Origin of the sequence: Xanthobacter wiegelii (assembly GCF_043193855.2) — a bacterium.
Taxonomy (GTDB): domain Bacteria; phylum Pseudomonadota; class Alphaproteobacteria; order Rhizobiales; family Xanthobacteraceae; genus Xanthobacter; species Xanthobacter flavus_A.
Genome location: NZ_CM195529.1, coordinates 340,172 through 567,144 on the forward strand (window position 1 = coordinate 340,172; position 226,973 = coordinate 567,144).

General features: G+C 68.0%; 203 protein-coding genes, 3 tRNA genes and 2 pseudogenes (2 of these 208 running past the window's edge). 84 read left to right on the plus strand and 124 right to left on the minus strand.

The annotated features are described in order from the left end of the window. From ftsZ to recN, 4 genes are all read left to right on the plus strand, one after another. Positions 1-1,461, plus strand: the 3' portion of a protein-coding gene (ftsZ, locus tag V5F63_RS01540) for a cell division protein FtsZ (protein ID WP_394101365.1). The gene continues 342 nt to the left of window position 1, outside the view; the window shows 1,461 of its 1,803 coding nt (coding positions 343-1,803); its start codon lies off the left edge, out of view; it ends in the stop codon at positions 1,459-1,461. Between the two features lie 502 nt (positions 1,462-1,963). Continuing rightward, the gene (lpxC, locus tag V5F63_RS01545) at positions 1,964-2,899 is read left to right on the plus strand and encodes a UDP-3-O-acyl-N-acetylglucosamine deacetylase (RefSeq protein ID WP_209487407.1); all 936 of its coding nucleotides are present in this window, start codon (positions 1,964-1,966) and stop codon (positions 2,897-2,899) included. A 474-nt stretch (positions 2,900-3,373) separates the two neighbouring features. Next, on the plus strand, positions 3,374-4,258 hold the full coding sequence (locus V5F63_RS01550) for an outer membrane protein assembly factor BamD (RefSeq protein WP_394101366.1): 885 nt from the start codon (positions 3,374-3,376) through the stop codon (positions 4,256-4,258). Between the two features lie 6 nt (positions 4,259-4,264). After that, positions 4,265-5,947: a DNA repair protein RecN gene (recN, locus tag V5F63_RS01555; RefSeq protein ID WP_394101367.1), complete on the plus strand. Its 1,683-nt coding sequence runs from the start codon at positions 4,265-4,267 to the stop codon at positions 5,945-5,947. Between the two features lie 17 nt (positions 5,948-5,964). On the opposite strand, the gene arfB is transcribed toward recN, so the two are convergent. Next, positions 5,965-6,387, minus strand: a complete 423-nt coding sequence (gene arfB, locus V5F63_RS01560) for an alternative ribosome rescue aminoacyl-tRNA hydrolase ArfB (protein ID WP_394101368.1) — start codon at positions 6,385-6,387, stop codon at positions 5,965-5,967. A gap of 55 nt (positions 6,388-6,442) precedes the next feature. Next, entirely contained in the window at positions 6,443-7,561 is a 1,119-nt protein-coding gene (gene olsB, locus V5F63_RS01565; RefSeq protein ID WP_394028304.1) for a l-ornithine N(alpha)-acyltransferase, read from the minus strand. Positions 7,562-7,885: 324 nt separating this feature from the next. Here olsB and V5F63_RS01570 point away from each other — a divergent pair, with 324 nt between their 5' ends. Continuing rightward, positions 7,886-8,494 (plus strand): hypothetical protein, encoded by a 609-nt coding sequence (locus tag V5F63_RS01570; RefSeq protein WP_209487410.1) that lies wholly within the window; start codon positions 7,886-7,888, stop codon positions 8,492-8,494. Between the two features lie 104 nt (positions 8,495-8,598). Here V5F63_RS01570 and V5F63_RS01575 read toward each other — a convergent pair whose 3' ends face one another. Further along, complete coding sequence (locus V5F63_RS01575; RefSeq protein ID WP_209487411.1) at positions 8,599-10,131, minus strand: YifB family Mg chelatase-like AAA ATPase; 1,533 nt, start codon at positions 10,129-10,131, stop codon at positions 8,599-8,601. A gap of 137 nt (positions 10,132-10,268) precedes the next feature. Here V5F63_RS01575 and V5F63_RS01580 point away from each other — a divergent pair, with 137 nt between their 5' ends. Next, entirely contained in the window at positions 10,269-11,051 is a 783-nt protein-coding gene (locus V5F63_RS01580) for a class I SAM-dependent methyltransferase (RefSeq protein WP_394028302.1), read from the plus strand. Positions 11,052-11,057: 6 nt separating this feature from the next. Here V5F63_RS01580 and V5F63_RS01585 read toward each other — a convergent pair whose 3' ends face one another. The 10 genes from V5F63_RS01585 to V5F63_RS01630 all read right to left on the minus strand — a co-directional run bounded on the left by V5F63_RS01585 (position 11,058) and on the right by V5F63_RS01630 (position 21,831). Next, positions 11,058-11,369, minus strand: a complete 312-nt coding sequence (locus V5F63_RS01585) for a polyhydroxyalkanoic acid system family protein (RefSeq protein ID WP_209487413.1) — start codon at positions 11,367-11,369, stop codon at positions 11,058-11,060. Positions 11,370-11,482: 113 nt separating this feature from the next. After that, on the minus strand, positions 11,483-12,427 hold the full coding sequence (gene gshB / locus V5F63_RS01590) for a glutathione synthase (protein WP_394101369.1): 945 nt from the start codon (positions 12,425-12,427) through the stop codon (positions 11,483-11,485). 79 nt (positions 12,428-12,506) lie between these two features. After that, a complete protein-coding gene (locus tag V5F63_RS01595; RefSeq protein WP_394101370.1) occupies positions 12,507-12,908 on the minus strand; it encodes a YraN family protein in 402 nt (133 codons plus the stop codon). Further along, positions 12,901-13,869 (minus strand): 16S rRNA (cytidine(1402)-2'-O)-methyltransferase, encoded by a 969-nt coding sequence (gene rsmI / locus V5F63_RS01600; protein WP_209487416.1) that lies wholly within the window; start codon positions 13,867-13,869, stop codon positions 12,901-12,903. Before rsmI ends, V5F63_RS01595 begins: the two co-directional genes overlap by 8 nt. Positions 13,870-13,923: 54 nt before the next feature. Beyond that, positions 13,924-16,218 carry a carbamoyltransferase HypF gene (gene hypF, locus V5F63_RS01605; RefSeq protein ID WP_394101371.1) on the minus strand — a complete coding sequence of 765 codons (2,295 nt, stop codon included), beginning with the start codon at positions 16,216-16,218 and terminating at the stop codon, positions 13,924-13,926. A 21-nt stretch (positions 16,219-16,239) separates the two neighbouring features. Further along, positions 16,240-17,697 (minus strand): nickel-dependent hydrogenase large subunit, encoded by a 1,458-nt coding sequence (locus V5F63_RS01610; protein ID WP_394101372.1) that lies wholly within the window; start codon positions 17,695-17,697, stop codon positions 16,240-16,242. Continuing rightward, entirely contained in the window at positions 17,694-18,704 is a 1,011-nt protein-coding gene (locus V5F63_RS01615; RefSeq protein ID WP_394101373.1) for an NADH-quinone oxidoreductase subunit B family protein, read from the minus strand. Before V5F63_RS01615 ends, V5F63_RS01610 begins: the two co-directional genes overlap by 4 nt. Next, entirely contained in the window at positions 18,701-20,086 is a 1,386-nt protein-coding gene (locus V5F63_RS01620; RefSeq protein WP_394101374.1) for a sensor histidine kinase, read from the minus strand. Before V5F63_RS01620 ends, V5F63_RS01615 begins: the two co-directional genes overlap by 4 nt. A gap of 68 nt (positions 20,087-20,154) precedes the next feature. Next, entirely contained in the window at positions 20,155-21,105 is a 951-nt protein-coding gene (locus tag V5F63_RS01625; protein WP_209487420.1) for a hypothetical protein, read from the minus strand. A gap of 111 nt (positions 21,106-21,216) precedes the next feature. Further along, on the minus strand, positions 21,217-21,831 hold the full coding sequence (locus tag V5F63_RS01630; protein WP_394101375.1) for an alpha-ketoglutarate-dependent dioxygenase AlkB family protein: 615 nt from the start codon (positions 21,829-21,831) through the stop codon (positions 21,217-21,219). A gap of 216 nt (positions 21,832-22,047) precedes the next feature. On the opposite strand from V5F63_RS01630, the gene V5F63_RS01635 reads away from it, so the two are divergent. After that, on the plus strand, positions 22,048-22,563 hold the full coding sequence (locus V5F63_RS01635) for a hypothetical protein (protein ID WP_394101376.1): 516 nt from the start codon (positions 22,048-22,050) through the stop codon (positions 22,561-22,563). 78 nt (positions 22,564-22,641) lie between these two features. Continuing rightward, positions 22,642-23,025 (plus strand): VOC family protein, encoded by a 384-nt coding sequence (locus V5F63_RS01640; RefSeq protein ID WP_209487423.1) that lies wholly within the window; start codon positions 22,642-22,644, stop codon positions 23,023-23,025. A gap of 22 nt (positions 23,026-23,047) precedes the next feature. Here the strand turns inward: V5F63_RS01640 and pncA are convergent, their stop codons facing one another. Then, the gene (gene pncA / locus V5F63_RS01645) at positions 23,048-23,710 is read right to left on the minus strand and encodes a bifunctional nicotinamidase/pyrazinamidase (RefSeq protein WP_394101377.1); all 663 of its coding nucleotides are present in this window, start codon (positions 23,708-23,710) and stop codon (positions 23,048-23,050) included. Positions 23,711-23,927: 217 nt separating this feature from the next. Between pncA and dnaK the strand changes: the two genes are divergently transcribed. From dnaK to dnaJ, 3 genes are all read left to right on the plus strand, one after another. Then, positions 23,928-25,823, plus strand: coding sequence for a molecular chaperone DnaK (dnaK, locus tag V5F63_RS01650; RefSeq protein WP_209487425.1), 1,896 nt, complete (start codon positions 23,928-23,930; stop codon positions 25,821-25,823). Between the two features lie 83 nt (positions 25,824-25,906). Continuing rightward, entirely contained in the window at positions 25,907-26,350 is a 444-nt protein-coding gene (locus tag V5F63_RS01655; RefSeq protein WP_394101378.1) for a hypothetical protein, read from the plus strand. 4 nt (positions 26,351-26,354) lie between these two features. Next, positions 26,355-27,497: a molecular chaperone DnaJ gene (dnaJ, locus tag V5F63_RS01660; protein WP_209490132.1), complete on the plus strand. Its 1,143-nt coding sequence runs from the start codon at positions 26,355-26,357 to the stop codon at positions 27,495-27,497. A gap of 13 nt (positions 27,498-27,510) precedes the next feature. Here dnaJ and V5F63_RS01665 read toward each other — a convergent pair whose 3' ends face one another. Then, positions 27,511-28,488, minus strand: coding sequence for an NAD-dependent epimerase/dehydratase family protein (locus V5F63_RS01665; RefSeq protein WP_394101379.1), 978 nt, complete (start codon positions 28,486-28,488; stop codon positions 27,511-27,513). An 80-nt stretch (positions 28,489-28,568) separates the two neighbouring features. On the opposite strand from V5F63_RS01665, the gene V5F63_RS01670 reads away from it, so the two are divergent. From V5F63_RS01670 to V5F63_RS01700, 7 genes are all read left to right on the plus strand, one after another. Continuing rightward, on the plus strand, positions 28,569-29,213 hold the full coding sequence (locus tag V5F63_RS01670; protein ID WP_394101380.1) for a TetR/AcrR family transcriptional regulator: 645 nt from the start codon (positions 28,569-28,571) through the stop codon (positions 29,211-29,213). 64 nt (positions 29,214-29,277) lie between these two features. Then, positions 29,278-29,895 carry a class I SAM-dependent methyltransferase gene (locus tag V5F63_RS01675; protein WP_209487429.1) on the plus strand — a complete coding sequence of 206 codons (618 nt, stop codon included), beginning with the start codon at positions 29,278-29,280 and terminating at the stop codon, positions 29,893-29,895. Positions 29,896-29,944: 49 nt separating this feature from the next. Further along, complete coding sequence (locus V5F63_RS01680; RefSeq protein ID WP_394028290.1) at positions 29,945-30,526, plus strand: histidine phosphatase family protein; 582 nt, start codon at positions 29,945-29,947, stop codon at positions 30,524-30,526. Further along, entirely contained in the window at positions 30,523-31,245 is a 723-nt protein-coding gene (pyrF, locus tag V5F63_RS01685) for an orotidine-5'-phosphate decarboxylase (protein ID WP_394028289.1), read from the plus strand. Before V5F63_RS01680 ends, pyrF begins: the two co-directional genes overlap by 4 nt. Positions 31,246-31,256: 11 nt before the next feature. Further along, positions 31,257-31,901 carry a DUF1330 domain-containing protein gene (locus tag V5F63_RS01690; protein WP_394101381.1) on the plus strand — a complete coding sequence of 215 codons (645 nt, stop codon included), beginning with the start codon at positions 31,257-31,259 and terminating at the stop codon, positions 31,899-31,901. Positions 31,902-32,031: 130 nt separating this feature from the next. Beyond that, positions 32,032-32,859: a 4-hydroxy-tetrahydrodipicolinate reductase gene (dapB, locus tag V5F63_RS01695; protein ID WP_209487433.1), complete on the plus strand. Its 828-nt coding sequence runs from the start codon at positions 32,032-32,034 to the stop codon at positions 32,857-32,859. A gap of 17 nt (positions 32,860-32,876) precedes the next feature. Next, positions 32,877-33,500 (plus strand): 2,3-bisphosphoglycerate-dependent phosphoglycerate mutase, encoded by a 624-nt coding sequence (locus V5F63_RS01700; RefSeq protein WP_394101382.1) that lies wholly within the window; start codon positions 32,877-32,879, stop codon positions 33,498-33,500. A 51-nt stretch (positions 33,501-33,551) separates the two neighbouring features. On the opposite strand, the gene V5F63_RS01705 is transcribed toward V5F63_RS01700, so the two are convergent. Beyond that, positions 33,552-34,478, minus strand: coding sequence for a polyprenyl synthetase family protein (locus V5F63_RS01705; RefSeq protein WP_394101383.1), 927 nt, complete (start codon positions 34,476-34,478; stop codon positions 33,552-33,554). 127 nt (positions 34,479-34,605) lie between these two features. Here V5F63_RS01705 and V5F63_RS01710 point away from each other — a divergent pair, with 127 nt between their 5' ends. The 3 genes from V5F63_RS01710 (at position 34,606) to V5F63_RS01720 (ending at position 36,516) form a co-directional block, all read left to right on the plus strand. Then, positions 34,606-35,277, plus strand: a complete 672-nt coding sequence (locus V5F63_RS01710; RefSeq protein ID WP_394028285.1) for a transglycosylase domain-containing protein — start codon at positions 34,606-34,608, stop codon at positions 35,275-35,277. A 111-nt stretch (positions 35,278-35,388) separates the two neighbouring features. Next, positions 35,389-35,994 carry a septation protein A gene (locus tag V5F63_RS01715; RefSeq protein WP_394028284.1) on the plus strand — a complete coding sequence of 202 codons (606 nt, stop codon included), beginning with the start codon at positions 35,389-35,391 and terminating at the stop codon, positions 35,992-35,994. A gap of 75 nt (positions 35,995-36,069) precedes the next feature. Beyond that, positions 36,070-36,516 carry an RrF2 family transcriptional regulator gene (locus V5F63_RS01720; RefSeq protein ID WP_209487437.1) on the plus strand — a complete coding sequence of 149 codons (447 nt, stop codon included), beginning with the start codon at positions 36,070-36,072 and terminating at the stop codon, positions 36,514-36,516. Between the two features lie 214 nt (positions 36,517-36,730). On the opposite strand, the gene V5F63_RS01725 is transcribed toward V5F63_RS01720, so the two are convergent. From V5F63_RS01725 to V5F63_RS01745, 5 genes are all read right to left on the minus strand, one after another. After that, positions 36,731-37,897 carry an ABC transporter permease gene (locus V5F63_RS01725; protein ID WP_394028283.1) on the minus strand — a complete coding sequence of 389 codons (1,167 nt, stop codon included), beginning with the start codon at positions 37,895-37,897 and terminating at the stop codon, positions 36,731-36,733. 1 nt (position 37,898) lies between these two features. Then, positions 37,899-40,628 (minus strand): ribosome-associated ATPase/putative transporter RbbA, encoded by a 2,730-nt coding sequence (gene rbbA, locus V5F63_RS01730; protein ID WP_394101384.1) that lies wholly within the window; start codon positions 40,626-40,628, stop codon positions 37,899-37,901. Then, positions 40,625-41,662: an HlyD family secretion protein gene (locus V5F63_RS01735; protein WP_394101385.1), complete on the minus strand. Its 1,038-nt coding sequence runs from the start codon at positions 41,660-41,662 to the stop codon at positions 40,625-40,627. The genes rbbA and V5F63_RS01735 overlap by 4 nt, the downstream gene beginning before the upstream one ends. A gap of 135 nt (positions 41,663-41,797) precedes the next feature. Then, positions 41,798-42,607 carry a DUF72 domain-containing protein gene (locus tag V5F63_RS01740; RefSeq protein WP_394101386.1) on the minus strand — a complete coding sequence of 270 codons (810 nt, stop codon included), beginning with the start codon at positions 42,605-42,607 and terminating at the stop codon, positions 41,798-41,800. A 25-nt stretch (positions 42,608-42,632) separates the two neighbouring features. Further along, complete coding sequence (locus tag V5F63_RS01745) at positions 42,633-43,094, minus strand: Lrp/AsnC family transcriptional regulator (protein WP_209487442.1); 462 nt, start codon at positions 43,092-43,094, stop codon at positions 42,633-42,635. 152 nt (positions 43,095-43,246) lie between these two features. Here V5F63_RS01745 and V5F63_RS01750 point away from each other — a divergent pair, with 152 nt between their 5' ends. From V5F63_RS01750 to V5F63_RS01765, 4 genes are all read left to right on the plus strand, one after another. Continuing rightward, positions 43,247-45,685: a thiamine pyrophosphate-binding protein gene (locus V5F63_RS01750; protein WP_394101387.1), complete on the plus strand. Its 2,439-nt coding sequence runs from the start codon at positions 43,247-43,249 to the stop codon at positions 45,683-45,685. Positions 45,686-45,884: 199 nt separating this feature from the next. Continuing rightward, positions 45,885-45,974 (plus strand) — tRNA-Ser (locus V5F63_RS01755). Positions 45,975-46,222: 248 nt separating this feature from the next. Then, positions 46,223-46,678 carry a helix-turn-helix domain-containing protein gene (locus V5F63_RS01760; RefSeq protein ID WP_394101388.1) on the plus strand — a complete coding sequence of 152 codons (456 nt, stop codon included), beginning with the start codon at positions 46,223-46,225 and terminating at the stop codon, positions 46,676-46,678. A 2-nt stretch (positions 46,679-46,680) separates the two neighbouring features. After that, positions 46,681-47,271 carry a PIN domain-containing protein gene (locus tag V5F63_RS01765; protein ID WP_394101389.1) on the plus strand — a complete coding sequence of 197 codons (591 nt, stop codon included), beginning with the start codon at positions 46,681-46,683 and terminating at the stop codon, positions 47,269-47,271. Here the strand turns inward: V5F63_RS01765 and V5F63_RS01770 are convergent. The 17 genes from V5F63_RS01770 to V5F63_RS01850 form a co-directional block, all read right to left on the minus strand. Continuing rightward, positions 47,224-47,862 carry a hypothetical protein gene (locus V5F63_RS01770; protein WP_394101390.1) on the minus strand — a complete coding sequence of 213 codons (639 nt, stop codon included), beginning with the start codon at positions 47,860-47,862 and terminating at the stop codon, positions 47,224-47,226. The genes V5F63_RS01765 and V5F63_RS01770 overlap by 48 nt on opposite strands. Then, positions 47,859-48,497 carry a hypothetical protein gene (locus V5F63_RS01775; RefSeq protein ID WP_394101391.1) on the minus strand — a complete coding sequence of 213 codons (639 nt, stop codon included), beginning with the start codon at positions 48,495-48,497 and terminating at the stop codon, positions 47,859-47,861. The genes V5F63_RS01770 and V5F63_RS01775 overlap by 4 nt, the downstream gene beginning before the upstream one ends. A gap of 54 nt (positions 48,498-48,551) precedes the next feature. Further along, a complete protein-coding gene (locus V5F63_RS01780) occupies positions 48,552-50,162 on the minus strand; it encodes a terminase large subunit (RefSeq protein ID WP_394101392.1) in 1,611 nt (536 codons plus the stop codon). Then, positions 50,159-50,587: a phage terminase small subunit P27 family gene (locus V5F63_RS01785; protein WP_394101393.1), complete on the minus strand. Its 429-nt coding sequence runs from the start codon at positions 50,585-50,587 to the stop codon at positions 50,159-50,161. Before V5F63_RS01785 ends, V5F63_RS01780 begins: the two co-directional genes overlap by 4 nt. An 11-nt stretch (positions 50,588-50,598) precedes the next feature. After that, positions 50,599-50,898 carry a head-tail connector protein gene (locus tag V5F63_RS01790; RefSeq protein WP_394101394.1) on the minus strand — a complete coding sequence of 100 codons (300 nt, stop codon included), beginning with the start codon at positions 50,896-50,898 and terminating at the stop codon, positions 50,599-50,601. Further along, positions 50,895-51,230 (minus strand): HNH endonuclease signature motif containing protein, encoded by a 336-nt coding sequence (locus V5F63_RS01795; protein WP_394101395.1) that lies wholly within the window; start codon positions 51,228-51,230, stop codon positions 50,895-50,897. Before V5F63_RS01795 ends, V5F63_RS01790 begins: the two co-directional genes overlap by 4 nt. Before the next feature lie 204 nt (positions 51,231-51,434). After that, positions 51,435-51,842: a hypothetical protein gene (locus V5F63_RS01800; protein ID WP_394101396.1), complete on the minus strand. Its 408-nt coding sequence runs from the start codon at positions 51,840-51,842 to the stop codon at positions 51,435-51,437. A 64-nt stretch (positions 51,843-51,906) separates the two neighbouring features. Then, a complete protein-coding gene (locus V5F63_RS01805) occupies positions 51,907-53,097 on the minus strand; it encodes a phage major capsid protein (protein WP_394101397.1) in 1,191 nt (396 codons plus the stop codon). A 4-nt stretch (positions 53,098-53,101) separates the two neighbouring features. Next, complete coding sequence (locus V5F63_RS01810; protein ID WP_394101398.1) at positions 53,102-53,608, minus strand: HK97 family phage prohead protease; 507 nt, start codon at positions 53,606-53,608, stop codon at positions 53,102-53,104. Continuing rightward, the gene (locus V5F63_RS01815) at positions 53,608-54,810 is read right to left on the minus strand and encodes a phage portal protein (RefSeq protein ID WP_394101399.1); all 1,203 of its coding nucleotides are present in this window, start codon (positions 54,808-54,810) and stop codon (positions 53,608-53,610) included. The genes V5F63_RS01810 and V5F63_RS01815 overlap by 1 nt, the downstream gene beginning before the upstream one ends. 429 nt (positions 54,811-55,239) lie before the next feature. Next, a complete protein-coding gene (locus tag V5F63_RS01820; protein WP_394101400.1) occupies positions 55,240-56,589 on the minus strand; it encodes a virulence-associated E family protein in 1,350 nt (449 codons plus the stop codon). Between the two features lie 45 nt (positions 56,590-56,634). Further along, positions 56,635-56,925 carry a hypothetical protein gene (locus V5F63_RS01825; RefSeq protein WP_394101401.1) on the minus strand — a complete coding sequence of 97 codons (291 nt, stop codon included), beginning with the start codon at positions 56,923-56,925 and terminating at the stop codon, positions 56,635-56,637. Further along, positions 56,926-57,171 carry a hypothetical protein gene (locus V5F63_RS01830; RefSeq protein WP_394101402.1) on the minus strand — a complete coding sequence of 82 codons (246 nt, stop codon included), beginning with the start codon at positions 57,169-57,171 and terminating at the stop codon, positions 56,926-56,928. 3 nt (positions 57,172-57,174) lie between these two features. Continuing rightward, positions 57,175-57,363 (minus strand): helix-turn-helix domain-containing protein, encoded by a 189-nt coding sequence (locus V5F63_RS01835; protein WP_394101403.1) that lies wholly within the window; start codon positions 57,361-57,363, stop codon positions 57,175-57,177. After that, positions 57,360-58,106 (minus strand): hypothetical protein, encoded by a 747-nt coding sequence (locus tag V5F63_RS01840; RefSeq protein WP_394101404.1) that lies wholly within the window; start codon positions 58,104-58,106, stop codon positions 57,360-57,362. Before V5F63_RS01840 ends, V5F63_RS01835 begins: the two co-directional genes overlap by 4 nt. 289 nt (positions 58,107-58,395) lie before the next feature. Beyond that, entirely contained in the window at positions 58,396-58,812 is a 417-nt protein-coding gene (locus V5F63_RS01845) for a hypothetical protein (RefSeq protein WP_394101405.1), read from the minus strand. Beyond that, positions 58,805-59,359, minus strand: a complete 555-nt coding sequence (locus tag V5F63_RS01850; RefSeq protein ID WP_394101406.1) for a hypothetical protein — start codon at positions 59,357-59,359, stop codon at positions 58,805-58,807. The genes V5F63_RS01845 and V5F63_RS01850 overlap by 8 nt, the downstream gene beginning before the upstream one ends. Positions 59,360-59,444: 85 nt before the next feature. On the opposite strand from V5F63_RS01850, the gene V5F63_RS01855 reads away from it, so the two are divergent. Continuing rightward, on the plus strand, positions 59,445-59,693 hold the full coding sequence (locus tag V5F63_RS01855; RefSeq protein WP_394101407.1) for a transcriptional regulator: 249 nt from the start codon (positions 59,445-59,447) through the stop codon (positions 59,691-59,693). 204 nt (positions 59,694-59,897) lie between these two features. Here the strand turns inward: V5F63_RS01855 and V5F63_RS01860 are convergent, their stop codons facing one another. Together V5F63_RS01860 and V5F63_RS01865 are read right to left on the minus strand one after the other, a co-directional pair. Next, positions 59,898-60,509, minus strand: a complete 612-nt coding sequence (locus V5F63_RS01860; protein ID WP_394101408.1) for a DUF3800 domain-containing protein — start codon at positions 60,507-60,509, stop codon at positions 59,898-59,900. Between the two features lie 51 nt (positions 60,510-60,560). Continuing rightward, positions 60,561-61,793 (minus strand): site-specific integrase, encoded by a 1,233-nt coding sequence (locus V5F63_RS01865; RefSeq protein WP_394101409.1) that lies wholly within the window; start codon positions 61,791-61,793, stop codon positions 60,561-60,563. A 339-nt stretch (positions 61,794-62,132) separates the two neighbouring features. Here V5F63_RS01865 and V5F63_RS01870 point away from each other — a divergent pair, with 339 nt between their 5' ends. After that, positions 62,133-63,437, plus strand: a complete 1,305-nt coding sequence (locus V5F63_RS01870; RefSeq protein ID WP_509210832.1) for a DUF6538 domain-containing protein — start codon at positions 62,133-62,135, stop codon at positions 63,435-63,437. Here the strand turns inward: V5F63_RS01870 and V5F63_RS01875 are convergent. Both V5F63_RS01875 and V5F63_RS01880 read right to left on the minus strand, forming a co-directional pair. Further along, on the minus strand, positions 63,338-64,378 hold the full coding sequence (locus V5F63_RS01875; RefSeq protein ID WP_509210833.1) for an IS3 family transposase: 1,041 nt from the start codon (positions 64,376-64,378) through the stop codon (positions 63,338-63,340). The two genes, V5F63_RS01870 and V5F63_RS01875, sit on opposite strands and share 100 nt — an antisense overlap. Then, complete coding sequence (locus V5F63_RS01880) at positions 64,261-64,527, minus strand: transposase (protein ID WP_143007100.1); 267 nt, start codon at positions 64,525-64,527, stop codon at positions 64,261-64,263. The genes V5F63_RS01875 and V5F63_RS01880 overlap by 118 nt, the downstream gene beginning before the upstream one ends. 267 nt (positions 64,528-64,794) lie before the next feature. Between V5F63_RS01880 and V5F63_RS01885 the strand changes: the two genes are divergently transcribed. Continuing rightward, a complete protein-coding gene (locus V5F63_RS01885) occupies positions 64,795-66,678 on the plus strand; it encodes a PAS domain S-box protein (protein ID WP_394101416.1) in 1,884 nt (627 codons plus the stop codon). A 290-nt stretch (positions 66,679-66,968) separates the two neighbouring features. Here V5F63_RS01885 and V5F63_RS01890 read toward each other — a convergent pair whose 3' ends face one another. The 7 genes from V5F63_RS01890 to V5F63_RS01920 form a co-directional block, all read right to left on the minus strand. Next, positions 66,969-67,235, minus strand: a complete 267-nt coding sequence (locus V5F63_RS01890) for a cytochrome P460 family protein (RefSeq protein WP_394101417.1) — start codon at positions 67,233-67,235, stop codon at positions 66,969-66,971. Between the two features lie 123 nt (positions 67,236-67,358). Then, positions 67,359-68,417: an alpha/beta fold hydrolase gene (locus V5F63_RS01895; RefSeq protein WP_394101596.1), complete on the minus strand. Its 1,059-nt coding sequence runs from the start codon at positions 68,415-68,417 to the stop codon at positions 67,359-67,361. Between the two features lie 358 nt (positions 68,418-68,775). Continuing rightward, complete coding sequence (locus V5F63_RS01900; RefSeq protein WP_394030903.1) at positions 68,776-68,916, minus strand: hypothetical protein; 141 nt, start codon at positions 68,914-68,916, stop codon at positions 68,776-68,778. A 169-nt stretch (positions 68,917-69,085) separates the two neighbouring features. Beyond that, positions 69,086-69,985, minus strand: a complete 900-nt coding sequence (locus V5F63_RS01905; protein ID WP_394101418.1) for an alpha/beta hydrolase — start codon at positions 69,983-69,985, stop codon at positions 69,086-69,088. A gap of 84 nt (positions 69,986-70,069) precedes the next feature. After that, positions 70,070-71,536, minus strand: coding sequence for an aldehyde dehydrogenase (locus V5F63_RS01910; RefSeq protein WP_394030899.1), 1,467 nt, complete (start codon positions 71,534-71,536; stop codon positions 70,070-70,072). A 95-nt stretch (positions 71,537-71,631) separates the two neighbouring features. Then, on the minus strand, positions 71,632-73,386 hold the full coding sequence (locus V5F63_RS01915; RefSeq protein ID WP_394101419.1) for a cytochrome c biogenesis protein DipZ: 1,755 nt from the start codon (positions 73,384-73,386) through the stop codon (positions 71,632-71,634). Positions 73,387-73,494: 108 nt separating this feature from the next. Beyond that, the gene (locus V5F63_RS01920) at positions 73,495-74,262 is read right to left on the minus strand and encodes an alpha/beta fold hydrolase (protein WP_394101420.1); all 768 of its coding nucleotides are present in this window, start codon (positions 74,260-74,262) and stop codon (positions 73,495-73,497) included. A gap of 193 nt (positions 74,263-74,455) precedes the next feature. On the opposite strand from V5F63_RS01920, the gene V5F63_RS01925 reads away from it, so the two are divergent. Together V5F63_RS01925 and V5F63_RS01930 are read left to right on the plus strand one after the other, a co-directional pair. After that, complete coding sequence (locus V5F63_RS01925; RefSeq protein ID WP_394101421.1) at positions 74,456-75,196, plus strand: response regulator; 741 nt, start codon at positions 74,456-74,458, stop codon at positions 75,194-75,196. Further along, positions 75,193-76,515 (plus strand): sensor histidine kinase, encoded by a 1,323-nt coding sequence (locus tag V5F63_RS01930; protein WP_394101422.1) that lies wholly within the window; start codon positions 75,193-75,195, stop codon positions 76,513-76,515. The genes V5F63_RS01925 and V5F63_RS01930 overlap by 4 nt, the downstream gene beginning before the upstream one ends. A 32-nt stretch (positions 76,516-76,547) precedes the next feature. Here the strand turns inward: V5F63_RS01930 and V5F63_RS01935 are convergent, their stop codons facing one another. Beyond that, a complete protein-coding gene (locus tag V5F63_RS01935; RefSeq protein ID WP_394030915.1) occupies positions 76,548-77,966 on the minus strand; it encodes an aldehyde dehydrogenase family protein in 1,419 nt (472 codons plus the stop codon). A gap of 155 nt (positions 77,967-78,121) precedes the next feature. Then, positions 78,122-79,717 carry an ABC-F family ATP-binding cassette domain-containing protein gene (locus V5F63_RS01940; RefSeq protein ID WP_394101423.1) on the minus strand — a complete coding sequence of 532 codons (1,596 nt, stop codon included), beginning with the start codon at positions 79,715-79,717 and terminating at the stop codon, positions 78,122-78,124. Positions 79,718-79,813: 96 nt separating this feature from the next. On the opposite strand from V5F63_RS01940, the gene V5F63_RS01945 reads away from it, so the two are divergent. Both V5F63_RS01945 and V5F63_RS01950 read left to right on the plus strand, forming a co-directional pair. After that, a complete protein-coding gene (locus V5F63_RS01945) occupies positions 79,814-80,464 on the plus strand; it encodes a TetR/AcrR family transcriptional regulator (RefSeq protein ID WP_209490140.1) in 651 nt (216 codons plus the stop codon). 238 nt (positions 80,465-80,702) lie between these two features. Beyond that, positions 80,703-80,921 (plus strand): annotated as a pseudogene (locus V5F63_RS01950) (transposase); the annotation flags it as partial. 51 nt (positions 80,922-80,972) lie between these two features. Here V5F63_RS01950 and V5F63_RS01955 read toward each other — a convergent pair. The 3 genes from V5F63_RS01955 to V5F63_RS01965 form a co-directional block, all read right to left on the minus strand. Beyond that, on the minus strand, positions 80,973-82,226 hold the full coding sequence (locus tag V5F63_RS01955) for an ABC transporter substrate-binding protein (protein ID WP_432445328.1): 1,254 nt from the start codon (positions 82,224-82,226) through the stop codon (positions 80,973-80,975). Between the two features lie 164 nt (positions 82,227-82,390). Then, on the minus strand, positions 82,391-83,155 hold the full coding sequence (locus V5F63_RS01960) for an enoyl-CoA hydratase/isomerase family protein (protein ID WP_209487460.1): 765 nt from the start codon (positions 83,153-83,155) through the stop codon (positions 82,391-82,393). A 1-nt stretch (position 83,156) separates the two neighbouring features. Next, entirely contained in the window at positions 83,157-84,413 is a 1,257-nt protein-coding gene (locus tag V5F63_RS01965) for a CaiB/BaiF CoA transferase family protein (protein ID WP_209487461.1), read from the minus strand. A 319-nt stretch (positions 84,414-84,732) separates the two neighbouring features. Between V5F63_RS01965 and V5F63_RS01970 the strand changes: the two genes are divergently transcribed. Next, positions 84,733-86,673 carry a helix-turn-helix domain-containing protein gene (locus tag V5F63_RS01970; RefSeq protein WP_209487462.1) on the plus strand — a complete coding sequence of 647 codons (1,941 nt, stop codon included), beginning with the start codon at positions 84,733-84,735 and terminating at the stop codon, positions 86,671-86,673. On the opposite strand, the gene V5F63_RS01975 is transcribed toward V5F63_RS01970, so the two are convergent. The 3 genes and pseudogenes from V5F63_RS01975 to V5F63_RS01985 form a co-directional block, all read right to left on the minus strand. Next, positions 86,657-86,986, minus strand: coding sequence for a hypothetical protein (locus V5F63_RS01975; RefSeq protein WP_209487463.1), 330 nt, complete (start codon positions 86,984-86,986; stop codon positions 86,657-86,659). The genes V5F63_RS01970 and V5F63_RS01975 overlap by 17 nt on opposite strands. A gap of 64 nt (positions 86,987-87,050) precedes the next feature. Further along, a complete protein-coding gene (locus tag V5F63_RS01980) occupies positions 87,051-87,572 on the minus strand; it encodes an IclR family transcriptional regulator (RefSeq protein WP_394101604.1) in 522 nt (173 codons plus the stop codon). Between the two features lie 12 nt (positions 87,573-87,584). Then, positions 87,585-87,770 (minus strand): annotated as a pseudogene (locus tag V5F63_RS01985) (helix-turn-helix domain-containing protein); the annotation flags it as partial. Between the two features lie 124 nt (positions 87,771-87,894). Between V5F63_RS01985 and V5F63_RS01990 the strand changes: the two are divergent. The 6 genes from V5F63_RS01990 to uxuA all read left to right on the plus strand — a co-directional run bounded on the left by V5F63_RS01990 (position 87,895) and on the right by uxuA (position 95,997). Further along, a complete protein-coding gene (locus V5F63_RS01990; protein WP_394101424.1) occupies positions 87,895-89,373 on the plus strand; it encodes an aldehyde dehydrogenase in 1,479 nt (492 codons plus the stop codon). Positions 89,374-89,381: 8 nt separating this feature from the next. Further along, on the plus strand, positions 89,382-90,224 hold the full coding sequence (locus tag V5F63_RS01995; protein WP_394101425.1) for a citryl-CoA lyase: 843 nt from the start codon (positions 89,382-89,384) through the stop codon (positions 90,222-90,224). Then, positions 90,221-91,429 carry a CaiB/BaiF CoA transferase family protein gene (locus tag V5F63_RS02000; RefSeq protein WP_209487467.1) on the plus strand — a complete coding sequence of 403 codons (1,209 nt, stop codon included), beginning with the start codon at positions 90,221-90,223 and terminating at the stop codon, positions 91,427-91,429. Before V5F63_RS01995 ends, V5F63_RS02000 begins: the two co-directional genes overlap by 4 nt. 36 nt (positions 91,430-91,465) lie before the next feature. Then, entirely contained in the window at positions 91,466-92,947 is a 1,482-nt protein-coding gene (locus V5F63_RS02005; protein ID WP_394030875.1) for an FAD-dependent oxidoreductase, read from the plus strand. 25 nt (positions 92,948-92,972) lie between these two features. Further along, complete coding sequence (locus tag V5F63_RS02010; protein ID WP_209487469.1) at positions 92,973-94,187, plus strand: ABC transporter substrate-binding protein; 1,215 nt, start codon at positions 92,973-92,975, stop codon at positions 94,185-94,187. Positions 94,188-94,779: 592 nt separating this feature from the next. Beyond that, positions 94,780-95,997, plus strand: coding sequence for a mannonate dehydratase (gene uxuA / locus V5F63_RS02015; protein ID WP_394101426.1), 1,218 nt, complete (start codon positions 94,780-94,782; stop codon positions 95,995-95,997). On the opposite strand, the gene V5F63_RS02020 is transcribed toward uxuA, so the two are convergent. The 4 genes from V5F63_RS02020 to V5F63_RS02035 form a co-directional block, all read right to left on the minus strand. Then, positions 95,976-96,629 (minus strand): pyridoxamine 5'-phosphate oxidase family protein, encoded by a 654-nt coding sequence (locus V5F63_RS02020; RefSeq protein ID WP_394101427.1) that lies wholly within the window; start codon positions 96,627-96,629, stop codon positions 95,976-95,978. The two genes, uxuA and V5F63_RS02020, sit on opposite strands and share 22 nt — an antisense overlap. A gap of 124 nt (positions 96,630-96,753) precedes the next feature. Beyond that, positions 96,754-97,839: an Ldh family oxidoreductase gene (locus tag V5F63_RS02025; RefSeq protein ID WP_394101428.1), complete on the minus strand. Its 1,086-nt coding sequence runs from the start codon at positions 97,837-97,839 to the stop codon at positions 96,754-96,756. A gap of 212 nt (positions 97,840-98,051) precedes the next feature. Further along, the gene (locus V5F63_RS02030) at positions 98,052-98,672 is read right to left on the minus strand and encodes a helix-turn-helix domain-containing protein (protein WP_394030863.1); all 621 of its coding nucleotides are present in this window, start codon (positions 98,670-98,672) and stop codon (positions 98,052-98,054) included. Between the two features lie 96 nt (positions 98,673-98,768). Further along, positions 98,769-100,007 (minus strand): ABC transporter substrate-binding protein, encoded by a 1,239-nt coding sequence (locus tag V5F63_RS02035; RefSeq protein ID WP_209487474.1) that lies wholly within the window; start codon positions 100,005-100,007, stop codon positions 98,769-98,771. A 262-nt stretch (positions 100,008-100,269) separates the two neighbouring features. Between V5F63_RS02035 and V5F63_RS02040 the strand changes: the two genes are divergently transcribed. The 3 genes from V5F63_RS02040 to lldD all read left to right on the plus strand — a co-directional run bounded on the left by V5F63_RS02040 (position 100,270) and on the right by lldD (position 103,264). Next, entirely contained in the window at positions 100,270-101,193 is a 924-nt protein-coding gene (locus V5F63_RS02040) for a cation diffusion facilitator family transporter (protein WP_209487475.1), read from the plus strand. Between the two features lie 131 nt (positions 101,194-101,324). Then, a complete protein-coding gene (locus tag V5F63_RS02045; protein WP_394101429.1) occupies positions 101,325-102,092 on the plus strand; it encodes an FCD domain-containing protein in 768 nt (255 codons plus the stop codon). Beyond that, the gene (gene lldD / locus V5F63_RS02050) at positions 102,089-103,264 is read left to right on the plus strand and encodes an FMN-dependent L-lactate dehydrogenase LldD (protein ID WP_209487477.1); all 1,176 of its coding nucleotides are present in this window, start codon (positions 102,089-102,091) and stop codon (positions 103,262-103,264) included. The genes V5F63_RS02045 and lldD overlap by 4 nt, the downstream gene beginning before the upstream one ends. A gap of 23 nt (positions 103,265-103,287) precedes the next feature. Here lldD and V5F63_RS02055 read toward each other — a convergent pair whose 3' ends face one another. Then, positions 103,288-103,914 carry a hypothetical protein gene (locus tag V5F63_RS02055; protein ID WP_394101430.1) on the minus strand — a complete coding sequence of 209 codons (627 nt, stop codon included), beginning with the start codon at positions 103,912-103,914 and terminating at the stop codon, positions 103,288-103,290. Positions 103,915-103,995: 81 nt separating this feature from the next. Then, entirely contained in the window at positions 103,996-104,673 is a 678-nt protein-coding gene (locus V5F63_RS02060) for a TetR/AcrR family transcriptional regulator (RefSeq protein WP_394101431.1), read from the minus strand. Between the two features lie 151 nt (positions 104,674-104,824). On the opposite strand from V5F63_RS02060, the gene V5F63_RS02065 reads away from it, so the two are divergent. The 6 genes from V5F63_RS02065 (at position 104,825) to V5F63_RS02090 (ending at position 112,290) form a co-directional block, all read left to right on the plus strand. Beyond that, positions 104,825-106,078 carry an HlyD family secretion protein gene (locus V5F63_RS02065; protein ID WP_394101597.1) on the plus strand — a complete coding sequence of 418 codons (1,254 nt, stop codon included), beginning with the start codon at positions 104,825-104,827 and terminating at the stop codon, positions 106,076-106,078. Positions 106,079-106,111: 33 nt separating this feature from the next. Further along, positions 106,112-107,716, plus strand: coding sequence for a DHA2 family efflux MFS transporter permease subunit (locus V5F63_RS02070; RefSeq protein ID WP_394101432.1), 1,605 nt, complete (start codon positions 106,112-106,114; stop codon positions 107,714-107,716). A 230-nt stretch (positions 107,717-107,946) separates the two neighbouring features. Beyond that, a complete protein-coding gene (paoA, locus tag V5F63_RS02075; protein WP_209487481.1) occupies positions 107,947-108,588 on the plus strand; it encodes an aldehyde dehydrogenase iron-sulfur subunit PaoA in 642 nt (213 codons plus the stop codon). After that, positions 108,585-109,535, plus strand: a complete 951-nt coding sequence (locus V5F63_RS02080) for an FAD binding domain-containing protein (protein ID WP_394101433.1) — start codon at positions 108,585-108,587, stop codon at positions 109,533-109,535. Before paoA ends, V5F63_RS02080 begins: the two co-directional genes overlap by 4 nt. A gap of 3 nt (positions 109,536-109,538) precedes the next feature. Further along, a complete protein-coding gene (paoC, locus tag V5F63_RS02085) occupies positions 109,539-111,752 on the plus strand; it encodes an aldehyde oxidoreductase molybdenum-binding subunit PaoC (RefSeq protein ID WP_394101434.1) in 2,214 nt (737 codons plus the stop codon). A gap of 94 nt (positions 111,753-111,846) precedes the next feature. Then, a complete protein-coding gene (locus V5F63_RS02090; RefSeq protein ID WP_394101435.1) occupies positions 111,847-112,290 on the plus strand; it encodes an SRPBCC family protein in 444 nt (147 codons plus the stop codon). A gap of 28 nt (positions 112,291-112,318) precedes the next feature. Here the strand turns inward: V5F63_RS02090 and V5F63_RS02095 are convergent, their stop codons facing one another. Both V5F63_RS02095 and V5F63_RS02100 read right to left on the minus strand, forming a co-directional pair. After that, positions 112,319-113,002 carry a Fe2+-dependent dioxygenase gene (locus V5F63_RS02095; protein WP_394101436.1) on the minus strand — a complete coding sequence of 228 codons (684 nt, stop codon included), beginning with the start codon at positions 113,000-113,002 and terminating at the stop codon, positions 112,319-112,321. 76 nt (positions 113,003-113,078) lie between these two features. Continuing rightward, complete coding sequence (locus V5F63_RS02100; RefSeq protein WP_394101437.1) at positions 113,079-115,433, minus strand: TonB-dependent receptor; 2,355 nt, start codon at positions 115,431-115,433, stop codon at positions 113,079-113,081. Positions 115,434-115,888: 455 nt separating this feature from the next. Between V5F63_RS02100 and V5F63_RS02105 the strand changes: the two genes are divergently transcribed. Beyond that, on the plus strand, positions 115,889-116,758 hold the full coding sequence (locus tag V5F63_RS02105) for a tetratricopeptide repeat protein (protein WP_394101438.1): 870 nt from the start codon (positions 115,889-115,891) through the stop codon (positions 116,756-116,758). A gap of 12 nt (positions 116,759-116,770) precedes the next feature. On the opposite strand, the gene V5F63_RS02110 is transcribed toward V5F63_RS02105, so the two are convergent. The 4 genes from V5F63_RS02110 to V5F63_RS02125 form a co-directional block, all read right to left on the minus strand. After that, complete coding sequence (locus tag V5F63_RS02110; protein ID WP_394101439.1) at positions 116,771-118,771, minus strand: MacB family efflux pump subunit; 2,001 nt, start codon at positions 118,769-118,771, stop codon at positions 116,771-116,773. 13 nt (positions 118,772-118,784) lie between these two features. Further along, positions 118,785-120,056 (minus strand): efflux RND transporter periplasmic adaptor subunit, encoded by a 1,272-nt coding sequence (locus V5F63_RS02115; RefSeq protein WP_394101440.1) that lies wholly within the window; start codon positions 120,054-120,056, stop codon positions 118,785-118,787. Beyond that, on the minus strand, positions 120,053-121,630 hold the full coding sequence (locus tag V5F63_RS02120; RefSeq protein WP_348634301.1) for an efflux transporter outer membrane subunit: 1,578 nt from the start codon (positions 121,628-121,630) through the stop codon (positions 120,053-120,055). The genes V5F63_RS02115 and V5F63_RS02120 overlap by 4 nt, the downstream gene beginning before the upstream one ends. Before the next feature lie 119 nt (positions 121,631-121,749). After that, positions 121,750-123,960 (minus strand): PepSY domain-containing protein, encoded by a 2,211-nt coding sequence (locus V5F63_RS02125; protein WP_394101441.1) that lies wholly within the window; start codon positions 123,958-123,960, stop codon positions 121,750-121,752. A gap of 270 nt (positions 123,961-124,230) precedes the next feature. Here V5F63_RS02125 and V5F63_RS02130 point away from each other — a divergent pair, with 270 nt between their 5' ends. After that, a complete protein-coding gene (locus V5F63_RS02130) occupies positions 124,231-124,950 on the plus strand; it encodes a response regulator (RefSeq protein WP_209487490.1) in 720 nt (239 codons plus the stop codon). Next, complete coding sequence (locus V5F63_RS02135; RefSeq protein WP_348634302.1) at positions 124,947-126,407, plus strand: ATP-binding protein; 1,461 nt, start codon at positions 124,947-124,949, stop codon at positions 126,405-126,407. The genes V5F63_RS02130 and V5F63_RS02135 overlap by 4 nt, the downstream gene beginning before the upstream one ends. Here V5F63_RS02135 and V5F63_RS02140 read toward each other — a convergent pair. The 9 genes from V5F63_RS02140 to V5F63_RS02180 form a co-directional block, all read right to left on the minus strand. After that, positions 126,393-127,142 (minus strand): endonuclease/exonuclease/phosphatase family protein, encoded by a 750-nt coding sequence (locus V5F63_RS02140; RefSeq protein ID WP_394101442.1) that lies wholly within the window; start codon positions 127,140-127,142, stop codon positions 126,393-126,395. The genes V5F63_RS02135 and V5F63_RS02140 overlap by 15 nt on opposite strands. A gap of 69 nt (positions 127,143-127,211) precedes the next feature. Beyond that, positions 127,212-128,681: an arylsulfatase B gene (locus V5F63_RS02145; RefSeq protein WP_394101443.1), complete on the minus strand. Its 1,470-nt coding sequence runs from the start codon at positions 128,679-128,681 to the stop codon at positions 127,212-127,214. 10 nt (positions 128,682-128,691) lie between these two features. Next, positions 128,692-129,696, minus strand: a complete 1,005-nt coding sequence (locus tag V5F63_RS02150) for a formylglycine-generating enzyme family protein (RefSeq protein WP_394101444.1) — start codon at positions 129,694-129,696, stop codon at positions 128,692-128,694. A gap of 133 nt (positions 129,697-129,829) precedes the next feature. Then, entirely contained in the window at positions 129,830-130,966 is a 1,137-nt protein-coding gene (locus V5F63_RS02155; RefSeq protein WP_209487493.1) for an AraC family transcriptional regulator, read from the minus strand. A gap of 46 nt (positions 130,967-131,012) precedes the next feature. Continuing rightward, entirely contained in the window at positions 131,013-131,777 is a 765-nt protein-coding gene (locus V5F63_RS02160) for a hypothetical protein (RefSeq protein WP_394101445.1), read from the minus strand. 206 nt (positions 131,778-131,983) lie between these two features. Beyond that, positions 131,984-132,838: an alpha/beta fold hydrolase gene (locus V5F63_RS02165; protein WP_209487495.1), complete on the minus strand. Its 855-nt coding sequence runs from the start codon at positions 132,836-132,838 to the stop codon at positions 131,984-131,986. Positions 132,839-132,910: 72 nt separating this feature from the next. Further along, entirely contained in the window at positions 132,911-135,424 is a 2,514-nt protein-coding gene (locus V5F63_RS02170) for an alpha/beta hydrolase (RefSeq protein WP_394101446.1), read from the minus strand. 122 nt (positions 135,425-135,546) lie between these two features. Then, entirely contained in the window at positions 135,547-136,797 is a 1,251-nt protein-coding gene (locus tag V5F63_RS02175) for an Hsp70 family protein (protein WP_394101447.1), read from the minus strand. A gap of 135 nt (positions 136,798-136,932) precedes the next feature. Then, positions 136,933-137,760 (minus strand): hypothetical protein, encoded by an 828-nt coding sequence (locus V5F63_RS02180; protein WP_394101448.1) that lies wholly within the window; start codon positions 137,758-137,760, stop codon positions 136,933-136,935. A gap of 504 nt (positions 137,761-138,264) precedes the next feature. Here V5F63_RS02180 and V5F63_RS02185 point away from each other — a divergent pair. Further along, positions 138,265-139,305 (plus strand): helix-turn-helix transcriptional regulator, encoded by a 1,041-nt coding sequence (locus tag V5F63_RS02185; RefSeq protein ID WP_394101449.1) that lies wholly within the window; start codon positions 138,265-138,267, stop codon positions 139,303-139,305. Positions 139,306-139,326: 21 nt separating this feature from the next. Here V5F63_RS02185 and V5F63_RS02190 read toward each other — a convergent pair whose 3' ends face one another. From V5F63_RS02190 to V5F63_RS02225, 8 genes are all read right to left on the minus strand, one after another. Beyond that, a complete protein-coding gene (locus V5F63_RS02190; protein WP_209490155.1) occupies positions 139,327-140,160 on the minus strand; it encodes a transglutaminase-like domain-containing protein in 834 nt (277 codons plus the stop codon). Between the two features lie 227 nt (positions 140,161-140,387). Continuing rightward, positions 140,388-142,076: a Na/Pi cotransporter family protein gene (locus tag V5F63_RS02195; RefSeq protein ID WP_245327325.1), complete on the minus strand. Its 1,689-nt coding sequence runs from the start codon at positions 142,074-142,076 to the stop codon at positions 140,388-140,390. Between the two features lie 131 nt (positions 142,077-142,207). Further along, complete coding sequence (gene hisN / locus V5F63_RS02200) at positions 142,208-143,047, minus strand: histidinol-phosphatase (RefSeq protein WP_394101450.1); 840 nt, start codon at positions 143,045-143,047, stop codon at positions 142,208-142,210. Then, positions 143,007-143,819: a DeoR/GlpR family DNA-binding transcription regulator gene (locus V5F63_RS02205; protein ID WP_209487501.1), complete on the minus strand. Its 813-nt coding sequence runs from the start codon at positions 143,817-143,819 to the stop codon at positions 143,007-143,009. Before V5F63_RS02205 ends, hisN begins: the two co-directional genes overlap by 41 nt. A gap of 15 nt (positions 143,820-143,834) precedes the next feature. After that, positions 143,835-144,908: an ABC transporter ATP-binding protein gene (locus V5F63_RS02210; RefSeq protein WP_394101451.1), complete on the minus strand. Its 1,074-nt coding sequence runs from the start codon at positions 144,906-144,908 to the stop codon at positions 143,835-143,837. Positions 144,909-144,917: 9 nt separating this feature from the next. Beyond that, positions 144,918-145,805 carry a carbohydrate ABC transporter permease gene (locus V5F63_RS02215; RefSeq protein WP_394030799.1) on the minus strand — a complete coding sequence of 296 codons (888 nt, stop codon included), beginning with the start codon at positions 145,803-145,805 and terminating at the stop codon, positions 144,918-144,920. A gap of 8 nt (positions 145,806-145,813) precedes the next feature. Continuing rightward, the gene (locus V5F63_RS02220) at positions 145,814-146,716 is read right to left on the minus strand and encodes a carbohydrate ABC transporter permease (protein ID WP_209487504.1); all 903 of its coding nucleotides are present in this window, start codon (positions 146,714-146,716) and stop codon (positions 145,814-145,816) included. A gap of 64 nt (positions 146,717-146,780) precedes the next feature. Next, positions 146,781-148,079 carry an ABC transporter substrate-binding protein gene (locus tag V5F63_RS02225; RefSeq protein ID WP_394101452.1) on the minus strand — a complete coding sequence of 433 codons (1,299 nt, stop codon included), beginning with the start codon at positions 148,077-148,079 and terminating at the stop codon, positions 146,781-146,783. Between the two features lie 332 nt (positions 148,080-148,411). On the opposite strand from V5F63_RS02225, the gene V5F63_RS02230 reads away from it, so the two are divergent. Then, a complete protein-coding gene (locus V5F63_RS02230; RefSeq protein ID WP_394101453.1) occupies positions 148,412-149,173 on the plus strand; it encodes a metallophosphoesterase in 762 nt (253 codons plus the stop codon). 387 nt (positions 149,174-149,560) lie between these two features. Here the strand turns inward: V5F63_RS02230 and V5F63_RS02235 are convergent. The 4 genes from V5F63_RS02235 to V5F63_RS02250 form a co-directional block, all read right to left on the minus strand. Next, positions 149,561-149,636, minus strand: a tRNA-Ala gene (locus V5F63_RS02235). A 98-nt stretch (positions 149,637-149,734) separates the two neighbouring features. Beyond that, complete coding sequence (locus V5F63_RS02240) at positions 149,735-152,974, minus strand: efflux RND transporter permease subunit (RefSeq protein WP_394101454.1); 3,240 nt, start codon at positions 152,972-152,974, stop codon at positions 149,735-149,737. 2 nt (positions 152,975-152,976) lie between these two features. Next, complete coding sequence (locus V5F63_RS02245; RefSeq protein ID WP_394030791.1) at positions 152,977-154,014, minus strand: efflux RND transporter periplasmic adaptor subunit; 1,038 nt, start codon at positions 154,012-154,014, stop codon at positions 152,977-152,979. A 51-nt stretch (positions 154,015-154,065) separates the two neighbouring features. Then, a complete protein-coding gene (locus tag V5F63_RS02250; protein ID WP_209487509.1) occupies positions 154,066-154,269 on the minus strand; it encodes a YgaP family membrane protein in 204 nt (67 codons plus the stop codon). A gap of 113 nt (positions 154,270-154,382) precedes the next feature. On the opposite strand from V5F63_RS02250, the gene V5F63_RS02255 reads away from it, so the two are divergent. Then, positions 154,383-154,676 (plus strand): ArsR/SmtB family transcription factor, encoded by a 294-nt coding sequence (locus V5F63_RS02255; RefSeq protein WP_348634304.1) that lies wholly within the window; start codon positions 154,383-154,385, stop codon positions 154,674-154,676. 385 nt (positions 154,677-155,061) lie between these two features. Here V5F63_RS02255 and adh read toward each other — a convergent pair whose 3' ends face one another. Beyond that, the gene (adh, locus tag V5F63_RS02260) at positions 155,062-156,582 is read right to left on the minus strand and encodes an aldehyde dehydrogenase (RefSeq protein ID WP_209487511.1); all 1,521 of its coding nucleotides are present in this window, start codon (positions 156,580-156,582) and stop codon (positions 155,062-155,064) included. A gap of 273 nt (positions 156,583-156,855) precedes the next feature. Between adh and V5F63_RS02265 the strand changes: the two genes are divergently transcribed. Beyond that, on the plus strand, positions 156,856-158,805 hold the full coding sequence (locus V5F63_RS02265) for a sigma-54-dependent Fis family transcriptional regulator (RefSeq protein ID WP_394101455.1): 1,950 nt from the start codon (positions 156,856-156,858) through the stop codon (positions 158,803-158,805). 240 nt (positions 158,806-159,045) lie between these two features. Here the strand turns inward: V5F63_RS02265 and V5F63_RS02270 are convergent, their stop codons facing one another. Both V5F63_RS02270 and V5F63_RS02275 read right to left on the minus strand, forming a co-directional pair. Continuing rightward, positions 159,046-159,852, minus strand: coding sequence for a TrmH family RNA methyltransferase (locus V5F63_RS02270; protein ID WP_394101456.1), 807 nt, complete (start codon positions 159,850-159,852; stop codon positions 159,046-159,048). Next, complete coding sequence (locus tag V5F63_RS02275) at positions 159,849-160,946, minus strand: LacI family DNA-binding transcriptional regulator (RefSeq protein ID WP_394101457.1); 1,098 nt, start codon at positions 160,944-160,946, stop codon at positions 159,849-159,851. Before V5F63_RS02275 ends, V5F63_RS02270 begins: the two co-directional genes overlap by 4 nt. An 18-nt stretch (positions 160,947-160,964) precedes the next feature. Here V5F63_RS02275 and V5F63_RS02280 point away from each other — a divergent pair, with 18 nt between their 5' ends. From V5F63_RS02280 to V5F63_RS02290, 3 genes are all read left to right on the plus strand, one after another. Then, the gene (locus V5F63_RS02280; protein ID WP_394101598.1) at positions 160,965-161,978 is read left to right on the plus strand and encodes an NAD(P)-dependent oxidoreductase; all 1,014 of its coding nucleotides are present in this window, start codon (positions 160,965-160,967) and stop codon (positions 161,976-161,978) included. 310 nt (positions 161,979-162,288) lie between these two features. Continuing rightward, positions 162,289-162,816: an Hsp20/alpha crystallin family protein gene (locus V5F63_RS02285; protein ID WP_209487516.1), complete on the plus strand. Its 528-nt coding sequence runs from the start codon at positions 162,289-162,291 to the stop codon at positions 162,814-162,816. Between the two features lie 129 nt (positions 162,817-162,945). After that, positions 162,946-164,169 carry a site-specific DNA-methyltransferase gene (locus tag V5F63_RS02290; protein WP_394101458.1) on the plus strand — a complete coding sequence of 408 codons (1,224 nt, stop codon included), beginning with the start codon at positions 162,946-162,948 and terminating at the stop codon, positions 164,167-164,169. A gap of 72 nt (positions 164,170-164,241) precedes the next feature. Here V5F63_RS02290 and mutY read toward each other — a convergent pair whose 3' ends face one another. Continuing rightward, positions 164,242-165,342, minus strand: a complete 1,101-nt coding sequence (gene mutY / locus V5F63_RS02295; RefSeq protein WP_394101599.1) for an A/G-specific adenine glycosylase — start codon at positions 165,340-165,342, stop codon at positions 164,242-164,244. Between the two features lie 86 nt (positions 165,343-165,428). Here mutY and V5F63_RS02300 point away from each other — a divergent pair, with 86 nt between their 5' ends. Together V5F63_RS02300 and V5F63_RS02305 are read left to right on the plus strand one after the other, a co-directional pair. Beyond that, entirely contained in the window at positions 165,429-165,920 is a 492-nt protein-coding gene (locus V5F63_RS02300; protein WP_245327326.1) for a DUF721 domain-containing protein, read from the plus strand. A 210-nt stretch (positions 165,921-166,130) separates the two neighbouring features. Further along, positions 166,131-166,790, plus strand: coding sequence for a DsbA family protein (locus tag V5F63_RS02305; RefSeq protein ID WP_394031187.1), 660 nt, complete (start codon positions 166,131-166,133; stop codon positions 166,788-166,790). 221 nt (positions 166,791-167,011) lie between these two features. On the opposite strand, the gene V5F63_RS02310 is transcribed toward V5F63_RS02305, so the two are convergent. Further along, positions 167,012-167,419 carry a tautomerase family protein gene (locus V5F63_RS02310; RefSeq protein WP_394101459.1) on the minus strand — a complete coding sequence of 136 codons (408 nt, stop codon included), beginning with the start codon at positions 167,417-167,419 and terminating at the stop codon, positions 167,012-167,014. 115 nt (positions 167,420-167,534) lie between these two features. On the opposite strand from V5F63_RS02310, the gene V5F63_RS02315 reads away from it, so the two are divergent. Further along, positions 167,535-168,410 carry a LysR substrate-binding domain-containing protein gene (locus tag V5F63_RS02315; RefSeq protein WP_209487522.1) on the plus strand — a complete coding sequence of 292 codons (876 nt, stop codon included), beginning with the start codon at positions 167,535-167,537 and terminating at the stop codon, positions 168,408-168,410. A gap of 55 nt (positions 168,411-168,465) precedes the next feature. Here V5F63_RS02315 and V5F63_RS02320 read toward each other — a convergent pair whose 3' ends face one another. Beyond that, positions 168,466-169,434, minus strand: coding sequence for a DUF1775 domain-containing protein (locus V5F63_RS02320; RefSeq protein ID WP_394101460.1), 969 nt, complete (start codon positions 169,432-169,434; stop codon positions 168,466-168,468). Between the two features lie 78 nt (positions 169,435-169,512). Continuing rightward, positions 169,513-169,896: a hypothetical protein gene (locus V5F63_RS02325; RefSeq protein WP_394101461.1), complete on the minus strand. Its 384-nt coding sequence runs from the start codon at positions 169,894-169,896 to the stop codon at positions 169,513-169,515. A 214-nt stretch (positions 169,897-170,110) separates the two neighbouring features. Between V5F63_RS02325 and V5F63_RS02330 the strand changes: the two genes are divergently transcribed. Beyond that, complete coding sequence (locus V5F63_RS02330; protein ID WP_445329492.1) at positions 170,111-171,592, plus strand: protein adenylyltransferase SelO; 1,482 nt, start codon at positions 170,111-170,113, stop codon at positions 171,590-171,592. A 351-nt stretch (positions 171,593-171,943) separates the two neighbouring features. On the opposite strand, the gene groL is transcribed toward V5F63_RS02330, so the two are convergent. Next, positions 171,944-173,590, minus strand: a complete 1,647-nt coding sequence (gene groL, locus V5F63_RS02335; protein WP_209487525.1) for a chaperonin GroEL — start codon at positions 173,588-173,590, stop codon at positions 171,944-171,946. Positions 173,591-173,660: 70 nt separating this feature from the next. Then, entirely contained in the window at positions 173,661-173,951 is a 291-nt protein-coding gene (groES, locus tag V5F63_RS02340; RefSeq protein ID WP_024281106.1) for a co-chaperone GroES, read from the minus strand. A gap of 319 nt (positions 173,952-174,270) precedes the next feature. Here groES and V5F63_RS02345 point away from each other — a divergent pair, with 319 nt between their 5' ends. Then, a complete protein-coding gene (locus tag V5F63_RS02345; protein ID WP_245327328.1) occupies positions 174,271-174,825 on the plus strand; it encodes a hypothetical protein in 555 nt (184 codons plus the stop codon). Positions 174,826-174,894: 69 nt separating this feature from the next. Here V5F63_RS02345 and glsA read toward each other — a convergent pair whose 3' ends face one another. Continuing rightward, on the minus strand, positions 174,895-175,890 hold the full coding sequence (gene glsA, locus V5F63_RS02350; protein WP_394101463.1) for a glutaminase A: 996 nt from the start codon (positions 175,888-175,890) through the stop codon (positions 174,895-174,897). Between the two features lie 471 nt (positions 175,891-176,361). On the opposite strand from glsA, the gene V5F63_RS02355 reads away from it, so the two are divergent. Both V5F63_RS02355 and V5F63_RS02360 read left to right on the plus strand, forming a co-directional pair. Continuing rightward, the gene (locus V5F63_RS02355) at positions 176,362-178,404 is read left to right on the plus strand and encodes a TonB-dependent siderophore receptor (RefSeq protein ID WP_394101464.1); all 2,043 of its coding nucleotides are present in this window, start codon (positions 176,362-176,364) and stop codon (positions 178,402-178,404) included. Continuing rightward, positions 178,401-179,651, plus strand: coding sequence for a PepSY-associated TM helix domain-containing protein (locus tag V5F63_RS02360; protein ID WP_394101465.1), 1,251 nt, complete (start codon positions 178,401-178,403; stop codon positions 179,649-179,651). Before V5F63_RS02355 ends, V5F63_RS02360 begins: the two co-directional genes overlap by 4 nt. Positions 179,652-179,672: 21 nt before the next feature. Here V5F63_RS02360 and lepA read toward each other — a convergent pair whose 3' ends face one another. From lepA to hemC, 5 genes are all read right to left on the minus strand, one after another. Further along, entirely contained in the window at positions 179,673-181,478 is a 1,806-nt protein-coding gene (lepA, locus tag V5F63_RS02365) for a translation elongation factor 4 (RefSeq protein WP_209487529.1), read from the minus strand. Positions 181,479-181,826: 348 nt separating this feature from the next. Further along, complete coding sequence (locus V5F63_RS02370; RefSeq protein ID WP_394101466.1) at positions 181,827-183,635, minus strand: heme biosynthesis protein HemY; 1,809 nt, start codon at positions 183,633-183,635, stop codon at positions 181,827-181,829. Beyond that, on the minus strand, positions 183,632-185,254 hold the full coding sequence (locus V5F63_RS02375) for a hypothetical protein (protein ID WP_394101467.1): 1,623 nt from the start codon (positions 185,252-185,254) through the stop codon (positions 183,632-183,634). Before V5F63_RS02375 ends, V5F63_RS02370 begins: the two co-directional genes overlap by 4 nt. A gap of 110 nt (positions 185,255-185,364) precedes the next feature. Continuing rightward, positions 185,365-186,063, minus strand: coding sequence for a uroporphyrinogen-III synthase (locus tag V5F63_RS02380; protein WP_394101468.1), 699 nt, complete (start codon positions 186,061-186,063; stop codon positions 185,365-185,367). 112 nt (positions 186,064-186,175) lie between these two features. After that, on the minus strand, positions 186,176-187,108 hold the full coding sequence (gene hemC / locus V5F63_RS02385; protein WP_394101469.1) for a hydroxymethylbilane synthase: 933 nt from the start codon (positions 187,106-187,108) through the stop codon (positions 186,176-186,178). Between the two features lie 141 nt (positions 187,109-187,249). Here hemC and tsaD point away from each other — a divergent pair, with 141 nt between their 5' ends. Both tsaD and V5F63_RS02395 read left to right on the plus strand, forming a co-directional pair. After that, a complete protein-coding gene (tsaD, locus tag V5F63_RS02390; RefSeq protein WP_394031265.1) occupies positions 187,250-188,311 on the plus strand; it encodes a tRNA (adenosine(37)-N6)-threonylcarbamoyltransferase complex transferase subunit TsaD in 1,062 nt (353 codons plus the stop codon). Between the two features lie 3 nt (positions 188,312-188,314). After that, complete coding sequence (locus tag V5F63_RS02395) at positions 188,315-189,298, plus strand: NAD(P)H-dependent glycerol-3-phosphate dehydrogenase (protein WP_394101470.1); 984 nt, start codon at positions 188,315-188,317, stop codon at positions 189,296-189,298. 326 nt (positions 189,299-189,624) lie between these two features. On the opposite strand, the gene V5F63_RS02400 is transcribed toward V5F63_RS02395, so the two are convergent. Together V5F63_RS02400 and V5F63_RS02405 are read right to left on the minus strand one after the other, a co-directional pair. After that, positions 189,625-190,374, minus strand: coding sequence for a YkgJ family cysteine cluster protein (locus V5F63_RS02400; protein ID WP_394101471.1), 750 nt, complete (start codon positions 190,372-190,374; stop codon positions 189,625-189,627). A 186-nt stretch (positions 190,375-190,560) separates the two neighbouring features. Continuing rightward, the gene (locus V5F63_RS02405) at positions 190,561-190,860 is read right to left on the minus strand and encodes an antibiotic biosynthesis monooxygenase family protein (RefSeq protein ID WP_209487535.1); all 300 of its coding nucleotides are present in this window, start codon (positions 190,858-190,860) and stop codon (positions 190,561-190,563) included. Positions 190,861-191,011: 151 nt separating this feature from the next. On the opposite strand from V5F63_RS02405, the gene V5F63_RS02410 reads away from it, so the two are divergent. The 3 genes from V5F63_RS02410 to V5F63_RS02420 are packed head-to-tail and all read left to right on the plus strand — an operon-like array spanning position 191,012 to position 192,664. After that, positions 191,012-191,428, plus strand: coding sequence for an EVE domain-containing protein (locus tag V5F63_RS02410; protein ID WP_394101472.1), 417 nt, complete (start codon positions 191,012-191,014; stop codon positions 191,426-191,428). Continuing rightward, entirely contained in the window at positions 191,392-192,033 is a 642-nt protein-coding gene (locus V5F63_RS02415) for a hypothetical protein (RefSeq protein WP_394101473.1), read from the plus strand. The genes V5F63_RS02410 and V5F63_RS02415 overlap by 37 nt, the downstream gene beginning before the upstream one ends. Further along, positions 192,014-192,664: a class I SAM-dependent methyltransferase gene (locus tag V5F63_RS02420; protein WP_394101474.1), complete on the plus strand. Its 651-nt coding sequence runs from the start codon at positions 192,014-192,016 to the stop codon at positions 192,662-192,664. Before V5F63_RS02415 ends, V5F63_RS02420 begins: the two co-directional genes overlap by 20 nt. 6 nt (positions 192,665-192,670) lie before the next feature. Here V5F63_RS02420 and V5F63_RS02425 read toward each other — a convergent pair whose 3' ends face one another. The 8 genes from V5F63_RS02425 to V5F63_RS02460 form a co-directional block, all read right to left on the minus strand. Continuing rightward, entirely contained in the window at positions 192,671-193,183 is a 513-nt protein-coding gene (locus tag V5F63_RS02425) for an NADH-quinone oxidoreductase subunit B family protein (RefSeq protein ID WP_209487538.1), read from the minus strand. Positions 193,184-193,192: 9 nt separating this feature from the next. After that, positions 193,193-194,695, minus strand: a complete 1,503-nt coding sequence (locus V5F63_RS02430; RefSeq protein WP_394101475.1) for a hydrogenase large subunit — start codon at positions 194,693-194,695, stop codon at positions 193,193-193,195. A 9-nt stretch (positions 194,696-194,704) separates the two neighbouring features. Further along, the gene (locus V5F63_RS02435) at positions 194,705-196,150 is read right to left on the minus strand and encodes a hydrogenase 4 subunit F (protein WP_394101476.1); all 1,446 of its coding nucleotides are present in this window, start codon (positions 196,148-196,150) and stop codon (positions 194,705-194,707) included. Continuing rightward, complete coding sequence (locus V5F63_RS02440; protein ID WP_394031221.1) at positions 196,147-196,872, minus strand: hydrogenase-4 component E; 726 nt, start codon at positions 196,870-196,872, stop codon at positions 196,147-196,149. Before V5F63_RS02440 ends, V5F63_RS02435 begins: the two co-directional genes overlap by 4 nt. Further along, on the minus strand, positions 196,872-197,819 hold the full coding sequence (locus tag V5F63_RS02445) for a respiratory chain complex I subunit 1 family protein (RefSeq protein ID WP_394101477.1): 948 nt from the start codon (positions 197,817-197,819) through the stop codon (positions 196,872-196,874). Before V5F63_RS02445 ends, V5F63_RS02440 begins: the two co-directional genes overlap by 1 nt. After that, entirely contained in the window at positions 197,816-199,837 is a 2,022-nt protein-coding gene (hyfB, locus tag V5F63_RS02450) for a hydrogenase 4 subunit B (protein ID WP_394101478.1), read from the minus strand. The genes V5F63_RS02445 and hyfB overlap by 4 nt, the downstream gene beginning before the upstream one ends. Position 199,838: 1 nt before the next feature. Beyond that, on the minus strand, positions 199,839-200,108 hold the full coding sequence (locus tag V5F63_RS02455) for a helix-turn-helix domain-containing protein (RefSeq protein ID WP_394031227.1): 270 nt from the start codon (positions 200,106-200,108) through the stop codon (positions 199,839-199,841). Positions 200,109-200,275: 167 nt separating this feature from the next. Continuing rightward, the gene (locus V5F63_RS02460; protein ID WP_209490169.1) at positions 200,276-200,881 is read right to left on the minus strand and encodes a PadR family transcriptional regulator; all 606 of its coding nucleotides are present in this window, start codon (positions 200,879-200,881) and stop codon (positions 200,276-200,278) included. 239 nt (positions 200,882-201,120) lie between these two features. Between V5F63_RS02460 and V5F63_RS02465 the strand changes: the two genes are divergently transcribed. The 8 genes from V5F63_RS02465 to trxA all read left to right on the plus strand — a co-directional run bounded on the left by V5F63_RS02465 (position 201,121) and on the right by trxA (position 214,597). After that, on the plus strand, positions 201,121-202,104 hold the full coding sequence (locus tag V5F63_RS02465) for a tyrosine recombinase XerC (RefSeq protein WP_394101479.1): 984 nt from the start codon (positions 201,121-201,123) through the stop codon (positions 202,102-202,104). A gap of 14 nt (positions 202,105-202,118) precedes the next feature. After that, complete coding sequence (locus tag V5F63_RS02470; protein ID WP_394031231.1) at positions 202,119-202,553, plus strand: VOC family protein; 435 nt, start codon at positions 202,119-202,121, stop codon at positions 202,551-202,553. A gap of 147 nt (positions 202,554-202,700) precedes the next feature. Beyond that, the gene (locus tag V5F63_RS02475) at positions 202,701-205,250 is read left to right on the plus strand and encodes a PAS-domain containing protein (RefSeq protein ID WP_394101480.1); all 2,550 of its coding nucleotides are present in this window, start codon (positions 202,701-202,703) and stop codon (positions 205,248-205,250) included. After that, complete coding sequence (gene tsaE, locus V5F63_RS02480) at positions 205,247-206,818, plus strand: tRNA (adenosine(37)-N6)-threonylcarbamoyltransferase complex ATPase subunit type 1 TsaE (protein ID WP_394101481.1); 1,572 nt, start codon at positions 205,247-205,249, stop codon at positions 206,816-206,818. The genes V5F63_RS02475 and tsaE overlap by 4 nt, the downstream gene beginning before the upstream one ends. Before the next feature lie 77 nt (positions 206,819-206,895). Then, a complete protein-coding gene (locus V5F63_RS02485) occupies positions 206,896-207,597 on the plus strand; it encodes a nucleotidyltransferase family protein (protein WP_394101600.1) in 702 nt (233 codons plus the stop codon). Between the two features lie 33 nt (positions 207,598-207,630). Next, positions 207,631-210,678 (plus strand): double-strand break repair protein AddB, encoded by a 3,048-nt coding sequence (addB, locus tag V5F63_RS02490; protein ID WP_394101482.1) that lies wholly within the window; start codon positions 207,631-207,633, stop codon positions 210,676-210,678. Then, positions 210,675-214,190: a double-strand break repair helicase AddA gene (addA, locus tag V5F63_RS02495; protein WP_394101483.1), complete on the plus strand. Its 3,516-nt coding sequence runs from the start codon at positions 210,675-210,677 to the stop codon at positions 214,188-214,190. The genes addB and addA overlap by 4 nt, the downstream gene beginning before the upstream one ends. Before the next feature lie 86 nt (positions 214,191-214,276). Continuing rightward, positions 214,277-214,597: a thioredoxin gene (trxA, locus tag V5F63_RS02500; protein WP_024276966.1), complete on the plus strand. Its 321-nt coding sequence runs from the start codon at positions 214,277-214,279 to the stop codon at positions 214,595-214,597. A 70-nt stretch (positions 214,598-214,667) separates the two neighbouring features. On the opposite strand, the gene V5F63_RS02505 is transcribed toward trxA, so the two are convergent. From V5F63_RS02505 to def, 4 genes are all read right to left on the minus strand, one after another. Next, positions 214,668-215,018 (minus strand): hypothetical protein, encoded by a 351-nt coding sequence (locus V5F63_RS02505; RefSeq protein ID WP_394101484.1) that lies wholly within the window; start codon positions 215,016-215,018, stop codon positions 214,668-214,670. A gap of 142 nt (positions 215,019-215,160) precedes the next feature. Then, positions 215,161-215,898: a tRNA pseudouridine(38-40) synthase TruA gene (truA, locus tag V5F63_RS02510; RefSeq protein WP_394031243.1), complete on the minus strand. Its 738-nt coding sequence runs from the start codon at positions 215,896-215,898 to the stop codon at positions 215,161-215,163. Between the two features lie 15 nt (positions 215,899-215,913). Beyond that, entirely contained in the window at positions 215,914-216,837 is a 924-nt protein-coding gene (fmt, locus tag V5F63_RS02515) for a methionyl-tRNA formyltransferase (protein ID WP_394101485.1), read from the minus strand. A gap of 51 nt (positions 216,838-216,888) precedes the next feature. Beyond that, positions 216,889-217,407 carry a peptide deformylase gene (gene def / locus V5F63_RS02520; RefSeq protein WP_209487553.1) on the minus strand — a complete coding sequence of 173 codons (519 nt, stop codon included), beginning with the start codon at positions 217,405-217,407 and terminating at the stop codon, positions 216,889-216,891. Between the two features lie 80 nt (positions 217,408-217,487). Between def and V5F63_RS02525 the strand changes: the two genes are divergently transcribed. From V5F63_RS02525 to V5F63_RS02550, 6 genes are all read left to right on the plus strand, one after another. Beyond that, a complete protein-coding gene (locus V5F63_RS02525) occupies positions 217,488-218,642 on the plus strand; it encodes a DNA recombination protein RmuC (RefSeq protein WP_394101486.1) in 1,155 nt (384 codons plus the stop codon). A gap of 10 nt (positions 218,643-218,652) precedes the next feature. Beyond that, complete coding sequence (locus V5F63_RS02530) at positions 218,653-219,006, plus strand: DUF2200 domain-containing protein (protein WP_394031248.1); 354 nt, start codon at positions 218,653-218,655, stop codon at positions 219,004-219,006. 122 nt (positions 219,007-219,128) lie between these two features. Next, the gene (gene mutM / locus V5F63_RS02535; protein ID WP_394101487.1) at positions 219,129-220,007 is read left to right on the plus strand and encodes a bifunctional DNA-formamidopyrimidine glycosylase/DNA-(apurinic or apyrimidinic site) lyase; all 879 of its coding nucleotides are present in this window, start codon (positions 219,129-219,131) and stop codon (positions 220,005-220,007) included. A 149-nt stretch (positions 220,008-220,156) separates the two neighbouring features. Beyond that, entirely contained in the window at positions 220,157-220,927 is a 771-nt protein-coding gene (locus tag V5F63_RS02540; RefSeq protein ID WP_209487557.1) for an enoyl-CoA hydratase, read from the plus strand. A 134-nt stretch (positions 220,928-221,061) separates the two neighbouring features. Further along, positions 221,062-221,146: transfer RNA gene (locus V5F63_RS02545), tRNA-Leu, on the plus strand. Positions 221,147-221,231: 85 nt separating this feature from the next. Continuing rightward, entirely contained in the window at positions 221,232-222,881 is a 1,650-nt protein-coding gene (locus V5F63_RS02550; RefSeq protein WP_394101488.1) for a tyrosine-type recombinase/integrase, read from the plus strand. Positions 222,882-222,885: 4 nt separating this feature from the next. Here V5F63_RS02550 and V5F63_RS02555 read toward each other — a convergent pair whose 3' ends face one another. The 5 genes from V5F63_RS02555 to V5F63_RS02575 all read right to left on the minus strand — a co-directional run. Continuing rightward, entirely contained in the window at positions 222,886-223,191 is a 306-nt protein-coding gene (locus tag V5F63_RS02555) for a hypothetical protein (protein WP_394101489.1), read from the minus strand. 125 nt (positions 223,192-223,316) lie between these two features. Further along, the gene (locus V5F63_RS02560) at positions 223,317-225,734 is read right to left on the minus strand and encodes a hypothetical protein (protein WP_394101490.1); all 2,418 of its coding nucleotides are present in this window, start codon (positions 225,732-225,734) and stop codon (positions 223,317-223,319) included. Next, entirely contained in the window at positions 225,734-225,940 is a 207-nt protein-coding gene (locus V5F63_RS02565; RefSeq protein WP_394101491.1) for an AP2 domain-containing protein, read from the minus strand. Before V5F63_RS02565 ends, V5F63_RS02560 begins: the two co-directional genes overlap by 1 nt. Continuing rightward, a complete protein-coding gene (locus V5F63_RS02570; RefSeq protein WP_394101492.1) occupies positions 225,937-226,059 on the minus strand; it encodes a hypothetical protein in 123 nt (40 codons plus the stop codon). Before V5F63_RS02570 ends, V5F63_RS02565 begins: the two co-directional genes overlap by 4 nt. Positions 226,060-226,314: 255 nt before the next feature. After that, positions 226,315-226,973: the 3' portion of a hypothetical protein gene (locus tag V5F63_RS02575; RefSeq protein WP_394101493.1), read on the minus strand. Its footprint extends 115 nt past the window's final position; only the last 659 of its 774 coding nucleotides appear in the window; its start codon lies beyond the right edge, outside the window — the gene reads right to left on this strand; the stop codon is at positions 226,315-226,317.

Below are 226,973 nucleotides of genomic sequence, written 5' to 3' on the forward strand. Positions count from 1 at the left end.
GGCGCCGCCCCCGTGGTGGCCCGCGCGGCCCGCGAGCTCGGCATCCTGACCGTCGGCGTGGTGACCAAGCCCTTCCACTTCGAGGGCCAGCGCCGCATGCGCGTCGCCGAGCACGGCATCAGCGAGCTGCAGAAGAGCGTCGACACCCTCATCGTCATCCCGAACCAGAACCTGTTCCGGGTGGCGAACGAGAAGACCACCTTCGCCGACGCCTTCGCCATGGCCGACCAGGTGCTCTATTCGGGCGTCGCCTGCATCACCGACCTGATGGTGAAGGAAGGCCTCATCAACCTCGACTTCGCCGACGTCCGCGCCGTGATGCGCGACATGGGCAAGGCCATGATGGGCACGGGCGAAGCCTCCGGTGACAAGCGCGCCATCCAGGCTGCCGAGGCCGCCATCGCCAACCCGCTGCTGGACGAGACCTCCATGCGCGGCGCCGGCGGGCTGCTGATCTCCATCACCGGCGGCAAGGACATGACCCTGTTCGAGGTGGACGAGGCGGCGACCCGCATCCGCGAGGAAGTGGACCCCGACGCCAACATCATCCTCGGCGCCACCTTCGACGAGATGCTCGACGGCATCATCCGCGTCTCGGTGGTGGCCACCGGCATCGATCCGGCGGTGATCCCCGAGCAGCTCCAGCCGGTCGCCGACCGCTTCCCCGAGCTCGCCGGTCGCAAGATCTCCAACGCCGGCCGGGCTGCCGTCGAGGCGACCCGCGAGGCGCAGATCCGCAGCGCCGTCGCCGCGATCCAGGCCGAGGACCTGATCGCCATGGAGGACGCCGCGCAGAAGGCGCAGGCGCCGCAGGGCTATGCCCCGCAGGCTCCGCAGGGGTACGCGTCTCAGGCCTATGCCCCCCAGACCCAGCAGGCCCCGGCCGAACGCGCCGTCGCCATTGACGACGTGACCATCCGCACCGCGCCGCCGAAGCCCACCTATTTCGCCGAGCCGGAGCCCGCGCCCCAGCCCGCGCCGATGATGGAGGACGAGTTCGCCCCCTACATCCCGCCGGCCGGCCAGCGTCCGCGGTCCCCGCGCATGCCCCGCGTCGACGAGCTGCCGCTGCCCGCGCAGAACCAGATCCGCGCCCAGCGGGGCGAGCCGCCGGTGGAGCAGGCCCAGCCCGACAAGAAGCGCATGACGCTGCTGCAGCGTCTCGCCCACGTCGGTCGCCGCGAGGAGCCGGAACCCGAGCCCGCGCGCCGCGAGCAGCCCAGCATGCGCGCCCCCGAGCGCCGTCCCGAGCAGCAGCGCCCCGATCCCCGCGCCGAAAGCCGCGGCGAGCCCCGCGATGCCCGCCCGACCATGCCCTCGCGCGGTGGTGAGCCGCCGGTGTCCGAGTTCGCCAAGCGCCCGCCCATGCGGCCGGCCGCCGAGGTGCCCTCGCGTCCCGGCCCGCACCATGACGACGACCAGCTGGAAATCCCGGCGTTCCTGCGCCGCCAGGCGAACTGAGGGTCTCGGACCAAGTCCGGTACCTGAAAGTGTGACGAAGGATTGGCCGGTGCCGGTGTTCCCGGCGCCGGTCGCGTCCACCCCGGGCCGTTTTCAAGGCCGATCGGTGGCAGCGAACATGCCCGGCGCGGGGCGGCCTCGAATGGCCTGTACCCTGTGGCATCTGCGCAACATCTGTCCTGATTCGTGTGCTTCCAACCCTCCGGAAGGCTGTAACACGGGCCTCTCCGGCACCTTTAAATTCGCCGCTAACTATTTGATAGTTAATCAGAAATTGAAAATGAGGGTTCGTAACAGAGGGTAAGCAAGCGTGATTTGGCGTCACCCCCCGTGACGACTAGGGTGCACCCATCCTAAGGGACCGACTCGCCGACCGTGTTGACACTTTCTTTGTACAACCGGGGCGAAAGTTGGGACCCAAGGTGAAGGTTTGAGGGAAGGAGTGCGGCAAGCGGGTCACACCTGTTAGCCGGAAACTTCCCCGAAACGGGACGCACCAAAGATGCAGACCACTCTGGCTCGCGAGATTGCACTGAAGGGTGTCGGCGTACACGCCGGGGTCGAGGCGACCATCACCCTTAAGCCCGCGTCCGCGAACACTGGTGTCGTATTCATCCGCTCCTTCGCCGATCAGGCGCCCCGCAAGGCCACCGTCAGCCGCCGCTCCGTCCAGGCCACCGACCTCGCCACCGTGCTCGGCGATCGCTCCGGCGCTCTTGTCTCCACCGTCGAACATGTCCTCGCGGCCCTGAGCGGCCTCGGCGTGGACAATGCCACGGTCGAGATCGACGGCCCCGAAGTGCCGATCCTCGACGGCAGCGCGGGCGATTTCGTGGCCGCCATCGACGCCGCCGGCGTCGCCGAGGTGCGCGGCCGCCGCAAGTTCCTCAAGGTGCTCAAGCCCGTCCGCGTCGAGAATGGAGCGTCCTTCGGCGAGCTTCTCCCCTACGAGGCCGGCTTCCGCCTCGAGGTCGAAATCGAGTTCGGCCACGAGATGATCGGCCGCCAGCGCTTCGCCGCCACCATGTCTCCGGCCGTGTTTCGCCGTGAGCTGGCTTCGGCCCGCACCTTCGGCTTCCTCAAGGATGTGGAGCGCCTGCGCGCCGCCGGCTACGCCCGTGGCGCCGCCCTGGAAAACACCGTCTGCCTTGATGAGGGCGGCGTGCTGAACCCCGAGGGTCTGCGCTTCTCCGACGAATTCGTCCGCCACAAGGCGCTCGACGCGGTGGGCGACCTCGCCCTCGCCGGCATGCCCCTGCTGGCCCGCTACCGCTCCTTCCGTGGCGGCCACAAGCTGAACTTCCAGGTGGTGGACGCCCTCCTCGCTGACCGCGCCAACTATGCCATCGTCGAGGCTCCGGTCCGGCCCGTCCGCGACACCGTCGGTGCCGAGATCGGCGTGTCCAGCCCGGTGCCGGTGTTCGCCCCGGAGATCTGAGTTTTCCGCACTTATTTGCGGCGGCGCCCCTGCGGGCGCCGTTTTGCTTTTCGGGGTCTGGATTCTTTCGAGATGACCCAGCGGTCTCAAGCGGCCGTTCGCATGCGAAGTATTAACCCCATCCCGATTTAGATGCCCGTCGGCGCCCGCGATTGCGGGAGCGGGCGTGGCGGGGTGGCCACACCCGGGCCACGGAACGGGCCGCGGAGCGTCCGCCGCCACATTGCCGACCGAAAGCACCGATAGCGCGGAGGGGCTGTTTTCCTGCCGTCGCCATGGGTGCGGGGACCAGGGCATCCGGACCGGGCGCGGGCATCGCCGGCGGCGGCTCGGACGAGGGGGAACGAGCAGGGAGCGTGCCGAGGAATGGGGCGGAGGCGCCCGGTCGGCGGTCTGTCGGCCGCGCGGTTTTCCCCGGTGCGGTCCTTCGGGTACAAGCGACGCCGTAAGGCGCGGGACGGAAGCTGAACCGTGATGCGATTCTTGAATGATGTCCTGCCCACGCGCACGCTTTTCCGCGGCGGCGCGTTGGCGCTCGGTCTGCTGCGCGGCGGCGCGCTGGTTCTGGCGGTGGCCATGGGCCTGCTGGTGTCCGGCTGCGCCAGCGACAAGGACGACACCATTCCGCCCGATGAGCCGGCCGAGAAGATCTACAACGAGGGCCTGACCCTGCTGCGCCGGCAGGAGCCGGAAAAGGCCGCCCGGCGATTCGAGGATGTGGACAAGTCCCATCCCTATTCGGAGTGGGCGCGCAAGGCGCTCCTCATGACCACCTATTCCTATTTCGAGGCCGGCAAGTACGACGAGGCCATCGGCATCGGAAAGCGCTACATCGCGCTCTACCCCGGCTCGGCGGACGCCGCCTACGCGCAATATCTCGTCGCCTCGGCGCTCTACGAGAACATTCCCGACATCACCCGCGACCAGCGCAAGACGCGTCAGGCGCTCGATGCGCTGGAAGACGTGGTCCGCAAGTATCCCAACACGGAATACGCCGCCACCGCCAAGAAGAAAATCGAGGTCGCCCGCGACCAGCTCGCCGGCAAGGAGATGGCCATCGGCCGCTACTATCTGGAGCAGCGCAATTACACGGGGGCCATCAACCGTTTCAAGGTGGTCGTGACGCAATACCAGACCACGCGCCAGGTTGAGGAAGCCCTCTACCGCCTCACCGAGTGCTACATGGCCATGGGTATCATCGGTGAAGCGCAGACCGCCGCCGCCGTGCTTGGCTATAACTTCCCCGACAGTACGTGGTATAAGGACGCCTACAGGCTGGTTCAGTCCGGAGGGGGCGAGCCGCAGGAAAACAAGGCGTCCTGGATGAGCCAGGCGTTCAAGAAGATGGGGCTCGGCTGACGATCCATGCTGGCGACGCTCTCGATCCGGGACATCGTCCTCATCGAGAAGCTCGATCTCACCTTGTCCGAGGGCCTCACGGTCCTGACAGGTGAGACGGGTGCCGGCAAATCGATACTGCTCGATGCCGTGTCCCTCGCCCTCGGCGGGCGGGGGGATGGCGCGCTGGTGCGCCACGGCCAGCCCAAGGGGCAGGTGACCCTCACCTTCGATCTCGCACCCGACCATCCCGCCCACGCCATCCTCTCCGCCGCCGAACTGCCCGACGAAGACCAATTGGTGATTCGCCGCATCCAGATGGCGGACGGGCGCACCCGCGCCAGCGTCAACGAGGAGGCGGTGAGCGTGCAGACGCTGCGCCTCATCGGCGCCAGCCTCATCGAGCTGCACGGCCAGCACGCCGACCGCGCCATGGTGGATGCCGCGAGCCACCGCCTCCTGCTCGATGCCTTCGGCGCCCTTGCCCCGCAGGTCGCGGCCGTCGGCGAGCTATGGCGGGCGTGGCGGACCGCGCTCACCGAGGCGAAGGACGAGCGGGAACGGCTGGAGATCGCCGCCCGCGAGGCCGATTTCATCCGCCACGCGGTGGAGGAACTTGGCGCGCTCGGTCCCGAGCCGGGCGAGGAACTCGCGCTGTCCGAGCGGCGCACCGCCATGATGCGCTCCGAGAAGATCGCCGGCGATCTCGACGAGGCGCTGGATGCGATCTCCGGCGGCGGCTCGCCCGTGCCGTCGCTGGCCGCCGCCGTGCGCCGGCTGGAGCGCCGGGCCGGCGACGCGCAGGCGCTGGTGCGCCCGGCCGTCGAGGCCATCGACCTCGCGCTCGATGCACTGGAGACCGCGCGCCAGCATCTGGAAGCCGCCCGCGCCGATGCCGATTTCGACCCGCGCGAGCTGGAGCGCATCGAGGAGCGGCTGTTCGCGCTGCGCGCCGCCGCCCGCAAGTATCACGTCAGCGCCGACGATCTGCCGGCCCTGGCTGCCCGCTACCAGTCCGATCTGGAGCGCCTCGACCGCAGCGCCGCGACGCTGGCGCGGCTGGAAGCGAGCGTGGCCGAGGCGGAGGGCGCCTATCGCGCCGCGGCGGAAAATCTCTCCCGCGCCCGGCACAGCGCCGCCGCCGTGCTCGACAAGGCGGTGGCCGCCGAGCTGCCGCCCCTGAAGCTGGAGCGGGCGAGCTTCATCACCCGCGTCACCAGCGATGCCGCAGCGGCAGGACCGGCCGGGCAGGACCAGGTGGAATTCTGGGTGCGCACCAATCCCGGCACCCGTCCGGGCGCGCTGATGAAGGTGGCCTCCGGCGGCGAACTGGCGCGTTTCCTTCTGGCGCTCAAGGTCGTGCTCGCGGATCGCGGCTCGGCACCCACCCTGATCTTCGACGAGATCGACACCGGCGTGGGCGGCGCGGTGGCCGACGCCATCGGCCAGCGGCTCGGCCGCCTCGCCGAGCGGGTGCAGGTGCTGTGCGTCACCCACGCGCCGCAGGTCGCCGCCCGCGCGCGCAACCACCTCCTCATCGCCAAGGCGAGCGTTGAGGATGTGGTGGATCCCGATGCGCCCGTCACCACCCGCGTCAATGCGCTTACCGCCAGCACCCGGCGCGAGGAGATCGCCCGCATGCTCGCCGGGGCAACCGTGACCCAGGAAGCCCGCGCCGCCGCCGACCGCCTGCTGAAGGCGGCGCGCTGACGGGCTGCTAGATCCTCTCAGTCCGCGTCGGGCTTCGATTGCCGCATGGATTTCACCTGACCACGCCGGTCCTTGGCTGCGAGGCGCCGTTCCTTGGAGGCGAGGGTGGGCCGTGTCGGCCGCCGCACGGGCATCACCACCGTGGCGGCGCGGAGCAGCTCCACGAGGCGCTCGATGGCGTCCTCGCGGTTGCGCTCCTGGGTGCGGAAGCGCTGGGCCTGGATGACGATGACTCCATCCTGCGTCATGCGCCGGCCGGCGAGACGGGCAAGGCGCATCTTCACGCCCTCGGGCAAATTGGGCGAGCGCGCCGCATCGAAGCGCAGCTGAACCGCGCTCGACACCTTGTTGACATTCTGCCCGCCGGGCCCGGACGCGCGCACGAAGGCGAGTTCGATCTCGTCCTCGGCGATGGCGATGCGGGGCGTGATCTCGATCATGGCGCCCTCTCCTGAGGGCGCCGCTTATGCACCGCCCTGCGCGGCCTGCCAACGCTCAGATGGCGTGACGGTTCGCGGTGGGGCCGAAATGCTCCACGTAGCGCGGGCTGATGACGGACACGGGCAGGATGATGAGCACGTCGGTGGTGCCGAACTGATGATCGACCACCGCGCCGTCGCCGACGAAGCCGCCCAGCCGCAGATAGCCCTTGATGAGGGGCGGCAGGGCCTGCAGCGCCTTCTTCATGTCGATGTCGGCCTTGGCCATGCGGTCCATGGAGACGTGTCGCCCCTCCACCGCCCGCGCGCGCCATTCCTCCGGCGCCAGGGCATTGTGGTGGAGGAAGGAGAGCGGCAGGGCGAGTTCCGTCGGATCAGTGCCCTCGAGGCTCGCGCAGCCGAACATGGCGTCGATCTTGTTGCGCAGGATGTAGGTCCACACCCCGTGCCACAGCAGCTCCACCGTGCGCTTGTTGCGATAGGGCTTGAGCACGCAGGAGCGGCCCAGCTCCAGGAAGCGCAGGGTCGGGTGGGAGCCGATGACCCCGCCCACGTCGAACTCGCCCTGGGTGTAGAAGCCGCCGTGGCGGTTCGCCACCTCCTGCCGCAGCAGCCGGTAGGTGCCCACCACCTTGGGCTTGCGCCGGCCGAGCACGATCTTTCCAGCGTCGTGGTCCAGCACCAGGATGTGGTCGCAGATGGTGTCGAAGCTGTCCATGTCGCGCCGGGCGAGGCGCGCCGGGGCGTCGGGGGTCGCCGACATCTCCTCGTAGAAGACCTTGTAGCGCAGGCGCTGGGCGCGGCGCACGTCGCGCGCGGTGCGGGCGAGCCGCACCTCCAGCGCGCCGAGGCGGCCGAGGACGATGCTCTCGGGCTTGGTCGGCACCGCATCGCGGTGGCGCAGCCCGGAATAGGCGCGCAGGTCGGTCACCAGCTTTTGCGGGGCCGGGAGCGCGGGGCGGCCGGCGGGCGTCGCCTGCTGGGCGCGCAGGAAGGGGAAGGCGCCGGGCTCGGTGCCGAACGGGGTCACGGCCCCCTCGCGGCCGAAGTCCTTCTTCAGGTCCTTGGCGAAATCGCGGGCAAAATCCCGTGCGGCGTCGCGGGCGACATCGAAACCGCGGCCGAACAGGGCCGGCAGGTTGAAGCCGGGATCCGGTTGTCCCATCCGTTTCATCGCAACGACCCCCACTCCGGGCCGCCGCCGCTGGCAGGCGTGCCGCAACCAACGCTTGGTATCGCCCTGCCGCCCGAGCGCCGTCCGGGGCAGCTACCCGGCCGACGCGCCGCACGGGCTGCGAGGAGCGACCTGGAAGATGCCCCGCTTAAGGCGGGTGCCCAGGACTTGAACGCCAGCATCACCATAGTTTTCCGACGCCACTGTGACAATGGGTGGACCGCTCACGCCAAAGCCTCGCGGACGCGCCTTGCCGCTACGGTGCCTCGGATGGTAGCGGCAGGTTTCCGGCGCGTCAGCGCCCGTGATTCGTTGGGGGACCAGATGATTTCGAACCGCACGCATCTTTCGGCCGTGCTCCTCGCCGGGCTCGTCCTTTTCGCGCCGGCCGGCCTCAAGGCGCAGCAGCGCCCGGCGCCGGTCGAGGTGACGCAGGTCTTCGTTCAGGGCATCGGGCAGGTGAACGTGCTCGCCTACAAGGCCAAGTTCGTCTCGGCTGATCCCGCCACCCGCCGCGTGGTGCTGGAGGATCCCGCCGGCCGCCGCTGGGCGGTGATTGCGCCCCCGCTGCTCGGCGACCTTTCGCTCTACCGGGTCGGCGAGAACCTGCTCATCCGCGTGGCGCCGGGCGTCGTCACCGCCCTCGGCAAGGCGCACCAGGGCCGGCCGGGCGAAGTGATGGCGGAGGTTGCCATCAACGACGGCCTCCCGGGCTGGCCGGAGGGCTTCGGCATCCGCGAGGTGAAGCTGACCTCCATCTTCGTGGGCCTCGACCCGGCAGCCGGCACCGTGACCTTCGAGGGGCCGGACGGCAACGTCCGCGTGGTCCGCGCCGCCAACGACAAGGTGCTGGCGGACGTGCAGAACGTGCGGCCGGGCGATCTCGCGCAGATCACCTATATCGAGGGCCTTGCCGTCAACGCCATGCGCTGAGGCGGAGGACCCTCAGAGCGATCTCCCGGCATCGGACGGTGCCGGGAGAGCGCGCTCCGCGGTGCGGACTGCGCAAGGCGCTGGCCAACGGCCCCGCCCCGGATCTATGCCGCAGCCCGCGGCCGCTCCGCCGCGGCGCGATAGGCGAGAGCTTCCGCCAGATGGCGGCGGCCCACCCCGTCCGCGCCGTCGAGATCGGCGAGCGTGCGCGCCACCTTCAGCACGCGGTGGTAGCCGCGGGCGCTCAGCCGCATGGCGTCGGCGGCATCGCGCAGCAGGATCGCGCCGGCCGAATCGGGCGTCGCCACAGCTTCCAGCAGCGGGCCTGAGGCCTCGGCATTGGTGCGCACATCCGGCCGGCCAAGGGCGGCATAGCGCTCCAGCTGGATCTCCCGCGCCATGGCGACCCGCGCCGCCACCTCCCGCGAGCCTTCGGCCGGCGCCGGCAGCACAAGATCGGAGGCTGAGACCGATGGCACCTCCAAATGGATGTCGATGCGGTCGAGGAACGGCCCGGAGAGCCGCGCCTGATATTCGTCGGCGCAGCGCGGTCCGCGCTTGCAGGTGAAACCGGGCTCCCCGGCGCGGCCGCAGCGGCACGGGTTCATGGCGGCGATGAGCTGGAAGCGCGCCGGATAGGTAACGCGATGGTTGGCGCGGGCGATGAGCACCTCGCCCGTCTCCAGCGGCTGGCGCAGGGAATCGAGCACCTGCGGCGTGAATTCCGGCAGTTCGTCGAGGAAGAGGACACCATTGTGGGCGAGCGAGACCTCGCCCGGCTTGGCCTTGGCGCCACCGCCGACCATTGCCGCCATGCTGGCCGAATGGTGCGGCGCGCGGAAGGGCCGGCGGTCCATCAGGGCACCATCCTCGATGGTGCCGGCCACCGAGGCGATCATGGACACGTCCAGCATCTCGGCCGGCGACAAAGGCGGGAGGATGGAGGGCAGGCGCTGGGCGAGCATGGACTTGCCCGCGCCCGGCGGGCCAACGAACAGGAGGTTGTGGCCTCCCGCCGCGGCCACCTCCAGCGCCCGCTTGGCAGTCTCCTGGCCCTTCACGTCGCGAAGGTCGAGCATGGTGTCTCCGGGCGGCTTCATCCGCGGCTCGGGCCGGCTCATCACCTGGCGGCCGGTCATGTGGTTGGCGAGCTGGATCAGCGACTGCGGGGCGAGAATCTCCATGTCGGGGCTGGCCCAGGCGGCCTCCGCGCCGCACGGCGCGGGGCAGATGAGGCCGTGCCCGCGCGCATTGGCGCCGATCGCCGCCGGCAGCACGCCGGCTACTGCCGCGATGGCGCCGTCCAGCGCCAGCTCGCCCACCACCGTGAAGCCGGACAGCGCATCGCCGGGAATGGCGCCGATGGCGGCCATCAGGCCGAGCGCGATCGGCAGATCGTAATGGGAGCCTTCCTTGGGCAGGTCGGCGGGAGCGAGGTTCACCGTGATGCGCCGCGCGGGCAAAGCGAGCCCGGAGGCGATCAGCGCGGCGCGCACGCGCTCCTTTGCCTCGGTCACCGCCTTGTCTGGAAGACCGACGATGGTGAAGGCCGGCAGGCCCGCGGCCACATGCACCTGCACATCCACCGGACGCGCCTCGACGCCCTCGAACGCGACTGTTGCCACCCGCTGGATCACAGCCGCCCCCTGCCTGCTGCCCGTCTGCATCCCAAGGTAGCGAAGCCCGCTTTGCTCTGCAAGAACGAAAGCGGAACAATCGCGCTTGCGCCGAGCGGCGCCGCGGCTATGCTGGCGGAAGAAACGGGAGATCAGCCATGGCCGCCGAAGGTGCAGGCGCGCGCAGTCACGAGGCGCATGTGGTCGAGATGTTCGGCCCCCAGGCCGCTGCCTATGTGGCGAGCGCCGTCCATGCGCGTGGCGCCGACCTCGATGCGCTCAAGGCCCTCGTGGAAGAGGCGCGCCCCGCCCGGCTGCTCGATCTCGGCTGCGGCGGCGGTCATGTGAGCTTCACCGCCGCGCCGTTCGCGGGCGAGGTGTTGGCCTACGATCTGTCCGAGGACATGCTGGGCGCCGTCGCCGCCGAGGCCAAGTCGCGCGGCCTAGCCAATATCGCCACGCGGCAGGGCGTCGCCGAGCGCCTGCCCTTCGCCGACGCCAGCTTCGACATGGTCGCCTCGCGCTACAGCGCCCATCACTGGCGCGACGTGCCCCACGCCCTCGCCGAGGTGCGGCGGGTGGTGAAAGAGGGCGGGCAGGTGGTGATGATGGATGTGATCGCCCCCGAATGGCCGGTGGCCGACACCTTCCTGCAAACCGTCGAACTGCTGCGCGATCCCTCCCACGGGCGGGATTACAGCGCCTCCGAATGGACCCGCTCCGCCGAGGAGGCGGGGTTTCGGGTGGTGCGCACGGCGCACCGTCGCCTGAGGCTGGAGTTCGCGTCCTGGGTGGCGCGCATCCGCACGCCGGAACTGCACGTGGCCGCCATACGCTCCCTCATGGCCGGCGCGAGCGCGGACGTGGCAACCCATTTCGAGTTCGAGCCGGACGGTTCCTTCTCCATCGACACGCTCACCCTTGAGCTGGAGACGGCCTGAACCGGCCTATTTCTTCTCCAGCATGAGCCGGCCCTGCTTCTGGATGAGATCCTTCGCCTTGCGGGCGACGAGATCCAGCATGAAGGGCAGCTCCACGGAGAGGTGCACGGCGTCATCCGCCACCTGAAGCTTGCCGCTGGCGGTCTGGCCGAGGGCGGCGATGCGGAAGTCGAGGTGCTCGCCCGTCCAGGTTTCCTCGAGGATGGAGATGTGGCGGGAAAAGCGCTCGCGCGCGCCGCTCAGCCCCGCCTGCAGGCGCCGCGTCGCCTCGGCCTTGCCGAGTCGGTGAGGAATGGAGGCGGTGAAGGGCTGTGCCATGATCGGTCCTGTCATGTGCCGCTGTGCGTTCCGCTGGTTAACGCCCGAGGACGCGTGGCGGTTCGCGCGGCGAGCCGATGGTGCCGCGTCGGTCCTGATGGGAAGGCGTGCGCTCAGGCCGCGCGGCGGGCCTCGATGCGGTCCCAGATCTGGGCCGCGATGTCCGGCCCGCCCAGCCGCTTGATGGCCCGCAGGCCGGTGGGGGAGGTGACGTTGATCTCGGTGAGGTTGCCGTCGATCACGTCGATGCCCACGAAGATGAGCCCCTTCCCGCGCAGGGAGGGGCCGATGCGGGCGCAGATTTCCAGCTCACGGTCGGTGAGGTCGGTGGGCTTCGCCGCGCCGCCGCGCACCATGTTGGACCTGAGGTCACCCTCGCTGGGCACGCGGTTCACCGCGCCCGCCGCCTCGCCGTCCACCAGGATAATGCGCTTGTCACCATGCTTCACCGCCGGCAGGAAGCGCTGGATCACCCACGGCTCGCGGAAGGTGGCGGAGAAGAGGTCGTAGAGCGAGCCGAAATTGAGGTCGTCGGCGGTGAGGCGAAACACGGCGGCGCCGCCATTGCCGTAGAGCGGCTTCATCACCACGTCGCCGAACTCGGCGCGGAAGGCCTTGATCTCGGTGAGGTCGCGCGAGATCAGGGTCGGCGGCATCAGGTCCGGAAATTCGGTGACGAAGATCTTCTCCGGCGCGTTGCGCACATGGGCCGGGTCGTTCACCACCAGCGTCTTCGGGTGGATGCGCTCCAGCAGGTGGGTCGCCGTGACATAGGCCATGTCGAAGGGCGGATCCTGGCGCATCAGCACCACATCCATCTCGGTGAGCGGAATGCGCTCGCGCGCGCCGAGGGTGAAGTGGGCGCCGGCCTCGTCCTTCACGGTGAGCGGCTCCACGGCGGCGAACACTTCGCCGTCGCGCATGGCCATGCGGTCGGGCGTGTAATGGAACAGCGCATGGCCGCGCTGCTGCGCCTCCAGCAGGAGGGCGAAGGTGGAATCGCCTTGAATATTGATGCTGGCAATGTGGTCCATCTGGACCGCGACCTTCAGGGCCATGGCAATCTCCCGCTGGCCTCTCAGGCCACGCTATCTGTCGGCTCTATCTATAGGCGGGCGGCGCCCGCCGCCACTCGGCTCACACGTCCATCTCGAAGGCGCCGGGCAGGTGCTCGGCCTCGCCTGTGCGGGCGAGGAGCACCGCGTCGAAGCGCATGTTGAGCGCGGACAGCTCGGGGTGTTCGGCGAGGTAGGCCTCCGCCGCCGCCGCGATGCGCCGCCGCTGGCGGGGCTGGAGGGAGAAGGCGGCGTCCGCGAGGCGCGCCCTGAGCTTCACCTCGCAGAAGACGAGGAGGTCGCCCTGCCGGGCGATGAGGTCGATCTCGCCCGCCTTGGTGCGCACCCGCCGGGCAAGCACAAGGAAGCCGTGGGCGCTGAGCAGCGTCGCGGCGCGCTCTTCCGCCGCGAGGCCGCGATCGTGGGCTGCACGGCGACGCAGCTTCCCCGCGTCCGGCGGAGGGCCGGCCGGGGCCTCAGGCATCCCCGCCCGGCTCCGGCTCCCCGGCACCCCGCGCCTGCGTGAGGGCGAGGGCACGGGCGTAGACGTCCCGCTTCGGCCGGCCGGTGGCGCCGGCGACGGCCGCGACCGCATCCTTCAGCGAGGCGTCCTTCAGGGCGCGCAACAGCGCTGTGTCGACGTCCGCGTCGCCGGCCGCCTCTTCCAGTGGCGGGCCGATGACGAGGACGATCTCGCCCTTGGGGTCTTCTGCGTCCGCATAGTGCGCGGCGAGGGCGGACAGATCGGCGCGCCGCACCTCCTCGAACGCCTTGGTGAGCTCGCGGCACACGGCGGCGCGGCGGGGGCCGAGCACCTCGGCAAGGTCCGCGAGGCTCTCGGCGAGGCGCGGGCCGGTCTCGTAGAAGACGAGCGTGCCCGGCACGGCGGCAAGCGCTGAGATGCGGTTGCGCCGCTGGCCGGCCTTGGGCGGCAGGAAGCCGTCGAACAGGAAGCAGTCGGTGGGCAGGCCCGCCGCCACCAGCGCGGCGAGGAGCGCGGAGGCTCCCGGCACCGGATACACGCGGAACCCCGCCTCGGCGGCCTCCACCACCAGCTTGAACCCGGGGTCCGACACCAGCGGCGTGCCGGCATCCGAAATGAGCACGACACGCTCGCCGGCGGCGAGGCGAGCGAGCAGCTTCGGCCGGGCGCTGGCGCCGTTGTGGTCGTGATAGGCCATGAGGTGGGTCTGGATGCCGTAGCGGTCGAGCAGCCGGCGGGAGATGCGGGTGTCCTCGCAGGCGATCACGTCGGCCGCCGCCAAGGTCTCCAGCGCGCGCACGGTCACGTCGGCGAGGTTGCCGATGGGCGTCGCGACCACGTGCAGGCCGGGCGCGAGGCCGGGGGCGGGCAGGGTTGAGCCGGCGAGGAGGAAGGTTTTCACGGCACCCGCGGCGCGGCCTTCGGGGCGGCTGTGCGGATGCGGACGATGGGGCGTGGTCATGGCCCCACCATAGTCCCGCCCGCGCCGGACGGGAACGGCCCCGCCTGCATGGCTTCACGCCATGTGTCGCGCCGCGGCGACGACCGCCTGCCCAAAGGCGAGGCCGCCGTCATTGGCTGGCACCTCGGCGGGGATGAGGGGGGTGAGGCCACGCGCGCCGAGCCGGGCGGCTGTCTCCTCCAGCAGGCGCGCGTTCTGGAACACGCCGCCGGACAGGGCGACGGCCCGGGTGCCGGCCTCCTCCGCCGCCCGCGCCGCGACCAAGACGAACGCTTCCGCCAGCCCGGCATGGAAGGCGGCGGACATTTCGGGGAACGGCCGTGCGGCGGCAAGGTCGGCGCGGAGGGCGCGCCAAAGCGGGGCGGGATCGATCTCGATGAGGTCGCCCTGCGTGCGGATGTCGAAGGGGTAGGGCGCGGCGTCCCCCGCCGCCACGGCTTCCAGCGCCATGGCCGCCTCGCCCTCGTGGGAGAGCCGGTCGGGCGCGAGGCCGAGGAGCGCCGCCACCGCATCGAACAGGCGTCCGGCGGAGGAGGCGAAGGGGGCGTTGAGGCCCTTGTCCATCATGGCGCGCAGGGTCGGCACCGGCTTTCCGGCGAACAGCGCGGCGAGGTGGGCATCGCCGTCCACCGCCGCGCGGCCGAATGCCCGGTCGAGATGGGCGAGCAACACGCGCCACGGCTCGCGGCTCGCCGCATCGCCTCCGGCGAGGGGGATCGGGGAGAGGCAGGCGATGCGGCGGCTTTCGCGATAATCGCAGAGCAGCACCTCGGCGCCCCACACGGTGCCGTCCTCGCCCAGTCCCAGCCCGTCGAGGGCGATGCCCACCACCTTGCCGTCGGCGCGCCGCCAGCCGTTCTCGGCCATGGCGGCGGCGATGTGGGCGTGATGATGCTGCACGCTTTCCAGCGGGAGCCCGCGCGCCTCGGCGAGGGCGGCGGCGAGGCGGCTGGCGCGGTAGTCCGGGTGGAGGTCCGCCGCGATCACCTGCGGCTTATGGGCGAAGAGGGCGGAATAATCGGCCAGCGCCGTCTCGAAGGCGTCGCCCGTGGCGGGCTCGTCGAGGTCGCCGAGGTGGTGGGAGAGGAGGGCGCGGGCGCCGTGGGTGAGGCAGAGCGCGCTTTTCAGTTCGCCGCCCATGGCGAGCACCGGCGGGGCGTCGGCGAAATCCTCCGGTAAGGCGAGAGGGAGCGGCGCGAGGCCCCGCCCGCGCCGCATCACGCGGAGCCTTCCGGCGGCGAAGCGCGCCACGCTGTCGTCGAGCCGGCGGGCGATGGGGCGGTCGTGCATGAGGAAGGCATCGACGATGCCGGCGAGGCCAGTTCGAGCTTCCTCATTCCGGAAGATCTGCGGCGCGCTGGAGCGGTTGCCGGAGGTCATCACCAGCGGGCAGCCGGTCGCCTTCAGCAGCAGATGGTGGAGCGGCGTATAGGGCAGCATGAGGCCGAGGTGGCTCTGGCCCGGCGCGAGGCCGGGGGCGAGACCGGCGTCCGGTCGCATCGGCAGCAGCAGAATGGGCGCGGCAGGAGCCTGAAGAGCAGCCTCCTCGTCCGGGTTGATGACACAGAGGCGATGGGCGGTGGCAAGGTCGGCCATCACCGCCAGAGGCTTGGTGGGGCGGTGCTTGCGGGTGCGCAGGAGCGCGACGGCCTCGGGGTTCGTGGCGTCGCAGGCGATGTGGAAGCCGCCGATGCCCTTCACTGCGAGAATGCCGCCCGCCCGCAACAGCTCGGCGGCATCGAGGATCGGATCGGATGACGCGATCTCCGCCCCCTCCCGTTCCAGCCACAGGCGTGGGCCGCAATCGGGGCAGGCGATGGGCTGGGCGTGGAAGCGCCGGTCCGCAGGGTTTTCATACTCCGCGCGACACGCAGGGCACATGGCGAAGCCGGCCATGGTGGTCGCCGGCCGGTCGTAGGGCAGGCCGGCGACGATGGAGAAGCGCGGGCCGCAATCGGTGCAATTGGTGAAGGCGTAGCGGAGCCGCCGTGCCTTCGGATCGGCGATCTCTGCAAGGCACGCCGGGCACGTCGCCACATCCGGCACAACGCCGATGGAGACCGTGCCGGCCCCGCTCTCCACGATCCGGAAGCCCGGCTCCGGCAAGGCGGCCGGATGGCGCTCCACCCGCTCGATGCGCGCCAGCGGCGGCGCCTCCGCTGTCAGGGCGGCAGCGAAGGCGTCGAGGCCCGCGCGCGGCCCGCCCGCATGGATCAGGACCCGCCCGCCGGCATTGGAGACGGTGCCGTCGAGGCCGAGGCGCAAAGCGAGGCGATAGACGAAGGGCCGGAAGCCCACGCCCTGCACGATGCCGGAAATCTCGATGATCTCGCCCGCGAACCCGTCCAATTCCGCCCCTTCCATGGCCGCTCAATGCACCGTGCAGACCATGCAGGGATCGAACGAGCGCACGATGTGCTGCACGGAAAGCGGCGTCTTCTCTCCTTGGCGCACCGGCGCGCCGACGAGGGCGGTCTCCAGCGGTCCCGGCTGGCCGGACGCGTCGCGGGGGGAGAAGTTCCAGGTGGTGGGGGCGATGATCTGGTAGCGGGCGATGCGCCCGCGCTCCACCACCATCCAGTGGCCGAGCGCCCCGCGCGCCGCCTCGGTGAGGCCGAAGCTGCGGCCTGCTTGAGGCAATGCGCCCTGCGCGCACCACGGCTCGCCGGGCCTGAGCGCCTTCACCCAGCCCTCCATGGCGATGAGCGTGCGCGCGGTCTCGATGAGCCGGCCGACGACGCGCGAGCGCACATTGGCGCCTTCCTTCGCCGCGAGATCGCGGGCGAGCTTCTGGCCGGCGATGACCTGCCGGGCGAAGGCGCCGGTCTCAAAGGGCAAGCCTGCGAGGCGCGGGGCCTTGCACCAGGTGTAGCCGGTCTCGTCCGCGCCGTCGGGAAAGGTCGAGCCCTCGAACGGATGGTGCGGCGCCTCCCGCCCCTCCATACGGGCGAAGGAATGATCCTCGGCGATGGCGGAGGGATCGACAGAGCCTAGGCGCCCCGCCGAAAAGGTGCCGCCGGCATAGAGCCGTCCCTCCTCCTGCGGATAGGCGCCGTAGGAGAGGAAGCGATCGTCGGCGCGGCCCAGTGCGGCAAGGTCGAGGTCTTCGGCGATGGTGAGGAACAGCCTGAAATCGCCGTCCGGCCCCGTGCGGCGCCAGATGTCCAACTCCTCGGCGTCGGCCAGCGCCGCGACGCGCTCCAGCGGGGCGCCGTAGAGCCGCGCCTCAAGGTCCGCTCGCACGGAGCCCAGCGTGGCCAAGAGGCGCATCTTGTCCCGCGCGTCCGCCCCCTTGGCGACACCGCCGGGCTGGAGCGCCAGCGTGTGCGGCCAGCGGCCGGCGAGGAGGCCCATGACGTGCAACAGTGTCGTGCGGGTGGCGAGGGCGTCGCGCACGCTCAGCCCATGCGACGCCTTGAACCGTCGCTCGGCCTCCGCGAACCAGGGCCGGTCGGAATAAGCCGCGCGGGCGAAGTCCGGCATGAAGAAGACGTGGAAATGGGTGAGGTGGTCGGCCACATTCTCGGTGGCGAGGATGAGGTTGGTGGCGACGCGCCCGTTGTCGGTGGGCACCACCCCCTCCAGAGCCGCCAGCGCCAGTGCCGCCGCATGGGATTGCGACACCGAGCAGATGCCGCAGATGCGCGGCGCGATGACGAGGGCGTCGCGCGGGTCGCGACCCTCCAGAATCCGCTCGAATCCGCGGAACAGGGGCGAGGAGACAAAGGCCTGCTTCACGGCCCCGTCCGCCACGTCGAGGCGCACCTCCAGGTCGCCCTCCACGCGGTTGAAGGGGCCGACCACCAGCCGTTTCGTGCCGTCGCTCATCGCTTCCTGATGTCCCGGACGGCGGGCGGTGTCACCACATGGTCACTCACCGCGTTGCGGCGCAGGCGCTCGGGCGTCGCCGCCTTGGCGAGGGAGGAGAGGGCGATGAACCAGGCCTTGGGCATGTCGGTGGGCAGGCCCACGGGGATGCCGCCGATCTTGGGTGTCTCGATGAAGGCGTGGCCCGGCTCCTCGAACTCGGGCGCGGTGCAGTTGATGCAGGCGTGGCCGCCGCGGGTGCAGGAGCCCTCGCCGTTCCACAGGCGGGTGTTGCAGTCCGCATGGGCCTGGGTGCCGAGGCAGCCGAGGTGCTCCATCATGCAGCCGAGGTCGCTCATCTTCTCGGCGCTGGCCTTGTACTCGTAATATTCGTTGCGGGGGCAGCCGTGGTGCACGAGGTGGTCGGCGTAGAAGCGCGGGCGGCCGTAGCTGTCGAGATCGCCGCCGTGCAGCAGGCCGGCCGAGAGCAGCATCAGCGTTTCCGTCACCCAGTTGGGATGGGTGGGGCAGCCGGCCACATTGATGACCGGCAGGCCGGCACGGGCGCGGAATTCGGCGCCCAGCGCGCCGCCGGGGCGACGCCCGTCATATTGCAGGCCGCAGGCGTCGGCCGGATTGACCCCGGCCGCCGTCACGCCGCCATAGGCCGCGCAGGTGCCCACCGCCACCACATGCTCGGCTACGCCCGCGAGCCGGCGCACCCATTCGATGGTCGGCGTGTCAGTGCCGGCGAGCATGTGGAAGCGACCGGTGCCGTTCGGGCCGCGCAGCAGCGCGCCCTCGATGCACAGGGCATCGAGCCGGATGGCGCCGGACAGCACCGCCTCGAACAGGGCGATGGCCTCGTCCCCGGTCTCCTCGGAGAGCGTGGGGTGCCACAGGAAGCGGATGTTGGCGGAGGCGAGCGTCGCGGCAAGGTCCGGCGCCTCGGCGCAGAGCAGCGACATGGTGCAGCCGCCGCAGCCGCCCGACTGCAGCCAGAGCACGGTAAAGGGGGCTGCTTTCATGGCGCCGCCGGCAGCACGAGGGAGAGGATGGCGCCGCCCTCCGGGTGGTTCCCGGCTTCGAGCCGCCCCTCGTGCTCCTCGGCGATGCGGTAGCAGATGGAGAGGCCGAGGCCGGTGCCCTTGCCCACCGGCTTGGTGGTGAAGAAGGGATCGAAGATGCGATCCATGAGCGCGTCGGGAATGCCCGGTCCGGTGTCGCGCACCCGCACCGCCACCTGCCGCCCGTCGGCCGTCTGGATCCGCTCTCCGGTGATCTCCAGCCGCCGGTCGGCGCGGCCTTCCATGGCGTCCACGGCATTCTGCACGAGGTTCATCATCACCTGATGGATATGGCCGGGATGCCCCACCGCCTCCAGCCCCTCGGGTACGGCGACGGTGATGGGCAGGTCCGGCATCTGGGATTTCGCCACCCAGTCCACCGCCGAGCGCACCACGCCGGCGAGGTCGAACACCTCCTGTGCCTCACGCCGGTCGGAGGAGAAGCGCCGCAGGTCCGCCACGATGTCGCGCACGCGCTCGGCCCCCTCCAGCATGCCGGAGAGGGTGGCGGGGATGTCGGACAGCGCCCGGTCGATGCGCAATTCGCCGCGCGCCTTGGCGAGCGCGGCGCCGTCCGCGCCGGCATGCACCTGATCGAGATAGGCGATCAGCCGCTCGGCATAGCGCTTCATCGCATGGGCGTTGCCATAGACGAAGGAGATGGGATTGTTCAGCTCATGGGCGACGCCGGCCACGAGGCGGCCGAGCGAGGCCATCTTTTCCGCATGGACCAATTGCTGCTGGGTGCGCTTGAGGTGCTCGTGGGCCTTGGCGAGGGCGCCGTAGGCGGCGCGCAGCTCGCCGATGGGGCGGCCCACCAGCACGATGCCCACCGCCCGCCCACGCGGATCGAACCTCAGCGCGCCATTCACGGCGATGGCGAGCGGCCCGTCGGGGGTCGCGAGGGTGAATTCCCGGTCGGCGATGCGCTGGCGCCGGGCGACGGTGGCGAGCACGTCTGCCGCGGTGGTCTCGGAGGAGGCATCGAGCAGATCGGACAGGGGGCGGCCGAGGAGGGCGTCGGCCCGCTGGCCGAAGGCGCGCTCGGCGGCGAGGTTCACCTGCTCCACCCGGCCGGAGAGGTCGCACGCCACCAGCACGTCGGTCATGGAGCCGAGGAGGCCGGCGATGAAGCCCTGCGCTTCTTCAAGCGCGGTGTTCTTGGCCTCCAGCTCCACCTGCTGGCGGACAAGCTCCGCATAGGTCTCGTCCATCTTGCGGATGACGGCGATCCACGCCTCGTCCGCGTCGATGGCGCCGAAGTCCGTGCCCGCGCGGGGCAGGGAAAGCGGGCTGTCGGGCAGCAGGTCGCTCGGCATATCCTGACGCCCGGACGTGGGCATGGGCGGTTCCCGGCGGAGAAAGGGACGGCAAGGGTAATCCCGCGGGCCGTCCCGGCGCAATGCAGGGGTCAGCGCGCCTCCACGCCGTCCCTGAGCGCGCGCAGGCGGTCATAGACATCCGGGAAGGCGTCGAGCTTGGTCACGCCCACCATGCGGATGTATGCGGTGGGTCCGAAGCGGATCCACTGCACCACCTTGATGGGCGCGCCGGTGCGGGCGTCGGCGCCGGTGGCCATCACCTCGAAGCCGGCCTGTCCGTTGATGCGCTGAGGCTCGGCGCGGTCGAGCTTGAGGTCCTTCACGCCGGGAATGGTGGACAGGGCGCGCAGGGCGAACTGGCGCCGCTCGTCGTCGCGCGGTGCGCCGCCGGCGATGGAGACGACGAACACCGGCTGGTCCGGGCCGTCCAGCGTATCCTTCGGTCCGTCGGTGAGCAGGAGCGTCGTGCCGCCCAGCGCCCGCACCGGCCGGAAGCCGGCGAGGTTGGTGACCGCGAAGGGCAGCGAGCCCGCCTGATCGGCCACGTTGCGGAAGGTGATGCTGGAGAGCGCCTCCCGTACCACCTTGTCAGGATAGGCGGCAGCGCCCGCCTCCGGCACCTGAACGGTGACGATGCCGGTGCCCCTCTCGCTGCCCACCAGCAGCACCCATTTGCGCACGCTCACCGGACCGGCGGTCTGCCGGCCGATCAGCAGGATCGCCTTGGCGCCCTTGAGGGGAAAGTCCTCCCGGTCTTCCAGCGTCACCCCGCGCGTGGTCAGGGCCTGCTCGCTGAAGCCGGTGACGAGCTGGTCATAGGCTTCGGCCGGCATGTCCACCACCAGGATGGAGGATTTCGTGGCATCGTCCTCGAACCCGGCGAACTGCTCGCTCTCCACCATGCCCGGCGGCGGCACCAGCCCGATGGCCGAGCCGCGCGGATACATCAATTCGACTGCGCCGGCCGGCACGGCGGGCGCTGCGGCGAGGAGAAGAGCGAAGGCGGCGGAAAGAAAGGCGGACGTGAAGGCGAGGCGCATCGAGGGCTCCGGCGGGACGCGGCCAAAGCGGGCCTTCGCCTGCGGGCCGGTCTGCCTGTGTCGGGCGTCAATCCGGCTTTTCTGTGAATGGCGTGGCGGAAAAGTGGCGGATCACGCGGCGGTGACGCGCCGAAGCGTAAGGTTGAAGCGCCCGCCCTCGTCCACGAGCCGGGACGTGCCGGGCAACAGGCGGTCGATGCCGTGGAAGGCGAGGCGGCTCGGCCCCGACAGCAGGAAAACGTCCCCCGACGCCAGATGGATGGAGCGCGTCGGCCCGCGCCGCGTCTCGCCACCCACCCGGAACACGGCGGTGTCGCCCAGCGAGACGGAGAGCACAGGTGCGGTGAAGTCCGCCTCGTCGCGGTCCTGATGCAGGCTCATGCGGGCCTCGGGCGCATAATAATTGATGAGGCAGGCCTCGGGCGGCGCGGCCTCCGGGGCGAGGCGATTCCACAGGTCCATCAGGCGCGGGGGCATGGCCGGCCACGGCCGCCGCGTCTCGGGATGAAAGCTCTGATAGCGGTAGCCGGCCACATCGGACACCCAGCCGAGCGGCCCGCAATTGCTCATGCGCACGGAGAAGGGCTGGCCGGAGCGGGGCATGGTGGGGGTGAAGAGGGGGGCTTCGGTGAGCACCGCGCGGATCTCGGCCAGCAGCGCCGCCTGCGCCGCCCGGTCGAGCGCCTCGCGGAACCACAGGGCGCCGGGCTGGAGTTCGAGCGGCATCGGCGCGCCCGCCAAAGATCCCGTCATCGGCTGGACGCTGTGATCTTGGCGAATTGAAGAGGACGCGGCAGCGGCATGGTGGCTTTCCCTTGTCCCGGCGCCGATTTTAACAAGGTAGTAACTATATATTTCATCTGAAGTTTCGGCCATATGCCGACAGATTCCACGCGGACGATGCCTTCCCGGTGCTGGGGTTCGGGAAGAGGAGTTGTCGTCATGCGCAATCATCTCCTGTCGATTGGTCTTGTCTCTCGCGGCGTCGCGCTGTCCGGCCTCGCCGCCGTCGCTTTCGTCCCGCTGGTCGTCGCTGGAAGCGTCGCGCCGGCCGTCGCCCAGACCACGGTGGCGGTGCCGGGCGGGTATGTCACGTTCACGCCGGTGCAGCGGCGCTACATCGAGAGTTATGTGGTGCGCCACCCGGTCCCGCCGGCCTATATCCCCGGCGGCTTCGTCGCCGAGGTGGGGGCGGTGGTGCCACCCGATGTCGACCTGCGCCGCTTCGGCGTCGCGCCGGAGCCCTATGGCCGCTACGGGCAGGCAGTGGCGCAGCCGGGCTATGGCCAGCAGGGCTACGATCCGGGCTTCGATGACGAGGACGGCTACCAGACGCTGGACGAGGCCGGATACGCGCCGGGGGCCGGCCTCTCCCAATACCGCTACGTCACGCTGCCGGGCAATGAGGCGGCGGTGGTGGAGCCGCGTTCGCGCCGGATCATCCTGATCGTGGAGTAAACCCCGCCCCGCGTGGCGGCGGCGCCGTGCCTCGGGCATAGTGCCGCCGGCCATCCGGCCGGTTCGAGGGAGGCGTTGATGGGCCCGCACGGGAAATTCTACTGGAACGAGCTTCTGACCGACGATGTGGAGAAGGCGCAGGCCTTCTATTCCGCGACGCTGGGCTGGACCTTCAGCGAGATGCCCACCGGGGGCGGCCACGCATATTACGTCGCAACCCTCGGCGGCGAGCCGGTGGCCGGGATGATGGACAAGACCGACATCCTGCCGCCCCAGGTGCCGCCCCATTGGTTCAGCTACATCAATGTGGACGACGTGACGGCGCGGGTGGAACTGCTGAAGGCGGCCGGCGGCCAGGTGCTGCGCGAGCCGTTCGAGATCCCCGGCATCGGCCGCATCGCCATCGTCAGCGACGCCACCGGCGCGCCCTTCGGTATCATGACCGCCGCCGAGCAGGGATGATCTGACACCGGGGCAGGCGGGCTCAGGCCAAAAGGTCCGCCGCCGCCAGCCTGCGGACCGCGACCCGCTCCATGTCGGCAAGGGCGGCCGCGAGCGAGCCGTCCACGTCGATGGACCGGCAGGCGTCCTCGATCACATAGGTGGTAAAGCCGTGCCGCGCGGCATCCACCGCCGACCACGACACGCAGAAGTCGAGGGCGAGGCCGGCGAGATACACCGTATCGATCCCCCGTTCGCGGAGGTATCCGGCGAGGCCGGTGGGAGTGGTGCGATCCGCCTCGTAGAAGGTGGAATAGCTGTCGATGGCCTTGTGGTGGCCCTTGCGCACCACCAGCTGCGCGTGCGGTACCTCCAGGCCCGGCGCGAAGGCGGCCCCCGGCGTGCCTTGCAGGCAATGGTCCGGCCACAGGATCTGGCGGCCGTAGGGCAGGTCGATCATGTCGTAGATCGCGCGCCCCGCATGGGTCGAGGCGAAGGAGATGTGGCCGCGCGGGTGCCAGTCCTGCGTCAGGATCACGTTGCGGAAGCCGGCGGCGAGCCGGTTGGCGAGGGGCACCACCTCATCACCGCCGGGGACCGCAAGGGCGCCGCCGGGCAGGAAGTCCACCTGCAGATCGACGAGGATGAGGGCGGCGCGCGGATCGACGCCGGGACCCGACCCGGCGGCTGGCTTCAAAGGGGCCATCCGTTTCCTCGCGCGGCTGTGAAAAATGGAGCGTGCCGCCTGCTACCATGCCTTGCGGGGCCAAATCACCCCCCCTATATGCGCCTCGATCGCCGTTTTCGCGGCGAACCCCAATTCTAAGTTTCAGGGGGCCGGCGGACCGGTCGCGGGAGGGGCTCGCGACGATCCACCTCGGGCGCCGCAAGGGCCCGGTCGGCCTGCCGGCAAGGAGAATCATATGGCCAAGATCATCGGTATCGACCTCGGCACCACCAATTCCTGCGTCGCGGTGATGGAGGGGTCCACCCCGAAAGTCATCGAGAACGCCGAGGGCGCGCGCACCACGCCCTCCATCGTCGCCTTCACGGAGGACGGCGAGCGTCTCGTCGGCCAGCCTGCCAAGCGGCAGAGCGTCACCAATCCCGAGCGCACCTTCTTCGCGGTGAAGCGCCTCATCGGCCGCCGCTATGACGACCCCACCGTCGCCAAGGACAAGAACCTTGTGCCCTACCAGATCGTGCGCGCCGACAACGGCGACGCCTGGGTGGAAGCCGACGGCAAGAAGTATTCCCCCTCGCAGATCTCCGCCTTCATCCTGCAGAAGATGAAGGAGACGGCCGAGTCGTTCCTGGGCGAGAAGGTGGAGAAGGCGGTTATCACCGTTCCCGCCTACTTCAACGACGCCCAGCGCCAGGCCACCAAGGACGCGGGCAAGATCGCCGGCCTCGAGGTGCTGCGCATCATCAACGAGCCTACCGCGGCGGCGCTAGCCTATGGCCTCGACAAGAAGTCGGCCGGCACCATCGCGGTCTATGACCTCGGCGGCGGCACCTTCGACGTGTCGGTGCTGGAGATCGGCGACGGCGTGTTCGAGGTGAAGTCCACCAATGGCGACACCTTCCTCGGCGGCGAGGATTTCGACATGCGCCTCGTCGGCTACCTCGCCGATGAGTTCAAGAAGGAGCAGGGCATCGACCTGCGCAACGACAAGCTCGCCCTCCAGCGGCTGAAGGAAGCCGCCGAGAAGGCCAAGATCGAGCTGTCGTCCGCGACGCAGACCGAGATCAACCTGCCCTTCATCACGGCGGATGCGACCGGCCCGAAGCACCTCACCATGAAGCTCACCCGCGCCAAGTTCGAGGCGCTGGTGGACGACCTCATCCAGCGGACCGTCGAGCCCTGCCGGCTCGCGCTGAAGGATGCCGGCCTCACCGCCGGGCAGATCGACGAGGTCGTCCTCGTCGGCGGCATGACCCGCATGCCCAAGGTGCAGGAAGTGGTGAAGCAGTTCTTCGGCAAGGAGCCCCACAAGGGCGTCAACCCGGACGAGGTGGTCGCCATCGGTGCTGCCATCCAGGCGGGCGTGCTCCAGGGCGACGTGAAGGACGTGCTGCTGCTCGACGTGACCCCGCTGTCGCTGGGCATCGAGACGCTGGGCGGCGTGTTCACCCGCCTCATCGACCGCAACACCACCATCCCCACCAAGAAGAGCCAGGTGTTCTCCACGGCTGAGGATGGCCAGACCGCGGTGACGATCCGCGTGTTCCAGGGCGAGCGCGAGATGGCGGCGGACAACAAGATCCTCGGCCAGTTCGACCTCATGGGCATTCCCCCGGCGCCCCGCGGCGTGCCGCAGGTGGAGGTGACCTTCGACATCGACGCCAACGGCATCGTGCAGGTCTCCGCCAAGGACAAGGGCACCGGCAAGGAGCAGCAGATCCGCATCCAGGCCTCGGGCGGCCTGAATGACGCCGACATCGAGAAGATGGTGAAGGACGCCGAGGCCCACGCGGCCGAGGACAAGAAGCGCCGGGCCCTGGTGGAAGCCAAGAACCACGCGGAAGCCCTCGTCCACTCCACCGAGAAGGCCGTCGCCGAGCATGGCGACAAGGTCGGCGCGGCGGAGAAGGGTGCCATCGAGGCGGCCCTCAATGACCTCAAGTCTTCGCTGGAAGGCGACGACGTGGAGGCCATCACCGCCAAGACCAACACCCTCGCCCAGGCCTCCCTCAAGCTCGGCGAGGCCATGTACGCGGCCCAGCAGCCGGGCGCGGAGGCGGGCGCCAAGCCGGCGGACGACGTGGTGGACGCCGAGTTCACCGAGGTCGACGACGACAAGAAGAAGTCGGCCTGATCCCTTCGCCCAGAGCGAAGGTGATGGCAATATGATGCCTGGCCCGGTTCCTTGCCGGGGCAGGCATCGCATCGGGTGGGACGATGAAGGGCGCGGCGAAGGTCATCATGGGCGCCGCAGCAGGCGCCCTTCTTGTTTCATCGGCGAGCGCGGACCAGCCGAGACGCCTGACGGCGCAATATCATTATGACCGGGCGATCACCGTGGAGATGGTGCTCCTCGACGCGATCCAGAACAACAAGCCGCGCCGTCTCCTAATATTGCACAACGCGCTGCTCGACGAGTTCGATGTGCTGCGCGGCAAGGCGGTGGTGGACGAGGGCGGCATCTTCTGCGGCGGGTTGATTGTGTCGCTGGCGGTGGTTGCCCTAGCCGCACATGAGCACGTCGCTAATCGCACCTCGCCGACAAGTATGGCCAACAGCGCCTGGATCAACTATCGGCAACAGATGGCGCGCTGCGAGCAAAGGCCCGATGTGGTTGTCGTAGAGCGGACGCTGCCGGAGAAATTGAGTGAGGTTTTCTGAGGTCATGGCCAAGCGCGACTATTACGAAACCCTCGGCTGCGATCGCGGCGCCGACGAGACGGTGCTGAAGGCCTCCTACCGCAAGCTCGCCATGAAGTGGCATCCCGATCGCAACCAGGGCGATGCGGAAGCCGAGGTGATGTTCAAGGAGGTCAACGAGGCCTACGAGGTCCTCAAAGACCCCCAGAAGCGGGCCGCCTATGACCGCTTCGGCCATGCCGCCTTCGAGAATGGCGGCGGCGGCCCCGGCTTCGGCAACGATTTCGCCTCCTCCTTCGCGGACATCTTCGACGACCTGTTCGGCGGCTCCATGGGCCGCGGGCGCGGCGGCGGGGGTGGCCAGCAGCGCGGTCGCGGCTCGGACCTGCGCTACAACATGGAGATCACCCTTGAGGAAGCGTTCGTCGGCAAGACGGCGCAGATCAAGATCCCCACCTCCGTAGCCTGCGAGGCCTGCAACGGCTCCGGCGCCAAGCCCGGCACCCAGCCGAAGGCCTGCCGCACCTGCGGCGGCGCCGGCAAGATCCGCCACGCGCAGGGCTTCTTCACCCTGGAGCGCACCTGCCCCACCTGCCAGGGCCGCGGCAGCGTCATCGAGGACCCGTGCGGCGCCTGCGCCGGCGCAGGGCGCGTGACGCGCGAGCGCACCCTCTCTGTGCAGATTCCGCCCGGCGTCGAGGACGGCACCCGCATCCGCCTCGGCGGCGAGGGCGAGGCCGGCGTGCGCGGCGGACCGGCGGGCGACCTCTACATCTTCCTCTCCATCGAGCCGCACGCCTTCTTCCAGCGGGAGGGGGCGGACCTTTATTGCCGCGTACCCATCTCCATGGTCACGGCGGCGCTCGGCGGCGCGGTCGAGGTGCCGACCATCGACGGTGACAAGACCAAGGTGAAAATTCCGGAGGGCACCCAGTCGCAGAAGCGCTTCCGCCTTTCCGGCAAGGGCATGCCCATCCTGCGCTCCCGCTCCTCCGGCGACATGTATGTGCAGGTGGTGGTGGAGACGCCGCAGAAGCTGACCAAGCGGCAGAGGGAGCTTCTCGCCGAATTCGACAAGGAAAGCTCCGGCGAGACCCATCCCGAATCCGCCGGCTTCTTCGCCAAGGTGAAGGAATTCTTCCAGGGCGCGGCCGGCGAGGGGGCGTGATCCCCGCCGGCGGTCAGCCCCTGCGGGCCGCGGCCATGCATTGGGCGATGCCGTCCGCATAGGGCGTCTTCGCGACGGGGCCGATGGCCCGTTCGAGGGCACTGCCGTCGAAGATGACCGGCTCGGTCATCAGATAGTGCATCTCCACGAGTTCGCGCATGAGCGGATCGAACAGGCCGGCGAGGCGCAGCATCGTCTTGCCCGCCACCATCAGCTTGGGCGGGCCTCCCGCCAGTGCGAAGGCCTGCCGGGCTACCTCCCGAACTGTAATGGTGCCCGCGCCCGCGAGATTGTAGGTGCGGCCGAAAGTGTCCTCCCGCCGCAACAATTCCCGTACCACCGGCCCCACATCCGGCACGAAGACGAACTCGTGTGGGGTGTCGATAGGCCCCACCACCCTCGCCCGGCGCCCCGCCGCCGCGGCGGTGAAGAGGTCGGCGAGGAAGCTGCGGTCCACGCCGGGTCCGTAGAAATCGGGCAGGCGCAGGATGGCGCCCTGAAGCGCGCCGCGCGCGTCGGCCTCCATCAGAATGTCCTCCTGCTCCTTGCGCATGCGACCCTTGAAGGTGTGTGGGTCGCGCGGATGGCTCTCGTCCACGCGCGGCGCCTGCGGCCGGCCGAAGGGATAGGCGGTGCCGATGAGCAGCACCCGCCGCACACCCTCCGCCTCGGCCGCCTCGACCACGGCCCGCATGAGGCGGGGGTGGAGGTGGAAGGCGTCATAGGGCACCCCCACCATGTGGACGAGCGTATCCATGCCCCGAACCGCCGCGCGGAGGCTTGCGGCATCGTCCGGGTTCCAGATGCGCTGGGTGGCGAGAGGACAGGCGCCGAAGGCGGTCGAGAGGCCGGCGGCGGAGCGCCCGACGACCGAGAACGGTGTGCCGGCCGCACTCAGGGCTTGGGAGATGCTGGCGCCGATGGCGCCGGTCGCGCCCAGCAGCGCAATTCTGGGGGCGCCGGCAACTTGCGGGAAAGCGGGAGAGGTCATTAGAGTGGCGTCCTGAACAATGTTCACTAAACATCGTTCATAAACTGAACATCGTTCATGTCAAGCGACAAGGGTCTGTCGTGTCAGAATTGAAATCGTCCGCGCCACCCCCGGGCGGTTCGCCCCGCGCCAGGCGGAAGGAGGATGCCCGTGCGCGCATCCTTGCCGAGGCGCGCCGGATCGTTCTGGATCAGGGATTTGAGGCGCTCACCATGCGCCGCATCGCCGAGGCCGCCGGCTATTCCGCCGGGGCGCTCTATCTTCACTTTGAGAATCGCGAGGCCATCGCCCGCGAACTCGGGGAGGCCGGCATGCGCGCGCTGCTCGAAGGCCTCGCCGAGGCCGGGAAGAGCGCGGACCCGCTGCACCGGCTCAAGGCCCTGGCCCTCGCTTATGCGGCGTTCGGGCGCGCCGAGCCCGAAACCTACCGGCTGATCTTCATGGAGCCGGGATTCGCGGCCACCGCGCTGGGGGGGAAGGACGCGGCCGGGGCGGCGGCGTTTGCGCTCATCGGCGGGGTGTTCCAGGATCTCGCAACGGCCGGTCGGCTGAGGGATGGGCTTGACCCGGAGGGCCTCGCCCTGACCTTCTGGATCCTCCTGCACGGCATGGTCAGCCTGAAGCTGACCTGCTCGGCCTTTCTCGTGGCTCCCGAGGAGGATCTCCTTTCGACAGCGCTCGACAACCTGCTACACGGGGTCTTGCGCGAGGCCAGCGAACCTTGACCCCGCCCCCTTTCCCGTCTAAGCGCCTGATATCCGACCCGCTCGGGCGCCCGAGGTGCAGTTGATGCTCCAGTCCCACGACCACCGCAGGCCGCTTCAAAAGCCCCTGCTCCAGAAGCCGAACCTCAAGGACGAGGTGCGTTTCCTGCAGTCGTGGTTCCAGAATCCGCTCAAGACCGGCGCGGTCGCGCCCTCGAGCCCGGCGCTTGCCAAGATGATGGCGAGCTATCTCGATCCCAAGATGGACGGCCCGGTCATCGAGCTTGGGCCGGGCACCGGCCCGGTCACTAAGGCGCTGATCCAGCGCGGCTTTGCCCCCGAGCGCCTGTTCCTGATCGAGTACAATCCGGAATTCTGCGCCCTGCTGCGCCTGCGCTATCCCGGCGCCACCGTCATCAACGGTGATGCCTACCAGCTCGGCAAGACGCTGAAGGATCGCCTGCCCGGCAAGGCGGCGGGCACCATCTCCTCGCTGCCGCTCTTCACCATGCCCGAGGCCGAGCGCCACCGGATGGTCAACGAGGCGTTCGACCTCTCCCACCCCGGCACGCCGTTCGTGCAATTCACCTATGCGGTGGTCTCGCCCGTGCCGCTGCTGCCGGGCGCCATCGAGGGCGAACGCTCGCCGCGGGTGTGGCGCAACATCCCCCCGGCCCGCGTCTGGGCTTATCGCCGGCCCTGATCCTCATCTTGGCCGGTCCGGCGCCGGCCTTATGCTGCCGGTGCCGCCCGTGACGGATTTCCTCTATCTGACCCATCCGCAGGTCCAGGTGGACCCTGCCGTCCCCGTGCCGCGCTGGGGTCTGTCGCCCGTGGGGCGTCAGCGCACGCTGGCCTTTTCCACGCGATTCGATCTCTCCGCCATCAGCCAAGTCATCTCCTCCACCGAGGAGAAGGCGAAGGAGACGGCCGCCCTGATCGCCGCGCCCCTCCGGCTGCCGGTCGTCATCCGCGACGGCATGGAGGAGAACGACCGCTCCGCCACCGGCTACCTGCCCGAAGCCGAATTTCAAGAGATGGCCAACGCCTTCTTCGCCCGCCCCACCGAGAGCGTGCGCGGCTGGGAGCGCGCGGTGGACGCGCAGGCCCGTATCGTCGCGGCGGTGGAGGCGGCGCTGGCGGTTTACGGCGGGACGGGGCAGCGCCTGCTCTTTGTCGGCCATGGCGGCGTGGGCACCTTGCTTCTGTGCCACTTGGCGGGCTACCCCATTTCCCGCGTCCACGACCAGCCACCGGTCGGGGGCGGCTGCTGGTTCCGCGCCGGTCCCGCGCGGCGGCCGGACCGCTGGCGCGCAATGGAGGAGACGGCATGATGCAGGTTGCTCAGGGCACCCCGATCCGCGCGGATGTCCGCGACAAGCTCATCGTCGCCCTCGACTATCCCTCCGTCGCCGCCGCCGAGGCCGCGGTCGCCCAGCTTGGCGACGTGGTGAGCTTCTACAAGATCGGGCTGGAGCTGGCGGTCTCGGGCGGCATCGACCTTGCCGCCGACCTCATCGCCGCCGGCAAGAAGGTGTTTCTCGACCTCAAGCTCCACGATATCGGCAACACGGTGGAGCGCGCGACCGCTGCCGCCGCCGAGCGGGGCTTCGACATTCTCACCGTCCACGCCTATCCCCTGACCATGGCCGCCGCCGCGCGCGGGGCTGCGGGCAGCAAGCTGGAGGTGCTGGGCGTCACGGTGCTCACCTCCTATGACGATGCCGATCTCGCCGCCACCGGCGTCGCCGGGGGCGTCACCGAGACCGTGCGCCTGCGCGCCGGGCAGGCGCGGGAGGCCGGCATCGCCGGCGTCATCTGCGCGCCCACCGACGCCGCCATGGTGCGCGGCATTCTTGGCCCTCACATGCGCGTGGTGACGCCGGGCGTGCGGCCCAAGGGCGCCGCCGTGGGCGACCAGAAGCGCATCGCGACGCCGGCCGAGGCGCTGGCCGCGGGCGCCGACCGCATCGTGGTGGGCCGGCCGGTGACGGCGGCGGAAGACCCGGTCGCGGCGGCGCGGGCGATCCTTGCTGAACTTCAGGGCGCGTGACGGGGGCGGCGATGGCGAACGGCTACTGGTTCCTCAATCTCGATGTGGTCAACCCGGTGGACTACATCACCTACCGCGAGGCGAACTACGCCTTCGCGCGGTCGCACGGCTTCCGGTTCGTGATCCGCGGTGGCGACTTCGAGCAGCTCGAAGGCATCAAGCGCCATCGCAACGTGCTGGTGGAACTGCCCTCCTACGAGGACGCCCTGAGCACCTATACCCTGCCCGAATACCAGCACGTGCGCGATCTGCGCCGCTCCACCGCCATCGCCGATCTCGCCGCTGTCGAAGGTTATGACGGGCCACAGCCTTCGTCGGCACCGCCGCCCGAAGGCACGCCCGAGAACCCGCGCGGCTACTGGATGGCCAAGGTGGATGTGACCGATCCCGAGCGCTACAAGGATTACGTGGCCGCCAATGCCGAGCCGCTGGCCGAATACGGCGCCTGGTTCGTCGTGCGGGGCGGGCGCAACCAGCTTCTGGAGGGCCATGGCCGCTCGCGCTACGTGGTCATCGCGTTCAAGGATGTCGCGACGGCGCGCGCCTGCTATTTCTCCCCGGGGTACCAGAAGGCGCTGGCCATCCGGCGGGAGGCGTCGGTCGCCGACGTCATCCTCATCTCCGGCTATACCGGGCACGAGGCCGCGCCCACCTGAGCGCGACCATTCTCGATCGCTTTCCCCGACTCGCTAAATCGGCGAAGCGATCGACGGTATTGAGTTAACGCATTTTCTTCACGCGAACCGGTATCCCCTTCGCTTGAAAATGCCCAAGAGGACTTTACCCGTGACCGATCTGCGCATCGTCATCGCCGGGGCCGGCGGCCGCATGGGCCGCACGCTCATCCGCGCCATCGCCGAGACCGAGGGGCTGAAGCTCGTCGGCGCCCTCGAATATGCCGGCTCCGCCCATCTCGGCGAGGATGCCGGGCTGATGGCGGGCACGGGCCCCAACGGCATCACGGTGGAGAGCGACGTGGCCCCGGCGCTGAACGGCGCCGACGTGGTGATCGACTTCTCCACCCCCGCCGCCACGGTGCGCCTCGCCGGTCGCCTCGCCGAGGCGGGAATCGCCCATGTCATCGGCACCACCGGCTTCTCCAACGAGGACAACGCGGCCATCGCCGACGCGGCCCTGCGCACGGTCATCGTCAAGTCCGGCAACATGAGCCTCGGTGTGAACCTGCTCGCCGCCCTGACCCGCCGGGTGGCGGCGACGCTGGGCGACGACTTCGACATCGAGATCGTCGAGATGCATCACAACCGGAAGGTCGATGCGCCCTCCGGGACCGCGCTGCTGCTGGGCGATGCGGCGGCGGCCGGCCGCAACCGCAAGCTCGACGAATGCTCCGATCGCGGCCGCGACGGCCTCACCGGCCCGCGCGTGAAGGGCAACATCGGCTTCGCCAGCCTGCGCGGCGGCTCCGTGGTGGGCGAGCACATGGTGATCTTCGCCGGCGCCTCCGAGCGCATCGAGCTGGTCCACAAGGCCGAGGACCGGATGATCTTCGCCAACGGCGCGCTCACCGCCGCCCGTTGGACGAAATGCGGAGAGACCCGGCGCGAGCCCGGGCTCTATTCCATGGCCGACGTGCTCGGCCTCGCCGATTTCTGAGTGTCTGGAGACTTTTCATGTCGGATCGCATCCTCGTCCTCGTCCGTCACGGGCAGAGCGAGTGGAACCTCAAGAACCTTTTCACCGGCTGGCGTGACCCCGACCTCACCGAGCAGGGCGTCGCGGAGGCGAAGCGTGCGGGCGCGCTCCTGAAGGCCGAAGGCCTGACGTTCGACGTCGCCTTCACCTCGCTCCTCTCCCGCGCCCAGCGCACCCTGTCGCTGGTGCTCGGCGAGATGGGACAGGAGGGCGTGGAGACGATGGCCAGCCAGGCGCTGAACGAGCGGGACTATGGCGACCTCTCCGGCCTCAACAAGGACGACGCCCGCGCCAAGTGGGGCGAGGAGCAGGTGCATGTGTGGCGCCGCTCCTATGACATCCCCCCGCCCGGCGGCGAGAGCCTGCGCGATACGGTGGCCCGCACGCTGCCCTATTACAATCAGGAGATCCTGCCGCGCGTGCTGAGGGGCGAGACCACGATCGTGACCGCCCACGGCAATTCGCTGCGCGCCCTCATCATGGTGCTGGAGAAGCTGTCTCCCGAAGGCATCATGAAGCGCGAGGTGCTCACCGGCGTGCCGATGGTCTATCGGATGCGCGCCGATTCCACCGTCGAGGACCGGCGCGACCTCGCGGTCTGAGGACGCCTGAGGCCGCGGCCGGTTCGCCGGCCGCTCCCCTCCAAGATGCGCTCAGCTGCGCCGCGCGGCCACGAACTGGGCGGCTTCGGCGAGGATCTCGCCGCGCGCGCCGAACGGCGCAAGGGCGTCCGCCGCTTCTGCCACCAAACGGTCCAGCAGACGGCGCGCCTCGGGCAGGCCGAGGCGGGAGACCAGCGTCGCCTTGCCGGCGGCGGCGTCCTTGCCCACCTTCTTGCCCACCTCCTCGGCCGTTCCTTCCACATCCAGAATGTCGTCGGCGATCTGGAACGCCGCCCCCAGCGCCCGCCCGTAGGCGAGCAGCGCCGCGCGCTGGCCCGCATCCGCGCCGCCGAGGATCGCCCCCGCCTCGGCCGAGACGGCGAGCAGGGCGCCGGTCTTCATGGCCTGCAGGTCGCGGATGGCGTCCTCCCCATGGGCGAGAGGCGCCCCGCCGGAAAAGCGCCCTTCGGCGGCGAGGTCCAGCATCTGCCCGCCCACCATGCCGCCGATGCCCGCCGCCCGCGCCAGCGCCCGCACTAGCGCGATGCGCACGGCGGGGTCGGGGTGGGCGTCCTCACCCGCCAAAAGGTCAAAGGCGAGGGTGAGCAGCCCGTCGCCGGCGAGGATGGCGGTTGCCTCGTCATAGGCCTTGTGAACCGTGGGCCGGCCGCGGCGCAGGTCGTCGTCGTCCATGGCCGGCAAATCGTCATGGACGAGGGAATAGCAGTGCACGCACTCGATGGCGGTGGCCGCGGTCACGGCGGCTTCGGCCGGAAGGCCGAACAGGGCGGCGCCCTCGATCACCAGGAACGGCCGCAGCCTTTTGCCGCCGCCCAGAGCCCCGTGGCGCATGGCGGCCATGAGCCGCTCCGGCCGCAGCCGCTCGCCGGCAAGCGCCGCACCGCCGAGCGCGGCGGCGAGCCGGGTTTCGGTGATGGCGGCGGCGGCGTCGAGACGATCCTTGAGGGAAGAGGTCACCGGGTGGCCTAGCGTGGCTGAGAAGGGCAAGGTGGAACGCCCGGCGAGGGCGCACCGTTGACGGGGGCCACCGGGTGCCTCAACCAGGGGTCAAGGTCAAGCCGCATGGCGGCAGGGAGGGGGGAGGATGATCCGTCTGGTGCTTCGGGTGGTGCTCATCCTCGCCGCCATCCCGCTGGTGCTTTCGGTCCTCTACAACGTCATCAATCCCGTCTCGACGCTGATGATCGGCCGCTGGATCACCGGCGAGCGGGTGGAGCGCGTGTGGACGCCCATCGAGAAGATGTCGCCGGCGCTGGTGCGCACGGTCATCGCCTCGGAGGATGCCAGCTTCTGCCAGAACGTCGGCATCGACTTCGGCGAGCTGCGCGAGGCCATCGAGAAGGCGGACGAACTCGAGGACACCCGCGGCGCCTCCACCATTCCCATGCAGATCGCCAAGAACCTGTTCCTGTGGCCGGGGCGGGCGCTGATCCGCAAGGCCATCGAGATGCCGCTCGCCATCTGGCTCGATCTGGTGGTGAGCAAGAGGCGTCTGATCGAGATCTATCTCAACATCGCCGAATGGGGGCCGAATGGCGAATTCGGCGTGGAGGCGGGCGCGCAGCGCGCCTTCGGCATTTCTGCCGCGCAGGTGGATGCGCGGCAGGCGGCGCTGCTGGCGGTGATGCTGCCCAATCCGCACCGGCGCGATGCGGGCAATCCCACCGCCGGCGTCCAGCGGCTCGCGTCCCGCCTTCAGGCGCGGGTGCCCAAGGAGGGGCCGGAACTCGTCGCCTGCCTCGGCCAGCTGCGCTGAACCCGCACGCCGCTTGATTGTTGGCGCCACACGCGCCACATGGGAGACGTCGCGCCGTTCCGGCTGAACCCGCCGTGCCCGGCGGTAACTTCCTCCTGCCGGCCCGCCTGAATGACCCAATCGCAAGCCCCTTCGCCCGCGTCCGCGTCCGCCCCCCGCAAGATGAACCCCTGGCTGAAGATCGGCCTGGAGATCGGCCCGCTGGTGCTGTTCTTTGTCGCCAACGGCCGCGGCGGCATCTATGTGGCGACCGGCGTCTTCATGGTGGCGACGCTGGTGGCGCTCGGCGCCATGTGGGTGCTGGCGCGCCGCATCGCGGTGATGCCGCTGGTCTCGGCGCTGGTGGTGATGGTGTTCGGCGGCCTGACGCTGTGGCTGCAGGACGACCATTTCATCAAGCTCAAGCCGACCATGGTGAATGCCCTGTTCGGCGTGCTGCTGCTGGGCGGCCTTTATTTCAGGAAGCCACTCCTGCCGTATGTCTTCGACGGCATGGTGAAGCTCACCGACGAGGGCTGGCGCAAGCTGACCATCCGCTGGGGCCTCTTCTTCCTGGTGATGGCGGTGCTGAACGAGATCGTCTGGCGCACCGTCTCCACGGACACCTGGGTGACCTTCAAGACCTTCGGCTATCTGCCGCTGACCTTCGCCTTCGCCTTCGCCCAGGCGCCGCTCATGAGCCGCTACGAGTTGAAGGACGGCGCCGGCACCGACTGAAGCCGCGGGATTTTCCTAACGCCCGCCGTTGACGGCGGCGCGCTCTGTCCCCATAAGCCCGAAAGAGGGCGCACAATGCTGACGAAAAAGGGAAAATACGGTCTCAAGGCGGCGGTCCACCTGGCCCGCCTGCCGCCGGGCGGCTCCACGCAGGTGGCGGACATCGCCGAGGCCAACAACATCCCGAAGAAATTCCTCGACGTGATCCTCGGCGAGCTGCGCAACGCCGGCTTCCTCTCGTCCAAGAAGGGCAAGCTCGGCGGCTACCGGCTGGCGAAGCCGGCGGACGACATCATCGTCGGCGAGATGATCCGCGCCCTCGACGGGCCGCTGGCGCCCTTTCCCTGCGCCAGCCGCAACGCCTACGAGCCGTGCGAGGATTGCGATATCGCCACCTGTGAGGTGCGCCTGCTGATGGTGCGGGTGCGCGACGCCATGGGCACGGTGCTCGACACCTACACACTCGCCCAGATGCGCGACCTGTCCCAGGAACAGCTCGCCTCCTTCGTGGACTACATCTGAAGCCCGCGCGGCGTTTGAGCGAAGGCAAGGCCCCCAGCCCGCGCGGCGCCTGAGCGGAGGCGAGCCAACCCTCAATCCCTGACCGTCGTCATCGCGAGCCTTGTGCGGGCGATCCACCGTGGGGCCGCCAGGGCGCCCGATTGCCGGGGCAGGACGCGCGGCGGAGTGGATCCCCCGGACCAGCCGGGGGATGACGGGCCGAATGGCCCTTTCCTCACTGCTGCGCGGCGAGGAAGGTGCGGAAGCGGGCCAGCGCCACGGCGAAGAACAGCGCGCCGATGCCGAAGGTGGCGGCGAAGCGCGGCCACACCGTCTCCAGCCCCGCCCCGCGGTAGAGGATGGCCTGCGCGAAGGCCACGAACTGGGTGGAGGGCGAGGCCTGCATTCCCACCTGCAGCCATTGCGGCATGCTCTCCAGCGGTGTGAACCCGCCCGACAGCATGTTCATGGGCAGCACCACCAGGAAGAACAGCAGCCCGAACTGCGGCATGGACCCGGCCAGCGTGCCGAGGAAGATGCCCAGCGATGCAGTGAAGAACAGGTAGAGCGCGGCCCCCGCGAGGAACAGCGGGATCGAGCCCGCGATGGCGACGCCCAGCACCCATTTCAGCACCACGATGAGGCTGACCAGAGTGGCGACGAGGATGACCGCCCCGTTCGCCACCACCTTCGCCAGCATGATCTCGGAGGGACGCACCGGCAGCACCAGCAGGTGCTCCAGCGTGCCGTGCTCGCGCTCGCGGATCAGCGCGGCGCCGGCGAGCAGCACCGAGAGCATGGTGATGTTGGTGATGAGGCCCATGGTGCCGGTGAACCAGGAGGATTCCAGCCCCTGGTTGAAGGCGGCGCGGATCTGGAGATTGACCGGGCTCGCCACCCCTTCGGAATGGCGCAGCACGAAGCGGTTCACCTCGGTCTGGAAGATGGCGGAGATGTCGTTGGCGCCGAGCCCGGCCTGCATCAGCGCCGTGGCGTCGATGAGCAATTGCACCTCGGGGCTGCGGCCGGCGAGCACGTCCGCCTGGAAGTTCGGCGGGAAATTCAGCACGAAGGTGTAGCGCGCCGCATCCATCACCGGGTCCACGTCCTGCGGGGCGATGGGCACCGGCCGCTGGAAGGAGGGCGGCAGCAGAGCGTCGAGGATGGCGTTGGAGAGGGCGGAATTGTCCTCGTCCACCACCGCCACGGCGGCGCGGTTGAGGTCGTGCTTCATGCCGTTCGCCTGCAGCACGATGGCGGCGGTGAAGGCATAGACCACCAGCACCAGCAGCGCCCGGTCGCGCCACAGGCCGAGCAGTTCCTTGCCCACCAGCCAGCGGACGTTGGCCAGCGGCAGGCGATGCGGTGCCTTGGTTTTCGCGGAGGGGGCGGGCGCGGCCATGTCAGGCCTCCTGCTTGCGCAGGATGAGGAAGGCGATGGCGAGCAGCGCCGGCCAGAAGGCGGCGGTGGCCAGGATGAAGGGCACAAGCTCGGTGAAGCTCAGCCCCTTGGTGAAGGCGCCCACGCTCACCCGCATGAAATAGGTGGTCGGAAAGAAGGTGCCGAGCACCCATCCCCCGCCCTCCAGCGAGGCCACCGGCTGGAGCATGCCGGAGAATTGGGTGGAGGGCATCATGGTGCCGATGGCGGTGCCGAACAGCGCCGCCACCTGGGTGTTGGTGAGGGTGGAGGAGACGAGCCCGATGGCGGTCGTCGCCAGCACATAGGCGAAGGCCCCGAGCGCCAGCCCGAGGAACGAGCCCTTGAGCGGCACTCCGAACAGGAACAGCGCCATCAGCACCATGATGACGAAGTTGAACAGCGCCACCCCCACATAGGGCGCCTGCTTGCCGAGCAGGAATTCCAGCTTCGTCACCGGCGTGACGTAAAGGTTGGTGATGGAGCCCAGCTCCTTCTCCGTCACCACCCCCAGCGCGGTGAGGATGGCCGGGATGAAGATGAGCATCAGCGCGATGTTGGCCGGCACCATGGCGTCGAGGCTGCGGAAGGACTGGTTGTAGCGGTAGCGCATCTCCAGCCCGGCGAAGGTGGAATAGGCGCGCCCGGCCGCCTGCGCCGCATCGGCGAGGAAGAGGGTATGAACCGCCTCCACATAGCCCTTGATGGTCTCGGCCCGGAACGGCATGGCGCCGTCGATGGTCACCAGCACCTCCGTCTGCCGCCCGGAGCGCAGATCCGCGCCGAAGCTCGGCGGCAGCTCGATGGCGAAGGCGATGGCGTTGGATTTCAGCCGCTGGTCGAGATCGTCCGGCGAGGTCAGCGCCGGCTGGATGCGGAAATAGGTGGAGTGGGCGAAGCCGTCGATATAGGCGCGGCTTTCCGGCGTCTGGTCGCGGTCGAGCACGGCGAAGCGCAGGCGATCCACGTCCAGCGTGATGCCGTAGCCGAAGATGATCATCAGGAACGCGGTGCCCAGCAGCGCGAAGGCGAGGCGCACCGGATCGCGCTTCAATTCCAGCGTCTCGCGCCAGGCATAGGCGGCGAGGCGGCGCGGGGAGAAGGCGGAGGGCCGCCCCGCGGGCCGCGGCTGGGGCGGGGGCAGGCGGGCTTCGGTGCCGGCGGCGCGTCCGCCCATCTCCATATAGGCAACGAAGGCTTCTTCGAGGCTCGCCGCGTGCTGCGCCTCCTTCAGCGCCTGCGGCGTGCCGGTGGCGATCACACGGCCGGCGTGCATGAAGGAGATGCGGTCGCAGCGTTCCGCCTCCCCCATGAAATGGGTGGAGACGAAGATGGTCACGCCCTCGTCCCGCGAAAGCCGCTGGAGGTGGTCCCAGAAGCCGTCCCGGGCCACCGGATCGACGCCGGAGGTGGGTTCGTCGAGGATCAGCACCTCCGGCTCGTGCAGCACCGCGACCGCCAGCGACAGGCGCTGGCGCACGCCCAGCGGCAGGCCGTCGGAGAGGTCGTCCAGATGGTCGGTGAGGTCGAAGGTGGCGACGAGATCGGCGATGCGCTTTGCCGCCGCGTCCTCCGGCAAAGCGAACAGGCGGGCGTGCAGCTCCAGATTCTGCCGCACGGTGAGTTCGCCATAGAGCGAGAAGGCCTGCGACATGTAGCCGACGCGCCGGCGGGTCTCGATGTCCTTCGGGTCCACCGGCACGCCAAAGAGCAGCGCTTCGCCGGAGGACGCCGGCAGCAGGCCGGTGAGCATCTTCATGGTGGTGGACTTGCCGCAGCCGTTGGAGCCGAGGAAGCCGAAGATCTCGCCGCGGCGGATGGTGAAGCTCACATCGTCCACCGCCACGAAGTCACCGAAGCGGCGGGTGAGGCCGCGGGATTCGATGGCGATGGGTGCGTCCGGCGGAATGGCGGCGACGGGCAGCGAGGCTTCTCCGTCGCCGCGCTGCCCGTCCGGCAGCAAGGCGATGAAGGCGCGCTCCAGCGTCGGCTGGCCCGTGCGGGCGAGGTGCTCGGCCGGGCTGGCGTCGGCGAGGATGCGGCCCTGGTCCATCAGCACCACGCGGCCGAAGCGGGCGGCCTCCTCCATGTCGGCGGTGGCGACGAGGAGGGTGAGGTGTGGCCGGTCGGCGCGGATGGTGTCCACGAAGTCCCAGAACTGCCGGCGGGAGAGGGGATCGACGCCGGTGGTCGGCTCGTCCAGCAGCAGGAGGTCCGGGTCATGCACCAGTGCGCAGCACAGGCCCAGCTTCTGCTTCATGCCGCCGGAGAGCTTGCGCATGAGCCGGTCGGCGAACGGGTCGAGCCCGGTGGCGGCAAGCAGCGGGGCGACGCGGGCGCCCTTGGTCGCCGCGTCCTCGCCGAACAGGCGGGCGAAGAAGGCGATGTTCTCGGCCACCGAGAGATTGGGATAAAGATTGCGCCCCAGCCCCTGCGGCATGAAGGCGATGCGCGGCTGGGCCTCTTCCCGTGCCTTGCGCGACGCGAAGTCCGCGCCCAGCACCTCGACCCCGCCCTTTTGGATGCGCTTCGCCCCGGCAATCAGGCCGAGGAGAGTGGACTTGCCCACCCCGTCCGGCCCGACGAGGGCGACGGCGGAGCCCTCCGCGATGGTGAGGTCCACCCCGTCCACCGCCTGCGTCTTCCCATAGGCGTGGCGGATGCCGGCGAGCCGGACGGCGTCCGGGCGTGCCGCCGGAGCGGCCTCGCTCACTTCTTTGCTCCCGTATCCTTCGCTCCGCTTTCCTTGGCGGGCTCGCCGAATTCCTGCACGAGGTCGGACTCGAGCCACGCGGGCCATTGGGCGGCGGGATCGAGCCGCACGTAGCCGACGCCGGTGACGCCGGTCTTCACGTGCTCCAGATATTTCTCCACCAGCGGACGGGCGACGCGGAGCTTGACGCGGAACATCATGCGGTCGCGCTCGCGCTGGGTCTCCACCTGCTTGGGGGTGAACTGGGCGCGGGCCGAGACGAAGGAGACGGCGGCCGGCACCGCGCGGTCGGGCAGGGGCTCCAGCAGCAGGCGTGCCGGCGTGCCGAGGCCGATGCGCCCGGCGTCCGCGGCAGGCAGGAAGATGGTCATGTAGACGTCGGAGAGGTCGATGAAGGTCAGCACCTTGCCGCCCGCGCCCAGCACCTCGCCCGGCTCGGCGAGGCGGTAGATGACCCGGCCGGACTTGGGAGCGATGAGGGTGCCGTCGGCCACGAGGCGCTTCAGGCGGTCAACCTCGGCTTCCGCCGCGCGGATCGCGCTCTCGCTCGCCGCGAGGCTGGACTGGGCAGCGGCGAGCGCGGCGGCGGCGGTGAGCTTGGTGGTGCGATACTGGTCCACCTTCTGCTCGGTGGCGAAGCCTTTGGAAACCAGCGTCTCCTGCCGCTCCAGTTCCTTGGTGGCGAGGTCCAGCTCGCCCTTGCGCTGCTCCACCACATGAAAGGCGGTGTCGCGGGACTGGCGCGCCTGCGCCGCCTGCGCATCCGCCGTGCGCAGGGCCGCCTCGAGGTCCGAGACGTCTATGTGGGCGACCACCTGCCCCTGCCTGATGAAGTCGCCTTCCTCGGCGAGCACGTCCAGCAGGCGGCCGGCGGCCTTGGTGGCCACGTCCACCTCGGTGGCCTCGATGCGCCCGTTGCCCTCGGCGAAGCCGGGCGGCAGGGCGCGGCTGCGATGCGCGAGATACCACGCCCCCGCACCGCCTGCGGCCGCAAGGGCGACGATGACGGCGAGGATGGCAACGGAGCGCTTCATGGGGACACCTTCAGGGGGCTGGCACGCCCCCGCGATGCCGATCGAGAATGGCACTCCCGCGGGGCGTCGGGAACCGTCTCTGTCAACACTTTACCGCAGCGCACACGTCTGGCGTTGATTGAGGTCAACGGCTGTTTACTCGCCGTCCACCTCCCGCTGCAAGGCGATGGCGCCGGCCGGGTTGCGCACTTTCGCACCGCCGATGAGGTAGAGGAAGACATCGCGCGTGTCGGCCTTCTTTCCCTTCGCGGCCTTTGCAGGTGTCCCCGCCTGCGGCAGGCCCTCGGGTACCTTGCCGGCCTCCCAGTCCTTCGCCGCCTTCGCCCAGCGCGCGAGGTCTTCGGCGCCATAACCGGTCTCGATCTCCTCCCGGGTCTGCTGGAGGCGGGCATAGGTGAAGTCCGCCGTCAGGTCGGCGATGGCGGGATAGGTCTCGTGGTCCGCGTAGACGATGGCGACGTTGTGCTTGCGGGCCAGCGCCACGAACTCGGGCACCACGAACGAAGGGTGCCGCACCTCCAGAGCATGGCGCAGGGCGACGCCTTCATGGGCCTTCGGCAGCAGCGCCATGAAGGCGGCCATGTCGTCCGGATCGAAGGCTTTCGTCGCCGCGAACTGCCAGTTGATGGGGCCAAGCCGGTCGCCCATCTCCACGATGCCGCTCGAAATGAACTTGCCGACGCTTTCCTCCGCCTCCGCCAGCACGCGGCGCTGGGTGACGTAGCGCGTCGCCTTGAGCGCGAACACGAAGCCGTCCGGGACCTGTCCGGCCCAGTCGGCGCAGGATTTGGCGGAGGGCGTGCGGTAGAAGGTGCCGTTGATCTCGATGGTCTTCAGCACGGAGGCCGCGTGCCGCAGCTCCTTCGCGTGGGGCAGGCCTTCGGGATAGAAGACGCCGCGCCACGGCTCGAACGTCCAGCCGCCGATGCCGACGCATATGGCCATCTGATGCTCCTCTCGCATCCGGCCGTCACGGCAGCGGCAGGATGTTGGAATATTTCACCTGTTCCAGCGCGAAGGAGCTTTCGATGGAGGCGATGCCGTCGAGCCGCGTGAGCTTCTCCTTCAGGAAGCGCTCATAGGCGTCGAGATCGGCCGCCACCACCCGTAAAAGGTAATCGCGCGGGCCGGTCATCAGATAGCATTCCAGCACCTCCGGCCAGCCCCGGATGGCGGCGGAGAAGCTATCCAGCGCCTCCTCCTGCTGGCGCTCCAGCTTGATGGAGACGAACACGCTGACCGGCAGCCCCGCCTTGCGCTGGTCGAGCACCGCCGCATAGCGGGCGATGAGCCCTTCCTCCTCCAGCGCCTTCACCCGCCTCAGGCAGGGCGAGGGAGAGAGGCCGACCTCGCCGGACAGCTCCGCAATGCTCTTGCGGCCATCGGCCTGCAGGGCGGCGAGGATTTTCCGGTCGATGGCATCGAGGCGCATGAATCCGCTCCATCGGGTGCGTCTAGTAGCATTTTATGGCGCGAGCTACGGCAACGTAAGGGCGATTTGACCGGAAACGCCGCTTGGCCCGCGCTAAACTCGTGACCGGGCCGATGCTGCGGCCCCGGAAGAATTCCGCCCGAGGAAACGCCATGGCCTCCCCCCGTTCCACCGCTCCCGTCCTGCGCGCCCAACCCGCCCCGCCCTCGGCCGCCGATCTCGCGATCCTCGGCGAGCTGGAGAAGAAGGTGCTGTGGCTGGCGAGCTGGATGATCCACAACGCCAACCATCTGCGGCCCGCCGCGGACGGCCTGAAGGTCGGCGGACATCAGGCCTCCTCCGCTTCGCTGGCCGCCATCATGTGCGCGCTCTATTTCCACGTGCTGCGCCCGCAGGACCGGGTGGCGGTGAAGCCGCACGCGAGCCCCATCTTCCACGCCATCCAGTATCTGCTCGGCCGGCAGGACCGCGCGCGGCTCGAGAATTTCCGCGGCTTCAAGGGCGCGCAATCCTACCCCTCGCGCACCAAGGATGCCGACGACGTGGACTTCTCCACCGGCTCGGTGGGCCTCGGCGTGGCGCAGACCCTGTTTGCCAGCCTGGCGCAGGATTACGTCCACGCCCACGGCCTCGCCGGCGACCGGCCCAAGGGGCGGATGATCGCTCTCGTGGGCGACGCGGAGCTGGACGAGGGCAACGTCTTCGAGGCCCTGCTGGAGGGCTGGAAGCACGAGGTGCGCAACACCTGGTGGATCATCGACTACAACCGCCAAAGCCTCGACGGCGTGGTGCGCGAAGGCCTTTACGAGCGCTTCACCGGCATCTTCGAGGCCATGGGCTGGCAGGTGGTCGTGCTGAAATACGGCACCCTCCAGCAGGCCGCCTTTGCCGAGCCGGGCGGCGCCGCTCTGAAGCGCTGGATCGACACCTGTCCGAACGCCGAGTACTCCGCCCTCACCTTCCAGGGCGGCGCCGCCTGGCGCAAGCGCCTGATGGACGACCTCGGCGACCAGGGCGACGTCTCCGCCCTCATCGCCCGGCGCACGGACGCCGAGCTATCGGCGCTCATGACCAATCTCGGCGGCCATGACATCGCCTCTCTCATCGCCGCCTTCGACGCCATCGACCACGACCGGCCGGTGGCCTTCCTCTGCTACACGGTGAAGGGCTTCGGCCTGCCGCTCGCCGGCCACAAGGACAACCACGCCGGCCTCATGACGCCCGCCCAGATGGAGGCGCTGCGGGCCGCCATGAACGTGGGCACGGGGCGCGAATGGGAGCCGTTCGAGGGGCTCAAGCGCCCCGCCGCGGAGCTGCAGGCCTTCCTCGACCGGGTTCCGTTCTTTCAGGCGGGGCCGCGTCGCTTCACCGATCCCGCCCTCGCCGTGCCGGCCCTGGCGCCGCCGCCCAATTCCACCATCTCGACGCAGGCAGGCTTCGGCCTGATCCTGCAGGATCTGGCCAAGGGCGACAGCCCGCTCGCGGACCGCATCGTCACCACATCGCCCGACGTCACCGTCTCCACCAATCTCGGCCCATGGGTGAACCGGCGCGGCCTGTTCGCCCATGAAGCCCTCGCCGACGTGTTCAAGCGCGAGCGCATTCCCTCGACCTTCGCCTGGGACTTCTCGCCCAAGGGCCAGCATGTGGAGCTCGGCATCGCCGAGATGAACCTGTTCCTGACGCTGTCCGCCTTCGGCCTCTCCCATTCCCTGTTCGGCGCCCGCCTCGTGCCGGTGGGCACGCTGTATGATCCCTTCATCTGCCGCGGGCTCGATGCGCTGAACTATGCCTGCTACCAGGATGCCCGCTTCATTCTGGTCGCGACGCCCTCCGGCATCACGCTGGCGCCCGAGGGCGGGGCGCACCAGTCGATCTCGACGCCGCTCATCGGCATGGCGCAGGACGGCCTTGCCGCCTTCGAGCCGGCGTTCGTGGATGAGCTGGCGGTGCTGATGGAATTTGCCTTCGACTATGTGCAGCGCGACGGGGATGGCGCGCCGGACGAGCGCAACTGGCTGCGCGACGAAACCGGCGGCTCCATCTATTTCCGCCTGTCCACCCGCCCGCTGGAGCAGCCGAAGCGTGTCCTCACCGAAGGGCAGAAGCGTGGCATTGTGGACGGTGCCTACTGGCTGCGCGAGCCGGGCCCCAATTGCGACGTGGTGATTGCGGTGCAGGGCGCGGTGACGCCCGAGGCCATCGACGCGGTGGCGCTCATCGCCGAGGATCGGCGCGACGTGGGGCTGCTGGCCGTCACCTCCGCGGACCGGCTGAACGCCGGCTGGACCGCGGCCGCCCGGGCCCGCGAGCGCGGCTTTGCCGGCGCCGCCAGCCATGTGGAGCGGCTGCTGTCGCCTCTGCCGCGCCATTGCGGGCTCGTCACCGTCATCGACGGCCATCCCGCGACGCTGGGCTGGCTCGGTGCCGTCGCCGGCCACCGGGTGCGGGCGCTGGGCGTCGAGCATTTCGGCCAGACTGGAACGCTGGCCGACCTCTACGCCCACTACGGCCTCGACACCGCCGCCATCATCGCCGCCGCCCAGGGCATCTCCTCCGGCCGGCCGCTGCGGCACCTGAAGGCGGTGTGAAGGCGCGGCGCCCCATAGCGCCGCTGGACTCTTGCGGCCCAGCGGCGGCTCCCCGTGTCCGCCGTGAAGACCGGTTCGTGTCTCCGCGACGGACCTTTGCGCGACCGCTTGTCCTTCGCTCCAACGTCCGCTAGAAGCGCAGGACCACGCCACCGGCGCCCACGGATCCCTCGCGGACCTCCTCCGGCGCCGGCTCTGCGGAGAGGTGGCAGAGTGGTCGAATGCACCGCACTCGAAATGCGGCATACGGGCAACCGTATCGGGGGTTCGAATCCCTCCCTCTCCGCCATATTTCAATGACTTACGGGCGTGGATGGCCAGATACATCCACCGGCCTTCGATCGTAAGTCAGCGCCAAGTCAGCGCCGCGGCCTGCTGTGGTCGCCGAGTTGGTTGTGCCTATTCTCTCGGCAACGGGTCTGCTCATTTGTCCATCCGCTCTAAAGGAATGATGGAACCAAATCCTTTGCGAATAATTCAGCTATTGCGAATATTTCGAATAGCGGATATAAGCCAATGCAACGGGGAGACACCACCATGACCATGCCAGCCTGCGCCGAGGAACTCGGCGGCCGCCTGCCGTCAGCAAGCGAGAAGGCGGCAGCAAACCAGTTGCGGAAGATAATTGCAGCCCAGTCGGCTGATGGCGCCAAGCTGCGGCTTGTCGATGAGGACAAACAAACATCTGAGATCACGCTGACGCCTGCTTTATCCCATGTTTTGATGGAGCTGCTGCGACATATCGGGCGTGGTGATGCGGTCACTTTGGTGCCGGTCAGTCAGATGCTCACGACGCAGCAGGCTGCCGATATACTCAATGTGTCTCGCCCATTTCTTATTTCTCTTCTAGAGAAAGAGGAAATAAAATACACGCTGGTGGGTAGACATCGGAGAATAAAGGCAGAGCATTTGTTTGCTTACAAGCGCTCTCGCGATGAAAAACGTGCGGATGCATTGTCTGCTTTGGCAGAGATGGATGCGGAGATGTTTTAACCTTGTTCGCAAACCGCTTCACTGCATTTATAGACGCCTGCACGCTGGCGAGCGTCTTAAGACGGAACCTGCTTCTGACGTTGGCAGAGGCAGAGTTCTTTCGAGTGCGTTGGTCTCGTGAGGTTTTAGACGAGACGGAGCGGGCAATTCAACGCATCCTTTCCGATTCAGGCAAGGGAGATGCGCAAGAGCGGGCCTCCGCGGCTTGCCGTAGTATGGAACGTGCTTTCGAAGAAGCTATGGTCGTCGAGTACGATGAATTCATGTGCGTCTGTGAAGGATGGCCGGATAAAGACGATGTTCATGTCGTTGCCGCTGCTCTAAAAACGCAGGCTTCCACTATTGTAACCGAGAATATAAAAGATTTCCCTGCTGATAGGTTGTGGTTACTTAATATGGAAGTAAAAACGGCAGATGCGTTCATCGCCGATACGATTTCGCTTGATCCAGGCAAGGCCGTTGCAGCGATAAAAAGAATGAGAGAGCGACTAAAGCGGAAGGAAATGAACGCGGCGAAATTGCTGCTCGAAATGGAAGCTGCAGGCCTAACCGAGACTGTAGATGTCTTGAGGCCATACGTCGAGTCGCTGTGAAGCCGATCTGGCGGTGAGTTGACCATTCTTCTCCACCCTCGAGAATTCTGGTTTAGGGGCACATTTCCCTAGACGTAGGCCTCCGCAAAGCGGCACCCCGAGCGCCAGGGCCTTTGCGCCGATGCCCGTGCCGAGGAACGCGAGCGCACCCCCTTCCCAGAAGAGGCCATTGGCGGCAAATAGACCGCCTGTCAGCTGGGCTCCGACACCACTGGCGAGGAAGCCTCCAGCAATCCCCGCCGTGGCCAGGGTGAGCGCCAGAGCCGCCACGATGCCAATCACCGCCTTGCCGCTGTTGCCGCCGCTGGCGCCACCGCCCCGCGGGGCCAGGTGCAGCGTGACATAAGTAGGAGCGCCCGACGCACTCAAGCGCGGCCGGACGCGGCTCCAGTGCTCGCGCGGGATCTGGTGGCCACTGATCTGTACCTCGCCGTAGCGCTCAAAGCTGGGAGGAAGGTCGGGAATGCGCGCCACTAACTCTTCGATGGTGGGGCCTTCCTCAAAATAGCACCGCCCATAGACCCCCATGAATGGGCCGCCATAGGAAACGGAATAGACGGGAACGCCCTCTGGTGGTCTCTGATGCTTCATGTCAGGGCTCCTCGAAAATCGTTAGGCCACCGCTGCAGAATGCGGGTGCGGCACCCACCTTCAGACGCCATGGTCCACTGGCAGAATCCTCCGGCGAAGGTCGGGCCGCCGGCTGCTCGCTGCGCCAGCATGAGGCGCAAGCCATGGGTGGCCGGATTGAAATCGTCGGGAGAGAGCCCGGCCGAGATCTCGCCGAACGCTTCGTCAACCGCCCCATAGGTCGGAGCGTAGCTGACACCGGGCATCTCAGTGAGGCTGAACGGATCGACGCCATATCTGAAATGGTTGCACACCATGTAAGCGCGCCATCCTTCCCTCTTTCGTCGGCCGGCAACGTAGATGTCCCATGAGACGCCACCGGCCGACGCTTTGAGCCAGGCTTCTGCGGAGCGCTCGATCCGATGGAGCATCGCCACCAACTGGGCACATAGATCATCGAACGAAGCACACATCGACAGCTCCGCCCCCGCCAATGTCGCGAGCGCGGCAGGCCCGCGCACCGCGATGATGGCCGGCATGTGAGCAATGGCCACGGCCTTTTGGATTGGCGACGATGATCCGTCATAGTCGAAGGCAACGCCATCGGTCAGAAAATGGACCGCGTCGCTTTGCACAATTGAGATGACTGCTGTCATGTCATGCCTCAAGACTTATTTCCTATTGGCCCTCGCGCGTCGATCCTTCGAAGATCAAAGCACCATCATCTCGGCCGACCATTCATCGCTCTCATAGACCGACGATCCGCCGTCCCCGGCCGCGGCCCGTGCCACGGCCATGGCGCACGCCACGGCACCGTCGATACGGTCGCGGCTCTTGCCCTTGTGGAACATTCTGTTGCCGGCCGGGTCGGTGTGGACGGCGATGTTCTCGAAATTCCAGCGCAGCACCGGGTGGGCGCCGTGGGTCAAGCGGGTGCCGACAATGGCACGCTCCAGCTCTTTCACTGCTGGCGCCATGGTGACCCAGCCCTGCCGCATCTCCACCGCCGGCAACCCCTCCTCGAGGAGGGTGTTCAGGGTATTGCGGGCAAGATGCGGGTCAAAGGCGATCTCCTGCACGCGGAAGCGGGTGCAGAGGTCACGGATGGTGTCTTCCACGGCGCGAAAGTCCACCACGTTGCCGGGCGTGGGCGTGATGAAACCCCGCTCCGCCCATACCGGGTAGGGTACGCCATCGCGCTCGGCGCGGGCGCGCAGGTTGTCCGCCGGGCAGAAGTACCAGGGGTGGACGATGTAGCCGTCTTCGCCATCGCGCCAGGCCGCGACGATGCAGGTAAGGTCGCCGTTGGAGGATAGGTCAACGCCAAGCCAGCAGGGTTCGCCCTCCAGGGCGTCAAGGTCCACCGGCGCGGCACCCTCGTCATAGACGCCCATGTCGACGAACGGGTCGGCGGAGTGATCCAGCCAGACATTGAGGTTCAACTGACGGAAGGCCTCACGGTCGCCCGGCCGGCGGGCGCCCTCGCGGGCCAGCTGGCGCAGGCCCTCGATGTCCGGATAGCCGTGGGCGAGGCCGGGGTTGACGCGGTACCATACGGCTTCGTCACGCCAGTCCTCGTCTTTCTCCGCCTCGAAGAGGATGGGCAGGATCGACGGGTCATCGACGGCGCCGCTCGCCACCTTGCGCGCGTCTTCCACGATGTCGTGGGCGATGTTCTCCTGCCCTCGGCCTGCCGTGGTGGCGACCATGAGGAGGGAGCCGGGCGTCTTCACGAGGCCTGACTTCAGGACGTCCCACAGGTCCCGCTTTTTCCAGGCGTGCAATTCGTCGGCGATGACGAACACGGGCGTGCGACCGTGCTGCGTCCCGGCATCGCAGGAGATCGCCTCGTAGAAACTGCGACGCTTGGTGTTGAGGATCCGGTTTTTGTACTCCTGCGCCGCGGTGATCTGCTTGATCTGCGGCACCATACCGATGATGCCCAACGCCTCATCCAGGGCGATGCGCGCCTGCTTACGGTCGGAGGCGGCGGAGATGACTTCGCCTCCGTTCACTCGCTCAGGGCCATAGGTGTGCAGGAGCGCCAGGGCGGCGCAGAGCGAGGTTTTGCGGTTGCCGCGTGGCAGCAGCATCACCACAGTCTTGACGATGCGGGCGCCGCTTTCGTGGCACGGGCCATAGATGCGGCGAACGATCCGCTCTTGCCAGGGGTCCAACTGGAAGGCATTGCGCGGCGCCCGGCTCTTGGGGTGCCGCAGGGCGCGCAGCCAGCGCACCGCCGCCTCGCCGCGGCCGAGCGGGTCTGGGATCTCCGACCCATCAAAGATCCAGCTCGGAAAGGTCGATGCACGCTCGCTCACAACCCATGCCCTCCGAAGAGACCGAAGAGGCCGGGTTCGTCGCCATCACCGCTTCCCGGCTTAATGCCCGGCCGGCCGCGACTAGCGGGCGTGAGGCCCAGTTCGGCCGCCATCTGGCGCGCCTGCGTCATGCCATCGGAGCGCACCGCTACGGCGGGATGCCGCTTCGGCCCGCTCGGCCCGGAGAAGGTGAGGCCTTCCTCCTTGAGGATGCGGTTCGCCTCGGCCACCTGTCCGATTGCAACGCAGTAGTTTGCGAAGATGGAGAGGTCGGCCATGGATAGCGTCCGCCGCTCGCCGAGCAGGATGGGCAATACGCGCAGCCACTCCTCGCGTGCATCGTCTCCCAGCCACTCCGGCGGCGCCGGGAGATCGTCCGGTTGCTGTTCGTCGTGCGGCTCAATTCCGGCCTTGCTTCCGCGCATCGCATGCCTCCCTAGAAGGCCCGAAGGCGGTGCGGGTCGATAAGGTCGAAGAAGCCCATGGGCGCTTCGGACAAGGAGGTTCCGCCCGCCGCCTCCCGGTTCGCGTAGAGATGAGCCACGTACATGCGCATGGCCTGCACCAGGGCGGGCGGGACGCCATCCGTGAAGTCATCCAGAGGGCCGCACCAGCCTTCGACATAGCCGCGCGCCGCCTCAAGCTCGCCCATCAGGAGGTTGTCCTCATCCGCGAAATCGAGGCGCAGATGTTCCTTAAGATCGGCGAGGGGCAGGATATCCAGCGTGTCGGTCACGGCGTCGCCCTCCGCTCTTGGCTCTGTTTCCACCGATTGTGGCAAGCGCCGCAGAGCGGCTGCCAGTTGGAGCGAGACCAGAACAGTTTCCGGTCGCCCTTGTGCGGGACGATGTGGTCCACCACGGTCGCCGGGGCGGGGCACCGCACGCACTTCGGGTGCGCCTTGAGGTATGCCGCTCGTTCCGTATCCCACTTGGAATCGTATCCCCGTTCACGCGCCGAGGGCCGGCGCGCGTCCGCCTCAGCCTTGCGCCGCCGCTCGCAGGGGCAACGCTCGCCGCTTGCGATGCGGTAACCGCAGCCGCAGATCCGGGGAGCACGAACGGGCATGGGTTCCTTCCTCTATGATGATGGGCGGAGCTTCATCGCGAAGCCCCGCCCGTGAGCCCTTCGCCGCCGGAGATGACGGCCGGTGCTCGCGACCTTGCCCACCTTGACCCCCAATTTGCCGGCGAGCCGGTGGCGCCAGGGAGATGGACTTCCCGCTGTTGGGCGGGCCGCTACGCGCCCTCACATGCCGGCGCCGAAACGGGATCAGGCAGTCGGGCGCGCGCTCGCGTGGCCCAGCACAGCGACGGCCGAGAACGGCGCGCTGCCGCTGTTGGCGGCGGGCGTGATGGTGAGTCGGGTGTAGCGCTTGTGGCCGATGTAGCCGAGCTTCCGCACCGCGCCATCATCCGCAAACGTGAAGCTCGCCAGAGCCTCAGTGCCGATCAGGTCGGCATCCGCCACGGCGGTGAAGCCGGAGCCTGAGGCGTCGCTCTCCTCGAGAAGCGCGGTGAACGTGGCGTCGGCGTCGGCGAGGGTGCCGGTGGCGATGAGGTACGTGAGGCTGTCGAAGCCGCGGCGATCGATGACGGCGCCCACAGCGGCGGTGTTGTCGGACACCACGGCGGGGGCGATGACGGCGCGGATGGCGATGTTCGAAGCGAGGTCGCGCATGGCGCGGATTCCTTCTGCGGGAGAGCGGGGGAGCCGCAGCCGCCAGAGCTGCGGCGCGAGGGCGTCAGCTCGTGGCCATCTTGAGCTTGCGGAGCGCGGCGGCCTGCACCACGCCGCCGCCGACACGGCGGGTCGCGTGGATGCGGGTCACGCCGTCCGTGGCGCGGATGTACTGGTTGACGAGGATGGAGAGCGCGAGACGGTCGACGATGCGATAACCGGTCGCGAAGTCGCCGAAGACGATGGGATAGGCATCGGCGCCCACGTCCGGCATGTCGACCGCTTCCACCACGGGCCGGCCAAGGATGGTCTCGGGCACATCGGCGGCATAGGCCGGCTGCCACAGGTAATTGCCCTGTCCATCCTTCAGCTTGCGGATAGTGGCGAGGGTGCTGCCGTTCATCAACCAGGTGCCACGCTGGCGATACGCCGCCGGAAGCTTGTGCATCAGGTCGATAAGTGCATCGGACGCGAGCGCCGTTGCGTGGCCGTTGGCGGTGTAGCCGATGCCGGGATCGCTCAGAATCCCCATCGGCTGGAGCACGCCGTCGCCTTTCACGAATGCAAGGCCTTCCTTCTGGCCAAAGTCCTCCGCCAGGGCGAGGCGTACCTCGGCCTCCGCGGCGCCAGCACTGTCAGCGAGGAGGGCGTTGGAGATGTCGACGAAGGTGTTCACCTCGCGGATGACGATCTCCTGCTGCCCGAACGTGGGCTCGCTGGCCTCGCTCGTCTGCGTCTCGCCTTTCCACTTCGCGTTGGTCACGCCGGTGCGCTTGGGATACTGCACGCTCGCGGAGGAGGTGGCGCGGACGCTGGCGAGGGTGCGGACGGGGGAGAACTCGACGAGGTTGCGCACGAACTCGGTCGACATCTCGGCCGGCGCCAGATAGCCACCCTGCGCGTCGCTGGAGACCGTGAGCGTCTTCAGGTCGTCCGCCGGCGCCGCCGCGCCGAGACGCAGGTAGGTGCCGAAGGCCTTCCGCTCGGCGCTGGGCTCATCCTTGCGCTCGCCGCCGGCTGGGCGGTTCATCTTCGCTTCGATCTTGTCGAGGCGGTCGTTCAGCTTGTCGAAGCCCTTCGTCTCCGGCGCGCCATCGCCCTTCGTGTCGGGCTTGGCGCCGGCCTCCAGCTTCTCGATGCGGCCGATCACCTCGCCCTTGAAGGCATCGAGGGCGGCGGTGACGGCGGCGGCCGGATCGTCGCCAGCTTCCTTGATTTCGAGCGTGCCCAGCGGCGCCGCGTGGTCGTGGTACATCGGTCTAACCCTTCTTGCTGATCGCCAGTGCGGCGCGATGGAGAGCCCCGGCGATGGCGAGCGCCGCCGCGGCGGATTTGGCGCTGGTGACACGGGCGCCGGGATGCATGGGGATGGAGACGATGGAGCACTCCACCAGATCCAGCGCCTTGATGGTCCGGCCGCCGCCCTTGCGGGGCTCGGCCTTCTTGGTGACGAACCCGATAGAGAGGCCGCCGGCCGCCCCGGACTTCACCAGGGCGCGCACCTCGCGGGCGCGGGCCACCTCGTCGACGAGGAGCCGGCCTTTCAGCCGCAGCCCGTCCTGTGCCTCGGTCGCCTCGGTCCAGACGCCAACGGGATCGCTCGGGTCGTGGCCGAAGAGCATGGGGAGCGGAACGCGGGCGGAGGCGAAGGCGCCCTTTTCGATCACGTCGCCCACGCGGTCGGGCGTGCCGAAGGGCCATGCGAGGCCCTCGATAGCGCCGGTTTCGTCCACGAGGATCTTGGTTTCGAGGAACAGGCGGTCCATCAGATGCCCCCATCCTGCGGCGCGGCAGCGCCGGCCTGATTGCTGCCGGTGTGGGGGTTCGCGAACTCGGCGCCACCCTCATAGGCGGGCAGGCCTTCCCACGCGCGCACCTCATTGGGGTTCACCACGCGGGAGGCGATGAGGCTCGAATAGGCCGTGGCGCGGGCGCCGAGGTCGGCGCGGGTGAGGTCGTCGCGCTCGAACATGACGCGGTGCGTCGGGTACTCTTCAGGCGAGAACAGCGCGAGGCGCAGGGCGCTTTCCGCCGCGCGGAGCCAGGGCTCCAGCGTGTAGGTCAGGAACTCGCGGCCCATCTGTTCGCTGTTCGACCACGTGGCGCGCTCCAGATCGAAGAGCATCTGCGGCGGGACGCGGAAGGCGCGGGCGATTTGCAGGATCTGGAAGCCGGTCAGCTCGATGAACTGGGCGTCGACGCTGGTCATCGTGAGCGACGAATACGACGCCCCGTCATCCACGATGGCGGTGCCGCCGGACTTGCCGCCGCCGTGGGCCAACTGCCAGGCCTCGCGGATGCGCTTGATGGTTTCGGGCGTCGCCTTCCCCGTGAGACTCAACAGTCCGCTGGGCTTGGCGCCGTTGCCGAACAGCCGCGCCGCGTGGGCGTCGAGCGTCAGGGCAAGGCCGATGCTCTCCCGCGCCAACGTCACCGGCGAGCGGCCGAATGGCCCGCGCAAATGCACGATGTTGGCCGCCGGCTCCTCGCGCCCATTCAGGAAGTAGCGGAACGCACCGGTGCCGTCTTCGTGGCGCTGCGCCGTGAGGTGCGCGGCGTCATAGGCGATGACCTCCACAGGCCGGCCACCGACGCGATTGACCCACGCGAGGCCGCCCTGATCGTGGAGAAGCGCGGACGCCACGAGGTCGCGCAGGAACTCGAAGCCGGCCGTCCAGTCGTTGACGCGATCGCGCAGGAGGCCCGCCACCGGGTGCTCCGGCGCCTCCACCTCGGCCGCACCGTCGCGGCGCATCACCTTCACGTCCAGCGTCGCCACGGCCTCGGAGATCGCGCGGACGGCGCACGCAACGGCCGGCACCTGCAGGGCAGATCCGGGCCCGACGCTCACGCCCGCCGCCGTGGGCGCCGAGGCGCCGAACAGCGCCAACAGGTCGGCGTCGGGCGCCGCCAGCGACTTGCGCTGCGGAGCCAGGAAGGAGGTGAAGCGGGCGAGGGCCTTTCTCATCCTCAATTTTATGAGCCGCGCCGCGCGCCGTCGCTAGAGGGCCACTTCGGACATCTTCGGACACGCCATCGATCGCCGCATCACCGCCTAACTAACTAATCCATAAGCAAAAAACACCATACAGCCTCCATCGCGCGCGGTGGAGACCCGCCGGTCCTTAAGCCACGGTGCCAAGTCGTGAACCACCCCCGCACCAGGCTGCGACTGACGGACACTGACGGACACTGATGCACACTAATTGTGCGTCAGTTCGCATGTCATTGTAAGTAAAGGCGTTCTGACGCACTGACGGACACTGACAGACATTTTGATAAAAAGGGTAATGTGCGCGCGCGCCCGTAGGACTTTTGAAAAGTGCGTCAGTGTCCGTCAGTGCGTCAGAAGCATTTCAAATCAATAGCTTATGAACTGACGCACAATTATTGTGCGTCAGTGTCCGTCAGTAGGTGGCGGGTCGGGCGGTATCCACCAACGTTCTCCCGCCGGTCCGCCCCGCTTGCCGCGCCGCCAACGCAACCGCTCAAGGCATGCCGTAATACGGTTCTGGTCAGCGCGACTGATCTTCGACTTATCGAAGCCTAGGCCGCCCATTGCAACGTCCTGCAGCGTGGTGCGCTGGCATCCTGCGAGGTAGCGCGCGATGATCGGTTCCCACGCGTCGCCCTCGTACCTCTCTTCCTGTTCCGGCCGGATGCATTCGCGCTCGAAATCCGCCTTCGGCCACCATGGGAAGCCATCGCGGTAGTTCTGCAGCGCCTCCGCAAGCAGCTGGTCGCGGTCGCGGGCGAGGGCGTCAGGGTCGATCTTGCCGACCCTGATCGGCCAATATCGGCGTCCGCCCGTCTCATCGCGGAGATAGGCCGCCTTGTTCGTAGTGCCGATGAACACGCACTGACGCGGGATGCTCACCTCAGTGCGGCCATAAGGAGGTCGGAACCGCTCCACCGGGCGAGTCAGAAAGGCCTTGAGGGCCGCATCCTCAGCCCGACTGAGAGCAGACATCTCGGAAACTTCGATGAGCCATCTGCCCTGCAAATGGATGCTGACATCCTTGCCGGCGGTCACATCGGGCATGGAGTCGGAAAACCACTCTCCACCAAGGATACTGCATAGCGTCGACTTCATCGCGCCCTGCGGCCCCTCAAGCACAAGCATATGATCGACCTTGCATCCGGGCTCATAAACCCGCGCGATCATGGAAACGGCGAACATCTTGCCAACCAGCGCCGCATAGCGCGTGTCTTCGGCGCCGGCGTAGGTATGCAGCCAGGAGACTAGGCGCGGCTGCCCATCCCACGTGAGATCATCCAGATAGTCTCGCACCGGGTGGAATGCACACTCCTGCGCGCGCCTCGCCACCGCGTCGTGCAGCGTATCTTTGGTGACGCGCGGAAGCCCCACCAGCTGCAAATACTCCTGCAGGGCAATCAGGTCCGTGTCGGTGAATTCTCGCCGCCGAAAGTCATCGTCGGGAAGGGCAGTCGGATCGGCCGCCTGCGGCACTGGCGCATTAAGCATGATGGCTCCAGCCATCTGGTCAAAGCTCAGGAGATCGACGAGCGGCCAATCGCTCCGCAGAGCACACAGGGTGTTCGCCAGATTGGCGATAGGGTTTCCCCTGTCGTCCTTCGTGCAGTCGTCGAGCCAGGTGGACGAGCGGACAGTCTTCGCGCCTGCGCGGCGCCTCGGAAGCCCCGTGGCTCCGCCGCTCGCGCTCTTGATGATGTCCAGAATCTCTGTGGCCCCGTCTTTCGGCCGATCAGATGTCATCTCGATCATGTCGCCGTTTCCGCCATCAAACCGGTCCGCAGGCCTCGGCGCCAATCAGGGCGTGAGCTCGCTGGTGCTCTGCGCGGGGCCGCTCATCGTCTCGGCGCACCACCGCTCAAGGTCTTGAAATCCGTAGATGACGAAGCGCGAGCGGATCTTCCGGAAGGGCGGCCCGCCGCCGCGGGAGCGCCACGTCGAAAGGGTGCGGGGGGAGCACGGCGCACCGGTGAGGAACTCCACCAGCTCGGCCGCATTTTCGGGCCGCAGCCACGGCCGGGACAGGTGCGGCGGAAGCTTCATCGGCTCCGCAGCAATAGCGCCCAGAGAAGGCAGATAGGCGTCCATTCAAACCTCCCGCCCATGGGCGCGCTTTGAATGCTTCTTTGCCGAGCGGCGGTTCATGCCGTTCGGCTCGAACACCCAGTAATAGGTGCGCACCCGCCGCCCATCGCTACAGGTCATGTTCGATCCGTTGTGCGCGGGCAGCATAAGCTTACGGCCAGCGATCAAGCTGCCGACATCAGCAATCCGGACGCCATGCTCTGCGGCCATGCGCGTATTGATGACATGATGGCGGATGATCGGTGACATTCTTCAAACCCTCTTCTTCAACTTCTCAAGGGCACGGCGGTCGACGACAAGCGGACTGGTGCGCCCTCCAGAGCCGGTCTTGACGGCGGGCAAGATGCCCTTCTGTGTCCAGCGCGTGACCGTGCGCTGACTGACGCCCAACTCGTGGGCGATCTGCTTGGAGGTACGAAGGGGGCGATCGGGCGCGCTCACTTGAACACCTCGCCGATTGCAATAAGCGTTTTCCTTGTCACGAATTCAGAACCCCAGGTGTCTCCCGGACGGGCGGCCTCTTGCTCTTCCCAAAAAAGCCGGCGGGCCGTACGATTTTTTTCCTTCTCCCCAGCAAGATAGGCGATCTTTACTTCGTGCAACCTTGGACTCTTGAACTCGATTTCCATCGGCTTAATCAAAGCGCCGTTTGCCCACCGAGCCGGAATAATCGGCCCATCTTCAGTTTGAAACGCTTCGCGATATCCTTTGATGTACGCGTCAATAATTTTATTGGTAGGGTTCCAGCTTAACCACGCACGAGACGAATAACGGTCTGCGCCGATCTGGATATTTTCGTTCGCCGGCAGATACCGATCCAATGAATCATCCAGAGTTCTCTCGATAAGCCATGCGATGGCTTCGGAAAACGTAATCCCATCAGTCCAACCCAAGGCATCCAGCTGCCTTGCCAAGATTGGCTCCATCAAGGCATCTCCCGATGAGGCCGCAACAAGTCCGCCAACGGCGCGGGCATTCTTTCCCGCTTCGGTGGGTGAGCCACCCAACACGGCGCACAGCACGTGGCTTGCCATGATCGGAGTCAGCGGCGCCGCCCCCACGCCCCGCTTGGTCGGCGGCAGAACGCCGGCCTGTCGCAGTGCGCGTGAATACGCTTCGATCGTTCCCAGAGGAACGCCTCGCACCTTGGCGAGCGCTTCATTGAGGCTGTGGACGGAGGCCATGGGACAATGGGACCAGTGAAAGCTCCATTTCTGCATAGCACACGAAATGCTCCGCGCGAACTATTTTCGTCGCTATCCACGAAATGGAACGTGCTGCCTTCACTTGAGCTCCCCCGTTTAGGGAGCGCAAAAGCACCGGCGCCTGTTCGTGAATGCCGAATGCAGCGCGAGACAGGCCCGCCTCGCGCTACTGCCGCTGCATCCTTGACAAGCGACAGGATGAGCGTGAAGCGAACCGTCGAACGGCCCGCAAACCGTGGCGTGAACGAACTTCCACCATTGGAGGAAGTTAAGAACCGCCTTGGCCATCGAGGTAGGCGAGCGCCGCATCCAGGAGAGGCATGACGATTCCGGACCCGCCTTCGTCGGCCAATTCCTCCTGAGCGAGGAGAATCGCATCCATAGCCTCCTCTCGGGTACGCGCTGGCGGCGCCGCCGCTTTGAGTTCGTGAAACGGCCGTTCCCATGTCTCACGCGATCGCTGCGCTATAAGCTCGTTGTCGAGCGACCTAGTGCAGGGGTCTGCCTCGAACGCGGAAACGCCGGCTCGGTATGCCCGGATGAGGTCAGTTAGAGGTCCTGCTTGGCCAATGCCGGCCACCTCGGCCTTCGGCAGCAGATCGGCGGGCGCCGACAAAGCGGCAAGGACACCGAGGGCGCCACCGGCCGTAAGCAGAGCGCGGCGGTTGGAGATGGCCTCACCCATGGCGACGCCCTCCCGCGCGGGCATCACGCACCTGCGGCACGAACACGCCGACAATGCGCCCGACGAGGCATTCCGATGCGTAGTCGGTCGTGTAGGGACCGTTGGAGGTGCCAATCAGGCCAGCATGGAGCCGGCGCGCATATTCGGCGGGATCGTCCGGGGGAATCCAGAAGCAGGCCGTCCAGCACATGGCAGGCACCGCGCCCCCTTCAGGCTGAAGGGTAAAGCCGCCCTCTGGTCTTCTGAACTCCTTGCGGCCACGCATCTGCACAATGCGCCAGGAGAGGCCGGCGCGCGTCCGCGGCGACGTGAAGGAGATCAGGAACAGCTCACGGTCCCATGGTCTGTGGTCCGACAGGTCGACAACGGCGAATTCGCCCTGCTGCAGGTGAGGGGCGAAGCTGTCGTCGGGCACTTCGAACGTCATGTGGCCCGGTGGCACTTCGTCAAAGAGCATGAGCGCGCGCAGCTCCGGCTGGTGCTCGAAGGGCGCATGGATGATTGCGGGCAAAGGGGCGGCATTTGCCGCCGCGGTGGTGCGAGGCATTGTCTACTCCGGTTGGTGACTCATTGATCTTATGATATGGGAGATATCATAAGCTCATCGAGCGATCAACAGGCAATCAAACGATATGTCAACGATCACAGGCGCACAGATTAGGGCAGCCCGCGCGCTCCTTCGCTGGCGCGCAGAGGACTTGGCCAATGCGTCAAAAGTCGGTGTCGCCACGGTCAGGCGCGCCGAAGGAGAGGATGGGCCGGTCGGTATGACCGCTGCAAACGTTGCGGCCGTTCGCGGCGCCTTAGAGTCCGCTGGCGTGATCTTCGTCGAGGAGAATGGTGAGGGGCCAGGCGTGCGCATGCGGAAGGCGGCGCTATAGCTAGGTGGTATTTGAGAATATCAGGCACAACATCTAGCAGGGCCTTGACATTCTGTGAACTCAATGAACGTAGGTCGCCTCAGCCCTTGACATTTGAGCTTCCCGAGCCATTTTAGAGATGCAAAGTCGTCCCGCCTTGCCGAACTGTCACCGGATGGTGTGCGTGCTTAGCGTTCGCTAAGATAGGCAGGCGGGACGCACCCCTCACTTGAAATTCCAGACATCCTCGATTTTTGGCCGTAATTGCTGGTGCCAGCGATCCGCTTCCGCGCGGTCCGTGCGATATGAGCGCGCAATGGCGCCAGTGCACATGTCCGCCATTTGGACAAGCCTATCATTCTTGGAGTTGGAGAATCGAACCGAGCGAATGGCGCCTTCCGCGACATGGCGCTTCAAGTACGATGCTATTTCGGCTTTGAAAATCCGGTCGCCCGATCCGTCAATAATTACCTTCGCGTTCTTCAGAAGGCCCCCATTAAATTTGAGCATAGACTTCACAAAGAAGGCATAGAACGCGTCCTTCTCAGCCCTAAGATGAGGGCTATATATCTTGTCTTTCTCAATTGCGATGGCGCGGACACAGAAGTGAAACGGCATTACGCACGCAAAAAAGGCATCCCTTACTTCAGGTCGTGAGCTACTAAACTTGAATTCATTCTTTACCCCGATCTTTTTAGCTACATCATCGATCGCTTGCGCGGCGCTGACAGACTGGTCGACCTCAGGAAAGGCGACGAGCGCAACCACAAAGAACGGCGATGAGCCCTTGGTCAGTTTAAAGCCGGGGTCGCCCGACTCATCGATGAAGACAAGCATGCGAAATATTGAACTGAGTCAAAGCTCATGTTCAAGCTCTCGACCGATTCGTTATGCCCGTTTTCCCCTCATCGCGGCGGCAATCCTTTGCGCTGTAGCGTCCGCCACGGCCTTGAGGGGATCATCGCGAAGGTGGGCATAGATCTCAGTCGTGCTTGCCTGCTTGTGCCCGAGCACCTTTCCCACGAGGTAGAGGGATGCGCCGTCAGCCACAGCAAACGATGCAAAGCTGTGTCGGAGGTCGTGCAAGCGCAGCTCTGGCATTCCGGCCGCCGCGCGAACCTCATCCCACGCTTTCGGTAGAGCGGAGATGCGGCCCCACCGTCCGCGGGTGCCAGGGAACACGTATGGATCGCCCACGCGTCGCGGGAAGAGCGTGAGGATTTCGGCGGCCGGCGAGGGCAGCGGCGTCACCTTCGCCCCGGTCTTGCTATCCGGAAATCGAATCAAGCCGCGCTCGGCATCGATCCAATCCCATTGCAGGCTCTCCATCTCGCCGACGCGGCACCCAGTGAGCATCAGCATGCGAAAGATGCCGGCATAGGCGGGCGCGATGATGGTTTCGTCCTCGAGCCCGGTGATGACCTCGGCGAGCTTGGCCACCTCCTTCTCGGAGAGGAACCGCTCCACCTTCTCCTGCTTAAGGAGCTGCACGCCGGAGGACGGGTTGTCGGCGATGATCTTCCGGCTGGTCGCAAAGGAGAGCATCGCCTTTAGGGTCGCTGTGGCGCGCGCGGCGACGCCTTTCCCGCCAATGACCCTCCTGCGGCCTCGCTTGGCCTCGGTCTTCCGCGCCGACTTCCCCTCGGCCACATCCATTTGAAACCGCCCAATATCGGCGCGGGTGAGCCCCTTGACGGTTCGCGACCCGAGGAGCGGGCGGACATGTGCCTTCAGCAGTGCGCCATCTGTCTCCCACGAGCGCGGTTTCTTGTTCGGCTTTTCGGCCGGGCCCTCAGCCAGGTAGAGATCCGCCAGCTGGGCCACCGTCATGGCCGAGCGCGCGGCCGACTTCTCGGCGAGCGGGTCGACGCCATCGGCAACGGCGCGGAGCACTTCCCTCGCCCTGTCCCTCGCCTGATCGCACGTCCAGGGAGACCCGTGCTTGCCGATCGTGAACTCGCGCTGGCGTCCCTCAGCCGTTCGATAGGCGACGACATAGCTCTTAACGCCGGCAGGGGTGACGCGCAGTCCGAATCCCCTTAGCTCTCCATCCCAGACCATGAGTTTCCGGGCCGGGTCCGCCGCCGCAGCATCGACCACCTTCTTCGTCAGCTTCGGCATGGCGCCCTCAAATCCAAGTCAGCGCCAAGTCAGCATGAGAACGCAAAAACGCGCAAGCGCGAGATGGCGAGCGCGTAGCAAAGGGAGGCATAATGCATTGAAAATGATCTCAAAAACGACATTGTGCAAAACGTCGCGAAACAGTACGCAGCCAAATTGGCAGCACTCGAAATGCGGCATACGGGCAACCGTATCGGGGGTTCGAATCCCTCCCTCTCCGCCAGTTTCTCCTTAGGTGCCTGATTTCACGGGTGCCAATCGGCCAGCACGTTCGCGCAGCCCGTCCTTGGTACAGCAAGGCGGTACAGCACGGTGGCCAATTACAAGCTTCCCCATCTTGTGCGAGGTCAGGCAGCCTACGGCTTCCGAATGGCTGTGCCGCGTCATCTTCGGCGCCTTCTCGGGCGGACCGAGCTGAAAATAAGCCTCAGGACAAGCGACGCGCGAATCGCTAGGCTTCGATGCCGAAGCGTAAGCGCGCTCTGCGTGCAATTGATTGCAAGCGTCGAAGCGATGATCGATCTCAAGCCCGCCGATATCGAAAAGGCAGCGAGAGCCTATTTCCTCGAAGGCCTCAAGCGCGTGAATGAGCACGTATGGGCTGCGCGCCTCGATCGCGCTCTGGATAAGGATTTCGAGGCAGCCGACTCGCTGGATGCAGCCCGAAAGCTCAAAGACGCGCTCGCCAATCACTCGTTTGACGGCACCGTTTGGGCCGATGCAGCGGAGGCGCTCCAGGCTACCGGCCTTCCAGTGGATAAGCTCTCCCTCGACAGTCGGGACCTAATAAGGGAAGCGATTGTCCGCGCTCAGATCGAGCACCACCGCATTTATGCCGCGCGCTTGAAAGGGGATGAGGCCGGAGCGAAGCCGGCGGACCCTCTCTTTGCCGCATTGCAGTCAACTGCACTCGCTCTCGGTCCTGAGAGTTGCAGCGCCGAGACCCTGGGCCTGACCATAAAAGGGGCCGCAGACGAATACTGCGCGCAGAAGAAGGGCAAAGAATGGGTTCAGAAAACCTATCTCGATAACAGAAGGGTGTTGGATCTGTTTATCAACGTCGTCGGGGGTGATCGACTCGTAACCTCCCTCACGACAAGCGATGTGAAGGCCTTCAGAGATCGTTTGGTCGATCTTCCAGCCCATGCTGCTAAGCGAAAAATCGTCAATGAGCCGGGGACCGACGTCCACTCAAAACTGCCTAGGGATTTCCAGAGACTAAGCGCCAAAACGGTCCAAAAATATTTCGCACTATCGAACTCATTCTTGATTTGGCTGGAGAACGAGGAAATTATCGCCAAGCGTCCTGGGGCGATGGTTCAAGTTGCGAAACCATCATTGAAGGAGCAGCAGGATGCGAGGCTCTCCTTCAATGTCGAGCAACTCGACTTACTGTTTTCGTCTCCGGCTTTTACCGGAGCGAAGTCTGTCGCCCGCCGATCGACGCCGGGCTCTGTCGTTGTCCGGGATGGCCAATTCTGGGTTCCCCTTATTGGGCTGTTCACGGGAATGCGCCTTGGCGAGATTGACGTTGCCCCCAACTTCTATCCAGTGGTGAATTCGTTCTGGCGGTTGGGTTTGCCTTCTCGGGCGTGCTGGGCGGCGGGGGCAGATGCGGAGCCGTTCATGTTGCGGAGCGTCTGATCCCGCCGCGGGTGGAACGTTGAGGCGAAGGCGCTTGGCGTCTGCCATCCGAGCTTCGAGTGCGGCCGGTCGGTGTTGTAATCGACCTGCCATCGGGCGAGGGCGGCCCTGGCCTGGGACAGGCTGGAGAACAGCGTCTCGTTCAACAACTCGTCCCGCAGGCGGCCGTTGAAGCTCTCGATGAAGCCATTCTGCATCGGCTTGCCGGGCGCGATGTAGTGCCATTCGACCCGGGCCGCGTCGGTCCAGGCCAGAATGGCATTGGAGGTGAACTCGCTGCCATTGTCGCTGACGATCATCTTGGGCCGGCCGCGCTCTGCCAGAAGCCTGTCGAGTTCGCGAGCGACCCTGACCCCGGACAGCGACGTGTCCGCCACCAGCGCCAGGCACTCGCGAGTGCAGTCGTCCACGATGGCCAGCATCCGGAAGCGCCGGCCATCGGTCATCTGGTCGGCGACGAAGTCGAGTGACCAGCGCTCGTTCGGTCGCAGCGGGATCATCATCGGCGCCCGCGTTCCGATGGCCCGCTTGCGACCGCCGCGCCGGCGGACCATCAGCCGTTCCTCACGGTAGAGCCGGAACAGCCGCTTGTGGTTGACCCGGAAGCCCTCCCGCCTGAGCAGGACGTGGAGACGGCGGTAGCCAAACCGCCGTCGCTCCCGGGCGATGGCCTTCATGCGCTCACGCAGCGAGGCGTCATTCCCGCGCGTGGCTTCGTATCTCATGGTCATGCGGCAGAAGCCGGTGGCTTTACACGCCCGCCGTTCGCTCATCCCATGGACTTCCATGAGGTGGGCGACAGCCCTGCGCTCGGCAGCGGACGTCACCACTTCTTTCCCAGCAGATCCTTCAGTGCGACGTTGTCCAGCATGGCGTCGGCGAGCATGCGCTTCAGCTTGGCGTTCTCGTCTTCGAGCGCGCGCAGCCGCTTGGCCTCCGATACGTCCATCCCGCCGAAACGGGCTTTCCACTTGTAGATGCTGGCGTCACTGACCCCGTGCTTGCGACACAGGTCCGAGACCGGCACCCCGGCCTCGTGCTCCTTCAGGATGCCGATGATCTGCTCCTCGGTGAAGCGGCTGCGCCTCATGTTCTGGTCCTCTCATTGGGCCAGAACGAACTTCAAACTGGATTAGCCAGGAGGGGCAACGTCACAACGTCAGGGTTTCTTGCTTCAGTTTCGGAATTCCTGCTGTTAGGATGCGCATCGCCGACCGCACATGGAATATTCAATGGACTACAATGCCACGCTCTTAGCATTGTCGCGATCCTACCCGCATGCACGGTCGAATGACATCTATAAGGCGCATGCGCGATCGCCCTTGGTGGAGCAGTCCAGTCGCGGAGCGCACGTCGCTTGAAGACGCAGACTTCCGCCCATTTCCTACTCGATTTCAGCGATCGCTTGCGCGAGATCGCCGCTCCGCGCGCAGTCATGATGGCCGCAGCCGAGCTGTTGGGCCGGTATCTCGGGGCAATCCGCGTCGGCTATTCGGAGATGGAAGAGGACGGCGTCCACCTTCATATCGAGGAGGACTGGCGGGCAGAAGGAGTGACCTCGGTCGCGGGGCGTCACAATCTCGAGGGCTACGGCCCCGACCTCGCTGCGGCGTACCGGTCTGGCCAGCGGATCGCCATCGGGGATTTCGACACCGACGCGCGCACCGCCGGTAAACCAGCGGCCGAAGCGCATCGCGCACTCGGTGTCCGCGGGCAACTCGCGGTGCCACTGCTCAAGGCGGGACAGTTGATTGCGCTCCTGTTCGTGCATTCGGCCGAACCACGTCGCTGGAGCGAGGAGGACATCGAGCTCGTAGAGGAAGTGGCGGAGCGCACCTGGGCGGCGGTAGAGCGGGCGCGTGCCGAAGAGGCGCTCCGTATCAGCGAGGCGAAGTTCCGCACGGCTCTGGAGATCGGGACGGTCGGCGCGATCTATTTCGACATGGACGGGCTGCTCACGGATGCCAACGACGCGTTTCTGAGAATGGGCGGCTATAGCCGGGAGGATCTGGAATCGGGACGCCTTACCTGGCAGCGCCTCACCCCTGCCGAGTGGATGCAGGATTCCGAGCGTGCCTTCGCCGAACTCAAGGAGATGGGCCACACCACGCCCTACGAAAAAGAATACATCCGCAAGGACGGCTCCCGGTGGTGGGCCCTGTTCGCCGCCAAACTGCTGCCCGACGGCACGGGCTTCGAATTCGTCCTCGACATCACCGACCGAAAGCGCACCGAAGAGCGCCTGCGCGACACGACGCGGCGGCTCAACACCGTACTGGAAAATGCCTCCGTCGCCATATTCGTCATGGATGAGCGCCAGCACTGCACCTACATGAACCCGGCCGCCGAGGTGCTGACGGGCTACACGCTGGCGGAAACGCAAGGACGGCCGCTGCACGATGTGGTGCACCACAGCTATCCTGACGGTCGCCCGTTCCCGATCGAGGAATGTGCCATTGATCGCGCTTTCCCCGAGAACAACAAGGAGCAGGGGGAGGAGGTGTTCGTCCACAAGGACGGCAGCTTCTACCCGATTGCGTTCACTGCGAGCCCGATCCGGGACGAGGCCGCCAAGACGGTGGGAACCATAATCGAGGTGCGCGACATCTCAAGCGAGAAGGCGGCGAAGGAACGCCAGACTCTGCTGATCGGCGAGTTGCATCACCGAGTCAAGAACATGCTGGCCACCGTCCAATCTGTTATGAACTTAACCCTGCGCACGTCGCAAAATATGGAAGCGTTTCGGCAGGGGATGTCCGGCCGGCTCTCCTCGCTCGCCCGCAGCCACACCCTCCTGATCGACAACGAATGGGACGGCGCCGATCTCCGGGAGATCATCTGTGCGGAGCTGGAACCCTATGACGACGGCAAACGGCTGGCGCTGGAAGGAGCGACCTCTCGTGTTCCCGTCGATTTCGCCGTCCCGTTCGCGATGGCCATGCACGAACTGACCACGAACGCCGTGAAATATGGCGCACTGTCGGTTCCGAACGGTCGATTGACCGTCAGCTGGACGACGGAGCGGACGGAGGGCGGCACCAGGCTCCATCTGGATTGGGTCGAAAGCAATGGCCCTCTCGTCACGCCCCCGACCCGCCGCGGCTTCGGGTCGACCTTGCTCGAGCGCGTGCTGGCCGGACAATTCGGCGGCGTCGTGGACGTGAACTTTCCGCCAGAGGGAGCACGCGTGCGCATCCAAGCGGAGATCTCGCAGGGTGCCATCAGGGCAAATGCACGCTGACGCTGATGGGGTGACAGGGTAGGGAAGAGAGATGCTTCGCCCTTGCAAGCTCGCCAGCCTATTCCGGTCCTTCAACTCATCGCCTGAGGTCATCCGCCGCGTGGTGGTGATGTATGTACGCTACCCACTCTCGCTGCGGAATGTGAAGAATCTGCTCTTCGGGCGCGGGACAGAGTGGTCGATCATGGCCCCCGGTTACCTGTGAACGGGAAGTTTCGATGGCACGATCCGATCCCCGGAGCGATAGCAATGTCGGCGGGACCTGACGGGGCATTTCGCGTCAGCGAAGGTCAGCTTTCGGCCCCAAACCGGCCATTCGTCGTCGCCGCGGCGAACTTCCGGTTCTGGCGCTCGGCGGATGGCACAAAACAGCTACAACGGCGTAGAGCATGCTGACCTAAAGCCCGCACAGTTCCGTCCGGGAACGGCAATGTGCCGGAGCGATAGGCATCGAGCGCGGTCTGGTTGCCGAGAACCGCGCGCAGCTCGTCGAGCGGCGCGGCCTCGATCGCCGGTGCGATCAGTTCCCAGCTCCGATAGCCGTTCGGCAGCGTCACCCCCTAGACTGGTGAGGCGTCTGCCGGCGTATCGTCGGCGGCCCGGCTGGCCACCGACAGAGCCAGCGGCGTCGCGATGGCGACAAGGCCGGCAAGTGCGTAGAAGCGTTTCATGCGCTCGCCTCACGCCCGATCAACGTCCACGATCGCCTTGGCGAAAGCCTCCGGCGCTTCCTGCGGCAGGTTGTGCCCTATTCCGCCGGTGATGAGCCGGAACTCGTAGGGGCCGGTGAATTTCTTCGCATAGGCCTCGGGTGCCGGGTGAGGCGCGCCATTGGCGTCGCCTTCCATGGTGATGGCGGGAACGCCGATGGTCGGCAGCGTGGCTAGCTTCCGTTCCAGCGCATCATACTTCTCCTCGCCGCGCACGAGACCGAGCCGCCATCGATAATTGTCGATGCTGATGGCGACATGGTCGGGGTTGTCGAAAGCGGCGGCGGAACGGTTGAAGGTGGCCTCGTCAAAGGCCCATTTGGGCGAGGCCAATTCCCAGATCAGACGCGCGAAGTCGTGCGTGTACTGGCGGTAGCCCTTCTCGCCGCGCTCGGTGGCGAAATAATACTGGTACCACCAGGCGAGTTCCGCCTTGGGCGGAAGCGGAGTGCGGTTGGCTTCCTGGCTGCCGATCAGATAGCCACTGACCGATACCATGCCCTTGCAGCGCTCGGGCCAAAGCGCCGCGATGATGTTGACGGTGCGGGCACCCCAGTCGAAGCCGCCGAGCACGACCTTGTCAATCTTCAGTGCATCGAGGAAGGCGATGGCGTCGACGGCGAGCGCTGCCTGCTGGCCGTTGCGCGGCGTTTTCTCCGCGAGGAAGCGCGTGCCGCCATAGCCGCGAAGATAGGGAATGAGCACGCGATAGCCGGCCGCTGCTAAAATCGGGGCGACATCGACATAGGCATGGATGTCGTAGGGCCAGCCGTGCAGGAGCAGCACCGGCGGGCCATCGGCAGGGCCTTCCTCGGCGTAGGCGACGTCAAGCTCGCCGGCATGGATATGTTTGAGGGGGGAGAAACCGGCGTGCGTGGCGCGCGCGGAGGCAGCGGGTGGCGACGAACTTGGCTCGTCCGTCCTGGACTGGGCCGCCGCCACGGAAATGGCACCGAAGGGCATAGCAGCCAACCCTAGCGCGGTGATGCTGAGGAGGCCGCGTCTCTGCCGGTCGATTTCGTTGGTCATGTCAGGTCTCCAGCGTGTTGATGCGCGCTGATGAATGACGCCGTGACGTATCTGGCCTGTGTGGGACGGCGCCGGATTTGAAAGCGCGTGTAGACTTTCGTCGAAGGCACACATTGCGATACAAATCGCGGGGTGGGTGTCTCGAATGCACGCACAAGGCATGGCAGTCGGTCGATTTGAAACGTGTAGGTATCGAAATGCGTACCGGGGCCTTTGCGAGGCCGGCGGCTCGCGGCCTGGGCACACCAGGCCCGCCCCTCACTGAAAGGCAACGAGCGGCGATACCAAGGTCGCGCTCGCTGCCTGACAGGAAGCGCCGAGGGAGGCGCCGGCGCCTTGGTCACTGCTGATTGGCCGATTACCGGCCGATGGGGGCCGGAAGAGCGGCATGGACTGCGATGATCGCCGCCACCGGCGGCACGTCATCGGGGTTGGAATCCCAGGCGCAGGGCAGTGCCGCCAGCCCAAGCACTGCGAGAGCGATGATGAGAATGCGCATCGAACTCTCTTTCTCTGTACGTCCCTGCAAGTTTCCCGGAGCGCCTCCGGACCCAATCGGATCGCCGCCCTCCGAAGCGACGTTGAATCACCCTCGAGCCCGAACGCGACCCTTATTCGTTAGCAGGACTTCCAGTTGGCGTGGCAACTCTGGATGCCGCGCCGCCATGTCAGATCGAATTCAAAAAGAAATTTGTGGTTTGCTCCACCCCGTAAGCCACTGCGCGTTCGCGATCGTAGAGATCAACGTGTGTGGCGTCCGGCACGCTGTACAGAGTCTTGGGTTGTCCAGCTTTCGCAAATGCGTCGTGCGTCATCCAGGCCGTCACTGCTTTCTCTGCTGTAATCATGAGAAGCGGGCGAGGAGAAATCATTTTGATGAACCGGAACGCGTCGAACGTAGCCAGGCGATCAATGCTGTCCCATGTCAGCGTTTTGGCCGAACGTTCATGGCAATTTCGTGAAGTACAATAATATTCCCAGCCCTCGAAGAGATGCTGAGAGCCGGCGCGGGCCTCCTCCTCAGTGGCTGGAAATATCGGGAAGCCACCCATTTCACCTCCGCTGTACGCCTTGGTCCGCTCCCTTGCGGCAGTCTCCAAGAGTCCATCCAGCACCGACGGATCTTGCTTTCCATCCGCTCCTGCGCGGATCTGCAAGCCGACATCGACGGCAGCTATTGTCGCTACCGCCTTGATGCGGCGATCACCGGCCGCGGCCGACACGACATAGCCACCGGAAGCACAGATGCCCAAAATTCCCAGCCGTTCTGGATCGACGTCAGGCCTGTTCGACAAATATGAGGCGGCAGACTTGAAGTCTTCGACCCGCTGCGCCGGGTTTTCGAGAAACCGGGGCAGCCCCTCGCTTTCACCCTGATATGCCGCATCAAAGGTCAGGACACGAAAGCCATTGTCGGCGAGTTTTCGCGCGTAAAGTGCTGGAGATTGTTCCTTAACCGAAGAACCCGGATGGCCTACGATAATGGTCCTGCCATTGGACGTTTCCGGTGTATATAGATGGGCCCAAATCTTCAGGCCCGAACTGAGAAACGTGACGTTGCTTCGCATAACCGTTTCCCTTGTTGTTGGTGCTGACCTGCCTCCGGTTGACTGGGCCGTGTTTGCTGAAGGGTCCAGTTCAAGCAACACGGACTAGGCGGGCGTCGGCATAAAGACCGACTTCGTCTCCAGGAACGCTTCCAGACCTTCCGGCCCGCCCTCGCGCCCGATCCCCGAGAGCTTGTAACCGCCGAACGGCACGGACGGCGCCAGTTCCACTCCGTTGATCCCGACCTGACCGGTGCGGATCCGGCAGGCCAGGTGATAGGCGTGTTCGGGATCCCGGCTGTAGACGCTGCCGCTCAAACCGAGATCGCTGTCGTTGGCGAGGCGGATGGCTTCGTCCTCATCGCCATAACCCTGGATGGTGACGACGGGGCCGAAGATCTCCTCGCGAACGATCGTCATCTGCGGGGCGACATCGACGAAGATGGTCGGCTCGATGAAGTAACCTCGGTCGAACCGTGCGGCGCGCCCACCGCCAAGAACGACACGCCCCCCGTCCTCCACACCCTGGGCGATGTGGGCGAGGATGCGGTCGCGCTGGCGAGGGTTCAGCACCGGCCCGACCTGAGTCTGCCGGTCCCAGGGATCGCCGAGCCGCAGTTTGCCGATGATGCCGGCATAGGCATCGACCACCTCGCCGAGGCGTGCGTTCGGCACCAGGATGCGCGACTGGGAGAAGCAGATCTGCCCCGCGAACGGCATGGTGAAGGGAGCGAGCGCCGGCAGCGCCGTCGCGAGGTCGGCGTCTTCCAGAAGGACCGCCGCCGATTTGCCGCCGAGTTCCAGCGTTGTGCGCGCCATCCGATCCGCTGCGCTCAGGCCGATCTTCCGGCCGGCGGCGACACTGCCGGTGAAGCTGATCTTGTCGACCTGGCGGGAGGCGACAAGATGGGCGCTCTCATCACGATCGGCCGTGACGACATTGATAACGCCGGGAGGCAGGCCGGCCTCAGCCGCGCATTGGGCGAGGATCAACCCCTCCATCGGGCTTTCGATCGGCGCCTTCACGACCATGGTGCAGCCGGCTGCGAGGGCGGCGCCCACCTTATGGGCGGTGATCGGGAAAACCGCGTTCCAGGGCGAGATCAGCGCCGCGACGCCGACCGGTTCCCGCCGCACGCGGGCATGGCCGCGCATGGTGGGCCGCCGGTCCTCAAACACATAGCTGCCAGCGAGTTCGGCGTAGTAATGGTAGCGGGCAAGGCCAGTCTTCACCAGCATCTCGGCGAAGGCGATCGGCATGCCGACCTGCGCCGTGGCCAATCGGGCCAGCAGATCGGAACGCAATTCCAGTCGCTCGAGCAGGCGCCGCATGTAGACCGAGCGCTCAGCGCCGCTCATGCGTGGCCATGGACCGTCCTCGAAGGCGGTGCGAGCGGCGGCAATGGCGTCATCGATGTCGCTCGTGTCGGCGAGGGTGACCTCGAATACCGAGTCTTCGGTCGCCGGATGCACGACTGCGATCCGCCGGTGCGAATGGGGCGTGATCCATTCCCCGCCGACATGGAAACAGTCGAGCAAATACGGGGCGAGTTCGTCTTTGATATCAGGCATGTCAGCCTCCGTTACAGGGGAGAGGCTGAAGGGACGGCGTATCCCCGATGTGTCCGGCGAGCCGCCGATTTGTCTGCGACTGTATCGAGCCGCCTTCAGCCGAAGGTGAAGGCATAGGCATGCGCGCCCGGCGCCAGGAATCGGATCTCGAAGCGGCGCACGCGCACTGAGCCGGACTGGCGCACGAGCTGATAGAGCCGCGTGTCCGCTATCACCCCATAGCCGTCAGCATTGGTGTCCGCCCCATGGTCGGCACCCGGCGGGCTGCCATCCAACGTCACTCTGAAACGGACCGGCCGACCATCGGCAGAGGGTCCGAGGACAAGGTGCAGGTCGCGCGCCTCGAAGCGATAGGCGAGGGCCGCATCGGGCGCCTTGGCTTCCGCATGGTCGGAGGCGATGGTCCAGGTGCCGGACAGCCCCCATGTGTTCGGCGCCAGATCGCCGATCGTATAGTTGCGCGGCTGATCCATGCCGAGACCTTGCGGGGATCTGAAGCCGGTCGCCTGCGCGTAGCCGAGATAGGTTTCGCCCGATCGAAGCGCGGCGAGGTCCGGCGGGGCCTCGACACCGGAGGCGTGAGGCGCCACCTCGTCTGCCTGTGCCGGGCGATGACCTGCGGTCTCGGCCAGCAGTTCGCGGATCACCTCCTCGGATCGCTCATAGCCACCCTCGCCGAACTGGTGGTGGCGAATGCGGCCTTCCGCATCGACGAAGTAAAGCGCCGGCCAGTAATTGTTGCGGAAGGCGCGCCAGATGCGGAATTCATTGTCGACCGCCACCGGATAGGTGATGCCGAAGCGGTCAATCGCCCCTTTTACATTGTCGATCTTTTTCTCGAAGGCGAACTCAGGAGAATGCACGCCGATGACGACGAGGCCCTGCTCCCTGTACGTCTCGGCCCAGGCGCGCAGATAGGGCAGCGTGCGGATGCAGTTGATGCAGGAGTAGGTCCAGAAGTCGACCAGCACGACCTTGCCGCGCAGTGACTGTGTGGTCAGCGGCGCGGAGTTCAGCCAGGCCGTCGCACCGTCGAGCGCGGGCAGCGCGCCTTCGACCGGCAGGCGGCTCTGATAAGCCGGCACTGTCGCGTCGTTGAGAGCCAGACCCTCTTGCCTGACGGGGGCAGGAGAAGCGCCGAAGCGCTCCAGCAGCGATTGCTCGATGCCGGCAGTGCTGGCGTAGGAAAGACGCGCCAAAGCGCCGGTATCGAATCCGAATGCGATCGCGACCACACCGGCAAGTACCGCGATGCCGAGTGCCTGCCTTATCCGCTCGCCAATGCCGAGCGAGCGCTTCATCACGGCCAGCACGCGCCCGCCCGCAAGAACCGCGACCGCCAGCGACGTGGTGGCACCGGCGGCATAGGCGACGAGCAGAAGGGTGGTCCGGCCATTGGCGCCGTTCAACGCGGCACCGGTCAGCACCAGGCCAAGAACGGGGCCGGCGCACGGTGCCCACAGCAGGCCGGTCGCGACGCCGAGGAGCAGCGAACCGCCGACATTCACCTCCCCGGTCTCGTGGTTGGGCAAGAGGCGAATGCCCAACGCCACGAAGGGCGCGGCGACGATGGTCGCCACCACGGGGGAAAGCAGCGACAGCCCGAGCACCACCAGCACCACCACGGCAGCGGCGCGACCGATCTCATTGACAGTCACGACCCAGCCGCCGCCCGCAGCGGCCAGAGTGGCAACCAGCGCGAAGGTGGCCGCCATGCCCGCCAGCATCGGCAGGATGCCGCGCCAGAACGAGGCTTCGGCACGGGCGAAGACGAAGGGCAGGACGGGCAGGATGCAGGGGCTGAGGAGGGTCAGCCCGCCGGCGAGATAGGAGATGGCAAACAGGAGCATGGGGGGCCTCGTCCGGTTTCGGCGGGCGGGCACCCGCGGCGGAACCTGCCGCGCGGCGCGCGGCAGGCGAGGAAAGGGGGTTTCGCGGGGCCGCCGGAAGGCGCGGCGCTACTTGACGGGCGCCGTCGCTGCCTCGGCGATCACTTCGGCGACGGCTTCGGGGCGTGAGAGATAGACCGCGTGGCTCGATTCCACTTCACGCACCCGGCTTTCCGCGCGCTTGGCCATCTCGCGTTCGAGATCGGGATTGATCGAGCGGTCCTGCGTCGCGACGATGGCCCAGCTCGGCTTTGCCTTCCACGCCGGCTCGCCGACGGCGGTGGTGAAGGCGCCCTTGGCGGTGAAAACCTGCGAGCGGGCGAGGAAATCGGCCTCCGCCTTCGGAAGATCGGCGGCGAAGGCGGCCGGGAAGGCCTTGGGATCGAGATAGAGATAGCCGTCCGGCGTCGCCTTGATCGCGTGCGGGTCGGCACCCGGCACCGGCTTGCTGGCACCAAGCGCGGCGAGGGTCTCGCCCCGTTCCGGCTGGAAAGCGGCGACATAGACCAGCGCAGCGACCTTGTCGTCCCGGCCGGCCTCGGTGATCACCATGCCGCCATAGCTGTGCCCGACCAGCACGGCCGGACCCTCCTGCAATGCCAGCACGCGACGGGTGGCCGCGACATCGTCGGCGAGCGAGGTCTCCGGCTCCTGCACGATCGAAACGCGATAGCCATTGGCCGACAGGATGTCCGACACCTTGCGCCATCCCGAGCCGTCGGCGAAGGCGCCGTGGACGATCACGACGTTCTTGATAGGTTCGGCAAACGCCGGGAACGGGGCGACGGCGACCATCAGGCCTAAGGCGATGGCGGCGGGAATCGTGCGGACAGGCATGGGCGGGTTCCTTCATTGGGTTAAATTCAATGAAGGGTCGGTACAACGGGTATGTAGGCGGGAGTTGTTCACCTCCGCCCGAAGTTGTCTGCGCACGTAACGCGGTCGCGGCCGGATACATGCGGATACAAATCGCTTCCGCATCAAGGGCGCGCCCCCACTAGAAGGGGGCGGAAGACGGGGTTGAGCCGCAATGGAACATATCGACCACATCCTCATCGTCGATGACGACCGCGAAATCCGCGATCTGGTGTCCGGCTATCTCAGGAAGAACGGCCTTCGCGTCACCATCGCCGCCGATGGCCGGCAGATGCGTGCCTTTCTCGACGCCGACCGCGTCGATCTCATCGTGCTCGACATCATGATGCCGGGGGATGACGGGCTGGTCCTGTGCCGCGAACTGCGCGCAGGCCGGCACAAGACGACGCCGGTGCTGATGCTGACCGCCCGCAATGATGAGACAGATCGCATCGTCGGCCTGGAGATGGGAGCCGACGATTATCTCGCCAAGCCTTTCGCGGCGCGCGAACTGCTTGCTCGCATCAAGGCGGTGCTACGCCGCGCCCGCATGCTGCCGCCGAATCTCCAAGTCACCGAGGCCGGGCAGTTGCTCACCTTCGGCGAGTGGTGCCTCGACACCGTGGCGCGCCATCTGCTGGATGGCGAAGGCACGGCGGTGGCATTGAGCGGAGCCGAGTACCGGCTGCTGCGCGTGTTCCTCGACCACCCACAGCGGGTGCTGTCCCGCGACCAGTTGCTGAACCTCACGCAGGGCCGCGAGGCTGAGCTGTTCGAGCGTTCCATCGACCTGCTGGTGAGCCGAGTGCGCCAGCGCCTGCGCGACGATGCGCGCGAGCCGGCCTATATCAAGACCGTTCGGAGCGAAGGCTATGTGCTGGCGATGCCGGTCGAAATAACACAGGCGCGACGATGAAGGGCGGCGCCCGCCTGCGCGCGCTGCCGCGTCTGCCGCGAACCCTGCGCTGGCGGCTCTTCCTTATTCTGTTCGCCGGCCTCGCGGCGGCGCATGCGCTCTCCTTCGCCGTGCTGTTCTATGAACGCACGACCAGCGCCAGGGCGGCGATGCTGACGTCGCTCGAATATGACGTCGCCACCTCCATCGCCCTGCTCGACCGATTACCCGCCGATGAACGCGAGACATGGCTGCCCGTTCTGGCCCGGAACAACTATCACTACGAGTTAGGGGCTGGTTTGCCCGGCGTCCCGGAGTTGAGCGCGCGCGCGACCGAGATCGCCCGAACGATCAATGCCGCGGCCGGAAGCCGCTTCCCGGTGCGCGTCGACAGTCTCCCCGGCGAGGGGCGGGAACACCTGCAGGCCCATGTCACTCTGAGTGACGGCTCAGTGGTGACGATCGACATATTGCCGAGTCTCATGCCGCTGGCGAACTGGCTGCCCTATGTGCTCGCGCTCCAGCTCGTTCTTCTCATCCTCAGCACATGGTTCGCCGTCCGTCTCGCGATCCAGCCGCTGCGGCGCCTCGCCAATGCCGCCGAGACGCTCGATCCGGCTCGCGATGCCGATCGGCTGGAAGAAGGCGGGCCGCATGAAGTGGCCCATGCCGCCCGCGCCTTCAACGCGATGCATGACCGGATCGCTCATTACCTGCAGGAGCGCGTTCAAATTCTCGCTGCCATCTCTCATGATCTCCAGACACCAATCACCCGCATGAAGCTGCGCGCGGAGATGGCGGAGGAAAGTCCCGAGAAAGACAAGCTCACAACCGACTTGTCGGAGATCGAGCGGCTGGTGCGCGAAGGCGTCGCCTATGCCCGCAGCGCGCATGGCCATCACGAAAAGCCGGCCCGCATCGACCTCCGCTCTTTCATCGAGAGCCTCGTTTTCGATTATCAGGACATCGGGAAAGCGGTGCGCCTTGTCGAAGCGGCTGATTTGGTGGTGACGACACGGCCGCATGCGCTGCGCCGCATCCTGACAAATCTCATCGATAACGCGCTGAAATTCGGCGGCGAGGCGCAGATTGAGGTGAGAAGCACCGCCGGCGGGATCGTCTCCATCGCCGTGCTGGATGACGGCCCCGGAATTCCCCCGGACAAGATCGACGCCGTAATGCAGCCTTTTTACCGGCTGGAACACTCGCGCAACCGCGATTCCGGCGGCACCGGTCTCGGCCTCGCCATCGCCCAACAACTGACGCAGGCGATCGGCGGCACGCTGACCCTTGCCAACCGCCCGGAAGGCGGGCTCGCGGCGACGCTTCGGCTCGGTTGACGTCAGAACTCCACGATCGCCGTTGAGCTGCGTTACGCCGCGACCTCCGTTTTCGGCTCCAGAAAGGATTCAAGGCCGAAGACCCCGAACTCGCGGCCGATGCCGGATTGCTTGACGCCACCGAAGGGAGCAATCAGCTCGGGCCGCAGAGTGTTAACGAGCACGGTGCCGGCCTGCAGCCGATCCGCCACCTTCAGCCCATGTTCGCGATGGCCGGAAAAGACATAGGCATAGAGACCATAGGCGGAATCATTTGCGATCTCGATCGCTTCCTCTTCGTCGTCATAGGCGATGATTGACAGCACCGGGCCGAAGATCTCGTCCCGCGCGATGTCCATGTCGTTGCTCACATCGGCGAAGATGGTGGGCCTGACGAAATAGCCTCTCTGAAACCCCTCGGGCCGGCCTTCGCCGCCAGCAATGATTCTGGCGCCTTGCTCCAGCCCGCGGGCGATGTATCGCTGGATGCGATCATATTGCGCCTGACTGGCGACGGGACCGATCGTGGTGAAGGGATCGCGCGGGTCGCCAACGTGCAAGCCGGCGATGGTCGACCCCACCAACTGAACCACCTCGGCGAGGCGGCTGCGCGGAACGAGGATCCGGGTTCCCGCGATACAGGCTTGGCCATTATTGTTGAAGCCGCCATTAAGCGCCAGCGGCACGGCGATGGCAAGGTCGGCATCGTCGAGGATGATCGATGCGGATTTGCCCGACAGCGACAAGCTGACCCGCTTCATGCTGTCAACCGCCGCACGGGCAATGATCTTGCCGGTAGCGGTCGATCCGGTGAAGGAAATCCGTGCGACGTGGGGGTTAGTGGCCAGTTCATCGCCGACATCGGCGCCACGGCCGGTAACGACATTGACCACGCCATCCGGCAGGCCGGCGCCATGCAGCGCTTCCGTGACCGCCTGCGTCTGGAGCGGACTGAACTCGCTCGGCTTGATGACCGAGGCGCAGCCCGCAGCGAGGGCGGAGGCGAGCTTGCTGCAGATCGTTCCGGCGACGCTGTTCCACGGCGCGATGAGCGCCGATACGCCGACCGGCTCCAGGCGCACGCAGGCATCGCCGATCTCTCGAGTAAAGCTGTAGTCCTCCAGGATCCGGGCCATCGACCCGAAGACCTGCGAGGCGTATTGAGTGACGAAGCCGATGCGCGCGGCGGGAGCGCCATATTCGGCGATAGTGGCCTCGGCGATATCGGCGGACCGGGCCGCGAGCGCGGCCTCAAGCCGCCGCAGCATCTCGATGCGCTGTTGTTTGCTGCTCCGTCCAATGTCGGGCTGGGCCCGCCGGGCTGCCTCGATCGCGCGTTGCGCATCCTCCCGGTCGGCGAGGCGGGCCTTGGCGATGACACTCTCGGTCGCGGGATCCACGACGTCGAGCCACTCGCGCCCCTGAACCGGGACGAAGCGGCCCGCGATATAGGCCGTGCTGATGATTCGCATGCTGTGTTCCTTGATTGGATGCGGCCCCCAAGGCGCCGCGACCAGGGATCGGGATCGTCGGCCAGATCGCCGGCTCTCATGAGCCTAGGCCCGCCGTGCCCGCCGCGATGGCCGGAAAGCCCGGCAAAATGCACCCGAGGCGACGCCCGCCGCCCCTAGGTGCGCCGGCTCGGTTCGCCGAGTTCCAGCCGGCGCTCGATGCCGATACTGGCGAGGAAATGCTCGTCATGGCTGACGACGAGCAGAGCGCCGTCATAGGCGCGCAGGCCGGCCTCAACGGCGTCGATGGAATCGAGATCGAGGTGGTTGGTCGGCTCGTCGAGGACAAGCAGTGCGGGTGGGTGAGGCCCCCCGAGCACGCAGGCGAGCCCGGCGCGCAGCGTCTGTCCGCCACTCAGCGTCCCCACCTGCCGCAGCGCGCTGTCCGCGCGGAACTGGAAGGCGGCAAGGGCGGCGCGACAGGCATTCTCGGTGCTCCCGGCATTGAGGCGCATGAAATTATCGCGGATGGTCAGGTCGGGATCGAGCAGGGTGACGTTCTGGTCGAGCATGGCCATGGAGACACCCAGATCCACGCCGCCCTCCAGAGGAGGAAAGGTACCGGCTATCAGCTTCAGCAGAGTGGTTTTTCCGGCGCCGTTCGGCCCGACGATGGCGACCCGCTCCGGGCCGACCATCGCGAAGCAGAGGGACGTAAGCAGGGGGCGATCCACCTCGTGCCCCATGGTGACTGAATCAAGCCGCAAAACCTGCCGGCCCGCCGGCAACTGCGTCGACGGCAGAACGACACGGAGCTTGTCGAAGGCTTCGACCTTCGAGCGCGCCTCCGCGAGCGCATCGGACGCTTCCGCGAGCCGGCGGTCGGAGAGGCGCGACCCGTGGCCCCGACTGGCCTCGGCCCGTTCGCGGCGCGCCCCCAGCAGCAGGCGTGGAAGATCGCCGCGCGCGCCATCGCGGGCACCGGCAGCGTCGCGGCGGTCCTGGCGTTCCAGCGCCGCCTGCGCCTTGCGGCGCGCCTGCGCAACCTGCTTGTCAGCTTCGGCCAACGCGTGCTGCGCGGCATCGGCTTCGCTCTGCTTGCGCGCTCGGTACAGGTCCCAATTGCCGCCATAGCGGGTCGCGCCGAGCGATGACAGTTCGACGATGGCATGGACATGTGCAAGCAGGTCGCGATCATGGCTCACGACGATCGCCCCGGATCGCCAGCCGCGAAGAAGCTCCACGACCGCCTGCCGACCCGCCCGGTCGAGATTGTTGGTCGGCTCGTCCAGCAGCAGGAAGTCCGGTGCGGCGAACAGCGCGGCGGCGAGCGCCGCGCGGGTCTGCTCACCACCTGACAATCGATCCAGCCGGGCGTCGGCAGTCGCGTCAAGCCCCATGCGGCCCAGCGCCTCCTGCATGCGCGTCTCGATAAGCCAATCGACCTCGGCGAGTTCGCCCGCTTCCGCCCGGCCGGCCTCCGCCTGCCGCAGCGTCGCCAGCGCATCGGAAATCTTGAACAGATCGGCGATCGTCTGCCCGGTCGGCGGCCGTACCGTCTGGCGGAGAAAATACACCGTGCCATCCACATGCACCGATCCCGCCGCCGGCGTCCGTTCACCCGCAATGAGCCTCAGCAGCGTGGATTTGCCGACCCCATTGCGGCCGATAAGCCCCGTGCGCTCCTGGCCAAAGACAAGATCGAGGCCGGAAAAGAGCGGCTGCCCGGCCGGGGTGAGCCAGGTGAGCCCGGCGAGGCGGATTGATGCCACGTTCGGATGCCTCTAGAAAACGACACGATATCGTGCTGTTATCAGGTGGGCGCCGAAAACGCAACGATACCGTGCCGTTTCGACCAGGAGCACAGGATGAACTCACCGCCAAGGCCGGGGGGGCGGCCCAGCCGACAGCAGGCCGCGGCGCTGGATGCCCGGCTGCTTGACGGCGCCCGGGCGGCGTTCGGGCGAAAGGGCATCGCGAACACCTCGCTGGAAGAAATCGCCACGAGTCTCGGCATCTCCAAGCACACTCTCTATCGCCGCCATGCGAGCAAGCAGGCCCTGCTGGATGCCGTGGTCGAACGCGACATGCATGCCTTTCGCGAGGCGCTGCTGGCGGCGTCGGTCGACGGCGACACCGGGGATCCGCTGGAGGCGCTCCGCCGCGTGGCCCACCGCTATGTCGAGATCGGCAGCCGCCGGGAATATGCCGCCTTCTATTTGTCCGTCTGTGCCGAGGCGGCCCTGTCCGCCAATTTGAGGCACCGCCTCGCCCTCTGGTCGGAACGGGCTCTGGAGCCGCTGAGCAAGGCGATCGGCGCGGCTCAGGAGGCCGGGCTGCTGCGCGCAGAGAGCCCCGCCGAGATTACCGGGCTCCTCATCGATCTGCTCGAAGGCGTGAACAACCGCCTCCGCCTCGCACCCGTCGAGGAGGATGACGGGGAGGTGCTGACGTTGCTGTTCGACCGACGGTGGGCCGCCTTCCTCGCCGTAACGGCCACGGACGGGGCGCGCGCGTGAACTGGTCGGAAACCCGCACGCGCAGACGCGGTCATAGGGCTATGGCGTACACGTAGTTCTCTTCTTGGTCGCTCGCGGCCCGCCAGATACCTTTAAAACCCAACAAAACAAAGACTTAATTCGACGCGTGGTCGCGACCCCCTCAATTTGCCCCACATTTTGTTTGTGTATCCACAAAAACGGGGGAGGATCATAATCCAGCTTGAAGTTCGTTCTGGCCCAATGAGAGGACCAGAACATGAGGCGCAGCCGCTTCACCGAGGAGCAAATCATCGGCATCCTGAAGGAGCACGAGGCCGGGGTGCCGGTCTCGGACCTGTGTCGCTAGCACGGGGTCAGCGATGCCAGCATCTACAAGTGGAAGGCCCGTTTCGGCGGGATGGACGTGTCGGAGGCCAAGCGGCTGCGCGAGCTCGAGGACGAGAGCGCCAAGCTGAAGCGCATGCTCGCCGACGCGCCTGGAGAGTCGCCTCGCACTAGGCGCCAGATCTGGAGCCTAGTGCGAGCCTCAATCCTTCTTTGTAACCAAAGGACACGTCGAGAGGGAAAGGGGCTGGAACGCCTGGTCGCCCGGGATCGTGGCGATCAGGTTGTAGTAGTCCCAGGGGCCTTTCGATTGCGCGGGCGTCTTGACTTGAAACAGATACATGTCGTGGACCATGCGGCCGTCCACGCGGATCTTCCCGTTTTTGTAAAAGACATCATTGACCGGAATCTCGCGCATCTTGCGCATGACGGCCTCAGTCTCGTCCGTCCCGGCTGCTTCGACCGCCTTGAGATAATGCAAGGTCGCCGAGTAGGTCCCGGTCTGGAGCATGTTGGGCATGGCTTTCATCTTCTCGAAGAAGCGCTGGGACCATTTCCGCGTGTCGTCGTTCATGTCCCAGTAGCTTGCCTCGGTGATGGTAAGGCCCTGCGCCTCCTTCAGCCCCAGGCCGTGGACGTCGTTGATAAATCCGGCGAGCGTGGCGAGCTTTTGTCCGCTTTGCGTGATGCCGAACTGGGCGGCCTGCTTGATGGAGTTGATGGTGTCGGCACCGGCGTTTGCCAGCGCCACCACCTTGGCGCCAGAGCCCTGCGCCTGCAGCAGGGCGGACGCGAAATCGGTCGTGCCGACCGGTAGCCGCGTGCTGCCGAGGACCTTGCCGCCGTTGGCGGTGACCACGTCGCCCGTATCCTTGGCGAGGCTGTGTCCGAACGCATAGTCGGCCACGATGAAATACCAGCTGTTATTCCCCTGCTTGACCAGGGCCGTGCCGGTGCTGTTCGCGATCGCGTAGGAATCATACGCCCAGTGAATCACATAGGGACCGCAGGCATCGTTCGTGATGCGGATCGAGCCGGGCGAACTGAGGGCGATGATCTTCTTCTTGTCCTTCGCCACTTCAAGCGCTGCCAGCGCCGGTGAGGAAGAGGCGACATCCAGAATCGCGTCAACGTTTTCGGAATCGAACCAGCGACGGGCAATGGCGCCGCCGATGTCGGCCTTGTTCTGGTGATCGGCGAAAACCACTTCGATGGGCTTTCCGAGTACCTTGCCGCCGAACTCCTCGACCGCCATTTTCGCGGCCGTTACAGCTCCCATCCCCGTAATATCGGCATAGACACCCGACATATCCTCAATCAGACCGATCTTCACCACATCGTCGGAGATCTTCGGTGTCTGTGCGGCGGCGAGCGAGGCCGCGACGAGCGCCATCGGCGCAAGAGCCGCCGACACGGTGAGAGCGTGACGGAGACGTTTCATCCCACGACTGGCCATTGATCCATCCCTTTGAATTTATTGTGGGCCGCACCTATTCGGGCGCTAAGCTCTGCGGCGGCTGCGGAATCTTACGGGTGGCCGATCCTTGGACACAATGTGGGAAAGCCACTGGGTTGAGCCCAGTGCTGTGCCCATCCCACATACCTCCGTTGGAAACGGGCTCAGTGCTTGCCACGTTCCGCACGGCTGGCAAACGCGGCGAGGCCCCGCCTGGCGTCCTCGCTCGTGAAGGTCCGCTGGCCGAGAGCCGCCTCGCGTGCGAAGGCCTCGTCCCAGGACGCGTCCTGAAGCGTCAGCGCCGCCTCCTTGATGGTCTGTATGGCGGTCGGGCTGAGCGCTGCGATCCCGTCGGCAATTTCGTGCGCGCGGGTCTCTACCACCTCGGGTGCAACGACCTGATTGACAACCCCGAACCGGACCATCTCATCCGGAGAGAAGCGCCTCGCCGTCAGCATGATCTCCATGGCGTGGGCATAGCCGATCTGCCGGACGAGGCGAACCAGTGTGCCGCCGGCGGGCACAAAGCCATGAACCGGCTCCGGCAACTGGAACACCGCGTCCGAAGAGGCGATGCGGATGTCGCTCGCGAGCATGATTTCGAAGCCACCGCCAATGCAGAGCCCGCGCACGGCGCAGACGAGGGGCTTGTGGAAGCGCTGCCCCTTGAGGTGGGCCGGATCCCAGGCGCTGATGTCGAAGCGGCCGCTCGCAAGGGCGGGAATGGACTCGGTCAGGTCGGCGCCCACGCAGAAGGCCCGCGTCCCTGCACCGGTGAGGACCACGGCATGGACGGTGTCATCGTCCCGCGCTTCGGCAAAGGCCTTGCCTAAATCCTCGTACATCTGAAGCGACAACGCGTTCAGCTTGTCGGGTCTGGCGATGCGGATGGTGGCGACGTTGCCGTCCTTGGTGAGTTCGATCGCCACGTCAGATCGCTCCCTGATCCGCAAGCCGCGCCAGGTCCTCGGCGGACAGGCCGGCGAGGTCGCCATAGACCAAGGCGTTGTGCTCGCCGACGTCGGGCGCCTTGGCAAAGGTCGTAGCGGGCGTTGCGGAGAGCTTCACGGGCTGACCGAACATGCGGACCATCTCGGCCCCGAGAGGCACATTCACGATCATCTCGCGCGCCGCGATGTGTGGATCCTCGACCACCTCTGCAATCGTCTTGATCGCGCTCAGCGGGATCGTGTCGCCCGCCATCTCTTCCAGTTCCGCCTTGGTGTATGTGCTGAACCAGCGCTCGAGGATCGGCCGTACCCGCGTTTCGGCCACCACCGGGTCGAACCTTTTCTCCATCGTGTCGATGGCCGGATCGGCGGCCACCTCAGGCTCGCCGAACATCTGGCAGGTGAGGCGCCAGAACTTGTCCGTATAGCCGCCGAAGAAGACGTATCCGTCCTTGCAGGGGAACTGTCCGTAGGGGCGCACGAAGGGATGTTCGCTGCCGAGCGGCGTGGCGACCTCGCCCTTGGTCGTGTAGCGCACTACGGCATTTTCGGTGAGGCTCAACACCGAGTCCTGCTGGGAGATGTCGACCACCTGGCCCTCGCCGCCCTTTTCGACCACCCGGAGCGCAGCCAGCGTCCCGATGGCGGCATAGAGGGAGGCGGCGAGATCGCCGATGATTGTCCCGACCCGCACTGGCGGTCGATCGGCATAGCCGTTCATGGACCAGAGCCCGCCAGCGGCCTGACCTGTATTGTCGAACGCTGGGCGGGAGGAGTTCGGACCGGTACGTCCGAAACCGCTGATGGCGGTGTACACGAGCTTCGGGTTCTCCAGCCGAAGGACTTCATAGCCGAGGCCGAGTTTTTCCATAGTGCCGGGCCGGAAATTCTCGACCAGCACGTCGACCTCGCGCACCAGACGCTTTAGCAGCGCCTTGCCCTCCTCCGTCTTCATGTTCAGCGAGATGCCGAGCTTGTTGCGGTTGAACTGGGTGAAGAAGGCACTCAACCCCGCGTCCTCGCCGGCCACAAAAGGCGGAAACGTGCGCGCATAGTCGGGGTCGTCGGGGTGCTCGACCTTGATGACGGTAGCGCCGAGATCGGCGAGGAGCATGGCGCAGTATGGACCCGCGACCACACGGGTGATGTCCAGCACCTTCAGCCCCGCCAGAGGCCCTCGCGGTGCATCAGCCGGGGTGCAACTGGTCCCCGTGGCAGATGGAAAATCGAGCGGCATGCTTACCTCCCCAGGCGAGGTTGTCCCGCGCCCTTGTTGATCTCGGCCCCGGCGCCGACCCTGCAGTTTCAGCACGCTCCAACCCCGTCCGACACCCCCGCGTCTCAGGCGGTCTCACGGCGATAGCGCCCGGCGCTTCGGTCCATTGTTCAGCCTGCCAGTTTGGGGGGGCTCGCGGGACGGAGAAATATGGCTGTGGCACATTTGGAAGTGCGAATGATGTGCATTATCACCATTCATGTACCATTTGTTCGTGCGAGAGTGGGCTAGCATCCGGGCTGGAAACGGCCAAGAAGACGTGCGCCCCGGGGAGGAAAAGATGTCGATCCAGCTCACGAGGGCTGCGGCTCACGCGGCGCCTGATTCGGTTTCATATTACCGAAATCTCCTCCGCCTTCTCAACGAGAACGCTGCCAATTCCAGCTTCGAGCGTCTCGCTGACGATATTCGGCGCCAGGTACGCAATGCTGATGCCGCCCGGGAATTGCTCTCCGACATCGCCGTCGCGACCCGCCTTCGCGATAGCGCCGAGCAGAAGCGCAAGCGCGAGGGTGAACTGACCGCGCTGAACGAGACCGCGAGGGACCTTGCGGGGCTGCGCGATACCGACCAGGTGCTCCGCGCCATCGTCCAGCGCGCTAAGCAGCTTTCGGGAAGCGACATCGCCTACCTCTCGGCGGCCGACGAGGAGCATGGCGATTTCTATGTGCGCGCCACCGAGGGCGTGATCTCGCGCGACTTCGCCACGATCCGCGTTCCAAGGAACATCGGCGTGTGCGGGAGCGTCGCCAAGAGCCGCAGCCCATTCCAGTCCAGCAACTATCCGGCCGATACGAAGTTCGACCATGACCGCGGAATCGACTGCGCCACCGCCGGAGAGGGGATTGTCTCCATCCTGGGCGTTCCGTTGGCGCTGGAGACCCAGGTCATTGGCGTGCTGTTTGTCGGCGACCGCTACGCGCGTTCTTACACGCCGCATGAGATCGCCGTGCTGTCCTCGCTCGCCACGTTCGCCGCGCTCGCCATCGAGAATGCACGACTTTTGGAAGAGGCTCGGCGCGCCTTGCGCATCGCGAAGCAGGCCAACGCGGCTCTCACGGCCAAGGCGGAGGATGTGGAAGAAGCGGCCGTCGCCCACGAGCAACTGACCGAACTGATTGCCCGCGGCGGTTCTCTGGAGGACCTAACCCGACGGGTCTCCAATCTGCTCAAGGGCGATGCCTGCATGCTGGACGACCGCCGTCGCCTCACCTGTGGCCAGTTGCCGGAGGATCTGGCCGATGAGGACCTTGCCAAGGCGATCCGAGACAGTGCGGTGCTTGGCCGTTCGGTCTCCCTGCGAAGTGCCGAGGGCGATATGACCCGCGTGGCGGCGGTGATGGGTGGCTCGGCGCGGTTGGGAGCGCTGCTCCTGACCCGAAAGCGGGAACTTTCAGAATCGGAGGTTCGCACGCTTGAACGCAGCGCCCTTGTTTCCGGTATTGTCCTCATGTCACTGGAGCGGGTGGCTCAAGCCACCTACCGGAACGTCTCGGACATCGTCGCAGCCTTGCTGCGTGGCGCCACGGACCCTTTCACGCCGGAATGCGCGCGGCGGCTGCCGAGCGGGGTCGCTCTATCATGGCCGATAACCCTCCTGCTGGTAGACGCGGGCGATGTGCCCGCAACCCGAATCTCGTCCGCATTGCGCTCCGGGCTTGGCGGCCGCGATACTATCCTGGCTGAATTCAACGGCGACGTGGTGATCGTGACCAGCGTCAGCAATCCCTCGGGTCTCGCCGAACGGGCTGCGGAAGCGCTGGACGAGGCGTTTCAAACGCGCTTCAGCATCGTTATCTCCGCGCCCGTTCCCGAACTCGACGGCGTCCCGGCCGCCTACCAGGCCCTACTCCGCGCCTGCGCACTGATGCACACGATCGGACAATCGGGGCAGATCATGTTCGAGAAGACGCTCTCCATCTACGCCCTGCTGTTCGAGCAAAAAGGCGAAGATGCCATCGAGCAGTTCGTCATGTCCGCAGTGGGCCCGCTGATCGAACACGACCTCCGGCGGAAGAGCAGGCTCACCGCGACGCTGCTTGCCTATATGGACAACGGCCACAGCCTTCATAAGTCCGCCGCCTCGCTGGGGATCCACGTGAACACCATGCGGCAGCGCCTGGAAAGCATCGGCGAGATCGCTCCGAACTGGAGCGAAGCTGGACGCACGCTCGACATTCATTTGGCGCTGCGCCTCAACGCCATTAGGCGGGGATGCTGATGGCCGAACTGGCTTCAAAACCAACGTTGCAGAGCAGCGCATCCCGGGTCGCGTGATCCTCGACGCGCGCCGGCAGAAGCGACACCTGCCCCGGATCAGTCCCGCCGATGTAGCCCATGAAAATGGCCGCCTCAGTAACGGGGCGGTTCAGAGCGACCTTCACCTGCCGCCCAACTGCGGACATTTCTCTCAGACCGGGTGGCTGTTCCACCGGGTCTTTCGAGGCGTCGGAACCTTGGGTGAAAATAAAGAGGCGCCAATACGCCGACTTGGGGAAGACGTCGCTGTTCTCCGAAAATGCTGCCGACAGCACTCTCGGAGCGCCAGCTTGAATAGGCCTGGCTAATATTGGTAATTCAGCGAAACATGAACACGCTCTATCGCCATTGGCCGCCAAGGATGGCTGTCAGCTCCTGTCCGGCGGCAAGCAGAACGGGGGACATGATCGCGATCTGAGCGGGTGTGAAACGGGTGCGCGGGCCCGAGATCGTCAACGCCCCCGCAAGAGCGATGCCGCCGGAAAAAACCGGCACCGAGATCGCCGCTGTTTCCGTGTCCCGCTCCCCCTGAGAGACCAAGGGCAGATTTGCGAGCAGCGCCCGGCGCTCCGCCACGTCCCGGGAGCGCGAGAAAGCCGTCAGCACATGCCCGGCGGCGCCCTTGTCGAGGGCAAGCACGTCGCCCTCGCGGATGTGGTCGCGGATGGGCTGATTGGAATCTTCCCGGAACAGGCAGACCCGCACCGGCCCGTCGCGATGGAAGAACGAGGCGCTCTCCCCGGTCTCCCGCACCAGCTCGCGCAGGATGGGGCGGACGTGCCGGTCGAGCCTGAAACTGCGCTGATAGAGGCTGCCGAGTCGCATTACCTCAAAGCCCAGCGCGTAGGTCTTGTCCGGCATCCGCACTAGGCATCCTGCGCGCTCCAGGGACACGGCAAGGCGCAAGAGGGTGCTCTTGTAGAAGCCCGTCCGCTCGGAAAGCTCGTGCAGGCTGAGCGCCGTGTCGCCATCCCGGAACGCCCCGAGGATGCGGAAGGCGCGGTCTACCGCCTCCACTCCGCCCGCGGACTTCGCGTCCTTCTCCCCGTCTGAAGACATACCGCCCCCCCCCCCCCGTCCATGCCGACGCACGCTCGGGCGGCGGTTGACACGCCCGGCTTGTGGCGATAGTTCTACTAGAAAGAAACTAGTTCTGTCTAGCAGAATTTTCAGGGAGGCGTGAGTGGAGCGCTATCAGCTCTTCATCGACGGCACATGGTGTGATCCGGCGTCCGGCGCGTGGTTCGAGACGAGCGAGCCCTTCTCGGGCGAGGCCTGGGCGCTGATCCCCCGCGGCAGCGCCGCCGATGCCGACCGCGCCGTCGAGGCGGCCCACCGCGCCTTCCTCTCGCCGGAATGGTCCTCGCTCACCGCCACCCAGCGCGGCGCGCTGCTGCGCAAGCTCGCCGGGCTGATCGAGGAGAATGTGGACCTGCTCGGCAGGATCGAGCAGCGCGACAACGGCAAGCTCATGGCCGAGGTCGCGGGGCAGGTCCGCAACGTGGCGCAGTGGTTCCACTATTATGCGGGGCTCGCCGACAAGGTCGGCGGCGACGTGGTGCCGATCAACAAGGCAGACGTCTTCAACTATACGAAGCTCGAGCCGCTGGGCGTGGTGTTGGCCATCACGCCATGGAATTCTCCCCTCGCGCTCACCACCTGGAAGATGGCGCCCGCCCTGGCTGCGGGAAACACCATCGTCATCAAGCCCTCGGAATACACCTCCGCCTCCCTACTGGAGCTGGCGAAGCTGGCTGAGCAGGCGGGCTTTCCGAAGGGCGTCGTGAATGTTGTGACCGGCTTCGGCCCCGAAGTGGGCGAGCCCCTGGTCCGCCACCCCCTCACCGCCAAGGTCGCCTTCACCGGCGGCGACATCGGCGGGCAGAAGGTGAACGAGGCGGCCGCGCCCGGCCTGAAGAAGGTGACGCTCGAACTCGGCGGCAAGTCGCCCAACATCGTGTTCGACGATGCCGACCTGGAGCAGGCGGTGAAGGGGGCGGTGGCCGGCGTGTTCGGGGCCTCCGGCCAGACCTGCATGGCGGGCTCCCGCCTGCTGCTGCAGGAGAGCATCCACGACGCCTTCCTCGCCCGCCTGATCGATGTGGTGAAGGACGCGAAGATCGGCGATCCCGCGTTGATGGAGACCCAGGTCGGTCCCATCGCCACCCGCGCGCAGTACGAGAAGATCCTGCGCATGATCGAGATGGGCAAGGAGGATGGCGCGACCCTCGCGCTCGGCGGCTATGCCCTGTCCGGCCCCGACTACGGCCAGGGGCAGTTCGTGGCGCCCACCATCTTCACCGACGTGCGCAACGACATGCGCATCGCGCAGCAGGAAGTGTTTGGGCCCGTCGTCTGCGTGCTGAAGTTCAAGGACGAGGACGAGGCGCTGGCCATCGCCAATGACGTGCCATTCGGACTCGCCGCCGGCGTGTGGACCAAGGACCTGCACCGCGCCCTGTGGTGCGTCGACCGCCTGAAGGCGGGCACCGTGTGGGTGAACAACTATCGCTCCACCAGCTTCGCCACCCCCTTCGGCGGCTACAAGCGCTCCGGCCTCGGCCGCGAGGGCGGCGTGGAGGCGATCAAGGAATATCTCCAGACCAAGAGCGTGTGGATCACCACCAAACCAAACCGCTCCAACCCCTTCATCCTGGGCTGAGGCGCGCCGTGGCATCCTCTCCCGATCCCGGCCAGTGGTGGCGCACCGCCATCATCGACATCGCGCCCGGCACCATCCGTGTGCGGGGCTACGCCATCGAGGACCTCATCGGCGCCGTCTCCTTTCCGGAGATGATCTGGCTGATGCTGCGCGGCGACCTGCCGAGCGCCGATCAAGCGGCGCTGCTCGGCGCGGTGCTTGTGGCGGCGGTGGACCATGGCCCGCAGGCGCCCTCCATCGCCATCGCCCGCATGGCCATGACCTGCGGCGTGGGCGTGAACAACGCCATGGCGTCGGCCGTCAATGCGCTGGGCGACGTCCATGGCGGCGCGGGCCAGCAATGCATGGAGCTGTACGCCGCCGTCGATGGCCGGGCCGGACACGGCATCGCCCTCAATGCCGCCGCCGGTGCCGAGATCGGCGCCCGCCTGTTGCGGCGCGAGCATGTGCCGGGCTTCGGCCATCGCTTTCATCCGGTGGACCCGCGCGCCGGACGCCTGCTGTCGCTGGTGGATGATGCCGCCTCGCGCGGCGCCGTCGGGGGCCGCTTCGCCGCCATCGGCCGCGCGGTGGAGGAGGCCCTCGCCGCCGCCAAGGGCAAGCGCCTGCCCATGAATATCGACGGGGCGACCGCCGTGGTCCTGTCGGAACTTGGCTTCGCGCCGGACGAGGGGCGCGGGCTGTTCATCCTTTCCCGCTCGGTGGGCATCCTGGCCCATGCCATGGAGCAGAAGGCGCAGGGCGGCCGCATCAAGGGGCCGATGCCGCCGGGGATTGCCTACACCTACGACGGAGCGGAGCCGCGTGCGCTTCCCCGGACCACCGCCTCGGCGGGAGGGACCACGCCATGATCCGTGAGAAGCGCCTGCCCCTTGCCGGGATCCGCGTGCTCGACTTCGGGCACACGGTCATGGGCCCGTCCTGCGCCATGATCCTCGCCGATCTCGGCGCCGACGTGCTGAAGATCGAGCCCGCTCCAGGCGGAGACCCCACCCGCCAGCTCCAGGGCTTCGGCATGGGCTATTTCGGCTATTTCAACCGCAACAAGCGCTCGCTGGCGGTGGACCTGAAGAGCGATGCGGGCCGCGAGATCGCCCACCGCCTCATCAAGGGCGCCGACGTGGTGGTGGAAAACTTCGCCCCCGGCACCATGGGCCGTCTCGGCCTCGATGCGGAGGCGGCCACCGCCCTCAACCCCCGGCTCGTCTATGCCAGCCTGAAGGGGTTCCTCGATGGTCCCTACGCCCATCGCCTCGCCCTCGACGAGGTGGTGCAGATGATGTCCGGCCTCGCCTACATGACCGGGCCGAGCGGCCGGCCCCTGCGGGCGGGGACATCGGTGGTGGACATCGCCGGCGGCATGTTCGCCGTCATCGCCATCCTCGCCGCGCTGCGCGAGCGCGAGGCGACGGGTGAGGGACAGGTGGTGGAGGCGGCGCTGTTCGAGACCACCGTCTTCCTCATGGGCCAGCATCTCGCCTATGCGGCGCAGACCAACGAGCCCATCCCGCCCATGCCCGAGCGCGTCTCGGCCTGGGCTGTGTACGAGCCCTTTGCGCTGAAAGACGGGCGACAGATCTTCGTCGGTATCACCACCGATGGGCACTGGCAGCGCTTCTGCGCGCTGGTCGGCTGGCAGGACATGCTGGCCGACGCCAGCCTCGCCACCAATAACGGCCGGGTCGCCGCCCGCGGACGCATCCTGCCGTGTTTTGCCTGCCTGTTCGGGTCGCTGACACAGGACGAGGCGGTGGCGCTGTGTGAGAAGGCGCGCATTCCCTTCGCGCCCATCGCCCGGCCGGAGGATCTGTTCCACGATCCCCATCTTGCCGCGACCGGCGGGCTGATGCCCACGCGCCTGCCCAACGGCGTGGAAACGCGCCTGCCGCGCCTGCCCATCCATATGGCCGAGGCGGACCTCTCGCTGCGCAGCGATCCGCCGGAGGTGGGAGCCGACACGGCCGACGTGCTCGAAGCCCTCGGCTACGCGCCGGACACCATCGCCGCCCTGGCGCGCGACGGCGTGGTGGCCATGGGCGTCACCGCGTCTCGCTGAAGCCGAACAACGACAATCAAACTCCGGGAGGAGAACATGCCAACGACAGCAAAAGGCCCGGACCTCCTTGTGGTGGGCTGCGGCATCGCCGGGCTCAGCGCGGCGGTGTCCGCATTGGAAGGCGGACTTTCGGTGACGCTGCTCGAGCGCGCGCCGGAAGAGGAGTTCGGCGGCAACACGCGCTGGACCGAAGCCTACATGCGCATGAAGAACGACAGCGAGATCTCCGACGATTTCGAGGAGCATTTCGCCGCGAATGCCGGCCCCAATCTCGATCCCAACGTGCTGACCGACGTGGCCCGCGCCTATGCGGACTGGCCGGCGGTGGTGAAGGCCCATCCCTTCCCGGACCCCGAGGTCATCTCCACCTTTGCCGCCGAGGTGCCGCCCACCATCGCCTGGCTGAAGGGCTTCGGCCTGAAGTTCGGCCCCCAGCCCATCTACCTGCTCACCCAGAACACCACGCGCATCGCCGCGCAGGGGGGCGGCCTCGCGCTCATCGAGCGGCTGATGGCCGAGGCGAAGCGGCTCGGCGCTGAGGTGCGTTTCCGCACCACCGCCACCGCTTTGCTGCGCGATGCTGACGGGCGCGTGGCGGGCGTTGCCGTGACCGACCCGGACGGGCGGCGGGAAGAAATCCGCGCAGGCGCCACCGTGTTCGCCTCTGGCGGCTTCCAGGGCAACCCGGAGATGATGACGCGCTACATCGGCCAGAAGGCGGCCAACATCCGCCCCGTGGCCCGCGGCGGCTACTACAATCGCGGCGAGGGCATCCGCATGATGCTGGAGGCGGGCGCCGCGCCTGCCGGCGAGTTCGGCTCCTACCACGCCGAGCCGGTGGATCCCCGCTCGCTCCAGGCCGAGGCGGTGGTGTTCATCTATCCCTATGGCGTGCTCGTGAACCGCGACGGACGGCGCTTCCTCGACGAGGCGCCCGGCACGGTGGATGCCCATTACGACAATATCGGCCGGGCCATCGCCGACCAGCCGGGCGGCATCTCGTGGGTCATCTTCGACGCCAAGGTGGAGGACATCCCGCGCTGGCGCACCTCCATCCGCTCGGATGTTCCGGCGGTGGAGGCGCCCACGCTGGAAGCACTGGTGGAAAAGCTGGGGCTGCCGGGCGAGACCCTCGACACCATCGCCGCCTTCAATGCCGCCTGTCCCGACGAGGGCGGCGACTTCACGCCCTTCGCCATCGACCACCGGGCGACCACGGGGCTTGAGCCCCGCAAGTCGCACTGGTGCCGGCGGATCGAGACGGCGCCGTTCCGCGCCTATCCCATCATCTCCACCGCGTGCTTCACCTTCGGCGGCGTGAAGGTGAACGCCTCGGCCCAGGTGCTGGATGGCGATGGAAAGATCATCCCCGGCCTCTACGCCGCGGGCGAGACCGTCGGTCTCTATCACCAGGTCTATACGGGCTCGACCTCCGTGCTGCGCGGCGCCGTGTTCGGCCGTCTCGCCGGCCTCGATGCCGCGGCCCGCCTCGCACCACGCCTGAAGACGGCGCTCTGAACCAGATACAAGAGGGAGGACAACAATGAAAAAGACGATGCTGGCGGCCGCATGCGCGGTGGCCATTGCCCTGCCGCTCGCCGGCGCCCGGGCTCAGACCTATTCGGACGGCGTGGTGAAGATCGGCATCCTGACAGACCTGTCCGGCCAGCTGTCCGACTCCACCGGCGCCGGCTCCATCCTTGCTGCGGAAATGGCGGTGGCGGACTTCGGACCCATCGAGGGCGCGAAGGTGGAGATCATCTCCGCCGACCACCAGAACAAGGCCGACATCGGCGCCGCGACCGCCCGCAAGTGGTACGAGGTGGACGGCGTCGACGCCATCATGGACGTGCCGAATTCCGCCGTGGCGCTGGCGGTGCAGCAGATCACGCGGGAGAAGGATCGCATCGCGATCTTCTCCTCTCCCGCCTCCTCGGACCTGACCGGCAAGGCCTGTTCGCCGAACGGCATCCACTGGACCTATGACACCTACGCGCTGGCCCATGTGACCGGTGATGCCGTGGTGGCCTCCGGCCTGAAGAACTGGTTCTTCCTGACCTCCGACTATGCCTTCGGCCACGCGCTGGAGCGCGACACCAGCGCGGTGGTCCAGACGGCCGGCGGCAAGGTCTACGGTTCGGTGCGGATGCCGGCCAATGCGCCGGATTTCTCGTCCTTCCTGCTCCAGGCCCAAAGCTCGAAGGCCGAGGTCGTCGCCCTCGCCACGGCCGGCCTCGACACGCAGAACGCCATCAAGCAGGCCGCCGAGTTTGGCCTTGCGGAATCCGGCAAGACCATCGCGGCGCTCCTCCTCGCCGAAACGGAGGTCAACGCGCTCGGGCTGAAGGCGACGCAGGGCATCCGCCTGACCGCGCCCTTCTACTGGGACATGAATGACGGCACCCGCGCCTTCGCCAAGCGCTTCTACGAGAAGCGCAAGGCCATGCCCACCTTCTACCAGGCCGGTGTCTACGGCGCCGTGACGCACTACCTGAAGGCCGTGAAGGCGGCGAAGACGGATGCGGCCGGGCCTGCGATGGCGAAGATGAAGGAGACGCCCGTCAACGACTTCATGACGAAGGACGGCAAGGTCCGCGAGGACGGCCGCGTCATCCGCGACATGTACCTGTTCCAGGTGAAGACGCCGGCGGAATCCAAGGCGCCATGGGACTATTACAAGCTCGCGGCGACCGTGCCGGGCGACAAGGCCTTCCGTCCCCTCGCCGAAAGCGAATGCCCGCTGGTGAAGAAAATGTAGGCAGGTCGGCTTTCAAGGCCCGGTTCGGCGCTGGCCCTTCCCGCCGTTTTGGAATTGCACCCCGTCGATCCGGCGGGGTGCAAGGACGGGCAAACCCAATGTCGATCTTGGGAAGACGGCGGCGCCGACCTCATCGGCGGTCCCGACATGGGCATGTCACATCCGGCTCGCTCGGCTCGTCATGGCTTCGAACGTCGATCTCCGCAGAGCCCGCACCATCTGCCGCCGGACCTTGCGTGCCCCGCACCCCTCGAACTCTCGGAACACGCGCTCGATCTGGGGCAGCAAGGCCGCGTCGACGCGTGTCTGCGCCGCGACGGCGTTGGCGGCCGAATTGGCACCTTCCATCAACTAGTATATTAGTATTTCAATCCAGGCGTTCGGAAGATGACTCAATGACGCTCAATCCGCTCTCCGCTCCGCCATCATCGGCGACCGGGAGGCATGCGCCCACGACGCGGCGGACCCCGTCGGGGATGCAGCTCTTCGAGCTTCCGAGGGGGAAATCCTGGCACTGCGGCTGCTGCCGCGCCGTCTAGCCCCAAGAACATTCGGCAGCGACGCCGACAGTCGAGCATCACGGGAGAAACGCATGCGCCAGGGCTGGAGATGGTTCGGGCCGGACGCCCCGGTCACGTTGGACGAGGTGCGCCAGGTTGGCGCGACCGACGTCGTATCCGCCCTTCATGAGGTGCCGATCGGCGAGGTGTGGACCCGAGGAATGGTCGAGGCGCGGCGCAACCTGATCGAGACGACGCCGCCCGGTCGCGCCCCGTTGTCCTGGTCGGTGGTGGAGAGCATCCCGATTCCCGACCCCATCAAGCGCCGCGGCGCCGAAGCGTCCGCCGAGATCGAGGCGTGGATTGCCAGCCTCGAAAGCGTCGGGCAGGCCGGCATCAAGATCGTCTGCTACAATTTCATGCCCGTGGTGGACTGGTGCCGCACCGAGCTTGATTACGTCACGGACACCGGCGCGACGGCGATGCGTTTCGAATTCGAGGCCTTTGCCGCCTTCGATCTGCATATCCTTCAAAGGCCGGGCGCCGAGCGCGACTACAGCGAACAAGAACGCCTGCAGGCCCGCGCGCGTTATGAGGCGATGGACGCCGCCGCCGAGGCGGAAATCGCGCGCAACATTGCCAGCGCATTGCCCGGCTCGACCACTGAATCGATGACGATTCCCGGGTTTCGCGAGAAACTGAAAGACTATCGTGGCATCGATTCCGCTCGGCTGCGCCGAAATCTGATCGAGTTTCTTGCAGCCGTCGTGCCCGCCGCCGAGAGCTTCGGGGTCAAGCTGACGCTTCACCCCGATGATCCGCCGCGCCCCCTGTTCGGGCTGCCGCGCATCGCATCGACGGAAGACGACTATGCCGCCCTGTTCGATGCGGTCCCCTCGCCCGTCAACGGCATGTGCTTCTGCACCGGGTCCCTGGGCGCCCGCGCGGACAACGATCTGGAAGGGATGATCCGCCGTTTCGGCCCGCGCATCTATTTTGCCCACCTGCGCAACACGCGCCGCGAGGCCGATCCGCGCAGCTTCCATGAATCCGCGCATCTCGACGGCGACACCGACATGGTTGGTGTTCTCAAGGGCCTGATACAGGAAGACCTGAAGCGGCCGCCCGGCGAGACCATCGTCTTTCGGCCCGATCACGGGCACCGCATGCTCGACGATCTGAGAAAGACCGTGACGCCGGGCTATCCGGCGATCGGGCGCATGCGGGGGCTGGCGGAATTGCGCGGCATTCTGCACGCGCTGGGGCATCCCCCGGAGGTCGGGCCGGTTCAGCCTCTCGGCCGGGCGTAGGTCTTGGCATAGTCCGGTGTTTCGATGCCGGGCCTCAGGTCCTTGCAGTTCCGAGGGGCGCCGGCGGTCATCCGGAGCGGAATGACGCCCGCCCACAGATCCAGCGCGATGTCGTCGGCGGGGTCCACGACGCCCTTGTCGCGGATCTTGGCCGAGGCTTCCTCGATGGGAAATCTCAGGAAGACGGTCGCGTTCAGTTCCTTGGCCTTCGGCGGGCGCACGACGTGGCCGGGCAGGATGTCCTCGATGAAGGCCGCCACGAGACGCTCCTTCTCCGCCATGTCCTCAACCACCTCCGCCTTCGCGAAGATCACCACCGAGCGATAGTCCATGCTCATGCCGAAGCCGGACCTGCCGGCCACGATGGAATCGACCAGCGTGATGGTGATGCACGCCGGCGCCCCGCCCGCGAGGGTGGACAGCAGCTGGTTGCTCTGGCTGCCGTGGATGTAGACATGGTCCCCCACCCGGATGATCGCGGTGGGAATGACCCGGGGCTCATCGTTCACGCTGACCCCGACATGGGCCACCAGGGCCTCGTCGATGATGGCATAGACCGCCGCGCGGTCGAACACGCCGCGCTCCGGCCGCCGCCGGATTTTCGTTCGCTCCGTGGGCTGGATCTCGCTCATCTCAAGCTCCTTAGAGCACGCGCCGATCCGATTGCCTCGCAATCAGATCGGATAACGCGTTCTCTATCATTAAGTTAGCGGGCGATTCACCGACCGGATTGTTTCAATCCGGTCGGATCGCGCTCTATGCCGATGCGGCGCCGGCGGTGATGTGATCGCCTTCATAGGTGGCGCGTTCTGTCACCTGCCGACCTGCGGCGTAAGCCTCGATGGAGGCGACGAGCGAGCGGGGCACCATGACGCCTTCGGCCGTGGTGCGCCTGCGCGCCTCATAGCGCCGGCCGGAGGGCAGGCGGGCGCCATCCTGCGCCAGCAGCCGGGAGAAAAGGGTTTCGGCATGCCGCAGCTGCGCCGCGCGATCACCGCCCGCGACGAATTTCGCCGGGTCGATCGCGATGACCAGCTCGCCGCCGCAGGGGGCGCCCGTATTGGCCTTGTCGTGCGCGGCCTGCTCGAAGCTGATCTTGTCACCGAGAAGCGGGCCGGCCAAAAGCTCCACCATCAAGGCGATGTTGGAGCCCTTGAAGCCGCCGAACGGCAGCTGGGCGCCGAGCAGGGCCTGCTGCGGATCGTTGGTGGGGCGCCCCTCGTTGTCGATGGCCCATCCATCGGGCAGCGCCTCGCCGTCGCGCAGGCGCAGCTGGATCTCGCCTCGGGCGCTTGCGCTCGACGCCTGGTCGAAAACCATCGGCGGGTTGTCGAGCCGGGGCCAGGCGAAGGCCATCGGGTTGGTGCCGAACAGGGGCTTCATGCCGCCCGCGGGCGCGACGTAGGGGCTGGAGGAGACGAAGGCGAAGCCGACCAGCCCGCGGACCGCCAGCCGCTCCACCTCGGGCCAGAGGGCCGCGACGTTGAGCGCGTTGGTCACGGCGAGGGCGGCGATGCCGAATTCCTTGGCGCGTTCGGCAAGCGGCGCGTCGCCGGTCTCAAGCGCGAGCGGCGAGAAGGCATAGCCGGCGTCCACCTTGATCACGCTGGGCGACAGCTCGGTCAGGACCGGCTCGATGTCCGGCGAGGCCTGGCCGGAGCGCAGGCCGTTCACATAGAAGGGCAGGCGGAAGAGGCCGTGATGGCGGCACTCGTCGCGCTCGGCCGCCGTGACCGTGTTGGCGATGGCGGATGCGTGGTTCTCGGCAAATCCCTGACCGAGCATCGCAGCCTTGGCCGCGGCATGAACCTCTTCCAGCGACATCCGAACGGCATCGGTCATCGGTCAATTCCCATCCTTCACGGCTTCATCGATCCGCGCCCGGAATGGCCGGGCGCGAAGTGCATCGTGCACATATTTGCATACGGTGCAAATCAATATGCCGGCGATGTCTGCTTTTTGCGCCGGTCCGTGTCCTGCCCCGGCCTGTTCCAACGCGCGCGTTACGGCGCGTTCTCATTCTCTTGCGAAGCGCGGTCGCCGGCCCGATTGAATCAATCCGCCCGGGTCGCGCTTTCGGCCTGGTGCTCCACAGCGTGGGACGGCGTGACCACCATCAGCATGCGCGCCGGGCCGGTGCCAACGTTGCGGCCCATGTGCGGGCGGTCGCCCTTGAGATGAACGCAATCCCCTTCTTCCAGCACGAAGCTGTCGCTTCCGATCTGGAACTCGATCCGGCCTTCGATGATGTACAGCACTTCCTCCCCCTCGTGGGTCAGAAGGCTCACCGAAGACTCGTTCGTGACCGGGAATTCAAGCAGGAAGGTGTTCAGCAGAGGCTCGGGGACCGTCGAAGACAAGGAATGGTATTGATAGCCATTCGCTTCCAGAAGCTGGCCGCTCTGCCGGTCCGACTTGCGGAAGATGTTGTAGCCTTTGACGGCCGCCACGCTTTGGTTTTCTTCAAACAGATCCCGCAGCGGGATATCGACGGATGTGGCGATGGCGATCAGGTTGGCGATGGATGTCGCGGCCTCGCCGCGCTCGATCCTGGACAGGAAGGCCGCCGACAGGCCGCTCTTCTCGCCGAGCTCCTTCAGGGTCATCTTGCGCGCGGACCGCGCCCCGCGGATACGCTGGCCAATCTGGCGAGCGACAAAGCGTACCTGGTCCATTCCGCCCTCGGATGCTCTCCCTGATGCATGTAGAGAAACTTCAATTCCAGCGCAAGCAGGCCAACGGCGCCACCGGGGTGGCGGCGCCGTCTGCGATCAGGATCGCACGAGGGGGCAGGCGCTCTCGGACAGGGGCTGGAAGATCTGGTCGCCCGGGATGGTCTGGATAATCCTGTAATAGTCCCAGGGACCCTTGGATTCCGAAGGTTTCTTCACCTCGACGAGATACATGTCGTGGACCATGAGGCCATCGGCGCGGACTTTCCCGCCCTGGCTGAACATGTCATCGACCGGCAGGTCCTTCATTTTCGCCATCACGATCTTTGCATCGTCGGTTCCGGCGGCTTCCACGGCCTTGAGATAGTGCCGTACGGCCGAGTAGACGCCGGCCTGCGTCATGGTGGGCATGGCGTTGCGGCGCGCGTAGAACCGCTGGGACCACGCGCGCGTGGCCTCGTTCCGGTCCCAATAGAAAGCGGTGATGAACCGCAGGCCGTTCGCCTTGTCGAGGCCGAGCGCGTGGATGTCGGTCAGGAAAACCGCCGGCGCCACGAGGGTCTTCTGCTGGTTCAGGCCGAATTCGGCGGCCTGCTTGATGGCGTTGGCCATGTCGCTGCCGGCGGCGGAGAAGGCGACGACCTTGGCCTTGGAACTCTGCGCCTGAAGGAGAAACGAACTCATGTCGGCGGAGTTCAGGGGAAAGCGAACCTCGCCCAGCACCGCGCCGCCGCCTGCCGTCACCGCCTTGCGGATATCGTTCGCGAACGCATGGCCGAAGGCATAGTCGACGGTGACGAGAAACCAGCTGTCATAGCCCGCAGCCGCCATGATCTTCGCCAGGCCGAAGCCATTGGAATAGCTCGTGTAAACCCATTGCGCGGAGGTTTCGGTGCAGGCCTTTCCGGTGAAATCCGAGGAGGCGGCGGTGATGAGGGCGATCTTGTTCAGATCCTTCGCCAGGCTCTGCACGGCGAAGCCCACGGACGAGTTGGAGAAGTCGGCGATGACGTCCACGCCGTCCTTGGTGAACCACTCCCGCGCCTTGGCGGCGCCGATGTCCGCCTTGTTCTGGTGATCGGCGAAGACCAGCTCGATCTTCTTGCCGAGGACCGTGCCGCCGAACTCCTCGATGGCCATCCGCGCGGCCTCCACCGAGCCGGGGCCGGCGAGGTCGGCATAGAGGCCCGACTGGTCGTTCAGAATGCCGATCTTCACCGCGTCGCCGCTCACCTGCGGCTCGGCGGCGGCGCAGTTTACCTGCAGCGCAATCGCTGCCGCGATGGCAAGCCGGGACCACCATGTGTTTGCTTGTGAGCGGAGCGTGTTCGCGATCATGAGAGTCCCCATCTTGCGCATTGATGCGTCTCCGGCGTTTGGCCGGCCTGGACGGGCGCGATCTTTTTGCGAATCCCGCATGTCGTCAACGAAAATTTGCATACAGAACAAAATTGTTTATAGCGCATTTTTAAGCCGGAACGGAAGCGCCTCTGACGTGGCGCGGCGCCGGGCCGCGCGGTGCCGGCTTGAACAGGGCGGTTTCAGGCTGGCGCCCGCGCGCGATAGTGTGGCGTCCGAACACGGGCGGGGGAGGGGCGGGATGACCGAGCAGGGGGTGCTGCGCATATCCATCGGGGTCACCCTGCTGCTGGCGCTGCTGGGCATCGTGTTCGGCCTGATGTCGGGCTCCTACGCCATCGTGTTCGACGGCGTGTATGCGATGACCGACGCCAGCATGACGGTGCTGGCCCTCGTGGTGGCGCGCCTCATCGCGACCTCCACCGCGCCCGGAACGCCGGCGAAGGGCTTCGTCGCGCATTTCACCATGGGCTTCTGGCATCTGGAGCCCATGGTGCTCGGCCTCAACGGCATCCTGCTCATGAGCGCGTCGGTCTATGCGCTCATCAATGCGGTGGGCAGCGTCATGTCCGGCGGGCGGCCGCTCGATTTCGACCAGGCGATCCTCTACGCCGTCATCACCGTGGCGGTGGCGCTCGCAATGGCGCTGTTCGTGCGCCGCGCGAACCGGACGATCAGATCTGATTTCCTCGCGCTCGATGCCAAGGCCTGGATGATGTCGGCGGGGCTGACCGCGGCGCTGCTGGTGGCCTTCCTCGTCGGCTTCGCGGTGGAGGGGACGCCGCGCGCGTGGATCTCGCCTTATATCGATCCGGTGGCGCTGGCGGTGGTCTGCCTCGTCATCATCCCTTTGCCGTTCGCCACGGTGAAGCAGGCGCTGGCGGACATCCTGCTCGTCACCCCGCCGGCGCTGAAGGAGCATGTGGATCAGGTCGCCGCCGGCATCGTCGCGCGCTACGGCTTCCTCTCCTTCCGCTCCTATGTCGCGCGGGTGGGGCGAGGGCGGCAGATCGAGCTTTATTTCATCGTCCCGCGCGGCTGGCCGGCCATGCGGCTGGAAGAGTGGGACGTGATCCGCGACGAGATCGGCGCCGCCATCGGCAGCGACACGCCCGACCGCTGGCTGACCATCGCCTTCACCACCGATCCCGAATGGGCGGACTGAGGCCGGCATTGCGCGCAAATTGGTCAGGCCAAAATTCCGCTTGCGGCCTGACCAATCTCCAGTCATAGAGATTTCCGGCGCCAGAGAGCATATTGGACTGACCAATATCTCCCTATCGCGGGAGCCGCCCTTTGGCCGACCTGACCGACACCATCGAAGCCCTCATCGCCGAACGTGGCCTCCAGCCCGGCGCGCGCCTGCCGGCCGAGCGGGCGCTGGCGGCGGAGCTGAACGTGTCGCGGCCGAAGCTCCGCGAGGCCATCCGGCATTTGTCGAGCCGGGGCCGGCTGGTGACCCGCAGGGGCGGGGGCACCTATGTGGCGCCACCCACGGATGCAGACACGTCGTTCGCCGGAGCGCCGTTCGCGGGCGCGCTGGCGCCGCTGGCGGCGGCGGGGGAGCCGGGCTACTGGCACGACGTGATGGAGATCCGCAAATCGCTGGATGCGGACATGGCCTATCATGCCGCTTTGCGCGCCGGCCCGCAGGACAAGGCGCGCCTGCGCACGGCGCTGGAGCATGTCGTTTCCGCCGGCGCCACCGATGCGGCCACGCAGGCGAAAGCCGATTCCGCCTTCCACATGGCGGTGGCGGAAGCCTCGCACAATGCGGTCATGCGGCAGGTGATGGCGGGGCTGTTCGACCTCCTGCGCCATTCCATCTCGCGCAGCCTCGAAAAGCTCTACCTCATCCCCAGCACCGCGCAGGCGCTGGACGACCAGCACCGCGCCATCGCCGCCGCCATCATCGAGGGCCGGCCCGAAGAGGCGCGCACCGCCGCGTTGCTGCATCTGGAATTCGTCGAGGACACCCTGCGCGGGATCGAGGACGACGCGGCGCGCCGCCGTCGTGCCTCCCGCGTCGCCCAACGCCAAACCGAGAAAGACCTGACGCCGTGATCATCTCCTCCGCCTCGGACTATCGCGAAGCCGCCCGTCGGCGCCTTCCGCCCTTCCTGTTCCACTACATCGACGGCGGGGCCTATGCGGAGACGACGCTCGGCCGCAACGTCTCGGACCTCACGCTGCTCGCTTTGCGCCAGCGGGTGCTCCGCAGCGTGGGCGAGGTGGATCTCTCCACCACGCTGCTCGGCGAAGACCTCGCCATGCCCATGGCGCTGGCCCCCATCGGCCTGTGCGGCATGTTCGCCCGGCGCGGCGAGGTGCAGGCGGCGAAGGCGGCGCTCGGCAAGGGCATCCAGTTCACCCTCTCCACCGTCTCGGTGTGCCCCATCGAGGAGGTGCGCGGGCAGGTGGAGAAGCCCTTCTGGTTCCAGCTCTATGTGCTGAAGGACCGGGGCTTCATGAAGAATGCGCTGGAGCGCGCCTGGGCGGCGGGCATCCGCACGCTGGTCTTCACCGTGGACATGCCGGTGCCCGGCGCGCGCTACCGCGACGCCCATTCGGGCATGTCCGGCCCCAACGCCGCCGTGCGCCGCATGGTGCAGGCCGCCCTTCATCCCATGTGGGCGTATGACGTGGGCCTGATGGGCACGCCGCACGATCTCGGCAACGTCTCCGCCTATCGCGGCCACAAGACCACGCTGGAAGACTATGTGGGCTGGCTCGGCGCCAATTTCGATCCTGCCATCGGCTGGCGCGATCTGGAATGGATCCGCGAGTTCTGGAAGGGGCCCATGGTCATCAAGGGCATTCTCGATCCGGAGGACGCGGAGGATGCGGTGCGTTTCGGTGCCGACGGCATCGTGGTGTCGAACCATGGCGGCCGCCAGCTCGATGGCGTGCTCTCCTCGACCCGCGCGCTGCCGCCCATCGCCGACAAGGTGAAGGGGAGCCTCGCCATCCTCGCCGATTCCGGCATCCGCTCGGGCCTCGACGTGGTGCGCATGGTGGCGCAGGGGGCGGACGGCGTGCTGCTGGGCCGCGCCTTCGTCTATGCGCTGGCCACCCACGGCCAGAAGGGCGTGGAGAACCTCATCGACCTCTTCGCCAAGGAAATGCGCGTGGCCATGACCCTCACGGGCGCGCGCAACCTCTCGGAAATCTCCCGCGAGAGCCTCGTGCGCGACGTGGAGCAGCCGCTCAAGCACCTCTCCGCCGCGGCGGAGTGAGAGGGCGCGGCCTTGGGCTGGCTCTATCCCCGCGCCGCCAGCCGGGGCGCATAGCCGGCGCGCAGCACCGCCACCGTGGGTCGGGGCGTGAGCACGGTGCCGTCTGTGCCCGGCACGGGGAGGGGCGGGCCGTAGCCCGCCTGGCTCCAGCGGTGGAGCGCGCGGTGATCGACCAGGAAGGCCTCGCCCGGCCGGTCGTCCAGCGCCACGAAGGTGCCGGCGGGCAGATCGTGCAGGGCGGCGCGGAAGGTCGTTTGACGGCCACGGCGGATGCGGGCCGCGTGCAGCGCCCGGTCCATGTCCCCGGCGGTGAGGGGCGCATCGTCAACGAGCCCGAACGCCCGGCGCCACGCCATCTTGAAGGCCTGATAGTCCGCGTGCCGGCATTCCCCGCAGGGCCGGTGGCCGGCGGCGAGGGCGACGGCCTCGTCCGTAAAGAAGAGCGGCGTGTAGCGGCGCGGATCGTCGAGGTCGATCCGCCGGCCCCGGAAGGAGGTGACGCAGCACACCCAGCCGCGCGCGTGCCAGCCTTTTTGCGTGCCGTCCGGCCGGCGCAGATTGCCTCGGTTGCCCATGAACAGGCCGCGTTCGGCCACCGCCTCGAACGTGCCGAAGGGCGTCACCCGGTTCCGGCGATGCGTTCCGGACATGAGGTCCTCCCGCGCAGGTTGATCGCCAACCCATAGGGAAGGGCGCTTGGCGAACCCACCCGGAAAGACCGGGATGCGGCGTCAGCCGGCGGGCTGGCTCTTCGGCCCGTAGGCGGCGAGAAAGACGCGGACGGCGCGGCCCACCGTGCGCTCGATGTCCTCCGGCGTCGGCCCCTCGGAGAGGCCGAACATCAGCGCCTTCACCTGGTTGCCCTGGCACAGGTTGAAGAACTCGAAGGCGGCGGCCTCGCAATCGTCGATGTCCAGGCGGCCCGCCTCGACCTGCCGCTGCAGCAACTCGGCGAGCCGGCGCCCGCCCTGGCAGGGGCCGGTCTCGAAGAAGGTCCGGCCGATGGCGGGAAATTTCTCCGCCACGCCGAACACCATGCGCACGAGGCGGATATGGTTCGGCCGGATCATCATGCTCATGAAGGAGACGCCGATGCGCTTCAGAAGGCTCTCCGCGTCGGCGTCGGTCTCGTCGGACTCGAACAGACGCTCGGCGGACTGGCGGCGGTCGGCCTCCACGAGGGCCTGGAACAGATCGGCCTTGCTCTGGAAATAGACGTAGATGGTGGCCTTGGAGACGGACGCGGCGCGGGCGATCTCGTCCATGCTCGCGCCGTCGAAGCCCTTGTGGAAGAACACGCGGCGCGCGCCGTCGATGATGTCGAGGCGCTTCTTCGCCTCCACATCCTGATCAGCGGCGGTCCCGGATGTCCCACGCGCCTCGGGTGCGCGTTCAAGTGCCTCGTTCATGTCCTCTCCTTCGACAATCTCCTGCATGGGGCCGATGCAGCCTTTTGTCAAAGTAATTGACTGAACCGTTCAGTTCAATATACTCCCCTCAGATTTTGACTAAACCGTTCAGTCAGGCCCCAGCTGGCCGGGAGAATGCAAGGTGGCTCAGATCAGCAGGGTGGAGGCGGCAGCGCCCGCCCTTACCCCCGAACCGCAGCCGGATGCGCTGGCCGAAGCCCCCGCGGCCGGCGTGACCGTGCTCAAGGCGCGGCGGGAGGAGACCCCTCCCGCCGCGCCGGCGGCGGAAGCCGAGGCAGCGGCGCCCGCCAAGGACCCCGCCAAGGCGCGCTCGCGCAAGCCCCTCATCTTCGGCGCGGTGCTGGCGGCGGCGGTCGCCGCCGGCGGCTGGTATGGCATGCACTGGTGGCAGGTGGGCCGCTTCCAGGTGTCGACGGACGACGCCTATGTGGCGGCCGACACCTCCATCATCGCGGCCAAGGTGGGCGGCTACGTGAAGAGCATGGACGTGGACACCAACCAGTGGGTCAAGGCCGGCGACGTGATCGCCCGCATCGATGACGGCGACTATCGCCTCGCCCTCCAGGCGGCCCAGAACAAGATCGCCACCCAGGAGGCGACGCTGGCCCGCTTCGACCAGCAGGAGACGGCGGCCCGCGCCACCGTCGACCAGATGAAGGCGCAGCTCGCCTCGGCCGAGGCCGACCAGAAGCGCGCGCAGGCGGAATTCGACCGGCAGGACAAGCTCGCCCGCTCCGACTTCGCCAGCCGCTCCACCCTCGACAATGCCCGCGCCGACAAGGACAAGACCGCCGCGAGCGTGGAGGCCGCCAAGGCCGCCATCGCCTCGGCCGAGGCGCAGGTGGTGGTGCTCGCCGCCCAGCGCACGGAGGCGTCCCATGTGCTCGACGAGCTGAAGACCGCGCGCGATCAGGCGCAGCGCGACCTCGATTTCACCGTGGTGCGCGCGCCCATCGACGGGGTGGTCGGCAACCGCGCGGTGCAGGTGGGACAATTGGTGCAGACCGGCACGCGCCTCGTCGCCGTGGTGCCGCTGGAGGGCGTCTATGTGGATGCCAACTTCAAGGAGACCCAGCTCGGCCGCCTGAAGCCCGGCCAGAGCGTGGATGTCTATGTGGACGCCTATCCGGACCACGATTTCACCGGCAAGGTGGTGAGCGTGTCGCCGGCCTCGGGCTCCGTGTTCAGCCTGCTGCCGCCGGAGAACGCCACCGGCAACTTCACCAAGATCGTGCAGCGCATTCCCGTGCGCATCGCCATCGATCCCCGCGTGCTCGCCAAGCGCGAGCTGCGCCCCGGCATGTCGGTGACCGCGACGGTGGACACCAAGTCCTCCCCGTCCACCTCCACCGCCGCCGCGCCCACCCCCTCGCCCGCGTCCTGACGCGCGCATCCCGAGCCTCGACAGGAGGCGGCCATGGCCGACACCCTGACCCTGAAGCCATCCCAGGCCGGCGCCGGCGCCGGCGGACACGCCGCCCCCGCCGCGCATGTGGACGGGCGGCGCATGTTCGCCTTCCTGTGCATGGTGTTCGGCATGTTCATGGCGATCCTGGACATCCAGATCGTCTCCGCCTCGCTGGCCGAGATCCAGGCGGGCCTTGCCGCGTCGTCCGATGAAATCTCCTGGGTGCAGACCAGCTACCTCATCGCCGAGGTGGTGATGATCCCGCTGTCGGGCTTCCTGTCGCGGGCGCTCTCCACCCGCTGGCTGTTCGCGGCCTCGGCGGCGGGCTTCACGCTCATGAGCTTCATGTGCGCGACGGCCTCCTCCATCAACGAGATGATCGTCTACCGCGCGCTGCAGGGCTTCCTGGGCGGCGGCATGATCCCCACCGTCTTCGCCGCCGCCTACACGGTGTTCCCGCGCGAGAAGCAGCCCATCGTGGCGCCCATGATCGGCCTCGTGGCGACGCTGGCGCCCACCATCGGGCCGACGGTGGGCGGCTATCTCACCGACCTGTTCTCCTGGCACTGGCTGTTCCTCATCAACGTCATCCCCGGCATCTTCGTGGTGCTGGCGGCGGTGACGCTGATCGACTTCGACGAGCCGGACTTCTCGCTCCTCGACAAGTTCGACTGGTGGGGCCTCCTCTTCATGGCGGGCTTCCTCGGCAGCCTTGAATTCGTGCTGGAGGAGGGGCCCACCAACGACTGGTTCGAGGACCAGTACATCGTCGCCTTCGCCATCGTGTGCGGGCTGTCGTCCCTCGCCTTCTTCGCGCGCGTCTTCTCCACCGAACATCCGGTGGTGGACCTGCGCGCGTTCGAGAACCGCAATTTCTCCATCGGCTCGGCCTTCAGCTTCATCATGGGCATCGGGCTCTACGGCCTCACCTATCTCTATCCCGTCTTCCTCGGGCGGGTGCGCGGCTACTCGGCGCTGCAGATCGGCGAGACCATGTTCGTCACCGGCATCGCCATGTTCCTCACAGCTCCCATCGCCGGGCGGCTGATGACCAAGATCGACCCGCGCATCATGATGGGCGCGGGCTTCGCCGCCTTCGCGGTGGGCACCTGGTGGGTCACCTTCATCACCAAGGACTGGGATTTCTGGGAACTGTTCATCCCGCAGATCCTGCGCGGGGTGGGGCTGATGATCGCGATGATCCCCATCAACAACATCTCGCTGGGCACCATGCCGCCAGCGCAGATGAAGAACGCCTCCGGCCTGTTCAACCTCATGCGCAACCTCGGCGGCGCGGTGGGCCTCGCGCTCATCAACACGGTGCTGAACAACCGCTGGGACCTGCACCTCGCCCGCCTGCACGAGCATGTGGAATGGGCGAGCGCGGCGGCCGTGGAACGGCTCGACACCATCACCGCCGGCTTCGCCAAGCTCGGCTCCGATGCCTCGGCCGCCGCGCTGAAGCAGATGGCCGCGATCGTGCGCCAGCAGGCGCTGGTGATGGCCTTCGGGGATGTCTTCTACCTGCTCACCTTCCTGTTCTGCGCGCTGGTCATCGCCTCGCCGCTCATGCGCCGGCCCAAACCCGGCGCCGGAGGGGGCGGGGGCCACTGAGTGGTTCCGGCGCTCCGCCGCCGGCCCTCCATCCCGCGACAGCCTGACGTTTCCGTGATCCCGCATTGCGGAACCGCACGGTCGCGGCCGCGTTGGACGCCGGTTCGGCTGGCGACCTACTGGCCGCTCGGACCTATCCGTGCGCATGCTCAGACAACGGCCACGCTCGCGCCGCTCCACATCCGTTTCCAACAGCCACAGGCACCCGTCCGAAGGAGGATCAGGCACCCATGGCGAGCTCCCCCGATCTTGATATCAACCGGCGCGACGTGATCCTCGCCGGGGCCGCCGCGGCGGTCGCCTCTTCCCTTCCTGGCGGTGCCGAGGCACAGGCCGCCGCGCCTCCGGCGGGCGCAGGGCCTACCCGCGCCACGGTCTCCCTCACCGTCAACGGTGTCATCCGCGAGCTGGAGGTGGATACCCGCACCACGCTGCTCGACCTCCTGCGCGAAACCCTCCATCTCACCGGCACCAAGAAGGGCTGCGACCACGGACAGTGCGGCGCCTGCACGGTGATCGTGGACGGGCGGCGGATCAATTCCTGCCTCTCCCTCGCGCTCATGCACGAGCACCAGAACGTCACCACCATCGAAGGCCTTGGCACGCCCGATGACCTCCACCCCATGCAGGCGGCCTTCGTGGCGCATGACGGCTACCAGTGCGGCTATTGCACGCCGGGGCAGATCTGCTCGGCGGTGGCGGTGATCGCCGAGGTGAAGGCCGACATTCCAAGCCACGTCACCGACGACCTCACCGTTCCCGTCGAACTCACCGAGGCGGAAATCCGCGAGCGCATGAGCGGAAACATCTGCCGCTGCGGCGCCTATTCCAACATCGTGGAGGCCATCGTCGAGGCCGGGAGGCGCGCATGAGGCCCTTCACCTACGAGCGCGCCCTGACGCCCGCCGACGCGGCGGGCGCGGCTGCGGCGAACCCCGGCGCCCGCTTCATCGCCGGCGGCACCAACCTCCTCGATCTCATGAAGCTGCAGATCGAGACGCCGAGCCACCTCATCGACGTGAACGGCCTCGGCCTCGACCGCATCGAGGCGACCGACGACGGCGGCCTGCGCATCGGCGCGCTGGTGCGCAACACCGACCTTGCCGCCGACGCGCGGGTGCGGCGGGATTATCCCGTGCTCTCCCGCGCGCTTCTCGCCGGGGCGTCGGCCCAGTTGCGCAACAAGGCGACCACCGCCGGCAATTTGCTCCAGCGCACGCGCTGCCCCTACTTCTATGACCCCGCGCAGGCCTGCAACAAGCGCAGCCCCGGCAGCGGCTGCGCCGCGCTCGGCGGCTATTCGCGCCAGCTCGCGGTGATCGGCGTGAGCGAGGCCTGCATCGCCACCCATCCCAGCGACATGGCCGTGGCCATGCGCGCGCTCGATGCGGTGGTGGAGACGGTGCAGCCCACCGGCACCACGCGGCAGATCGCCATCGCCGACTTCCATCGCCTGCCCGGCGACACGCCGCACATCGAGACCGCGCTGGAGCCCGGCGAGCTCATCACCGCCGTCACCTTGCCGAAGCCGCTGGGCGGGCGGCAGGTCTATCGCAAGGTGCGCGACCGCGCCTCCTACGCCTTCGCCCTCGTCTCGGTGGCGGCGGTGGTTCAGGAGGATGGCACCGGGCGCATCGCCGTCGGCGGCGTGGCTCACAAGCCGTGGCGGGTGGAGGCGGCGGAGGCCGAGCTGCCGCGCGGCGCGAAGGCCGTGTCCGAGCGCCTGCTCGCGGGCGCCAGGCCCACCCACGACAATGCCTTCAAGATCACGCTCGTGGAACGCACCATCGGCGCCGTGCTGGCGGACGGGAGGACCTGAGCCATGAAGTTCGAGACCCCTGCCGCCGACAATCCCATCGACCAGCTCAAGGTCATCGGCCACCCGCTGCCGCGCATCGACGGGCCGTTCAAGACCACCGGCACCGCGCCCTATGCCTATGAGCGGCACGACGTGGCCCCCACCGCCGCCCACGGCTTCGTGGTGGGCACGACCATCGCCAAGGGGCGCGTGACCGGCATCGACACGGCGGCGGCCGAGGCTTCGCCCGGCGTGCTCGCCGTGGTGACGGCCGCCAACGCGGGGCCGCTGAAGAAGGGCAATTTCAATACTGCCCACCTCATCGCCGGGCCGGAGGTGGAGCATTATCACCAGGCCGTGGCTCTGGTGGTGGCCGAGACCTTCGAGCAGGCCCGCGCGGCCGCCGCTCTGGTGAAGGTGGACTATGCGCCGGCCGAGGGCGCCTTCGACCTCGCCAAGGCCATGGACGGCGCGGTGAAGCCCGAGAAGGGCGACGGCATGGGCGGGCCGGCCGACACAATGGTGGGCGATTTCCACGGTGCCTTCGCCGCCGCCCCCGTGCGCCTCGACGCCACCTATTCCACGCCCGATCAGGCCCACGCCATGATGGAGCCGCACGCCTCCACCGCCGCCTGGGAGGGCGACCGGCTGACGGTGTGGACCTCCAACCAGATGATCGAGTGGGGCCGGGGCGATCTCGCCAGGATGCTCGGCCTGCCCAAGGACAGGGTGCGCCTGATCTCGCCATTCATCGGCGGCGGGTTCGGCGGCAAATTGTTCGTCCGGGCCGATGCGCTGCTGGCGGCGCTGGGCGCGCGGGCGGCGCGGCGGCCGGTGAAGGTGGCGCTGCATCGTCCGCTGATGTTCAACAACACCACGCACCGCCCCGCCACCATCCAGCGCATCCGCATCGGCGCGGGGCGGGACGGGCGCATCACCGCCATCGGCCACGAGAGCTGGTCCGGCGACCTGCCCGGCGGCGGGCTGGAGACGGCGGTGAACCAGACGCGCCTGCTCTACGCCGGCGCCCATCGCCTCACCGCCATGCGGCTCGCCACCTTGCACCTGCCCGAGGGCAACGCCATGCGCGCGCCCGGCGAGGCGCCGGGCATGATGGCGCTGGAAATCGCCATGGACGAGATGGCGGAGCGGCTCGGCCTCGACCCGGTGGAGTTCCGCATCCTCAACGACACCGAGCGCGACCCCGAAAACCCCGACCGCCCCTTCTCCCAGCGCCAGCTGGTCGCCTGCCTGCGCCTCGGTGCGGAACGGTTCGGCTGGAGCCGGCGCAATCCGAAGCCCGGACAGGTGCGCGAGGGTGACCTTCTGGTGGGTCTCGGCATGGCCGTGGGCTTCCGCAACAACCTCCTCATGAAGTCCGGCGCGCGGGTGCGGCTCGATGGCGAGGGCCGGGTGACGGTGGAAACCGCCATGACCGACATCGGCACCGGCAGCTACACCATCCTCGCCCAGACGGCGGCGGAGATGATGGGCGTGGGGCTCGACAAGGTGCGCGTTCTACTGGGCGATTCCGACCTGCCGGCCTCCTGCGGCTCGGGCGGCCAGTGGGGCGCCAACAACGCCACCTCCGGCGTCTACGCGGCGTGCGTGAAGCTACGCGAGGAGGTGGCCCGCAAGCTCGGTTTCAATTCGCAGGAAGCCACGTTCTCCGACGGCGAGGTGCGCGCCGGCAACCGGGCCGTGCCGCTGGCGCAGGCGGCGGGGGCGGAGGGGCTGACGGCGGAGGACGCCATCGAATATGGCGACCTCGGCAAGCGCTACCAGCAATCCACCTTCGCCGGCCATTTCGTGGAGGTGGCGGTGGATGCCGCCACCGGCGAGGCGCGGGTGCGCCGCATGCTGGCGGTGTGCGCCGCCGGCCGCATCCTCAACCCCAAGACCGCCCGCAGCCAGGTGATCGGCGCCATGACCATGGGGGTGGGCGCCGCGCTGTTCGAGGAGCTTGCCGTGGACACGCGCCATGGCTTCTTCGTCAATCACGACCTCGCCGGATACGAGGTGCCCGTGCATGCGGACATCCCGCACCAGGAGGTGATCTTCCTCGACGAGACAGATCCCATCTCCTCGCCCATGAAGGCGAAGGGGGTGGGCGAGCTCGGCCTGTGCGGGGTGGGCGCGGCGGTGGCCAACGCGGTCTACAACGCGACGGGGGTGCGGGTGCGCGACTATCCCATCACCCTGGACAAATACATCCACCGCCTGCCCGAGGTGGGGTGAGCGGGAAAACGCCGGCGCAGGTGTCGGGTGCGTCGCGCGCCGTCCGTCATTCACGTGACGGGCGGCGCCGCCGCCTCTGACAGGGAGAAGAGACATGCCCGGCTCCGTCCGCCTGCACCGCATCCTCACCGCCAGCCCGGAGAAGGTCTATCGCGCCTTCATCGAGGCCGATGCGCTGGCCAAATGGCTGCCCCCCAACGGCTTCACCTGCACGGTGCATCACCTCGACGCGGTGGTGGGCGGCACATTCCGCATGTCCTTCCGCAACTTCACCACCGGGCAGAGCGATGCCTTCGGCGGCGAGTTCCACGAGCTGATCCCGGGCGAACTTGTGCGCTACACCGACCGCTTCGACACGCCCGCTCTGCCCGGCGACATCCACGTGACCATCGCGCTGAAGAAGGTCGCCATGGGCACCGAGCTGGAGATTTCCCAGAGCGGCATCCCCGACGTCATTCCCGTCGAGGCCTGCTATCTCGGCTGGCAGGAGTCGCTGCGCAATCTGGCGCGGCTGGTGGAGCCGGAGATCAACCAGTAGGCGCTGCTGGCGCCGCGCGGGCTTCAGGTCACATCTGCGCCCAGCTCCGCAGCAGGTTGTGATAGACGTTGGTGAGCTGCAGCACGGCCGCCTCGTCGTCCGGCAGCCGGCTGCGCACGGCCATGATGGCGAGGTCGAGGTCGTAGAGCAGCGCCCGCCGGCCATCGTCCGGGATCATGGACTGGGTCCAGAAGAAGGAGCCCCAGCGGCTGCCGCGGGTGATCTCGTTGACGCTGTGCAGGCTGCTCGCCGGATAGACCACCGCATGGCCGGCGGGGAGCTTCACCGCGTGGACGCCGTAGCTGTCCTCGATGAGGAGTTCGCCGCCATCGTAGTCGGCGGGATCGGTGAGGAAGACGGTGGTGGAGACATCCGCCCGCATGCGGCGCCCGGCGCCCGGCACGGCGCGGATGGCGCCGTCCACATGGGCACCGAACTTCATGCCCACGTCGTAGCGATTGAACATGGGCGGCAACACATGAAGCGGCATCGCCGCCGAATTGAAGACCGGGTTGCGGCCGAGCGCGCGCAGGATGAGATCGCCCAGCTCCAGCGCCTCGGCCGACTCCACCGGAATCTGCAAATTCTGCTTGGACTTCGCCGCCTGCTCGCCAGCCGTCACGCGGCCGTCCACCCAGGGCGAGGCCTCCAGCACGCGGCGGCAATGGGCGACCTCGGCGGCGGTAAGGAGTTCAGGGATTTCAACGAGCATCGCGCATCCTGGAACGGGAGAACGGCGGCACAGCTCAGAGCCGCGCCGCCGTGGTCGTCGGGTCCTGTGAAGGGCCTCAGAAGGTGTAGCCGACGCTCAGGGTGACCGAGCGGCCGGGCGCCGGAATGGCGCGGTTGCCCCAGCCCGAGGAGAAGTTCAGGGCGTTGGTGAGATTGTATCCGTTCAGCGCCACCCGATACTTGTCGTGCTTGTAGGAGACAAGCGCATCGAGCGAGAAGGTCTCGGGGATGATCGACGAATTGGCGCTGTTGGTGAAGTATCCATCGGCATAAGTGATGCCGCCGCCCACCAGCAGCTGCCCGGGAATTTGACGCACCACGCCGCCCTTGATGAGGTCGTAGGTGGTCCACAGGGTGAAGTTGTTGGGCGAGACGAAGGGCACCTCGTTGCCCACATAGCTCAGCGTGGGCGAGGTGAGGATCGTCGTGGCGTAATAGGCGTAGCCGGCCTGGATGGTCCAGGCGTCGGTGATGTTGCCGGTCACGCCCAGCTCGATGCCCTGCACCCGCTGGGTTTCGCCCGTCTCCACCGGGTTGCCGGTGACGGGGTCTGTATAAAAGACGTTGCTCTTGTTCACGCGGAAGATCGCGCCGGTGAGGCCGAGCTTGCCGTCCAGCACCGAGACCTTGGCGCCGGCTTCCCACGTCTCGTTGTCCTCCGGCTGGAGGTCGTTCTGCGTCGGGCTGACCACCGTCACGTCGTTGGTGGGGAAGGCGCCCTGCGGGGTGAAGGACTTGGCGTAGGAGACGTAATAGGTCTGGGTCTTGGTGGGCTCCCAGATCAGCGAGGCCTTGGGACTCCAGAAGCGGGTGTCGGCATCGGTATAGACCCACGCCTTTTTCTTGTCTTTCGTTCCCGGGCAGACGCCGGTGGTCACGACGCACCAGTAATCGTATTCGGTGGAATAATTGTCCCAGCGGATGCCTCCAAGGATGGAGATCTGGTCGGTGAACCAGATGCGGTCGCTGGCGAAGGCGCCGAAATCCGTGGTGTTGCTGATCTTCTTGCCGTTGTTGCCGCGCGGATTTTCATACAGGAAGTAACCCGTCGTATTCGCGTAGACCGGAAACCAGATGGTCGACAGGCCCTTGGTGCCGGAGACCGACAGCGCGGTCCGGTTGTCGTCGACGAAGTAATAGTCGATGCCCGCCACCAGTTCATGCCGCAGGAAGCCGGTGTTGAACTTGGCGATCATGGTCGCCACGTTCTCGGCGGCGAAGCTCTCCTGCAGATAGCCGGGATTGCCGCCGCCGAAGGTGATGGCCGGGTTATTGCCTGCGAAGAATTGGCCGGTGCAGCTCGCCGCGTAGGTTGCCGGGGTGGCGGGCACGGTGTTGGTCGATCCGTTGCTGCAACCCGGCACCGAGGTCGCGAAGTCGCGCGTGTAGTAGCCGACGCGGGTGTCGTTGGTGAAGGTCAGCCAGTCGTTGATCTCGTTCTTGTAGTTGGACGTGAACATGTTGGTGTCGGTACGGTCGCGGTCGGTCTCCTTGCCGTAGAAATTGGAGCGCGGGACGCCCCATTCCGTCACCGGCTGGCCGAGGGAGCCGAACTTCTTCACGTCGTTGAAGAGGGGGGTGACGATGGGCACGCCATAATCCGGCGTGCGGTCGCCGTGCTGGTAGAGATAGTTGAGATAGAGCGTCTGGTTGGTGCCGAGGCCGAAGCCGAGCGAGCCCATGAGGCCCCAGCGGTTCGCCTCCACATGGTCGCGGTCCACCACGTCCTGGGCGTTGAACATGCCGACGATGCGGGCCGCCGTGGTGTCGTCGATCTGCTTGTTGAAGTCGAACACGCCGCGATAGAGCGGGCCGGAGCCGAACTGGCCGTCCACGTCATATTTGTCGCCGCGGTGTGCCTGCTTCAACTGCATGTTGATGGCGCCGCCCGTGGTGCCGGAGCCGAAGCTTTCCGAGCTGGGGCCCTTGAAAACCTCAACGTTTTCATATGCGAAGCTGTCGCGCACATAGACGCCGAAATCGCGCAGGCCGTTGACGAAGACGTCGCCCTTGGCCTGGAAGCCGCGGATGCGGAACTGGTCGCCGTTCATGCCGCCGCCGCCCTCGCCGATGCCGACGGTGACGCCCGGAACGTTGCGCAGCGCCTGCTCCAGCGTGGTCACGCCCTGCTGCTGCATGGTCTGCTGGGAGATGACGGTGACGGTCTGCGGCGTGTCCTGAAGGGTGCCGGGCAGGCGCGAGAGGCCGGTGGTCGCCTCCAGCGAATTGACCGGCTCGCCCTCGCTGTCGACCACGATGGTGGGCAGGTCCATGTCCCCGGCGTTCGGGGCGGGCGTGGTGGCCTGCTGCGCGAAGGCCTCCGCCAGCGGCACCGCCGAGAGGGTCATCGCAAGGCCGGCGCCGACCGTCGAGCGTGCCATGACGGGCCGAAGTGTGCTCAGTGCGCCCATGATCTTTCCCCGTATGGTGAGAGGCCCGGAGATGCTTCCGGCGGGCCGAGTTCGGCAATAGTCGACCGCTGACGGAACGTGCGTCAGGGTGGTGTCTGCAATAATGTTCGAAGTAAAACTGTTCTAAGGTCTGTTGCGGACCATGACGAGCAAAGCCTGGTTTGGGGCGCGTCGAACATCAGCCGTTGGACGCGCCACTTTGGAAGTCATCATTCTGTTACGGGAGGTATAAAGGCCCGCCGTTCCGCAGCGCAACAATTATGTTTTTGATCTGGTCCAAGGTGGGCGGAAAAGTGGCGAATTGTGATATTGCAATACTGAATGATACATTTCGCGACATGATCTAAAATTGTTCAAAACAAGAACTGTTCCATTTAAGAACTGCGCGCGCATGGTTGACATCGGAAGCCGCACCGGCGGTCTATCGCGCGTGATATACCCTTTGCGGGCCGGGCATGAGCGACGAGCGGATTTCCTACAGCGCCCTGAAGGGCATGAGCGCGGATGAGCTGCGCGCGCGGCTGTCCGCCGAGCCGGGGCGGAGCGCCGCGCTGGTGCGGGCGGCGGCGCACAATGGCATCAAGAGCGCGCAGGTGGTGTTCGGCCAGATGCTGCTCGACGGCACGGGCGTCGCGCGCGATGCCGAGGCCGCGTGCCGCTGGTTCGTCATCGCCGCCGATGCCGGCAGCCTCGACGGCGTGAACATGGTGGGCCGCTGCCACGAGAAGGGCTGGGGCGTGCCGTGCGACCTCGCCGAGGCTGAACGCCGCTACCGTGCGGCGGCGGGAGACGGGCACGCCTGGGCGCAGTTCAACCTCGCCTCGCTGCTGGTGAACGCGGACGATTTCGCCGCCGATCCCGCCCGCGCCCTCCACTGGTTCGTGCGGGCGGCGCGGCAGGGAAATCCGAAGGCCATGGCCATGATCGGAAGGTTCCTCGAACAGGGGTGGGGCCGGCCCGCCGATCCCGTCGCCGCGCGCCGCTGGTATCGCCGCGCGGCGCTGGGCGGGGATTATCGCGGCCAGTTCGACTATGCCCGCACGCGCTATGAGGACGGCGCGGCGGAGGAGGCGCGCGTCTGGTTCGCGCGCTCCATCGAGGCGGGGGTCCCGGACTTCTGCCGGCTGGCGGCGGAGGGCCTGAGCGCGTCCGGCGATCCGGCGCTTCAGGCGATCGCCGACCGCGCATCGGAGCGGGTGCGCCAGGCCGATGCGGCGCAGGCGGAGGCCGAACGGCGGGCGGCGCAGGAGATGGCGGCAGCGCGCGCCGCCGCCCGCAGCTCCCGCCCGCGGCGCGGCTTCGGGCGTTGGCTGCGCATGCGGTGAGGCCCGCCCATCTCAGTCCCGCGCCAGCGCCGTCACCGGATCGAGCCGCGAGGCATTGCGCGCCGGCAGATAGCCGAAGCCCACGCCGATCAGGCTGGAGCACACCACGGCGGCGACGATGGAGGTTGCCGAATAGATCAGCGTGAAGTTCGAGCCCGAATAGGCGAACAGCACGCCGAACCCCAGCGCCAGCGCGATGCCGCTGACACCGCCCACGAGGCACACCAGCACCGCCTCGATGAGGAACTGGTTGAGGATGTCGCTCTGCCGCGCCCCCACCGCCATGCGCACGCCGATCTCGCCCACCCGCTCCGACACCGACACCAGCATGATGTTCATCACCCCGATGCCGCCGACGATGAGGGAGATGACCGCGATGGCGGCGATCAGCACCGTCATGGTCTCGGTGGTGGCGGTGATGGTGTTGCGGATGTCGTCGGTGTTGATGATGAAGAAGTCCTTGGTGCCGTGGCGCTGGGTGAGGAAGCGCGTCACCTGCTGCTCGGCGACATCCATGGGCGCGTCGTCGGCCACCTTCACGGTGATGGAGCGCAGCGAGTTGGAGCCCACGAAGCGCGTCTGCACCGAGGTGAAGGGCAGATAGACGGAGAGGTTCTGGCTGGAGCCGAACCCGCCCTGCTGGGGCGCCGCCACCCCCACCACGCGGGCGAACACGTCGCCGATGAGGATCACCTTGCCGAGCGGCCCGCCGGGCACGTCCTGGAACAGGGTGCGCCGCGTGTTCTCGTCGATCACCGCATCAAGCTCGCGCCCGCGCACGCTGTCGGCATCGAACAGCCGGCCCTGCGTCAGCCGCACGCCCTTGGCGGCGAAATAGCCGTCGCCGACGCCGTTGATGAGGGCGCTGGCCTCGGTGCCGCCGTAGCGCACGGTGGTGGATTTGGAGACGGTCGGCGTCACCGCCGCCACATAATGCTGGCGGGCGAGGGCGTCGGCGTCCGCCACCACCAGCGTGGTGATGCGGCCCGAGCGCGTGTCGCCGAAGGTGCGGCCGGCGAAGATCTCCAGCGTATTGGTGCCGAGGCTGGAGATGTTGGCGAGCACCTTCTGCCGCGAGCCCTCGCCCAGCGCCACCACGCACACCACCGAGGCGATGCCGATGATGATGCCCAGCATGGTGAGGAAGGTGCGCAGCCGGTGCGCGTTCATGGCCAGAAGCGCCATGATGAAGGCTTCATAGAGCCGGTCGCCGAAGGCGCGCCAGCGGGCGAGGCGCGAGGCCGGTGCGGCGGCGGGCTTGGGCTCGCTCACGATGCGCGTGCGGGCGGCGGCCGAGGGGCGGTCGGCGACGATCTCGCCGTCGCGGATCTCGATCACGCGCTGGGCCCGCTCGGCCACCTTCATGTCGTGGGTGACGATGATGATGGTGCGGCCTTCCGCGTTCAGCTCGTCGAGAATGCGCAGCACCTCGGCGCCGCTGCGGGAATCCAGCGCGCCGGTGGGCTCGTCGGCGAGGATCACGTCGGCGCCGTTCATCAGCGCGCGGGCGATGGAGACGCGCTGCTGCTGGCCGCCGGAGAGCTGGCCCGGCCGATGGCCGGTGCGATCCGCCATGCCGAGCCGGGCGAGGATGGCCTCCGCCCGCTCGCGCCGCGCCTCGGCATTGGCGCCGGCATAGACGGCTGGAATTTCGACGTTGCCCAGCGCGGAGAGTTCGCCCAGCAAATGGTAGCGCTGGAAGATGAAGCCGAAATGCTCGCGCCGCAGCGCCGCCAGCTCGTCCGGCTCCAGCGCCGCCGTCTCCTTGCCGCTCACCCGGTAGCTGCCGGAGGTGGGCCGGTCGAGGCAGCCGAGGATGTTCATGAGCGTGGACTTGCCGGAGCCCGAGGCGCCGACGATGGCCACCATCTCGCCGCGGGCGATGTCGAGGTCGATGCCCTTCAGCGCGGCGATGGTGCCCTCGCCGGAGGGATATTCGCGCCACACGCCCTTGAGCTGGATGAGCGGCGCCTCGCCGGTTCCGGCCACGGGCGGAGCAAGGGATATGTTCATGCCGGCGGCTCCCTCACAGCCCGCCCATGGGCGGGCGGCGGGGCGGGCCACCGGCGCCACCGCCGGCCACGGCTTCGCCCGTCACCACGCGTTCACCCTCTTGCAGGCCGGAGCGGATCTCCGCGGTCACCTTGTCGTTGAGGCCGACCTCCACACGCCGGCGCTCCACCGAACCGTCGGCATTGAGCACGCGCACGCGCCAGCCCTTGCCGGCCCGCTCCAGCGCGGTGGATGGCACGGTGAGCACATTCTCGGCGCGGCCGAGGATGATGTGGACCTCGGGCGTCATGTAGGTCCGCAGCCGTCCCTTGGGGTTCGGCACGTCGAACACGCCGATGTAATAGATCGCCGACGAGGTGGTGGAGGACGAGGAGGACGAAGAGCTGCTGCTGGTGGTGGAGAAGCTGCTGTCGTTCTTCAGGCTCTCCGGCGCGGGCTCGATGAAGCCGAGCTTGGCGGTGTGCCGCTCGTCCGGCGCGCCGACAACCGTGAACCACAGGGGCATTCCCGGCGCCACCTTGATGATGTCCGCCTCGGAAATCTCCGCGCGCACCGTCATCACGTCCAGCTGGCCGAGGATGGCGACGGTGGGGGCCGTCTGGCTCGCGTTCAGGGTCTGGCCCTGCTGCGCCACCAGGGCGAGCACGGTGCCATCGGCCGGGGCGGTGATCTGGGTGTAGCCGAGATTGGCGCGGGCGGTGTCCACCGCCACCTGCGCGGAGATGATCTGGGCATCGAGCGCCGCGAGCTGCGCGCGGGTGACCTTCACCGCCGAATCGGCCGCCTCGAAGTCCGCCTGCGAGACCGCCTTCTGCGCCACCATGGTCTTCTGGCGGGCGAGGGTCTGCTCGTTCAGCACGAGGGTCGCCTCCTTCTCCGCCTTCTGGGCGCGGGTGTTGGCGAGGGAGGCCTCCGCCGTGCGCAAAGCGTTCTCCTGCGTGACCGAGTCGATCTGGGCGATGAGGTCGCCCTTCTTCACCGTGTCGCCCAGCTTCACCTTGATGGCGAGGATGCGGCCCGAGGCCTGCGAGCCCACCGCCACGAGGTTGGAGGGCTTCAGCGTGCCGGAAGCCAGCACCGTCTCCTCCAGATTGCCGCGGGTGACGGGTGCGCTCATCAGCCCGGCGCCGGGCACAGGGGCGGTGTAGCGGCTGTAGCCATAGGCGCCGGCGGCGATGAGGAGGATGAGGGCCAGCCAGCGCCACAGGCGGCGCCGGGGTTTCTTCTTCGTGCCCGTGGCGGCGGGCGCCGCGCGGGTTTCGTCGAGGGGCGGCATGGCGTTCACGGTCGGGCGCTCCCGTCACTGCTCGCGGGCGGCACGATGCGGGCGAAGTGGGGGCCGGTGTTCTGGTCCACCACTTCGGGCTTCGAGGTATCGACCACCCCGTCCCAGCCGCCGCCGAGCGCCTTGTTGAGGGCGATGTAATATTTGGTGGTCGCGACCCGGCTCTGGATGAGCTGCGTCTCGGCCGAATAAAGCGAGCGCTCCGCCGTGAGCACGTCGAGGAAGCTCGTGGAGCCGTTCTCGTAGAGCGCGCGGGAGAGCCGCGCCGCCTCCCGGTAGGAGGTGGCGGCAATGGTCAGCTTGCCGGTCTTGAGGCGCTGCTGGGTCAGCGACACGGAGGCGTTCTCCACATCCTCCAGCGCGGTCAGCACGCTCGCCCGGTAGGCGATGAAGGAGACGTCGCGATTGGCCTCCGCCACATCCACGAGTGCCTTCAATTGCCCGCCGGTGAAGATCGGCACGGTGAGCGTCGGCCCGAAGGCCCAGCTGATGGACGAGGCGCGGCCGAGATTGCCGAGCTGCGAGCCGGTGGTGTCGATGTTGCCGGAGAGGCTGATGGCCGGGTAGCGGTTCGCCTCCGCCTGCCCGATGAGGGCGGTGGACTGGCCGAGCTGGCGCTCCGCCGCCCGCACGTCCGGCCGGTTGGTGAGCACATCGGCCGGAATGCCGCGCGGCACCGGCAGGCGCGGGGAGGGGACGGGCTTGACCCGCGACAGCCGCAGCATGAGCGCCGCCGGCGGCTGGCCGGTGAGCACGGAGATGCGGTGGATGGCCGCCGCGAGGGACGCTTCCAGCTCCGGGATGTTGGCCTCGGTGGAGGCGACGAGGCCGGAGGCGTTGGCGAGGTCCACGGCGGAGGCGGCGCCGGCATCGAGCTTGCGCCGGGTGAGCGCCTCCGTCTCCCGCTGCGAGGCGGCGGTGCGGCGGGCCAGCGCGATCTGCGCCTGATAGCCGCGCACGTCCGCATAATAGGAGGCGACATCCCCCACCAGCGTCAGCAGCGCCGCGTCGAGGTCGTTGACCACCGCATCCACATTGTAGGCCGCCGCCTCCACCCCCCGGCGGTTGGCGCCGAACAGGTCGATCTCCCAACTGGCATCGAGGCCGGCCTGATACTGACCGTAGCTGTTGTCCACGGTGACGTCGCCGCCGGTGGAGACCCCGCCGCCGCTGTCGCCCCGCGTGCCGGAGGCGTTGCCGGTGACCTGCGGGAACAGCGATCCCACCTGCTGGCGGTAGGAGGCGCGGGCGGCGCGCACATTGGCCTTGGCGGTCGCCACATCGAGATTGCCGGCGACCGCCTCCGCCATCAAAGCATCGAGCATGGGATCGCCCATGCGCCGCCACCATGCCTTCAGCTGGGGCGCGGCCTCCCCCGTCTTCGCCGTCGCGCCCCATTGGCTGGGGAGGGTGAGCGCCGGCGTGTCATATTCCGGCCCCACCGCGCAGGCGGAGAGGGTGAGGGCCGCGAGGACGAGGGCGAGGCTGCCCGGGGCGACCCGGAGGGGTCTCCCGGAGGAGCGTCCGGCCGCGGCGGCGGTCGCCGGGCCAGATCGGCCTTCGAAACGATGCACGCGTAACCTGCCTTCCCGCCCCGAATCCAAACCTCGATTCGAATCTGAACCCGAACCTGCACCCGAACGCCGGCCTGACACCCACCGGAAACCCGGTGAAACTGCGCCACTATGGGGCATCAGTCGAACGTGTCCATGCGGACCCGCCCCGCGCCGATCCACTGCTCGATCTCCACCCGCGCCGCCTCCGGCTTCAGTCCGCCCTCCGTCACCAGCACGTCCGCAAGCGCCGCCAGCACCGCCTCCGACATGGCCCTGCGGCCGCAGATGTAGACCATGGCCTGCTTCTCCACGAGCCAGTCGAACGCGGTCGCGGCCTGCTCCCTGAGCCGGTCCTGCACCCGGGCGCCGTCATCGGGATCGCGCGAAAATGCAGTGTCCATGCGGGTTAGCGTGCCGTCGGCCAGGGCCGTCTCGAAGGCATCCCGCCACAGGAAATCGCCGTCACGATGGCGGTTGCCGAAGATCAGCCACGCCGGTCCCGCCCGCCCCGAGGCCCGCCGCTCCGCGATGAAGCCCGGGAACGGGGCGATGCCCGAGCCGGCGGCGATCATCACGATGGCGCGTGCGGGATCGTCCGGCGGGTTGAAGGCGGGATGCGGATCGATCTGGGCTTCCACCGTAACCCCTTGCTCTGCCTCACGTAACAGGAATCCGGAGACGCGCCCGTAATGCCGCGCACCATCCTCGGTCCAGTCGTGCAGGCGCACGGTCAGGGCGATGCGGCGCGGGTCGATCCGGCTGGAGCTGCCCACCGAATAGGAGCGCGGCCGCTCCCCCGCACCCGCCGCTATCCGCACCAGATCCCCGGGGCGGAAGGCGAGATCCTGCGTCCCTTCCAGCCAAATCTTCCATGTTTCCTGCGTGTTGGCGGCATCCGGCGCATCCAGGCGCTGGCGCTCCGCCACCGTGAGGGCGACCGGCGCGGAGACCGGCAGCAGGCCGGCCATGTCGCAGTTCAGGGCGAGTTCGCCGCGCACCGTATCCGCCCAGGCGAGGAAGGCGGCAGAGGGATCGCCGTCGGCCTCCCGCATATGCAGCGCCTCCACCGCGCCGGCCGCCACCAGCGCTGTCCTGAGGCTCTGGCCACCGCCGCAGAAATGGGTGTAGCTGCGGTCGCCGAGGGCGAGCATCGCGAAGCGCATCCCCTTGAAATCGTTCGGCTTCAGTCTTTTCAACAGGGCGCGCGCCCCGTCCGGCACCTCCCCCTCCCCGGTGGAGGAGGCCACGACGAGGACGAGGGGAAAGCGGGCGATATCCACCGGCTTCAAACCGCCGATGGGGGCCAGCGTCGCCTTCTCGCCGCCCGCGACCAGCCCCTCGAACAGCGCCTTGGCGAGCCGCGCCGCCGTCCCGGTCTGGCTGGCATGCGCGACGAGGATGTCCCCGCCGGCCTTCACCGGCCGCGTCCGGTTGCGCGCCTTGCGGCGCACCCAGGACCACAGGCCGGTGACCGTAAGCCCCAGAAGTGCCAGCGAAATTCCGAAGTTCAGTGCGCCCGACCAAGCGCCGCCCCACGTACCCTCATGGATCTGCTTCACAAGGCTCGGGCCGCCGACGAGGGGCGTGACGCCCTGATCCGTCACCACGAAACCGCCCCCATTCCGGCCGGCGGCATCCGGCGCGAGCTGCAGCATCACCGTGCCGCCGCGAAACCTGCGGGCCCCGGCGAGGCGGCTGATGTCGAGATCGCGCCCGGCGATGTCGAGGGCCTGGCTGATGGTCACGGGGCGCTTGGTCCGCGGCAGCTCGGGCCGCGATCCGGTGCCGATGTGGAGGGAGAGCATTACCGCCGTCACCGGCGACGTGAGCGTGAGCGGCAGCAGGAGCCAGCCCACGGCGGTGTGCCAGCCCATCAGGCTGTTGCGGAAGCGCAGCCAGGCCAGAAACGGCCCTGCGATCATGATCCCGAGCATGAGGAAGCTCGCCACCTCCACCACGAGGCCGAGGCCGAGCAGCAGTGTCTTGTGCAGTCCCTCCGCGGTGCGGAAGATATCGATGCCGCCAGCAGGCGCGGGCGTGTGGTCGCCGGTGGCCATGTCCCACCGGCCGGCGACGGCAGGATCCTGCCCCATCACCCGCAGCGCGCGGCCGCCCTCAACCACACTGATAGCGCCGGGCTGTCCCGCCTTCTCGACGGCGCCGACGAGCCGGCCGAGGGCCGCGACGTCCACGGAGGCGCCGGGGCGCGGTCCCTGCGCGTCATTGAGGATGGGGCGGAACGACAGCACCGCCCCCGTGAGGATGATGACGAGGAAGACCGGCGTGAGGATCAGCGCGATCCAGCGGTGGAGGAAGATCAGCGTGCGGCGCACGGTGGCAAAGGACATCTTCGCTGCTCCAGACGGAACCTGAGCGTGCTGGCTGGACGCGCGGGGCGGTCTGGCTAGGCTTCGTTGCGGATGTTGTGCCTTATCCGCGTCTGGAAAATTTGTCCCGCGGCGGTCGCTTCGTAAATGTTCGTCCCATGCGGGGCGGCTGATACAGTTGGATACAAATTCGCGGTGGCGGCGCGCCGGCCTGTCGGCTCAAGTCGCCGGCGGGCAGCGCGGCCGGCATCCGCATCCCGCTCCCAAGAGAGACCAGAAACCCCACGGCAAATGGAACGCACGCCGCACATCCTCGTCGTCGACGACCATCGCGAGATCCGCGAGCTCCTCGCCAAGTACCTGACACGCAACGGGCTCCGGGTGAGCGTCGCGTCCGGCGGCGTGGACATGCGCCAGCAGATGCGCACCGGTACGTTCGACCTCGTGGTGCTGGACATCATGATGCCGGGGGAGGACGGCCTCACCCTGTGCCGCCAGCTTCGGCAGGGGAGTGATATTCCGGTCGTCCTGCTCACCGCCGTGGCCGAAGAGACCGACCGCATCGTCGGGCTGGAACTGGGCGCGGACGATTACGTCACCAAGCCGTTCAACCCGCGCGAGCTGCTCGCCCGCATCCGCGCCATCCTGCGCCGCGCGCAGGGACCGGCCCGGGCACAGCAGGGCGAGCCCACGCTCTATCGCTTCGACCGCTGGCAGCTCGACCCCGGCCGGCGCGTTCTGCTGGACGAGACCGGCAGCGAGGCGCGCCTCGGCAGCGCCGAGTTCCGGCTGCTGCTCGCCTTCGTGACCCGGCCGTCCGTGGTGCTCTCGCGCGACCAACTGCTCGACATCACCGCCGGCCGGCCGGCCCAGGTATTCGACCGCAGCATCGACAACCTCGTGAGCCGGCTGCGCCGCCGGATCGAGCGCGATCCGCAGAACCCCGCCCTCATCAAGACGGTGTGGGGCGACGGTTATGTCTTCGCCGCGCCGGTGGAGGTGGAGGCGTGAGCGCACGGAACCGGCTGCTGCGCTTCATCTGGCCGGGCAGTCTCGCGGGGCGGCTGGTGCTGCTGCTGGTGGCGACGCTGGCGCTGGCGCAGGGGCTTCTCGTGCTGGTGCTGCAAAGCGAGCACGACGCCGTGGTCGCCGGCATCGTGCGCGGACAGGCCCTCAGCCAGACGGTGACGCTCACCCGCCTCATCGAATCCATGCCCGAGGAGCAGGCCGACCGGCTCGCCGGCGCCTTCACGACGCGGGGCACCTGCGCCTGGGTTTCCGACGATCCGCCCGATCCGCACGAAATGACGCTGACGGAAGAGGGCCTCGCCCGCCTGCTGGGGCGCCGCCTGCATGGCGTCGGCAAGGGACCGCCGGCCGTGCGCATCCGCACCGATGGCCTCTGGGATCGCCGCTGCCCCGAGCGCAGCAGCGAGGATTTCCCCTGGCTGCGCCGCGGCACGGGTGGGCCTGTCCAGCCGCTGCGGCCGGGACTGGGCGTGGTGGCGCTCAGCGTACCGCTCTCCGGTCAGCGCTGGTTGCACATGGATGCGGTGGTCGGCCTGCCGGGCATCTGGAGCCGGCCCATCGTGCTCTCCTTCCTGATCTCGGCGCTGGCCGTCTCGCTGGTGACGGTGGCCTGCGTGCGGTTGCAGACCCGCTCCCTGCGCTCGCTGGCCGATGCCTCCGAGCGCTTCGGCCGGGGCGAGACCGTTCCACCCCTCGATGTGCACGGGCCGACCGAGGTGGCAGCGGCGACGCGCGCCTTCAACACCATGCAGCAGCGCCTGAGCCAGTTCATGCGCGACCGGATGCGCCTGCTTGCCTCGATCAGCCACGATTTGCGCACGCCGCTCACGACGCTGCGTCTCAAGGCCGAGTTCGTGGACGACGCGGAGGTGCGCAACGACATCATCGCCACCATCGACGAACTGGTCGCCATCTGCGAGGCGACGCTCGCCTTCACCCGTGCGGAGGCGACGAGCGAGGAAACCCGCACGGTGGACATCGCGGAGCTGTGCGCCGAAGTGGTGGACGAATTTGCCGGCGTCGGCGCCGATGCCGAGATGGCGGAGCATGCCGCCGGCGTGCTTTCGGCGCCCATCCTCCTGCCGTGCCGCCCGGTCGCCCTGCGGCGGGCGCTCCGCAACCTCGTGGACAATGCGGTGCGCTATGGCGGAAAAGCTGTGGTGTCCGTTCAGGCGCCGGTCGCCGGCACGGTCGCGATCCGGGTCGAGGACGATGGGCCCGGCCTTCCGGAAGATCGCTTCGAGGAGGCGTTTCAGCCCTTCGTGCGGCTGGAGCCCTCGCGCAGCACGGAGACCGGCGGCATTGGCCTCGGCCTCGCCATCGCCCGCAGCATCGTCAAGGCCCACGGCGGCGAGCTGACCCTCGCCAACCGCCCCGGCGGCGGCCTGTGTGCGAAGATCGTGCTGCCGACAGTCGGCTCCGGATCAGGAGCGGCCTGAGGCCGGGAGCTGCACAGCTTCAAGCGAGAGGGTGACAAGCAGGCCTGTGTGGTCGGAAAGGCGCCGCCCGTCATCGGTCTGGTTGGGCAGAACAGTGACCGAGATCGGTGCGAGGTCGCGGCCGTGCGCCACGTGGTCGATGGCGGCGGTGGGAAGACCGGCAATCGCGCCTGCCGTGGCAATCGCGAAACGCGGTCTCATGATGGCCTCCAGCCGCTCGAACACCGCAATCGGCGCGTGGCGGCGCGGAATGGCCTGGTTGAAGTCGCCGAGCAGGATGGTTCGGGCAGGGGCGTCCGCTCGGTCGAGGATGTGGCTGAGGCCGTCGAGGTAGCGGGTGTGCTCCTGCCAGGGGCGGCTATCGCGTCGCCCGGTGCTGACATGGGCGGCGCTCCAGGGAATGCAGACGCCAATCACGTCGAGCGGTCCATACGGCGTTGCAAGGCGGCCACGCACGAAGCGCCCCTTGGGCAGGGCGGCATCGCCGAAATTGTCGATCGCCTGCCAGGGCCAGCGGCTCCAGAGGAGAACCTTTCTGCGGTCTTCCCGGATGGGGTACCCGAAGTCCGCATCCGACACGATGCGTCCCGTCTCGTCGAGCAGGTCGAGATTGCTTTCGGTGAGGCAGATCAGGTCCGGGTCATGGGCGGCGATAATGGAGCGGATCGCCGCGCCGCGATCCGTGCGGGCGCGTTGCCACTGGACGTTCCAGAGAAGAATCCTGAACGAACTCATTGCCGCCGCCGCGGGCCGGGCATCGGCCCCGGCCGGGTGTTAGCCCGCGTCGACAGCGGCGGCAATGCCTCAGTCGTCCTCCATCTCCATCTGATAGAGGCCGGCGTCGGGCGTCGCGAGTGGGGCGGAGAGGGTGGCCTTGAGGGCGGTCGAGAAGAACAGGGGCGGCGCCATGGTGCGCGCCAGGTCGACCACCTTCTCCTTCAGCTCGGCCACCTTCGCCGGGTTCTGCGTGGAGAGGTCCGTCTTCTCCTCCGGGTCGGCGTCGAGGTCGAACAGCTCCACCTTCGGCGGCAGCAGCACGTGCCAGACGAGTTTCCACTTGCCCTGGCGCACGCCGCCGGTCGTCGGCTCCACATTGTAGATCAGCTCGTCGCGACCGGGGGCGCCGGCCGTCAGGGCGGCCCAGGCGTCCTTGCCGTCGAGGGGCTTGGCCTGCTTGAGGTCCGCGCCCGCGAGCTTGGCGAAGGTGGGCAGCATGTCCACGACATGCATCACGCCATCCGCCTGCCCCGGCTTGATGCGGCCCGGCCAGTTGGCCAGCGCCACGACGCGGGTGCCGCCCTCGTAGAGGGAGCCCTTGCCGTCGCGATAGGGGGCGTTGTTGGGGGGTGGATCGCCGGCCAGCGCGCCTTCGCCCACGAACATCTTGTTGCGGGTGCCGCCATTGTCCGAATGGAAGACGATGAGCGTGTTCTCGCGCATGCCGCGGGCCTCAAGCGCCGCCACCACCTTGCCGATCTGGTCATCCATGGCGGTGACCATCGCCGCATAGGCCCGCCGGGAGGGGTCGGCGATGTGCGCGTACATGTCGAGATAGGCCTGCGGCGCCTGGTAAGGCGTGTGCGGCGCGGTGAAGGCCAGATAGAGGAAGAGCGGGATCTTCGGATCATGCGCGCTCAGCTGCCGCACGGCTTCGGCGCCGAACAGGTCGGTGTCGTAGCCCTCTTCCTTCACCAGCGTGTTGTCGCGATACCAGTCGGTGACGCCGTGCGCCTCGTGCTTGAAATGGTCGATCTCGCCCACCAGCGGACCGTAGAAGCTGTCAAAGCCGCGCTGGCGGGGCCAGTATTTGCGATCCGCATGGCCGAGGTGCCACTTGCCGACCAGGGAGGTGCGGTAGCCCACGTCCTTCAGCGCCTGCGGCAGCAGGAATTCGTCGGTGGCAAGGCCGTAGGTGCCGCCGGAGGGGATCACGCCCACCTGCAGGCCGTAGCGCATGGGATAGCGTCCGGTCATCAGCGCCGCGCGGGTCGGCGTGCACAAGGGCTGGGTGTAGAATTGCGAGAGCTTCGCGCCGCCGGCGGCGAGGCGGTCGAGGTTCGGTGTCCTGATGTCCGAGCCGTGAAAGCCCACGTCGGCGAAGCCCAGGTCGTCGGCGAGGATGTAGAGGATGTGCGGACGCGGCACGCCCTGCGCCCGCGCGCCCGGTGCGAGCAGGGACAGGCCGGCGACGGCGGCGAGGAAGCCGGCGCTGCCGGCGAGCACGTCGCGCCGGCTCGGGGCGGACGCATCGATCCTCTCATCACGCTCGGTCACTTGAAACCTCTCAGCTGGTGAAGCGCCGCACACAGCGGAAGCCGATGTGAACGGAGCCGGTATCGAGGGATTGGGGCTGGCGCGCGGCGGGCCGATAGCGTCGGCAATAGCTGGGCGCACAGAGGTGTGAGCCGCCCTTGAGCACTTTTCGGGGCAAAGCGAGACCGGGGTTGGCCCATTCAAGGCTGTCTTCGATCGTCCCGCCACGCGGGTTGCGCGGCAGGCAGCAGGCCTTGGCCGCCGGCGCGGGATGGCGCGGGCGATACCAGTCGTCGGTCCACTCCCAGACATTGCCGATCATGTCGAGGAGGCCGAAGCCGTTGGCCGGGAAGGCGGTGACGGGCGATGTGCCGGTGAAGCCGTCCTCGGCGAGGTTCTCCATCGGGAAGCGCCCCTGCCAGGTGTTGGCGCGATGGATGCCGCCCGGCGCCAGTTCGTCGCCGCCCCAGGCGAAGGCCGCGCCGTCAAGGTCGCCGCGCGCCGCGAACTCCCATTCCGCCTCCGTAGGCAGCGCCTTGCCGGCCCATGCCGCATAGGCCGCCGCGTCAGCGTGGCAGACGTGGACGACGGGGTGGTCCTCGATGCCGAGGTGATCGCTGCTGGGGCCCTGCGGGTGGCGCCAGGATGCGCCGGGCACGAACTGCCACCAGCGGGTCCAATCGTCGGGATCGCCTCCATCGGCGGGCATGCGGAAGACCAGAGAGCCGGGCACCAGCAGAGCGGGGTCGGCACCGGGATAGTCTTCGGGACGGGGCGCCTGCTCGGCCACCGTGACATAGCCGCTGGCCGCGACGAAGCGGGCGAAGGCCTCATTGGTCACGGGGGTGCGGTCCATGAGGAAGGCGTCCACATGCACCTGATGGACCGGCGCCTCTTCGGGATAGTGATCGTCCGAGCCCATGCGGAACAGCCCGCCGGCGATCCGGATCATGTCCGGATCGCCGGCCGCGGCTGGTGCGTGCTCGACGGAGCCAGTCCCCTGATGTGCGACGGTGCAGTCGTTCTGCCCGTGCATGACCTCTCCGCCTGCGCCCGTTCCGCTCTCGGCCTGCGCCCGTTCATGTCCCCCGCATGCCACGGTCTTAGCCGGCTCTTGCTCTAGCGGCTGGGGCGGTGGGTCCTCAATTGCCATTTCGCGCCATCGCGCCTCACCGCTCCAGCCCTGCGGCGGACCGGAAGGCGAGCGGCGTGCGCCCCTCCCAGCGCCGGAAGGCCCGAACGAAATGCGCCGGATGGCCATAGCCCAAGGCGCGCGACACCGAGGCCACCGGCACCGACGATCCGCCCAGATGCAGCCTCGCCTGCGCGTGCCGCCAGCTGTCCAGCTGCACTTCGTAGGAGGTGCCCAGCCGGGCGAGCCGCCGCTGCAGGGTGCGTGGGGAGAGCCCGAGGCTTCGGGCCGTATCCACCAGCGAGAGGGTGCCGGACAGCGCAGCGCTGTCGAACAGGGCATCGACCATGGCGATCAGGGCATCGTCGTCGAGAGCCACGGGCGCGGGCGGCAAGCTCGCGGCGGCGCCTTGGGGGGCCGGGGCATACAGCAGGTTCGGCTGGTCGAGCCATCGGGCATCGAACATGATCTCGATGCCCTCGCCCGCGCCGAAGCTGACGCCGGCATTGAGCCGATCCTCGTAGAGCGTCGCCGGCGCCTTCGCCCGGTGGGCGAAACGCATGTTGACCGGCGCCGCATCACCACCCGTGATGGCGCGCAGTGCTTCCAGGGTGAACGCGCCGATGCCCTCGTTCAGCACCTGCGCATGATCGGGGTCGCTGTCCACCAGCCGATGGCGCCAGCGGGCGACGCCGTCCCGCTCCTCGATGGCGACCGAGACGCCACCTTGCAGGTCCGGCATCTGGTGATGCAGGGCGTCAAAGCACTCACGCAGCGTTCGGCCGGCAAACAGCGCGCGGCCAGCGAGGCCGAGGCGCATGGGATCGGCGGCGGCCGCGAGGTCGAGCCCGATGGCAGCGTCCCCGCTGCGCCGGGCGAGATGGAACAGCAGCGTCGAGACCTGGCCGCGGGCCACGACGCGATCCCCGCCGAGGAGCTGTTCGGCTGGAGCTGCATCCGGGAGACCGGCTCGCCCCAGCAGAGGCGCCAGCGGCACCCCGTGGTCATCGGCGATGGCGGGCAGCATGTGGACGAGCGAGAGCCGGATCGGATGACGGTCCCACATCAGGTTCTCGCTCCGGTGCGGGCGCATGACGCGCGCGCAGATGGTCCGGCGGTCGAAACGGTCTCCCGCCACCGCCGGCCCCCCGGCCCGCACGGCTATGAAGGCCATGCGGTGCCCGGCGGTCAAGGTCCTCCTGCGGCCTCCGATATCCTGATCAGTAGCAGGGCGGGTAGGGATAATAGCCGCAACGCGGAGCGGCGGCCGCTGCCGCAGCACCCGCGGTAATGGCCGCACCCGCCGCAAAACCCGCCGCCGCCGCGCCCGCCGGATAGACCGGGGCGGCAACCGGGTACGGATGGGCATACCAGGCGCCGTGATAGACCGGCGCGTGGTAATAAGCTCCGCCATGGTAGCCATAACCGCCCACATGGGCGACGCCGCCGCCATAGGGGCCACGCACGGCCCAGGCATCGATGAAGAGCGCCACCGGGCCGCCGGGCGTGAGGCTGCCCTCAAGCACCTTCACGTCGAAGGTGAGCGTCGTTCCCTCGAGCTTGGGCGCCTTGAGCACCACGACGGCATCGGAGACCTCGCCGGGTCTGCCGCCGAGCACGGACACGGTGGCGTTGGGCGGATCGACGGCGAAGCTGTCCTTGCCTTCGTCCCACTGCATCAGGAACTGCACCAGTGTCTCATGCCCCGCTGCGCGCACGGGCCTGTCGGCGAAGACGATGGTGTTGGCGGCAACCCCGGTGAGTGTGAGCTTGCCGCCGTCCAGCTTGGCGCCGGCGGCATTTATGACGGCAAGCGAGGGGATCGGCCGGTCGGCATGGGGCGTGCCGATGACCTTCTGGAGCGGGACGTGCTGCGCCGGCGCGGCCGGCTTGGCCGCCTCCTGTGCGACAGCGGCCGAGCCGGCCATCACGAGCGCGGCGGCGAGAGCGAGGGCGTGACGTGCCCGGACCGTTAAACGCTGCATGGACCGCATATCTCCTGTTGATTGTGATGTGGAGCCGCTATGCCCGCGCCTCGTGCGGGCAAGCTGTCGTGGGGGCGCGCCGCACGCGCGCGGCCCTCGCGCACGGCAGGGCTGAGCCTGCACCAGGGATGCCATGAGTCGCCGGCTCTGGCAGCCGGCGTCTTTGCCCCACGCGCCACGGTGCTGCGCGGTGGGCTGGCGTGCAGCTAGAACCCGCCGAACCATGCACCGAAATAGCCGGCATAGAGCTTGGGTGCTTCCAGATTCATGCAATGGCCGATGCCGGGCACGGCCACGAAGCGGCAATCGGGCATCACCGTGGCCATCTCCGTCATGTCCGCCTCCTGGATCACGCCGTCGCGCATGCCCCAGACCACGAGGTGAGGATGGCGGATGGAACCCATCTTCCCCTTCAGCTCGCCGCTCCTCGCCTCCTTGGTGAGCGTGTCGGGCGTGCCGAACCAGATGCCGTCAGATACCGCCCAGACCTGATCTACGATCCGGTCGAACAGGCCGGCCCGCGCGCCGGCGTCGGCAATGAAGCGGGCGGGTCCGTTCGCCAGCGTCTCGTCCACGAACAGGCTCGGCGCCGTCATGGCCATGACCTGTCGGGTGACGTCGTAGCTCTCCTTCATCTGGCCGAAGAAGGCCGACTGCTCGGGCTTGAAGTCGATGCCCTGAGGGCCGACCGGCGACAAAGAGAAGACCCGGCCAAAGCGGTCCGGCTGCTTCAGGATCATCCGCGTGGAGATGATGCCGCCGGTGGAGTGGGTGGCAAGGTGGCAGAAGGAGATGTCGAGCGCATCCAGCGCCGCGATCATGTCATCGGCATGCTGGGCGATGGAATAGTTGGAGAAATCGGCGGCAGGCGCGGGCTTGTCGCTGTCGCCGCAGCCACGCCAGTCCACCGCCACGGTGCGCACGCCGCGCGGGAAATGCGGGGCCGCCAGCTCGATCCACTCCTTGCTGGCGAGATTGCCGTGGATGAAGAGGACAATCGTGTCCCCCGAGCCCCATTCCCGGTAGGCGAGGCGAAGGCCGTTCGCGTCAAGCGTCTGCATGAGCCCTCCGTCAGATGCGTGCCGAGGGCGGTTCGCGCCCCCGGGATGGCGCGCAAACCGAATACCGCTCGTCTACTTGTTCAGCCCGGTCGGCGCAGCTGCCTTGGCCGGGGCGGCCTCTGCGGCGGCGGGCGCACCGTGGATGAGGCGGTCGATGCTCGCTGGCGCACCGGTGGGGACGCGTCCGGTCTCGACGAAGTCCACCACATCCTCGGCGAAGGCGACCGGCTCGTCCGTGTGGATGAAATGGGCGGTGCCGGGATAGATCTTCACCTGCACGTCGCGCCCCGCCGTGTTCATGCGGCGCATGAAGGGCAGGACGAGCTGGCGGGAGAGGTCCGTAAGTCCGTTGAAGGCGGTGCCGGGGATGAAGGGCTCCTTGTCGCCGAAGGCGAGGAAGATGGGCACCTTGATGTCGGTCAGCCGCTTGTAGAGGCTCTGCGGATCCTTCTCCTGCAACTCCGCCACCATGGCGTAGATATCGAAGGTGAACACATCCACCCACTGCTGCAGTTCGCGCGGATCGCCCTTGATCATGCCGATGCGCTGGGCGGTGTGGAGGCGGGCATATTCGCTGTCGCGCAGGAAGTAGCCGTTGCGTTGGGGCGTGACCGCCCCGGTCACGGGATCGCGGCTGCGGAAGTGGTAGAAGTCGTCGATCTGCTGGGCGGTGAGGTTCTTCTCCCGCTCGCGCAGGCCGGTCTGGTCCCACGCCTTCTTCCAGGCGTCGAAATCATGGGCGAAGGCCGGATCGAACAGATCAAGCTTCTTGCCCGGCGCGACCGTCACCTCTCGGGGATATTCCTCAAGCCCGGCCGGGGCTTCGAGGATCAGCTTCGTGACGGCATCCGGCCAGGTGAGGGCATAGCCGAGGACGATCTGCCCGCCCATGGAATGGCCGAGATAGGCGGCCTTGGGAACCTTCAGCTGGTTCACCACCACCGCGTGCAGCACGTCGCGCATGTCCTGCAGGGTGCGGGCGGGGCTCTTGTCCAGGTTGCCGGGGCCGGACATGCCGTAATGGGGCATGTCCACGGCGATCACCCGCAGCCCGCGCTCCAGCGCGATGCGCATGATGTTGCCGTAGTGGCCGCCAAACGCGCCCTTGCCGTGGACGATGACCAGTACGTCGGGATTGGCCGCCGTGCCGGCATATTCGTCCATATAGCCGATGTCCCACTCGACGCCGCGGCCGTCCTTCGCCTTGGTCTTCTTCACCGGGAAGGGATAGGTGACGAACGTATTCCAGAAGGACTTGTCGGGCGTGATGTCGGACGCGACCGAGGGGGTGCGGTAGGTCTTGGCCGCCATCTCGCGATTACGGGTGAGGCGCGACACGTCGCCGAGGAAGGCGGCCACGGTGGGATCGAACTGGCGGTTCTTCAGGATGGGGAAGACGCCGTAATGGGCGACCGGGCTCTTCTCATGCACGAAGTCCGCGCCGGGCACCTTTTCCACCGTGCGCTTGGCGCGGTCGAAGGTGAGCCACTGGTCGTTCTCGATATGCATGACGAGGGTGCGCGCCTTGATGCGCTTCAGCTCGGCATTGATGTTGTAGGTCTCGCCGGCGCGGTTGCGCCACAGCAGGTCGACCGCATCGAACAGCAGCGATCGGGCGGCGATGGCGGCGCCCGCCTGCGGATTGGGCGGGTTCCAGTAGAAGACATCCCGCTGCACCGTCGACCAGTCCTGTTGTGAGCGGTGCTGGAAGTCGAAGCCGGTGAGGTTGAGGATCGACCAGCCGAAGGCGACGCCCTGGTTGGGGTGCTTGTCCTTGGGCAGGTTGTAGTAATTGCCGCCCGTGGCGCGCCACTGCGGATCGCTCTCGATGGCCGCCGACATGAGCTGGAAGGTCCAGTTGCCCACCGGATCCTCGCCGTCCGATTGGCTGGTGCCGCCGATGGGCATGAGGCCGTCCATGAAGTCCGGGTGCATCACGCCCCAGACATAGGTCTGGGTGGCGCCCATGGAGACACCGGTGACGAGGGAGGCACGGGCAACCTTCAGATGGTCGCGCAGCATCCGGTAGTTCGCCTGAACCATGTCCTGGTAACTGTATTGCGGAAGCTTCTGCCCCAGCCCTTCGGAGGGCTTGCTGGTGCCCCAGAGGCCAAGGGCGTCCACCAACACCACGTAATATTGATCCGTATCGATGGGCTTGCCCGGCCCGATCACCGAGCCACCGGAAAGCGCCGTGCCCTCCACCCATTGGGCGTACATGTCGGTGGCGTCGCCGGAATAGAAGGAGTTGATCACCACCGCGTTGGTGATCTCGCCCGCGGCGTTGCGCTTCGGCGTGCCGAGCGCGATGTAGGCGGTCTTCGCCGGGCCGGCGCCGAGGGATTCCAGCGTCGTGCCGCCTTCCCCGCCGTTCGCCCATTTGTCCGGGCTCGACAGATCATAGCGGCCGCCGATGCGGAAGTTGGCAACCTCGTAGAATTTCTTGAGCTGGCAAAGCCTCTGCTGGGAGCAGACGCCGGTGAGAGGCTGTTGCGACGCGGCGGGCGTCTGGGCGTAGGCGGCAGGGGTGGTCGTGGACAGGGCCGTCGCGGCGAGCGCGAGGCCCAAGGCTATGGCATACCTCATGTTTCCTCCTGCGGCCGGTCTCTGTCATCGCCGCCGTCTGGAGGAGAGAACAGCACGCCCCCGCGCCCAAGGGAAGCATGGCTGTTGAAACGAGGCGCGCAACCTGTGGGCGGCGCGGACCCTTAGCCGCCGTAGCGTCGCGCGGCTTCAATGGCGAGGCCGGTGCCGACCGAGCCGAAGGTGTCGCCCTCGATCACCCGGGCCTGCGGGACGCACGCGCAGATGGCCGCGCGCACATGGGCGAGGCGCGTCGAGCCGCCGGTGAGGAACAGGGCGTCAATGGCGTCCGCCGCGAGCCCCGCAGCCGAGAGGCAGGACGCGATGCGCCCGGCGATGCGCTCGGCGAGGAGCCCGGTGTGGGCGAGGAGGTCGGCGTGGGAGATGCCCACCGAAAGGCCCGCCTCCAGCACCGCGAGATCAAGCTCCGTGGCGCCATCTTCGGCGACGCGGATCTTCGCCGCCTCCACATCGAGTGCGAGGCCGTGGCCGCGCTCTTCCTCCACCGCCCGGGCGAGGCGGGAAACGAGTTCCGGCTTCGCCGCTGCGCGCTCCAGCTCGCGGATGGAGCGCGCGGTGCGCCCGTCATAGAGCCGGTTGATGGCCGACCAGGTGGCGAGGTCGTGGTAGAGCGCCGCCGGCATGGCGAGGCCCTGGCGCTTCAGCGGGCTGCCGTGGCCGAGGAGGGGCATGACCACGGCGAGCGAAAGCTGCCGGTCGAAATCCGTGCCGCCGATGCGCACGCCCTCGTTGGCGAGGATGTCGGAGGCGCGGTCGGCGCGGTTCTGGTGGCCGCGATCGATGCGCACGATGGAGAAGTCCGAGGTGCCGCCGCCGATGTCCGCGATCAGCGCCAATTCCTCGCCCGCCACCTGCCGCTCGTAATCGAGGCTGGCGGCGATGGGCTCGAACTGGAACGAGAGATCAGTGAAGCCGATGTCGCGGGCGATCGCGCCCAGCGTCTCCTCGGCGCGCTTGTCGCCCTCCGCATCGCCATCGACGAAATGCACCGGCCGGCCGAGGACGACCGCGCTCAGCGCTCCGTCCGCCTCGGCCTCGCCGCGCGCCTTCACCTCGGCAAGGAATTCGCCGATGACGCCTTTGAAGCCGAGCCGGCGGCGGCCGACCGGCGTCGTCTCCTCGATGAGGGAGGTGCCGAGCACCGATTTCAGGGCCCGCATCAGGCGGCCCTGCTCGCCGCCCACATAGGCGGCCATGGCGGCGCGGCCCACCAGCGGCGCGCCGCTCCAGGGGAAGAAGATGGCGCTCGGCAGGGTGTCGGATGCGCCCTCCAGCCGCGCGAGGCGCGGGCCGTTGGGACCGTTCAGTCCGAGGGTCGTGTTGGAGGTGCCGAAATCGAGGCCGCAGGCGTTCATCGGGCCTCCTTGCCGTATGCGGGTGCGGAAGGCCGGGCTAGCTAGACCAAGTCTCGCTGCAGCGCAAGAGACGGAGCGATGGAAAGCGGCGGATGGCGCCCGGGCGCCACGCTGTCACCCGGGCGGTCGCGCGGCTCAGAAATGGTAGCCGATGCTCATGAACGGCCCGTGCATGGTGGTGTTGTAGCGGAAGTCGCGGGTGGGCGAGGTGATGGATTGATAGTCGGTGTACAGCGCCCGGTAGCCCAGCGCCGTCGACCATGAGTCATTCCAGTTGTACCCGACGGCGATGAGTCCCTGCGAGGAGAGCTTGGAGCTCGCCGGCAGGCCGAAGCCGCCAACGTCCGCGAGGGCGTTCACGAACCACTGCTTGTTCAGCTTCCATTGGAGGGCGAGGCCGAAGGTCGGGTCCAGCCAGTCCTTGCTGTCGGCTTCCGAGACGGCGAACGGCACGAAAAGCGAGGTGATGGAGGTGTTGGCCGACAGGCGCTGGTAGCGGAAGCCGGCCGTGGCGGAAAGGTCGAAATCGGCATCGCCGACGGGCAGCCGGTAGCCGGCGGCTCCGGACAGGATGAACAGGCGCTGGTTGAAGTCCACCACCGGCGCGCCGGCGGTCGACAGGGTCTTGCTGCTGCCCAGCTGCGACCAGAACACATCCGCGAAAAGGGTCCAATTGTCCTTCTTCGCGAGGAAATTGCCCATGATGGCGCCCTGGAAATTCTCCATCACGTCGCCGAAGGTGATGTTGACCGGGATGCGCGGCAGATTCCGGATGCCGACGTCGCCATCGATGCCGGTGGCCCAGAGGTAAAAGGTCGCCTGATATTGCCAGCCCGACTCCGCCTGAGGCTGCGGCGCCGGTGCGGCCGCGGCCCCCAGATCCGCAGCGCGGGCGGCCCGGTCCGGCGCCATGGCCAGCACCGCGCCGGCGACCAGCAGGGCGATCGCCGTCCGCAGCCCCATGGCCCGACGCCCCTCCGCGCGGCGACGGCCCGTGCCGGACAGGCCATTCCCAGTCGCGCCACCCACGACCTCGGCTTCCAGTTGATACCCCCGGACCATCATTCCCCCGTGTCGAGCTTATGCCGTTGGCAGCGTTTGCGGCAGGCCCCCACCCGCCATTCGTCGCATCCTAGCGCAGCCGCGCGTCCTTAACTGCCCCGCCCGCGCTGATGGCGCCGAAGTGTGGCTCCAACGCCACGGCGGGACGGCTCGCGCCGGAGCCGACCAAGTGGGCAGCGGCCTCTCGCGTGCGTCGTTATAATCATTGACGTTTGGTCACCTCGTTCCAATTCGCGTGGGTTTGAACCCGCGCCCGGACGGCAGGCCGGATTTGATCTTGAACGCCACGATGAAAGCGTGTGAACACTCTGGTCACGGATCAGCTTGAGCGGAGACCGCCCCACCGGTGCCGGGCGCGCAAGGGTGGAGCCTATTCGGCGCAAAGAGAGCGAGAGAAGTTCGTTCGTGACCACCACTCTGCCCCTGGTGCGCGCTGGCGCCATCGCACCGATCATGGTCTGGCTGCGCGATGGCGGACATCCGCTCGACCCGATGCTCCGTGCTGCCGGATTGCCGTCCGGCCTGATCGAGGATCGTGAACGTCCGATCCCCCTCATGGCGGGAATCCGCTTGCTGATGGATGTTGTCCGGCGCGAGGGCCACGACGTGCCCGGCCGCATGGTCGCCCATGCCGGGATCGAGGAACTGGGTCTGCTGGGCCAGTTGGTCATGTCCTCCCGCACCCCGCGCGAGGCCTTCACCAAGGTGGAGCGCGCCTATCAGCACCACGGCTCGCACGAGCTGTTCACTCTGACGCCCCATCCCGGCGGCGGCGCGGTGCGCCATGCCTTCCGTGTGCCGGTCGACCCCGAGCATTTGTGCTATGTGCAGCAATATGTGGCGGCGCTGATCCGCACCGTGGTCCTGCGGACCGGCCATGCGGGGCCATGTGTCGAGTGGGTCGAGCTGACCCCTCATCCGCATCACGGCGTGGACGGCATGAGCGCCCAGTTCGGATGCGAGACAATGCCGGCGGCCAACCGGACGGTGACCATGCTTTTCTCCGACGCGGTGCTCGACCGGCCCTATCTAAATGGCCGCCAGCTTGCCGACGCGGTCGTCCCTCCGGGTTCGGCCGTGATCCGCGGTGACGGCACACTGGCCGGCTCCATCACCACCATCCTGCCGGCCTTGATGGAGGCCGGCGCGGAGCCCGACCTCGCCAACATCGCCGACCTCGCGTTCATGAGCCGCCGCACGCTGCAGCGGCGGCTGGCGGCCGAAGGCACGAGCCTGTCCGGATTGATCGACAAGGTGCGGGCCGAGCAGGCCATCGCCCGCCTCACGGCTGACGGCAGCGCCATCCGGGTCGTGGCTGCCGAGGTCGGCTATGGCTCCAACGCCAGTTTCAGCCGCGCCATCCGCCGCTGGACCAAGACGTCCCCGAGCCGCCTGCGGCGTAGTGCACCGGGTGGCCGGTTGGCCAGCGGCGAAGAGGCGGAATAGCCGCCTCGCGCGGTCATTTTGCTAGGCGACACTGACGGCGCGGGTGGTCGGCTCTTCGGCCTCGGCATCGCCGTCGACCGCATCGATGCCGACCGACATGCCCTTGAATTCGGCATCGCCATAGATCGTCGCGAAAGCCGCGTCCGACGCGTCGCGACCGACCCCGATGCGAACCAGACCCTGGAGCGCGGCCTGCCGCGTCGCATCGAAAAGATACCACTGCCCTCCGAGATAGGCCTCGAACACCGCATGGAAATCCGGCGGATCGAGCTGCCACGCATAGCCGCTGGCGAAGCGGGCGGGAATGTTGAGCGCGCGGCAGAAAGCGATCCCGAGGTGCGCGAAGTCGCGGCATACGCCGGCCCGCAGGACCATGGTGTCATAGGCCGAGGTCTGGGAATCGCTCGATCCGCGCACGTAGTCGACGTGGTCGTGAATCCAGTTGCAGATGGCGGTCACGCGAGAGTGGCCGGGCTCGATTTCGCCAAACTCGCGACGGGCGAAGCGGCCGAGCAGGTCCGACTGGCAGAAGCGGCTCGGATACAGATAAGGCATGATGTCCAGCGGCAGATCGCCCACCGGCAGTTCCTGAATGCTCTCCGGCGCCTCGTCGATCATGTCGACCTCGACGACCGCGTGGTAGCTGACATGAAACGGCCCGGGCTCGGCATTCACGCGGATGAACCGGCTTCCGCCCTCATCGTCCGCGAAGCGTTCGATGGGGAAGGCGGGATTGAGGGTGAGGCTTTCGACGATGATGCGCTGGCGATGCAGCGCGGCCGCCTCGACGTTCAGAATGAAAACGGCGGGAGACTTCACGTCGTACTGGAGGCTTGATCGCACGGCAAAGCGCATTTTCCGTCCCCATCGGTGGGCCTGGAGGCGGTGAGGAGACTCCGCGCAACGCGTATTGTTCCGCTTCCGATGCGAATTGCCTTCGGCTACCTCCAATCGGGTTGTCGCGTTGGAATCGATCCGGCAAACCTTCGTTGTGTTATGCCCCAGCTCCCGGCTGTCCAGTTTTGAGCAGACTAGCCCGAGCTGCGCGCCTTGATGATGCTCTAACCCTCCCGCCGAAGCTATTACCCGCTACTCAGCGCAGAGCCAGGTTCAGCCAGCCGGCTGTCGCGCAGTTCCCCCGAGCGGGCGAGAACGGGATAGGCGGCCGCGGCCACCACATGAGAGTTCACCAGCTTCAGGTCGCGCACGATGTCGGCACTGAGACCACTCGCTTCGGCGTGGGCGGCAAGACCATGACGCAGCCGGTCGAAATGCAGACGTGCCGCTGCGGTCTCGCTTTCCCGAAAGGCGGCCTTCTCCATGGCGAGCAGGCGCGCCGCGCGGGGATCGGCGGTCATGAAGAGTGAGGCGGCGAGGCGCACGTTCGTCTTCAGCCGTTGGATGAGGGCGGCAATCTCCCCTTCCTCCGCCGTCGAAAAGGAGATGCCGCGCTTGAGACGCTTGCCCGCCTCGGCCATCAGCCGCCCGCACACCACGTCGGCCGCCTGCTCCAGATTGGCGGAAAAGGTCAGGATCTCCTCCACGCGCCGCCTGTCGGCGGACGACAGATCGTCTGGATCGATGGAGGCCAGATAGGAGCGGATTTCCCGGTTGAGTCGATCGAGAACGTCGTCCCCCTGCCGCGTCTCGGCGATATGCCGCCGCTCTCCACTCAGAAGGGCGCGGGCCGCGGTGTCGAGCATCTCCTCCAACGCGTCGGCAAGGCGCAGAGCCTCGCGAGTCGCGGCGCCCAGCGCCACCACCGGCGTCTCGGTTGCTGCCGGATTGAGGTAACGCGGCCGGGTCGGATCGTCGGCAAGATCGCGGTCGGGAAAGAGCCGCTCGAGCAGCCGCGCGAACGGACCGAGCAGAGGCAGGAAGACGAGCGCGGTGACAACGTTGAAGAGCGTGTGAAAGTCGATGGCGAGCCGCGCGAGGTCGGGTTGCCACAGCACCATCTGGCGGCCGATAGGCTCGATCAAGGCCACGCCCACGGCGACGCCGACGGCGCGGTTGATCAGATTGCCCATGGGCAGGCGCTTGGCGGCGGGATCGTCCCTGCCCATCACTTCCACCACAGGCGCGATGGCGCTGCCGAGGTTCGCCCCCAGCACGAGGGCGATTGCTGCGTTTGGTGGCACCACCCCCTGCGCTGCCAGCGAGGCCGTGATGAGCACCACGGCGACCGAGGAATGCACCGCCCATGTCAGGATGGCCGCGAGCATCACGTCCAGCGCCGGCACGGTCGCCAGGGCGCCGAGCAGCATCCGGATGCTCGGCGCGTCTTCCAGCGGCCGCAGCAGGTCCACGAGGGCGTGCAGTGCCAGCACGATCAGGCCCAGCCCGATCAGCACACGCCCGAGATCGCGCATGCTGGTGCCGACGCCCTTGCGGAACAGGATGAGCCCGCCGAGGATCGCCGCCGGCGCGAGCGCGGCGACGTTGAACGACAGAACCTGCACGATCAGGCTGGTGCCGATATTGGCGCCAAGCATGGCCGCCAGCGCTGGCACCAGCGCCACCAGGCCCGCCGCAGCGAACCCGGAGACCATGAGCGCGGTTGCGGTTGAGCTCTGTAGAAGGGTGGTGACCAGCGCACCGGCGCAGAAGCCTTTGAGCGGTCCCGCCAGCGCACGGCCGAGCACCATCTTCAGCCGCGGCCCGAGCGCTCGCATCACGCCGCTCTGGACCATGTGGATGCCCCACAGCAACAGGGCAGCGAAACCCGCGAGGTCGATCAGCGTGAGGGAAAAGCTCATCGAGGAGCTCATGGCGACCTCCGTTCACATGACCTCGTCTCCCGGCGCAGGCGAAGTCAGGACGCGCACGCCAGAACGGAATCTCAGAATATTAGCCACCTATATTGCGCTGCAATATGTGCGCGTGGAAGGGACATCCTTGTTCAACCCGCGAGACGCGAGCCCGGTTCGCGGGCTGCGCTCAGAATTGCGAGGGCTTGCGCATGAAGGGCGCCATTGGCCGCAGCAATGACCCTTCCCCCGGAGGAGAGCGTGAGTGGCGCTCCGTCCCAGTCGGTGATGACGCCGCCGGCCCCCTCGACCACCGGCACCAGCGCCATGAAATCATAGGGCTTGAGGCTCGCCTCCACGACGAGATCCACATGGCCGCAGGCCAGCAGCCCATAGGCGTAGCAGTCGCCGCCGAAGCGTTGCAGGCCGACCTTGTCGGCCAAGGCGGAGAAGGCAGGTGCCTCGATGCTGTCGAACATGTCGGGGGCGGTGGCGCACAGCCGCGCATCGCCGAGCCGCGTCACGCCGCTGGTTCGGCACACAATGCCGTTGAACCGCGTGTCCTCACCTCTCGCGCCGACAAACCGCTCACCGAGAGCCGGCATTTCGATGACGCCGACGTGGGGTCGCCCCGCCACCAGGAGGGCGACGAGCGTGCCGAAAAGGGGCAGCCCGGTGATGAAGCTCTTGGTCCCGTCGATGGGATCCACCACCCACACCAATTCCCGCTCCAGGCCGACGGTCTCCTCCTCCTCGCCGAGGATGCCGTGGGCGGGAAAGCGGCGGGCGATGGCCGCGCGCAGCGCACGCTCGATCGCGCGATCGGCAATCGTGACGGGGCTCGCGTCCGCCTTCCACTGGATGCCGAGGGGGGTGCGGAAGTGCGCCATCGCCAGCGGTCGCGCGATGTCAGCCAATTGGCCTGCGAAGGCGACGAGTTCAGGGCGGTTGCTAGTCGGCATAGGCGGGCCTGCGACCATGGCCGTCGCCATTCTCCGTGAGCGGCGGGGCGGGGACGATGCGGGCATGCTTCAACTCGGCGCGGACGGCGGCGGGTGGCCCCTCCTCGGTGACGAGGATGTTCACGGCGCTCCACTCGCACACCTGGATGAGGCCCGGCTTGGCATATTTCGAGCTGTCCAGCAGCAGCATCACCTTGTCCGCAAGCGGGATCATGGCGCGCTTGAATTCCGTCTCGAACAGGTCGAAATCCATGCAGCCGCGCGATGCATTGGCGGCGGCCACCGACATCACGAACAGGCTCGGCGTGAACTGAGAGGCGAAATCGATGGCGGATGGGCCCACGATGGTGCGGTCCTCGGCGCGCAGCTCCCCGCCCGGCAGGATCACGCGATGGTGCCGGCCGGCGGAGGAGAGGATCTGCGCCACCTCCACGGAGAAGGTGATGGCGGTGAGCCGCCGGGCACGCGGTGCCAGCGCCTGCGCGAGGAAGCAGGAGCTGGAGGAATTGTCGAGGAGGATGGTGGCATCCTCCTCCACCAGATCCGCCGCCGCGTGGGCAATACGCCGCTTTGCTGCCGCCTGTTCCCGCAGGCGGCGGTCGAACGGGGCCTCCCAATCGGCGACGTTGAGGCGAACGCCGCCGTGGAACTTGTCCACCATGCCGGCTTCGGACAGCGCCCTGAGATCGCGCCGGATGGTTTCGTCCGACACCGCGAAGTGTTCGGCAAGATCGGTGATGGTGGCGGAGCGGCGTTCGCGAAGCAGATCCACGATCTCTTGTTGCCGCACGGTCTGGGCCATGGAGCGTCTCGCCTCCTAGTGCGGCAGGGAGCGGCCTGAGGCCGCGTCGAACAGGCGGGCGCGCGCCATGTCGAAGCTCACACCGACCGTCGCGCCGATAGCCGGCGCGGCCATGACCGCCGTTCGGGCCATCAAGCGATCGTCGCCCACGAGGATCTCGGTCAGTGCCTCCGATCCGATGAGCTCCGTGCGCTCCACCCTCCCGTGCGCCATGGCGGTGCCGTCGGCGGCGCCGAGGAGTACCTCTTCCGGGCGGACGCCGAGGAAGACCTCGCTGACATCCGCACGCGCTGGCACGTGGGCGCCGAAAGAGGCATGCTGGATGACACTGCCCGTTCCATTGGGGAGCAGCGCGCAGCGCAGGAGGCTCATCTCAGGCGAGCCGATAAAGGTGGCGACGAAGGTGTTGGCCGGGCGCAGATAAAGCTCCATGGGCGCACCGAGCTGCTGCAGCCGCCCCTCGGAGAGGATCGCGACCCGTGTTCCCAGCGTCATGGCTTCGATCTGGTCATGGGTCACATAGATGACGGTGAGGCCCAGCTCGCGGTGCAGGCGCTTCAACTCGGCCCGCATGTGGGTGCGCAGCTTCGCGTCGAGGTTGGAGAGCGGCTCGTCGAACAGGAACACCTTGGGCTGACGCACGAGTGCCCGGCCAATGGCCACGCGCTGACGCTCGCCGCCGGAGAGCATGTTGGGCTTGCGGTCCAGAAGGTGCGTGATGTGAAGGATCTCCGCGGCCTCGTGGATGCGCTTGTCCACTTCCGCCTTGGGCAGCTTCGACGTCTTCAACAGGCCGAATGCCATGTTTTGATACGCCGACATGTGCGGATAGAGCGCATAGGACTGGAACACCATGGCGATGTCGCGTTTCTGCGGCTCGGCGTGGGTCACGTCGCGCCCGTCGATGAGCAGCCGGCCCGAGGTGATCTCCTCAAGGCCCGCGATCATGCGCAAGGTTGTGGATTTGCCGCAGCCGGACGGGCCCACAAGCACCATGAATTCCCGGTCCGCCACCGCAAGGTCGAGCCCGTGCACGGTGGCTCGGCCCTGGTAGGACTTACTGACCCCCTGAAGAACGACTTCGGCCATGCTCAACCTCTACTTCAGACCCGCGTGCATGAAGCTGTCCACGAAGCGGCGCTGGAAAATGACGAAGAAGATCAGGAGCGGCGACACCACCACGACCGTCGCCGCCATCAGCCGCGTCCAGTCGGCGCCACTGTCGGACTTGGCGAGCAGCCCGAGGCCGATGGGCAACGTGCGCACGCTTTCCGAATTGGTGACGAGCAGCGGCCACATATAGTCGTTCCAGTGCGTCACCACGGCGATGATGGAGAAGGCGACGAGCGTCGGCTTCACCAGCGGCAGATAGACGTGCCATAGGATGCCGAGATGTCCGCAGCCGTCCAGTCGTGCCGCGTCGGCAAGCTCGGTGGGCACCTGCCGGAATGCCTGGCGCAGCATGAAGGTGCCGTAGCCCGAGGCGACGAAGGGTACGACCAGGGCGGGCAGGGAATTCAGGATGCCGAGTTCCCGCACCGTCACGAAATTGGTGAGGAACGTGGCGTAGATCGGAAACATGATCTGCAGCAGGAACAGGGTGAAGAGAATGTTCTTCCCCGGGAAGTTCAGCCGCGCGAAGGCATAGGCCGCGAGCGTAATCGTGATGAGCTCGCAGACGAGAATGCCGCCTGTCACGAGTATCGAATTGATGAGATAGGTGCCGAAGGGGGCAACGGCCAGCGCGGCCGGATAGTTACTCCACTGCGCCACGGCGGGCAGGAAGCCGGCGTTGGGATCGAAGACCTCCACTCTCGTCTTCAGGGAGGTGACGACGATCCACACCAGCGGGCTGGCCCACACGGCGAGCAGCGGCAGAAGAACGAAGTGCAGCCAGTTCCTCTTCACGGCAGCGAGGACGCCGGACAAGCTGCGGGAGCCACCTGCGGCAGCCGACATTTCGATGGGATCCTGCATGGTCGCCATGGCCCGCCTCAGCGCCCGAGATAATGGACGCGCCGGCCGAAGACCAGCGCCACGAGGGAGATGAGGCCGCCCACGAACAACAGCAGCACGTTCGCCAGCGTCGAGGCGTATCCGATGTCCTGATACTGGAAGCCGTTCTGGTAGATGTAGAAGGTCAGCACGTTGGTGGCGTCCGCCGGTCCGCCCTGCGTCATCACGTAGACGTAGTCGAAGATCTGGTAGGAGTGCAGAAGCCCTATGATGATGACGAAATAGAGCGTCGGCGAAATGAGCGGGATGGTGATGTGCACCAGGCGGTGCCAGGCGGAGACGCCGTCCAGCCGCGCCGCTTCGTAGAGGTCATCGGGGACCATCTGCAGCGCCGCGAGCAGGATGAGCATGAAGTAGCCGGAATATTTCCAGATGCTCATGATGATGATCGCGATCATGGCGGTGTTGCTGTTGTAGAGCCACTCCAGTTTAGGAAGACCCAGCAAGGCAAGAACATCGTTGATGGGCCCGTAGCCTGGGGCATAGAGAAACACCCAGACCATGCCGGCAGCCACCGAAGGGATCATCACCGGATAGAAGAATGCCGAGCGGTAGAAGGTCATACCGCGCAGCTTGCTGTCGAGGGCGACCGCCAGCAGGAGAGCGCAGGCGATGGCGCTGGGAATGGTCACCAGCGTGTAGAAGGCCGTGTTGCCGAGCGACTTCCAGAACAGGCCGTCCGTCCACAGGCGCTGGTAGTTCTCAAGTCCGAGGAAGAAGATCTTGTCGGACCCGAGCATGACGTCATGGAAGCTGAACCATATGGACCGGACGATGGGCCAATAGGTGAAGGCACAGAGGAAGATCAGCGAGGGCAGAAGCAGCAGATAGGCGAGCCCGGCCTCCGAAACGCGGGCTCGCAGTGCGTGACCTGTGACCATGCCGATCCTCATGCGGGGCTGAACGGGCAGGAGTTGGCGCCCACCGGGGGGCGCGTTGGTCGTGTCAGGAGCGCCGGCGCAACAGGCGCTGGATCTCGCGGTTGGAATTGTCCGCCGCCTCCTTCAATGCCGCATCCGGCTTGATGGAGCCGGCGAGCGTGCGGTCGAGAGCGCTTTTGAGATATTCGCGGACTTTGTGATAGCCCGGCACCTGGAGAAATGCACCGGCATAGGCGGCCTGCTCCAACGCCACCTTGGCCTGCGGCACCTGCTCCAGATACGCCTTCATTTCAGGCGTTTCCCAAGACGACTTGCGCACGGCGAGATAGCCGGTGTCGCGACCCCACTGCGACTGCACTTCGGTGGAGGTCATCCACTTGGCAAACGTCCAGGAGGCCTCGATCTGGGCGTCGGTCTGCTTCTTGGCGATCATGATGGGTCCGCCGCCCTGGCAGGCCCCGAAGGTCTTGTTCTTCGGCATGAAGGCCACGTCCACCTCGAAAGGCGCGGACTTGCGCAGGTTGGTCAGCGAACCCGTGGAATGATAGAGCATCGCGGTACGGCCGGCCATGAAGTCGTTCGCCGAGCCTTCCCAGGTGGAGGCCGGGGGCATCACGCCCGCCTGAACCATCTTCACCCAGAATTCGAGCGCGTCGACGGCCTCCGGCTTGTCGAACAGCACCTTGTCCTTGGTCCACGGCACCAGGGCGTTCTGGCGGCAGTAGCATTCGAAAATCCAGTCGTGCCAGCCGCCCCCGATGGTCAGGCCCCAGCGCTTCAGTTCGTTATTCTCCCGAACGGTGAGGGCCTTGGCGACATCCAGGAGCTCGGTCCAGGTGACCGGCGCCTTCTCGATGCCGGCCGCCTTGAAGGCCGCCTTGTTGATGTAGAGCACCGGCGTCGACGGCTGGAACGGCAGACCGTAGAGCTTTCCGTCGGACACGCAGGTTTCGAGGAAGCCGGGCAGGAAGTCCTGATAGATGTCGGCCGCCTTGGCCTTGCCCGTCACGTCCGCGAGGGCATCGAGACCGAGGAACGTCTGCAGCGCCGAGTTGATGGGCAGCCAGGTGGCGGGCGGGTCGCCGACGCCCAGAGCCGTGATCACCTTCTGCTCGGTGTTGTCGTAGCTGCCGGCGTAGATCGCCTCTACTTCGATGTTCTCATGGGCAGCGTTGAACTTGGAGATCATTCCCGTCACGATCCGGTTGATGTCACCCGACACCCCCACCGGATACATGAACTGCAGCTTCACCTTGTCCGCAGCGGACGCGGCACGGCCGCCGAGGCCGGTCACCGTGGCAGCCGCCGCGCCGAGAAGAAGGCCGCGCCGGGAAATGTGGGGAAATGTTGAAATAACCGACATCTCTTTCCTCTCAGGGCGATGGGGGCATCGAGGAGGCGAACATCTCCGGCTGCCGAACGGCAGCTGGTAAGCCTTGTGACAGAACTCCCGAGGGAGGCGCCGCTGCGTCGCATTGGACCTGGGCGCGGCGCATTTTTGGATCGGGACCGTGACAGTGATGCGACTGTAACTTTAGGGAATGTTGGAAATCGAGACCATAAATTGGGCAAGATGCACAAATAACCACATTTTCCCTCATCGTCATCGACCGACAGAGGCGGGATGGCTAGACTCCGACCGTCTGTTCATGTGGCCAGAGCCCCGCTCTCGCGCGGCGCGTGTTGGAGTAAAAAATGCTGATCGCGCAGCTCACCGACTTCCACGTCACGGTCGCCGGCGAGAGGGTCGGAGGCAAGATCGACACGCGCGCGGCCTTCAGCGCCCTCATGGCCCGTGTCGCCGCCCTCCGGCCTCGACCCGACCTCCTGCTCGTCAGCGGGGACCTCACGGAGACGGGCACGGAAGAGGAATACGCCTTCGTGCGGGCGGGGTTGCGCGGGCTGGGTATCCCCTTCCTCGCCGTTCCGGGCAATCACGATCTGCGCGCGCCGATGCGCCGCGGTCTGGCCGGGCATGTCGGGACGGAGCAGGACCACCTGGGCCTCGCGGTCGGATTTCCGGGAATGCGTGTCATCGGCCTGGACACGCTGGTCGAAGGGCACGGCCACGGGGCGATCGGACCGGCGCAACTGACATGGCTGAAGGGCGTGCTGGGCGGCGTCGATGGGGAGCCTGCGCTCATCTTCACGCATCACCCGCCGTTCCAGACCGGCATTGCCGCCATGGATGCCATCGGGGTTCAGGAAGGCGCAGGCGAGCTGCGGACGCTGCTGGAAGGGCGCAGCGACATCCTTGCAATCCTGAGCGGCCATGTGCATCGGGCGATCGGCGGCATCTTTGCAGGGCACCGGGCCTTCATCGCCCCCGCCGCCGCACATCAGTTCGAATTCGATCCCGTGGGGTCAGGCTTCCGCATCGTTCAGGAGCCCGCGCAGATCGCGCTCCACACGATGGTGAATGGCGCGCTCATGTCCTATCTCGTGCCCGGCCCCTGAACAGGGGGGCTCTGGCCTTTGAGAAGAGACCTTTTGTCCGCTGGTGTGTTGCCACGCCCAATTGCCTTGCTGTTGGAAGACGAGCTTCCAAAATGGCCAGGTGCGGGGGCGGATCCCAGGCTGGCGGGTCCCCCAAGCTGCTTGACACCGGGTCTTACGAGTTGATTGCCGCGCCACTCCTGCGGGCAGGATGATCGCGAACCACCCCGGCCCGGTCCTGCCACAGGGCAAGTGCGCGCTCACCGCGCAGATCCAGAACCCGGTATGGGAGCCGGGCTAATCCCGCTTGTGCCCACCATGGACCATCACGAGCTAACGCCCGTGCTGGGGCACAAATTGCTGCAGGGAAGGATTTTCGTTATATTTCAGTTTGTTATGAAATTTAACTGGTGGAGCCGAGGGGAATCGAACCCCTGACCTCTGCAGTGCGATTGCAGCGCTCTCCCATCTGAGCTACGGCCCCGAACCTTGGGAGGCGCCATTTATGATTTGGGGGCCCATGCTGTCAAGCGGGGATGATCCGCGAGAGGACGGGATTCACGGGCTATCCACCGTTCCGCGTCATGCGTTCCGCGAGCCTCCTGCGCGCCCGCCTCTCAGCACCACGTAGATCGCGGGAATCACCAATACGGTCAATGCCGTGGATGAGGCGAGGCCGAACAGGAGGGAGATGGCGAGGCCCTGGAAGATGGGGTCCGTCAGGATCACCGCCGCGCCGATCATCGCCGCCAGAGCGGTGAGGAGGATGGGCTTGAACCTGATGGCGCCCGCCTCCAGCAGCACCTCCTCCAGCGGCCGGCCGGGGGCGCGGGCGTGGCGGATGAAGTCCACCAGGAGGATGGAATTGCGCACGATGATGCCGGCGAGGGCGATGAAGCCGATCATGGATGTGGCCGAGAAGGGCGCGCCGAACAGCCAGTGTCCGGTCATTATCCCGATGAATGTCAAGGGGATAGGCGTGAGGATAACGAGCGGCAGCTTGAACGAGCCGAACTGCGCCACCACCAGGATGTAGATGCCGAGGATGGCGACGATGAAGGCGCCGCCCATGTCGCGGAAGGTGACCCACGTCACCTCCCACTCGCCGTCCCACAGAAGTGTCGGTTTCGCCTCGTCGGAGGGTTGTCCATGGAGGGCGATCTCCGGCTTCGGCAGATCGCCGAAATTCATATCCGCCAAGGCTTTGGACACCGCCAGCATGCCGTAGACAGGCGCTTCATAAGCCCCCGCGAGGTCGGCCGTGACCATCTCGGCGGGGCGGCCGTTGTGGCGGAAGATGGGGTAGGAGGCGGGTTCCCGGACGACGCTCACGACGTCGCCCAGTTCCACCACGCCACGGCCGCCGGGAAGGGTGTTGGCGGGGACGGGCGTCGCCAGGGTTCGCTCGTCTATGACGTTGTTTCCCTTTGACATTTCGAGGCGGATCGGGATCGGCGCCCGGCCGTTGCCGCGGTGGGAATAGCCCAGGGTGCCGCCGGCGAAGATGGTGCGGATGGCGTCGTACACATCCCCTTGTTCCACCTTGTAGAATTCGAGATTGTCCTGATCGATGGCGAGGCGGACGCGCTCTCCCGGGGTGCCGAAGCTGTCGTCCACGTCCACGATAAAGGGAACGTTTTCAAAAGCTTGACGCACCTTTCGGGCGACCGCGCGGCGGGTCTCGGGGTTCGGGCCATAGATCTCGGCGAGGAGGGTCGAGAGCACCGGCGGACCGGGCGGCGGCTCCACCACCTTGAGCGAGGAGCCCGAAGGAAGTTCGATTGATTTCAATCGGTTGCGGACATCGAGCGCGATCTCGTGGCTGCTGCGGGAGCGCTCCCCTTTCGCCTTCAGGTTGATCTGGATGTCCCCTTGCCTCGGAGCGGACCTGAGGCCGTAGTGGCGGACCAATCCGTTGAAGTTGAACGGCGCTGCGGTGCCGGCATGGGTCTCGAACGAGACGGATTCGGGCAGGTTCGAGAGCGCATTCACCAGGGTGTTCAGGGTGGAATCGGTGCGTTCGACGGAGGTGTCAGCCGGCATGTCGAGAATCACGGCGAGTTCGGTCTTGTTGTCGAACGGAAGCAGCTTCACCGTCACCGCGTGGGTGTAGAAGAGACTCAGGGAAGCGAGGGTCGCCACGCCCACGGTGGCGAGGAAGGCCCCCGCCCGGGCGCGGGAGGAGAGGATGGGCTTCGCCACCCGCACATAGAAGCGCCCCAGCCGGCCCCCATCGGCGGCCTCCCCGTGGCCGGGATCGCCGCTCGCCCGCCCGGCGATCTTCAGCATCAGCCAGGGGGTGAGGATGACGGCGACGAAGAAGGAGAAGACCATCGCCGCCGAGGCGTTGGCGGGGATGGGGCTCATGTAGGGGCCCATCATGCCCGAGACGAACAGCATGGGCAGGAGGGCAGCCACCACGGTCAGGGTGGCGACGATGGTGGGATTGCCCACCTCCGCCACCGCGTCGATGGCCCCTTGCGCCCGCGAACGCCCATCCTTCATGGCCCAGTGGCGGGCGATGTTCTCGATGACGACGATGGCGTCGTCCACCAGGATGCCGATGGAGAAGATGAGCGCGAACAGGCTGACGCGGTTCAGCGTGTAGTCCATCAGGCGGGCGGCAAACAGGGTGAGGAGGATGGTGGTGGGGATGACCACCGCCACCACCAGCGCCTCGCGCCAGCCGATGGCGAAGCCCACCAGCACGACGATGGAGACGGTGGCGAGGCCGAGATGCAGCAGCAGCTCGTTGGCCTTTTCGTTGGCGCTCTCGCCGTAATTGCGGGTGACCTTCACCTCCACGTCGGCGGGGAGGGCGGAGCCATGCGCGGCCTCGATCTGGCGGAGCACCGCCTCGGCGATGACCACCGCATTGGTGCCGGGGCGCTTGGCGATGGCGAGCGACACAGCCGGCCGCCGGGTGAGGCCGTCCGGCCCCTTCTCGATATGGGTGACGTAGTGTTCCGCCGGCTGGGTGGCGAGGCTCACGTCCGCCACGTCGCGCACATAGACGGGGCGGCCGTCCCGCGATGTGAGGAGGATGGCGCCGATCTCGGAGGGAGTCTGCAGCGTCTGGCCGGCGACGAGGGTGCGCTGGCCATTGGCCTCGCGCACGGTGCCGGTGTTGAAGGTGCGGTTGGCGCCCTCCAGCTTGCCCTGCAACTGGGCGAGGGTGATGCCGTAGAGGGACAGGCGCTCGGGATCGGGCGCGACGCGGATTTCCTCCGGCTGCTCGCCGACGATGTAGGTGAGGCCGATGTCGGGCAGCTTCGCGATGTCGGCCTGAAGCTCCCGCGCCACGCGGGTCAGGTCGTTGGCGGTCCAGCGCGAGGCCGCGTCGGGCTTGGGCACGAGGGTGAGCACGAGGATGGCCACGTCGTCGATGGAGCGGCCGACGATGAGCGGCTCGGTGATGCCCACGGGGATGCGGTCGAGATTGGCCCGCACCTTCTCATGGACGCGCAGGATGGCGGCGTCCGGACTGGTGCCGGTGAGGAAGCGGGCGGTGACGAGAACGCCGTCGTCCTCGGTGTTGGAATAGACGTGTTCCACCCCGTCGATGGCCTTGACGATGGTCTCCAGCGGCTCGGTCACGAGCTTCACCGCGTCTTCCGCCTTCAGCCCCTGGGCCGAGACGCGGATGTCCACCATGGGCACGGAAATCTGCGGCTCCTCCTCGCGCGGCAGGGTGACCAGCGCGATGAGGCCGAAGGCGAAGGCCGCGATGAGCAGCAGCGGGGTCAAGGGCGAGGCGATGAAGGCGCGGGTGAGCACGCCGGCGATGCCGAGGGGGCGGTTGTCGTGAGAGGTCTCGCCCATGGTCAGCGCCCCGCCGTGGCGATCACGTCGCCGTCCTTGAGGCCGGTGAGGATTTCCACCCGCTCGCCGTCATCGCCGGGAAAGCGCGCGCCGAGGATGACGGGCACGTCGAGCGGCCCTCGCGCCGTCACCAGCGTCACATAGTCGATGCCGTGGGCGGTGCGCACGGCGCCGGCCGGGACGGCGAGCACCGCCCGCTTGCCGATCTCCACCCACACGAGGGTGCGCTCGTTGACGAAGTAGGTGCCGAGGCCATCCACCTCCACATCGGCCATCACGCGGCCGCCGGAGATTTCCGGATAGACCTTCACGATGCGGCCGGGCCGGGCGGTGGCGGGCGTCCCGGCCTTGTCCTGCGAGATGCCGCGCTCGCCGATGCGCACCGTGCCGCCCTCGCGGATGGAGGTGGCGTGCCGCTCGGGCAAGGACAGCCGGAGATAATAGGGGCCGGAGGCGACGCGGGCGATCTCGTCGCCCGCCAGCACCACGCTGCCGGGCGTGACCGGAACGGTGAGGACGCGGCCATCGGCGGGGGCGATGACCGCGCCCTCGCGCGCGCGCTGCAGGATCACGGCGCGGTCCGCTTCGGCGGCCGTCACCTGGTTGGTGGCGACATCGAACTGGGTCTTCGAGGTATCGAGCCGGGCCTGGCTGGCGACGCCGCGGGCGAGGAGCTGCTGGGCGCGGTCCAGCTCGGTCCTCGCGTTTTCGAGCTGGGATTTCAGCTCCTTGATCTTCGCGTCGGCGGCGTTGAGGGTGAGGGCGTTCTTGTCGTCCACCACCAGGGCGATCTCGTCGCCCTCCTTCACGCTGTCGCCCTCGGAGACGGAGACGGCGCGCACCGTGCCGCCGATGCGGGCACGGGCGGGCACCACGGTGCGGCTCTTCACCTCGCCGAACACGCCCTTCAGCTCCGGCACCTCCACGCTGCGCACGGTGAAGTCGGCGGCTCGGGCGGTCTGGGTGGCTCCGGCGACGGGCAAAAGGGCGGCCATCGCCGCCGCAAGGGCCGCGGCGGGCGGGATGAAGCGCAGGGACATGGTGGCTCTCTCTGCCCGGCCTCGCGCCGGGCGGGGGTCTGAACTAACGGATCAGGTGAAGGCGACGCCGGGCTTCACGCCCAGCTTCTTGAGCAGCATGGCCGCCGGGCAGAAGCCGGTGACGGACGCCTGCATCAGGTTCGCGCCCACGAAGGCGGTCAGCCAGAAGAAGTAAGGGGAGACGGTGAGGCCGAGGCCGAGCGACGCCAGCACCATGAAACCCGCAAACATCATGACGATGCGATCGACAGACATTATCCTGCTCCGGTGGGCGCCTCTCCGGGCGCCCCGTTCGTGCGGGCCTCCCCGCGTTGGCATTGCATCTAACATTCAATTATCATAAATTCAAGACTATGAATGTTATTGATATGATCCCGGCCTCCGAGCGCGCGGCCGAACTGATGCGCAGCCTCTCGCACCCCCAGCGCCTGCTGGTTCTGTGCGCGCTGGTGGATGGCGAGAAATCGGTGGCGCAGCTGCGCGATGAGCTTGCGATCGAGCAGGTGCCCATGTCGCAGCAGCTCATGCGCCTGCGATCGGACGGGCTGGTGGAGGCGCGCCGCGAGGGCACCAGCGTGTTCTATCGCATCGCGCGGGAGGAGGTGCTGGCGGTGATCGCCGCGCTTCACAAGGCCTTCTGTCCGGGGCGGGTGGAGTGCTGAGGGCGGTGCCGTCGGCGCGGTGCCGTCGGCGCAGTGTCATGGCCCGGCGCCGGCTCCTGGATCAGCGCTTCGCGGTCGGCGTGGCTTGGCCGGGGCAGGGCACGTCTCGGGCCACCCAGGCACCGACGCCGCAGACCCGGGGGAAACGGGTCTACGGTCGTAGCGCATGGCTGTCGGCCCTCCGTTTTATTGCACGCTCTGGAAGAAAAAGCCGGGGATGGCCGCTGTTCGAGGCCGCCGCGCGCGCCGATGGGACGGTGAAACTAAACGCGCGCGGGGCCACGGCCACCCCCGGTGAAGCCCCGGGAGGGGGCAAGTCTGGCGCGTTTTCGAGCGAAGGGGAGACCGGTTCGCCTGAAGAAAACGCGTCGCAACGAAAGCCGGATCAGAAGAAGCCGAGCTTCTTGGGCGAATAGCTGACCAGCAAATTCTTGGTCTGCTGGTAGTGATCGAGCATCATCTTGTGGGTCTCGCGGCCGATGCCGGACTGCTTGTAGCCGCCGAAGGCCGCATGGGCCGGGTAGGCGTGGTAGCAGTTGGTCCACACGCGGCCCGCCTCGATCGAGCGACCGACGCGATAGGCGCGCGAGCCGTCGCGGGTCCACACGCCGGCACCGAGGCCGAAGAGGGTGTCGTTGGCGATGTGGAGCGCCTCTTCCTCGTCCTTGAAGGTGGTGACGGAGACCACCGGGCCGAAGATCTCTTCCTGGAAGATGCGCATGTTGTTCTTGCCGAGGAAGACGGTGGGCTTCACGTAGAAGCCGTCCGCCAGCTCGCCGGTGAGCATGTTGCGCTCGCCGCCGGCCAGAACCTGCGCGCCTTCCGCGCGACCGATGTCGATGTAGGACAGGATCTTGTGCATTTGCTCGGAGGAGGCCTGCGCGCCGATCATGGTCGAAGGATCGAGCGGCGAGCCCTGCTTGATGGCGGCGACGCGGGCGAGCGCCTTCTCCATGAACTTGTCGAACATGCTCTCCTGCACCAGCGCGCGGCTCGGGCAGGTGCAGACTTCGCCCTGGTTGAGGGCGAACATGACGAAGCCTTCCACCGCCTTGTCGAGGAAGTCGTCGTCCTCGGCCGCCACGTCGGAGAAGAAGATGTTCGGCGACTTGCCGCCCAGTTCCAGCGTCACCGGAATGAGGTTCTGCGCGGCATAGCCCATGATGAGCCGGCCGGTGCCGGTCTCGCCGGTGAAGGCGATCTTGGCGATGCGCGGCGAGGAGGCCAGCGGCTTGCCGGCCTCCAGGCCGAAGCCGTTGACGATGTTGAGCACGCCGGGGGGCAGGAGGTCGGCGATGAGTTCGGCGAGGACGAGGATGGAGGCGGGGGTCTGCTCTGCGGGCTTGAGCACCACGCAATTGCCGGCGGCAAGCGCCGGGGCAAGCTTCCACGCGGCCATCAGGATGGGGAAGTTCCAGGGGATGATCTGGCCCACCACGCCGAGGGGCTCATGGTAGTGATAGGCGATGGTGTCGTGATCGATCTCGCCCAGCGTGCCTTCCTGGGCACGGACGCAGGCGGCGAAATAGCGGAAATGGTCGATGGCGAGCGGAATGTCCGCCAGGGTGGTCTCGCGGATCGGCTTGCCGTTGTCCCAGGTCTCGGCGCGGGCGAGGAGGTCGAGGTTGGCCTCCAGGCGGTCGGCGATCTTCAGCAGCACCAGCGCGCGGTCGGCGGCGGAGGCGCGGCCCCAGCCCTTCTTGGCGGCATGGGCGGCGTCGAGGGCGCGCTCGATGTCATGCTCGTCGGAGCGCGGCACCTCGCAGATCACCTTGCCGGTGATGGGGGAGGTGTTCTCGAAATAGCGGCCGTTGACCGGCTCGACGAAGGTGCCGCCGATGAAGTTGCCGTAGCGCGGCTTGAAGGGCGAGGTGTGGGCGCTCGAAAGAAAGGCGGGGCTGTTCATTTTTTCCTCCCGTTGGTGGTGCCGGAGGATTTGCAGCGGCCGTGCCAGTTCTCGAATGTGCGCCGCACGCCTTTATTTGCGGCGCGGGAAGATGCTGCCGTGTCTTGATTTTATCAGCGACCGGCGGACCTACGCAGAAGCCCGACTTTACGCGCGACGAAGTGTCGTGCGAGACTGTCGCGCATAAGAACAAGGTGTCGCGACACCTGTCGCAAAGTGCGACAGTCGGCATCGAAGAACAGGTTCAGGGACGCGAAACAAGCCGAGGGACGAATGCCTGCGCCCTTTCCGCCGCTCTCGCCGGTGCCGCCGCCGGACGAGCTGATCACCGCCCGCCGCCGGTTCTTTTCCGGCGCGCCCGGGGCGGAGCAGGCGCTCGCGCTCCCCATCATCCGCTCCTGGACCCGCTGCGCCGAGCGCGGCCTGCCCGTGGGCGGCCGGCTGAAGGCCGAGCCGCTGACGCAGGGGGAACTCTCCGTCCGCCGCGAGCGCTACGAGGCGCTGCGCCGCCGCTGCCGGCCGGAGCTGGAGGCGCTGCACCTCAGCGCCAGCGCCGCGGGCGGCATCGTCATCCTCACCGATCCCACCGGCCTCGTGCTCGACACGGTGGGCAGCGCCGATTTCGCCGACCGCGCCGCGCAGGTGGCGCTGCGCCCGGGCGTGAGCTGGAGCGAGGCGGACAGCGGCACCAACGCCATCGGCACGGCGCTCATCGAGCGGCGCGGCATCGAGGTGCGCGGCGCCGAGCATTATGCCGAGCCGCACGGCATCCTCACCTGCGCCGCCGCGCCCATCCACGATCCGTTCGGCGAGCTTGTCGGCCTGCTCGACCTCTCCGGCCCCTCCGCCGTGCCGCACCTCCATGCGCTGGCGCTGGTGGAGCTGGCGGTGGGGCAGGTGGAGCATCGCCTGTTCGAGGGCGCCTTCCCCGGCCGCGACGTGGTGCGCTTCCACGCCGACCCCTCCTTCCTCGGTACCGCGCGCGAGGGCGTGCTGGTGTTCGAGGACCATCGCCTCGTGGCCGCCAACCGCCCGGCCCTCGCGCTGCTCGGCCTCGGCTGGGACGCCTTGGGCGCGCGGCGCTTCTCCGAACTGTTCGAGGGCAGCCTCGGCCGCCCGGGCGATGCCCGCCGCGCCCGCACGCCCAACGGTGCCGTGATGCTGCGGCTGGAGCGGCAGGCGCCGGCCCCCGTGCGAGCCGCACCTGTGCCCGCCCCCGCCGCTGCGGCGGTCAACCCCGGCCCGCGCTTCGATGCCGAGACCGAGCAGGCGCTCGGCCGGGCCATCCGGCTGATGACGGCCGGCGTGCCGGTGCTGATCCAGGGCGAAACCGGCTCCGGCAAGGAGGTGTTCGCCCGCCAGATCCACGCCCGTGGCCCCCGTGCCGACCGCACCTTCGCGGCGGTGAACTGCGCGGCGCTGCCGGAAGGCCTCATCGAATCCGAACTCTTCGGCTACGAGGACGGCGCCTTCACCGGCGCCCGCCGCGCCGGCTTCAAGGGCCTGTTCCGCGAGGCGGACGGCGGCGTTCTGTTCCTCGACGAGATCGGCGACATGCCGCTCGGCCTCCAGAGCCGCCTGTTGCGCGTGCTGCAGGAGCGGGAGGTGACGCCGCTCGGCGGCGGCAAGGCGGTGAAGGTGGATTTCGCCCTCGTCTGCGCCTCCCACCGCGATCTCAAGATGCTGGTGGAGCAGGGCAGCTTCCGCGCCGACCTCTATTTCCGCATCGCCCAATACACCGTCACTTTGCCGCCTTTGCGCAGCCTCGCGGACCGGGAAGCGCTGGTGGAGCGGCTGTGGCGCGAGATGTCCGGCCCCGGCCCGGATGCCCCGCTTCTCTCGCCGGAGTGCCGCGAGGCGCTGGCGCGCCATACCTGGCCCGGCAATTTCCGCCAGCTCACTGGCGTGCTCAAGGTGCTGCTCGCCCTCGCCGAGCCGGGCGAGACGGTGGGGCTCGAGGCGCTGCCCGCCGACGTGCGCACCAGCGAACTGCGCGGCGCCACGCTGCCGATGGGCAACGCGGGTTCAGACGCCTTTGCCGCCCCTGCCGCGCCCAATGCGGCGGCGGATACAGCCGCCCTCACCGGCGATCTCGGCAGCGTCACCCGCGCGGCGATGGATGCCGCCCTGAAGGAATGCGACGGCAACATCTCCCGCGCCGCCCGCCGCCTGGGCATCCACCGCTCCACCCTCCACCGCCACCTCGCCGCGCGCGGGCATTGAGGGGTGGGGGACAACCGCACCGTTATCCCCGGCTTCGCGTTGTCATCGCCTTTTCTTCACCGTCATCCCCCGGCTCGTCCGGGGGATCCACCCCTCCGCTTGTCCGGTCTTCGTCGAGGGCACCCCTCTCGCTGAACCGTGGATCGCCCGCACAAGGCGGGCGATGACGGGGGAGAGGGTGGTTCGGCCGCCCGAGGGCAGGCGGGGCGGTGGCGCGTTGCCTGCATTCCGGCGCCGCCCTTACACCCCCGCCAGATGGTGCAGCACGATGCCCGAGGTGGTGGCGACGTTGAGGCTGTCGAAGCCGGCGGCCATGGGAATGGCCACCGTGCGCACCCGCGCCATCACGTCCGGCGGAAGGCCCGGCCCCTCGGTGCCGAACAAAGCGGCGACGCGCGGCGGGCGGGCGAGGCGGGAGAGCGTTTCCCGTCCGGAAGGCGAGAGCGCCACCGCCTCGAAGCCCCGCGCGCCGAGAAGCGCGATGAGCGCGCCCGCATCCGGCACCCGTGCGAAGGGGACCACGAGGCTCGCGCCCACCGAAACGCGGATGGCCTTGCGATAGAGCGGATCGCAGGACGCCTCATCCAAGATCACCGCATCGGCGCCGAAGGCGGCGGCGTTGCGGAAGATGCCGCCCATATTGTCGTGATTGGTGAGGCCGAGGGCCGCCACCACCAGCGCGCGCGGCCCGAGGCCATCGAGCAGCGCGCCCACCTCCGGAAGCGGCCGCGCCGCCCCCAGCGCGAGAATGCCGCGATGGATGGGAAAGCCGACGATGGCGTCCATCACCCCCTGCGGCGCCACATAGACGGGCAATTCCTCCGGCAGCCCGGCAACCAGATCGGCGAGGCGCTCCGCCTGCCCCTCTGACAGCAGCACGGAGGTGAGCCGATGGCCGCCGCGCGTGCCCAGTCGGCCGGCCAGCAGCCGCAGAACCACCTCGCCCTCGGCCATGAAGCCGCCCTGCCGCCCGACGAGATCGCGCTCGCGCACCGCGCGGAAGCCGGCGATGCGCGGATCGTCGGCCTCGGACACGGGAACGATCATAGGGGCCGGCGCTTCACCGGCACGGGCGCGCAGGTGCTGGCGCGCACCACCAGCTCGGGCGTCATCACCGCCCGCTCCACCGGACGGCCGGGATCGGCGATGCGCTTCAGGGCCAGCGTCGCGGCCGCCCGGCCATATTCGGGAATGAAGGTGTGGACCGTGGTGAGCGGCGGGTGCCAGACCCGCGCCTCCTCGATGTCGTCATAGCCGACGAGGGAGAAGTCGCGCCCCGCCATGAGCCCGGCAGCCTGCAATTCCATCAGTGCGCCGAAGGCGGAGAGGTCGTTGAAGCAGACGGCGGCGGTGGGCGGCTCGTCCAGCGCGAGCAGGCGGGCCATGGCCTTGCGGCCTTCCGCGCGCAGGCCCGGCCCCTCCATCACCAGCGCGGGATCGAGGGGCAGGCCGGCGGCGGCGAGGCCCGCCTTGTAGCCGGCGAAGCGCTTGCGGCCGGTGGAGATGGCGCCGAAGCCGCCGATCATGCCGATGCGCCGGTGGCCCAGTTCCACGAGATGCGCGACGCCCAGCGCCACGCCCGTCACGTCGTCCGAGCCGGCGAAATCGAAGCCGGAGCCCTCGATCTCACGGGTCACTTGCACCACGGCGATGCCGGTGGAGGCGAGCGCCTTGAGATCCTCCACCCGCGAATGGGCGGCGGGCGAGACGAGGAAGGCGTCGGGGCGATATTCCGCCAGCGTGCCGAGGGTGCGCGTCTGGCGCGTCACATCCTCCTGGCTGACGCCGAGCAGCACGGTCTTGCCGGCCTCGGAAAGCGCATCCTCCACCGCCGCCAGAAGCTCGGTGAAGGAGGGGTTCACGATGTCATGCAGGCCGAGGGCGACGATGTTGGTGCGGGCCGTGCGCAGCGCCGCGGCGCCGCGATTGGCCACATAGCCGCGCGCCCGCGCCGCCTCCTGCACCTTCAGGCGCGTCGCCTCGGCGACCATGGGGCTGTCGCGCAGGGCCAGCGAGATGGTGGCCGTGGACAGCCCCAGCTCGCGCGCGAGGCCCTGAAGCGTCACCTTGCCGATGGGCGCACCGGCGGGAGATGCACCGGTGTGAGCGGCACCCGGCGGAGGAGGAATCGTCTCGTCCATGGGCCATCCCTATAGCGGATCTGTCGCGTCTCGCGCCGTCCTTTCGACCATGCTAAACGATTTAGCGGCAACGGCAACGACAGCCGCGACGATACGAACCGGGAGGACGCCATGGCAGGGACGCGGGTTGGATTCATCGGGGTCGGCCTCATGGGCCACGGCATGGCGAAGAACATCCTCGCCAAGGGCTTTCCGCTCGCCGTCATGGGTCACCGCAACCGGGCGCCAGTGGACGATCTGGTCTCCCGTGGCGCCACCGAGGTGAAGACCCCGGCCGAGATGGCGGCCCAGTGCAACGTGATCGTGCTCTGCGTCACCGGCGCGCCGCAGGTGAATGAGGTACTCAACGGCGAGAACGGCATCCTGAAGGGTGCAAAGGCCGGCCTCCACATCATCGACACCTCCACCTCCGAGCCGACGCTGACCATGGCGCTGGCGGCCGAGCTGGCCAAGGATGGCATCTTCCTATGCGACGCGCCGCTGGGCGGCACGCCCATCCAGGCGGAGGAAGGCGCCCTTTCCGCCATGGTGGGGGCGGAAGACGCGGCGTTCGCGGTGATCGAGCCGGTGGTTGCGGCCTTCGCCAGCCGCATCGTCCGGGTGGGCGCGCCGGGCGCGGGCCACACCATGAAGCTGCTCAACAACTTCCTGTCGCTGGGCTACGGCGCCATCTATGCCGAGGCGCTGGCCATCGCCGGCAAGGTCGGCGTCACAGCGGAGGTCTTCGACAGCGTCATCCGCGGCTCGCGCATGGATTGCGGCTTCTACCAGACCTTCATGGGCTACGTGCTGGAGGGCAACGTGAACGCCCACCGCTTCACCATCACCAACGCCCACAAGGACATGCGCTACGTCACCAACCTCGCCACCAACACCGGCGCCTCCGCCTTCATCAGCGCCACGGTGAAGAACCTCTATGCGGCGGCCGAGGGCCTCGGCAACGGCGGGAAGAACGTGCCGCAGATCACCGATGTGCTGGCCCAGATGAACGGCCTGCCGACGGTGCTGGAGCGCAAGCAGGGGGCGGGGTGAGGAGCCGACCTGCCTTGACTCACGTCAACGCGCCAGCGCGCCATCGACCACATATTAACAACATTGCGCCTGCAATCTGAGGTGGCAGCAGGGGAAGTGCCGCATGCCCAGATGGGGTCGCGGCACAGGACCGCCATTTTCCGGGTGCAGGTTCGCAGTGCTGGCGCGTTCGATGCCGGCGAGTGATCGAGCTTCGACTTCCTGCGCGGCGGTTCCGGCGCGCGAAAGCCGATGAGACGAAGGCGCCGAGAGGCGCATCCGATGGACGCGCGAGCCTCCGTCCGTCCATTGTCCGCTTTAGGAGACGATCATGGCCGAGACCAAGATTCCCGTGAAAATCGAGCCGAAATCCACACCCGTGGCCGCTGCTGCGCCGGCCACGCCGTTCGATCACCTGCGGCGCGAGATCGAACAGGTGTTCGACAACTTCCGCATTGGCACGCTGGGCTTTCCCTTCGCGCGCCGCGTCATGGATTTCGACTTCCCGCGCCTCGGTGCGCTGACGCTCGCGCCGGCCGTCGACGTGGCCGAGCGGGAGGGGGCCTACGAGATCAGCGCCGAACTCCCCGGCCTCGACGAAAAGGATGTGGAGGTGAAGCTCGCCAACGGGCTCCTCACCATCCGCGGCGAGAAAAAGGAAGAGCGGGAGGAAAAGGAGAAGGACTATTACCTGTCCGAACGGCGCTATGGTGCCTTCACCCGCTCCTTCCAGGTGCCTGAAGGCGTGGACGCCGACAAGGTGGAGGCCCGCTTTGCAAAGGGTGTCCTCACCGTAACGCTGCCCAAGACGGCAGAGGCCCAGAAACAGGAGAAGAAGATCGAGGTGAAGGCCGCGTAGGCGCGCGCCGGGTTGCGCGATGCGCGACGTCCCGCAGACACCGCGGAACCCGCCGCGCCCCCTTCACCCGACCTTAACCCCTTGCCGCCATCCTGCGTCTCGTAAGTAAGCGTTGCGTAGGGTTGCGTCATGCGTAGTGTGGCCAAGGGGGCGGCCGGGCGGACGGCGCGTCTATGTCGTCCGGAGTATCCCGCAATCGCCCCCTTGGCGGCCCCACCGGCCGCCCCTCGGGGAGCGGTTCCTGCGGGAGCGGTTTCGGACCGTGCTCTCCCCCTCAATGAAATTCTCATCGGCGATACCATCGCGCAGATGGCGGCTTTGCCCGCCGGCTCGGTGGATCTTGTCTTCGCCGATCCGCCCTACAACCTCCAGCTCGGCGGCGAGCTGAAGCGGCCGGACGAAAGCCGCGTGGACGCGGTGGACGACCACTGGGACCAGTTCGAGAGCTTCGCCGCCTATGATGCCTTCACCCGCGCCTGGCTCTTGGCCGCGCGGCGGGCGCTGAAGCCCAACGGCACGATGTTCGTCATCGGCTCCTATCACAACATCTTCCGCGTCGGCGCGCTGATGCAGGATCTGGGCTTCTGGATCCTCAACGACATCGTGTGGCGCAAGGCGAACCCCATGCCCAACTTCCGGGGCCGGCGCTTCACCAATGCGCACGAGACCCTGATCTGGGCCGCCCGCAGCGCCGATTCGAAATACACCTTCAATTACGAGGCGCTCAAAGCCGGCAACGAGGATGTGCAGGTGCGCTCCGACTGGCTCTTCCCGCTCTGCACCGGGCAGGAGCGGCTGAAGGACGAGAAGGGCCGCAAGCTCCATCCCACCCAGAAGCCCGAGGCGCTGCTCGCCCGCGTGCTGCTCTCCTCCACGAAGCCCGGCGACGTGGTGCTCGATCCCTTCTTCGGCTCCGGCACGACGGGCGCGGTGGCGAAGCGGCTGCGCCGCTCCTTCATCGGCATCGAGCGCGAGGAGACCTATGCGGAGGCTGCGCGGGCCCGCATCGCCGCCGTGGAGCCGCTGCCGGAAGAGGCGCTGGTCGCCCCGCCGAGTGCGCGCGAAGCGCCGCGCGTCGCCTTCTCGGCGCTGGTGGAACGCGGCTTCGTCACGCCCGGCGCCGAACTCACCGACGCCAAGGGCCGGTTCCGCGCCGTGGTGCGGGCGGACGGCACCATTTCCCTCGCCGACAGCCCGAACGTGGGCTCCATCCACCGCGTGGGCGCCCTCGCCCAGGGGGCGGAGGCCTGCAACGGCTGGACCTTCTGGCACGTGGAAGAGGAAGGCCGCCGCCACCCCATCGACATCCTGCGCGCCCGCCTCAGGGCCGAGATGGGCATCGCGGCGGAGTAAGCATTTTACCGTCGGTCTCGGTCTTCGACCGATACCGAGCGGGTTACGCTCAACCGCCGCGCGGGCTTTGGTTTATTCGATGCCCCCATGCGCGAGCACCTTGCGCATGAGCGAGGGCAGCGCCTCCGCATCGAACCGGTCCGGCGTCACCCAGCGGTGACCCTCCGGCGCGGGCGCCGTGGCGTGCAGATCGGCGCGCAGCACCTTCAGCGTCAGCGCGAAATGGGTGAAGACGTGCTCCACCGCGCCGGGCAACGCCCGCCAGCGCGCCTTGAGCGGCGCATGGGCCTCCGGTGCCTCCGGCTTCGGCCCCCACGGGGTGGAGGGCACCTCCGTCATCTTCGCCAGAAGCCCCTTGTCCGGCCGGGTGCGCAGCAGCACCGCGCCATCCGCCCGCACGGCGAGGAAGGCGGCGCCCTCCCGCTTCGGCTTCTCGCCCTTGGGCGCCTTCACCGGATAGAGCGCCGCATCCCCCGCCGCCCGCGCCGCGCACGGCTCCATCCACGGGCAGAGCGAGCACGCGGGCGAGCGCGGGGTGCAGATGGTGGCGCCAAGGTCCATCATCGCCTGCGCGAAATCGCCCAGCCGCTGCGCGGGGGTCAGGGCAGCGGCCAGCGCCTTGATGCGGGGCTTGGCGCCGGGCAGAGGCTCGGCCACCCGATAAAGCCTTGAGACGACGCGCTCGATATTGCCGTCCACCGGGCTCGCCTTGAGGTCGAAGGCGATGGAAGCGATGGCCGCCGCCGTATAGGGGCCGATGCCGGGCAGGGCGAGGAGGGCCGCCTCGTCGTCCGGAAAGCGCCCGCCATGGCGCGCCACCACCGCCTGCGCGCAGGCGTGGAGATTGCGGGCGCGGGCGTAATAGCCGAGCCCCGCCCAGGCGGAGAGCACCTCCTCCAGCGGCGCGGCGGCGAGGTGCGAGACCGTTGGCCAGCGGGCGAGGAAGCCGGTGAAATACGGCCCGACCGCCTTCACCGTGGTCTGCTGCAGCATGATCTCGGAGAGGAAGACGTGATAGGGGTCCGCCTGCCGGCCCGGCTCGGCGCGCCAGGGCAGGCGGCGGCGGTGGCGATCATACCAGGCGAGGAGCGCGGCGGGGGCAGGCGTGCCGGGTTTGGCGCCGGGTTTTCCGGCACCGCTTGCGGCCGAGCGAGCGGCGGGGGAGGATGTCATGCGGCCAAGGTGGCCGCGCCCGCGTGCCGGGGCAAGAGCCTCGCCCACCCATCTGTTCGCCATTTCTCATCGCAACCGGAGACGCCTTGAACACCAATTTCACCCGTCGCCACCGTGGCCCGCGCCCCCTCGCCGATTTCGTCGCGCCGGGGATCAGCGACCTGTGCGGCCGCGCCGGCTTCTCGGTGGTGGAGGTGGTGACCCATTGGGACGAGATCGTCGGCCCGGACCTCGCGCCCCGCTGCATCCCCCTCAAGCTGCAATGGCCGCGGGAGGAGGGGGCTGCGGCCACCCTCGTGGTGCGGGTGGAAGGCGCCTATGCCATCGAGCTGCAATATGCCGCCGGCATCGTGGTGGAGCGAATCAACGCCTATTTCGGCTGGCGCTGCGTCGGCCGCCTGATGCTTCGCCAGGGCCCGGTGCCCCAGCGCCACGCGCCGCCGCCGGTGCCGCCGAAGCCGGACAAGGCGACCGTCGCCGCCGTTCGACACGAGATCGGCGCGTTCGAGGACGAGGCGCTGGCGGATTCCCTCGCCAGGCTCGGCGCGCTGGTGCGGCGCGAGCGCGGCGGCGGATAGGGGACGTTCACCCGTCCGTTATCTCCGGCGCGCGGCACGGGTCTTTCCCGCCATAAGGGCGACATGATAGAGCGCGAAGGCTTTCACGCAGGTTCGGCGGTGCGGTGCCGGACTGCTTCCGTTTCCCGTTCTGATGACCCTACGGAACCGGCGATGCGGCCAAGACCGGCGAACGCCGGTCGCCAGCCGCCGGACCACTCGGAGATGTCCATGATTGTCGATCGCCGCCGTTTCCTGGTCGGAGCAGGCCTCGCCGCGATGGCGGCCGGGCTCGGCCTGCCGTTCTCCTTCGAACCGGCCGCGGCCCAGACCGTGGAGCAGGCCAAGCTGATCGCCCCCGAGGCGAGCCCGCTGCCGGAGAAGGCGCTGGGCAGCGCCACGGCGCCGGTCACCATCATCGAATATGCCTCGATGACGTGCAGCCACTGCGCCGCCTTCCACACCGGCACCTTCCCCGAGCTGAAGAAGAAGTACATCGACACCGGCAAGGTGCGCTTCATCTTCCGCGAGTTCCCGTTCGAGCCGGTGGCTACCGCGGCCTTCATGCTCGCCCGCTGCGTGCCCGAGGACAAATATTTCCCCATGGTCTCGACCCTGTTCGAGACGCAGAAGACCTGGGCCTACAGCACCGACCCCGCCGCCGGCCTCCTCGCCGTCGCCAAGCAGGCCGGCATGAGCCAGGCCGATTTCGAGAAGTGCCTCACCGACCAGCAGCTCGGCGAGAAGGTGCAGGAAAGCGCCCTCTACGCCAACAAGGAGCTGGGCGTGAACGCGACCCCCACCTTCTTCGTCAACGGCAAGAAGCTCTCCGGCGCCCTCGGCATGGCCGAATGGGACAAGGAGCTGGCCCCGCTGCTCGCCGGCAAGTGAGTTTCGATGTTCCGACGCTGAAAGGCCGGCGCACTGCGCCGGCCTTTTTGTTTGGTTTGCCTTCGCTCAAGCGCCGCGCGGGTTTTCTCGTTGCCTTCGCTCCGGCGCCGCGCGGGTTTTTTCGTTGCCTTCGCTCAGGCGCCGCGCGGGCTTTCTCGTTGCTCCCGCTCAGTCGCCGCGCGGGCTTTGACGTTGCTCCCGCTCAGGCGCCACGCGGGCTTTCAGGCCGCCCGGAGCTTCTTCTCCACATAGCGGCTTTCCTGCGTGCGCCCGCCATAGCCATAGGCATCCGCCTTCACTTCGCGCACGAGGATGTAGCTCTCCTCATCCAGCTCCGGCAGCAGGCCGGACATGGCGGCGAAGACGGCTTCGAGATAGGCCGCCTTCTCGTCCTTGGTGTTGGTGCCGTCCACCACCAGGATGTCGAGCGAGAAGGACGAGCGCCCCTTGGCGTTGAGCGCCTGCCCGCCCACGAACCAGTGCTCCGCCGGCACGAAGGAGACGGCCACCGCCGTCAGCTTCGGGTCCTTGCGCAGGATGCGGGCGGTGAGATCGGACAAGGTGGCGGCGACCTTGGCCGCGAGGGCGTCGTCCGGGGCGCCGGAGAGCTTGACGTTCAGGATGGGCATTTTGACCTCCATCGGCGCGATGCATCGGCATCGGCCGCGATGGCTTCTTGTACGCCGCCCCAACTCATGAGAAAAATTGAATTCTAAAATCCCAGAGATTTGCTAACCTCATACCATGATCCGCAATCTCGACCTCGACCTCATCCGCAGCTTCGCCGCCGTGGTGGACCTCGGCTCCATCTCGGCAGCGGCGCGCAAGGTGGGGCGGAGCCAGTCGGCGGTGAGCCTGCAGATGGATCGCCTCGCCGAATCGGTGGGCTTCGCGCTGCTGGAGCGGCGCGGGCGGGCGGTGTCGCCGACCCCGCGCGGCGCCGCCTTCCTGGAGGATGCGCGCCGCCTGCTCGACCTCAACGACCGGGTGCTGACCCAGCACGTCCACGGCGCCTTCGCCCAGCCGCTCCGGCTCGGCTTTCTTCAGGACGTGGGCGAGCAGGTGCTCCAGCGCATCCTCTCCCGCCTCTCGGCGAGCTTCCCGCAGGCGCCGATCACCGTGCGCATCTGCACCACCTCCACCATGCTCGACATGCTGCGCGCAGAGGAGCTGGACGTGGCCGTGGGCTTCCGCAGCGAAAGCGAGCTGCCCGCCTCCCTCCTGCTGCGCGAGCCCATGGTGTGGATCGCCGCGCGCCAGCTGCGCCTCGACCGGGAGGCGCCGGTGCCCCTCGTGCTGTTCGAGCACCCGTGCTCCTGCCGCACGGCGGCCATCGCCGCGCTGAACGCCGCCGGGCGGCCCTTCCGCATCGCCTTCACCAGCCCCAGCCTGCCGGGCCTGATGGCGGCAGTGGGGGCGGGCATGGGCGTCACGGTGCGCTCGCCGCGCGCACTGAGGCCCGACCTCGCCATCGTCGCCGACCTCGACCGCGCGGCGCTGCCGGACATGGAATTCCTGCTCTACACCCGCCCCGGCACCCGCCCGCCGGCCCTCCAGAAGGTGGAGGAGGTGTTGCAGGAGGAGTTGCGGCGCGAGCATCCGCTCTACGCCGTGGCGTGAGGCGCCCCGGCTTGCCGGGGCATGCCCGGCAAGCCTCGAACATCTTCGGCAAGCCTCAGTGCTGGTGGCCGCCGGCGGCCGGCGCCGGATCGCCCGCCTTGGCGCCGAGGCCGCGCACCTGATAGCTCACATCCACCTTTCCGGCCGTCTCGAAGGTGAGGGTGCCCGTCACCACCTCGCCCTCCTTCAGCGGCGCGCCGAGGTTCATGAACATGAGGTGATAGCCGCCGGGGGCGAGGTCCACGGTCTTGCCGGGCGGGATTTCGAGGCCGCTCGCCAGCTGGCGCATGGTCATGACGCCGCCGTTCATGGCCATCTCGTGGACCTGCACCTCGCCGGCGCGGGCGAAGGTGCCGCCGGTGAGGCGTTCCGGCGCGGTGCCGGTGTTGGTGATGCGCAGGAAGCCGCCGGCCACCTTGGCGCCGCCGGGCGTCGCCCGGCTCCACGGCGCCTCGATCACCAGCGCCCCGGCCTTCACCTGCGCGGCGGAGGTCGCCGCATTGGCCGCGGAGATGCGGAGCACCGGCGCGGGGCTGGCGAGCTTCTCGCCGTCGGCCTTCGCCACTTCCACCCAGCGGTGCTCGCCCTTTTCGCAGGTCTGCACCACGGGGATCGGCACCGGGCGGGCGCCGGCTTCGGGGGCGAGGTAGGCGATGAAGACGAACTCGTCGTAGAAATCATCCGGCAGCGCGCCGCCGCTCCAGGTGATGGCGCGCACGCCGTCCTTCACCTCCTTGCCATGGAAGGCATAGGCGCGGTCATAGGGGCCGGCCTGCGTCTTCACCGTCCAGCCGGCCTTGGGCATGGGCTTGGCGGCGACGAGGCCATCGGGGATGGTCACCGTGAGCGCGGTGGTGGGTGAACCCTGGCAGCCGTGGCCGACCTTGAGCACGGCCTTGTAATAGCTGCCCACCGGGGCCTCGGCCTTTTCCAGCGTGACATGGGCGGCGGCGGGCGTCGCAAGAAGAGCGACCGGCAGGACGGCCGCGGCGAGCGCCGGGCCGAGACGGGAAAAACGGGTCATGGAGTGTCCTTGGGATCGGGCACGCGCGCGCGTCTGGCGCGGCGGGCGGTGCAGCAACGGGCGGCGTTCGGCTGTCGCTCAGACCCGGGCGGGCGGCCCGGTGGCGTGGAACCCAAGGGAGACGCTGCCGCCGCGCCCCAGCCCGTCGCGCACGGCGAAGACGGCTGCGCTGATCCGCAAAAGCGGCTTCGTCAGGCTCCCGGCCGCTCCATCGAGGCTTGGCATCGGTGCCGAGGCGGCACAGCCGAGCACGCAGCACAGCGCATCCGGGGCATGGGATCCGTCCGGACCGTCGGGCGTCCCGCCGGCACACAGGAGCCCCACGTCGGTCGCCAACGCCCGGCCGGCATGCTCCGCCGTCGCCGCTCCGCCGAGCACCAGCTGGGCGACGAGCAGATAGGCGAGCGCCAGAGGCAGGAGGGCGCGGCGCCAGATCGGAAGCCGTGACGGAGGCCGGAGCATGGGTATCGGCTTAAGACCACATCCGCCGGCCGGCAAGCCGCGCGGGGGTGGATGGTGTCGCACCCACGCCATCCCGCCGCCAGGCTGGAGGCTGGACAGGGACCAGGCTGGACACGGACCTGCGGACCCGGCACCCTTTTCTGATCGTTCGGTCCGGGACTGCCCCATTTCGAGCCCGGCGGAGATTGCCGCGATGACCAGCACACAGCCGACCATGAAGGCCGCACCCGCCTTCCCGTTCGACAATTCCTATGCCCGCGACCTCGCCGGCTTCTATGCGCCCGTCCTGCCCACCCCGGTGGAGGCGCCGGCGCTGGTGAAGGTGAACACCGCGCTGGCCGAGTTGCTGGGCCTCGACCCCGCCGATCTCGCGACGCCTGAAGGCGTGGCGGTGTTCGCCGGCCTCGCCGTGCCGGAGGGCGCGGAGCCCATCGCGCTCGCCTATGCCGGGCATCAGTTCGGCCATTTCTCGCCCCAGCTGGGCGATGGCCGCGCCATCCTGCTCGGCGAGGTGGTGGGGCGCGACGGGCTGCGCCGCGACATCCAGCTGAAGGGCTCCGGCCCCACCCCCTTCTCGCGCCGGGGCGACGGGCGGGCCGCGCTCGGGCCGGTGCTGCGCGAATACATCGTCAGCGAGGCCATGGCGGCGCTCGGTATCCCTACCACGCGGGCGCTCGCGGCTGTCACCACGGGCGAGCCGGTGCTGCGCGACCGGGCGCTGCCCGGCGGGGTGCTGGCGCGGGTGGCGGCGAGCCACATCCGCATCGGCACCTTCCAGTTCTTCGCCGCGCGCAAGAGCTTCGACGCGGTGAAGCAGCTCGCCGACTACACCATCGCCCGCCACTATCCCGACCTTGTGGGGGTGGAGAACCCCTATCTCGCCCTGCTCGACGGCGTGATCGGCCGGCAGGCGGCGCTGGTGGCGCGGTGGCTGTGCGTCGGCTTCATCCACGGGGTGATGAACACGGACAACATGTCGGTCTCGGGCGAGACCATCGATTACGGCCCCTGCGCCTTCATGGACGCCTATGACCCCAACACGGTCTTCTCCTCCATCGACGAGATGGGCCGCTATGCCTATGGCAACCAGCCGGACATCGCCCACTGGAACCTCGCCCGCCTCGCCGAATGCCTGATCCCGATCATGGGCGAGGACCGGGAGGCCGCGATCGCCGCCGCCAATGCAGCGCTGGGCACCTTCCCCGCGCGCTTCTATGCGGCCTATCACGCCGGCCTCTGCGCCAAGATCGGCCTGCCGGAGGCGGGCGAAGAGGATGTGGCCCTTGCCCATGACCTCCTCAACGTGATGATCGGCTCCAAGGCTGACTTCACCCTCACCTTCCGCCGCCTCGGCGCGCTGGCGGAGGATGCGGACGCGGGCGGGCCAGTGCGCGACCTGTTCCTCGACCGGGTGGCCTTCGACACCTGGGCGGAGCGCTGGCGCGCGCGCCTCGCCGAAACCGGCCGATCCGGCGCCGACATCCGCGCCGGGATGGATGCGGTGAACCCGCTTTTCATCCCCCGCAACCATCTGGTGGAAGAGGTCATCGCCGCCGCCATCGAACGCGGCGACCTCGGTCCCTTCGAGCGGCTGAACACGGTGCTGGCGCGGCCCTATGCGGAGCAGCCCGACTTCGCCGCCTATGCGGAGCTGCCGCCGTCCATGGAGGGGTACCGCACGTTCTGCGGGACGTGAGGGGCCTCTCTCCGCGTTGAACGGCTAAGCCCCCTCTCCCGCAAGGGGAGAGGGGAGCATGGCCCGATGCGGCAGACTTTGCCGCTGGACCCCGGCTCGGCGCTCCGCCTGCGCCGTCACCTGTCCGGGGCACAGAACCCACATGGCCGTCGTCCTCCGACTTGATCGGAGGACCCAAGGCGCCGTTTGCCCCCCCCTTGGGCCGCCCGCTCCGGCGGAGGGATGGACCCTCCGATCAAGTCGGAGGGCGACGCCGGAAAAGAAGGGCGACGCAGAGACAAATGCGCGGCCCAAAAGAAAAGGGCGCAGCCGAAGCCGCGCCCTTTCCCAATTCCCGGATGGGAGGATGGATCAGAAGTCCATGCCACCCATGCCACCCATGCCGCCGCCGGGCATGGAGGGCATGCCGCTATCGCGCTTGGGCAGCTCGGCGACGAGCGCCTCGGTGGTGACGATCAGGGCCGCGATGGAGGCGGCGTCCTGGAGGGCGGTGCGCACGACCTTGGCCGGATCGACGATGCCGGAGGCGATCATGTCCACATACTCTTCCGTCTGGGCGTTGAAGCCGAAGGACGGATCGTTGGACTCCTGCACCTTGCCCACCACGATGGAGCCTTCCACGCCGGAATTCTCGGCGATCTGGCGGATGGGGGCCTCGAGGGCGCGCAGGACGATCTTGATGCCAGCCTTGATGTCGGCGTTGTCGGAGGTGACCTTCTCCACCGCCGCCTTGGCGCGGAGCAGGGCGACACCGCCGCCGGGGACGATGCCCTCTTCCACCGCGGCGCGGGTGGCGTTGAGCGCGTCGTCAACGCGGTCCTTCTTCTCCTTCACCTCGACCTCGGTCGAGCCGCCGACGCGGATCACCGCGACGCCGCCCGCGAGCTTGGCCAGACGCTCCTGGAGCTTCTCGCGGTCGTAGTCCGAGGTGGTCTCCTCGATCTGCGCCTTGATCTGGTTCACGCGGGCCTCGATGTCGGCCTTCTCGCCGACGCCGTCCACGATGGTGGTCTTTTCCTTCTCGAGGATGACCTTCTTGGCGCGGCCGAGCTGGGCGATGGTGACGTTCTCGAGCTTGATGCCGAGGTCCTCGGAGATCACGGTGCCGCCGGTGAGGATGGCGATATCCTCAAGCATCGCCTTGCGGCGATCGCCGAAGCCGGGAGCCTTCACGGCCGCGACCTTCAGGCCGCCGCGCAGCTTGTTGACCACGAGGGTGGCCAGCGCCTCGCCTTCCACGTCCTCGGCGATGATGACGAGGGGACGGCCGGTCTGCACCACGGCCTCGAGGACCGGCAGGATCGGCTGGAGGCCGGAGAGCTTCTTGTCGAAGATCAGCAGGAAGGGCTCTTCCAGGTCGGCGATCATCTTCTCCGCGTTCGTGATGAAGTAGGGAGAGAGATAGCCACGGTCGAACTGCATGCCTTCGACCACTTCGAGCTCGGTCTCGGCGGTCTTGGCTTCCTCGACGGTGATGACGCCTTCGTTGCCCACGCGCTGCATGGCGCCGGCGATCATCTCGCCGATGGAGGCATCGCCGTTGGCGGAGATGGTGCCGACCTGCGCGACTTCCGCGGAGGAAGAGACCTTCTTGGCGCGGCCCTTGATGTCGGCGATGGCGGCGGCGACGGCGAGGTCGATGCCGCGCTTCAGGTCCATCGGGTTCATGCCGGCGGCAACCGCCTTGGCGCCTTCCTTCACGATGGCCTGGGCCAGCACGGTCGCGGTGGTGGTGCCGTCGCCGGCGAGATCGTTGGTCTTGGAGGCGACCTCACGCACGAGCTGCGCGCCGAGGTTCTCGAACTTGTCCTCAAGCTCGATCTCCTTCGCCACCGACACACCGTCCTTGGTGATGCGGGGGGCGCCGAAGCTCTTCTCGATGACGACGTTGCGGCCCTTGGGGCCGAGGGTCACCTTCACCGCGTTGGCGAGGATGTCGACACCGCGCAGCAGCTTCTCGCGCGCGTCGGAGGAGAACTTTACTTCTTTGGCAGCCATAACGGCCTCCTTGTGATTCTGTTTCGGTGGACCGGCTCAGAAGCGCGGACGACACATCACTTGGCCAAGCTCACTTGGCGATGACGCCGAGGATGTCGCTTTCCTTCATGATGAGCAGGTCCTGGCCGTCGATCTTGACCTCGGTGCCGGACCACTTGCCGAACAGCACGCGGTCGCCGGCCTGAACGTCGAGGGGGACGAGCTTGCCGCTCTCGTCACGGGCGCCGGCGCCCACCGCGATCACCTCGCCCTCCTGGGGCTTTTCCTTGGCGGTGTCGGGGATGATGATGCCGCCGGCGGTCTTCTGCTCGGCTTCGATGCGCTTGACGACCACGCGGTCGTGCAGAGGACGGAAGGACATGGGTCGTTACCTCTTTCGGGGGAGCGCGAGCCTTGGCCCGCCGTTCTGGCACTCCCGGATGAAGAGTGCCAAGCTCGTCGCGGAGATAAGGGCGCGTCCCCCCCGCGTCAAGGCGCGGTGCAGCAATTGGCAGGCTAGCAAAGCGGTAACGAGCCGTGGGATAAGCTCATCGGGAGCTGGGGCTTGACGGCGGATGGTGGCGGATGCGGACGGCATCGACGCCGACGACGCAAGCCTTTATGGTCGGGGCGACTATGGTCAGGCGACTGTCTGGGTGGTCGCATTCTTGTTCCAGGCGGCGGGAGGCCTCGGAAAGCACATGACGAAGATGGTTGCGGAATCCAAGTCTGCTTTATCCAGGCCTGCTTTCGGGCGTTCTGCTTTCGGGCGTTCTGTTTTCGGGCGGCAGCGCGCCGCCCTCGCCGGCGCCGCCCTTACGGTGCTCGCGCTGGGCCTCGCCGGCTGCGAAACCACGCCACCCGCGCCGCCGCCGCCCGCGCGCCCGGTCTATACCAGCCCGATCCCGCCGGACCGCCTCGTCGGCCGCTGGGGCCTCGCCGCCTACCACCGTCCGGACGACGCCACCCGCACCGAGGCGCAGGCCAAGTCCTCCTGCGGCAACCAGCCCTATGTCATTACCGCCGGCACCAATGGCGGCGTGATGATGTATCTCGCCGATGACAACAAGCTGACCGAACTGGTCTCCAAGCAGGTGGGCAACGGCCCGGTCTATATCGGCCCGCCCGATGACCCGGCCGGCGGCGAGCGCGACCGTCAGGTGGTGCGCTTCGACAACAACATCCTGGTGCTGCGCTTCGTCGATCCGGAAGTGGCCAAGCGCTACGGCACCATGGTGTACGTGCGCTGCGCGTGAGGGGAGGGCGCCCGCCGCCCCTTTACAGTCTGACGCTCAGCGCCCCAGGGCGCCAAGGTTACGCTCTGCTCAGCGCCCGAGGGCGCTGAGCACGGCCGACCCCCGGTTGGTGGGGTCGAAGACGTGCAGGCCCAGTTCCTCGGCCAGTTCCCGGAAGGCGGCGATGCCGCGCACGGAATTGCCCCGCGCATCGAGCCGGGGTGAATAGGTGGCGATGCCGAGCTGCCGGTTGACCACCCCGAGGATGCCGCCGCCCACGCCGCTCTTGGCCGGCACGCCCACGTCGAAGGCCCAGTTGCCAGCGAAATTGTACATCCCGCAGGTGAACATCACGGCGAGGGTCGAGCGCACCGCATCCACCGCGAACACCGTCGTGCCGGTGAGCGGATCCGCGCCGATGTTGGCGAGCGTCGCGCCCATGCGGGCGAGGTCGCCGGCCGTCACCAATATGGAGCACTGCCGGAAATAGAGGTCCAGCGTCGCATCCACGTCGGCGGTGAGCGCGCCGACGCTGGCGAGCAGATGCGCGATGCCGCGATTGCGGTGGGCCGTCTCGGCCTCGGAGCGGAACACCGCCTCGTCCACCGCGAGCCGCCGCCCCGCCGCCGCCGAGAAGCGATCCAGCACGAAATCCAGCGCCGCGTCGCCGAGCTGCTCCACCAGCAGCCCCGAGACGGTGATGGCCCCGGCATTCACCATGGGGTTGAAGGGTCGGTTGGTTTCGGCGTCGAAGACGATGGCGTTGAAGGCGTCCCCGGAGGGCTCCACGCCGACGCGGGAGAGCACCTTGTCCCGCCCGGCCACCTCAAGGGCGAGACAGAAGGCAAATGCCTTGGAAATCGACTGGATGGTGAACGCCACGCCGGCATCCCCGACCGCGACCACCTCGCCCGTCACCGAGACTGCGGCGATGCCGAAGCGGTCGGGATCCACCAGCGCCAGTTCCGGGATGTAATCGGCGAGCGCGCCGGAGGTGTCGGCGCGGCTGCGCTCAAAAGTATGCCGCACCACCGTCTCCAGCCCGGAGCCGGCCGGCTCGGCGGAAGCCGCATGCGTCGGGCTCAAATCCATCCTCTTCCCCCTTGCGGTCCAGCGGATGCCGACCGCGATCGCGGACCCTGTGTCGCACCGTGCTGGCGACGAGCCAAGCACAAGACGAGCCAAGCAGGAGACGTGCCATGGCGCGCGATCGCGTCCGCGCAGACGGTTGCGCCGTAAGGAGAAACCGGCCTCGAATGGAATTAGTCTATTTCAAATTCTGGAATGCATCAGAACAGTTATCGTTTTGAATAAATCTAATATTTCCCGCCACGCTCCACCGCATATTGCCCGTAAGGTAGGGGGTTAATAAAACCGAGCTTAGTAGTCTTAATTGTGTCGAGCCCCGCGATGCCCGTCTTTACATGTGTTTCCAATGTCCGACATCGCCCGGGGAAGAGTTCGTCTGCTGGCGCAGGCCGGCCTCGTCTGGCGGCACGACGGTTCTCGACGCTTGCGCTGACGGCCGGATCACTGCTGGCGACCTCGGCGCTGGTCATGCCCTTGGCTTCCGGTGCGGCGCGGGCGCAGGAGGCCGAACCCTCCGTCGCGCTGCCCACAGTGAACGTGGAGGGCGTGGCCGAGACCGCCTGGGGTCCGGTGGACGGCTATGTGGCGACCCGCTCCGCCGCCGGCACCAAGACCGATACGCCGCTGATCGAGACGCCGCGCTCCATCTCCGTCGTCACCCGGCAGGAGATGGACGACCGCGCGGTGCAGAACGTGATCGACGCGGTCTCCTACACGGCGGGCGTCGTCACCGGCGCCTATGGCTATGACCCGCGCTTCGACGACATCTATCTGCGCGGCTTCTCGGTGACCTCCCGCGGCGACTTCCTCAACGGCCTGTCCCAGGGCTCCGGCAATTTCGCCTACTGGCGCACCGAGACCTACGGGCTGGAGCGCATCGACGTCATCAAGGGCCCGGCGAGCGTGCTCTACGGGCAGACGGTGCCGGGCGGCCTCATCAACCGCATCTCCAAGATGCCGGTCGAGACGCCCTTCGCCGAGGTGGAGGGGCAGATCGGCGCGCCGGGCTGGTATCAGGCCGGCTTCGACGTGGGCGGAAAGGCGACGCAGGACGGCAACGTCCTCTACCGCCTCACCGGCGTCGCGCGCGCCGCGGACGGGCCCATCGACTACACCACCAACAACGAGCTGTTCCTGGCGCCGGCTATCACCTTCAAGGACGACAGCACCCGCCTCACGGTGCTGGCCAACATCCTCGATATCCGGCTGCCATCAAGCATCTATTACTACCAGACGCCGACGCTGCTCACGAAGATTCCCATCGGCACCACCTACAACGCCCTGAAGCAGACGCAGGAGCAGGTCGGGTACATCCTCGACCACGACTTCAACGATGTCTTCAGCGCGCACCAGAACGTGCGCTACGGCCATATCGAGAACCACAGCTTCTGGGCGTTCCCCACCGGCGTGCAGAACGGGCCGCTGGTGGAGATTTCCGCCAGCAACTACCGCGAGATTCTCGACACCTTCCAGGCCGACAATCAGGTGACGGCGAAGTTCGCCACCGGCGGGTTCAACCACAAGGTCATCGGCGGGGTCGACTTCCTCCTCGCCGAATCCACCTATTGGTACGACACCGGCTACAACACGGTGCCGATCAACCTGCTCAACGCCAACGTGCCGAACCTCGTGGTCATGCCGCCCAACACGATCGCGTCGGGCGGCGCGCTGTCGCAGGTGGGGCTCTATGCGCAGGATCAGGTGTCGTTCGGCAACGGATGGCACTTCACCCTGGGTGGCCGGCAGGACTTCGCCACCACCGACCAGAGCTATGCCGGCCTCACCACCGCCTCGCGCGATGACAGCGCCTTCACCTGGCAGGCCGGCCTGCTTTACGAATTCGCCAACGGCGTCTCGCCTTATGTGAGCTACGCCACGTCCTTCCTGCCCTCTCTCAACGTGGACGCCAACGGCCAGCTGCTGCAGCCTTCCACCGGCGAGCAGTATGAGGTGGGCATCAAGTTCCAGCCCAAGGGCGGCCGCAGCTTCTTCACCCTCGCCGCCTACCAGATCACCCAGAACAATTATGCGGTGCCCGACCCGAACACCTTCGTCTACAGCGCGGTGGGCGACGTGCGGGTGCGCGGCTTCGAGGCGGAGGCGCTGGTGGAGATGGCCGAGGGCCTCGACCTCACCGCAGCCTACACCTTCACCCAAGGCACCATCATCGACAGCGCCAACATCGCGACCATTGGCAAGACGCCCATCAACATGCCGTCCAACGTGGCCTCGCTCTGGCTCAAATACACGTTCCAGGACGGCCCGTGGAAGGGCTTCGGCCTCGGCGCGGGCATCCGCTACGTGGGTGGGTTCTGGTCCAGCAACGACAACGTCTACCAGAACCCCGCCCAGTTCCCGGTGGATGCGGCGCTCTATTACGCGAAGGACAATTGGAGCCTGCAGCTCAATGGCAAGAACGTCTTCGGCCAGGAGCAGGCGCTCCTGAACGAGGGCTACTGGTACTGGCAGCAGGGGCGGACCGTGATGGCCACGGCCAAGGTCCGCTGGTGAGCCGGCCCGCACGGCCCGCCGCCGCCCGCCGGTTCAGCCTGCGGCCGGCGCTGGTGTGGGCGCACCGCATCCTCGGCCTGTCCACCGCGCTGTTCCTGGTGATCGCCGGTCTGACCGGCAGCGTGCTCGCCTTCCACCACGAGCTGGACGAATGGCTGAACCCCTCGGCCTACCGCGCCACCGCGGCGGGCACGCCGCTCGGGCCTGAGGCTTTGGCGCGGGCCATCGAGGCCGGCCATCCCGACCGCCGCGTCTGGTACATGACGCTGGAAACCGAGCCCGGCCATGCCGCCAACGCCGCTGCGCTCGGCCGCATCGATCCGGCCACCGGCGAGGCGGTGCCCATCCCCGCCGACGTCTTTCAGGTGGACCCGGTGAGTGGCGAGGTGCTGGCCGCCCGTCTGTGGGGGGCGTGCTGCTTCTCCTCGCTCAACATCATCCCCTTCCTCTACGAATTCCACCACAACCTCAGCCTGCCCGGCGTCTATGGCATCCTGCTCATGGGCGGGGTGGCGATCCTCTGGCTGGTGGATGGCTTCGTCGGCTTCGCGCTGACCCTGCCGCGCGGTCAGCCGTTCCTCGCCAAATGGCGCGCGGCCTTTGCCATCAAGGGCGGCAGCGCCTTCCGCCTCAATCTCGACTGGCATCGCGCGGCCGGGCTCTGGCTGTTCGTGCTGCTCATCATCCTCGCCATCTCCTCGGTGGCGATGAACCTGCGCCGCGAGGTGGTGGAGCCGGTGGTGAGCCTGTTCTCGCAGCTCACGCCCACGCCCTTCTCCAACCCGCCGCTGGAGAAGCTCGCCGAGCGCACCCTCTCCTTCGACACCATGCTGGAGACGGGACTGAAGGAAGCCCGCGCCCGCGGCTGGCAGGAGCCGGCGAGCGAGATCTTCTTCTCGCCCCATTACGGCGTATTCGGCGTCGCCTTCGGCGACCACGACGACCCCATGGACACGCGCTGGCTCTATTTCGACGGCGAGACGGCGGCCTTCCGGAACGCCATCATCCCCGGCGTCGGCACGGCAGGGGACGTCTTCATCCAGATTCAGTTCCCCATCCATTCGGGGCGCATCCTCGGCCTCACCGGGCGCATCCTCATCGCCGTGATGGGCGTGGTCATCGCCGGCCTCGCCATCACCGGCGTCGCGGTGTGGTGGATGAAGCGCAAGGGGCGCGTGGGGCGCAAGGCCAAGGCGCGGGCGGGGAAGGCGTCCGACGCCCGGACGAAGGCGATGCCGGCGGAGTGAGGTGGGCGGTAAGCCTTGCCCTCACTCGTCCATCTTCAGCGCGGCGATGAAGGCTTCCTGCGGAATCTCCACCTTGCCGAACTGGCGCATCTTCTTCTTGCCTTCCTTCTGCTTGTCCAGAAGCTTGCGCTTGCGCGAGATGTCGCCGCCGTAGCACTTGGCGGTCACGTCCTTGCGCAGGGCCTTGATGGTCTCGCGGGCGATGATCTTGGCGCCGATGGCGGCCTGGATCGGGATGTTGAAGAGATGCTGGGGGATCAGGTCCTTCAGCTTCTCGCACATCACCCGGCCGCGCGCGTCGGCGCGGGCGCGGTGCACCAGCATGGAGAGGGCGTCCACCGGCTCGGAATTGACGAGGATGGACATCTTCACGAGGTCGCCGGGCCGGTATTCGGTGATCTGGTAGTCGAACGAGGCATAGCCCTTGGAGATGGACTTCAGCCGGTCGTAGAAATCGAACACCACCTCGTTCAGCGGCAGGTCATAGGTGACCATGGCGCGCGCGCCCACATAGGTCAGCTCGATCTGCGTGCCGCGCCGGTCCTGGCAGAGCTTGAGCACGGAGCCGAGATAATCGTCCGGGGTGAGGATGGTGGCGCGGATCCACGGCTCGCGGATTTCCTCGATCTTCACCACATCCGGCATGTCGGCGGGATTGTGCAGGTCGATCACCGAGCCGTCCGTCATCTGGATCTCGTAGATGACCGAGGGGGCGGTGGCGATGAGGTCGAGGTTGAACTCGCGCTCCAGCCGCTCCTGGATGATCTCCAGATGCAGGAGCCCGAGGAAGCCGCAGCGGAAGCCGAAGCCCAGCGCGGCCGAGGTCTCCATCTCGAACGAGAAGCTGGCGTCGTTGAGGCGCAGCTTGCCCATGGCGGCGCGCAGATCCTCGAACTGCGCCGCATCCACCGGGAACAGGCCGCAGAACACCACCGGCTGGGCCGGCTTGAAGCCCGGCAAGGCGGCGTCGGTCTGGCGCTTGTCCTCGGTGATGGTATCGCCGACGCGCGTGTCGGCCACTTCCTTGATGGAGCCGGTGAGGAAGCCGATCTCGCCCGGGCCAAGCTCCGTGAGCGTCACCATCTTGGGGGTGAACACGCCCACCCGGTCCACGTCATAGACGGCGCCGGAGCCCATCATCTTGATGCGCTGGCCCTTCTTGAGCACGCCGTCGACGATGCGCACGAGGACGACCACGCCGAGATAGGTATCGTACCAAGAATCCACCAGCAGCGCCTTGAGCGGCGCCTCGCGGTCGCCCATGGGCGGCGGCAGGCGGGTGACGATGGCTTCCAGCACCTGATCGACATTGAGGCCGGTCTTGGCGGAGATGCCGATGGCGTCGGAGGCGTCGAGGCCGATCACGTCCTCGATCTGCGCCTTCACCTTCTCCGGCTCGGCGGCGGGCAGGTCCACCTTGTTGAGGACGGGCACGATGTCGTGGTTGTTGTCGATGGCCTGGTAGACGTTGGCGAGCGTCTGCGCCTCCACGCCCTGGGAGGCGTCCACCACCAGGAGCGAGCCTTCCACGGCGGCCAGCGAGCGGTTCACCTCATAGGCGAAGTCCACGTGGCCGGGGGTGTCGATGAGGTTGAGGACGTAGGTCTCGCCGTCCTGCGCCTTGTAGGAGAGGCGCACCGTCTGCGCCTTGATGGTGATGCCGCGCTCGCGCTCGATATCCATGCTGTCGAGCACCTGCTCCGTCATCTCGCGCTCGGAGAGCCCGCCGGTCATCTGGATGAGGCGGTCGGCGAGGGTCGACTTCCCGTGGTCGATATGGGCGACGATGGAGAAGTTGCGGATGTGCTTCTGGGCGGTGGCGGTCATCCGGGCCGCATAGCATCGGCGGGGGGCGGCCACAAGGCGAAGGCGCGATTAGGGTCCCGCCGGGACACGCAACGGCCGGCTCGCGCGGGCCGCTGCCCGTCTTTGGTCTCCTGGAGAGCCACACGCCCCGCTCGGCGCCCCCTCTCCCCTCGAAGCCGGCGATTGCCGGCTTCGAACTCCACGAGCCAAACTCGGCAACAGCCGAGTTTGGGCGGGAGAGGGCCGGGGTGAGGGGTATGCCTCTCCGGTTGCCGCACCTTGTGAGGCTCGGAGCCAGCCCCCTCATCCGTCACGCGGCTCGCGCCGCGTGCCACCTTCTCCCGCGAGGGGAGAAGGGAAACGGGTGGCTCACAGCCCCATGAGGCGGCGGGACTTGGGTGTGGGCTCGGAATCCTCCGTCGCGTCCGCCTCGGGGCCGGGATCGTCCGGCAGAGGCGGCAGGGCGACGATGGCGTCGGGCTTCTTGCCGGTTTCGGCGGTGCGTCCGCGCCCGGTTCCGTTGCCCGGCGGCGGGGCGAGAATGACGGGGACGGGCTCGGCAGGCGCTGCCCTGGTCGTCTCTTTCGGCGCGTCCTTGACGGGGCTAGCGGCCTTGGGCTCGAGCGCCTTCGGCGGGGCGGGCGTCTCGGGCGGCGTCGCCGGGACCTCCACGATCACCTCCACGGGGGCAACCGGGACGGCTTCCGCCGCCTTCGCTTCTGCCGCCGCGGCTTCGGCTGCCTTCACTTCAGCCGCCTTCACCTCGGCGGCCTTCTTTTCCGCTGCCTTCTGCTCGGCGATCTTCTTCTGCTCGGCGATCTTGGCCTCTTCGCTGGCGCGCACAGCGGCGATGGCGGCCTTCACCCGCTCGGCCTCATGCTCGAGGATGGGCGTGGCGGAGACGCCGGGCGGCACCTCCCAGACGAAGGCGTCGAGCCGGCCGGACACCGGGGACACTGGCGCCCAGCGGTCGGAGACGACGCCATCGGCGATCCAGGCCGGGTCGCGGTTGGCGCGCACCGCGCGGGCGGTCCATTCGCGGGCCTTGCCGATGTCGGCATGCTCGGCCGCTTCCAGTTCCGCCATCAGCAGGCACACCCGCTGGCTGGGATCGGCGAGGAGCGGCTCCAGCACGAGGCGGGCCTGGCGGAATTCCTGCGCGTCGATGGCCGCGCGGGCGAGCGCGATGGCGCTTTCCCGCTGGGAGGGCGCCTTGTTGGCGAGGGTGCGGATGCGCTTGAGGCGATCGAGCGCCGCGTCGCCGGGGCGGAGGTACGCCTCCACGTCGGCGAGTTCCGGATGCGGGTTCGCGGCAAAGGCGGTCTCGACGATCTTTGCCGCCTTGCGCAGCTCCCCGGCGGCGCCGAGCAGGCGGCCGGCGCAGGCGGCGGCCGGTACCAACGTGGGGGCGAGGCGCACCGCCTCCACCGCCTTCTCGCGGGCGACCAGCGGGTCGGTCTGTTCCAGCGCGATGGCCTCGGCGGCGAGCAGCACCGCGCGGCGGCGGCGGTACTGGGCCTTGTCGATGCCCTTCTGCGCCATCTGGCGTTCGAGCACGGCGCGGGCGCCGGCATAGTCCCCGGCGGCGCAGCGCGCCTCGATCACCGCATCGGCGGCCCAGCCGAGCGTCGGCGCGGCGGAGGCGGCTTCCTCGGCGATGGCGTAGGCGGCGCCCTTGTCGCCGGCCTTGCGGGCTTCCATGTGCAGCCCGCGCAGGCCGAGGAGGCGGGTGGAGGGGTCGTCCACCATGGCGCGGAAGGCGGCGATGGCCACCTCCGGCTTGCCGTCCAGCTGTGCGGCCTGGGCGGTGAGGAGATGGGTGAGCGGCTCATGGGGCAGGAGCCGCGCGGCGTCATGGCGTGCCTGCCGCACGGCGGCATTGTCGCCGATGCCCACCGCGAGCAGGCCGCGTGACACCGCCTGCCAGCCCTTCTCGCGCTTGCGACGGCGGGAGAAGGCGGCGATCAGCCTGGGCGAGCGGATGAGCAGCGAGAGCAGCCGCCACAGCAGCAGCAGCACGCCGGAGACGACCGCGATGACGGCGAGGGCCACCGGCACGGTGGTTTCCACCCGCCATCCCTCCCACACCACGGCGATCTCGCCCGGCCGGTCGGCGAGCCAGGAAACGCCGAAGGCGGCGGCGGCGAGGAGGATGAGGAGCAGGATGAGGCGGATCACGGCACCTTCCCCGAAATGGCGGCCAGCTGCTGCTGGAAGAGAGTTCCGGCGGCCTTGACCGCGGCGGCCCGCGCCTCGATGTCACGCATCACGGCGAGGCGCTGCTGCACGCTTTCCGGCAGCTGCTTGAGCGTCTTCAGGGCCTCGTCGAGCTGGCCGGCGCGCACCTGGGTGACGGCGGTGCCGATGAGTCCTTCCGAATCCACCGAGCCGGGGCCGGTGGCGGGGCGCACCTTCACGAGGTTTTCGGCCGAGGACATCAGCCGGTCCATCAGCGAGGCGCTCGCATCCGCCGGGGCCGGCGCGGATGCACCGAGCGCGGCGGCGCCCTCCTGCGCGAGGCGGGCGGCGAGGGCGGCGGCGGGCGCGAAGCCCTTTTCGGCCGCGCCGGCGAAGGCGTCGAGCTGGCCGGCGTTGGCACCGAGCGTGGCGCGGGCGGCGGCAAGTTCCGCCGCGAACGGACGGCCCGAGACCACCGCATCGCGGAAGGCGGCGACCACAACGAGGCTGGACGCCGTACGGTTGAACTGCGTGGCGGCGGCGCTCGTGTCGTCGATCTGCTTCTTCAGCGCGTCGAAGCGCGGGCCGATGGCTTCGGCCTGCTTCTCCAGCCCCTGCACCTGAGGCCCGAGGGCCTGCGTCTGGGTGGCGAGAGCCTGCAGCTGCGGGCCGAGCGACTGGGTGGCGCCGATGAGCGCCTGAACCTGCGGGGCGAGAGCGTCCACCTTGGGGGCGAGCGCCTCCGCCTTGGCGTTGGCCTCGCGGGCGCCTGTGGTGGCGGCGGCGACGGCGGTGCGCAGCGTACCCTCGCCACCCTTCAGGGCATCCACGTCGCGGCGCAGGCCGGCCAGCGCCTCGCGGGCCTGCTCGGTCGCGGTCTTGAGATCGTCCACGCTTTTCACAAGCGCGGGGGGAATGGCGGGCGCCGCCGGAGCGGCGGACGGGGTGGCGGAAGACGGGGCCGCCGGCGCGGCCCTGAGGCCGGCGAGGGCGTCCTGTACCGCCTTGAGCGCCGCCTCGTCGCGGTCGAGCCGCTCGGAGAGCGCGGCGATGGCCCGGGGATCGACCGCCGGACGCGCCTCCAGCGCGGCGATGCGCGACTGGAGCGGCGACAGATCGACCTGCGGCGCGGCCACCGGGGCCGGGGGATAGAGGATCGGCAAGGCGTACCACAGCCCGCCCGCCGCCGCGCCGCCGCCGATGAGGCCGGCAATCAGCGCCGCGAACACGGTGCCGCCGCCGCCCTTGCGCGGGGTTTCAGGGGGGGGCTGGTGAGCGGCCGGAGCCTCGGCGGCCGCCTCAGTGGCGGCTTCGGCAGCAGCCTGGGCCTTGGCTTCCGCGATGGCCTCCACCTTGGCCTCAGCCTTGGAGTCAGCCTCCTGCCGCACCTCGGTCTCGGCCACCTGCTCGGCGCTCTTCTCGCCGGCCGCGCCTGAGGGCGCATCAGTGATGGAGGCGGGGGCCTGTCCCGGCACGGGGGCCTTTGCGCCCGACCCGGCCGGAGCCGGCCCGGAGGCGACTTCCTGCGCTTTCAGGTCAAGCGTGGGCGGGATGCGGGGCGTTCGGGAGGAGAAGTTCTCCGCCTTCGGATCGTCGCTCGCCGGCGTAGTGGTGGCCATCGGCGTCGCTCGTGCCTCCCTATTGGGTTCGGACCCGTCGTCGGGACCGGGATAGACCGGCCGGGGCCGGGCCGCAACCGCGCCGCCCGCCCCCGTCCCTCACAGCCGCGTCACAGCAGCGCGAACAGTGCGTCCTCATTGGGCGCGGCGGCAACCTCCACCGCCAGCCCCCTGCGGACGAACGGCTCGGCCACCTGCTCGGAGAGGCACAGTTCCCGCACACCGGTCAACGTGTCGTTAAGCCCGGCGGCGGCAACGCACCGCAGCAGTGTCTTCACCGTTCGCTGAGAGAAGTGCAGCGCTGCCGTCACGGTTCCGCTCGCCAGCGCCGCGCGTGCGTCATCGGAGAGGGCATCCGCCGGCTCGGCCGCATAGACGATGGCAAGTTCCAATGAAATGCCCGGCGCCGCCAGGAGCCCGGCGAGATCGGCCGCGCGGTCCTCGCCGGCCGGATTCAGCACCCGCGCGCCGGAAGGAAGGACCGCAGCGATGCGTCCGGCGAGGGCCGTGGCGTCGCCGTCGCAGTCCGTCACCTGGGCGAAGCCGACCGCGCGGGCCTCCTTCGCCGTGCGCGGCCCCACCGCGAAGGCGGGCAGATGCAGGAAGCGCCTGCTGTCCGGATCGGCGGCGAAGGCCGTCACCCCGTTGATGGAGGTAAAGGCCACCGCATCGAAGACGCGATCCGGCAGCGGTGTCCCGGTGGGGCCGATCCGCAGCATGGGATCGACGGTCACCTCATGCCCCAGCGCCTTGAGGCGCTTGGCGGTCTGGTGCGCCGCCGGCAGCGGCCTGGTGACGAGAACATGCATCTCAGCAATCAATCGAACGGAAGAACGGGGCAGAACAACGGCCAGACGCGGGAGCCAGACACGAGGGCCGCCGCGCTGAAAAACAGGACGCGGCAAGGGCCGCGCCGGCAACTCACAATCCCAGCGCCTTGGCCGGGGCGCTGGCGCGCAGCTCGGTGCCGAGCGCCGTGCCCAGCGCCGCCGCGTCCGCGATGGGAGCGGCGCCGGAGGCTTCCGCCGCGTCCGCGCCATCGGGCGTCATGACGAGGCCGGAGAGGCGCACCTGATCGCCCTCCACCTTGGCAAGGCCGGCGATGGGGGTGCGGCAGGAGCCGTCAAGCGCGGTGAGAAAGGCCCGCTCGGCGGCGAGCGCGATGCCGGTGTCGCGGCAGGCGACGGCGGCGATGGCGGCGTTGGTGGCCGGGTCATTCACCCGGCATTCGATGGCCACCGCCCCCTGACCCACCGCCGGAAGGAAGTCCGAGGTCGCCAGCACCGCGCTCGCCACATCGGCGAGGCCGAGGCGGGTGAGGCCGGCGAGCGCGAGAAGCGTGCCGTCGAAATCCCCGTCCTTCACCCGCGCGAGGCGGGTGTGGACGTTGCCGCGCAGCAGTTCGACCTTGAGGTCCGGCCGCAGGCGCCGCAATTGCGCCTCGCGCCGGAGCGAGGCCGTGCCGACCCGCGCGCCCGCCGGCAGATCGGCGAGCCCGGCACCGGACTTCAGGATCAGCGCATCGCGCACGTCGGCGCGCGGCAGGTATCCGGCGAGGTGCAGGCCCTCGGGCAGATAGGTCGCCACGTCCTTGGCGGAATGCACGGCGAGGTCCACGCGGCCATCCAGCAGCGCTTCCTCAAGCTCCTTGGTGAAGAGCCCCTTGCCGCCGGCCTCGGACAGCGCCCGGTCCTGGATCTGGTCGCCGGTGGTGCGGATGACCTCGATGGCGACCTGAGCCGGCTCAACCTTCAGCGCCGCGGCCAGCGCCGCCTGCACCGCATGGGCCTGCCACAGAGCGAGCGGGCTGCCACGGGTGCCGATGCGCAGGATTGGAGAATTTCCGCCGGACATTTCTTCCAATTTCGTATTCTCGTTCAGGGATGCGTAGAATGCGCGAGGGATTCGAAACGGGATAGGCGGCGTTGCGGCGCAGCGCAATGGCGGCGCGCAATCCGGCCCGCGCGCCCTTGGGAGGATGAGAGTTTGCCCGACCTGATGGTGCTCGGCATCGAGACCACGTGCGACGAGACGTCCGCCGCGGTGGTGACGCGCTCGCCCTCTGGCGCGTCGGACATCCGCTCCAACGTCATCCGCTCGCAGGTGGAGATCCACTCGCCCTATGGCGGCGTGGTGCCGGAGATCGCCGCGCGCGCCCATGTGGAGGTGCTGGACCATGTGATCGCCGAGGCCATGCGGCAGGCGGGCGTGGATTATTCCGAACTTTCGGGCATCGCGGCGGCGGCCGGTCCCGGCCTCATCGGCGGGGTCATCGTCGGCCTCACCACGGCGAAGGCCATCGCGCTCGCCGCCAAGAAGCCGCTGGTGGCGGTGAACCATCTGGAAGCCCATGCGCTGACCGCCCGCCTCACCGATGGCGTCGCCTTCCCCTATCTGCTGCTGCTCGTCTCCGGCGGCCACACCCAGCTCCTCGCCATCGAGGATGTGGGCAAATATACCCGTCTGGGGACCACCTTGGACGACGCGGTGGGCGAGGCCTTCGACAAGGTGGCGAAGATGCTGAGCCTGCCCTATCCGGGCGGCCCGCAGGTGGAGGAGCAGGCCAAGCACGGCTATTCCGCCCGCTTCCCCTTCCCGCGCCCGCTCCTGGGCCGGCGCGAGCCCGATTTCTCCCTCTCCGGCCTCAAGACCGCGGTGCGGCTGGAGGCGGACCGCCTGGCACCCCTCTCCGACGAGGACGTGGCGGACCTCTGCGCCAGCTTCCAGGCCGCGGTGGTGGAGGTGATCGCCGACCGTGTGCGCGCCGGCGCCCGCGCCTTCCGCGACCGGCTGGGGCGTGGCCCGACTGCTTTGGTGGTCGCCGGCGGCGTCGCCGCCAACGGCATGATCCGCGAAAGCCTCGCCAAGGTGGCGGCGGAGCTGAACACCCGCTTCGCCATGCCGGCCCCGGTGCTGTGCACCGACAATGGCGCCATGATCGCCTGGGCCGGGGCCGAGCGCCTCGCCCGTGGCATCCGGGACCGACTGGACGTGAGCCCGCGCGCCCGCTGGCCGCTCGATCCGGCGGCCGCTGCCTCGGCCTCGGCGCGGGCCTGAACGGTGTCGGGTTCCAGCTTTCGCCGCATCGGCGTGATGGGGGCGGGCGCCTGGGGCACCGCCCTCGCCAACGCCGCCGCCCGTGCCGGCCGCGAGGTGGTGCTGTGGGGCCGCGATGCTGGGGCGATGGCCGACATGGCGGCGGCCCGCGAGAACCGGGCCGATCTGCCGGGCATCGCCCTCGATCCCGTCGTCTCGCCGGTCTCCGACCTCAACCTGATCGCCGATTGCGACGCCGTGCTGCTGGTGGTGCCGGCGCAGGCCTGCCGGGAGGCGCTGGGGCATCTGGGAAGCCGCATGCGGGCGGGAATGCCGGTGATCTCCTGCGCCAAGGGCATCGAGCGCGGCACCCGCGCCTTCATGAGCGATGTGATCGCCGAGGCCCTGCCCGGGGCGTTGCCCGCCGTGCTCTCCGGTCCCAGCTTCGCAAGCGATGTCGCGGCCGGCCTGCCCACGGCGGTGACCCTGGCGGCGCGGGACGGCGCGCTGGCGAAGGACCTCGCCCAGGCGCTCGGCTCCTCCACGCTCCGGCTCTATCATTCCACCGATGTGCGCGGCGCCGAGATCGGCGGGGCGGCGAAGAATGTGCTGGCGATCGCTGCCGGTATCGTCGCCGGGCGCAAACTGGGGGCCAGCGCCGCCGCCGCTCTTGTGGCGCGGGGATTTGCCGAACTGATGCGCTTCGGCGCCGCCTACGGCGCCCGGCCGGAGACCATCACCGGCCTCTCCGGCCTCGGCGACCTCATCCTCACCACCTCCGGCCCGCAATCGCGCAACTTCGCCTTCGGCCGCGCGCTGGGGGCGGGAGAGGCGGGCGCGGGCAAGCTCGCGGAAGGCGCCTTCACCGCCAGCGTGCTGGTGGAGATGGCGGCGGCCAAGGGCGTGGATGTTCCCGTCAGCGCCGCCGTGGACGCCGTGCTCGCCGGCCGCCTCGGCATCGACGGCGCCATCGAGGCGCTGATGGCCCGGCCGCAGCGGGCGGAGTGAGCGAAGGGGGGAGGCCGGAGCCCGTGCCGCCTCTCACAGCCGTCATCCCCCGGCTCGCTGCTCCCCGCGTCATCGCCCCTTCACAGGCGTCATCCCCCGGCTCGTCCGGGGGATCCACCCATCCGCGCGTCCGGTTCTCGCAGGCCGGGCACTCTTCTGGCGTCTCGGTGGATCGCCCGCACAAGGCGGGGGATGACAGAGGGGATGAAGCCGCGCGGGCTTTGTTCGCTGCCTTCGCTCATGCGCCGCGCGGGCTTTGCGCGCTGCCTTCGCTCAGGCGCCGCGCGGGCTTGGCGCGCGGTCTTCGCTCAGGCGCCGCGCGGGCTTCAGGCCTTCAGCCGGTCGAAGGTGCGGCCCATCTCCGCGCGGCTCACATGGGAAATGATGGCGGGGTCGAGCACGTCCGCGCCGGCGCGGAAGGCGCCTTCGGCGTCGGGGTGGGCGAGCGCGATGCGGAGCGCGCCAAGGAGGTCATAGAGCGCCCAAGGCTTGCCGGCATCGCGCAGGGCCGATTGCAGCGCCCCCTGCACCAGCGCGCGCACCGTGCGGTGGGATTCGGAGACCGGCACCTCGTCCGCCTCCCCCTCCAGCGCGGCGATGCAGGCCTCGGCATCGAAGGAGACGTGGCCGCGACAGGCGAGCGGCCGCACCGGGTAGATCACGCAGATGCCCTCGGCGAGGAAGGGGCATTCCGCACCCAGCGCCATGGTACCGGAGGTGGCGGGGTTCGCCCCCTGCGCGGCGGCGAGGCGGGCGGGAAGATCGATGCCCACCTTGCGGAAGCCCTCGGCCATGGCGCGGACATAGCGCGCCACCATCAGCACTTCGGGCATGGTCGCCGCCACCTGGATGCGGCAGCAGGTGCCGCAGCCCTTGTGGCAGGCGAGCGGCGGCAGATCCTTCGTCTGCTCGGTGACATTGTGCGCGTAGCTGGAGAAGGCCTGCATCCAGAGGCGATCGACGATCTCGATCGAGCCGCCATGGGCCTGAAGCGTCGCGCCGAAGGCGGCGTGCTGGGCGCGGAAGAAGGCGGCGGGGCCGTCGGCTGCGGTCTCCGGCTCAGAAGCGATCGCCACGGCAAGCCTCCAAAAATGCATCGCGCCCCAAACGGGCGAACCGGAACGCTGGCCAAAAGCCGGAGCCGGAGCATTGAGATGGAACAAGCTATGTACAATCGGGAATAGCCGACAAGTCCGGGAAACCGCGTAGAGCGCCCGCCCGCCCCGTTCGGCGAGGGCGGGCGGGGCGTCAGAAGCAGGCGATCAGAAGTAGGTCGCCACGCCGGTGGTGTGCTCCACGGACGGCGGGCTGGCGAAATAGGGGCTGACGAGACGGCGCCATTCCTGGAACTCGGGCGAGTTGCGGAAATGGACCATGTGATCCTCGACGCTCTCCCAGGTGACCAGCAGGGTATAGCGCGTGGGGGTCTCCACGCCGCGCGCCAGCGACATGCCGATGCAGCCGCGCGATTTCTGGAAGTGGGGCGCCGCCTCCCTCACCGCCGCCTCGAAGGCCGCCTCGGAGCCTTCCTTGATGTCGAGCGTGGCAACCTCATAGACCATGTGCGCTTCCTTGATGAGATGCGGCGACCGTCCGCGCCGTCGGCGGCGGAGATTAAGGCCTCGCGCGTCTCAGGCAAGTGACAAGAAACCTTGCCAAGACAGGCGGGACACGGCACATCCGGACCCATCGATTGCGAGCGCGAGCATTGCCATGGCCCACTGGCTCTACAAGTCCGAACCCTTCAAATGGTCCTGGGAGATGCAGGTGAAGGCCGGCGCCAAGGGCACCCATTGGGACGGGGTGCGCAACCATCTCGCCAAGCAGCAGATGCTCGCCATGAAGATCGGCGACACCGGCTTCTTCTACCATTCCAACGAGGGCAAGGAGATCGTCGGCATCGTCGAGGTCATCAAGGAGGCGTATCCCGACCCCTCCGACCCCACCGGCAAGTTCGTGATGGTGGACATCAAGGCGGTGAAGCCGCTGAAGACCCCCGTCACCCTCGCCGCCGTGAAGGCCGAGCCGCGGCTCTCCGAAATGGCGCTGATGAAATTCTCCCGCCTCTCGGTGCAGCCGGTGACGGATGAGGAATGGGCGCTCGTCTGCGCCATGGGCGGCGTGAAGTGAACCGGCTGAGGCCGCTCCGGAAGATCGGCCAGCATACCTTCGACATGGGTGACTATCTGGTCGATCAGGGAAGCGCTGTCGTGCGCGGCGGCTTTTCCCTGAAGGACGGCGTCGCGCCGGAGCCGACCCGGTGGCTACGCGCCAGCACCCAGCGCCTTCGCCTCTCCGTGGATGTGATGCGCATCGAGCCGAATGCGGTCTCGGTGGATTGGGGGCCGCCGAGATTCGAGCTCTGGGGATCCGATCTCGGACAACTCATCCGGGACGCGAGCGCTCCGGAACTCAAGAAGCGCTATCCCGTCCGCATCGAAGGCGGAGAGGTCAGCCACATCAACGGTTACAACGCGGCCGACAATGGGGGCGCGGCGACGCAGACGATCAAGTCGTGCCTCTCACGGTCGCAGCTGACCACGGACGGCGTGCGCATCGACATCGAAGGCGAGCTTGAGACGGAGAATATTCCGGACCTTGGCGACCACGGCGCCCAATACATCGTACCCTTCTTCAGTCTCCTGCTGCTGATCCCCCTCGAGCTGGCGCTGATCGAGTCTCGCTTTTCCCACCCGCTCCTCGAACGCGCATACGATGCCGCGCGCCCGGCCTGACGCCGCCTTCATCCGCGCCGAGACGCGCCTGCGGCCGGTGCCACTGGTGCCGGAAATCTCGCTCCATGTGGCCGACGAGGCGGTGCCCATCTGGCATCGCACGGAGGAGGAACTGGGCGAGCTCGGCCTGCCGCCGCCCTTCTGGGCCTTCGCCTGGGCCGGCGGGCAGGCGCTGGCCCGGCACGTGCTGGACCATCCCGACGCGGTGCGGGGCAAGCGCGTGCTGGATTTCGCCTCCGGCTCCGGGCTGGTGGGCATCGCGGCCATGAAGGCGGGGGCGGCGGGCGTGACCTGTGCCGACATCGACCCCTTCGCGGTGGCCGCCATCGCCCTCAACGGGGCGGCGAACGGCGTCGCGCTCTCGCCCACTCAGGACGACCTCATCGGCCGGGACGACGGCTGGGACACGGTGCTCGCCGGCGACATCGCCTATGAGCGCGACCTTGCGGAAAAAGTCTTCGCCTGGCTCCTCGCCCTCGCCGGGCGCGGCGCCACGGTGCTCATCGGCGACCCCGGGCGCACCTATCTGCCCAAGGACCGGCTGGAAAAGCTCGCCGAATATTCCGTCCCGGTGACGCGGGAGCTGGAGGACATGGAAATCAAGCGCACGGCGGTGTGGCGGCCGGCGTGAGGATCCTCACGCCTTGCCCGCCCTCAGCAACGCCAGAAGCCCGGTGAGCAGGTCCACCGGTGTCGGCGGGCAGCCGGGGATTTTGAGATCCACCGGAATGACGGCGGCGGCGCCGTCGGTCACCGCATAGCTGCCGGCGAAGAGGCCGCCGTTGATGGCGCAGTCGCCGGCCGCCACCACCCATTTCGGTGATGGCGTCGCGTCATAGGTGCGCTTCAGCGCCTCGGCCATGTTCTTCGCCACCGGGCCGGTCACCAGCAGCACGTCCGCATGGCGGGGCGAGGCGACGAAGCGGATGCCGAAGCGGTCGAGATCGTAGAAGGCATTGCCCAGCGCGTGGATTTCCAGCTCGCAGCCGTTGCACGAGCCCGCATCCACCTCGCGGATGGACAGGCTGCGGCCCAGCCGGGCGCGGGCAGCGGCGTCCAGCTCGCGCGCCAGCGCTTCCACCGCCGCGTCATCGGGGCCTTTTTCGGTGAGCGGGGCCTTGAGCAGGCCCTGGAGCAGGAGCTTGCGCATCATCGGCCCCTATAAGTCCACGCCCGAATAGGAGCAGTTGAAGGATTTGTTGCAGAGGGGGAAGTCGGCGACGATGTTGGCCTCGATGGCGGTTTCCAGCAGCGGCCACTGGAACCAGGAGGGATCGCGCAGGTGCGCCCGTCGCACGCGCCCGTCGGCCGCCAGCGCCACGAAGGCGAAGACATCGCCGCGGAAGCTCTCCACCAGCGCCACCCCCTCGCCGCCGCCGGCCGGCACGGGCACGAGGATGTCGCCTTTGGGCAGCGTGTCGAGGAGGCGGATGATGAGGCCGAGGCTCTCCTCCACCTCGCGGATGCGCACCCACACGCGGGCGTTCACGTCGCCATCCGTGCGCACCGGCACCTCGAAGGGCAGGCGGTCGTAGGGCGGATAGGGCAAGGCGCGGCGGGCATCGAAGGGCCGGCCGGAGGCGCGGCCGACGAAGCCGCCGGCCCCGAACTGGCGCACGTATTCGGGCTTGGTGAAGCCGGTGCCCACCGTGCGGTCCTGCAGCGAGGCGGTCTCGTCGTAGAGGCGGACGAGGGCGGGGAAGGCGCGGCGCACCTCGGCCACCATCGCCTTCACGCCCGCAATGGCATCCGTCGGTATGTCCTGCGCGACGCCGCCGGGCACCACGCGGTCCATCATCAGCCGATGGCCGAAGGCGCGGGCGGAGGCGCGCAGCACGCGCTCGCGCAGCACGCCGCAATGGGCGAGCATGAGCGCGAAGGCGGCATCGTTGCAGATGGCGCCGATGTCGCCGAGATGGTTGGCGAGGCGCTCCAGCTCCGCCATCAGCCCGCGCAACGCATGGGCGCGCTCCGGGATGGCGACGCCGCGCGCGGCTTCCACGGCGCGGCAGAAGGCGAGCGCATAGGCCACGGTGGCGTCGCCGGAATGGCGCCCGGCGATGCGGGCGGCCTCCTCCGGCGCGCGGCCGGCCATGAGGGCTTCCATCCCCTTGTGCACATAGCCGAGACGCTCCTCCAGCCGCACCACCGTCTCGCCATAGGCGGAGAAGCGGAAATGGCCGGGCTCGATGATGCCGGCATGGACGGGGCCGACGGGGATCTGGTGAACGCCCTCGCCCTCCACCGGCAGCACCGGATAGGCTGCGCCCGCGCCCGCATCGGGACTGGCGGCGCCGAGCGGCGCGCGCACGCCCCAGCGGGTATGGTCGAGCCACGGGCGATCATCCGGCGCGCCCACGGGCGTCAGGCCGAAGAGATCGCGGATGGTCCGCTCCAGCCGCGCGGCGGGCGGGTGGTGGCGGGCGACGGAGGGAAAGGCCCCGGCGGGGCAGGGGAGGCTCGCGAGGGCGAGGCGGCCGGTGGTCTCGTCCAGCAGCGCCATGTGGACGGTGGCGCTGTCGCCGAACAGAGCGGAGAGGGTGAGCCGGCCGGCGGCCAGTTCCGCGCAGAGGGCGGACCATTCCGCCTCGTTCACGCTCACGCGCGGCCAGGGGCGGCAGGCGGAGCCGTTGCGGGCGAAGAGATCGGAGAGGTTGACCATGCCGCCCTCCTAGCCCAGCACCGCGGCCACGTGGCGGAACCACGCGACCAGCTCCGGCGGCAGATAAAGCCCGGCGGCGAAGACCAGAGCGAGGTGGACGCCCATGGGCACATAACTCGCCTTCACCGGATCGGTGCCCGGGCTCGGCTCGCCGAAGGCGATGCCGGAAAGCTTCACCATCAGCGCGCCGAAAGCAGTCAGCAGCCCGAGGACGAGGATCAGCGCCAGCCACGGCCGGGCGGCAAACGCGCTCGTCACCACCAGAAACTCGCTCATGAACACCCCGGACGGCGGCAGGCCGGCGATGGCGACGACGCCGGCGACGAGGCTCCAGCCCAGCAGCGGGTGGGAGGTGGTGAGACCCCGGATCTTCGCCAGCTCCTGCGTGCCTTTCACCTGACAGGCGTGGCCTACGGCGAAGAAGATGGCGGATTTCGTGAGGCTGTGCATGGTCATGTGCAGCAGCCCGGCGAAATTCGCCAGCGGCCCGCCGAGCCCGAAGGCGAAGGCGATGATGCCCATGTGCTCGATGGAGGAATAGGCGAACAACCGTTTGATGTCGCGCCGCCGGTACAGCATGAAGCCGGCGAGCAGCAAAGAGCCGAGGCCCATGGCCATCATCAGCGGCCCCGGCGCCAGCGTGCCGGGATGGGCGGCGAGCAGCGACTTGAAGCGCAGCACCGCGAACAGCGCCACGTTGAGCAGCAGGCCCGACAGCACCGCCGAGATGGGGGTGGGGCCTTCGGAATGCGCATCCGGCAGCCAGGCATGGAGCGGCGCGAGGCCCACCTTGGTGCCGTAGCCGAGCAGCAGGAAGACGAAGGCGACATTGAGCAGCGCGGGGTCGAAATCCCGCGCCCGCTTCATCAGCACGCTCCAGATCATGCCGCCCGCGCCTTCGCCCACGACGGGCTGCGCCACCATGTAGACGAGGATGGTGCCGAACAGAGCGAGCGCGATGCCCACCGAGCCGAGCATGAAATATTTCCACGCCGCCTCGATGGCGGCCTCGGTGCGGTAGAGGCCGACCATGAGCACCGTGGTGAGCGTCGCCACCTCGATGGCCACCCACATGACGCCGAGATTGTTGGACATGAGCGCCAGCGTCATGGCGCCGAGCAGCACCTGATACATGGCGTGGTAGAAGCGCAGATTGAGCGGCGTCAGCCGCCCCGTCTCCAGCTCGTGGGCGATGTAGCCGGCGGAAAACCACGCGGTGGTGAAGGCGACGAAGGTGTTCAGCACCACGAAGACGATATTGAGATCGTCCACGATGAGGAACGGCCCGGCGATCCGCGGCGCGCCGAGCAGCAGCAGCGCCAGCGCGAAGGTGAGGCCGCAGGCGGCGACATTGAGGAGCGCGCCCACGCGATAGGAGGGCACCAGCGCCAGCAGCACCGCGCTCATGGCGGGTACCGCGACGAGGAGGGGGGCGGGGCCTGAGAGGATGCTCACGCACGCCCTCCCCGGAAGCGGTCGAGGGCGTCCACGTCCACGGTGTCGAACCGCTCGCGGATGCGGAACAGGAAGATGCCGATGACGATGAGGGCGATGAGCACCGAGAAGGCGACGGAAATCTCCACCACCAGCGGCATCCCCTTGGCCCCCGTGGCGGCGAGGATGAGCCCGTTCTCCAGCGACATGAAGCCGATGACCTGACTGACGGCATTGCGCCGCGTCACCATCATCAGAAGGCCGAGCAGCACCACGGACAAAGCGAAGGCAAGGTCTTCGCGCGCCAGCGCATCCGCCGCGCCGCCCACGTCGGCGGTGGCCTTCAGCATGACCACGAGGGAGAGCGCCACCAGAGCGATGCCGGCGAGCATGGTGGGGCCGATGGAAACCACCGTCTCCACCTGCCGGTGGATGCCGAGGCGCTTGACCATGCGCGCCAGCGCCAGCGGGATCACCACCGCCTTGAACACGAGGGCGATGGCGGCGGTGACATAAAGGTGCGGCGCATCCTGCGCCAGCGCCTGCCAGCCCACGGAGAGGGCGAGCACCACCGCCTGCAGGGCGAACACCTTCAGCAGGGCATAGAGCCGATCCTGATAGAGCATCAGGAAGCTGATGAGCACCAGCGCGCCGGCGAACAGGTGCGCCACGTCGAACACGAGGCTTGCGGACAAAGCGGCGTCGAGGGCCGAGCCGTGCGGGAGGGCGAGCGCGCGGTCCATCAGAGCATCCTCGACACGAACAGGAGCAGCGTGCCGAGCAGCCCCAGCATCAAAGCGGCGCCGAGGAAGTCCGGCACGCGGAACACCCGCATTTTCGCGATGGATGTCTCGAACACCGCGAGCAGCACCGCCCCCGCCGCGAGCTTCGCGCCATAGCTCGCCATGCCGAGCACCAGCGCGCCCGCCCCGGCCCCGGCCGGCGCCAGCCCCCACGGCACGAACACGCAGGCGACGAGGGAGATGAAGAGCAGCAGCTTCAGCTGCGCGGCCAGTTCGATGAGCGCGAGGTGGCGGCCGGAATATTCCAGCACCATAGCCTCATGGACCATGGTCAGCTCCAGATGGGTGGCGGGATTGTCCACCGGGATGCGGCCGTTCTCCGCCACCGCGACGATGGCGAGCGCCACCAGCGCCAGCGCCAGCGACACGCGCAGGCCGACGCCGGCCACCATCACCGAGGCGATGGTGGAGAGCTGGGTGGACTGGGCGACGAGGGCGAGGGAGAAGACGATCATGATCATCGCCGGCTCGGCGAGGGAGGAGATCATCACCTCCCGGCTCGATCCGATGCCGCCGAAGCTGGTGCCCACATCCATGCCCGCCAGCGCGAGGAAGAAGCGGGCCGAGCCGAGCAGCGCGGTGATCACGATGAGGTCCGCCGACCAGGAGAAGATGAGCCCGGTGCCGAAGGTGGGCACCAGCGCCGCCGCCACCCATGTCGCCGCGAAGAGGAGGTAGGGCACGGCGCGGAACAGCCAGGAGGCGTTGTGGGCCAGCACCGCCTCCTTGTTGAGGAGCCGCGCGAGGTCGCGGTAGGGCTGGAACACGGAGGCGCCGCGTCGCCGCGTGAGCCGCGCCTTCACCTTGCGCACGAGGCCGGTGAGGAGTGGCGCCAGCGCCAGCACCAGCAGCATCTGGGTGCCCTGCACCAGAAGGTTCGCCATCATGTCCATAGTGCCAGCACCAGGAGCAGGAGGACGAGGGCGCCGAACACCAGCGCCAGATATTGGCGGATGGTGAGATATTGCAGCCGGTTGGCCCGCGTCGCGATGCGCTCCACCAGCCCGGCCAGCGGCAGGAACAGGAAGGCCCAGGCGGGATCGCGGGCGGTGATCTCGATGCGCGCCGGGGCGAGCGAGCCCGGCGGCGGCATCTCCACCCGTTCGCGGGCGGCGAACAGGGAGCGGGCGAACACCCGGCGGATGGGCTGGGCGAACGAGCCGGCGGAATATTGCGTCACCGGATCGGCATTGGGAAAGCCGCAGTCCCACGGCGGCGCGCGGCGCACCGCGCCGGTGGCGAGGCGGTGGATGATGAAGGCGGTGAGCAGCGCCGAGGAGGCGATGAAGAGGAAGACGAGGAGGCCGTTATAGGACGATCGGCTTTCCGCCACCGGCACGATGGAGAGCCACGCCACCTCGCTTTGCGCCGGCATCCTCACCCCGACCAGCGCCGTCACCGCCGGCTGCAGCGCATCGATGACGAGGCCGGGGAACAGGCCGGCGAGAACGCAGATGGCTGCGAGGGCGAGCATCGCCGCGCGGGAGAAGGCGTCCACCTCATGGGCGTTTGCCGCCTCATCGCTGCGCGCGCGGCCGAGGAAGACGATGCCGTAGAGCCGCACGAAGCACGCCGCCGCCAGCGCCGCCGCCAGCGCCAGCAGGGCGCCGGCCGCGGGCACCGCGAGCTTCAGGCCCCAGGCCGGCAGCTCGGGGCTGAGCAGGATGGCCTGGAACACCAGCCATTCGGAGGCGAAGCCGTTGAGCGGCGGCAAAGCCGAGATGGCGGCCGCGCCGATGAGCATGGCCACAGAGGTGACGGGCATGCGGTGGATGAGCCCGCCGAGGCGGTCCATCACCCGCGATCCCGTGGCGGTGAGCACCGCGCCTGCGCCGAAGAAGAGGAGGCTCTTCATGGCCGCGTGGTTGAACACGTGGAACAGCGCCGCGGTGAAGGCCAGCGCCGCCGCGCCGCCGAAGCCCGAGGCCTTGAAGGCGAGGGCGAGGCCGAGGCCGACGAAGATGAGGCCGATATTCTCGATGGTGGAGAAGGCGAGCACCCGCTTGGTGTCGCTTTGCAGCAGCGCCTGCAGGACGCCGACGACGCCGGCAATGGCGCCCGCCACGATCACCGGGATGCCCCACCACCAGTCCGGCGGGCCGGCGAGATCGAACACGATGCGGATGAAGCCGTAGACGGCCACCTTCGTCATCACCCCGCTCATGAGGGCGGAGACATGGCTCGGCGCGGCGGGGTGGGCGAGGGGCAGCCAGACGTGCAGCGGCACGAGGCCGGCCTTGGAGCCTGCGCCAAGCATGGCGAGCGCCAGCACCACCGCCCCGGCCCAGCCGGTGGGCGGGCTCGCCCGCATGGCCTCGAAGGTGAAGCCCCCGCCGCCCGCCGCGAGAAGGCCGAACGCCAGCATCAGCGCCAGCGTGCCGAAGGAGGCCATGAGGATATAGACGAGGCCCGCCTGCACGTTGCCGGCCTCCTTGTCGTGGGACACCACCAGCGCCCACGAGGCCAGCGACATGAATTCCCACGCGAGGAGGAAGGTGTAGGCATCCGCCGCCAGCGGCACGAGGCTCATGCCGGCGAGGAAGGCGGGGAAAAACGGCAGCACCCGCTCCGGCGCATGGTCGTGCCGGCCGTAGCCGAGGCCGTAGAGGCTCGCCGCCGCGCCGCCGAGATTCACCACGAAGAGGAAGACGGCGGAGAGCGCATCGAGCCGCAGGTTCGCGCCGATCCACGGAATGCCGAGCGGCAGTACCAGCCCGCCCGTGGGCGCGGCGATGGCGGTAAGGGCCGAGGCGGCGGCAAGCAGCGTCACCGCCAGCGCGCCGCCATAGACCACCGGCCGCCCGAAAGGCCCGCGCGCGAGCAGCACCCCGCCCGCCGCCAGCACCAGCAGCGCGGCAACCGCAGAAAGAGCGGCGAGAAGCTGGACCGTGGGGGCGAGGGCCATCTCAGTCCCCCGATGGCCGGTGGGCCGGCGCCTTGAGGCGCACGCCCCGTCCGCCGCCGTCGCTCACCGCGCCTTCGCCGATGAGATCGACGCCGGCGACATCAAGCGCGCCCACCAGCTTCATCAGCGAATCCACATTGCCGCGGATCACGCCGTCGCTGGCTTCCATACGCTGGATGGTGGGGAGCGAGAGGCCGCACAGGCCGGCAAGGGCGCGCTGGTCGAGGCCGAGAAGGGCGCGGGCGGCACGGAGCTGGGCGGCAGTGATCATGATCGTCAACAGCAGGTGTAAAGCGTGACTAATGCTGCTTACACCCGGTCTATTAAGCGATCAAGCATTATTAGTGATGTTTAAAACATCATATTACCGCCAAGGCGAGCGCAGGGGCGAGCGCAAGGGCGGGCGCAGGGGGTCGGCGCCCGCCCTCCTTGCGAGGCTCACGCCTCGCGGATGTCGTTGGCCACGCGGGCGAGGATCTCGACGATCCGTGTCTCGGCGCCGCGGTTCTGCTCCAGCTTCTCGCGGGTCACGTCGCGCAAATTCTCCAGCGCGGCCTCCACCAGCCGGGGCAATTCGGCGCCGTGGCTCGGGCCGTTCTCGCTCCAGCCCATCCACTTCTTCACCCGGCCCATCTTGAGGCCGATCTCGGACAGCCGGCCGATGATGGCGTCGGCGAAGTCGCGGTTCTCGGCGAGGTAGGCGCGGCCTTCCTCGGTGATGGTGTAGCGCTTCTTGGAGCCATCCGCCTCGGCGGTCACGTAGCCCGCCTCCTCAAGGAAGGTGAGGGTGGGATAGACCACGCCCGGGCTCGGCGAATACCAGCCGGCGGTCTTCTCCTCGATCAGCTTGATGATCTCGTAGCCGTGGCGCGGCTGCTCGGCGATGAGCGAAAGCGCCAGAAGCTTGAGGTCGCCCTGCGCCAGCATGCGGCCGATGCGGAACATGTCGCCGCCGCCGCGCCCGCCGCGCCCACCCGGTCCGCCGCCGCCACGATGGCCGCCGAACTCGCCATGGCCATGGCCGGCGAACTCATGCTCTGCCATCTCGCGGCGGCCGAACTCACCGCCCATTTCGCCGCCAAAGCCGCGGCCACGGCGGGCGTCCCGCCAGTCTCGTTTGCATCCGAACATTCGGAAGTCTCCTTAGATATGTCGTTAGATATAGCGACCATGGTTATATCGTTCGATATATCTGACGCGCAAGTGGGCCTTCCGAAAATTCCGTTCAGGCTTTCTGAAGGCCCGCGCTTGCAGGATCGGCCGGATCGCCGGAGTGTTCCCTTATGGCCATGACCGATCAGGACCGAGCCGCCCGCGCCGCCCACGGCCTCGCGTCAGCCGCCGCGCCGGATGTGGCGGAGGCGGTGGAGGGCTGGCTGGCCCGGCTCGCCCATGAGCGCCGCCTCTCGGCTAAGACGCTGGAGGCCTATGCGCGCGATCTCTCCGTCGTTCTGCTGCGGCTCACGGACCACCTCGGCCGCCGCCCGACGCTCGCCGACCTCGCGGCGCTCACCCCGGCGGACGTGCGCGCCGTGCTCGCCTCGCGTCGCGCGGAGGGCGTGGCGCCGCGCACGTTGGTGCGCCTGCTCGCCGCCGCGCGGTCGTTCGGCCGCCATCTGGAGCGGGAAGGGCAGGGCAAGGTCGGTGCGCTCACGGCGGTGCGCGCGCCGAAGGTGCCGAAGGGCCTGCCGAAGCCCGTCTCCGTCACCGCCGCCCGCGCGCTTTCCGATCCCGACACACGGGCCGGGGAGGCGCGCGAGCAATGGGTGCTGGCGCGGGATGCGGCGGTGATCACCCTCCTCTACGGCGCGGGCCTGCGCATTTCCGAGGCGCTGGGTCTCACGGCGGGCACGCTCGCGCCGGGCACGACGCAGATCACGGTCACCGGCAAGGGCAACAAGACGCGCATGGTGCCGCTGATCGCCCCCGTGCTCACGGCGGTGGAAGCCTACCGCGCGCTCTGCCCCTATGCGCTGGCGCCGGACAAGCCGCTGTTCCGCGGCGCGCGGGGGGGGCCGCTTTCGCCGCGCATCGTGCAATTGGCGGTGGAGCGGATGCGCGGCGCGCTGGGGCTTCCCGACAGCGCGACGCCCCACGCGCTGCGCCACTCCTTCGCCACCCATCTTCTCTCACGCGGCGGCGACCTGCGCGCGATCCAGGAATTGCTCGGGCACGCCTCGCTATCCACCACGCAGATCTACACGCAGGTGGATGGGGCGGCCCTCATGAACGCCTGGCGCGCCGCGCATCCCAGGGCGCGTGCATGAACAGGAGCTGACGCATGACGTTCACGCCCATCCGCCCCGTCATCGAGCATCTCTCCGTCACCACGGTAGATCTCGCCCGTGCCGTACGCTTCTACGATGCGGTGCTGGGCCCCCTCGGCCTCGTGCGGGTGGCGGATTATGACGAGCCGGAAGGCGCCTCCGCCTGCTGGGGACCGCCCGGCACCCTGCCGGCGCCGGAGGGCGTGCCGGGCGCGGCGCCTTTCTGGGTGCAATTGCGCGACGGTCCGGTGACGCCGCCACCGGGCACCCATATCGCCTTCTGCGCGGCGGATCGGGCGGCGGTGGAAGCCTTCCATGCGGCCGGCACCGCCACGGGCGGCACGGATTACGGCGCGCCGGGGCTCCGGCCCCAGTACGGCCCCGGCTATTACGCTGCGTTCCTGATGGACCCGGACGGCTGGCGCATCGAGGCCGTGGCCTATGTGTAGCGGCCCGCCGCCGGTTTGCCGGCTGTGGGCCGGCGGCGCTCGGCTCTTTCAATGCCGGCAAGCGCTCCGTTATTCTTCGAGAGTGATTCGCGGCGCGCCACGGAAAGGCTGCGGCAGCCGCAGGGCAGGGGAAGGACACCGGGGCGAATGGCGGAGCGCATCCGGATGAGCGGCGCGCGGCGCCCGGCGCGTGGGCGCAGGCTGGCGCCCGCCCCGGCGACGGGACGCGCGAACCGCTGCGTCGGCACCCGCGCCGCGCTGTTCGGCTCCGCCCTCCTCGGCTCCACGGCCCTTGCCGGCTCGCCTGCCTTTGCCAGCGGCTGGACCGTCGCCGTCGGCGCGGCCGAGGCGTTGTGGCCGGTGATCGCTTTGTCCGCCTGCGCCGTCGCCGGGCTGATCGCCCTGAGATCGCGGAGCGTTGCGGCCGCGCTTTCCGCCCGCATGGACAAGGCCGAGGCCGAGGCCCGCGATGCCGCCGCCGCCGCCGCCCGGGCGCGGGCGGAAGCCCATGCCGCGCGCACCCTGCTTGCCGCCGGCGCTCCCGCCTTCATGGCCTGGACCGGCCGGACCCTGCCGGTGGACGTGCATGGCACGACGCCGGAAGGCCTGCGCGCCGGCCTCGGCCCCGCCACCACGGCGCTCGACACGGCGCTGGAGCAGTTGCGCCGGGAAGATGGCATTGTGTCGGTTGCCGTGGAGACGCCGGCCGGCCCGGTGCGGCTGGAAGGCCGCAGCCTCGGCGGCGCGGGCGTCCTCCTCGTGCGTCCGGCGGACGCTCCCGACCCAGCCGCGCAAGCCGCGACGACCGGTTTCGCAGAGGCGGAACGGATGGCGCACGGCCTCGCCGCCGCCCTCGATGCCGCGGCTGCGCCGGCCTGGCTGCGGCGGCCGGATGGTGATTTGATCTATGTGAACCCCGCCTTCGCCGCTGCCGTGGGCGCGCCCTCGGCCGAGGAGGCGCGCACGGCCGGTCTCGACCTGCTCGACGCCCGCATCCGCAGCGCCGCTTTGACCGCCGAAGGCACGGCCGGCACCTTCCGCCAGCGGGTGAAGGCGGTGGCAAGCGGCCAGCGCCGGCAGATGGACGTGGTGGAGGTGGCCGGCCCCTTCGGCACAGCCGGCATCGCCATTGACGTGACGGCGGAGGACGCGGCGAAGGCCGAGACCGCCCGCACGGTGGCCGCCCACCAGCGCACGCTGGACCAGCTGACCACCGCCGTGGCCATCTTCGGCGCCGACGAGCGCCTCGTCTTCCACAATGCCGCCTACGAGCGGCTGTTCGACCTTGCCCCCGGCTTCCTCGACCAGCGTCCGCCGGAGAGCGAGATCCTCGAAGACCTGCGCCGCCGCCGCAAGGTGCCCGAGCAGGCCGACTTCCGGGCGTGGCGCGCGCAGTTGCGCGAGGCCTACCGGGCCATCGAGCCGGTGAACGACTGGTGGCACCTGCCCGGCGGGCAGATGCTGCGCGTGGTCATCACCCCCAATGCCGAAGGCGGCATCACCTATCTGTTCGACGATCTGTCCGAGCATCTGGCACTGGAGAGCCGCTACAACAGCCTCATCCGCATCCAGGGCGAGACGCTGGACGGCCTTGCGGAGGCGGTGGCGGTGTTCGGCGCCGACGGGCGGCTCAACCTCTACAACGAAGCCTTCCTCGCGCTCTGGTCCCTGGACGCCCAGGCCATGGGCGACAAGCCCCATGTGGATGCCGTCGCCGCCATGTGCCGCCCGCTCTATGGCGAGACGGCCGCCTTCTCCCGCATCCGGCAGGCGGTGACGGCCATCGGCCCGCGCGAGGCCATGACCCTGCGCTTCGAGCGGCCGGATGGCCGGGTGCTCGACGGCGCCACCCAGCCCTTGCCGGACGGCGGCACCATGGTGACGTTCCGCGATGTCACCGACAGCGTGAAGGTGGAGCGGGCGCTGACCGAGCGCGCCGAGGCGCTGGAGGCGGCGGACAAACTGAAGAACGCCTTCGTCGGCCACGTCTCCTACCACCTGCGCACGCCCCTCAACACCTTGATGGGCTATGCCGACATGCTGCGCGAGGGCCTCGCCGGCCCGCTCAACGACCGCCAGCGCGACTATCTCGACCACATGCACCAGTCCTCGGACCTGCTGCGGGCGCTCATCGACGACATCCTCGACCTCGCCACCATCGACGCCGGCGCCATGGAGCTGGACCTCGCCGAGGTGGACGTGCGCGAGCTGGTGCTCGCCGTCGCCGAGGCGGTGCGCGACAGCGTGGAGGAGGCGCGGCTCGTTCTCGCGGTCAATATCGATCCCGCCGCCGGCACCTTCGTCGCCGACGCGCGGCGGCTGCGGCAGATTCTGTTCAACCTCCTCTCCAATGCCATCGCCGTCTCGCCCGAGGGCGGCACCGTGGCGCTCGGGGCCGCGCGCCGCGACGGGGCGCTGGTGTTCACCGTGCGCGACGAGGGGCCGGGCGTGCCGGCGGAAGTGCGGGAGACGCTGTTCGACCGCTTCGAGAGCCGCAGCGCCGGGCCGCGCCATCGCGGGGTGGGCCTTGGCCTTGCCATCGTGCGCTCCTTCGTGAGCCTGCACGGCGGCTCGGTCACGGTGGGGCCGGCGTCCTCCGCGCGCGGAGCGCTCGCGACCGGAACCCTCGCTGTGGGTACGATTGCGACTTGCATCTTCCCGCTCGACAACGAGCGCCGGCGGGAGGCTGCCGAATGAGCATCCTGCTCGAACGCCTCGAAGGAAAGCCGGTGGCCTGCCGCGTGGTCCTGAAGGACCTCGCCGCCACCACCCGCCTTGCCGCCCTCATCGCCAGCTGGTTCGGGGGCAAGGACACCATCACCCTCACCGGCGACCTCGGCGCCGGCAAGACGGAGCTGGCCCGCGCGCTCATCCGCGCCTTCGCCGATGATCCCGGCGTGGACGTGCCGAGCCCCACCTTCCCGATCCTGATCTCCTACGATTTCCCGCGCGGCCGGGTGGTCCACGCCGACCTCTACCGCATCCAGGAGCCGGACGAACTGGACGAACTCGGCTGGGACGAGATGCGCGAGAACGCGCTGCTCATGGTGGAATGGCCCGAGCGCGCCGAGGAGCGCCTGCCGGCCGACCGCCTCGACGTGGCGCTCTATCTTGCCGCCGGCACACGGGACGCCGCCGATCTCGGCCCGGAGGCGCGCATCGCCATCGTCACCGGCTACGGCAGCTTCGGCGCGCGGCTCGACCGGCTGATGATCGCGCAATCGCTCATCGAGCAGAGCGGCTTCGCCGACGCGGCGCACCGCTTCCTGCAGGGTGACGCCTCCGCCCGCTCCTACAGCCGCCTCGTGCTCGGCGACCGCTCCGCCATCGTCATGAACGCGCCGCGCCAGCCGGACGGGCCGCCGCTGAAGCGCGGCCTGCCCTACAGCCAGCTCGTGCATCTGGCGGAAGACGTGAAGCCCTTCGTCGCCATGGATCGGGCCCTGCTGGCGCAGGGGCTCTCCGCACCGCTGATCTATTCGGCGGATCTGGAGGCGGGCATTCTCGTGCTGGAGGACCTCGGCTCCCAGTTCGTGGTGGCCGGCACCCCGCCCGCCCCGGTGCCGGAGCGCTATCGCCTCGCGGTGGAGGTGCTCGTCACCCTGCACAGCCGCCCCTTGCCGCGCACGCTGAACATCGCGCCACGGGTGGAGCGGGCGCTGCCGTCCTACGACGTCGCCGCCATGCTCACCGAGATTGACCTGATGCTGGACTGGTATCTGCCGTCCCGCGGCATCCGGCTCGACGGCGTGGTGCGGGAGGAGTTCCGCCTGCTGTGGCGCAGCGCGCTCAACTCCGCCATGGCGGAGCCGCCCACCTGGGTGCTGCGCGACTACCACTCGCCCAATCTCATCTGGCTGCCCCACCGCGAGGGCCTGCGCCGCATCGGCCTCATCGATTTCCAGGACGCGGTGATGGGGCCGGCGGCCTATGACGTGGTGTCGCTGGCGCAGGACGCGCGGGTGGACGTGCCGGAGGAGCTGGAGATCGATCTGGTGCGCCGCTACGTGGCGCTGCGGGGCGAGGCGGACCCCGCCTTCGACCCGCGCGGCTTCTCCCGCACCTATGCGCTCATGGGCGTCCAGCGCGCCAGCAAGATCCTCGGCATCTTCACCCGCCTCAACGATCGCGACGGCAAGCCGCACTATCTGAAGCACCTGCCGCGCATCCGCCGCTACCTCGCCCGGTGCCTCGCCCATGAGGAACTGGGCTCGCTGCGCATGTGGTATGAGGCCGTGCTGCCATCGAAGGATCTTTCCGCGTGACCGCTGCCCCCGCCACGCTCGTAGACGCGCCCGCCGCCGGAACCGTCCGGATCGATGCCGCCCGAATCACCACCGCCATGGTGCTCGCCGCCGGCCTCGGCACCCGCATGCGGCCGCTCACCGACACCCGCCCGAAGCCGCTGGTGGTGGTGGAGGGGCGCGCGCTGGTGGACCATGTGCTGGATCGTGTCGCTGCCGCGGGCATTCCGCGCGCCATCGTCAATCTGCACCACCATGCGGACATGCTGGAAGCGCATCTCAAGGCCCGCGCCGGCGCGCCCGAGATCATCCTCTCCGACGAGCGCGGCCTGCTGCTGGAGACCGGCGGCGGCGTGCGCAAGGCGCTGCCGCTGATCGGCGCGGAGCCTTTCCTCGTCATCAATTCCGACACCATCTGGATCGAGGGCATGCGCCCCAACCTCGTGCGGCTCATGGAGCAGTTCGATCCCGAGCGCATGGACGCGCTGCTGCTGCTGGCCTCCGCCGCCCATTCCATCGGCTATGACGGCATGGGCGACTTCCAGATGGACAAGCTCGGCCGGCTGGAGCGCCGGGGCGAGCGCACCATCGCCCCCTTCGTCTATGCCGGCGCCGCCATCCTGAAGCCGGAGCTGTTCGACGATGCGCCGAAGGGGGCCTTCTCGCTCAACCGCGTGTTCGATCGCGCGGCGGCGGCGGAGCGGCTGTTCGGCTTGCGGCTCGACGGCATCTGGATGCATGTGGGCACGCCGGACGCCATCGCCCTGGCCGAGGAGGCTATCGAGCGGTCGAGCGATTGAGGTTTTTCCTCTGGCGGGACTGGGAGTGAAGCCGTGCCGCGCGTGCTGACCATTCCGCCCTCCGCGCCCTTTCTGCCGGTGCTCGCGCGCGCCTTGCTCGATGGCGCGCTGGTGGAAGGATTCGCCCCGCGTCACGATCCGCTGGCGCTGGCCAGCGCCACCGTCTTCCTGCCCACCCGCCGCGCTGGGCGCCTGTTTGCAGAGGCGCTTCTGGAAGCGTCGGGCGGAACGGCGCTGCTGCTGCCGCGCATCGTGCCCCTTGGCGACGTGGACGAGGATGCGCTCGCCTTCTCCGAGGACGCCCCGGTGCTGGCCGCGCCCCACGCCATCGCGCCGGTGCATCGCCGGCTCGTGCTGGCGCGGCTGGTCGCGCACTGGCGTGACACGCTCTCGAAGACGGTGGAGCGGGAGGCGGTCGCCGCCGGCACCGCTTCCACCTTTGCCCTTGCGGATGCGCTGGGTTCGCTGTTCGACGACCTCACCACCGCCGGCCTCGGCGTCGAGCGCATGGACGGGCTCGTGCCGGACGAGCTGGACCGTTATTTCAAGGTGGGGCTGGATTTCGTGCGCATCGCCCGGCGTGCCTTCTCCGCCTATCTCGCTGAGGAGGGCCTCGTGGAGCCCGCCGCCCGCCGCGACGCGCTGGTGGATGCGGAGGCGCGCCGCCTCATCGCGCTGGGCACGGCGGCCGGGCCGGTGATCGCCGCCGGTTCCACCGGCTCCATGCCGGCCACCGCGCGCCTGCTGAAGGCCATCGCCAGCCTGCCCCATGGCGCCGTGGTGCTGCCGGGGCTGGACCTCGACCTCGATGCGCCGTCCTTCGACCGGCTCGCCGATCCGGTGCTCGGCGCGCCCGACCATCCGCAATACGGCCTCGCCCGCCTGCTCGGCACGCTCGGGGTAGAGCGGGGGGAGGTGATCCCGCTGGCTGAGCCGGCCCCGTTCGGCCGCGAGCGGCTGATGGGCGAGGCGCTGCGGCAGGCGGAGACGACCGACCTCTGGGCGACCCTTGCCGACCGCCTGCCGGCGGACGCTCTCGCCGCCGCCATGGCCGGCATCAGCGTCGTGGAGGCCGACGATCCGCGCGCCGAGGCGCTGGCCATCGCGCTCCTGCTGCGCGACAGCCTGGAGCGACCGGGCGAGACGGCGGCCCTCGTTACCCCGGACCGCGATCTCGCCCGGCGGGTGGCGGCGGAGATGGCGCGCTTCGGCGTGGCGCTGGACGATTCCGCCGGCACGCCGCTGGCCGATGCCCCGGCCGGGCGCCTCGCCGGCCTGCTGGTGACGGCGGCGGCGGAAGCGCTGGCGCCGGTGCCGCTGTTTGCCCTCCTCACCCATCCCCGGGCGTGCTTCGGCCTCGATGGGCACGGCAAGGCCGAAGCTGTGGCCGCGCTGGAGCTGGCGGCCCTGCGCGGACCACGCCCTGCTGCCGGCATCGCCGGGCTTCGCGCGGCGCTGGATGCGCACAATCCCGAAGGCTACCGCCGCTCCGATCCGCGCAGCCGCATCGACGGTCCGGCCATCGCCGCCGCGCGCGATCTGGTGCAGCGGCTGGAGGGCGCGCTCGGCCCGCTGCTGGCGATCGGCGACCGGCACGGCGCGGTGCCGCTCGCGGAACTGGTCGCCGCCCATCGCGCCGCCGTGGAGGCCGCCGCCGGCCGGCTCGATCCCGAGGCCGAGGATGCGGCCACGGCCGCGCTGGCCCGGACCTTCCAGACGCTGGAAAGCGCCGCCGGCGACGGCCCGGCGCTCGACCTGTCCTCCTATGCCGACGCGGCGGGCGCGCTCTTCTCCGACACCATGGTGCGCCCGCATGCGGAGCCCCATGCGCGCATCCGCATCCTCGGCCCGCTGGAGGCGCGCCTCGTCCATGTGGACCGCATGGTGCTGGGCGGTCTGGTGGAGGGCTCCTGGCCCACCATTCCCGAGACCGACCCATGGCTCAGCCGCCCGATGCGGGCGCAACTGGGGCTTGACCTGCCGGAGCGGCGCATCGGCCTGTCCGCCCACGATTTCGCGCAAGGCTTCGGCGCGCGCGAGCTGGTGCTCAGCTTCGCCGCCAAGGTGGGCGGAACCCAGAGCGTGCCCTCCCGCTTCGTGCAGCGGCTGAAGACCGTGGCGGGGGAGGCCGAGTGGGACGTCGCCCGCGCGCGCGGCACCCGTTTCGTCCGCGCCGCCCGAAGGCTGGACGAGGCGCCGGCCGTGCCCCGCGCCACCCGCCCCGCGCCCGCCCCGCCGCTGGAGCTGCGCCCGCGCCGGCTCTCGGTGACGGAGATCGAGACGTTCCTGCGCGATCCCTATTCCATCTATGCCCGCCACGTTCTCGGCCTGTCCCCGCTGGACGACCTGGACGCCCCCCCGGGCGGGGCGGAGCGGGGAATGGCGCTGCACGAGGCGGTGGGCCGCTTCACCACCGCCTTCCCGGACGAACTGCCCCCCGACGCGCTGGCGCGGCTGATCGAGGAAGGCGCCCGCGCCTTCGCGCCGCTGAAGGCATTCCCGGCCGAGCATGCTTTGTGGTGGGCGCGGTTCGAGCGGGCGGCGGCCTTCCTCGTCGCTTTCGAGCGCGAGCGGCGGGCGGATCTCGACCGCATCGTCGCCGAGACGAAGGGAAGTCTGGACATTCCGCTGGCTGCCTCCACCTTCCGCCTCACCGGGCGCGCCGATCGCATCGAGATCAAGCGCGACGGCACGCTCGCCATCATCGACTACAAGACCGGCACCGCGCCGAGCGCGAAACAGGCCGCCTCCCTCTCCCCGCAACTGCCGCTCGAAGCGGCCATGGCCCGGCGCGGCGGGTTCGAAGGTGTGCCCGGGGCGCCGGTCGAGGAACTGACCTATGTGGAGCTGAAGGGCGGGGCCGAGGGCGGCGCGGAGAAGCCGGTGAAGGTGAAGGACCGCTCCACCCACGATCTCGCCGAGGATGCCCTCGCTGGCCTCGAAGGCCTGCTGAAGGCATTCGAGAATTTGGCGCAGGGCTATCGCTCCCTCGCCGCGCCGCAATGGTCCGGCCGCTATGGGGATTACGACCACCTCGCCCGCGTGCGCGAATGGGCGCTGGCCGGGGAGGAAAGCGAATGAGCGGCGCCACTCCTCTCGCCACCGGCCCCAAGGCGGAAGCCACCCGCCGCCAGTCGGACGCGTCGCACCCCGCCGTGTCTGCCTGGGTTTCGGCCAATGCCGGCTCGGGCAAGACCCATGTGCTGGCGCGGCGCGTCATCCGCCTCCTGCTCGCCGGCACGCCGCCGGGGCGCATCCTGTGCCTCACTTATACCAAGGCGGCGGCGGCCAACATGGCGAACCGCGTGCTCGCCATCCTCGGCCGCTGGGCGCGCATGGATGACGCCGCGCTCGATGCCGCCATCGCCGAGACGGTGGGCGAGCCGGCGGACGCCGCGCTGCGCGCCCGGGCGCGCCGGCTGTTCGCGGCGGCGCTGGAGACGCCGGGCGGGCTGAAGATCCAGACCATCCACGCCTTCTGCGGCGGCCTATTGCATCGCTTCCCGTTCGAGGCGGACGTGGCGGCCGGCTTCCGCGAGCTGGACGAGGTGGCCCGGCGCGAATTGATGGCCCGCATCCGCGCCGACCTCGTGGTGGCGGCGAGCCTTGCCCCCGCATCCCCGGCCGGCGAGGCGCTGGCGCGGCTGACGGAGGAAATGTCCGACAGCGGCCTCACCAGCCTCATCGAGGCGGCGGTGGCGCTGCGTGCGCGCATTCTGCCCCTGGGCGACACCCCCGCCGCCCGCCGCGCCGCCGTGGCGCGGGCGCTGGGGCTTCCGGCGGGGCTCACGGTTGCCGATGTGGAAGCCGAGATGCTGGCGAGCCCGCATCTGCCGCGCTCCGAATGGGAGAGCGTGGCGGCGACGCTCGCCACCTCCGACAAGACCACCGACCGCAAGCGCGCCGACGACCTCGCGGCCGCCGCTGCGGCGGGCGATGACGCCTCGGCCCTTGTCGCCTATCGCGGCGTATTCTTCGGCTCGGATGGCCCGCGCTCGGACAAGAACCTCATCACCAAGGGCATGGGCACGCGCGAGCCGGACCTTCTCGCCCGCTTCACCGCCGAGCGCGACCGCCTCGCGGGGCTCGACGACCGGCTCAAGGCCGCCTGGACGCTGGAGCGCACCGGCGCGGCCCTCACCCTCGGCGCCGAAGCCTGCCGGGCCTACGAGGCCGCGAAGGCGGCGCGCGGGCTGCTCGATTTCGACGACCTCATCACCAAGGCGGCGGCGCTGCTCGCCGAGCAGCCGACCTTCGTGCAGTTCAAGCTCGACCAGGGCATCGACCACATTCTCGTGGACGAGGCACAGGATACGAGCCCCGAGCAGTGGAAGGTGGTGGAGGGCCTCGCCTCCGACTTCTTCTCCGGCGCGGGCGCGCGGGCGGGCGTGACGCGCACCATCTTCGTGGTGGGCGACGAGAAGCAGTCCATCTTCTCCTTCCAGGGCGCCGATCCGCGCGCCTTCGGCGCCATGCGCGCGACCTTCGAGCGCAAGGTGGGGGCGGAGGGCTTCCGCCGGGTGGAACTGCCCCACTCCTTCCGTTCGGCGCCGGGCGTGCTGGAGGCGGTGGACGCCATCTTCAAGAGCGCCGATGCGCATGCGGGGCTTACGCTGGATGGGGTGGGCCCCGTCCACGCCGCCATCCGCGCCGATGCGCCCGCCCTGGTGGAGATCTGGCCCACCACCGTGCCCGAGCCCCATCCCGAGCCCGACAATTGGCGCCGGCCGCTGGACGAGGTGCCCACCGACGATCCCGTCAGCCGGCTTGCCGCGCGCATCGCGAGCTTCATCCAGGCGGGTATCGCGAACGGCCTCGCCATGCCCTCCCGTGACGGGCGGCCCATGCGGGCCGGCGATGTTCTGGTGCTGGTGCGCCGGCGCGGGCGGGTGTTCGAGGCGGTCATCCGCGCGCTGAAGGAATTGAAGGACCCGCGCGTGCAGGTGGCCGGCGCGGACCGGCTCGTGGTGCCCGAGCACATCGCCGCCCTCGATTTGATGGCGCTGGGCGATGCGCTGCTCTCGCCGCACGACGATCTCTCGCTCGCGTCCGTGCTGAAAAGCCCGCTGTTCGGCTTCACCGACGACGATCTCATGCGCCTGTGCCCGCAGCGCAAGGGGACGCTCGCCTCCGTGCTCGCCGCCTCGGACGACGCACGCCACCGCGCCGCCGCCGCCCGGCTCGCCGGCTGGAAGGCGGAGGCGGAGGGGCTGCGGCCGTTCGACTTCTATGGCCGGGTGCTCGGCCGCGACGGCGGGCGGCGGGCCATGCTGGCGCGGCTCGGCCCCGAGGCGGCGGACGTGCTGGACGAATTCATGGCCCTCGCCCGCACCTATGAGGGGGCGGAGCCCGCGAGCCTCGCCGGCTTCCTCGCCTTTCTCAGGCGCGGCGGGGCCGAGACCAAGCGCGACATGGAGAGCGGGCGCGACGAGGTGCGGGTGATGACCGCCCACGGGGCCAAGGGGCTGGAGGCGCCCCTCGTCATCCTCGCCGACACGGTGGACATGCCCCGGCCTCGCATCGCTGGCGGCCTCCTCACTTTGCCGGGGGAGGGCGTGCCCGTGCTGGCGCCGCGCAAGGCGGAAGACCCGGAGGTGCTCGCCACCGCCCGCGCCGCCGCCGCCGCGCGGGAGCTGGAGGAATATCGCCGGCTCTTCTATGTCGCGCTCACCCGCTCCGAGGATGCCCTCGTCATCTGCGGCGCCGAGACCCGTTCACCGGCCAAGGATAAGCCCCACGCCCGGCCCGAGGGTTGCTGGTACGACCTCGCCCGCGCGGCGCTGGAGCCGGAGGCCGACGCCGGGCCAGCGCTGGGCTTCGAGGGCGAGGTGCTGCGCTGGCGCCGGGGTCCGGGGCTGAAGGTGGCGGGTGGTGCGGCGGTGCCGGCAGCGGTCGAGCCAGAGGAAGCCCTCTCCTTCCCCCATCCCCCGCCGCCCGAGGCGGTGATGCGGCGGCTGCGCCCATCCGGCATCGAAAGTGGCGCTGTGCCCGTCCGCCCGTCCGCGCCCGCGCCGCTGCCCGAGAGCGCCTTGCCGCCGCTCCTGCGCGGCGATCTCATCCACCGCCTGCTGGCCGGTCTGCCGGAGGTGGCCGAAGCGGAGCGGGAGGCCGCCGGCCTGCGCCTGCTCCGCCATGCGGCCGACGGGGTGGACGATGCGGCGCACCGTGTGATTCTCGCTGAGGCGCTGGCCGTGCTCGGCCATGCGCCGCTCGCGGAGCTGTTCGGCGCCGGAAGCCGGGCCGAGGTGCCGGTGATCGGGCGCATTTCGGGGGCGGGTGGGGAGGTGTTCGCCGTCAGCGGCCGCATCGACCGGCTGGTCGTGCGCCCGGACCGCATCCTCGTCGTCGATTTCAAGACCGACCGGGTGCCGCCTTCCGACCCCGCCGAGGCCGGTGAAAGCTATGTTTCCCAGCTCGCAATCTACGGCGCCATTCTGTCGCAGGCGTTCGGCGGGCGTCCCGTGGAGGCGCGGATCGTCTATACGGCCGGGCCGCGTGTGGTGCCGCTCTTCCCCGACCGGCTGGAGGCCGCGCTGGCCCGGCTCGGTGTTTCCTCACCATCTTTCATGACGCCGAGCGTCAAGGGCGCGTGAAGCCGCCTTGACGGAGAGGGGAGGGGGTACCTACGTTCTCCCCCAACATCCAGTGGTTCTCCCCGTTCTGCCCTACGAGGTATGTCATGGCCGTCGAGAAAGTTTCCGATCAGAATTTCGATCAGGACGTGCTGAAGTCCAGCGCTCCGGTCATCGTCGACTTCTGGGCGGAGTGGTGCGGCCCCTGCCGCATGGTTGCCCCCATTCTGGAGGAAGTCTCCGGCGAGCTGGGCGAGAAAGTCCGCATCGTGAAGCTGAACGTGGACGAAAATCCGCAGACGGCATCCAAGTACGGCATCATGTCCATCCCGACCCTGCTCCTGTTCAAGGACGGCAAGATCGCCTCCCGCCAGGTGGGCGCCGCCCCCAAGGCCAAGCTGGTGCAGTGGATCAACGGCTCCATCTGACCACTTCGGGTCCCGAAACGCGAAAAAGCCCCCGGCTCGGGGGCTTTTTTGCGTTGGGGGATGGAGCGTGTCAGCCGAGGCTGGCCATGAGCTTGCCCGCGGCGGTGACCCGCTCCACCGTGAATGCGGAGGCGGCGCGCACGCGCCACGGCCGGTCGAGGCAGAGGCTGGCATCGTTCAGCCTTGAGGCCTCGGCCTGCGCCTCTCCCTCGCTCGCGAAGCGATGGGCCTCGCGGGGGAAGAAGGCGCCGCCGGGAATGATCACGGCTTCGCCGTCCTGCGTATCGATCCGCGTCTCGCTACCGTCGAAGAAGACCCACCCGCATGGCGCACCCGGCACGGAACGGGCAATCACATGGGCGAGGGAGAGGGGGACGCGGCGGCGCGTGGGCTGCCAGCGTGGCATACGGAAACTGAACATCGGACTCGTCGTCCTCTATCGCCCCTGAGGTGTCTTCCCAGTGGAAATGCTCTAGAGGGCCGGACCGTTCCAACCTGCGACGCGATGAACGTTTACAGGAAGTTGCCCAGTGCGAGGCTCAAGCTGGCGGAATCGCGCAGATTCAATAGCTGACCGCGGCGAGATAGAGCCCGGCCGCCGGCGCCATGGGGCCGCAGCGGGTGCGGTCGGCGGCGGCGAGAGCGGCGGCAAGATCGTCCGCGCTCCAGCGGCCTTCGCCCACCCGCATCAGTGAGCCCACCATGGAACGCACCTGATGGTGCAGGAAGGACCGCGCCGAGGTGACGACGCGGATCTCGTCGCCGTGGCGGGTCACGTCGAGCTGGTCCAGCGTCTTCATGGGCGAGGCGGCCTGGCACTCGGCGGCGCGGAAGGTGGAGAAATCGTGCCGACCCAGAAGGCGCTGAGCCGCGACGTGCATGGCGTCTGCATCGAGCTTCTGCGGAATGCGCCAGGCCCGGTCGCGATCGAGCGCGAGATCGGGGCGGCGGTTGACGATGCGGTAGAGGTAATGCCGCTTGGTGGCGGAGAAGCGGGCGTCGAAGCTGTCCGGCACACGCTCGGCGGCAAGCACGGCCACCGGATGGGGGCGAAGCTGGGCCGTCATGGCGTCCCGCACCGTGTCGGTGCGCCAGTCCTTGCTCAGGTCCACATGGGCGACCTGCCCGGTGGCATGGACCCCGGCGTCGGTGCGGCCGGCACCCGCCACCGTCACCTTCTCTCCGCAGAAGCGCTCGAACGCCTCGGCCAGAACGCCCTGCACGGTGGGTAGCTCGGCCTGCATCTGCCAGCCGGCGAAGGGGGTGCCATCATATTCGATGGTAAGCTTGTAGCGGGGCATGGCGGGTGGCCGCCGTCAGGCGAGCCGGCTTCCGGGGGGCACGGCATTGCCGCGCAGGAACGTCTCCGCCCCCATGGGCTGCTTGCCGGCCTTCTGCAGTTCCACGAGCCGCACCGCGCCCGTCCCGCAGGCGATGGTGAGGCGGTCGTCCAGCACCGTTCCGGGCGCGGCGGAGCCGACCGCCAGCGTGGAGCGCAGCACCTTCACCCGCGCCTCTTCGGAGCCGAGGGGGAACCAGGCGCCGGGGAAGGGGGAGAGGCCGCGGATGCGGTCGTGCACCTCCTGGGCGGGCCTGGACCAGTCGATGCGGGTCTCGGCCTTCTCGATCTTGGCGGCATATTCCACGCCGGTTGGCGGTTGGGGCGTGAAGGCGAGGCCGCCGCGCTCCAGCGCGGCCAGCGCCCGGCCCATGAGGTCGGCGCCGATCACCATCATGCGGTCGTGCAATTCGCCGGCGGTCATGTCCGGCCCGATGGGGATGCGCTCGACGAGGCCCACGGGCCCGGTGTCCAGCCCCGCCTCCATCTGCATCACCGCGACGCCGGTCTCCCGGTCGCCGGCCATGATGGCGCGCTGGATGGGCGCGGCGCCGCGCCAGCGCGGCAGGAGGGAGCCGTGCAGGTTCAGGCAGCCGAGGCGCGGCGCATCAAGGATGGCCTGCGGCAGGATGAGGCCGTAGGCCACCACCACCGCCACGTCCGCCCCATGGGCGCGGAAGGTCTCGGCCGCCTCTTCCCCGCGCAGGCTCTTCGGCGTGAACACCGGCAGGCCGAAGCGCTCGGCCACCGCATGGACGGGCGAGGGGGTGAGGTCGAGCCCGCGCCGGCCGGCGGGGGCGGGGGCACGGGTATAGACCGCCACCACCTCATGGCCGCGCCCGACGATTTCCGAGAGGGTGGGCACGGCGAAATCCGGCGTGCCCATGAAGACGATGCGCATGAACCCTCGGTGTTTGACCCTCGTGCCCCGTGATCGCCCGCCGCGGCGGGTTCAGGCCTCGGCCTTGTGCTTCGCCTGCTTGGTGAATTTCTTGATGACCCGGTCGCGCTTCAGCTTGGAGATGTGATCGATGAAGAGCACGCCGTTGAGGTGGTCGATCTCATGCTGCACGCAGGTGGCGAACAGGCCCTCGGCCTCCACCTCCCGCGTCTTGCCCTCCACGTCCAGGAAACGCACCGCCACCTTCGCCGGGCGCTCGACCTCCTCGTAATATTCGGGGATGGAGAGGCAGCCCTCGCTGTAGATGGAGGTTTCCTCCGAGGCGGCGATGATTTCCGGATTGATGAGGGCGAGGGGCTTCTTGTTCTCGCCGTCGCGCGCCACGTCGATGGTGATGACGCGGCGCTGCACGCCCACCTGTATGGCCGCCAGCCCGATGCCGGGGGCGTCGTACATGGTCTCGAACATGTCCTCGACCAGCTTGCGCACCTCGCTGTCGATCTTTTCGACCGGGGCGGAAAGCGTGCGCAGCTTGGGCTCGGGGATGATGAGGATGGGCCGGATCGTCATTCGAGCGAGATAAGCGAAGCTGCCGCACAGGTCAACATGTTCGCCGTTTGTTCAGAGGAGAGAATCGCGTAAGTAAAGCCATGCCGGTTGTGCTCTTCACCCTGGGCGGGCGGTCCTTCACCTTGGCTGAGGCGGCTGCGGTCGCCGCGGGGGTGCTGGCGCTGCTGCTGTTCCTCGTTCTTGTGACGCTCGTCCGACAGTCGCGAGCGCGCGCCGCCGCAGCGTCCGAGGAGGCGCTCAGGCGCGACGAGATGGACCGCCGCCTGCGCGAGCTGGTCCGCGTCCAGTCCGAGACCGCCGGCCGCGTGCAGAGCATGACGGAGATCCTCGCCCAAAGGCAGAGCGAACTCGCCCGCGCCGTCTCCGACCGCCTCGACCAGACCTCCCACCGGCTGGGAGAGACCCTCTCCACCGCCGCCCGCGCCACCCATGAGAGCCTGACGCGCATCGCCGAGCGGCTCGTCATGGTAGAGACGGCCGAGCGCACGCTCGGCGATCTTTCCGCGCAGGTGGTGTCGCTGCGCGAGACGCTCGCCAACAAGCAGGCGCGCGGCGCCTTCGGGCAGGCGCGCATGGAGGCCATCGTCGCCGACGGGCTGCCGCGCGGCAGCTTCGCCTTCCAGTATACCCTCTCCAACGGCAAGCGGCCGGACTGCGCCATCTTCCTGCCCGGGGATCAGCGCCCGCTGCTGGTGGATTCCAAATTCCCGCTGGAGGCCGTCACCGCCTTCCGCGAGGCGCCGTCCCCGGAGCACCGAAAAGCTGCCGGCCAGCGCCTGCGCAACGATCTGCTGAAGCACGTCTATGACGTGGCCGAGCGCTATTTCATCCCCGGCGAGACGCAGGACGTGGCGCTGATCTTCGTGCCGTCGGAATCCGTCTACGCCGAGATCAGCGAGCATTTCGACGGCGTGGTGCAGGAGGCGTACCGGCTGCGCGTGGTGCTCGTCTCGCCCTCCCTGCTGATGCTGGCGGTGCAGGTGGTGCAGGCCATCGCCAAGGATGCCCGCATGCGCGAGGAGGCGGACCGCGTGCGGGCGGAGGTCGGCGCGCTGGTGGACGATGTGAGCCGCCTGCGCGAGCGGGTGGGCGACCTCGCCAAGCATTTCGCGCAAGTGGGCGACGACGTGCAGCGCGTCATCATCTCCGCCGACAAGATCGCCCGGCGCGGCCTCAGGCTGGAGCAGCTCGATTTCGACGCGCCCGGCCCGGCGCCCTCAGCGCCGACCGAGTGAGAGGGCAGCCATGCCGAAACACCGCATCACCACCACCAGCTTCGCCAGCGTGTATCCGCTCTATGTCGCCAAGGCCGAGCGCAAGGGGCGCACCCGGGCGGAGGTGGATACGATCATCCGCTGGCTGACGGGCTATTCCGACACCGAGCTTGCCGCCATCGCCGCCGGCACCACCGATTTCGAGACCTTCTTCGCCGAGGCGCCCGCGCCCAATCCCGCCCGCTTTTTGATCACGGGGGTGGTCTGCGGCGTGCGCGTGGAAGAGATCGCCGAGCCGACCATGCGGGAAATACGGTATCTTGATAAGCTGATCGACGAGCTGGCGCGCGGGCGCCCGCTGGAGAAGATCCTGCGCAAGGGTTGAGGGCTGTTGATGCGCCCCTCCCGGAGGGCTGTGCCATCTTGCGCAGCGGCATCCAAGGCGGGATGCTGGAGACCGAGATGAATCGCGCCGGTTGTGGCGCGCCCGTGACCTTTAAGGACGAAATGCCTGAACTGCCCGAGGTGGAAACCGTCCGCCGCGGCCTGATGCCCGTCTTGCAGGGCGCCGTGATCGAAAGCGCCGAGGCGCGCCGCCCGGACCTGCGCTGGCCGCTGCCCGAGAACTTCGCCGAACGCCTGGCCGGCCGCCGCGTGGAGGCCATCGGCCGCCGCGCCAAATATCTGCTCGCCGACCTCGACGGGGGCGAGGTGATGATCCTGCACCTCGGCATGTCCGGATCCATCCGCGTGGAGGGCGCGCACGCGCGCCGGACGGGTGTCTTCCACTATCCCCGCGCCGAGGCCGGCCCGCACGACCACGTGGTGCTGCACCTCGCCGGCGGCACTACCATCACCTTCAACGACCCGCGCCGCTTCGGCGCCATCCTCATCGTGCCCTACGACCGGCTGGAGAGCCATCCGCTCCTCGCCGGCCTCGGCCCCGAGCCGCTGGGCAACGCCTTCCATGCGGATTATCTCGCGAGCGCCTTCGCCCGCCGCAGCACCTCGCTGAAGGCGGCGCTGCTGGACCAGAAGCTGGTGGCGGGACTAGGCAACATCTATGTGTGCGAGGCGCTGTTCCGCGCCGGCCTCTCGCCCCGGCGCCTCGCCCACACCATCGTGACCAAGGACGGCAGGCCGACCCAACGGGCGGAGCGTCTCGTCACCGCCATCCGCGACGTGCTGCGCGAGGCCATCCAGGCCGGCGGCTCGTCGCTCCGCGACCACAAGCAGGTGAGCGGAGAGCTGGGCTACTTCCAGCACACCTTCCGCGTCTACGACCGCGAGGGCGAGCCCTGCCGCACCCGGCATTGCAAGGGCACGGTCCAGCGCATCGTGCAGAGCGGGCGCTCCACCTTCTTCTGCCCAACCTGCCAGAGATAGCCGCGCAGAGAAGGCGCAGCCCCGCACGGCGACTGTGCGAGGCTGCCACTTCGCATCAATGCCGAGGCACGGTAGAGCACGTTACCCCTGCGCGCGAGGCGCGGCTGAGGACATCGACCGGTGTCACGCCGGCTGAGGAGGAGATGAGGATGGCTTACGAGACGATCCTGGTGGAGGTGGACGAGCGGGTCGGCATCATCCGGCTGAACCGCCCGCAGGCGCTGAACGCGCTCAACGCCCAGCTCATCAACGAGCTGAACGCCGCCCTCGACGGGCTCGAGGCCGACCGCAACATCGGTTGCATCATCCTCACCGGCTCGGAAAAGGCGTTCGCCGCCGGCGCCGACATCAAGGCGATGCAGAACTTCACCTATCCGGACACGTATCTCGACGACTACATCACCTCCTGGGAGCGCCTCTCGCGCACCCGCAAGCCGGTGATCGCGGCGGTCGCCGGCTTCGCGCTGGGCGGTGGCTGCGAGCTCGCCATGATGTGCGACTTCATCCTTGCCGCCGACACCGCGAAATTCGGGCAGCCGGAGATCAAGCTCGGCGTCATGCCCGGCTCGGGCGGCACCCAGCGCCTGACGCGCTTCGTCGGCAAGTCCAAGGCCATGGAGATGTGCCTGACCGGCCGGCTGATGGATGCGGTGGAAGCCGAGCGCTCCGGCCTCGTCTCCCGCATCATCCCCGCCGCCGATCTGATGACCGAGGCGCTGAAGGTGGCCAAGGTGATCGCCGGCATGTCGCTGCCCGTCGCCATGCAGACCAAGGAGGCGGTGAACCGCTCGTATGAGACCTCGCTCGCCGAGGGAATCCGCTTCGAGCGCCGGGTGTTCCAGTCCCAGTTCGGCCTTCCGCACCAGAAGGAAGGCATGAGCGCCTTCATCGAAAAGCGCCCCCCCGACTTCAAGGCCTGACGACCACGCGGGTGCCGCCCCACCGGCCGCACCCGCCTTCCCCATCTTTCCACGGAAGAGCGCAAGGAGCGTGTTGACAAGCAAGCCGCCCCCCCTCTATGTGTCGCGCTCCCTTCCGGCCCCAACCGGACGGGGCCCAGGTGGCGGAATTGGTAGACGCGCTGGTTTCAGGTACCAGTGGTGAAAGCCGTGGAGGTTCGAGTCCTCTCCTGGGCACCATCGCTCCCCTAGAGCGTTGACGCTTCAGAACATATTGATGTAGCTGTGTTTCTCGCCGCTCAAACTGGTACACATGAGCGGCCACATGGCTCTTCCTATGACACGCCCCACAAGGCGCCCTGAGTCGTCGTTCCTGACGTTCCGCAAGCGCACCCCCAAGGACATTCTCGCCAAGGCCAAGGGACAGGTCGTCACCATCGCGTTCCCGCCGGATAGCGAAGGGCAGCGAACAGCCACGTTCACGATAGGCCCAGAGATCAAGTTCTCCCTCAAGGCGCGCGACCCGGTCAACGCAAGAGCGCGAACCGGCTTTGCCGAGTCGTTCCTTGCTCAGCATTGGGACGCCATCCGCAAGGGGCCTGTCTCTCTCACCCATAAGCAGACCATCGCCCTGTCGGGGGAGGTCTACCGGCTCTTTGCCGATGGCATGGAAGACGACCCCGGTTCAACCAAGCTGTGGGATGCTGTCCTTGATGGCATCGCCGAAGCGATGGCCGGGCCTGTCGGCGGCGGTGGCCATGTGCTCATCATCGGTGACGAGCAGGAGCGCCGAGACATCCTGTTGGAAGAGCGGTTCGGCAAGCTGGCCGACCGTGTGCTGTCCGCTCATCATCTGGAGGTTGACCAAACCAGCCGCAAGGCGCTCCTGTTTCACGTTGCAATGGCGCTCAAGGACGCTGCGCTGAAGCTGGACCGGAATGTGGCTGGAGACTACCGGCCGGACCCGAATGCGGTACGGTTCGGCGGACCATTCGTGCTCACTCCGGAGACGGGGGCGGCAGCGGAGGGCGCAAAGGTTGTGACCTTCGCGAGCTTGGTAACGGGCTGGTGGAAGGAGGGTGAGGCGGCGGGCCTCTCCCGCAAGACGCACCAAGCCTACGCCAGCGCGATGGACCGTCTTGCCGAGCATGTCGGGCACAGCGACGCCGCGCGGATCACGGCAGACGACATCATCGGCCTGAAGAGCGCGCGCCTTGCCGCCGGGGTGAGCCCCAAGACGGTCAAGGACAGCGACCTTGCGGGGCTCAAGGCCATCTTCGGATGGGCTGTTGCCAACCGGCTGCTCCCCGCGAACCCGGCCGAGGGCATCACCGTGAAGCGGGTGAAGGCGCTGAAACTCCGTGGAAAGGGGCTCACTGACAAGGAAGCAGCCGCCATTCTTGCAGCCGCCTCCCGCCACCAGCGAGGGCAGGAGCGTCCGAAGACGTTCGCGGCCAAGCGGTGGGTGCCATGGCTTTGCGCCTACACCGGGGCGCGAGTGGGTGAGATAGCCCAACTCCGTAAACAGGATATTCGGCAGGAAGGCGACCATTGGGTGCTCACCCTGACGCCCGAAGCGGGCGCGGTGAAGAACAAGGAGGCGCGCGAAGTCCCCCTGCATCCGCACCTTGTCGAGATGGGCTTCCCGGAGTTCGTGAGGCAGGCGGAGAATGGCCACCTGTTCCTCACTCCGAGTCGGAGCGGGGACGTCCTGGGTCCGCTTCAGGGCGTGAAGAACCGCCTTGCCGAGTTTGCCCGTGAGGTGGTCAAAGACCCCAATGTTGCCCCGAACCATGGATGGCGCCACCGGTTCAAGACGGTGGGGCTGGAAGCGGGCGTTTCGGAACGGGTGCTGGATGCCATCTGTGGTCACGCCCCGCGAACGGTGGGAGCCGCCTACGGGGACGTGACGTTGAACGCGCGGGCGGATGGCATCGCCAAGTTCCCGAGGTATCAGATCGAAACCGAGGTCTGACCTCTCACGCCGCCAGTCGGTCGGTTGCCGTCAGTCGCTCCAGTGTCTTCGTGACCGCCTCCACCAGCTTCTCCCTCGGCTTGCCGACCTCCTGCCATTCGGCCGTGACCGCCTGCCATCCCTGATCCGTCGAGACGAACGACAGGGTATAGTCGTGATCGTCGGGCGACAGCCACGGAAGCCACGCCATCAGGGACGCGCCGGTCTCATCGGAATGAGCCTCGAACTTCCATGCCGGGAACTGGCGATTGACCAGTTCCACGGTGGTGGCGACTTCCTGGGCGGCGGCAACGAACTTCGTACGCGACATCGTGGTTTCCCCTCAGTTAACGAGGGGGATACGACTCCAGCTTGAGCTGAGCATCAAGCGTATTCGCCTGCGACATTTTTGTATCCATCAAATGTCACTGTCCGATTTACTTGAGTTTTTCCTTGTCACATTCTTGGAGCGCGCTCCTTGATGACCTGGGATGGCGTCTTAGGTGGGAACACCACCTGTGGAGTCTGGCGAGGTGCCGCAGGAGGCTGGAACGCCTTCTCACGCTCCTCCAGGGTCATCCCTTCGTCGGCCCCAAAGTTAGGACGATAGGCGAGCATCCAGCCCGTCTTGTCGTCGCTCAGGGGGATGCGGACGAAGCCGAAGCCCTTGCTGGGCAGATGGCCCTCGAACATGGCATTCAGGTCCACCTCGTTGTCCGGGATGACAACCTCCTTGCCTTCCTTGACCGTCTGCCATCGCCCATCGGTCATGCTGATCTCGCGAGACCAGATGCTCACCTTGTCACCCGGCTCGAAGACCCGGTAGTTGCCATTCTGGGCGACCGCATAGGCACCCTTGGAGACCGCGAAGGGGTGCTCGATCAGGGACACATCGTCGGCCGTGCCATTCTTCAGGAAGAACGGGGCCTTCTGGACCAACTCGTCGAGCTGGTTCTCATAGACCTTCACGGTGCTGACGTTGTCGCCGGTCTTCGGGTTGTAGACCTCCAGGCCCAACCTGATCCTAGGCACGGTCATGCCATTCTCTGTGTAGGCGGGATTGGGGGTGTCATCGAACCGAAGGACGTAGCGACCGTTCTGCGGTATCACAGACGCCCTGTTCGCCATGCGACCCACCGCCTCCTCCACAGCCTTACCCCACTCGACGCCCTGGGCGCCGCGCTCGGAGACAACCGCCATGGCGTAGTCGGTGATCCGCTCCCGGAGGTCCGGAGGCACGGTGATGTTCTCGCGAAAGAAGCCCGTGCCCAGCAACCCAGAGCCACCAAAGGTGGACTTGATGGCCGCGTTGACCTTCTTGTCGACCTCCACCTTGGCTTCACCGGGGGGCTTACCCACGACAGCCGACCAGGACTCCACGGGCTTGGCATTCCGACGCAGCTCTCCGACACGCGCAAGCGTGGCTTCAATGGGCTCACTGGTCAGCATCTTCTCGTCGGAGATGTGCTTGTAATAGCGGTACGCTTCGTCGGTCAGGTAGTTGGCCGCGAACTTCTGATCCCGCTGCTTCTCAATGGCGAACAGGAGGTTCGCAGCAGCCATCTGACCGGCCGGGTTGTCGAAGTTGACCAGGGCACCAGACACCTGGGCCTTGTAGTCCTCCGGCACGACGGTGCCAGCGCGGACCAGGATTTGGCTCACCTGGACCGGATCGGCCTTGAGGATGTTGTCCACCCCCATGACCTTCTTCATGTAGTCCGGCAGGACCTTCTTGAGCACGCTGACGTCGGTCGGAGTGGCACCCATGAGCATCTGCTGGACATGGGCGAAGTTGGCCCCTTCGGTCGCACGACGCTCTGCCTCCTTGCCCAGGAGACCTTGGATGGCCTGGATGTCGTTCGCGGCGCCATAGCGGTTCCGGGTCCGGATCAGGTCCTCACCGAAGGCCGCGAGGTCGTCGTCGTTCATCTCCTTGAGCTTCATGGCGCGCTCACGCAGGCCATTCACCGCTTCCCATTCCGCCATCGTGTTCGTCTGCTCGAAGCTGGTGACAGCCTTCTGCTGGAGCTTGGCGTAGGAGTCGGGGAAGGAGGCCGCGAAGGACTTCCCGTTGATGCCCGTGCCTTCCCGGTCGAGGACCGAGAGGATGGCCTGGGACTTGTCCGGATGGTTCTGCACGGCGGTCGCCAGCGCGTTTGCCACCATGGGGGCCGCCTCGTGGGCGTTCAGGGGGTCAAGCTTCTGGGCCGACTGGATGTAGAAGGCGATGCGCTCGGGGGAGATCGTCCCGTTGCCGGCATCAGCGTCGATGACGGCCTCCAGGTTGTCCCTGCCCTTGGCGAACTGAGCCTTTAGCCGGGACTCCATGTGGGTCCCCAGCATCGTCTCGGTGCCCTTGTAGAAGGCCGAAAGGGACATGCCCTCGAACTCCGGATCGTTGGACCCGGTGAGGTTCTTGATCGCCCATTCCTGGCGCGCCTGGGCAAGGTCGGCGTCAGGGGTCTTCTGGAGGAAGTCCTTCTGGTACCAGTCCTTGAACTCGCGGACAGCCTCCGATCCGGTCTTCTCAGCGAGGACCGTGCGGTAGGTGTCGTAGTAGTCGTAGTCCTCGGACCCAGCCTGATCCATGGTCTTGCCCGTCAGGGCATCACCCACGGCCTGACGCTTCTGCGCCATGTTCTCCTGTTCGATCCGCTTGCGGTCGCCCAGCTCGACAGCCTGCATCAACGTCTCGGCGGCCTTGTTGGTCGCGCCGAAGAAGTTGGCGAAGGACTGGGTGAGCCCGTCAAGGCCGAGGCGGCTGGACTTGAACTCGGGAACCGGCTGGGAGACCAGCTTGGAGCGCTCACTGGGGCCGGAAGGGAGACCGGGGGTTTGGACCTGTGTGCGGCCCGAACGGATTTCCTTGGCCATCAGGCTGCAAGCTCCTGGGTGATCTTGTTGAGCTTCGCCTTGCTGCCGTGGTGCTCAGTGGCAGCTAGGTCGTATGTCTCTGCGGCAGCTTCAGGGGTGTCGAAAGCACCGAGAAAGAGGCGCTTCCCGTTGACCTGGATGTGGGCAGTCCAACGGCGATAGAGTCTGTCATACGAGACGCCGCGATAATGCGGGGCGGTGGTCACTGGGAGGCGCCTTCGCGATGGGCCTTCCGCCATTCCGACAAGAGGAAGCGCAGCACATCGGTGAAGGACGTAACCTTGCCGGGACGGATGACGCGGTGGATGTCCCGGATGGTGGACATGTCGGTGGCGTCGAGGCGCGCTGTGACATGGTGGGGGTAGGCGTTGAGGGTGATTGTGTGGTCTCCTAGATATGGTGTGTTACGAAAAATTTGCGCTATATGTTGTGTTACTGAAAAACAGGGGCGCGGAAGTAGGCGCGCGGATCAGAGCGGCTCAGAAGCCCGTAGGAGTCCAAAGCGATCGCTCGGCTAGTTCCGATAGCCTGACGACGCTCCATTGACTCCTACGGGGCTCCTATTCGATCTGAGCCGGTCTCAGGCGTGGACGTAGACGTGGGTCGCCTCGGTGGGCAGAGCGTCCAGCACCAGCCGGGCCATAGGGTCGACCTTCCCGGCGAACCGGGTCACGTCCCTGAGCAGCACAGCCTTGGATTTGCAGAAGCTGCGGCTGGTCCACCGGGGGAACCCGTCCGGTGTCTTCCCTTCGCGACGCTGAAGGGCGAACTGGGCTCGATCCTTGGTGAGGATGACCCTCCAGCCGTCATTCAGGCGACAGACCCCCTTCCGGTACAGGTCTTCGGTCTCTTTGTTTCCGCCAGGGGCAGGCGCTGCGACAGGTTGGAAGCGGCCACGGCGGCGGGCCATCAGCTCCGACAGGGTGTCCGGTCCCCTGTTGGTGTCGGGGCTGGGAGGGCCGCCCATGCCGATCTCAGTGAACAGGGACGGTGCCATGGATGCCCAGTTGGGAAGCGCCCGCAGCGTCTCCATCACGGCGGGGTCGACATTGAAGTGAAGGGTGTCGACAGCTGCCAACAGATCGTCCCGCGTGGCATGGGCGCTGAGCTTACGCCACGCGCGGCGGGAGACAGTCCCCACGGCAACGTCGCGGCGCTGAATGAGCCAGGACGAACCACCCTTGGCGAGGATCACGCGGTGGCGCGGGGTCAGGACAGCGGTGACAAATCCATAATCGT

Excerpts from the sequence above, each read along its gene's own strand:
- V5F63_RS01750 (WP_394101387.1), top strand. The coding sequence starts at position 43,247 with ATGGCCTCCCCCCGTTCCACCGCTCCCGTCCTGCGCGCCCAACCCGCC.
- lepA (WP_209487529.1), bottom strand. The coding sequence starts at position 181,478 with ATGACCGCCACCGCCCAGAAGCACATCCGCAACTTCTCCATCGTCGCC.
- V5F63_RS02105 (WP_394101438.1), top strand. The coding sequence starts at position 115,889 with ATGAGCGACGAGCGGATTTCCTACAGCGCCCTGAAGGGCATGAGCGCG.
- V5F63_RS01920 (WP_394101420.1), bottom strand. The coding sequence starts at position 74,262 with ATGCCTGTCCGCACGATTCCCGCCGCCATCGCCTTAGGCCTGATGGTC.
- V5F63_RS02095 (WP_394101436.1), bottom strand. The coding sequence starts at position 113,002 with ATGCTCGTTGAAATCCCTGAACTCCTTACCGCCGCCGAGGTCGCCCAT.
- groES (WP_024281106.1), bottom strand. The coding sequence starts at position 173,951 with ATGTCCTTCCGTCCTCTGCACGACCGCGTGGTCGTCAAGCGCATCGAA.
- V5F63_RS01665 (WP_394101379.1), bottom strand. The coding sequence starts at position 28,488 with ATGACCTCTCCCGCTTTCCCGCAAGTTGCCGGCGCCCCCAGAATTGCG.
- dnaK (WP_209487425.1), top strand. The coding sequence starts at position 23,928 with ATGGCCAAGATCATCGGTATCGACCTCGGCACCACCAATTCCTGCGTC.
- V5F63_RS01860 (WP_394101408.1), bottom strand. The coding sequence starts at position 60,509 with ATGCTTGTCTTCATCGATGAGTCGGGCGACCCCGGCTTTAAACTGACC.
- hyfB (WP_394101478.1), bottom strand. The coding sequence starts at position 199,837 with ATGGCCCTCGCCCCCACGGTCCAGCTTCTCGCCGCTCTTTCTGCGGTT.
- addA (WP_394101483.1), top strand. The coding sequence starts at position 210,675 with ATGAGCGGCGCCACTCCTCTCGCCACCGGCCCCAAGGCGGAAGCCACC.
- V5F63_RS01700 (WP_394101382.1), top strand. The coding sequence starts at position 32,877 with ATGTCGGATCGCATCCTCGTCCTCGTCCGTCACGGGCAGAGCGAGTGG.
- V5F63_RS02205 (WP_209487501.1), bottom strand. The coding sequence starts at position 143,819 with ATGGCCCAGACCGTGCGGCAACAAGAGATCGTGGATCTGCTTCGCGAA.
- V5F63_RS02415 (WP_394101473.1), top strand. The coding sequence starts at position 191,392 with ATGGGCGCTCGTCTGCGCCATGGGCGGCGTGAAGTGAACCGGCTGAGG.
- tsaE (WP_394101481.1), top strand. The coding sequence starts at position 205,247 with ATGAGCATCCTGCTCGAACGCCTCGAAGGAAAGCCGGTGGCCTGCCGC.
- V5F63_RS01735 (WP_394101385.1), bottom strand. The coding sequence starts at position 41,662 with ATGAAGCGCTCCGTTGCCATCCTCGCCGTCATCGTCGCCCTTGCGGCC.
- V5F63_RS02175 (WP_394101447.1), bottom strand. The coding sequence starts at position 136,797 with ATGAACGCCTGCGGCCTCGATTTCGGCACCTCCAACACGACCCTCGGA.
- V5F63_RS02550 (WP_394101488.1), top strand. The coding sequence starts at position 221,232 with ATGGCTCTTCCTATGACACGCCCCACAAGGCGCCCTGAGTCGTCGTTC.
- V5F63_RS02170 (WP_394101446.1), bottom strand. The coding sequence starts at position 135,424 with ATGAGGTATGCCATAGCCTTGGGCCTCGCGCTCGCCGCGACGGCCCTG.
- V5F63_RS01585 (WP_209487413.1), bottom strand. The coding sequence starts at position 11,369 with ATGGCACAGCCCTTCACCGCCTCCATTCCTCACCGACTCGGCAAGGCC.
- V5F63_RS01630 (WP_394101375.1), bottom strand. The coding sequence starts at position 21,831 with ATGCCGCTCGAACTCCAGCCCGGCGCCCTGTGGTTCCGCGAGGCGCTC.
- V5F63_RS02020 (WP_394101427.1), bottom strand. The coding sequence starts at position 96,629 with ATGAGCGAGATCCAGCCCACGGAGCGAACGAAAATCCGGCGGCGGCCG.
- groL (WP_209487525.1), bottom strand. The coding sequence starts at position 173,590 with ATGGCTGCCAAAGAAGTAAAGTTCTCCTCCGACGCGCGCGAGAAGCTG.
- V5F63_RS02460 (WP_209490169.1), bottom strand. The coding sequence starts at position 200,881 with ATGGCAGAGCATGAGTTCGCCGGCCATGGCCATGGCGAGTTCGGCGGC.
- V5F63_RS02090 (WP_394101435.1), top strand. The coding sequence starts at position 111,847 with ATGCCCGGCTCCGTCCGCCTGCACCGCATCCTCACCGCCAGCCCGGAG.
- V5F63_RS02420 (WP_394101474.1), top strand. The coding sequence starts at position 192,014 with ATGCCGCGCGCCCGGCCTGACGCCGCCTTCATCCGCGCCGAGACGCGC.
- V5F63_RS02180 (WP_394101448.1), bottom strand. The coding sequence starts at position 137,760 with ATGGGGCTGCGGACGGCGATCGCCCTGCTGGTCGCCGGCGCGGTGCTG.
- V5F63_RS02375 (WP_394101467.1), bottom strand. The coding sequence starts at position 185,254 with ATGGCCACCACTACGCCGGCGAGCGACGATCCGAAGGCGGAGAACTTC.
- V5F63_RS02130 (WP_209487490.1), top strand. The coding sequence starts at position 124,231 with ATGGAACGCACGCCGCACATCCTCGTCGTCGACGACCATCGCGAGATC.
- V5F63_RS01615 (WP_394101373.1), bottom strand. The coding sequence starts at position 18,704 with ATGAAAGCAGCCCCCTTTACCGTGCTCTGGCTGCAGTCGGGCGGCTGC.
- V5F63_RS02285 (WP_209487516.1), top strand. The coding sequence starts at position 162,289 with ATGGCCGAGACCAAGATTCCCGTGAAAATCGAGCCGAAATCCACACCC.
- V5F63_RS02160 (WP_394101445.1), bottom strand. The coding sequence starts at position 131,777 with ATGCAGCGTTTAACGGTCCGGGCACGTCACGCCCTCGCTCTCGCCGCC.
- V5F63_RS02165 (WP_209487495.1), bottom strand. The coding sequence starts at position 132,838 with ATGCAGACGCTTGACGCGAACGGCCTTCGCCTCGCCTACCGGGAATGG.
- V5F63_RS02470 (WP_394031231.1), top strand. The coding sequence starts at position 202,119 with ATGACGTTCACGCCCATCCGCCCCGTCATCGAGCATCTCTCCGTCACC.
- V5F63_RS02430 (WP_394101475.1), bottom strand. The coding sequence starts at position 194,695 with ATGGTCAACCTCTCCGATCTCTTCGCCCGCAACGGCTCCGCCTGCCGC.
- V5F63_RS02275 (WP_394101457.1), bottom strand. The coding sequence starts at position 160,946 with ATGGACGAGACGATTCCTCCTCCGCCGGGTGCCGCTCACACCGGTGCA.
- V5F63_RS01895 (WP_394101596.1), bottom strand. The coding sequence starts at position 68,417 with ATGACCAACGAAATCGACCGGCAGAGACGCGGCCTCCTCAGCATCACC.
- V5F63_RS02270 (WP_394101456.1), bottom strand. The coding sequence starts at position 159,852 with ATGATCGTTCCCGTGTCCGAGGCCGACGATCCGCGCATCGCCGGCTTC.
- truA (WP_394031243.1), bottom strand. The coding sequence starts at position 215,898 with ATGCCCCGCTACAAGCTTACCATCGAATATGATGGCACCCCCTTCGCC.
- V5F63_RS02315 (WP_209487522.1), top strand. The coding sequence starts at position 167,535 with ATGATCCGCAATCTCGACCTCGACCTCATCCGCAGCTTCGCCGCCGTG.
- V5F63_RS02255 (WP_348634304.1), top strand. The coding sequence starts at position 154,383 with ATGATCCCGGCCTCCGAGCGCGCGGCCGAACTGATGCGCAGCCTCTCG.
- V5F63_RS01775 (WP_394101391.1), bottom strand. The coding sequence starts at position 48,497 with ATGACAGCAGTCATCTCAATTGTGCAAAGCGACGCGGTCCATTTTCTG.
- V5F63_RS02030 (WP_394030863.1), bottom strand. The coding sequence starts at position 98,672 with ATGGACCAGGTACGCTTTGTCGCTCGCCAGATTGGCCAGCGTATCCGC.
- V5F63_RS01800 (WP_394101396.1), bottom strand. The coding sequence starts at position 51,842 with ATGCGCGACCTCGCTTCGAACATCGCCATCCGCGCCGTCATCGCCCCC.
- V5F63_RS01610 (WP_394101372.1), bottom strand. The coding sequence starts at position 17,697 with ATGAGCGACGGCACGAAACGGCTGGTGGTCGGCCCCTTCAACCGCGTG.
- V5F63_RS01930 (WP_394101422.1), top strand. The coding sequence starts at position 75,193 with ATGAAGGGCGGCGCCCGCCTGCGCGCGCTGCCGCGTCTGCCGCGAACC.
- V5F63_RS02530 (WP_394031248.1), top strand. The coding sequence starts at position 218,653 with ATGCCGAAACACCGCATCACCACCACCAGCTTCGCCAGCGTGTATCCG.
- V5F63_RS01580 (WP_394028302.1), top strand. The coding sequence starts at position 10,269 with ATGGCCGCCGAAGGTGCAGGCGCGCGCAGTCACGAGGCGCATGTGGTC.
- V5F63_RS01880 (WP_143007100.1), bottom strand. The coding sequence starts at position 64,527 with ATGAGGCGCAGCCGCTTCACCGAGGAGCAGATCATCGGCATCCTGAAG.
- V5F63_RS02035 (WP_209487474.1), bottom strand. The coding sequence starts at position 100,007 with ATGATCGCGAACACGCTCCGCTCACAAGCAAACACATGGTGGTCCCGG.
- V5F63_RS02305 (WP_394031187.1), top strand. The coding sequence starts at position 166,131 with ATGATTGTCGATCGCCGCCGTTTCCTGGTCGGAGCAGGCCTCGCCGCG.
- pncA (WP_394101377.1), bottom strand. The coding sequence starts at position 23,710 with ATGGCCCCTTTGAAGCCAGCCGCCGGGTCGGGTCCCGGCGTCGATCCG.
- olsB (WP_394028304.1), bottom strand. The coding sequence starts at position 7,561 with ATGAAACGGATGGGACAACCGGATCCCGGCTTCAACCTGCCGGCCCTG.
- V5F63_RS02355 (WP_394101464.1), top strand. The coding sequence starts at position 176,362 with ATGCCCTTGGCTTCCGGTGCGGCGCGGGCGCAGGAGGCCGAACCCTCC.
- lpxC (WP_209487407.1), top strand. The coding sequence starts at position 1,964 with ATGCAGACCACTCTGGCTCGCGAGATTGCACTGAAGGGTGTCGGCGTA.
- def (WP_209487553.1), bottom strand. The coding sequence starts at position 217,407 with ATGACGATCCGGCCCATCCTCATCATCCCCGAGCCCAAGCTGCGCACG.
- V5F63_RS01865 (WP_394101409.1), bottom strand. The coding sequence starts at position 61,793 with ATGCCGAAGCTGACGAAGAAGGTGGTCGATGCTGCGGCGGCGGACCCG.
- V5F63_RS01740 (WP_394101386.1), bottom strand. The coding sequence starts at position 42,607 with ATGGCCATATGCGTCGGCATCGGCGGCTGGACGTTCGAGCCGTGGCGC.
- V5F63_RS01625 (WP_209487420.1), bottom strand. The coding sequence starts at position 21,105 with ATGCGCCTCGCCTTCACGTCCGCCTTTCTTTCCGCCGCCTTCGCTCTT.
- V5F63_RS02210 (WP_394101451.1), bottom strand. The coding sequence starts at position 144,908 with ATGGCCGAAGTCGTTCTTCAGGGGGTCAGTAAGTCCTACCAGGGCCGA.
- V5F63_RS02345 (WP_245327328.1), top strand. The coding sequence starts at position 174,271 with ATGACGAAGATGGTTGCGGAATCCAAGTCTGCTTTATCCAGGCCTGCT.
- adh (WP_209487511.1), bottom strand. The coding sequence starts at position 156,582 with ATGAACAGCCCCGCCTTTCTTTCGAGCGCCCACACCTCGCCCTTCAAG.
- V5F63_RS01970 (WP_209487462.1), top strand. The coding sequence starts at position 84,733 with ATGTCGATCCAGCTCACGAGGGCTGCGGCTCACGCGGCGCCTGATTCG.
- paoC (WP_394101434.1), top strand. The coding sequence starts at position 109,539 with ATGAAGTTCGAGACCCCTGCCGCCGACAATCCCATCGACCAGCTCAAG.
- V5F63_RS02060 (WP_394101431.1), bottom strand. The coding sequence starts at position 104,673 with ATGAACGAGGCACTTGAACGCGCACCCGAGGCGCGTGGGACATCCGGG.
- hisN (WP_394101450.1), bottom strand. The coding sequence starts at position 143,047 with ATGGCGACGGCCATGGTCGCAGGCCCGCCTATGCCGACTAGCAACCGC.
- V5F63_RS01745 (WP_209487442.1), bottom strand. The coding sequence starts at position 43,094 with ATGCGCCTCGATGCCATCGACCGGAAAATCCTCGCCGCCCTGCAGGCC.
- V5F63_RS01850 (WP_394101406.1), bottom strand. The coding sequence starts at position 59,359 with ATGCCTCGCACCACCGCGGCGGCAAATGCCGCCCCTTTGCCCGCAATC.
- V5F63_RS02405 (WP_209487535.1), bottom strand. The coding sequence starts at position 190,860 with ATGGTCTATGAGGTTGCCACGCTCGACATCAAGGAAGGCTCCGAGGCG.
- V5F63_RS01595 (WP_394101370.1), bottom strand. The coding sequence starts at position 12,908 with ATGCCTGAGGCCCCGGCCGGCCCTCCGCCGGACGCGGGGAAGCTGCGT.
- V5F63_RS01725 (WP_394028283.1), bottom strand. The coding sequence starts at position 37,897 with ATGGCCGCGCCCGCCCCCTCCGCGAAAACCAAGGCACCGCATCGCCTG.
- arfB (WP_394101368.1), bottom strand. The coding sequence starts at position 6,387 with ATGATCGAGATCACGCCCCGCATCGCCATCGCCGAGGACGAGATCGAA.
- V5F63_RS01945 (WP_209490140.1), top strand. The coding sequence starts at position 79,814 with ATGAACTCACCGCCAAGGCCGGGGGGGCGGCCCAGCCGACAGCAGGCC.
- V5F63_RS02445 (WP_394101477.1), bottom strand. The coding sequence starts at position 197,819 with ATGATGGCGAACCTTCTGGTGCAGGGCACCCAGATGCTGCTGGTGCTG.
- V5F63_RS02380 (WP_394101468.1), bottom strand. The coding sequence starts at position 186,063 with ATGCATGTTCTCGTCACCAGGCCGCTGCCGGCGGCGCACCAGACCGCC.
- paoA (WP_209487481.1), top strand. The coding sequence starts at position 107,947 with ATGGCGAGCTCCCCCGATCTTGATATCAACCGGCGCGACGTGATCCTC.
- V5F63_RS02425 (WP_209487538.1), bottom strand. The coding sequence starts at position 193,183 with ATGCGCAAGCTCCTGCTCCAGGGCCTGCTCAAGGCCCCGCTCACCGAA.
- V5F63_RS01820 (WP_394101400.1), bottom strand. The coding sequence starts at position 56,589 with ATGATCGAGATGACATCTGATCGGCCGAAAGACGGGGCCACAGAGATT.
- mutM (WP_394101487.1), top strand. The coding sequence starts at position 219,129 with ATGCCTGAACTGCCCGAGGTGGAAACCGTCCGCCGCGGCCTGATGCCC.
- fmt (WP_394101485.1), bottom strand. The coding sequence starts at position 216,837 with ATGCGCATCGTCTTCATGGGCACGCCGGATTTCGCCGTGCCCACCCTC.
- dnaJ (WP_209490132.1), top strand. The coding sequence starts at position 26,355 with ATGGCCAAGCGCGACTATTACGAAACCCTCGGCTGCGATCGCGGCGCC.
- V5F63_RS02465 (WP_394101479.1), top strand. The coding sequence starts at position 201,121 with ATGGCCATGACCGATCAGGACCGAGCCGCCCGCGCCGCCCACGGCCTC.
- V5F63_RS02140 (WP_394101442.1), bottom strand. The coding sequence starts at position 127,142 with ATGAGTTCGTTCAGGATTCTTCTCTGGAACGTCCAGTGGCAACGCGCC.
- V5F63_RS02010 (WP_209487469.1), top strand. The coding sequence starts at position 92,973 with ATGAAAAAGACGATGCTGGCGGCCGCATGCGCGGTGGCCATTGCCCTG.
- V5F63_RS01905 (WP_394101418.1), bottom strand. The coding sequence starts at position 69,985 with ATGCGAAGCAACGTCACGTTTCTCAGTTCGGGCCTGAAGATTTGGGCC.
- V5F63_RS02320 (WP_394101460.1), bottom strand. The coding sequence starts at position 169,434 with ATGACCCGTTTTTCCCGTCTCGGCCCGGCGCTCGCCGCGGCCGTCCTG.
- V5F63_RS02005 (WP_394030875.1), top strand. The coding sequence starts at position 91,466 with ATGCCAACGACAGCAAAAGGCCCGGACCTCCTTGTGGTGGGCTGCGGC.
- V5F63_RS01550 (WP_394101366.1), top strand. The coding sequence starts at position 3,374 with ATGCGATTCTTGAATGATGTCCTGCCCACGCGCACGCTTTTCCGCGGC.
- V5F63_RS02525 (WP_394101486.1), top strand. The coding sequence starts at position 217,488 with ATGCCGGTTGTGCTCTTCACCCTGGGCGGGCGGTCCTTCACCTTGGCT.
- V5F63_RS02485 (WP_394101600.1), top strand. The coding sequence starts at position 206,896 with ATGGTGCTCGCCGCCGGCCTCGGCACCCGCATGCGGCCGCTCACCGAC.
- V5F63_RS01690 (WP_394101381.1), top strand. The coding sequence starts at position 31,257 with ATGGCGAACGGCTACTGGTTCCTCAATCTCGATGTGGTCAACCCGGTG.
- V5F63_RS02190 (WP_209490155.1), bottom strand. The coding sequence starts at position 140,160 with ATGCGCTTTGCCGTGCGATCAAGCCTCCAGTACGACGTGAAGTCTCCC.
- V5F63_RS01635 (WP_394101376.1), top strand. The coding sequence starts at position 22,048 with ATGCGCAATCATCTCCTGTCGATTGGTCTTGTCTCTCGCGGCGTCGCG.
- V5F63_RS01675 (WP_209487429.1), top strand. The coding sequence starts at position 29,278 with ATGCTCCAGTCCCACGACCACCGCAGGCCGCTTCAAAAGCCCCTGCTC.
- V5F63_RS01570 (WP_209487410.1), top strand. The coding sequence starts at position 7,886 with ATGATTTCGAACCGCACGCATCTTTCGGCCGTGCTCCTCGCCGGGCTC.
- V5F63_RS02195 (WP_245327325.1), bottom strand. The coding sequence starts at position 142,076 with ATGAGCTCCTCGATGAGCTTTTCCCTCACGCTGATCGACCTCGCGGGT.
- V5F63_RS02440 (WP_394031221.1), bottom strand. The coding sequence starts at position 196,872 with ATGGACCGCGCGCTCGCCCTCCCGCACGGCTCGGCCCTCGACGCCGCT.
- V5F63_RS01965 (WP_209487461.1), bottom strand. The coding sequence starts at position 84,413 with ATGCCGCTCGATTTTCCATCTGCCACGGGGACCAGTTGCACCCCGGCT.
- V5F63_RS02110 (WP_394101439.1), bottom strand. The coding sequence starts at position 118,771 with ATGAACATATCCCTTGCTCCGCCCGTGGCCGGAACCGGCGAGGCGCCG.
- V5F63_RS01715 (WP_394028284.1), top strand. The coding sequence starts at position 35,389 with ATGACCCAATCGCAAGCCCCTTCGCCCGCGTCCGCGTCCGCCCCCCGC.
- V5F63_RS01620 (WP_394101374.1), bottom strand. The coding sequence starts at position 20,086 with ATGCCCACGTCCGGGCGTCAGGATATGCCGAGCGACCTGCTGCCCGAC.
- V5F63_RS01760 (WP_394101388.1), top strand. The coding sequence starts at position 46,223 with ATGACCATGCCAGCCTGCGCCGAGGAACTCGGCGGCCGCCTGCCGTCA.
- V5F63_RS01910 (WP_394030899.1), bottom strand. The coding sequence starts at position 71,536 with ATGCCTGATATCAAAGACGAACTCGCCCCGTATTTGCTCGACTGTTTC.
- V5F63_RS02155 (WP_209487493.1), bottom strand. The coding sequence starts at position 130,966 with ATGGCCTTCATAGCCGTGCGGGCCGGGGGGCCGGCGGTGGCGGGAGAC.
- V5F63_RS01720 (WP_209487437.1), top strand. The coding sequence starts at position 36,070 with ATGCTGACGAAAAAGGGAAAATACGGTCTCAAGGCGGCGGTCCACCTG.
- V5F63_RS01935 (WP_394030915.1), bottom strand. The coding sequence starts at position 77,966 with ATGCGAATCATCAGCACGGCCTATATCGCGGGCCGCTTCGTCCCGGTT.
- V5F63_RS02000 (WP_209487467.1), top strand. The coding sequence starts at position 90,221 with ATGATCCGTGAGAAGCGCCTGCCCCTTGCCGGGATCCGCGTGCTCGAC.
- V5F63_RS01810 (WP_394101398.1), bottom strand. The coding sequence starts at position 53,608 with ATGGACCGCCTGTTCCTCGAAACCAAGATCCTCGTGGACGAAACCGGC.
- V5F63_RS01855 (WP_394101407.1), top strand. The coding sequence starts at position 59,445 with ATGTCAACGATCACAGGCGCACAGATTAGGGCAGCCCGCGCGCTCCTT.
- pyrF (WP_394028289.1), top strand. The coding sequence starts at position 30,523 with ATGATGCAGGTTGCTCAGGGCACCCCGATCCGCGCGGATGTCCGCGAC.
- V5F63_RS02070 (WP_394101432.1), top strand. The coding sequence starts at position 106,112 with ATGGCCGACACCCTGACCCTGAAGCCATCCCAGGCCGGCGCCGGCGCC.
- V5F63_RS01805 (WP_394101397.1), bottom strand. The coding sequence starts at position 53,097 with ATGTACCACGACCACGCGGCGCCGCTGGGCACGCTCGAAATCAAGGAA.
- V5F63_RS01830 (WP_394101402.1), bottom strand. The coding sequence starts at position 57,171 with ATGTCACCGATCATCCGCCATCATGTCATCAATACGCGCATGGCCGCA.
- V5F63_RS02245 (WP_394030791.1), bottom strand. The coding sequence starts at position 154,014 with ATGTCCCTGCGCTTCATCCCGCCCGCCGCGGCCCTTGCGGCGGCGATG.
- V5F63_RS01925 (WP_394101421.1), top strand. The coding sequence starts at position 74,456 with ATGGAACATATCGACCACATCCTCATCGTCGATGACGACCGCGAAATC.
- V5F63_RS02555 (WP_394101489.1), bottom strand. The coding sequence starts at position 223,191 with ATGTCGCGTACGAAGTTCGTTGCCGCCGCCCAGGAAGTCGCCACCACC.
- V5F63_RS02240 (WP_394101454.1), bottom strand. The coding sequence starts at position 152,974 with ATGGGCGAGACCTCTCACGACAACCGCCCCCTCGGCATCGCCGGCGTG.
- V5F63_RS01815 (WP_394101399.1), bottom strand. The coding sequence starts at position 54,810 with ATGAGAAAGGCCCTCGCCCGCTTCACCTCCTTCCTGGCTCCGCAGCGC.
- V5F63_RS01955 (WP_432445328.1), bottom strand. The coding sequence starts at position 82,226 with ATGGCCAGTCGTGGGATGAAACGTCTCCGTCACGCTCTCACCGTGTCG.
- V5F63_RS02265 (WP_394101455.1), top strand. The coding sequence starts at position 156,856 with ATGCCTGCGCCCTTTCCGCCGCTCTCGCCGGTGCCGCCGCCGGACGAG.
- V5F63_RS02025 (WP_394101428.1), bottom strand. The coding sequence starts at position 97,839 with ATGACCGATGCCGTTCGGATGTCGCTGGAAGAGGTTCATGCCGCGGCC.
- V5F63_RS01655 (WP_394101378.1), top strand. The coding sequence starts at position 25,907 with ATGAAGGGCGCGGCGAAGGTCATCATGGGCGCCGCAGCAGGCGCCCTT.
- V5F63_RS02040 (WP_209487475.1), top strand. The coding sequence starts at position 100,270 with ATGACCGAGCAGGGGGTGCTGCGCATATCCATCGGGGTCACCCTGCTG.
- V5F63_RS01795 (WP_394101395.1), bottom strand. The coding sequence starts at position 51,230 with ATGCCCGTTCGTGCTCCCCGGATCTGCGGCTGCGGTTACCGCATCGCA.
- recN (WP_394101367.1), top strand. The coding sequence starts at position 4,265 with ATGCTGGCGACGCTCTCGATCCGGGACATCGTCCTCATCGAGAAGCTC.
- V5F63_RS02125 (WP_394101441.1), bottom strand. The coding sequence starts at position 123,960 with ATGTCCTTTGCCACCGTGCGCCGCACGCTGATCTTCCTCCACCGCTGG.
- V5F63_RS01710 (WP_394028285.1), top strand. The coding sequence starts at position 34,606 with ATGATCCGTCTGGTGCTTCGGGTGGTGCTCATCCTCGCCGCCATCCCG.
- V5F63_RS01915 (WP_394101419.1), bottom strand. The coding sequence starts at position 73,386 with ATGCTCCTGTTTGCCATCTCCTATCTCGCCGGCGGGCTGACCCTCCTC.
- V5F63_RS02560 (WP_394101490.1), bottom strand. The coding sequence starts at position 225,734 with ATGGCCAAGGAAATCCGTTCGGGCCGCACACAGGTCCAAACCCCCGGT.
- V5F63_RS02310 (WP_394101459.1), bottom strand. The coding sequence starts at position 167,419 with ATGCCCATCCTGAACGTCAAGCTCTCCGGCGCCCCGGACGACGCCCTC.
- V5F63_RS02080 (WP_394101433.1), top strand. The coding sequence starts at position 108,585 with ATGAGGCCCTTCACCTACGAGCGCGCCCTGACGCCCGCCGACGCGGCG.
- V5F63_RS02055 (WP_394101430.1), bottom strand. The coding sequence starts at position 103,914 with ATGTCCGGAACGCATCGCCGGAACCGGGTGACGCCCTTCGGCACGTTC.
- V5F63_RS02230 (WP_394101453.1), top strand. The coding sequence starts at position 148,412 with ATGCTGATCGCGCAGCTCACCGACTTCCACGTCACGGTCGCCGGCGAG.
- V5F63_RS01825 (WP_394101401.1), bottom strand. The coding sequence starts at position 56,925 with ATGGACGCCTATCTGCCTTCTCTGGGCGCTATTGCTGCGGAGCCGATG.
- V5F63_RS01845 (WP_394101405.1), bottom strand. The coding sequence starts at position 58,812 with ATGGGTGAGGCCATCTCCAACCGCCGCGCTCTGCTTACGGCCGGTGGC.
- V5F63_RS02570 (WP_394101492.1), bottom strand. The coding sequence starts at position 226,059 with ATGTCCACCATCCGGGACATCCACCGCGTCATCCGTCCCGGCAAGGTT.
- V5F63_RS02455 (WP_394031227.1), bottom strand. The coding sequence starts at position 200,108 with ATGATCACTGCCGCCCAGCTCCGTGCCGCCCGCGCCCTTCTCGGCCTC.
- V5F63_RS02290 (WP_394101458.1), top strand. The coding sequence starts at position 162,946 with ATGCGTAGTGTGGCCAAGGGGGCGGCCGGGCGGACGGCGCGTCTATGT.
- V5F63_RS02225 (WP_394101452.1), bottom strand. The coding sequence starts at position 148,079 with ATGTCGGTTATTTCAACATTTCCCCACATTTCCCGGCGCGGCCTTCTT.
- V5F63_RS02540 (WP_209487557.1), top strand. The coding sequence starts at position 220,157 with ATGGCTTACGAGACGATCCTGGTGGAGGTGGACGAGCGGGTCGGCATC.
- V5F63_RS02505 (WP_394101484.1), bottom strand. The coding sequence starts at position 215,018 with ATGTTCAGTTTCCGTATGCCACGCTGGCAGCCCACGCGCCGCCGCGTC.
- hemC (WP_394101469.1), bottom strand. The coding sequence starts at position 187,108 with ATGTCCGGCGGAAATTCTCCAATCCTGCGCATCGGCACCCGTGGCAGC.
- V5F63_RS02325 (WP_394101461.1), bottom strand. The coding sequence starts at position 169,896 with ATGCTCCGGCCTCCGTCACGGCTTCCGATCTGGCGCCGCGCCCTCCTG.
- V5F63_RS02475 (WP_394101480.1), top strand. The coding sequence starts at position 202,701 with ATGGCGGAGCGCATCCGGATGAGCGGCGCGCGGCGCCCGGCGCGTGGG.
- V5F63_RS01840 (WP_394101404.1), bottom strand. The coding sequence starts at position 58,106 with ATGGCCTCCGTCCACAGCCTCAATGAAGCGCTCGCCAAGGTGCGAGGC.
- V5F63_RS02220 (WP_209487504.1), bottom strand. The coding sequence starts at position 146,716 with ATGGTCACAGGTCACGCACTGCGAGCCCGCGTTTCGGAGGCCGGGCTC.
- V5F63_RS02410 (WP_394101472.1), top strand. The coding sequence starts at position 191,012 with ATGGCCCACTGGCTCTACAAGTCCGAACCCTTCAAATGGTCCTGGGAG.
- gshB (WP_394101369.1), bottom strand. The coding sequence starts at position 12,427 with ATGGCCCTGAAGGTCGCGGTCCAGATGGACCACATTGCCAGCATCAAT.
- rsmI (WP_209487416.1), bottom strand. The coding sequence starts at position 13,869 with ATGACCACGCCCCATCGTCCGCATCCGCACAGCCGCCCCGAAGGCCGC.
- V5F63_RS01770 (WP_394101390.1), bottom strand. The coding sequence starts at position 47,862 with ATGAAGCATCAGAGACCACCAGAGGGCGTTCCCGTCTATTCCGTTTCC.
- V5F63_RS02150 (WP_394101444.1), bottom strand. The coding sequence starts at position 129,696 with ATGCACGGGCAGAACGACTGCACCGTCGCACATCAGGGGACTGGCTCC.
- V5F63_RS01785 (WP_394101393.1), bottom strand. The coding sequence starts at position 50,587 with ATGCGCGGAAGCAAGGCCGGAATTGAGCCGCACGACGAACAGCAACCG.
- V5F63_RS01900 (WP_394030903.1), bottom strand. The coding sequence starts at position 68,916 with ATGCGCATTCTCATCATCGCTCTCGCAGTGCTTGGGCTGGCGGCACTG.
- V5F63_RS02250 (WP_209487509.1), bottom strand. The coding sequence starts at position 154,269 with ATGTCTGTCGATCGCATCGTCATGATGTTTGCGGGTTTCATGGTGCTG.
- V5F63_RS02100 (WP_394101437.1), bottom strand. The coding sequence starts at position 115,433 with ATGGGCGCACTGAGCACACTTCGGCCCGTCATGGCACGCTCGACGGTC.
- mutY (WP_394101599.1), bottom strand. The coding sequence starts at position 165,342 with ATGACATCCTCCCCCGCCGCTCGCTCGGCCGCAAGCGGTGCCGGAAAA.
- uxuA (WP_394101426.1), top strand. The coding sequence starts at position 94,780 with ATGCGCCAGGGCTGGAGATGGTTCGGGCCGGACGCCCCGGTCACGTTG.
- V5F63_RS02215 (WP_394030799.1), bottom strand. The coding sequence starts at position 145,805 with ATGGCGACCATGCAGGATCCCATCGAAATGTCGGCTGCCGCAGGTGGC.
- V5F63_RS01980 (WP_394101604.1), bottom strand. The coding sequence starts at position 87,572 with ATGCCGGACAAGACCTACGCGCTGGGCTTTGAGGTAATGCGACTCGGC.
- V5F63_RS01640 (WP_209487423.1), top strand. The coding sequence starts at position 22,642 with ATGGGCCCGCACGGGAAATTCTACTGGAACGAGCTTCTGACCGACGAT.
- trxA (WP_024276966.1), top strand. The coding sequence starts at position 214,277 with ATGGCCGTCGAGAAAGTTTCCGATCAGAATTTCGATCAGGACGTGCTG.
- V5F63_RS02330 (WP_445329492.1), top strand. The coding sequence starts at position 170,111 with ATGAAGGCCGCACCCGCCTTCCCGTTCGACAATTCCTATGCCCGCGAC.